Source organism: Aeromonas sp. 75A (assembly GCF_051919425.1).
In the GTDB taxonomy this organism is placed as follows: Bacteria; Pseudomonadota; Gammaproteobacteria; order Enterobacterales; family Aeromonadaceae; genus Aeromonas; species Aeromonas veronii.
Window position 1 is genome coordinate 3,319,972 of sequence record NZ_JBQBES010000002.1, and the last position, 227,734, is coordinate 3,547,705.

At 58.3% G+C, this 227,734-nt stretch carries 211 protein-coding genes, 1 tRNA gene, 1 other RNA gene, 4 pseudogenes and 1 riboswitch (2 of these 218 running past the window's edge); of the genes and pseudogenes, 142 read left to right on the forward strand and 75 right to left on the reverse strand.

Going from position 1 to position 227,734, the window contains the following annotated elements; all coding sequences use genetic code 11:
• The 6 genes from ACTG2T_RS15565 to ACTG2T_RS15590 all read left to right on the forward strand — a co-directional run.
• Positions 1-50, forward strand: partial view of a DNA-binding domain-containing protein gene (locus ACTG2T_RS15565; protein WP_330125029.1) — the end only. It extends 703 nt beyond the left edge of the window; only the last 50 of its 753 coding nucleotides appear in the window; the start codon falls outside the window, past its left edge; it ends in the stop codon at positions 48-50.
• The gene (locus tag ACTG2T_RS15570) at positions 47-490 is read left to right on the forward strand and encodes a DoxX family protein (RefSeq protein ID WP_064339660.1); all 444 of its coding nucleotides are present in this window, start codon (positions 47-49) and stop codon (positions 488-490) included. The genes ACTG2T_RS15565 and ACTG2T_RS15570 overlap by 4 nt, the downstream gene beginning before the upstream one ends.
• Positions 491-587: 97 nt before the next feature.
• Entirely contained in the window at positions 588-1,070 is a 483-nt protein-coding gene (locus ACTG2T_RS15575; protein ID WP_330125030.1) for a GNAT family N-acetyltransferase, read from the forward strand.
• A gap of 179 nt (positions 1,071-1,249) precedes the next feature.
• Positions 1,250-2,545 carry a methyl-accepting chemotaxis protein gene (locus tag ACTG2T_RS15580; protein ID WP_330125031.1) on the forward strand — a complete coding sequence of 432 codons (1,296 nt, stop codon included), beginning with the start codon at positions 1,250-1,252 and terminating at the stop codon, positions 2,543-2,545.
• A 161-nt stretch (positions 2,546-2,706) separates the two neighbouring features.
• A complete protein-coding gene (locus ACTG2T_RS15585) occupies positions 2,707-3,261 on the forward strand; it encodes a DUF3332 domain-containing protein (RefSeq protein ID WP_075114839.1) in 555 nt (184 codons plus the stop codon).
• 87 nt (positions 3,262-3,348) lie between these two features.
• Positions 3,349-4,722 (forward strand): HD-GYP domain-containing protein, encoded by a 1,374-nt coding sequence (locus ACTG2T_RS15590; protein ID WP_330125032.1) that lies wholly within the window; start codon positions 3,349-3,351, stop codon positions 4,720-4,722.
• Positions 4,723-4,797: 75 nt separating this feature from the next.
• Here ACTG2T_RS15590 and ACTG2T_RS15595 read toward each other — a convergent pair whose 3' ends face one another.
• The 6 genes from ACTG2T_RS15595 to ACTG2T_RS15620 form a co-directional block, all read right to left on the reverse strand.
• Entirely contained in the window at positions 4,798-5,856 is a 1,059-nt protein-coding gene (locus ACTG2T_RS15595) for an FUSC family protein (RefSeq protein WP_270804099.1), read from the reverse strand.
• 62 nt (positions 5,857-5,918) lie between these two features.
• Positions 5,919-7,682: a bifunctional molybdopterin-guanine dinucleotide biosynthesis adaptor protein MobB/molybdopterin molybdotransferase MoeA gene (locus ACTG2T_RS15600; RefSeq protein ID WP_330125033.1), complete on the reverse strand. Its 1,764-nt coding sequence runs from the start codon at positions 7,680-7,682 to the stop codon at positions 5,919-5,921.
• Positions 7,679-8,323, reverse strand: a complete 645-nt coding sequence (gene mobA, locus ACTG2T_RS15605; RefSeq protein ID WP_330125034.1) for a molybdenum cofactor guanylyltransferase MobA — start codon at positions 8,321-8,323, stop codon at positions 7,679-7,681. The genes ACTG2T_RS15600 and mobA overlap by 4 nt, the downstream gene beginning before the upstream one ends.
• Positions 8,295-8,990, reverse strand: a complete 696-nt coding sequence (locus tag ACTG2T_RS15610; RefSeq protein WP_005362120.1) for an energy-coupling factor ABC transporter ATP-binding protein — start codon at positions 8,988-8,990, stop codon at positions 8,295-8,297. Before ACTG2T_RS15610 ends, mobA begins: the two co-directional genes overlap by 29 nt.
• Before the next feature lie 34 nt (positions 8,991-9,024).
• Positions 9,025-9,726 carry an ABC transporter permease gene (locus ACTG2T_RS15615; RefSeq protein ID WP_005347674.1) on the reverse strand — a complete coding sequence of 234 codons (702 nt, stop codon included), beginning with the start codon at positions 9,724-9,726 and terminating at the stop codon, positions 9,025-9,027.
• 64 nt (positions 9,727-9,790) lie between these two features.
• Positions 9,791-10,633, reverse strand: a complete 843-nt coding sequence (locus tag ACTG2T_RS15620; protein ID WP_330125035.1) for a substrate-binding domain-containing protein — start codon at positions 10,631-10,633, stop codon at positions 9,791-9,793.
• 255 nt (positions 10,634-10,888) lie between these two features.
• Here ACTG2T_RS15620 and ACTG2T_RS15625 point away from each other — a divergent pair, with 255 nt between their 5' ends.
• Together ACTG2T_RS15625 and ACTG2T_RS15630 are read left to right on the forward strand one after the other, a co-directional pair.
• A complete protein-coding gene (locus tag ACTG2T_RS15625) occupies positions 10,889-12,244 on the forward strand; it encodes a sigma-54-dependent transcriptional regulator (RefSeq protein ID WP_058055711.1) in 1,356 nt (451 codons plus the stop codon).
• Between the two features lie 25 nt (positions 12,245-12,269).
• Positions 12,270-14,372, forward strand: coding sequence for a sensor histidine kinase (locus ACTG2T_RS15630; RefSeq protein ID WP_330125036.1), 2,103 nt, complete (start codon positions 12,270-12,272; stop codon positions 14,370-14,372).
• 80 nt (positions 14,373-14,452) lie between these two features.
• On the opposite strand, the gene ACTG2T_RS15635 is transcribed toward ACTG2T_RS15630, so the two are convergent.
• The 3 genes from ACTG2T_RS15635 to ACTG2T_RS15645 form a co-directional block, all read right to left on the reverse strand.
• Positions 14,453-15,319: a helix-turn-helix transcriptional regulator gene (locus ACTG2T_RS15635; RefSeq protein WP_330125099.1), complete on the reverse strand. Its 867-nt coding sequence runs from the start codon at positions 15,317-15,319 to the stop codon at positions 14,453-14,455.
• Between the two features lie 15 nt (positions 15,320-15,334).
• Complete coding sequence (locus tag ACTG2T_RS15640; protein WP_330125037.1) at positions 15,335-16,192, reverse strand: formate dehydrogenase accessory sulfurtransferase FdhD; 858 nt, start codon at positions 16,190-16,192, stop codon at positions 15,335-15,337.
• A 191-nt stretch (positions 16,193-16,383) separates the two neighbouring features.
• Positions 16,384-17,280, reverse strand: a complete 897-nt coding sequence (locus ACTG2T_RS15645) for a hypothetical protein (protein WP_330125038.1) — start codon at positions 17,278-17,280, stop codon at positions 16,384-16,386.
• A gap of 533 nt (positions 17,281-17,813) precedes the next feature.
• Between ACTG2T_RS15645 and ACTG2T_RS15650 the strand changes: the two genes are divergently transcribed.
• The 9 genes from ACTG2T_RS15650 to ACTG2T_RS15690 all read left to right on the forward strand — a co-directional run bounded on the left by ACTG2T_RS15650 (position 17,814) and on the right by ACTG2T_RS15690 (position 26,807).
• On the forward strand, positions 17,814-18,368 hold the full coding sequence (locus ACTG2T_RS15650; RefSeq protein ID WP_159144143.1) for a DUF3305 domain-containing protein: 555 nt from the start codon (positions 17,814-17,816) through the stop codon (positions 18,366-18,368).
• Entirely contained in the window at positions 18,361-18,960 is a 600-nt protein-coding gene (locus ACTG2T_RS15655; protein WP_330125039.1) for a DUF3306 domain-containing protein, read from the forward strand. Before ACTG2T_RS15650 ends, ACTG2T_RS15655 begins: the two co-directional genes overlap by 8 nt.
• A 103-nt stretch (positions 18,961-19,063) precedes the next feature.
• Positions 19,064-20,809, forward strand: coding sequence for a 4Fe-4S dicluster domain-containing protein (locus ACTG2T_RS15660; protein WP_330125040.1), 1,746 nt, complete (start codon positions 19,064-19,066; stop codon positions 20,807-20,809).
• 9 nt (positions 20,810-20,818) lie between these two features.
• On the forward strand, positions 20,819-21,436 hold the full coding sequence (locus ACTG2T_RS15665) for a TorD/DmsD family molecular chaperone (RefSeq protein ID WP_330125041.1): 618 nt from the start codon (positions 20,819-20,821) through the stop codon (positions 21,434-21,436).
• A gap of 101 nt (positions 21,437-21,537) precedes the next feature.
• A complete protein-coding gene (locus ACTG2T_RS15670) occupies positions 21,538-21,741 on the forward strand; it encodes a transcriptional initiation protein Tat (RefSeq protein WP_041208942.1) in 204 nt (67 codons plus the stop codon).
• Positions 21,742-21,764: 23 nt separating this feature from the next.
• Positions 21,765-24,641, forward strand: coding sequence for a formate dehydrogenase subunit alpha (locus tag ACTG2T_RS15675; RefSeq protein WP_330125042.1), 2,877 nt, complete (start codon positions 21,765-21,767; stop codon positions 24,639-24,641).
• A gap of 4 nt (positions 24,642-24,645) precedes the next feature.
• Positions 24,646-25,272 carry a formate dehydrogenase FDH3 subunit beta gene (gene fdh3B, locus ACTG2T_RS15680; RefSeq protein ID WP_005334799.1) on the forward strand — a complete coding sequence of 209 codons (627 nt, stop codon included), beginning with the start codon at positions 24,646-24,648 and terminating at the stop codon, positions 25,270-25,272.
• A complete protein-coding gene (locus tag ACTG2T_RS15685) occupies positions 25,269-26,237 on the forward strand; it encodes a formate dehydrogenase subunit gamma (RefSeq protein WP_139407985.1) in 969 nt (322 codons plus the stop codon). Before fdh3B ends, ACTG2T_RS15685 begins: the two co-directional genes overlap by 4 nt.
• A gap of 159 nt (positions 26,238-26,396) precedes the next feature.
• Positions 26,397-26,807, forward strand: coding sequence for a DNA breaking-rejoining protein (locus tag ACTG2T_RS15690; protein WP_234920528.1), 411 nt, complete (start codon positions 26,397-26,399; stop codon positions 26,805-26,807).
• 87 nt (positions 26,808-26,894) lie between these two features.
• On the opposite strand, the gene ACTG2T_RS15695 is transcribed toward ACTG2T_RS15690, so the two are convergent.
• The gene (locus ACTG2T_RS15695; RefSeq protein ID WP_330125043.1) at positions 26,895-27,659 is read right to left on the reverse strand and encodes a substrate-binding periplasmic protein; all 765 of its coding nucleotides are present in this window, start codon (positions 27,657-27,659) and stop codon (positions 26,895-26,897) included.
• Between the two features lie 274 nt (positions 27,660-27,933).
• Here ACTG2T_RS15695 and ACTG2T_RS15700 point away from each other — a divergent pair, with 274 nt between their 5' ends.
• Complete coding sequence (locus ACTG2T_RS15700) at positions 27,934-29,649, forward strand: NAD-dependent malic enzyme (protein ID WP_005334789.1); 1,716 nt, start codon at positions 27,934-27,936, stop codon at positions 29,647-29,649.
• 87 nt (positions 29,650-29,736) lie between these two features.
• On the opposite strand, the gene ACTG2T_RS15705 is transcribed toward ACTG2T_RS15700, so the two are convergent.
• A complete protein-coding gene (locus ACTG2T_RS15705) occupies positions 29,737-30,078 on the reverse strand; it encodes an RT0821/Lpp0805 family surface protein (protein WP_202002041.1) in 342 nt (113 codons plus the stop codon).
• Positions 30,075-31,517, reverse strand: a complete 1,443-nt coding sequence (locus tag ACTG2T_RS15710) for a hypothetical protein (RefSeq protein ID WP_439973795.1) — start codon at positions 31,515-31,517, stop codon at positions 30,075-30,077. Before ACTG2T_RS15710 ends, ACTG2T_RS15705 begins: the two co-directional genes overlap by 4 nt.
• A gap of 306 nt (positions 31,518-31,823) precedes the next feature.
• Between ACTG2T_RS15710 and ACTG2T_RS15715 the strand changes: the two genes are divergently transcribed.
• From ACTG2T_RS15715 to ACTG2T_RS15735, 5 genes are all read left to right on the forward strand, one after another.
• Positions 31,824-33,062, forward strand: a complete 1,239-nt coding sequence (locus ACTG2T_RS15715; RefSeq protein ID WP_005334784.1) for a uracil-xanthine permease family protein — start codon at positions 31,824-31,826, stop codon at positions 33,060-33,062.
• 551 nt (positions 33,063-33,613) lie between these two features.
• A complete protein-coding gene (locus ACTG2T_RS15720) occupies positions 33,614-34,345 on the forward strand; it encodes a substrate-binding periplasmic protein (protein WP_439973796.1) in 732 nt (243 codons plus the stop codon).
• A gap of 64 nt (positions 34,346-34,409) precedes the next feature.
• Entirely contained in the window at positions 34,410-35,936 is a 1,527-nt protein-coding gene (locus ACTG2T_RS15725; RefSeq protein WP_330125045.1) for a methyl-accepting chemotaxis protein, read from the forward strand.
• 376 nt (positions 35,937-36,312) lie between these two features.
• On the forward strand, positions 36,313-37,104 hold the full coding sequence (locus tag ACTG2T_RS15730; protein ID WP_330125046.1) for a winged helix-turn-helix domain-containing protein: 792 nt from the start codon (positions 36,313-36,315) through the stop codon (positions 37,102-37,104).
• A 10-nt stretch (positions 37,105-37,114) separates the two neighbouring features.
• Positions 37,115-37,633 (forward strand): hypothetical protein, encoded by a 519-nt coding sequence (locus tag ACTG2T_RS15735; RefSeq protein ID WP_005353702.1) that lies wholly within the window; start codon positions 37,115-37,117, stop codon positions 37,631-37,633.
• On the opposite strand, the gene ACTG2T_RS15740 is transcribed toward ACTG2T_RS15735, so the two are convergent.
• Positions 37,623-38,042: a GNAT family N-acetyltransferase gene (locus tag ACTG2T_RS15740; protein ID WP_330125047.1), complete on the reverse strand. Its 420-nt coding sequence runs from the start codon at positions 38,040-38,042 to the stop codon at positions 37,623-37,625. The genes ACTG2T_RS15735 and ACTG2T_RS15740 overlap by 11 nt on opposite strands.
• A gap of 160 nt (positions 38,043-38,202) precedes the next feature.
• On the opposite strand from ACTG2T_RS15740, the gene ACTG2T_RS15745 reads away from it, so the two are divergent.
• Positions 38,203-38,703, forward strand: a complete 501-nt coding sequence (locus tag ACTG2T_RS15745) for an SRPBCC family protein (RefSeq protein ID WP_005334766.1) — start codon at positions 38,203-38,205, stop codon at positions 38,701-38,703.
• A 206-nt stretch (positions 38,704-38,909) separates the two neighbouring features.
• Here the strand turns inward: ACTG2T_RS15745 and glk are convergent.
• Positions 38,910-39,884, reverse strand: a pseudogene (gene glk / locus ACTG2T_RS15750) (glucokinase); the annotation flags it as partial.
• A 344-nt stretch (positions 39,885-40,228) separates the two neighbouring features.
• Here glk and ACTG2T_RS15755 point away from each other — a divergent pair.
• The 3 genes from ACTG2T_RS15755 (at position 40,229) to befA (ending at position 43,685) form a co-directional block, all read left to right on the forward strand.
• Positions 40,229-41,083 (forward strand): MurR/RpiR family transcriptional regulator, encoded by an 855-nt coding sequence (locus tag ACTG2T_RS15755; protein WP_005334759.1) that lies wholly within the window; start codon positions 40,229-40,231, stop codon positions 41,081-41,083.
• A 163-nt stretch (positions 41,084-41,246) separates the two neighbouring features.
• Positions 41,247-42,686: a pyruvate kinase gene (gene pyk / locus ACTG2T_RS15760; RefSeq protein ID WP_127006719.1), complete on the forward strand. Its 1,440-nt coding sequence runs from the start codon at positions 41,247-41,249 to the stop codon at positions 42,684-42,686.
• A gap of 213 nt (positions 42,687-42,899) precedes the next feature.
• On the forward strand, positions 42,900-43,685 hold the full coding sequence (befA, locus tag ACTG2T_RS15765) for a beta cell expansion factor BefA (protein ID WP_064340915.1): 786 nt from the start codon (positions 42,900-42,902) through the stop codon (positions 43,683-43,685).
• A 91-nt stretch (positions 43,686-43,776) separates the two neighbouring features.
• On the opposite strand, the gene ACTG2T_RS15770 is transcribed toward befA, so the two are convergent.
• Together ACTG2T_RS15770 and ACTG2T_RS15775 are read right to left on the reverse strand one after the other, a co-directional pair.
• Positions 43,777-45,528 (reverse strand): amidohydrolase, encoded by a 1,752-nt coding sequence (locus ACTG2T_RS15770; RefSeq protein ID WP_330125048.1) that lies wholly within the window; start codon positions 45,526-45,528, stop codon positions 43,777-43,779.
• Between the two features lie 66 nt (positions 45,529-45,594).
• Positions 45,595-46,506, reverse strand: coding sequence for an AraC family transcriptional regulator (locus ACTG2T_RS15775; protein WP_330125049.1), 912 nt, complete (start codon positions 46,504-46,506; stop codon positions 45,595-45,597).
• A gap of 154 nt (positions 46,507-46,660) precedes the next feature.
• Between ACTG2T_RS15775 and fliE the strand changes: the two genes are divergently transcribed.
• From fliE to ACTG2T_RS15970, 39 genes are all read left to right on the forward strand, one after another.
• Positions 46,661-46,978, forward strand: coding sequence for a flagellar hook-basal body complex protein FliE (fliE, locus tag ACTG2T_RS15780; RefSeq protein ID WP_005353687.1), 318 nt, complete (start codon positions 46,661-46,663; stop codon positions 46,976-46,978).
• A 62-nt stretch (positions 46,979-47,040) separates the two neighbouring features.
• Positions 47,041-48,750: a flagellar basal-body MS-ring/collar protein FliF gene (gene fliF, locus ACTG2T_RS15785; protein ID WP_005334750.1), complete on the forward strand. Its 1,710-nt coding sequence runs from the start codon at positions 47,041-47,043 to the stop codon at positions 48,748-48,750.
• Entirely contained in the window at positions 48,743-49,804 is a 1,062-nt protein-coding gene (gene fliG, locus ACTG2T_RS15790) for a flagellar motor switch protein FliG (protein WP_005334749.1), read from the forward strand. Before fliF ends, fliG begins: the two co-directional genes overlap by 8 nt.
• A gap of 68 nt (positions 49,805-49,872) precedes the next feature.
• A complete protein-coding gene (gene fliH, locus ACTG2T_RS15795) occupies positions 49,873-50,697 on the forward strand; it encodes a flagellar assembly protein FliH (protein WP_120415649.1) in 825 nt (274 codons plus the stop codon).
• Positions 50,698-50,749: 52 nt separating this feature from the next.
• The gene (gene fliI, locus ACTG2T_RS15800; RefSeq protein WP_005334747.1) at positions 50,750-52,081 is read left to right on the forward strand and encodes a flagellar protein export ATPase FliI; all 1,332 of its coding nucleotides are present in this window, start codon (positions 50,750-50,752) and stop codon (positions 52,079-52,081) included.
• Between the two features lie 27 nt (positions 52,082-52,108).
• Positions 52,109-52,549, forward strand: a complete 441-nt coding sequence (gene fliJ / locus ACTG2T_RS15805) for a flagellar export protein FliJ (protein ID WP_005334746.1) — start codon at positions 52,109-52,111, stop codon at positions 52,547-52,549.
• A gap of 67 nt (positions 52,550-52,616) precedes the next feature.
• Complete coding sequence (locus ACTG2T_RS15810; protein WP_330125050.1) at positions 52,617-54,545, forward strand: flagellar hook-length control protein FliK; 1,929 nt, start codon at positions 52,617-52,619, stop codon at positions 54,543-54,545.
• 57 nt (positions 54,546-54,602) lie between these two features.
• A complete protein-coding gene (gene fliL, locus ACTG2T_RS15815) occupies positions 54,603-55,118 on the forward strand; it encodes a flagellar basal body-associated protein FliL (RefSeq protein ID WP_005334744.1) in 516 nt (171 codons plus the stop codon).
• Positions 55,119-55,125: 7 nt separating this feature from the next.
• On the forward strand, positions 55,126-56,196 hold the full coding sequence (gene fliM / locus ACTG2T_RS15820; protein WP_005334736.1) for a flagellar motor switch protein FliM: 1,071 nt from the start codon (positions 55,126-55,128) through the stop codon (positions 56,194-56,196).
• Positions 56,197-56,245: 49 nt separating this feature from the next.
• The gene (gene fliN / locus ACTG2T_RS15825; RefSeq protein WP_005298791.1) at positions 56,246-56,638 is read left to right on the forward strand and encodes a flagellar motor switch protein FliN; all 393 of its coding nucleotides are present in this window, start codon (positions 56,246-56,248) and stop codon (positions 56,636-56,638) included.
• Positions 56,635-57,015, forward strand: coding sequence for a flagellar biosynthetic protein FliO (gene fliO, locus ACTG2T_RS15830; RefSeq protein WP_129503540.1), 381 nt, complete (start codon positions 56,635-56,637; stop codon positions 57,013-57,015). The genes fliN and fliO overlap by 4 nt, the downstream gene beginning before the upstream one ends.
• Positions 57,002-57,775: a flagellar type III secretion system pore protein FliP gene (gene fliP / locus ACTG2T_RS15835; RefSeq protein ID WP_139730759.1), complete on the forward strand. Its 774-nt coding sequence runs from the start codon at positions 57,002-57,004 to the stop codon at positions 57,773-57,775. The genes fliO and fliP overlap by 14 nt, the downstream gene beginning before the upstream one ends.
• A gap of 25 nt (positions 57,776-57,800) precedes the next feature.
• Positions 57,801-58,070: a flagellar biosynthesis protein FliQ gene (fliQ, locus tag ACTG2T_RS15840; protein ID WP_040065332.1), complete on the forward strand. Its 270-nt coding sequence runs from the start codon at positions 57,801-57,803 to the stop codon at positions 58,068-58,070.
• Positions 58,067-58,864, forward strand: a complete 798-nt coding sequence (gene fliR / locus ACTG2T_RS15845) for a flagellar biosynthetic protein FliR (RefSeq protein ID WP_019444720.1) — start codon at positions 58,067-58,069, stop codon at positions 58,862-58,864. Before fliQ ends, fliR begins: the two co-directional genes overlap by 4 nt.
• On the forward strand, positions 58,857-59,987 hold the full coding sequence (gene flhB, locus ACTG2T_RS15850; RefSeq protein ID WP_019444721.1) for a flagellar biosynthesis protein FlhB: 1,131 nt from the start codon (positions 58,857-58,859) through the stop codon (positions 59,985-59,987). The genes fliR and flhB overlap by 8 nt, the downstream gene beginning before the upstream one ends.
• Before the next feature lie 107 nt (positions 59,988-60,094).
• A complete protein-coding gene (gene flhA / locus ACTG2T_RS15855) occupies positions 60,095-62,197 on the forward strand; it encodes a flagellar biosynthesis protein FlhA (RefSeq protein ID WP_005353675.1) in 2,103 nt (700 codons plus the stop codon).
• 16 nt (positions 62,198-62,213) lie between these two features.
• Positions 62,214-63,638, forward strand: a complete 1,425-nt coding sequence (gene flhF, locus ACTG2T_RS15860) for a flagellar biosynthesis protein FlhF (protein WP_110302520.1) — start codon at positions 62,214-62,216, stop codon at positions 63,636-63,638.
• Between the two features lies 1 nt (position 63,639).
• Positions 63,640-64,515 carry a MinD/ParA family protein gene (locus ACTG2T_RS15865; protein ID WP_013723550.1) on the forward strand — a complete coding sequence of 292 codons (876 nt, stop codon included), beginning with the start codon at positions 63,640-63,642 and terminating at the stop codon, positions 64,513-64,515.
• Positions 64,508-65,227, forward strand: coding sequence for an RNA polymerase sigma factor FliA (locus ACTG2T_RS15870; RefSeq protein WP_047439647.1), 720 nt, complete (start codon positions 64,508-64,510; stop codon positions 65,225-65,227). The genes ACTG2T_RS15865 and ACTG2T_RS15870 overlap by 8 nt, the downstream gene beginning before the upstream one ends.
• Before the next feature lie 123 nt (positions 65,228-65,350).
• Entirely contained in the window at positions 65,351-65,722 is a 372-nt protein-coding gene (gene cheY, locus ACTG2T_RS15875) for a chemotaxis response regulator CheY (RefSeq protein ID WP_005334709.1), read from the forward strand.
• Between the two features lie 12 nt (positions 65,723-65,734).
• Entirely contained in the window at positions 65,735-66,475 is a 741-nt protein-coding gene (locus tag ACTG2T_RS15880) for a protein phosphatase CheZ (RefSeq protein WP_005353668.1), read from the forward strand.
• Between the two features lie 11 nt (positions 66,476-66,486).
• Positions 66,487-68,688 carry a chemotaxis protein CheA gene (locus ACTG2T_RS15885; RefSeq protein WP_330125051.1) on the forward strand — a complete coding sequence of 734 codons (2,202 nt, stop codon included), beginning with the start codon at positions 66,487-66,489 and terminating at the stop codon, positions 68,686-68,688.
• Positions 68,689-68,720: 32 nt separating this feature from the next.
• Positions 68,721-69,836, forward strand: a complete 1,116-nt coding sequence (locus ACTG2T_RS15890; protein ID WP_139477251.1) for a protein-glutamate methylesterase/protein-glutamine glutaminase — start codon at positions 68,721-68,723, stop codon at positions 69,834-69,836.
• 2 nt (positions 69,837-69,838) lie between these two features.
• Positions 69,839-70,576: a flagellar motor protein gene (locus ACTG2T_RS15895; protein WP_330125052.1), complete on the forward strand. Its 738-nt coding sequence runs from the start codon at positions 69,839-69,841 to the stop codon at positions 70,574-70,576.
• 2 nt (positions 70,577-70,578) lie between these two features.
• Complete coding sequence (locus ACTG2T_RS15900; protein WP_330125053.1) at positions 70,579-71,499, forward strand: flagellar motor protein MotB; 921 nt, start codon at positions 70,579-70,581, stop codon at positions 71,497-71,499.
• Between the two features lie 4 nt (positions 71,500-71,503).
• Entirely contained in the window at positions 71,504-72,298 is a 795-nt protein-coding gene (locus tag ACTG2T_RS15905) for a ParA family protein (protein ID WP_330125054.1), read from the forward strand.
• Positions 72,295-73,167, forward strand: a complete 873-nt coding sequence (locus tag ACTG2T_RS15910) for a chemotaxis protein CheW (RefSeq protein WP_330125055.1) — start codon at positions 72,295-72,297, stop codon at positions 73,165-73,167. The genes ACTG2T_RS15905 and ACTG2T_RS15910 overlap by 4 nt, the downstream gene beginning before the upstream one ends.
• 69 nt (positions 73,168-73,236) lie before the next feature.
• Complete coding sequence (locus tag ACTG2T_RS15915) at positions 73,237-73,725, forward strand: chemotaxis protein CheW (protein ID WP_005298836.1); 489 nt, start codon at positions 73,237-73,239, stop codon at positions 73,723-73,725.
• A gap of 28 nt (positions 73,726-73,753) precedes the next feature.
• Complete coding sequence (locus ACTG2T_RS15920; RefSeq protein WP_005334692.1) at positions 73,754-74,131, forward strand: DUF2802 domain-containing protein; 378 nt, start codon at positions 73,754-73,756, stop codon at positions 74,129-74,131.
• 198 nt (positions 74,132-74,329) lie between these two features.
• Entirely contained in the window at positions 74,330-74,974 is a 645-nt protein-coding gene (gene ccmA, locus ACTG2T_RS15925) for a cytochrome c biogenesis heme-transporting ATPase CcmA (RefSeq protein WP_113740466.1), read from the forward strand.
• A 4-nt stretch (positions 74,975-74,978) separates the two neighbouring features.
• Complete coding sequence (gene ccmB / locus ACTG2T_RS15930) at positions 74,979-75,647, forward strand: heme exporter protein CcmB (RefSeq protein ID WP_005353658.1); 669 nt, start codon at positions 74,979-74,981, stop codon at positions 75,645-75,647.
• Between the two features lie 170 nt (positions 75,648-75,817).
• Positions 75,818-76,558, forward strand: a complete 741-nt coding sequence (locus ACTG2T_RS15935; protein WP_005334687.1) for a heme ABC transporter permease — start codon at positions 75,818-75,820, stop codon at positions 76,556-76,558.
• A 2-nt stretch (positions 76,559-76,560) separates the two neighbouring features.
• Positions 76,561-76,767 (forward strand): heme exporter protein CcmD, encoded by a 207-nt coding sequence (gene ccmD, locus ACTG2T_RS15940; protein ID WP_330125056.1) that lies wholly within the window; start codon positions 76,561-76,563, stop codon positions 76,765-76,767.
• The gene (gene ccmE / locus ACTG2T_RS15945) at positions 76,764-77,255 is read left to right on the forward strand and encodes a cytochrome c maturation protein CcmE (RefSeq protein WP_005334685.1); all 492 of its coding nucleotides are present in this window, start codon (positions 76,764-76,766) and stop codon (positions 77,253-77,255) included. The genes ccmD and ccmE overlap by 4 nt, the downstream gene beginning before the upstream one ends.
• Positions 77,256-77,337: 82 nt before the next feature.
• Positions 77,338-79,293, forward strand: a complete 1,956-nt coding sequence (locus tag ACTG2T_RS15950) for a heme lyase CcmF/NrfE family subunit (RefSeq protein WP_110302514.1) — start codon at positions 77,338-77,340, stop codon at positions 79,291-79,293.
• Positions 79,290-79,820, forward strand: coding sequence for a DsbE family thiol:disulfide interchange protein (locus ACTG2T_RS15955; RefSeq protein ID WP_005353655.1), 531 nt, complete (start codon positions 79,290-79,292; stop codon positions 79,818-79,820). The genes ACTG2T_RS15950 and ACTG2T_RS15955 overlap by 4 nt, the downstream gene beginning before the upstream one ends.
• An 11-nt stretch (positions 79,821-79,831) precedes the next feature.
• Positions 79,832-80,311 (forward strand): cytochrome c-type biogenesis protein, encoded by a 480-nt coding sequence (locus ACTG2T_RS15960; protein ID WP_330125057.1) that lies wholly within the window; start codon positions 79,832-79,834, stop codon positions 80,309-80,311.
• Entirely contained in the window at positions 80,308-81,576 is a 1,269-nt protein-coding gene (gene ccmI, locus ACTG2T_RS15965; RefSeq protein WP_330125058.1) for a c-type cytochrome biogenesis protein CcmI, read from the forward strand. Before ACTG2T_RS15960 ends, ccmI begins: the two co-directional genes overlap by 4 nt.
• Positions 81,577-81,661: 85 nt before the next feature.
• Positions 81,662-82,474 carry an MlaA family lipoprotein gene (locus tag ACTG2T_RS15970; RefSeq protein WP_005334673.1) on the forward strand — a complete coding sequence of 271 codons (813 nt, stop codon included), beginning with the start codon at positions 81,662-81,664 and terminating at the stop codon, positions 82,472-82,474.
• 112 nt (positions 82,475-82,586) lie between these two features.
• On the opposite strand, the gene sodB is transcribed toward ACTG2T_RS15970, so the two are convergent.
• Positions 82,587-83,171 carry a superoxide dismutase [Fe] gene (sodB, locus tag ACTG2T_RS15975; RefSeq protein WP_069555634.1) on the reverse strand — a complete coding sequence of 195 codons (585 nt, stop codon included), beginning with the start codon at positions 83,169-83,171 and terminating at the stop codon, positions 82,587-82,589.
• Between the two features lie 288 nt (positions 83,172-83,459).
• Between sodB and ACTG2T_RS15980 the strand changes: the two genes are divergently transcribed.
• From ACTG2T_RS15980 to ACTG2T_RS16010, 7 genes are all read left to right on the forward strand, one after another.
• Entirely contained in the window at positions 83,460-83,804 is a 345-nt protein-coding gene (locus ACTG2T_RS15980) for a Grx4 family monothiol glutaredoxin (RefSeq protein ID WP_005353650.1), read from the forward strand.
• 359 nt (positions 83,805-84,163) lie between these two features.
• Complete coding sequence (gene tdcB / locus ACTG2T_RS15985; protein ID WP_005334660.1) at positions 84,164-85,168, forward strand: bifunctional threonine ammonia-lyase/L-serine ammonia-lyase TdcB; 1,005 nt, start codon at positions 84,164-84,166, stop codon at positions 85,166-85,168.
• Between the two features lie 11 nt (positions 85,169-85,179).
• Positions 85,180-86,511: a threonine/serine transporter TdcC gene (gene tdcC / locus ACTG2T_RS15990; protein WP_139437651.1), complete on the forward strand. Its 1,332-nt coding sequence runs from the start codon at positions 85,180-85,182 to the stop codon at positions 86,509-86,511.
• A 199-nt stretch (positions 86,512-86,710) separates the two neighbouring features.
• Positions 86,711-86,875, forward strand: coding sequence for a hypothetical protein (locus ACTG2T_RS15995; protein WP_439973798.1), 165 nt, complete (start codon positions 86,711-86,713; stop codon positions 86,873-86,875).
• Complete coding sequence (gene tdcD / locus ACTG2T_RS16000) at positions 86,866-87,918, forward strand: propionate kinase (protein WP_439973799.1); 1,053 nt, start codon at positions 86,866-86,868, stop codon at positions 87,916-87,918. Before ACTG2T_RS15995 ends, tdcD begins: the two co-directional genes overlap by 10 nt.
• 44 nt (positions 87,919-87,962) lie before the next feature.
• Positions 87,963-90,257, forward strand: a complete 2,295-nt coding sequence (pflB, locus tag ACTG2T_RS16005) for a formate C-acetyltransferase (protein WP_330125060.1) — start codon at positions 87,963-87,965, stop codon at positions 90,255-90,257.
• Between the two features lie 69 nt (positions 90,258-90,326).
• Positions 90,327-90,716 carry a RidA family protein gene (locus ACTG2T_RS16010; RefSeq protein ID WP_330125061.1) on the forward strand — a complete coding sequence of 130 codons (390 nt, stop codon included), beginning with the start codon at positions 90,327-90,329 and terminating at the stop codon, positions 90,714-90,716.
• 106 nt (positions 90,717-90,822) lie between these two features.
• On the opposite strand, the gene ACTG2T_RS16015 is transcribed toward ACTG2T_RS16010, so the two are convergent.
• Positions 90,823-92,034, reverse strand: a complete 1,212-nt coding sequence (locus ACTG2T_RS16015; protein WP_330125062.1) for an RsmB/NOP family class I SAM-dependent RNA methyltransferase — start codon at positions 92,032-92,034, stop codon at positions 90,823-90,825.
• Positions 92,035-92,249: 215 nt separating this feature from the next.
• Between ACTG2T_RS16015 and ACTG2T_RS16020 the strand changes: the two are divergent.
• From ACTG2T_RS16020 to ACTG2T_RS16055, 8 genes and pseudogenes are all read left to right on the forward strand, one after another.
• Positions 92,250-94,225, forward strand: a pseudogene (locus tag ACTG2T_RS16020) (reprolysin-like metallopeptidase).
• Entirely contained in the window at positions 94,222-94,551 is a 330-nt protein-coding gene (locus ACTG2T_RS16025; RefSeq protein WP_120415664.1) for a hypothetical protein, read from the forward strand. Before ACTG2T_RS16020 ends, ACTG2T_RS16025 begins: the two are co-directional and overlap by 4 nt.
• 253 nt (positions 94,552-94,804) lie before the next feature.
• A complete protein-coding gene (locus ACTG2T_RS16030; RefSeq protein ID WP_330125064.1) occupies positions 94,805-96,766 on the forward strand; it encodes a reprolysin-like metallopeptidase in 1,962 nt (653 codons plus the stop codon).
• Positions 96,767-97,387: 621 nt separating this feature from the next.
• Complete coding sequence (locus ACTG2T_RS16035; RefSeq protein WP_330125066.1) at positions 97,388-99,574, forward strand: reprolysin-like metallopeptidase; 2,187 nt, start codon at positions 97,388-97,390, stop codon at positions 99,572-99,574.
• Positions 99,575-99,751: 177 nt separating this feature from the next.
• Positions 99,752-100,390 carry a pyridoxamine 5'-phosphate oxidase gene (gene pdxH, locus ACTG2T_RS16040; protein WP_069529067.1) on the forward strand — a complete coding sequence of 213 codons (639 nt, stop codon included), beginning with the start codon at positions 99,752-99,754 and terminating at the stop codon, positions 100,388-100,390.
• A gap of 36 nt (positions 100,391-100,426) precedes the next feature.
• A complete protein-coding gene (locus ACTG2T_RS16045; RefSeq protein ID WP_330125067.1) occupies positions 100,427-101,041 on the forward strand; it encodes a glutathione S-transferase family protein in 615 nt (204 codons plus the stop codon).
• On the forward strand, positions 101,041-102,681 hold the full coding sequence (locus tag ACTG2T_RS16050; RefSeq protein WP_330125068.1) for a GNAT family N-acetyltransferase: 1,641 nt from the start codon (positions 101,041-101,043) through the stop codon (positions 102,679-102,681). The genes ACTG2T_RS16045 and ACTG2T_RS16050 overlap by 1 nt, the downstream gene beginning before the upstream one ends.
• Before the next feature lie 6 nt (positions 102,682-102,687).
• On the forward strand, positions 102,688-103,227 hold the full coding sequence (locus tag ACTG2T_RS16055) for a GNAT family N-acetyltransferase (protein ID WP_194496021.1): 540 nt from the start codon (positions 102,688-102,690) through the stop codon (positions 103,225-103,227).
• Between the two features lie 96 nt (positions 103,228-103,323).
• Here the strand turns inward: ACTG2T_RS16055 and ACTG2T_RS16060 are convergent, their stop codons facing one another.
• The 19 genes from ACTG2T_RS16060 to ACTG2T_RS16150 form a co-directional block, all read right to left on the reverse strand.
• Positions 103,324-103,737 carry a hypothetical protein gene (locus ACTG2T_RS16060; protein ID WP_330125069.1) on the reverse strand — a complete coding sequence of 138 codons (414 nt, stop codon included), beginning with the start codon at positions 103,735-103,737 and terminating at the stop codon, positions 103,324-103,326.
• Positions 103,738-103,921: 184 nt separating this feature from the next.
• Positions 103,922-105,052 (reverse strand): ribosomal protein uL16 3-hydroxylase, encoded by a 1,131-nt coding sequence (locus ACTG2T_RS16065; protein WP_330125070.1) that lies wholly within the window; start codon positions 105,050-105,052, stop codon positions 103,922-103,924.
• 165 nt (positions 105,053-105,217) lie between these two features.
• Positions 105,218-106,588, reverse strand: coding sequence for an adenylosuccinate lyase (gene purB, locus ACTG2T_RS16070; protein WP_330125071.1), 1,371 nt, complete (start codon positions 106,586-106,588; stop codon positions 105,218-105,220).
• A gap of 129 nt (positions 106,589-106,717) precedes the next feature.
• The gene (gene hflD / locus ACTG2T_RS16075) at positions 106,718-107,332 is read right to left on the reverse strand and encodes a high frequency lysogenization protein HflD (RefSeq protein ID WP_005334622.1); all 615 of its coding nucleotides are present in this window, start codon (positions 107,330-107,332) and stop codon (positions 106,718-106,720) included.
• A 23-nt stretch (positions 107,333-107,355) separates the two neighbouring features.
• A complete protein-coding gene (mnmA, locus tag ACTG2T_RS16080) occupies positions 107,356-108,462 on the reverse strand; it encodes a tRNA 2-thiouridine(34) synthase MnmA (protein ID WP_005353619.1) in 1,107 nt (368 codons plus the stop codon).
• Between the two features lie 157 nt (positions 108,463-108,619).
• The gene (locus tag ACTG2T_RS16085; RefSeq protein WP_042082454.1) at positions 108,620-109,111 is read right to left on the reverse strand and encodes an NUDIX hydrolase; all 492 of its coding nucleotides are present in this window, start codon (positions 109,109-109,111) and stop codon (positions 108,620-108,622) included.
• Positions 109,111-110,034, reverse strand: a complete 924-nt coding sequence (rluE, locus tag ACTG2T_RS16090; protein ID WP_252412160.1) for a 23S rRNA pseudouridine(2457) synthase RluE — start codon at positions 110,032-110,034, stop codon at positions 109,111-109,113. Before rluE ends, ACTG2T_RS16085 begins: the two co-directional genes overlap by 1 nt.
• Before the next feature lie 106 nt (positions 110,035-110,140).
• Positions 110,141-110,908, reverse strand: coding sequence for a PTS sugar transporter subunit IIA (locus ACTG2T_RS16095; protein ID WP_252412161.1), 768 nt, complete (start codon positions 110,906-110,908; stop codon positions 110,141-110,143).
• Positions 110,908-111,213: a PTS fructose transporter subunit IIB gene (locus tag ACTG2T_RS16100; protein WP_005334611.1), complete on the reverse strand. Its 306-nt coding sequence runs from the start codon at positions 111,211-111,213 to the stop codon at positions 110,908-110,910. Before ACTG2T_RS16100 ends, ACTG2T_RS16095 begins: the two co-directional genes overlap by 1 nt.
• 219 nt (positions 111,214-111,432) lie before the next feature.
• Positions 111,433-112,839, reverse strand: a complete 1,407-nt coding sequence (gene uhpT / locus ACTG2T_RS16105; protein WP_005334609.1) for a hexose-6-phosphate:phosphate antiporter — start codon at positions 112,837-112,839, stop codon at positions 111,433-111,435.
• Positions 112,840-113,402: 563 nt separating this feature from the next.
• Positions 113,403-115,313 carry a PTS fructose transporter subunit IIABC gene (locus ACTG2T_RS16110; protein ID WP_330125072.1) on the reverse strand — a complete coding sequence of 637 codons (1,911 nt, stop codon included), beginning with the start codon at positions 115,311-115,313 and terminating at the stop codon, positions 113,403-113,405.
• 535 nt (positions 115,314-115,848) lie between these two features.
• The gene (locus tag ACTG2T_RS16115; protein WP_330125073.1) at positions 115,849-116,625 is read right to left on the reverse strand and encodes a phosphotransferase family protein; all 777 of its coding nucleotides are present in this window, start codon (positions 116,623-116,625) and stop codon (positions 115,849-115,851) included.
• A gap of 11 nt (positions 116,626-116,636) precedes the next feature.
• Entirely contained in the window at positions 116,637-117,152 is a 516-nt protein-coding gene (locus ACTG2T_RS16120) for an AAA family ATPase (RefSeq protein ID WP_330125074.1), read from the reverse strand.
• A 157-nt stretch (positions 117,153-117,309) separates the two neighbouring features.
• Entirely contained in the window at positions 117,310-118,005 is a 696-nt protein-coding gene (locus ACTG2T_RS16125) for a hypothetical protein (RefSeq protein WP_236327085.1), read from the reverse strand.
• A gap of 53 nt (positions 118,006-118,058) precedes the next feature.
• Complete coding sequence (locus ACTG2T_RS16130; RefSeq protein ID WP_330125075.1) at positions 118,059-118,775, reverse strand: SIS domain-containing protein; 717 nt, start codon at positions 118,773-118,775, stop codon at positions 118,059-118,061.
• A gap of 45 nt (positions 118,776-118,820) precedes the next feature.
• The gene (locus ACTG2T_RS16135) at positions 118,821-119,543 is read right to left on the reverse strand and encodes an NYN domain-containing protein (protein ID WP_139407916.1); all 723 of its coding nucleotides are present in this window, start codon (positions 119,541-119,543) and stop codon (positions 118,821-118,823) included.
• An 84-nt stretch (positions 119,544-119,627) separates the two neighbouring features.
• The gene (locus ACTG2T_RS16140; RefSeq protein ID WP_330125076.1) at positions 119,628-119,900 is read right to left on the reverse strand and encodes a hypothetical protein; all 273 of its coding nucleotides are present in this window, start codon (positions 119,898-119,900) and stop codon (positions 119,628-119,630) included.
• A 365-nt stretch (positions 119,901-120,265) separates the two neighbouring features.
• Positions 120,266-120,529 carry a hypothetical protein gene (locus ACTG2T_RS16145; RefSeq protein WP_330125077.1) on the reverse strand — a complete coding sequence of 88 codons (264 nt, stop codon included), beginning with the start codon at positions 120,527-120,529 and terminating at the stop codon, positions 120,266-120,268.
• 219 nt (positions 120,530-120,748) lie between these two features.
• Positions 120,749-121,786, reverse strand: coding sequence for a Mal regulon transcriptional regulator MalI (locus tag ACTG2T_RS16150; RefSeq protein WP_330125078.1), 1,038 nt, complete (start codon positions 121,784-121,786; stop codon positions 120,749-120,751).
• A 290-nt stretch (positions 121,787-122,076) separates the two neighbouring features.
• Here ACTG2T_RS16150 and malX point away from each other — a divergent pair, with 290 nt between their 5' ends.
• Positions 122,077-123,648: a maltose/glucose-specific PTS transporter subunit IIBC gene (gene malX, locus ACTG2T_RS16155; RefSeq protein ID WP_005353570.1), complete on the forward strand. Its 1,572-nt coding sequence runs from the start codon at positions 122,077-122,079 to the stop codon at positions 123,646-123,648.
• An 87-nt stretch (positions 123,649-123,735) separates the two neighbouring features.
• On the forward strand, positions 123,736-124,926 hold the full coding sequence (locus tag ACTG2T_RS16160) for a MalY/PatB family protein (RefSeq protein WP_330125079.1): 1,191 nt from the start codon (positions 123,736-123,738) through the stop codon (positions 124,924-124,926).
• Between the two features lie 13 nt (positions 124,927-124,939).
• Here the strand turns inward: ACTG2T_RS16160 and ACTG2T_RS16165 are convergent, their stop codons facing one another.
• The 12 genes from ACTG2T_RS16165 to ascN all read right to left on the reverse strand — a co-directional run bounded on the left by ACTG2T_RS16165 (position 124,940) and on the right by ascN (position 136,564).
• A complete protein-coding gene (locus ACTG2T_RS16165; RefSeq protein ID WP_439973800.1) occupies positions 124,940-125,647 on the reverse strand; it encodes a DUF3142 domain-containing protein in 708 nt (235 codons plus the stop codon).
• Between the two features lie 3 nt (positions 125,648-125,650).
• Positions 125,651-127,783, reverse strand: a complete 2,133-nt coding sequence (locus tag ACTG2T_RS16170; protein ID WP_330125081.1) for a hypothetical protein — start codon at positions 127,781-127,783, stop codon at positions 125,651-125,653.
• A gap of 249 nt (positions 127,784-128,032) precedes the next feature.
• The gene (locus ACTG2T_RS16175) at positions 128,033-128,455 is read right to left on the reverse strand and encodes a hypothetical protein (RefSeq protein ID WP_330125082.1); all 423 of its coding nucleotides are present in this window, start codon (positions 128,453-128,455) and stop codon (positions 128,033-128,035) included.
• On the reverse strand, positions 128,455-129,405 hold the full coding sequence (locus ACTG2T_RS16180; RefSeq protein WP_058055773.1) for a hypothetical protein: 951 nt from the start codon (positions 129,403-129,405) through the stop codon (positions 128,455-128,457). The genes ACTG2T_RS16175 and ACTG2T_RS16180 overlap by 1 nt, the downstream gene beginning before the upstream one ends.
• 137 nt (positions 129,406-129,542) lie before the next feature.
• Complete coding sequence (gene ascU / locus ACTG2T_RS16185; protein ID WP_330125083.1) at positions 129,543-130,601, reverse strand: SctU family type III secretion system export apparatus subunit AscU; 1,059 nt, start codon at positions 130,599-130,601, stop codon at positions 129,543-129,545.
• Positions 130,598-131,386, reverse strand: a complete 789-nt coding sequence (gene ascT, locus ACTG2T_RS16190) for a SctT family type III secretion system export apparatus subunit AscT (RefSeq protein ID WP_150997512.1) — start codon at positions 131,384-131,386, stop codon at positions 130,598-130,600. Before ascT ends, ascU begins: the two co-directional genes overlap by 4 nt.
• Positions 131,383-131,649: a SctS family type III secretion system export apparatus subunit AscS gene (ascS, locus tag ACTG2T_RS16195; protein ID WP_005334586.1), complete on the reverse strand. Its 267-nt coding sequence runs from the start codon at positions 131,647-131,649 to the stop codon at positions 131,383-131,385. The genes ascT and ascS overlap by 4 nt, the downstream gene beginning before the upstream one ends.
• A 1-nt stretch (position 131,650) precedes the next feature.
• Positions 131,651-132,304, reverse strand: coding sequence for a SctR family type III secretion system export apparatus subunit AscR (gene ascR / locus ACTG2T_RS16200; RefSeq protein WP_005320745.1), 654 nt, complete (start codon positions 132,302-132,304; stop codon positions 131,651-131,653).
• The gene (gene ascQ, locus ACTG2T_RS16205) at positions 132,301-133,227 is read right to left on the reverse strand and encodes a SctQ family type III secretion system cytoplasmic ring protein AscQ (RefSeq protein ID WP_330125084.1); all 927 of its coding nucleotides are present in this window, start codon (positions 133,225-133,227) and stop codon (positions 132,301-132,303) included. The genes ascR and ascQ overlap by 4 nt, the downstream gene beginning before the upstream one ends.
• Positions 133,224-134,378 (reverse strand): type III secretion system needle length determinant, encoded by a 1,155-nt coding sequence (locus ACTG2T_RS16210; protein WP_236758021.1) that lies wholly within the window; start codon positions 134,376-134,378, stop codon positions 133,224-133,226. Before ACTG2T_RS16210 ends, ascQ begins: the two co-directional genes overlap by 4 nt.
• A gap of 405 nt (positions 134,379-134,783) precedes the next feature.
• Positions 134,784-135,245: a type III secretion system central stalk protein AscO gene (gene ascO, locus ACTG2T_RS16215; protein WP_058055778.1), complete on the reverse strand. Its 462-nt coding sequence runs from the start codon at positions 135,243-135,245 to the stop codon at positions 134,784-134,786.
• The gene (gene ascN / locus ACTG2T_RS16220) at positions 135,242-136,564 is read right to left on the reverse strand and encodes a SctN family type III secretion system ATPase AscN (RefSeq protein ID WP_330125100.1); all 1,323 of its coding nucleotides are present in this window, start codon (positions 136,562-136,564) and stop codon (positions 135,242-135,244) included. Before ascN ends, ascO begins: the two co-directional genes overlap by 4 nt.
• 189 nt (positions 136,565-136,753) lie before the next feature.
• On the opposite strand from ascN, the gene aopN reads away from it, so the two are divergent.
• The 28 genes and pseudogenes from aopN (at position 136,754) to ascL (ending at position 156,070) form a co-directional block, all read left to right on the forward strand.
• Positions 136,754-137,632, forward strand: coding sequence for a SctW family type III secretion system gatekeeper subunit AopN (aopN, locus tag ACTG2T_RS16225; protein ID WP_330125085.1), 879 nt, complete (start codon positions 136,754-136,756; stop codon positions 137,630-137,632).
• Entirely contained in the window at positions 137,613-137,894 is a 282-nt protein-coding gene (gene acr1 / locus ACTG2T_RS16230) for a type III secretion system gatekeeper subunit Acr1 (protein WP_005334576.1), read from the forward strand. Before aopN ends, acr1 begins: the two co-directional genes overlap by 20 nt.
• Positions 137,891-138,262: a SycN family type III secretion system chaperone Acr2 gene (gene acr2, locus ACTG2T_RS16235; RefSeq protein WP_069528254.1), complete on the forward strand. Its 372-nt coding sequence runs from the start codon at positions 137,891-137,893 to the stop codon at positions 138,260-138,262. Before acr1 ends, acr2 begins: the two co-directional genes overlap by 4 nt.
• On the forward strand, positions 138,259-138,624 hold the full coding sequence (gene ascX / locus ACTG2T_RS16240; protein WP_005334573.1) for a type III secretion system protein AscX: 366 nt from the start codon (positions 138,259-138,261) through the stop codon (positions 138,622-138,624). Before acr2 ends, ascX begins: the two co-directional genes overlap by 4 nt.
• The gene (gene ascY, locus ACTG2T_RS16245) at positions 138,621-138,971 is read left to right on the forward strand and encodes a type III secretion system chaperone AscY (RefSeq protein WP_020379598.1); all 351 of its coding nucleotides are present in this window, start codon (positions 138,621-138,623) and stop codon (positions 138,969-138,971) included. Before ascX ends, ascY begins: the two co-directional genes overlap by 4 nt.
• Entirely contained in the window at positions 138,904-141,069 is a 2,166-nt protein-coding gene (gene ascV / locus ACTG2T_RS16250) for a SctV family type III secretion system export apparatus subunit AscV (protein ID WP_269719424.1), read from the forward strand. The genes ascY and ascV overlap by 68 nt, the downstream gene beginning before the upstream one ends.
• Positions 141,066-141,521, forward strand: coding sequence for an LcrR family type III secretion system chaperone (locus ACTG2T_RS16255; RefSeq protein WP_330125086.1), 456 nt, complete (start codon positions 141,066-141,068; stop codon positions 141,519-141,521). Before ascV ends, ACTG2T_RS16255 begins: the two co-directional genes overlap by 4 nt.
• 39 nt (positions 141,522-141,560) lie before the next feature.
• Positions 141,561-141,845, forward strand: a complete 285-nt coding sequence (gene acrG / locus ACTG2T_RS16260) for an LcrG family type III secretion system chaperone AcrG (protein WP_005334559.1) — start codon at positions 141,561-141,563, stop codon at positions 141,843-141,845.
• Positions 141,846-141,854: 9 nt separating this feature from the next.
• Positions 141,855-142,940: a virulence-associated V antigen gene (locus ACTG2T_RS16265; RefSeq protein ID WP_005334556.1), complete on the forward strand. Its 1,086-nt coding sequence runs from the start codon at positions 141,855-141,857 to the stop codon at positions 142,938-142,940.
• A gap of 9 nt (positions 142,941-142,949) precedes the next feature.
• Positions 142,950-143,453 carry a SycD/LcrH family type III secretion system chaperone AcrH gene (gene acrH, locus ACTG2T_RS16270; protein ID WP_330125087.1) on the forward strand — a complete coding sequence of 168 codons (504 nt, stop codon included), beginning with the start codon at positions 142,950-142,952 and terminating at the stop codon, positions 143,451-143,453.
• Positions 143,434-144,606 (forward strand): type III secretion system translocon subunit AopB, encoded by a 1,173-nt coding sequence (gene aopB, locus ACTG2T_RS16275; RefSeq protein WP_236292221.1) that lies wholly within the window; start codon positions 143,434-143,436, stop codon positions 144,604-144,606. The genes acrH and aopB overlap by 20 nt, the downstream gene beginning before the upstream one ends.
• Positions 144,607-144,618: 12 nt before the next feature.
• Entirely contained in the window at positions 144,619-145,515 is an 897-nt protein-coding gene (aopD, locus tag ACTG2T_RS16280) for a type III secretion system translocon subunit AopD (protein WP_330125088.1), read from the forward strand.
• Positions 145,516-145,649: 134 nt separating this feature from the next.
• Positions 145,650-146,093: a type III secretion system chaperone gene (locus tag ACTG2T_RS16285; RefSeq protein WP_106842692.1), complete on the forward strand. Its 444-nt coding sequence runs from the start codon at positions 145,650-145,652 to the stop codon at positions 146,091-146,093.
• A gap of 2 nt (positions 146,094-146,095) precedes the next feature.
• Entirely contained in the window at positions 146,096-146,329 is a 234-nt protein-coding gene (locus ACTG2T_RS16290; protein ID WP_005334547.1) for a T3SS regulon translocated regulator ExsE family protein, read from the forward strand.
• On the forward strand, positions 146,326-146,727 hold the full coding sequence (locus ACTG2T_RS16295) for a YscW family type III secretion system pilotin (protein WP_330125089.1): 402 nt from the start codon (positions 146,326-146,328) through the stop codon (positions 146,725-146,727). Before ACTG2T_RS16290 ends, ACTG2T_RS16295 begins: the two co-directional genes overlap by 4 nt.
• A gap of 344 nt (positions 146,728-147,071) precedes the next feature.
• Entirely contained in the window at positions 147,072-147,887 is an 816-nt protein-coding gene (locus tag ACTG2T_RS16300; RefSeq protein ID WP_181497157.1) for a helix-turn-helix transcriptional regulator, read from the forward strand.
• A 119-nt stretch (positions 147,888-148,006) separates the two neighbouring features.
• A complete protein-coding gene (exsD, locus tag ACTG2T_RS16305; protein ID WP_005334544.1) occupies positions 148,007-148,822 on the forward strand; it encodes a type III secretion system negative regulator ExsD in 816 nt (271 codons plus the stop codon).
• Positions 148,823-148,837: 15 nt separating this feature from the next.
• On the forward strand, positions 148,838-149,263 hold the full coding sequence (ascB, locus tag ACTG2T_RS16310; RefSeq protein WP_017411838.1) for a YscB family type III secretion system chaperone AscB: 426 nt from the start codon (positions 148,838-148,840) through the stop codon (positions 149,261-149,263).
• On the forward strand, positions 149,236-151,089 hold the full coding sequence (ascC, locus tag ACTG2T_RS16315; protein ID WP_330125090.1) for a SctC family type III secretion system outer membrane ring subunit AscC: 1,854 nt from the start codon (positions 149,236-149,238) through the stop codon (positions 151,087-151,089). Before ascB ends, ascC begins: the two co-directional genes overlap by 28 nt.
• A complete protein-coding gene (gene ascD, locus ACTG2T_RS16320; RefSeq protein WP_330125091.1) occupies positions 151,086-152,390 on the forward strand; it encodes a SctD family type III secretion system inner membrane ring subunit AscD in 1,305 nt (434 codons plus the stop codon). The genes ascC and ascD overlap by 4 nt, the downstream gene beginning before the upstream one ends.
• A complete protein-coding gene (locus ACTG2T_RS16325) occupies positions 152,353-152,565 on the forward strand; it encodes an EscE/YscE/SsaE family type III secretion system needle protein co-chaperone (protein WP_040065228.1) in 213 nt (70 codons plus the stop codon). The genes ascD and ACTG2T_RS16325 overlap by 38 nt, the downstream gene beginning before the upstream one ends.
• Positions 152,558-152,815, forward strand: a complete 258-nt coding sequence (gene ascF, locus ACTG2T_RS16330; protein ID WP_021229954.1) for a type III secretion system needle filament protein AscF — start codon at positions 152,558-152,560, stop codon at positions 152,813-152,815. The genes ACTG2T_RS16325 and ascF overlap by 8 nt, the downstream gene beginning before the upstream one ends.
• On the forward strand, positions 152,815-153,168 hold the full coding sequence (locus tag ACTG2T_RS16335; RefSeq protein WP_075114907.1) for a YscG family type III secretion system chaperone: 354 nt from the start codon (positions 152,815-152,817) through the stop codon (positions 153,166-153,168). The genes ascF and ACTG2T_RS16335 overlap by 1 nt, the downstream gene beginning before the upstream one ends.
• Positions 153,165-153,718: pseudogene (locus ACTG2T_RS16340) on the forward strand (YopR family T3SS polymerization control protein). The gene ACTG2T_RS16335 and the pseudogene ACTG2T_RS16340 overlap by 4 nt, the downstream one beginning before the upstream one ends.
• Entirely contained in the window at positions 153,718-154,056 is a 339-nt protein-coding gene (gene ascI, locus ACTG2T_RS16345) for a SctI family type III secretion system inner rod subunit AscI (protein WP_005334527.1), read from the forward strand. The pseudogene ACTG2T_RS16340 and the gene ascI overlap by 1 nt, the downstream one beginning before the upstream one ends.
• Before the next feature lie 6 nt (positions 154,057-154,062).
• Positions 154,063-154,803, forward strand: coding sequence for a SctJ family type III secretion inner membrane ring lipoprotein AscJ (gene ascJ, locus ACTG2T_RS16350; protein ID WP_179831119.1), 741 nt, complete (start codon positions 154,063-154,065; stop codon positions 154,801-154,803).
• Complete coding sequence (locus ACTG2T_RS16355; RefSeq protein ID WP_330125092.1) at positions 154,800-155,426, forward strand: Yop proteins translocation protein K; 627 nt, start codon at positions 154,800-154,802, stop codon at positions 155,424-155,426. The genes ascJ and ACTG2T_RS16355 overlap by 4 nt, the downstream gene beginning before the upstream one ends.
• Positions 155,405-156,070 carry a SctL family type III secretion system stator protein AscL gene (ascL, locus tag ACTG2T_RS16360; protein WP_163129514.1) on the forward strand — a complete coding sequence of 222 codons (666 nt, stop codon included), beginning with the start codon at positions 155,405-155,407 and terminating at the stop codon, positions 156,068-156,070. Before ACTG2T_RS16355 ends, ascL begins: the two co-directional genes overlap by 22 nt.
• A gap of 150 nt (positions 156,071-156,220) precedes the next feature.
• On the opposite strand, the gene ruvC is transcribed toward ascL, so the two are convergent.
• The 5 genes from ruvC to ACTG2T_RS16385 all read right to left on the reverse strand — a co-directional run bounded on the left by ruvC (position 156,221) and on the right by ACTG2T_RS16385 (position 164,194).
• Positions 156,221-156,742 (reverse strand): crossover junction endodeoxyribonuclease RuvC, encoded by a 522-nt coding sequence (gene ruvC, locus ACTG2T_RS16365; protein ID WP_005334512.1) that lies wholly within the window; start codon positions 156,740-156,742, stop codon positions 156,221-156,223.
• Between the two features lie 115 nt (positions 156,743-156,857).
• Positions 156,858-157,907: an efflux RND transporter periplasmic adaptor subunit gene (locus ACTG2T_RS16370; protein ID WP_330125093.1), complete on the reverse strand. Its 1,050-nt coding sequence runs from the start codon at positions 157,905-157,907 to the stop codon at positions 156,858-156,860.
• A 15-nt stretch (positions 157,908-157,922) separates the two neighbouring features.
• Positions 157,923-160,985: an efflux RND transporter permease subunit gene (locus ACTG2T_RS16375; RefSeq protein ID WP_330125094.1), complete on the reverse strand. Its 3,063-nt coding sequence runs from the start codon at positions 160,983-160,985 to the stop codon at positions 157,923-157,925.
• A 167-nt stretch (positions 160,986-161,152) separates the two neighbouring features.
• Positions 161,153-163,492: an acyl-CoA dehydrogenase gene (locus ACTG2T_RS16380; protein WP_069528282.1), complete on the reverse strand. Its 2,340-nt coding sequence runs from the start codon at positions 163,490-163,492 to the stop codon at positions 161,153-161,155.
• A 48-nt stretch (positions 163,493-163,540) separates the two neighbouring features.
• Positions 163,541-164,194, reverse strand: coding sequence for a TetR/AcrR family transcriptional regulator (locus ACTG2T_RS16385; RefSeq protein WP_005334507.1), 654 nt, complete (start codon positions 164,192-164,194; stop codon positions 163,541-163,543).
• A 461-nt stretch (positions 164,195-164,655) separates the two neighbouring features.
• On the opposite strand from ACTG2T_RS16385, the gene ACTG2T_RS16390 reads away from it, so the two are divergent.
• Both ACTG2T_RS16390 and ACTG2T_RS16395 read left to right on the forward strand, forming a co-directional pair.
• Complete coding sequence (locus ACTG2T_RS16390) at positions 164,656-165,396, forward strand: phosphatase (RefSeq protein ID WP_330125095.1); 741 nt, start codon at positions 164,656-164,658, stop codon at positions 165,394-165,396.
• 89 nt (positions 165,397-165,485) lie between these two features.
• Positions 165,486-165,561, forward strand: a tRNA-Thr gene (locus tag ACTG2T_RS16395).
• A gap of 455 nt (positions 165,562-166,016) precedes the next feature.
• Here the strand turns inward: ACTG2T_RS16395 and ACTG2T_RS16400 are convergent.
• The 11 genes from ACTG2T_RS16400 to smpB form a co-directional block, all read right to left on the reverse strand.
• Positions 166,017-168,767, reverse strand: a complete 2,751-nt coding sequence (locus tag ACTG2T_RS16400; protein ID WP_330125096.1) for a phospholipase D-like domain-containing anti-phage protein — start codon at positions 168,765-168,767, stop codon at positions 166,017-166,019.
• Positions 168,768-168,827: 60 nt separating this feature from the next.
• Positions 168,828-171,842, reverse strand: coding sequence for an anti-phage-associated DUF1156 domain-containing protein (locus ACTG2T_RS16405; RefSeq protein WP_330125097.1), 3,015 nt, complete (start codon positions 171,840-171,842; stop codon positions 168,828-168,830).
• Positions 171,843-171,961: 119 nt separating this feature from the next.
• Positions 171,962-173,050: an anti-phage-associated DUF3780 domain-containing protein gene (locus ACTG2T_RS16410; RefSeq protein WP_127008749.1), complete on the reverse strand. Its 1,089-nt coding sequence runs from the start codon at positions 173,048-173,050 to the stop codon at positions 171,962-171,964.
• A gap of 25 nt (positions 173,051-173,075) precedes the next feature.
• Positions 173,076-176,201, reverse strand: coding sequence for an anti-phage-associated DUF499 domain-containing protein (locus tag ACTG2T_RS16415; protein WP_127008751.1), 3,126 nt, complete (start codon positions 176,199-176,201; stop codon positions 173,076-173,078).
• On the reverse strand, positions 176,198-176,395 hold the full coding sequence (locus ACTG2T_RS16420; RefSeq protein WP_043119603.1) for a ribbon-helix-helix protein, CopG family: 198 nt from the start codon (positions 176,393-176,395) through the stop codon (positions 176,198-176,200). Before ACTG2T_RS16420 ends, ACTG2T_RS16415 begins: the two co-directional genes overlap by 4 nt.
• A 124-nt stretch (positions 176,396-176,519) precedes the next feature.
• A protein-coding gene (locus ACTG2T_RS16425; RefSeq protein WP_330125766.1) for an IS3 family transposase occupies positions 176,520-177,682 on the reverse strand; the annotation gives its coding sequence in 2 pieces (ribosomal slippage) (positions 176,520-177,427 and positions 177,427-177,682; 1,164 coding nt in all).
• Positions 177,683-177,737: 55 nt separating this feature from the next.
• Positions 177,738-181,922 (reverse strand): formate dehydrogenase subunit alpha, encoded by a 4,185-nt coding sequence (fdhF, locus tag ACTG2T_RS16430; protein WP_330124767.1) that lies wholly within the window; start codon positions 181,920-181,922, stop codon positions 177,738-177,740.
• A gap of 528 nt (positions 181,923-182,450) precedes the next feature.
• Positions 182,451-183,662, reverse strand: coding sequence for an EAL domain-containing response regulator (locus ACTG2T_RS16435; RefSeq protein ID WP_128835297.1), 1,212 nt, complete (start codon positions 183,660-183,662; stop codon positions 182,451-182,453).
• A complete protein-coding gene (locus ACTG2T_RS16440) occupies positions 183,655-187,899 on the reverse strand; it encodes an ATP-binding protein (protein WP_236321996.1) in 4,245 nt (1,414 codons plus the stop codon). The genes ACTG2T_RS16435 and ACTG2T_RS16440 overlap by 8 nt, the downstream gene beginning before the upstream one ends.
• 296 nt (positions 187,900-188,195) lie before the next feature.
• Positions 188,196-188,555: a transfer-messenger RNA gene (gene ssrA, locus ACTG2T_RS16445) on the reverse strand.
• Positions 188,556-188,721: 166 nt separating this feature from the next.
• A complete protein-coding gene (gene smpB, locus ACTG2T_RS16450) occupies positions 188,722-189,210 on the reverse strand; it encodes an SsrA-binding protein SmpB (RefSeq protein ID WP_005334498.1) in 489 nt (162 codons plus the stop codon).
• A 169-nt stretch (positions 189,211-189,379) separates the two neighbouring features.
• Here smpB and ACTG2T_RS16455 point away from each other — a divergent pair, with 169 nt between their 5' ends.
• Together ACTG2T_RS16455 and ACTG2T_RS16460 are read left to right on the forward strand one after the other, a co-directional pair.
• Positions 189,380-189,814 (forward strand): SRPBCC family protein, encoded by a 435-nt coding sequence (locus tag ACTG2T_RS16455; RefSeq protein WP_005334496.1) that lies wholly within the window; start codon positions 189,380-189,382, stop codon positions 189,812-189,814.
• A complete protein-coding gene (locus ACTG2T_RS16460) occupies positions 189,807-190,154 on the forward strand; it encodes an RnfH family protein (RefSeq protein WP_149152494.1) in 348 nt (115 codons plus the stop codon). The genes ACTG2T_RS16455 and ACTG2T_RS16460 overlap by 8 nt, the downstream gene beginning before the upstream one ends.
• An 80-nt stretch (positions 190,155-190,234) precedes the next feature.
• Here the strand turns inward: ACTG2T_RS16460 and ACTG2T_RS16465 are convergent, their stop codons facing one another.
• Both ACTG2T_RS16465 and fadE read right to left on the reverse strand, forming a co-directional pair.
• Positions 190,235-191,509: an amidohydrolase gene (locus tag ACTG2T_RS16465; protein ID WP_043821112.1), complete on the reverse strand. Its 1,275-nt coding sequence runs from the start codon at positions 191,507-191,509 to the stop codon at positions 190,235-190,237.
• Between the two features lie 179 nt (positions 191,510-191,688).
• Positions 191,689-194,144 (reverse strand): annotated as a pseudogene (fadE, locus tag ACTG2T_RS16470) (acyl-CoA dehydrogenase FadE).
• Positions 194,145-194,399: 255 nt separating this feature from the next.
• Between fadE and lpcA the strand changes: the two are divergent.
• From lpcA to ACTG2T_RS16485, 3 genes are all read left to right on the forward strand, one after another.
• Positions 194,400-194,978 (forward strand): D-sedoheptulose 7-phosphate isomerase, encoded by a 579-nt coding sequence (gene lpcA / locus ACTG2T_RS16475; RefSeq protein WP_005334485.1) that lies wholly within the window; start codon positions 194,400-194,402, stop codon positions 194,976-194,978.
• A 164-nt stretch (positions 194,979-195,142) separates the two neighbouring features.
• The gene (locus ACTG2T_RS16480) at positions 195,143-195,952 is read left to right on the forward strand and encodes a class II glutamine amidotransferase (protein ID WP_194495833.1); all 810 of its coding nucleotides are present in this window, start codon (positions 195,143-195,145) and stop codon (positions 195,950-195,952) included.
• Positions 195,953-196,243: 291 nt separating this feature from the next.
• Positions 196,244-196,579 (forward strand): Hpt domain-containing protein, encoded by a 336-nt coding sequence (locus ACTG2T_RS16485; RefSeq protein ID WP_194495832.1) that lies wholly within the window; start codon positions 196,244-196,246, stop codon positions 196,577-196,579.
• A 42-nt stretch (positions 196,580-196,621) separates the two neighbouring features.
• Here ACTG2T_RS16485 and ACTG2T_RS16490 read toward each other — a convergent pair whose 3' ends face one another.
• On the reverse strand, positions 196,622-197,536 hold the full coding sequence (locus ACTG2T_RS16490) for a gluconeogenesis factor YvcK family protein (RefSeq protein ID WP_159163975.1): 915 nt from the start codon (positions 197,534-197,536) through the stop codon (positions 196,622-196,624).
• 113 nt (positions 197,537-197,649) lie between these two features.
• Here ACTG2T_RS16490 and ACTG2T_RS16495 point away from each other — a divergent pair, with 113 nt between their 5' ends.
• Positions 197,650-198,834, forward strand: coding sequence for an FIST signal transduction protein (locus tag ACTG2T_RS16495; protein ID WP_330124769.1), 1,185 nt, complete (start codon positions 197,650-197,652; stop codon positions 198,832-198,834).
• A 31-nt stretch (positions 198,835-198,865) separates the two neighbouring features.
• Positions 198,866-200,962, forward strand: coding sequence for a hybrid sensor histidine kinase/response regulator (locus ACTG2T_RS16500; protein ID WP_330124770.1), 2,097 nt, complete (start codon positions 198,866-198,868; stop codon positions 200,960-200,962).
• 248 nt (positions 200,963-201,210) lie between these two features.
• Here the strand turns inward: ACTG2T_RS16500 and ACTG2T_RS16505 are convergent, their stop codons facing one another.
• From ACTG2T_RS16505 to narQ, 3 genes are all read right to left on the reverse strand, one after another.
• Positions 201,211-201,786 carry an LON peptidase substrate-binding domain-containing protein gene (locus tag ACTG2T_RS16505; protein ID WP_005334473.1) on the reverse strand — a complete coding sequence of 192 codons (576 nt, stop codon included), beginning with the start codon at positions 201,784-201,786 and terminating at the stop codon, positions 201,211-201,213.
• Between the two features lie 103 nt (positions 201,787-201,889).
• Positions 201,890-202,528, reverse strand: a complete 639-nt coding sequence (gene narL, locus ACTG2T_RS16510; protein ID WP_005334471.1) for a two-component system response regulator NarL — start codon at positions 202,526-202,528, stop codon at positions 201,890-201,892.
• A complete protein-coding gene (gene narQ / locus ACTG2T_RS16515) occupies positions 202,528-204,240 on the reverse strand; it encodes a nitrate/nitrite two-component system sensor histidine kinase NarQ (protein ID WP_005334468.1) in 1,713 nt (570 codons plus the stop codon). Before narQ ends, narL begins: the two co-directional genes overlap by 1 nt.
• A 78-nt stretch (positions 204,241-204,318) precedes the next feature.
• Positions 204,319-204,459: riboswitch (molybdenum cofactor riboswitch) on the forward strand.
• On the opposite strand from narQ, the gene moaA reads away from it, so the two are divergent.
• The 18 genes from moaA (at position 204,447) to ACTG2T_RS16605 (ending at position 219,256) form a co-directional block, all read left to right on the forward strand.
• Positions 204,447-205,442 (forward strand): GTP 3',8-cyclase MoaA, encoded by a 996-nt coding sequence (gene moaA, locus ACTG2T_RS16520; protein WP_159163973.1) that lies wholly within the window; start codon positions 204,447-204,449, stop codon positions 205,440-205,442. (Overlaps the previous riboswitch by 13 nt.)
• 239 nt (positions 205,443-205,681) lie before the next feature.
• The gene (napF, locus tag ACTG2T_RS16525) at positions 205,682-206,224 is read left to right on the forward strand and encodes a ferredoxin-type protein NapF (protein WP_330124771.1); all 543 of its coding nucleotides are present in this window, start codon (positions 205,682-205,684) and stop codon (positions 206,222-206,224) included.
• Positions 206,225-206,253: 29 nt separating this feature from the next.
• Positions 206,254-206,508: a chaperone NapD gene (locus tag ACTG2T_RS16530; RefSeq protein ID WP_031227438.1), complete on the forward strand. Its 255-nt coding sequence runs from the start codon at positions 206,254-206,256 to the stop codon at positions 206,506-206,508.
• Between the two features lie 101 nt (positions 206,509-206,609).
• The gene (gene napA / locus ACTG2T_RS16535; protein ID WP_319889900.1) at positions 206,610-209,099 is read left to right on the forward strand and encodes a nitrate reductase catalytic subunit NapA; all 2,490 of its coding nucleotides are present in this window, start codon (positions 206,610-206,612) and stop codon (positions 209,097-209,099) included.
• A gap of 16 nt (positions 209,100-209,115) precedes the next feature.
• The gene (napG, locus tag ACTG2T_RS16540; protein WP_330124772.1) at positions 209,116-209,853 is read left to right on the forward strand and encodes a ferredoxin-type protein NapG; all 738 of its coding nucleotides are present in this window, start codon (positions 209,116-209,118) and stop codon (positions 209,851-209,853) included.
• Entirely contained in the window at positions 209,850-210,725 is an 876-nt protein-coding gene (gene napH, locus ACTG2T_RS16545) for a quinol dehydrogenase ferredoxin subunit NapH (RefSeq protein WP_330124773.1), read from the forward strand. Before napG ends, napH begins: the two co-directional genes overlap by 4 nt.
• Entirely contained in the window at positions 210,725-211,180 is a 456-nt protein-coding gene (locus ACTG2T_RS16550; RefSeq protein WP_005334452.1) for a nitrate reductase cytochrome c-type subunit, read from the forward strand. Before napH ends, ACTG2T_RS16550 begins: the two co-directional genes overlap by 1 nt.
• 11 nt (positions 211,181-211,191) lie before the next feature.
• Positions 211,192-211,782, forward strand: coding sequence for a cytochrome c3 family protein (locus ACTG2T_RS16555; protein WP_005353459.1), 591 nt, complete (start codon positions 211,192-211,194; stop codon positions 211,780-211,782).
• 242 nt (positions 211,783-212,024) lie between these two features.
• Positions 212,025-212,531: a molybdenum cofactor biosynthesis protein B gene (moaB, locus tag ACTG2T_RS16560; RefSeq protein WP_064340970.1), complete on the forward strand. Its 507-nt coding sequence runs from the start codon at positions 212,025-212,027 to the stop codon at positions 212,529-212,531.
• Positions 212,532-212,540: 9 nt separating this feature from the next.
• On the forward strand, positions 212,541-213,065 hold the full coding sequence (gene moaC / locus ACTG2T_RS16565; protein ID WP_139463724.1) for a cyclic pyranopterin monophosphate synthase MoaC: 525 nt from the start codon (positions 212,541-212,543) through the stop codon (positions 213,063-213,065).
• On the forward strand, positions 213,062-213,307 hold the full coding sequence (gene moaD / locus ACTG2T_RS16570; RefSeq protein ID WP_040065190.1) for a molybdopterin synthase sulfur carrier subunit: 246 nt from the start codon (positions 213,062-213,064) through the stop codon (positions 213,305-213,307). Before moaC ends, moaD begins: the two co-directional genes overlap by 4 nt.
• 2 nt (positions 213,308-213,309) lie before the next feature.
• Positions 213,310-213,783, forward strand: a complete 474-nt coding sequence (gene moaE / locus ACTG2T_RS16575; protein ID WP_330124774.1) for a molybdopterin synthase catalytic subunit MoaE — start codon at positions 213,310-213,312, stop codon at positions 213,781-213,783.
• Between the two features lie 87 nt (positions 213,784-213,870).
• Positions 213,871-214,599 (forward strand): molybdate ABC transporter substrate-binding protein, encoded by a 729-nt coding sequence (modA, locus tag ACTG2T_RS16580; protein WP_330124775.1) that lies wholly within the window; start codon positions 213,871-213,873, stop codon positions 214,597-214,599.
• Between the two features lie 111 nt (positions 214,600-214,710).
• A complete protein-coding gene (gene modB / locus ACTG2T_RS16585) occupies positions 214,711-215,391 on the forward strand; it encodes a molybdate ABC transporter permease subunit (protein ID WP_330124776.1) in 681 nt (226 codons plus the stop codon).
• Positions 215,388-216,488: a molybdenum ABC transporter ATP-binding protein gene (gene modC / locus ACTG2T_RS16590; protein WP_162506404.1), complete on the forward strand. Its 1,101-nt coding sequence runs from the start codon at positions 215,388-215,390 to the stop codon at positions 216,486-216,488. The genes modB and modC overlap by 4 nt, the downstream gene beginning before the upstream one ends.
• Positions 216,489-216,579: 91 nt before the next feature.
• Positions 216,580-217,356 carry an alpha/beta fold hydrolase gene (locus ACTG2T_RS16595; protein ID WP_330124777.1) on the forward strand — a complete coding sequence of 259 codons (777 nt, stop codon included), beginning with the start codon at positions 216,580-216,582 and terminating at the stop codon, positions 217,354-217,356.
• 105 nt (positions 217,357-217,461) lie between these two features.
• Entirely contained in the window at positions 217,462-218,505 is a 1,044-nt protein-coding gene (parM, locus tag ACTG2T_RS16600) for a plasmid segregation protein ParM domain-containing protein (RefSeq protein ID WP_103252105.1), read from the forward strand.
• Positions 218,498-219,256 (forward strand): hypothetical protein, encoded by a 759-nt coding sequence (locus ACTG2T_RS16605; protein ID WP_330124778.1) that lies wholly within the window; start codon positions 218,498-218,500, stop codon positions 219,254-219,256. Before parM ends, ACTG2T_RS16605 begins: the two co-directional genes overlap by 8 nt.
• A gap of 71 nt (positions 219,257-219,327) precedes the next feature.
• Here ACTG2T_RS16605 and moeB read toward each other — a convergent pair whose 3' ends face one another.
• On the reverse strand, positions 219,328-220,083 hold the full coding sequence (moeB, locus tag ACTG2T_RS16610) for a molybdopterin-synthase adenylyltransferase MoeB (RefSeq protein WP_330124779.1): 756 nt from the start codon (positions 220,081-220,083) through the stop codon (positions 219,328-219,330).
• Positions 220,080-221,306: a molybdopterin molybdotransferase MoeA gene (gene moeA / locus ACTG2T_RS16615; protein ID WP_330124780.1), complete on the reverse strand. Its 1,227-nt coding sequence runs from the start codon at positions 221,304-221,306 to the stop codon at positions 220,080-220,082. The genes moeB and moeA overlap by 4 nt, the downstream gene beginning before the upstream one ends.
• A 309-nt stretch (positions 221,307-221,615) precedes the next feature.
• Between moeA and folE the strand changes: the two genes are divergently transcribed.
• Together folE and ACTG2T_RS16625 are read left to right on the forward strand one after the other, a co-directional pair.
• Entirely contained in the window at positions 221,616-222,272 is a 657-nt protein-coding gene (folE, locus tag ACTG2T_RS16620) for a GTP cyclohydrolase I FolE (RefSeq protein ID WP_058055823.1), read from the forward strand.
• A 411-nt stretch (positions 222,273-222,683) separates the two neighbouring features.
• Entirely contained in the window at positions 222,684-224,339 is a 1,656-nt protein-coding gene (locus ACTG2T_RS16625; protein ID WP_110302474.1) for a methyl-accepting chemotaxis protein, read from the forward strand.
• Between the two features lie 72 nt (positions 224,340-224,411).
• Here ACTG2T_RS16625 and ACTG2T_RS16630 read toward each other — a convergent pair whose 3' ends face one another.
• The gene (locus ACTG2T_RS16630; RefSeq protein WP_330124781.1) at positions 224,412-226,142 is read right to left on the reverse strand and encodes a formate--tetrahydrofolate ligase; all 1,731 of its coding nucleotides are present in this window, start codon (positions 226,140-226,142) and stop codon (positions 224,412-224,414) included.
• Positions 226,143-226,209: 67 nt separating this feature from the next.
• On the opposite strand from ACTG2T_RS16630, the gene ACTG2T_RS16635 reads away from it, so the two are divergent.
• Complete coding sequence (locus tag ACTG2T_RS16635) at positions 226,210-226,638, forward strand: hypothetical protein (RefSeq protein ID WP_330124782.1); 429 nt, start codon at positions 226,210-226,212, stop codon at positions 226,636-226,638.
• A gap of 58 nt (positions 226,639-226,696) precedes the next feature.
• Here the strand turns inward: ACTG2T_RS16635 and ACTG2T_RS16640 are convergent, their stop codons facing one another.
• Complete coding sequence (locus ACTG2T_RS16640) at positions 226,697-227,596, reverse strand: LysR family transcriptional regulator (RefSeq protein ID WP_330124783.1); 900 nt, start codon at positions 227,594-227,596, stop codon at positions 226,697-226,699.
• A gap of 109 nt (positions 227,597-227,705) precedes the next feature.
• Here ACTG2T_RS16640 and ACTG2T_RS16645 point away from each other — a divergent pair, with 109 nt between their 5' ends.
• On the forward strand, positions 227,706-227,734 hold the 5' end (the start) of the coding sequence (locus ACTG2T_RS16645) for a YceI family protein (protein ID WP_005334411.1). The gene runs 532 nt beyond the window's last position; 29 of the gene's 561 nt are visible here — the first part of the coding sequence; the start codon lies at positions 227,706-227,708; its stop codon lies off the right edge, out of view.

Below are 227,734 nucleotides of genomic sequence, written 5' to 3' on the forward strand. Positions count from 1 at the left end.
CTCGCCTGATAACCCTTGGTCTGCTGGTGGATATGGAGGTAATGCCATGATGGCAAACAAATGGCTGGCGCTGGCCAGCTCAAGTGGTGATTTGCCGCGCTGGAGCAGCGCTGGTGTGCTGTTGCTGGCGCGGCTGTGGGTCGCGTCGGTTTTTATCACTTCAGGCTGGCTCAAGCTGACGGCGTGGGATTCCACCCTCTATCTGTTTGAATCCGAGTATCAGGTGCCCCTGCTGCCCTGGTTGTGGGCTGCTTATCTGGGTACGGCGACCGAGCTGCTGTTGCCGCTTTTCCTGCTGGCGGGGCTTTTTACTCGCCCGGCCGCCTTGCTGCTGTTTGGCTTCAATATCATGGCGGTGATCTCCTACCCGACCCTCTGGGCGGGCGGCTTTTACGATCACCAGCTGTGGGGCTGGATGCTGCTGACCCTGATCATCTGGGGCGGCGGTGTGCTGAGCTTGGATTATTGGCTGACACGTCGTAACCATTGATTTATCAGTGTTTTCCCCAATGACAAAGAGCGCCACAAGGCGCTCTTTGTCATAATGACGGCCGGCGAAATTTCCCATGAGAGAAAAGGAGCAGCCAATGATTATTCGTCAGGCAAGGGCCGCAGATATTCCCGCAATGGTGGCGCTGCGCATGGAGCTGTTTTGTGAGGTCGGTGAGCTGGTGACGCCGCAGGCAGACTCGGCCTTGTGGCAGGCCACCCTTGACTATTTCACCCGGGCGATGAGTGAAGAGAGTGCTTTATCCTGGCTGGCTGAGGCCGATACGCAGGAGGGCTGCAAACAGATCGTGGCAGCAGGGACGCTGGCATTGTTTGAACGGCCACCCTATCCCGGCAATCTGGCGGGGATGGAGGGGTATCTGCTCAACATGTATACGCGGCCACAATGGCGCCAGCAGGGGATCGCCACGGCGCTGCTCGATGCCATAACGGCCTTCGCCAGAGCGCGTCAGCTGGGCAAGGTGTGGCTCCATGCCAGCGAGCAGGGGCGCCCCCTCTATGAGCGGATCGGCTTTGTCGCCAATCCGGCCTATCTGGAGTGGCAACCGGCGGTGGAATAAGGGTTGCAGCTCTGCATGAGTGGTGCTTGGTCGGTGAATTTGATTTACAGCAATAAATATGGCGTCAGATGGGATCGCGGCAACGCCGCCAACTATGCTGATGGAGCACGCCACCATTATCTTATTGATCCACAGCGTGGTTTGGCCATGGTGGGTGCCAGTCTGGAGGATACGTTTCGATGTTCAATAGCAAACTGAAAGCCGAGTTGCAGCAGTGCCAGGATCAACTTCTGGAACAGCAGGGATTTTTTGACGCAGTGCACGGTAGCGTGGCGACCATCACCTTTACGCCGGATGGCACTGTGCTGGCCGCCAATGATCTCTTTCTCAACGTGGTGGGCTTCAGTGCGCCCGAGGTTATCGGCCAGCATCACCGTATCTTTTGCGACAAGCTCTATGCCCAGAGCAGCGACTATCAGCAGTTTTGGGCGGACCTGAAGCAGGGGCGCTCCCGTACCGGGGTGTTCCAGCGCTTCAACAAACGGGGCGAGGCGATCTGGCTGGAAGCGACCTATTTTCCGGTCAAGTTGCGGGGCGTGGTGACCAAGGTGATCAAGATCGCGGCCGATATTACCGAGCACCACCTGCAACTGCTCAGCCAGCAGGCGGTGGTGACGGCGCTGGATCGGTCGCTGGCGGTCATCGAGTTCACCCCCGGCGGGGAGGTGATTGCTGCCAACGGCAATTTCCTCCATACCATGGGCTATACCCTGGCTCAGGTGCAGGGCAAGCATCACCGTATCTTTTGCGACGATCAGTTCTATCGAGACCAGCCTCACTTCTGGGATGAGCTGGGCCGTGGTCAGTTCAAGTCCGGTCTCTTTTGTCGTCAGAACAGTCACGGTAGCAAGGTGTGGCTGGAGGCGACCTATAACCCGATCTTTGATGAGCATCGCAAGGTGGTGAAGGTGATCAAGTTCGCTAGCGATATTACCGAGCGGATCAACAAGAGCGATGCGGTACGGGAAGCGGCCATGTTGGCCCACGATGCGGCGCAGGAGACCCTGAACTGCGCCGAGCGTGGCGCGGGTCTGCTCTCCTCGGTGGTCGATACCTCCAGCCTGATTGCCAGCCAGTTGACTCACAGCATCGGTCTTATCAATCAGCTCAACGAGCAGTCGCGCAGTATCGAGGCGATCGTCTCCACCATCAGCAGCATCGCCGACCAGACCAATCTGCTGGCCCTTAACGCAGCCATTGAGGCGGCGCGGGCGGGGGATCAGGGTCGTGGGTTTGCGGTGGTGGCCGACGAGGTTCGCCAGCTGGCGGCCCGCACGTCTCTCTCTACCGACGAGATTGCCAAGGTGGTACAGAACAACCGGGAGCTGACCGCCAAGGTCACCTCCGAGATGTCCGACGTCGCCAGCAGCGCCGAGCTTGGCAAGCAGCAGGTGGGCGAGGTGAATGAGGTGATGAGCGACATCCGCCGGGAGGCGAACAACGTCTCCAGCACCGTCTCTGATCTGGCCATCTGAACCCCCTGACTTCCTGTCATGCCGGGGCATTGACTCATATTTGAGCAGTCAGTGCCCCAATCTGAACCCCTCCTGTATCGTCCCGCCATTGTGAATTGTCCTCTTCTGGCCCCTTGATTAGGCTTGCCGCCTCATTTATTTCAGAGCAGGAACAGAACACGATGGCATTACAACAGAAGGGGCGGGCAATGGCCCTGCTGGTTATGGTCGCGAGCATGGGTCTGGGCGGCTGTATGGGGCAGATGGGGCTTTCCGGCATGGTCACCAAGGGCAACTTGAGCGTGGTGGATAACCGCTACGCTCGTGCCGGGGTCTTTATGCTGCTCTCCCCTGTCTACGGTCTGGCCGCGACCGCTGACCTGTTCGTCTTCAATACCATCGAGTTCTGGTCTGGCAAGAACCCCATCACCGGCAAATCTCCGGCTGTGGTGGACATGAAGGCCGATCCGGTGATCAAGGTGAACCAGCATCTGGATCCGGCCCTCAAGACGGTGCCGCTGGCCATGTTGCCACAAGGGGTGCGCGAGGTGGAGATCAGCTATCCGGACGAGCATACCGCCCAGATGGAAGTGCACTATCTGGATGGTCGCCGCAGTATGATGCGTGGCGAGAAGCGTGGCGAGCTGATGGATATCTACTTCGATGGCCGCTTTGTCTCTACCCTGAGCCGTGCGGAGCTGGAAGAGCGGGCTAATCAGGGCAAGGCTGCTGCCTAAATTCAACTGAATCCAGATCGATCCAGCTTCAGATGGGGTATACCTAATCTGCTGGCAAAATCGCCATGATGTCTAAGGGAGTAGACTATGACGGTGAATGGATTGCGATTGGCGGAGTTGATTGGTTCCCTCAGTCATGCACTCGATATGACCGAGGGGCAACCAAGAGGACACTGCATTCGCTGCTGCTGGATAGGTTCCCGTCTGGGGGCGCGGCTGGGACTGGACGCCCGGCTGCGCCATGATCTCTACTACACGCTCCTGCTTAAGGATCTTGGGTGCAGCAGCAATGCTGCCCGTATCTGCGAGCTCTATCTCACCGACGATCTTCACTTCAAACGCGATTTCAAACTGGTGGATGGCTCCCTCTCCGAGGTAGTCAACTTTGTGCTGGGCCACACCGGCTTGCAGGCGGATCTGCTGGGACGTTTTCGCAGCCTGTTTCATATCTTTCGCAACGGCGACCAGATTGCCAACGAACTGATCCAGACCCGCTGTCATCGGGGTGCGGATATCGCTCGCCAGTTGCGTTTCAGTGACGAGGTGGCCGATGGCATCCTCTCCCTCGATGAGCACTGGAATGGCAAAGGTCGGCCCCTGCAACTGGCTGGCGAGGCGATCCCGCTCTTCTCGCGCATTGCCCTGCTCTGTCAGGTGGTGGATGTGTTTCACGCAGCCGCAGGCCCGGATGCGGCGCTCAAGGAGCTGCGCGAGCGCAGCGGCAGCTGGTTTGATCCGGCACTGGTTCGGGAATTTGAAGCGCTGGCCGACGAAGAGTTCTGGCAAGGACTGGCCGATCCCCGACTGACCGAGTGGGTGCTGGTCCACCCGGCCGGGCAAGGGGAGGTAGCGCTGGATGAAGATTATCTGGACGAAATCGCGGCGGCCTTCGGGCAGGTGGTGGACTCCAAAAGTCCCTACACCGCGGGTCACAGCGGCAGGGTTGCGCTCTATACCGACATTCTTGCCACCCAGATGGGGTTGTCCGAGTCGCGTCGACGCTGGCTCAAGCGGGGCGCCTTGCTCCATGATGTGGGCAAGCTCGGGGTGAGCAACGCCATTCTCGACAAGCCGGGCAAGCTCGATGCGCAGGAGTGGGCGGCGGTGCAGATGCATGCCGCCTACACCGAGGAGATCCTGAGCCGCATCGGCGCCTTCGAGGAGCTGGCGCAAGTGGCGGGCGCCCACCATGAGCGGCTCGATGGCAAGGGCTACCCCAAGGGGCTGAAAGGGGACGAGATTACCCTTGAGACGCGCATCATCACCACAGCCGACATCTTCGATGCCATCACCGCCAAGCGCCCCTATCGCGGCGCCATCCCTGTGCCGCAGGCGCTGGAGATGATGGCGGAGAATCTGGGCACTGCGATAGACCCCGACTGTTTTGCCGCCCTGCAGGCGGGTATTCAGGATTTCTCCCTCTACCTCACCACCGAGCAGCCGCTGGCCAATGCCAGTTAGAGTTGCTGATCAACGGCCCAAGCGGCCAGTCAGACAGCAAAACGCCCCGCAACAGCGGGGCGTTTTGCATTGTGTCTAGTCGGGCTGCTTGCGATGGGGCGGGGTGAGGATCAGCCCCAGCAGGCGGCGCAGGTGGGTGAGCTGTTCGGTCAGCTGCACGTTGAGCCAGAGGTAACCATTGATGGCGGCCTCGGTATTGGGCGGGAGCGATGCCTGGGTCGCCACCTCGTGCAGGCGGGCGATGGCGGCATCTGCGCCACGACCGTCGCCGGTTTGCATCATCAGGGCAAGCTGGTTGATCGCCTCTTCGGTGGCCAGATGGCAGGCTTGCAGCGCAGCCGTACTCTGCATCAGGAAGTGGCTCTCCCGATCGTTCCAGTAGGTGTTGGCCAGCATCTCAAGAGTGCAGAGGGTGTTGCGCATGGTAACCTGCACCGCATCAAACAGGGCGACGCTGTGGCGTGTTTCCTTGGCCGCGGGGGCCAGCAGGGCCCGCAGTTTGCCGGTCTGTGCCAACAGCTGGGAGAGATTGTGCTTGAGGCGCGGGCGCTCCAGCACATTGGGGGAGAGGTGAGTGTGATAGAGCCGCCCCGACTGCTGCAGGATCTGGTGCAACTGCAGGCGCCAGTGGCTATAGGCCCGCTGGGGATAGATGCTGCAAAAGAGCAGCGCCAGCAGGGAGCCCAGTATCACGTCGGCACTGCGCCACAGCGCCGTCTCTATATCCCCCGGCATGGCCCCCATGGTGACCCCCAGGGTGATGCCGATCAGCAGCCCCACATAGGGGCGCTTGCCGAGGGCCAGATAGCCGCAGAGGAACATGATGCAGCCGCACCAGATCAGGGTAAGCGGTAGCGAGTAGATCTCGAGATAGAGCGCCACGACCCCGCAACTGGCGCCGAAGATGGTACCCACCACCCGCTGCAGGGCGCGGGAGAGCACATTGCCCCAAAACGAGATGGGGCCCATCACCACCACCAAGGTTATCAGCGGCCAGGTGCTTTCCGGCAGTTTCAGCTCGCGGGTCAGCAGAAAGGTGAGCATAAAGGCGAGCGCAATGCGCAGGCCATGGACGATCCGGTAGCGGCCATAGACCAGCAGATCGAGTCGGGAGAGGGGGGCATCAAGACGCACGGTCTGCCTCCTGTCAGGTGGGTGACGGGGCGCCGTGCATCCGGCCGACGCCCCGTCGGGATTTAGGCCAGTCGTCCCTGCAGGGGGTGGATCCAGACCCGCTCGCCAATGGCGATCCCGGGTTGATCCGGTACGATTTCAATCAGGCAGTTGGCCTCGGCCATGGAGCTCAGAATACCCGAGCCCTGTGGCCCTGTGGTGCGCACCCGCAGCTGGCCGTTACGGTCCTGATGGAAGATGCCGCGAAGAAATTCGGTGCGCCCCGGACGGCTCTTCATCTTCTCGTCCGCCAGTGCCGAGAGGCGCAGCGGCTGCCACCGCTTGCCTTGCAAGCGGGCGATGGCGGGCTCGACAAATTGCAACACGCAGATCATCGCTGCCACCGGATTGCCCGGCAGCCCGAAGAAGGGGGTCTGCCCCAGCTTGCCAAAGGCGAGCGGGCGGCCCGGCCGCATCTGGATGCGCCAGAAATCGATCTGGCCCAGCTCCGCCAGCACCAGCTTGATAAAGTCGGCGTTGCCCACCGAGACCCCACCCGAACTCAGCACCAGGTCGGCACTGGCGGCGGCCTGCTCCAGCTGCTGGCGCAGAATGGTCTTGTCATCGGGAATGATGCCAAGGTCCATCACCTCGCAACCGGCGGCGCGGATAAGGGCCATCAGGGTGAAGCGGTTGCTGTCGAAGATGTGGCCGGGGGCGAGCTGCTCGCCCGGCGCTTGCACTTCGTCACCGGTACTGAACAGCGCCACTTTCAGCGGGGTGCGCACGCAGAGCGATGCCTGACCGAGTGATGCCGCCAGCCCCAGCTGGGGGGCACCCAGCCAGGTACCGGCCGGGATGGCGACCGCGCCCTTGGCGAGGTCTTCGCCGGCGAGGCGCACATTCTGCCCAGCGCGGATTGGGGCGGTGACCGTGACCCACTTACCTTCAATCAGCGTCTCTTCACGCATCACCACAGTATCTACCCCGGGGGGCAGCGGGGCACCGGTCATGATCTGCACCGCCTGACCGGCCAGCACAGGCTCGTGGCGCTGCTGGCCCGCCAGCACTTCCCCCACCAGTTGCCAGCGACCGGCGGCGAGATCGTCGCTGCGAAGGCCGATGCCATCCATCGCCGAGTTGGCATGGGGGGGCACATTGATGGGGCTTATCAGATCGGCGGCCAGCACGGCGCCGTGGCACTGGGCCAGCGGTTTATCGATGCAGGCGTTGCTCGGGGTGAGGGCCGCCAGAATGGCATTGCGGGCCGCCTCGACCGAGAGAAAGCCCTTGCCCGCCTCAGGCTCCTTGCTCTGGCAGCCGTCAAGCCAGCGGCAGACGAAGTCGGCAATGGCCGCCAGATCGTTGATATCGAGGCGGGGCAGGCTTGTCTGCTGTTGTTCGCCACTCTGTTGGTGCTGATCGCTGGCCAGCGCGATGATGTCGCTGTCTTCGGGGAAGAGCAGCGGCTTGCCAATCTCGGCGCGGTGCAGCTCGATTTTCGGGAAGTGCTCGTGCTTGAACCCCTCGACCAAGAGCAGATCGAGCTCTGTCTGATCGAAGCTGGCCAGCAGCTGGCGAAAATCGGCTTCGGCCAGTTCCGTTTCAATGATACGAGCATGACGACGACGGGAGGCGACCATCATCTGCTGGGCACCCGCCTTGCGCAGGCGATAGCTGTCTTTGCCCGGTTGGTCGATATCAAAGTCGTGGTGGGCGTGCTTGAGCACCCCGATGCGCAGGCCGCGATCCACCAGCAGGGGGATCAACTGCTCCAGCAAGGTGGTCTTGCCGGTGCCGCTCCAGGCGGCGAAGCCGAGCAGGGGAAGGGTGGGGGCCGGGGTCATGAGGTGACTCCTTGTTGGGGGTCGATAGCCGTGGCGAGCAGACGGGCCTCGTAGGCGGCCAGCTCGGCAGGGCTATTGAGATTGATAAAGGCATCCGGCTGATCGGCAAAGCTCACCACCACCATATTATGGCGGGCAAACCAGATATCGATTTTGCGCTCACCCTCTGCCAGTGCGGCGGTGAGGGAGGGGAGCAGGGATTTGTGCAGCAGGGCCACCACGGGTTGCAGCCAGTCGCCGTCGTGGGCCACTACCAGCTGGGTATCCGGGGTCAGGGCGGCGCGAAAGCGGCTCATCAGATCCAGCGGCAGGGCGGGGCCATCGCAGGGGACAAACAGCACCCAGTCGTGACGGGCGGCAGCAAGACCTGCCTGCATGCCCGCCAGCGGACCGAGATAGTCGTTGTTGTCATCGCAGATGACCGGGGCCAGCGCCTGATAGCGGGCCTGACTGCGGTTGGCGTTGATCAATACCTCATCTACCTGGGGGCGCAGGCGCGCCAAAACATGGTCGATAAGAGGGCGTCCCGCCAGTGCTACCCATCCCTTGTCTTCGCCCCCCATCCGGGTGGCGCGGCCTCCTGCCAGGATCACTGCTGATACGGCAACGGGATCAGAGTGGCTGTCGCTTTTTGAAGTCATGTCGCTCGATGATTTTTAAAGGGGTCGTCTCTTGCAGCTGGCCACGGGCGAGGGTCCATTGCCGCTCGCACAGGTCGGTCAGGGCGTTGCTCTGGTGGCTGATGACGACCAGGCCGCTGCCATGTTCCCGCAGATCTTGCGCCAATGCGGCCATCAGGGCAACCGAATGTGTGTCGAGATTGGCGGTGGGCTCATCCATCAGCAGAAAGGCCGGTTGCAGCGCCCAGGCGCGCGCCATTGCCAGCCGTTGCCGTTCGCCACCGGACAAAATGCTGATGTGCTCCCGCGCCAGCCCTTCCAGCTCGACCCGGCGCAGCGCCTCGAACACCCGGATCTCGCTGCCGAGCTGTTTATCGAGCGCCCAGGCCACGTTGTCGTGCACCGTGCGATCGAACAGATAGGGGGTCTGGTGCAGATAGGTGACCCGGCCCGGCCCCAGATCCCGCTTGAGCAACCGGTTGAGCCGCTGTTGCCAGCGCCCCGGCAGATTGGTGTGGCCGCGGGTGGGGGCCAGCAGCCCTGCCAGGATTTTGAGCAAGGTGGTCTTGCCCACCCCGTTGGCTCCATGCAGCCAGATGGCATCCCCCGGTGCGATGGCGAGCCGGTCAATCTCGAACAGCTGGCGCTCGCCAAAGCGCATCGTCAGCTGGTGGGCGGTCAGAGCCATGGGGTACTCCTGTTGATACGCAGTGGGGGCATGGTCAGTTCTTCAGATAGCTGTGGCCGCGACACGCCGTCAGCAGCAGGTTGAGCAAGAGGGCGAGGGTGAGCAGCACGATGCCGAGCGCCACTCCTTGGGTGAAGGCCCCTTTCTGGGTCTCCAGTGCGATGGCGGTGGGGATATTGCGGGTAAAGTGCAGGATGTTGCCCCCCACCATCATGGAGCAGCCCACCTCGGTGACGATACGGCTGAAAGCGCCGATGATGGCGGCCAGCAGGCCAAAGCGGCACTCGTGCATCAGGCCGATCAGCGCCTTGGGCCAGGAGACCCCCAGGGTCAGGGCGGTCTCCCAGGCGCGCCGGTCACTCTGGACAAACGCCGCGTGAGCCATGGTGGCGATCACCGGGAAGGCGATCAGCATCTGCCCCACCACCATCGCCTGCTGGGTAAAGAGCAGCTTCCAGTCGCCAAAGGGGCCGGCCCGCGACAGCAGCATGTAGAGCAAGAGGCCAATCACCACGGTCGGCACCGATTGCAGGGTATTGATGCAGGAGAGCCAGAGCCAGCGGCCGGGCAGCGGCAGATAGGCCAGGGCAAAGCCCAGCAGCAAGGCGGGCAGCAGCACCAGCAGCAGGGCGATGCAGGAGACGGAGAAGGAGACCCCCACCACCTGCCACAGTTCGGTGTCACCACTGAACAGCAGGGCGAGGGCAGCCAACGTAGTGTCGAGCAGGGTCGGCATCAGGCGCCTCCCTCAGCGAACCGGGGGAGGGCCAGCAAGGTCATCGCAGGGGTCAGGGTTGCCATTATTTCCCGTTGGCATCCGCCACAAACAACGCCTGACCGGCTACCTTGAAGTCGCCGATCAACTTCTGGCCATGCTCTGAGACCAGCCAGTTCTTCAGGGTGCGGGCCCCTTCGGTGTTGAGATCCGGGTAGCGCTTGGGGTTGACCAGGATCACCTGATAGGGGTTGAACAGGCGCTTGTCACCCTCCAGCAGTACGGCGAGATCCAGCTTGCTCTGGTAGGCGAGCCAGGTGCCGCGGTCGGTCAGGGTGTAGGCACCCAGCTCCGAGGCCATGGTCAGGGTGGGGCCCATCCCCTGGCCGATGGATTTGTAACCGGCAAACTCGGGTTTGACGTCAGCCGCCTGCCACAGGGCCTTCTCTTTGATGTGGGTGCCGGACTCGTCACCGCGGGAGATAAAGGTCTGGCCCTGCTCCTTGATGGCCTGCAGCCCCTTGGCCGCGTCGTGCAATTTGGCCAGACCCGCCGGGTCGTTGGCCGGGCCGACGATAACGAAGTCGTTGTACATCAGGTGCACCGGCTCGATGCCAAAGCCTGCGTCGACAAACTTCTTCTCGGCAGAGGGGGCGTGGGTCATCACCAGATCCGCATCGCCATTCTCGCCCATCTTCAGGCTCTGGCCGGTACCGGCCGCCATTACCTGCACCGGATAACCAGTCTCCTTGGTGAACTGGGGCAGCAGCCAGCCCAGCAGACCGGACTGCTCGGTACTGGTGGTGGTGGCGAGGCGGATCGGCGCTTTTGTGGCATTAGTATCCGCTTCGGCGTGGGCCGCACCGGCGATCAGCAGGCTGGCGGCGAGGGAGAGGGCAAAACGTTTGAGGCTGGTTTTTATCGTCATCGTGATGCAACTTTTTTCAGGGTGGCTGAGGAGAGGGCAAGAGTAAGCAAGCAGGGTGCCAAACTGTTCCTTTGCCGGTGCATTCACGGTTTGCCGTTTAAAAACAGAAGCTTATTAGAATCAATTAGGTGAGCTTGTTATCGCTTTTAATAATTGGTGTTGGTGCTTTTGATACGGTAAGGACAAAATGTCCCACTAAGGTTCCGGTTATCGGGACATTCACCGACCGTACGTGCATCCGAGGTACTTTTTTCCATGACACTCCCTCCCAGCCGCTGGTCTGCCCTCTCCCTGCTTATCGTTGACGATGAGCCCGGCATGCGCAGCTTTCTGGCCAAGGCGCTGGCCAAGCGTTTTGCCCAGATTGAGACTGCCGCCAGCGTGGAGGAGGCGGAAGCCCTGCGCTGCCGCCTTCACTTTGACCTTATCATTGCCGACATCCGGCTGCCGGGGCGCTCCGGCATTGAGTGGCACGAAGCCATCGACCCGGCCACCCGCCGCAGCGACATCATCTTCATGACCGGTTTTGGCGATATGGAGACCGCCCTCAAGGCGCTGCGCCTCGGCGCCAGCGACTTTATCCTCAAGCCCTTCAACCTCGATCAGATGGTGCAGGCGGTGGACAGAGTCATCGAGCGCCGTCAGATGGAGCGGGAGAACCTGCTGCTGCGCCGGGAGGTGAGCAAGCTGTTCCCGCCCACCCTGATTGGCGACAGTGCCAAGACTCGCGAGCTCAAGACGCTCATCGCCAGAGTGGCGCCCTCCAACGCCGCCGTATTGGTGGAGGGGGAGTCCGGCACCGGCAAGGAGCTGGTGGCCCGCGCCCTGCATCAACTCTCCGGCCGGATGGGGGCCTTTGTGCCCCTCAACTGCGCCTCCATCGCGCCGGAGCTTTTGGAAAGCGAGCTGTTCGGCCATGTGCAGGGGGCCTTTACCGGCGCCCGCAAGGGGCGCGACGGCCTGTTCCGGGTCGCCCATCAGGGCACCCTGTTTCTCGACGAGATCGGCGAAATGCCGCTAGCCATGCAGGCCTCGTTGCTGCGGGCGCTGGAGCAGAAGGCCATCCGCCCGGTGGGGGCCGAGCGCGAATTGGCGGTGGATGTGCGCATCGTCGCCGCCACCAACCGCAACCTCAAGGCCGAGGTGGAGGCGGGCCGCTTTCGCGAAGATCTCTTCTATCGCCTCAACGTGGTGGCGCTGCCGGTCGCCCCGCTGCGGGAGCGGATCGACGATATCCCCGCCCTGGTACACCACTTTACCCGCCAGCTCACCGCCGAGATGGGGATGGGCTCCTTGAGCTGGACCCACGAGGATGTGGTGGCGATGCAGGCCTATCCCTGGCCCGGCAACGTGCGGGAGCTGCGCAACCTCATCGAGCGCTGCCTGCTGCTGGGCAAGCCCCCGGCGGATTACTGGCAGAGCAGCAAGCCTGCCGAACAGGGCGCGAGCGAGGAGGGCTATCCGCTGGCGTGGCCGCTGGCGGAGGTGGAAAAAGCCCACATTCTGCAAGTGGTGGCCAGCCATGATGGCAACAAGTCGGCCGCCTCCCGGGTGCTCGGGGTGGCGCGCAAGACGCTGGATCGCAAATTCAAGGAGTGGGCCATCGAATGAGGAAGGCTGATCGGATGGGGTGGCGATGAAACTGACCCTGCTCTCCCGCTGCATGCGCGCCCTGTTGCCCCGTTGCGTTCGCACCAAAGTGCGCTGGCGCCTGCTGCTGCTTACTTCGGTGCCCATCATGCTCACCCTGGTGGGCATGATTGCGCTCACCCTCTACTGGACCCTCACCTACAGCTGGCAGAACCTGCTCACCACGGTGCGCAGCGATCTCGGGGTGGCCCACCACGCCATCACGGTGCAGCAGCAGCGCCAGACCGAGCATCTCGAGCATCTGCGCGATGCCTGGGCCTTTCAGCTGCGGCTGCGGGAATCGCCGGATCAGCTGCATGACTGGGTGATGCCGCTGGCGGCCAACTATGGTCTCGATTTTCTGCGCTTGCGCCGCGGCCCCGAGCTGGATCAGCTGACGGCGCAGGAGCGCGCCGCTCTCACGGCCGGACGCAGCGTCAGCCACTTTGTGGTCTGGTCGCAGCAGGAGATGCTCGCCCTCTCCCCGCAACTGGCCAAGCGGGCCGTGCTGTGGCAGCGGGATGGCACTAGGGTGGTGGAGAACAGGGGGCTGATCAGTCTGTCACTGACCCCTGTGATGGGCCGCGACGGCTCCCTTTGGGCCGTGCTGGAGGGGGGCGAGCTTGTCAACGGCAGCACCCGGCTGGTGGATGAGCTCAAGGGTCAGGTGTTTGCCAAAAACACCCTGCCGGATGGCAGCGTCGGCACCGTCACCCTGTTTCTCGATGATCTGCGGGTGAGCACCAACGTGCCGGTCAGCAGCAGCCGTCAGGTGGGGCGGGCGGTGGGTACCCGGGTCTCGCCGCCGGTGCGCGAACAGGTGCTGGGGCGAGGGGAGATGTGGGTTGACCGCGCCTTTGTCCACGACGCCTGGTATGTCTCGGGTTACGAGCCGCTGCTGGGAGCCAGGGGCGAGCGGCTCGGCATGCTCTATGTGGGCTTTCTCGAGTGGCCCATTATCCGCACCTACCTCACCAATCTGGTGGAGCTGGGTTCCGGCGTAGTGCTGCTGTTGCTGCTCTCCGGCCTGCTGGTCTATCGCGGCGCGCGGGATCTCTTCTCCCCCATCGAGCGGATGCACAAGGTGGTGCGGCAGGTGCAGGCCGGGGAGTCCGCTCGAATCGGCCCGCTGGCCCTCGACCCCGACCACGAGCTGGCCCAACTCGGTCGCCAGTTCGACGCCATGCTGGACAGGCAAGAAGCGCATCAGCAGCAGATGGCTCGCAGCGCCGACGAGCTGGAGCAGAAGGTGGCCGAGCGTACCCAAAGCCTCGAGCTCAAGACCGCCGAGCTGGAAGATCATATCCATATGCTGACCGAGGCGCGTCAGCAGCTGCTCATCAGCGAGAAGCTGGCGGCCCTTGGCGAGCTCTCCGCAGGTGTGGCCCACGAGATCAACAACCCCCTGGCGGTGATCCTCGGCAATGTGGAGCTGATGAAGCTGGAGCTGGGGGAGGCGGCCGAGCCGGTCAGCGAGGAGCTGGCGCTGGTGCTGGCCCAGATCGAGCGCATTCGTGCCATCACCCGCAGCTTGCTGCAATACTCTCGCCCCGGCGATTACGAGACGGCGCCTGTGTGGCAGCACCTCAACCCCATCATCGAGGAGAGCCTGACTCTGGTGCGCTCCGCCCTGCGTCAGCAGCAGGTGGAGCTGGTGGCCAACCTCAAGGCCCAGCAGCCCATCGAGGCGGATCGCCAGCAGCTGCTACAGGTGCTGATCAACCTCTTGGTCAACGCCAGCCACGCGCTGGGGGAGCAGGGGGAGATCCGGGTCGAGAGCCGCGACTGGTTCGATGAACTGGGTCAGCTGCGCGGGGCAGAAGTGCGGGTGATCGATAACGGCAGCGGCATCGAGGCGGCCATTATCGACAAGATCTTCGACCCCTTCTTCACCACCCGCGCTACCGGCACCGGGCTGGGGCTGGCCCTGAGCCACCGCATCATCAGTCGCTGGGGTGGGGAGCTCTTGGTGGACTCCACCCCGGGGCAGGGGAGCTGCTTTACCGTGCGGCTGCGCAGCCACGCCCTGCTGCCCAGCGGCAGCGAGCCCGCGAAACTGGAAGGGTGGCGCATCGCCCTCAATGCAGAGGGGCGTGAGACAAGCGATTGAGGCTGTTATAAAAAGGCCCGTGATAAAAACAGCCCGTCAACATGGTTGGCGGGCTGTTTTGTCGGTGGGTGAGTGGTTATTTACTGCGGACTCCACACCAGCTTGCCGCTCTGGGTCAGGTCATAGCCGCCGAGGCGGGCCGCCAGCTCGCGCCCCTCGGGGGATTGCACCCAGCCGATCAGCTGTTGTAGCAGGGTGCGAAAGAAGACCCCCTGCGGCATCACCAGATCGAAGCACTCCTGCGACAGCGGCATAAAGCCGAGGCCAAACTCGGTGGCGGTGCTCTGGGCGCCGGGCCCGACATCCGCATCGCCACGGCTGATGGCAGCAGCCAGCTCCCGCTCGCTGTTGACCTCGAGGGTGCGCTCCAGCCGGGTCAGCGACTCCCCTTGGGTTTGCAACCACTCCTGCAGGGCGCGCTGGCTGCCAGCCCCCTCCTGACGCATGGCCCAGCGCCAGTCGAGCGCCTCTTTCGCCTCCTTGGGTTGCAATCCCTGGCGCAGCACCAGCCCCTGCACCCGGCGAAATCCATGAACGATCACCCATTGCCGGTGGCCCTGATACTGCTGCACCAGCGCCGGATGGCGCAGGTGGGCCTCCTCGGCCTGCCCCCAGTGGATGGCGCACAGATCCACATGGCCGCGCGCCAGCATCGCCAGCCCCTGACGGGTGCCGCACGGGGTGTAGCCCACCAGTGCCTGGGTGCCGAGCTGCTGTGCCAAGCGGCTGCTGGCGTAGTGCAGCAGCACATCGTCCGAGCCTGCCAGCAGCAGCCGGTCGTTCATCACCCCCTCGTGGCAACTGCCGAGCAGCCAGCGGTCGAGCAGGGAGCGGGGAAACAGCCACTTGCCGGTCGCCTTGGTGGCGGGGATGCGCGCCTCGTTGGCGAGCTGGTAGACCTTCTTCTCGTTGAGATCGAGGTATTCCGCCACCTGCTTGACGTTCATAAACTCGTTCATGGTTTAATCCCGCATCCCGCGACCAGCCGGACTGGGCGCCAGCACCGGCGGCTTCTCGTCCAGCACCATATGGTCGTGGCCGCTGAATACCTCGAAGTGGCGCCCCTTGGCGCGGGCAATCATGGTGATGCCGAGCTGGCGGGCGAGATCCAGCCCCATCTGGGTGACGCCGGAGCGCGACAGCAGCACCGGAATGCCCATCTGCGCCACCTTGATCACCATCTCCGAGGTGAGCCGCCCCGTGGTGTAGAAGATCTTGTCGTGGCCACTCTCGCCGCGCATCCATAGCTCGCCCGCCAGGGTATCCACCGCATTGTGGCGCCCCACATCCTCGACAAAGGAGAGGATCTCCGCGCCGCGACAGATGGCGCAGCCATGGACGGCACCGGCCATCTTGTAGGTTTCGTTATGGGCCGACAGCGCCTTGAGCAGGGCGTAGAGGGTGCTCTGTTTAAGTTCGGGCGCCGCCAAGACCACCCCTTCGAGCTTCTTCATCACGCTGCCATACATGGTGCCCTGGCCACAGCCGGAGGTGACCGTCTTCTTCTCCAGCGCCTTGTCGAGATCGGCTGCCTGCTGGCTGCTTACCACGGCGGCGGCCTCGCTCTCCCAGTCGACGATAACCGACTCGATGGCCGCAATATCCTCGATAAAGCCCTGATTTTTCAGATAACCCAGCACCAGCGCCTCGGGGCGGGCCCCCAGCGTCATCAGGGTTACTATCTCCTTCCAGTTGAGGTAGACCGTCAGTGGCCGCTCACAGGCGATTTGGCGGGTGTTCATCGTGCCCTGTTCATCCATCACCTCGACGGCCATGGTGAGCTGGGCGGCTGCATTGCTTTTGATAAAGGTCGGTGTCATGGGCCCCTCGCGACCGGTTGCCGGGATCTAAGGGGAGGGGCACAGCAAGTTTTGTTCCAAGTTGATAGGTGAAAGAGAGTCGAAATAATCACTTATATAGTTGTAAAAACCTTGGATTATCTCTTCGTAAATAAATATTTTTTAGTGTTGTATGGTGGGTATGTATATTATTGAGCAATAAGTAGCTATGTTCATGGAATATCAAAAATTAACTGCCAATTAGTGTCTGGATCAAATTCATTCTCGTTTATTTCTTCACTGTTAGATGCCCATGAACCAAAAAAGTCTTCAACATGCCCTTCTGTCATAATATGAAGTATGTTAGGTGAACGAGGGTGTTTTCTTTTCAAATAGTCGAGCCTATACGCATCTTCTTTATCAAAAAACAATTCACCTTCAATCTTACATTTAGATAGCGAAGTTATATAGCTGTCTAAAAATACAAATGATTGTGGATTTGCATTTTTTACAATGGATGACTCTAGGAGTTCAGAGTTAAACTGGGCAACTTCACAAAGAAGAGTTGTGATTTCTTTAATCTGGTCTATTGAACCAATATTCAAATCGCCAGAAGATGGAGAACGATATGAAATTAGTTCTCTATACGCTTTCACCTTAAGGCAAAAATCCTTAATTTTTTTTGATTTATCTCTATCAATATTTGAAATATGATTAAACGCTAAATCAATGGCCCTTTTGTGACCAATGGTAACTAATCCGCCATTTTCCCATTCAACCTCTGGTAACGTGTAGACAATTCCTCTCAATAAAGAAAGCAAGGAGTAATAGGCTAAGTAGGGTATCACCAATCTTAAATTCTTTTCCTTTGAATATTCAATTGCATTTAGCTGCAAGGTTGCTGTCATTATCATTTTGGCAGATAAATATGTTCTGCATAACCATTCTGAGTTTTTATTACTATCCCAGTCCTTGGTTAGTACGGAGTAGCGATTTAATAAACTTCCTGCGACCTTCTGACATTTCTTTTCATCAAGATCCTTGCTTAAAATCCTAAAATCATAATGCCAGGTACGCCCTGCGAACTCATGTTCATTTGATAATGCCTTAGCTGTAACTATTGAGTTCATATCAATCTCATTATTATTTTGCTTAAATGTTAGCCTGAGGAGTGAATTAATGACAAATGAAATGCAAAAATGTTTTTTCATTAGTTATTTAGAATATGGTGAAAATCCGGTAATGATAAATTACTTATTTGTGGTTTGTCAACCAGACAGACTTTTACAAATATATTTACATATTGTTCCAAGTTTTATCTCGAACTGAGATTCAACATTTACCGCGAACATTTTTGTCAAGGTAATAATCGGATAATTCAGGCTTATTCGATTATTGTCATCCCCTTGCTCCAGCACATGTTGATGGGGTTTAGGCCGCATGTTGAGCTTCGCTGTGCTCAGCACCAACCTACCCTGTGCCAACCCATATCCCGCACGACGACCCAACCCGCATCAAAGCCCCCATCAGCTACCAAACCGGCATTGGCCCCACTCTTGCTATGTCTTACCCCTTGATGGCCGTGGCCGCCCTGAATGTCCTGCTCTGATCCGCCCCGAACGGGGTGGATCACGGGGGAGGGCGGCCCGGCAGAGACCTTCTGATGGGAGCCGTGACAGTGCAAGAGACAACCAAACCCCTCTCCCCGCAGCGCTGGCTGCAACTGGAGTTAAAGGCCATCGACAGCCAGGTTGGCCGCTGGCAGAGCCGCCGTTTCGAGATTGCGGCGCTCCATCCCGCCGAGCCCGAGGCTGCCGGTGCCTTGCCCCTTACCCTGTTTCGCGATGAGCGGGGGGATTATCGCTTCAATTTGAGCTCCGGCTCGCCCCGCCTCTTTGTCACCGGAAGCCGCGTGGACAGTGGCTTTGTGGCCGATGGCCTGACCCTGAGCCAGACCGTGGCCGCCGCCTATATGGATGGCGAGCGGCAGGTGCTCTCCTGCCCGCTGCCCGAGGCGCTGCAAGCCTGGGTGGAGGCCTTTATCGGCCGTCACGGCGAGCTGCTGGAGGCCCGTCGCAAGGGCAAGAAGGGCAAGGGGCGGGCGCAGGATCAGCTGGGTGTCGATACGGTAGATCAAGCCAGCTGCGGCGCCGTCAAAGCCACCGGCCCCGATGGCCGCGAGCGTGGCAGCGACAGCGGAAATCGCGCCCATGAGTGAGTTCCTCAAGCGCTGGTCGTCTCGCAAGAGTGAGGCGCGCAAGCATCAGGTATTGCAGCCGAGGGAAGAGGTTATCCCCGAGGCAGTTGCCGCCCCCATCGAAGGCAGTTGCGAAGCTGAAACTCCAGATTCTACGCTCGATAGCCCCGTAGTCAGCACTGACAAGGGGAGCAGTGAACCCCTTGCCGTTGAAGGGGCCGAGAGTGGCGAACCGCCGCTAACAACAGCCCAGCCGGGCAAGGCCAAACTCCCCGACAGGGAGGCGCTGCGGGCCATGTTTCGCAGCCACAAGCCGGATGGGCTCGACGACTACACCCAGGATTTCAGCCAGCCCGAATTGCTGCCCGCGGCCCTGACCGCCGGGCTGCGCAACTGGCTGGTGGATCAGGTGACCGCCCCGGAGAGCGAATCGACCAATCCGCCAACCGGATCCGCTGAACTGGTGGCGCTTGCCAGCGAACCTGCCGCCGAGCCGCCCGCGCTGGCTGATAACCATTCTCAAACCCACACCGACGATCGGGACATTTTGGTTTCCTCTGGTGGACAAAATGTCCCAACCAAAGGTGGGGGAATGGAACCCTCAGGATCCTGACTCCCTGTCAGTCACTTTTTTTCCGGGGGAGTTGGCTCGCCTCTTGCTCTCTCGGCTTACCAACAAGCGCCCATCCCATGAGGTGGCGCGCGCAGGAGTGTATGTGAGCACTGAACAAACATTGCCAAATCTGGCCCCAAATCTAGCCTCCAATCTTGCCCATGGGGCGGGGGCGGCCGCGCATAACGCGCGCGCTCGCGCCTATGCCCTGCAGCATACGGTCAAGACCGATAACCTGATCCCGGCCACTGTCTCTTACCAGAGTCAGGGGCGATTGCTGCTGGTCGGCCCGGAAGATCGTATTCGCCGCGCCGCCAGCCTGCTGCCCGCCGGGGTGAAGCCCACCCTGCTGGTGAGCGAAGCGGTCCACGATGCCGAGGCGGCCGATCTCGAAACCATTTTTGATGCCACCGCATCCCTAGCGGCCCTGACCCTGCGCGAGCCGAGCCTGACAGGGTATCTGGGGCAGTTCCAGCTCACCGGCCTCAATGGTCAGGGTGAGCGGGTTAATCTGGCGGCGCTCTGTTTTACTCAGCAGGCCGCTGCAAATGGCGAACCGCGCTTCGATCTGGTGGCCGATCTGGGCCGCGCCCCGCTCTTTGCGCTGGAGCGTCCGCCGGTCGGTTATCTGCATCTCTTTGATGACCAAGGGCTGGCCGAACGGCTTGCCGAACTCGGTGCGCTGACCGGCATCTTCGACAAACCGCGCTATTTTCGCCTCGACCCCGAGGCCTGCGCCTTTACCGCCCGAGGCGTGCCAGGTTGCAGCCGCTGCCTCGATGTTTGCCCGACCGATGCCCTCAAGCCCATCAATGGTCGCATCCAGATCGATCCCCATCTCTGTCAGGGCTTTGGCAGCTGTGCCTCTGCCTGTCCGACCGGGGCGATTGCCTATCACCAGCCCGATGCCAACACCAGCGGCGACTACCTGTTCCGATTGCTGAAGCACTACCGGGAGGCGGGCGGCGAAGCGCCTCGACTGCTGATCGCCGGTGAAAACGAGCGCGAATGGGTGGAAGCCGAGCTCGCCCGCCTGCCCGCCAACTGGCTGCCGGTCAGGGTGGAGGAGAGCGCGAGTTTAGGCATCGAGAGCTGGTTTGCCGCCCTCGCCTATGGTGCCAGCTCGGTGCGCATTGCGCTGGGCGACGATGCCCCTGCAAGCGTCCATGCGCTGGTTGAGCGGGAGCTGGCGAGCGCCGCCGTGCTGCTGGCGGGCGCGGGTCTCTCTGCCGATCGCATCGCCCTGTTTAACCCGGATGCCGAACTAGATAAGCCGATTTCCGGCCAGCCAACCGTTGCCCTGCTGGAGAAGCCGCTTAAAGGGGACAAACGGGAGAACCTGTTTGCCGCCTTCGATGCCCTCTGGCAGGCCAACGAGGGGAGCCGTGAGCCGCTGGCGGTGCCTCATGGCGCTCCATACGGCAGCGTGGAGCTGAAAGACGCTGACTGCACCCTCTGCATGGGCTGCGTGGCGGTCTGCCCGAGCCGCGCCCTGCATGCGGTGGGCCATGCGCCGGGCCTCAATTTTATCGAGCAGGATTGTATCCAGTGCGGCATGTGCGAAAAGGCGTGCCCCGAGCAGGCCATCGTGCTGGTGCCCCGCTTGCAGCCTGTGCCCGAGGCGCGCCGCGCCGTGCAGAGCCTCAAGGCCGAAGAGGCCGCCTGCTGTATTCGCTGCGGTAAGCCGTTCGCCCCTGCCTCGATGATCCGACGCATCCAGCAAAAACTGGCCGGTCACTCCCACTTCCAGAACGAGGCCGCCCAGCGGTTGCTGATGTGTGAGGATTGCCGGGTCAAGGATGTGTTTGCGGCGCTGGCGGCGGATCCCGTCTCCCAGCTCAAGGTGTGAGGGCCAGTGATGAGTGAACAACAGAACGAAAAGGCTGGCGAACTGACCATGACCGAACTGGAACAGAGCAGCGCCGATCTCTACGCCCTGCTGGCGAGCCTCTGGCGCGCCGCCCCCCGTGGCGAACAGCTCGCCTGGCTGCAAGGGTTGCAGGCTATGCCGGGCCCCTTTGCCAGAGGGCTGGGGCTGGTGCAGCTGGCGGCCAGCATCCACCACGAAAACGAGCTTGCCGAGGAGTATCAGGATCTCTTTATCGGGCTGGGGCGCGGGGAGATCGTGCCGTTTGCCTCCTGGTATCTCACCGGCTCATTGATGGAGTTGCCGCTGGCGGTGCTGCGCGCAGACCTGCAGTCGCTTGGTTTCGAGCGCCAGAGCGGAGTGTGCGAGCCGGAAGATCACCTCGCCGCCCTCTGCGAGGTGATGGCGGTACTGATTGCCGAGCAACACCCGGATCGCAACCGCTTCTATGAGCGCCACCTTGCCCCCTGGGTACTCGCCTGCTGCCGCGATCAGCAACAGGCGAAAGGGGGCAGCTTCTACCGGGCGGTCGGCGCCCTTGCCGAAGATTTCTTCAAACTGGAAAACGAAATGCGCCTGCCGTTTGGCGCCTGCGTGGTGCCGGGCTGAACGCCCTTATCCACCCACAACAAGACGAGCAGACGAGATATCCCATTGGACGCGAAGCTGGCGCGCAGGCGCCGGCAAGAACAACAACAGAGGTCACAAGAATGAGCGATGAAAAGCTGAAAGACCCGTCTCGCCGCAATCTGATCAAGGGAGTTGGCGTGGTCGCCACCATAGGCGTGCTGGCCGGTGCTGCCGGTCGGGTGGTGAGCAAAGAGGCGCTGACCCACGATACCAAGCCTGATCAGGGCTATCGGGAGACCCCCCATGTTCACGACTTTTATCGCACCCTGCGCGGCACCGACTGAGCCGGATCAGTGAAGGAGAACTCATGAAACTGACGAAACGTGCCGAGCAGCCCCAGGCGGGCGAGCAGGGCAATGAGGCCATTCGCGGTCAGGGGCTGACCCGCCGCGCCTTTATGGTCAACTCGGGTCTGGTGGCCGGTGGCGCCGTGGCAGCCGGTTGGCTGGCCCCTGCCATGATGCAGCGTGCCGAGGCCAAAACCGTGGCGGCCGAGGTGCCGGTCGAGGTGAAGCGCACCATCTGCTCCCACTGCTCGGTGGGCTGCGGCGTCTATGCCGAGGTGCAGAACGGTGTCTGGACCGGTCAGGAGCCAGCATTCGATCACCCCTTCAACCTTGGCGGTCACTGCGCCAAAGGGGCGGCCCTGCGCGAGCACGGCCACGGTGAGCGTCGCCTCAAGTACCCGATGAAGCTGGTGGGCGGCAAGTGGCAGCGCATCAGCTGGGATCAGGCTATCGAAGAGGTGGGCAACGAGGTGCTGCGTCTTCGCAAGGAGTCCGGCCCCGACAGCGTCTACTGGCTCGGCTCTGCCAAGCACTCCAACGAGCAGGCCTACCTGTTTCGCAAGATGGCGTCCCTGTGGGGCACCAACAACGTGGATCACCAGGCGCGCATCTGCCACTCCACCACGGTCGCAGGCGTAGCCAACACCTGGGGCTACGGCGCCATGACCAACAGCCTGAACGACATGCACAACAGCAAGTCGATCATGTTTATCGGCTCCAACCCGGCGGAGGCCCACCCGGTCGCCATGCAGCACATCCTGCTGGCGAAAGAGCGCAACGGCTGCAAGATCCTGGTGGTCGACCCGCGTCGCACCCGCACCGCCGCCAAGGCGGACATGTACCTCTCCCTGCGTCCGGGTACCGACGTCGCCTTTATCTGGGGCATACTCTGGCACATCTTCAAGAACGGCTGGGAAGACAAGGAGTTCATCCGCACCCGCGTCTACGGCATGGACGAGGTGCAAAAAGAGGTGGCGCGCTGGACCCCGGCGGAAGTTGAGCGGGTAACCGGCCTCAATGAACAGCAGGTTCATGGCGCCGCCAAGCTGCTGGCCGACAACCGCCCCGGCTGCGTGGTCTGGTGCATGGGCGGGACCCAGCACACCACCGGCAACAACAATACCCGTGCCTACTGCATCCTCGAACTGGCCCTCGGCAACGTGGGCAAGAGCGGGGCGGGCACCAACATCTTCCGCGGTCACGACAACGTGCAGGGCGCCACCGACTTTGGCGTCACCTCCGATTCCCTGCCCGGTTACTACGGGCTGGAAGAGGGCTCCTGGAAGCACTGGGCCCGGGTGTGGGATGTCGATTACGAGTGGATCAAGGCGCGTTTTGACAATAAGGCCTACAACGGCAAGCTGCCGATGAACAACAACGGCATTCCGGTCTCCCGCTGGGTGGACGGGGTGCTGGAGAATGCCGATCTCATCGAGCAGGGTTCCAATATCCGCGCCATGTTCTACTGGGGCCATGCGGTCAACTCCCAGACTCGCGGCCCCGAGATGAAGAAGGCGATGCAAAAGCTCGACATGATGGTGATTGTCGACCCGTATCCCACCGTCGCCTCGGTGATGAACGATCGCACCGACGGCGTCTACCTGCTGCCGGCCACCACCCAGTTCGAAACCTATGGTTCCGTTACCGCCACCAACCGCTCCATGCAGTGGCGCGACAAGGTGATCGAGCCCCTGTTCGAATCCAAGGTCGACCACGAGATCATGTATCTGCTGAGCAAGAAGCTCGGCTTTGCCGACCAGCTGTTCAAACACATCAAGGTTGAGAACAACCAGCCACTGCTGGAAGACATCACCCGCGAGTACAACCGCGGTATGTGGAGCGTGGGCTACACCGGCCAGAGCCCGGAGCGGCTCAAGGCACACCAGCAGAACTGGCACACCTTCCACAAGACCAACCTCAAGGCCGAAGGTGGCCCGGTCAGTGGCGAAGTGTACGGTCTGCCGTGGCCCTGCTGGGGCACCCCTGAGATGAAACACCCCGGCAGCCACATCCTCTACGACACCAGCATTCCGGTATCGGAAGGGGGCGGCGGTTTCCGCGCCCGTTTCGGCATCGAGTATCAGGGCGTCTCGCTGCTCGCCGAAGACTCCTGGCCGAAAGGGAGCGAGGTGGAAGACGGTTATCCCGAGATCACTGCCGACCTGATGAAACAGCTTGGCTGGTGGGATGAGCTGACCGAGGCCGAGAAGAAAGAGGCCGAGGGCAAGAACTGGAAGACCGATCTCTCCGGCGGTATCCAGCGGGTCGCCATCAAGCATGGCTTTGTCCCCTATGGCAACGCCAAGGCGCGCTGCGTGGTGTGGACCTTCCCGGATCAGGTGCCCAAGCACCGCGAGCCGCTCTACACCCCGCGCCGCGACTTGCTGGCCGACTACGCCACCTGGCCCGATGCCAAGAGCCTGTGGCGCCTGCCGACCCAGTACGCCTCGGTGCAGGAGAAGGACGTCAGCAAGGAGTTCCCGATCATCCTCACCTCCGGTCGTTTGGTGGAGTACGAGGGGGGCGGCGACGAGACTCGCTCCAACCCCTGGCTGGCTGAATTGCAGCAGGAGATGTTCGTCGAAATGAACCCGGCGGATGCCAACGACGTCGGCGTGCGCGACGGTCAGGATGTGTGGGTCGAGGGGCCGGAAGGGGGCAGGGTCAAGGTGAAGGCGCTGGTGACCCCGCGGGTCAAGCCGGGGCTCGCTTTTATGCCGTTCCACTTCGGCGGCCACTTCGAGGGCAAGGATCTGCGATCCAAATATCCGGAAGGGTCTGATCCCTATGTGCTGGGGGAGTCGGTCAACATAGTCACCACCTATGGCTATGACCCGGTCACCCAGATGCAGGAGACCAAGGTCACCCTGTGCCGTTTTCGCAAAGTAGGAGCCTGATCCCATGGCCAGAATGAAATTCATGTGTGACACCAAGCGCTGCATCGAGTGCAACGGCTGTGTGACGGCGTGCAAGAACGAGAACGACGATGCCCTCGAGTGGGGCATCCAGCGCCGCCGGGTGGTGACCCTCAACGACGGCCTGCCGGGGGAGACCTCCATCTCGGTCGCCTGCATGCACTGCACCGATGCCCCCTGCATGGCTGTCTGCCCGGCCGACTGCTTCTATCACACCGACGACGGCATAGTGCTGCACAACAAGGATCTCTGCATCGGTTGCGGCTACTGCCTGTTTGCCTGCCCGTTCGGGGCGCCCCAGTTTCCGAAGACCGCCGCCTTTGGCGATCGGGGCAAGATGGACAAGTGCACCTTCTGCGCCGGTGGCCCGGAAGAGGATCACAGCGAAGCGGAGCGCCAGAAGTACGGGGCCAACCGCATCGCCGAGGGCAAGCTGCCCATGTGTGCCGAGCTCTGCTCCACCAAGGCGCTGCTGGCGGGGGATGCGCAGGTGATCTCCGACATCTTCCGCGAGCGGGTTGCCTATCGCGGTGCCAAGGATGCGGCTTGGGGTAATGGCGATGAGCTGTTCCACGATGCCAGCAAGCTGAACAAGCAGGGAGGGGCGGCATGAAAACCTGGCTAATGGCCCTGTTTGCTGCCCTGCTGCTGGTGAGTACCGCAAGTTTCGCCGATGCCGAGAAAGAGGCGGTCGGCTTTGCCGGTGCCGATTATTGGCGGGCGGTGAAGGATGGGCAGGAGGGGGTGACCACCTCCCGCTCGCCGGAGCACGGAGTGCTTATCTCGGTGCCGGGCCAGCTCTGGTTCGAGGTGAAGACCAAGTGGGTGTCGCCGCTCGGTGCCATCGCTATCTTTGGGTCGCTCGCCATGTGCGGTCTGATGTACCTGGTGGTGGGGCAGACCAAGCTCTCCAAACCGCGCACCGGGCGCAAGCTCAAGCGCTGGAGCCGGCTGGATCGGGCGCTGCACTGGACCACGGCGGCCATGTTCCTGACCCTCTCCGGATCGGGGCTGGCCATCATCTACGGCAAGTACTTCATCAAGCCGGTGGTGAGCCTCGGGGTGTGGGAGAACTGGATCTGGTTTGCCAAGGTGTTCCACAACTACGTGGGGCCGCTCTTCTTCCTCTGCCTGATGGGGGTGCTCATCAAGTGGTTCCGCCACAACATCGTCAACATGGTGGATGTGCAGTGGTTCATGAAGTTTGGCGGCATGCTTGGCAAGCACAAGGGAAGCCACCCCTCGGCGGGCTTCTCCAACGGCGGCGAGAAGGCGATCTTCTGGCTATTGATCTGGTTTGGCGGCATTGTGGTGGCGACCGGGCTGTTCCTCGACTTCCCCATCTTCGGCCAGCTGCGCCGTCAGATGGAGTGGGCCAGCTTCATCCATATCGTAGGCGCCTTGATCCTTATCTGCGGCTTTATCTTCCATATCTATATGGGCCTGTTCCAGCTGGAAGGGGCGCTGGAGGGGATGGTGACCGGCGAGGTGGACGAGACCTGGGCCAAGGAGCACCACGACCTCTGGTATGAAGAGGTGAAGCACACTCTCGATGAGCCCAAGGCGGGTAAATCATGATGGTCGACAAAGAGTAAAGGGAAGGGGCGCTGAGGCGCCCCTTTTGATGGCGGGTCGATGGTGATGGCAAATTGATTGAGCGATGCCGCAAACGGCGATGGTTTTTTGGGCCACCTTGAGCAACAGTAACAGGGGGTCCATTCACACAAGGGATGACAAATGATGAGAAAAACATGGCTGGCAGCGGTATGTGCATCTGCGCTCTTCGGTGGTATTGCGGGCGTGGCGCAGGCGGCTGACGGGATCAAGACCCAGCAGGTACAGTTCAAAAAAGGGGAGTCAGGGGCAACCATCAACGGCACCATTCAAGGTAGCCAGACCCTCGATTACAAGCTGACGGCCAACAAGGGCCAGAGCATGGTGGTGATCCTGACCGGCAAGCCCTACTTCAATATTCTGCCGCCGGGCAGCAAGGGGGAGGCGATGTTTATCGGCTCTACGGAAGGGAACAACTTTGAGGCGACCCTGCCCGCCAAGGGCACTTATACCATTCGGGTCTACCAGATGGGGGCGGCCGAGAGCAGCAAGGCCAAGACGCCGTTCAAGCTGGAGGTGGGCATCAGCGGCTAATGCCAGCAGCTGACAAGCATCACAGAGGTGGCGGCCACAAAGGGCCGCCACCGTTGTTTTATCCCCTCTGTTTTTGCCTCGCCAAGGTTAATAGTCCCCCCGGGAAAGCCGTTCGAAGTAGCGCTGATAACGTCCGCTGGCGATGGCCTGCTGCAACTGCTGATTGAACTGATCCCGCAGTTTGGCTGAATCCGGCATCTTGCGTGGGAACATCACGAAGCTGTCGTTGCGCAGAAAAGGGGTCTGACTGTGGGTGATGAGTGCCGCGCTGGCGGGGTCGAGCTGGCTCTGCAACTCGGCCAAACCGACTCGCAGCTCTTGCGGATAGAGGTCGATCCGTCCGCGCAGCAGCTTGCCGAAATTCTGCTTCACGTCGGTAACCCGCTGCTGGCTTACCTTGCCATCGGCCACCATTTTGTCCAGCTCGGGCCCGTAGCTATAGGCGATATCGCCCCCCAACCGCATGCCGATGATCTGCTCAAGGCGCTCGGCCTGCAGCTGCCGTGATTTGAGGGAGAAGAAGACAAACTGCTCCTGCAGCACCGCTTCGCTAAACAGAAAATCCTGCTCCCGCTCCGGTTTGTGCATCCAGACGGCGGTGGCATCGTAGAGCTGGCTATTGGCCGCCAGCGAATAGACCCGACCCCAGGGGGCGAAGTGGAACTTCACCTCATAGCCCGCCTCCTTGAACAGATCGCTGATGAGGTGGGCCACTGGCCCGTGCTGTTTTGACTGCTCGGAGACGAAAGGGGGCCATTCACCCACGATGATGTTGAGTACCCGGCCCGGTGCGGCGAGAGCCGACTGGCAGGTCAGAAACAACCACAGAGCAAGCAGCGGGATCAGGCGCATGGCTGAAAGAAGGGGACGCAGGCTGGCAGATGCGAGGGCATCAGATCACTCCCGGCTGTGATGCGGTGAAAGGGGCTGGGTTGCCCGCAATGCTAACATGAGTCTCATTCCTTGCCGTGGATATTTGTCTCGCCAGGGTCGCCGGGCGCCTATTTTGGCCGCAGGGTATGCCCAAGCTCACAAAACCGATCGAGTAAACGTCATATGATTGATTTCATTATGAGTCTTGCTCTCCTGCCGAACGGCAATTTCACGTAAATCAAAGAGAATGACTATGGCTACCGGACAATATCTGCTGTGGAAAGATGCACAGGGACAGGATTTTCGCCCCGTTGCACTGACCGGCACTGATCTGCTTAACAATCGATACCTCAACAAGGGCACGGCCTTCACCGAACAGGAGCGGGCCGATTTTGATCTCGATGGTTTGCTGCCGCCTCAGGTGCAAACTTTTGAAGCCCAGCTCGAGCGAGTGTATGAGGGGTTCAAGAGCGCTTGCAGCGATATCGAGAAGTACCAGAACCTGCGTGCCCTGCAGGATCGCAACGAGACTCTCTTCTATGCCCTGTTGTCACGCCATGTGGAGGAGATGACTCCCTACATCTATACCCCGACCGTGGGCAAGGCGTGTCAGGAGTTCAGCCACCGCTTCCAGAAGCCGCGCGGCCTCTACATCACCCCGGACAACGTGGATGACATGGGCAGTCAGGCCCGCCACTTCGATGCCAAATCGATCCGCATCATAGTCGTCACCGACAGCCAGGGCATTCTGGGGATCGGCGACCAGGGTGTAGGTGGTATGGGGATCCCCATCGGCAAGCTGGCGCTCTATACCTTGGGGGCAGGTATTCACCCCGCCTGCTGCATGCCCATCGCGCTGGATGTGGGCACCGACAACCAGAAACTGCTCGACGATCCCATGTATCTGGGCCGCCCCCACAAGCGTATTCGCGGCAAGGAGTACGAGGAGTTCATCGACAAGTTCGTGCAGGGGGTCAAGCGCCATTTCCCCAATGCCGTGCTGCAGTGGGAAGACTTCAGCAAATCCAATGCCTTCAACAATCTGGCCCGCTACCAGCAGTCACTGCCGTCATTCAACGATGATATTCAGGGCACCGGTGCCGTGGTGCTGGCCGGTATCATCGGCGCGGTCAAGGTCAAGGGGGAGACCCTGGGCCAGCAGAACTATCTGGTCTATGGCGCTGGCGCCGGTGGGGTTGGCGTCGCGGATCAGATCTGCGCGGGGATGATCCGCGAGGGGATGGATCCGCAGGCGGCCCGCGATCGCATCTACATTCTGGATACCCAGGGGCTGGTGTGCGACAACCGGGACGGGCTTGACGAGTACAAGCGTCGCTACGCCAAGCCGGGGCTGCTGCTGGCAGGCTGGGATACCGAGGTACCCGGCAAGGCTAATCTGGCCGATGTGCTGCGTCATGTACCCATTACCGTGTTGTTGGGTACCAGCGGCTCGGGCGGTGCCTTCCAGGAAGAGCATATCCAGCTGATGCTGCAGCATTGCGAGCGCCCCATGGTGTTCCCGCTCTCCAATCCGACCGCCAACTGTGAAGCGCTGCCGGAGGATATCTACCGCTGGAGCAAGGGCAAGGCGATCGTGGCGACCGGTAGTCCCTTCAAGGACGTGAGCTACGAGGGGCAGGAGTTCCGGGTCGGGCAGGGCAATAACGTCTTTATCTTCCCCGGTGTAGGTCTGGCGGCCATCGTCAGCCAGCTCCGCGAGATCACACCCGATGTCTTCACTACTGCCGCCTTTGCGCTGGCTGAGTGCGTGAGTGAGGTTGACCTGGCGAAAGGGGCCGTCTATCCCCGCATTCGCGAGCTGCGCAGCATCTCGGTGCATGTGGCGACCGCCGTGCTCAAGGATATCGTGCGCCGGGATCCCTCCCACCCGCTGATCGGTCAGGATCTGCAGCAGCATATCCTCAACCACATGTGGGAGCCGGTTTACCTGCCCTATCGTCGGGTATAACCGCATATTCACCGCTCGGATAACGGGTCGGTAAAGATGACAAGGGGGTAGCGCTGCTACCCCCTTTCGTTTACCCCGTGGCATTCACTAAGTTCGCAATGGCCGCCAGCGCCCTTGCTGACTGCGACAGGCGGTATCCTGCCACTGCTGGCTCGCCTTGCCGATATAGAGTTGCTCGCGATAGTCGCGGCACCACTCCCCACTGGGATGGCGGAAGGTGCGTAGCGGGGTGACGCTACCCGAGTGACGGTTAGCCGGATTGAACCAGGTGAGGCTTTGCCCTTTGGTGCGGGTTTCCAGCGCCTTGGCAAGGGCCTGATTGGCTAGTTGAACATCTGCCTTATCCATCTGATGGTAAAGCGGCGGGGTGTCGACCGTGGCGCAGCCAGTGAGGCCGAGCAGGAGGAGTGGTAACAGATATCGCATCATGGTTGCCCCTGTTGGCGAAAACCGTTGTTGAGCAGCGCCCGCTCCTGCTCATCGGTAAGCACTTGCTGGCGATCATCGACCGTGCCATCACCTCTTAGTTTGTTGCCGTTGGCATCGACAGCATCCACACCGTTGTCATCGACCGTGCCATCGCCCCTGAGTTTGTTGCCGTTGGCATCGACGGCATCCACGCCGTTGTCATCGATGGTTCCATCACCCCTGAGCTTGTTGCCGTTGGCATCGACGGCATCCACGCCGTTGTCATCGATGGTTCCATCGCCTCTGAGCTTGTTACCATTGGCATCGACAGCATCCACACCGTTGTCATCGATTGTGCCGTCACCTCTGAGCTTGTTGCTATTGGCATCGACGGTATCTACACCGTTGTCATCAACGCCATTGCCAAATCCGCGGCCACCCCCATGGCGTTCTCCCCCTGCATGTTTTTCTCCACCAGCATGCCGTTCACCTCCACCATGCTGCTCTCCGCCGGCATGCTCGCCTTGGCCGCCACTGTCATCGCTGCCCCCATCGCTGTCGCTGCCACCGCCGCTGTTGCTGCCCCCATCGCTGTCGCTGCCACCGCCGCTGTTGCTGCCCCCATCGCTGTCGCTGCCACCGCCGCTGTTGCTGCCCCCATCGCTGTCGCTGCCACCGCCGCTGTTGCTGCCACCGCCGCTGTTGCTGTCACCGCCGCTGTTGCTGCCACCACCGCTGTTACTGCCGCCGCCGCTGTTGCTGCCTCCGCCGCTGTTGCTGCCACCGCCGCTGTTGCTGCCTCCACCGCTGTCGCCACCACCACTGCTACCCCCACTGCCACCATCGCCATCTTTGTTGTGAACGATCAGCTCATTGGCGATGTAGCTGTGGCTGCCATCGAGCAGCAGATTGAAGAGTGCGGTAGTGGGAGACGCCTCGATCCAGCAGAGTGACTCAACCAGCAGTAATTCCGGCTGGGATTGCAGGGCCAGATTGCCCGTCACCATAACAGGTGCCGGGCGACACATTATCTGCATGCCGGTAAATAGCGGCAGCACCGCCAGTTGCGGGTTTTCGGTTCGGGTCATGGCCGGTGAGATGGCTGCCCAGCCCCGCGTGGTCAGCAGAGGGTGTTCTGCGGTAAAGAACGGGGGCAGATCATTGATCCCGTAGAGTCTGCGCTTGCCCAGTATGACCCGTTCGATCGCCAGGATCCGGTTACTGCCGCCGTGTTGATCCAGCACTCGTTCACCGACCCGGAGCGTCTCTATGGGGCGGGTGGAGCCATCGGCCATCGTGATGCGAGTGCCGGCGATAAAGCAGGACTTGGCATAGGCCTGATTCATTTGCCACTCATTGTGGGTGAAATCATAACTGAACGGGTTCGCAAACAGGGCGAGTGCGATGGCCGAGCCGATAAGCAATCTGCGCTGGCTGGCCTTGAATGGGGGCTGTGACATGGGGACTCCTTGTCCATCTTGATTCACAGGATCCAGTATAGAGCGCGCCCCTGGCGGCGGCATTTTTGACCATGAACACAATAAACATGATGGAAAAACGATTGGCGTTCGTCACAATAATGCGTAAAATCGCATACTCGATGCTTGTAGCAACGAATACCGCCTAAAAAGCCAGTTTCATGCCCTTCCCAAGCAGTAAAAGGTAACAAGTGACGAATTTGTGTTCATTTTGTGCCTTGAAAAAGTCTTGTGATAACTGAAAAGTGATAAATATCCCCATCAGTTATCAAAAAATTAAGGACATCCATGTTTTCCTTAGTCAAGCAAAGTGTCGCCGGGCTGCAAATCCTGTTTGTCGCCTTCGGTGCCATGGTTCTGGTGCCCCTGCTCACCGGACTGAACCCCTCTATGGCCCTGCTTGGCGCCGGTGTGGGCACCCTGTTGTTCCAGCTCTGCACCCGCCGCCAGGTCCCGATTTTCCTCGGTTCCAGCTTTGCCTTCATCGCCCCCATCATCTACGCCACCCAGACCTGGGGATTGCCATCCACCATGTTTGGCCTGTTTGCCGCCGGTTTCATGTATTTCATTCTGGCAGCGCTGATCCGGGCAAAAGGGATGGGGTTTGTGCACAAATTGCTGCCCCCGGTGGTGATTGGCCCGGTGATCATGGTCATCGGTCTTTCTGTGGCGCAGGTTGCCTGCAACATGGCGATGGGCCGCGCCGGTAGTGAGCAGGTGGTTCCTGCGGGGACTGCGCTGACGCTGGCCGGTATCTCGCTGGCGGTCACCCTGATTGCAGCTGTGTTCTGCAAGGGGTGGATCAAGCTGATCCCCATCCTGTGCGGTGTGATTGCCGGTTATGTCTCGGCGGTGTTCATGGGCCAGGTGAGTTTCGATGGCATGGTGAACGCCCCCTGGCTGGCGCTGCCCCACTTCGAAACCCCGGAGATCAACTGGGCTGCTGCGTTGTTCATGTTGCCGGTAGCCATCGCCCCCTGTATCGAGCATATCGGTGGCGTGTTGGCGATTGGTGGCGTGACAGGCAAGGATTACACCAAGGATCCGGGTTTGCACCGTACGCTGGCCGGTGACGGCATCGGCGTCTGCTTCGCCGGTTTCATCGGTGGCCCCCCTGTGACCACCTACGCCGAAGTGACCGGTGCCGTGATGATCACCCGCAACTTCAATCCGGTCACCATGACCTGGGCTGCGGTGTTTGCCATCATTCTGGCCTTCTTTGGCAAGTTCAATGCGCTGCTCACCTCCATCCCGATGCCGGTGATGGGCGGTATCATGCTGCTGCTGTTCGGATCCATCGCTGCCATCGGTCTCAAGACGCTGGTGGAATCCAAGGTGGATCTGGGACTGTCACGCAATATCGCCATCGTCGCCGTGACTCTGACTGTCGGTGTCGGTGCGCTGGAGATGAAGATTGGCGACTTCGCGCTGGCCGGCGTTGGCCTGGCCTCTGTTGCCGCCATCCTGCTCAACCTGATCCTGCCTGCGCACTCCGAAGAGGGTGTGATGGACGCGGCCAAGGACTGAGTTCCACCAGACGTTTATCGTTGATTTGGAGAAGGCCACCTCGCGGTGGCCTTCTGTTTTTCGGGTATCTCGCGCCACTTTTTGGCTCGGCGGAGCTCATCTGGAATCTAATCTGGAAGCAGATGAGGGGGTTAGCATTCTCATTTGACGTATCTCTTTTCGTGACCTTAGCTAAAGGACAGGTTTGGCTCTGAGGTCTCCTCGAGCAGTATGGGAAAATGGATGTTGGCGTTTTATATCATTTCTCTCCCAGACCCCTGTCATAAAACGATGCGCTTCTTCTTTGCCACGGCGCTGTTGTATGGCAGAGGCTTATCCGCCCCACTCCGCACTCCCCTCATGCTGCCCTGGCATGTTTCCACCTCGATTTGTTGTGAGCCTCCCTCGCCGGTTGCGTTTCGTTGCGCACAGGCAAAATCCGGATCTGTTTGCTGCTGCACATGGGTGGGTGGCGAGCCGTGAAAGCCGGCATGACCCCTGCGGGTCAAACGTGCACCGCCATCGGTAACGGCGGATGTTCAGGGATGAATGGCAAGCAAAGCGAGGTTGCAATGAACTATCAACTGCTGTGGAAAAGTGCAATTTTTTCAGTCTCTTCCATGATGGCGATAAGCGCTGTTCAGGCTGCGCCACTGAATGTGATGACCGAGGATTACCCGCCATTCAACATGCAGGGAGAGGGGGGCAAGATTGTCGGGCTGTCGACCGAGGTGGTCGAAGAGCTGTTCAAGCGTGCCGGGGTCGAATACAAGCTGACCCTGATGCCCTGGAAACGGGCGTACGAAGATACCCTCGGTACTCCCCATACCGCCCTCTACTCCACGACCCGCACTCCGGAGCGGGAAGCACTGTTCAAGTGGGTAGGGCCGCTGGTCAATAACAACTGGGTATTTTTCTCCAGTTCGACCGCCAATATCACGGTCAAGTCGCTGGAAGATGCCAAGCAGTATTCGGTGGGTGGCTATAACGGTGATGCGGCCGCCGAATATCTCAAGGCCCAGGGATTTGCCAAGTTGCAGCTGGCCGCCAACGATACCGCCAACGTGAAGAAACTGGAGGCCGGCCGCATCGATCTTTGGGCAACCGGCCAGTATCTGGCCCCCTATCTGGCCAGCAAGGAGAAGGTGGCCTCACCCAAGCCGGTCTTCGTGTTCAAGGAAACCCAGATGAGCTTGGCGTTTAACAAGGATACGCCCGATGAGCTCATCACCAAGCTCAACGAGATCCTCGCTGCCATGAAGGCAGATGGCACCATCGACAAGATCAATGCCAAGTACCAGTAACAGTACCAATAGCAAGTGCCGCTCAATGGCACTGCGCCGGCTGCCGTAAAACCGGGAGGAAACCATGGATTGGAAAAGTCTGACGTTCAGGATTGCCGTGTTGACCTCCCTGTCGGTGAGTCTGCTACTGGTGTTGTTTGGCGGTTACAACTACCACGCCGTCAAGGCGGAGAGCTACAGCAAGCAGAGTGCGCTGGTCGAACAGGCCATCGGTCGGCTGCAGCTCTCCCTGCCCGGCCCGCTGTGGAATTATGAATCGGCCTTCATCGAGGCATCGCTCAAGTCCGAGCTGGCTGCCGATATCCTGAGTGCTTTGCTGGTGGTCAACAAGGACAAGCTGGTGGCCGGGTTTGCCCGTGACTCGGCGGGGAGCATTGCCCCTGTGACAGCCATGCCTGCCGATACCGCTGCCTATGGGGGATATGACCTGGTCTATGACGACAGCGGCCAGAAAAACACCGTGGCCCGATTGCTGGTGCAAACCAGTGATGCTGCCATTCAGGCCCAACTGCGCCAGCAGTTGATCACTACCGTCTGGCAGATCCTTGTGCTCGATCTCTGCATCATTGCGCTGCTGATGGTGCTGATTCATCGCAACGTGCTCAGGCCGCTTCACCAGATGAATCAGGCGGTATTCGATCTGGCCAAAGGAGAGGGGGATCTGACCCGGCGTCTGAAGATCAGCCGTCAGGATGAGATGGGCGCGTTGGCCACCAACATCAACCACTTTCTTGCCAAGTTGCAGGAGATGGTGGCGGAGATCAACGAGCTCTCTGCCGGTGTGTTGCAAACCGCCGAACTCTGTGACTCCCTCTCGGCAGATACCCGGGTAGGCAGTGACGCCCAGCAATCCGAGCTGGATCAAGTCGCCACCGCCATCACCGAAATGAGTCAGGCTGTGCAGGAAGTGGCTGGTAACGCGGTGAAAACCTCTGGCGCTACCGATGAGGCCAACCTCTATGTGGAGCAGGGTTACAATCTGGCGGGCCATGCCAATGAGGCCATCCATCAACTGGTGGGGGAGGTGGAGCGAGTCGCCACCCTGATGCGCACCCTTTCGACCGAAAGCAGCAGCATTGGCACCATCATCGAGGTGATCAACGGCATTGCCGAGCAGACCAATTTGCTTGCCCTCAACGCGGCCATCGAGGCGGCGCGGGCGGGTGATCAGGGGCGCGGTTTTGCGGTGGTGGCGGATGAGGTACGCACCTTGTCGGGCCGTACTCGCCAGTCGACGGAGGAGATCAGCGCCAGTATCAAGCGGTTGCAGCAAGCGACCCAGAATGTCGGGGCCGGCATGCAACAGAGTCAGGAGAAGGCATCCCGCGCCGGCATCGAGGCGGCAGATGTGCAGATATCGGTGGAGAAAATTAAAAATCAGGTCAGCCTGATCCGCGAGATGAACATGTATATCGCTCAGGCATCGGAAGAACAACACTCGGTGGCAGAGGCGGTCAGCCATAGCGTCAACCGGATTGCGACGCTCAACAGCGAGAGTGCAGCCAGAGTGGCAAAGGTTGCCGAGGCCAGCAGTGATCTGCGGCAGCTATCGGCCCAGCTTGACACCCTGCTCAAGCAGTTTCGGGTCTAGTCAGTTAACTTCGCCCCGTTGGATCATCCTGCGGGGCAGGACGGTTCCCATTAATTTGAGGCGTGGCGAGATGTAGTGAGGGGCAAGGGGCCTTGTCCAGCAGCGCTTTTCGTCATACCCATGTCACTGTTCAGCTGAGATTGGCGTGACCGCGATACGCGAAACTCGCAGCATCATGCTCTGCCCGATACGCGGTCCGACAGCGCTGGACGCATATTTTCATTTTCCCCGCTCATGCCTGCTTGCATCTATTGTGCCGCTGATCTCGACCCTTTAGAATTTCGTTTAATTACAGCGAGTCCTGAGCCGCCATCTGGCTTTATCAGGTGTGGAATCCCATCTTCTTCATGATGAATGCAAATAACAGGTGGTTGGTATGACGGGGGTTGCGCCAGGCAATAACATATCAGCCTATCACTTCGGTGATTATGTCTTTGATGTCAAAAGGCGAGAGCTGATCTTCTGTGCCGACAAGGACAACTTGCAAAGCGCCCGGGTGGTGCGCTTGTCATCGGCAGAGAGCCTCATTTTCAGCTATCTGCTCGATCACCATGACGAGGTGTGCGACAAGGATCTGTTGCTTGATATCGGCTGGTTGGGTCGCCCCATCAGCCCCAACTCCCTGAACGTGGCTATCGCCAATATTCGCCGCCACTTCGCCTCATCCCCCCAGACGCTGGATATCAGAAGTACCCCGAAAAAAGGGTACTCCCTGCATCTGAACTGCAAGATGAAGAGCTATTACGGCAAGGCACTGCCAACAGAGAGTGAGCCCTTGCCCGAGCCGATGAGCGAGCCCACGTCTGCAGCGGCTGCGCAGCCACCGTCGACATCACCAAGCTCCGACCACGAGGTCATCAAAGAACCTGCTGCTCCCCGTTCTTTTGGTGAGCGGGCCAAACTTGCCTTTCTCAGCGGTATCGGGCGGCCAATGCTGGCAAGGGGCCTGATATACGTCAATCTGCTACTGGTTGTGCTGGTGGCGTTTGTCGCCAGCTATCTCCATTTCGAGTGGCTCCATGTGCACTGCACCGACTCGCCGACCGGCGTTGTTTGCCAGATGGAGGCACGGAGCGATGTGCCACCAGTCAAACCAGCATCGCTGGTGCTGGTCTCCGGCCACCAGGTTCGCGTGCTTTCCTATAAAGAGCTCGAAAAAACGCTGTAAGGGATCTCTGATGAAACGAACGCTGAAAAATACCTTGCTGCTGTTGCCACTGCTTGTCGTGCTGCTGTTTGTGGTCGGGATGTTTATCAACAGTCTGGGCTGCCATTACGATCTGAAAATGTCGGCCAATGGAGTCAACTATCACGGGGTGTGCCGCTGGGGCAAAATCACCGTGATCGAAGAGGAGGAGGCGACCAGGGAGAAGTGGCGGGTGACCGGTTTTCAACTGACCTTCTTCAACCAGCTTGTTTACCTCATCGACAGTCGTACCCAACTGCACGAATCGGGTAACGATGACTCCTATCTCAATGAGTACAACCTGATCCAGTCGCAATATGCGCTGGTCAACTATGCCTGGGTGCCGCTGACTGAAAACAAGGTGGCGATCTTCCAGCGCGATCCGGTGCATGAGGTCGTGATTGCCCAGCGAGATGGCTGGTTCGATCTCTACCGCTGGTTCTTCCCTCCGGCACCGCTGGTGCCTGTTCAACCACAAAGCGCAGGTGCCGGGCGTCCCGCTAGTTTCTAAGCAACTTGCACCAGGGGCCGGTGACCTCGCAGTGGCCTGTCTCATCACTGTTTTGCCAGCCCAGCCGATGGTAGAAGGCTACTGCCGCCGTGTTGCGGGTCGCAACCTTGAGCGAGCCGTACGGCGAATCAGCGAGGCCCCGCTCCAGCAGGGCGCGTCCTATCCCCTGACCGTGCCAGTCGCTTGACACATAGAGGTGATGGACGAAGTGATCGGGCTGCCAGATGGCGATAAAGCCGCAGATATTGCCCCCCTGTTCGGCTACCCACACCTGTTCACCTTTGGTCTGCGCCTCGAAATCCTCGAGTTGGAAACGGGCGGGATCGACCCAGTGAAAGGTGTGGCGGCGGCTCTTTAAAAACAGCCGGGCCAGTTGGGGAATGTCGTGTTCTTCCATGAGCCGGATCATGATGCCCTCCCGGATCAAGCCAATGTTCATTGAGGCAGCTGCACAGCGGCAGGTTAATCGATGCAAATGACAAGGGTGTGATTAAGCACTGTCCATTGTATTTGCCATGGGGCTATACTGCCGGAGTCCCTTGTATGGATGGCTTGAGGATCGCTGATTTATGGACAATAAACTGATTGAAGGCAACATTTTTGTTCCGGCGCACATAGACGATGTCTGGCACGCCTGGACTACCGAAAGCGGTCTGCGCAGTTTTCTGGCTCCCGAATGTTTGATGGTGGCCGAACCGAATGGTCCTTTCGAGATCTACTTCAGGCCTGATGCTCCGCTGGGTGAACGTGGCAGCGAAGGGTGCCGGGTCATGGCCGTCATGCCCTATGATTTGCTCAGTTTCAGCTGGAATTTCCCGCCCAGCCTGCCCCATATCCGTCAGCAAAAGACCCAGGTTTGCCTGCGCTTTGTGCCGGAAGGGCAGGGGACTCGCCTCTACTTCCTGCAGAGCGGTTGGGCCAATGATCCGGATTGGGATCAGGGTTATGCCTATTTTCGGGAAGAGTGGCTGGAGACCAGCCTGCCACGGTTGCAGTACCGTTTTACCCACGGTCCCATCGACTGGAATAATCCCCCCGACAAGGCGCAGCTGAAGGCGCTGGCCCAGTAATCCCGGATATCAGACATAAAAAAAAACCGGCCAAAAGGCCGGTTGAAACAGTTCAGGCTTGTCAGGTGACAAACGTATCCAGCGGATGAGAGTCGCTTTCCACTCCTTGTGAAGCACAACTCTCTTGGTTACGTGCGGCTACTTTATGCCATTCACACTGAATCGAGGCTGAACCATGGATGATCCCGCCTCGTTCCCCTCTTCAATCAGATAGTGATCCCCATCGACTGGCGCAAGTAAGCGCCCGCACCGAGCAGCCCCGGCCCTTCATGGGTGATCAGAAACACCGGGATCTCCTTGAGGTAGGACTTGAAGCGCCCCTTGTCTTCAAAGGCGACCCGGAAACCGGAACCGGTAAAGAACTCCTGGAAGCGCGGCACTATGCCACCTGCGATATAGACGCCACCAAAGGTGCCCATATTGAGGGCCAGATTGCCGGCAAAGCGGCCCATCAGCACGCAGAACAGGCTCAGGGTGCGACGGCAATCGAGGCATTCCCCGGCCAGTGCGCGCTCGGTAATGTCTTTGGGGGCAAACGGTTCGGGCTCACGGCCATCGGATTTCACCAGCCCGCGATAGAGATTGACCAGACCCGGGCCGGAGAGGAAACGCTCTGCCGAGACATGGCCCAATTCGCCTCGCATCACCTGCAGCACCGCATCTTCCTCTTCGGTGTTGGCAGCAAAATCCACATGACCACCTTCACCCGGCAGGCTCAGCCACTGCTCACCCGCCTTGACCAGATGGGCGACCCCAAGGCCGGTACCCGCACCATAGATGGCGATGGGCTTACCAGCCACTGGCGCCGCGCCGCCCAGCTGGATGCGATCCGATTCAGCCAAGACCGGAACCGCCATCGAGACCGCAGTAAAGTCGTTGATCACTTGCAGGCGTGCCAGCCCGAGATTGCTCTGCATCTCGCTGATGGAGAACTCCCAGCTGTGGTTGGTCATGGCAACCCAGTCACCGTTGATGGGGCAGGCGATGGCGATGCAGGCTTCAGCCACCTGAACCTTGTGTTCCTCCAGATAGAGGCGTACCACGGCTTCAAGGCTGGGATGGGCCAGACCTGAGTAGGTCTTTGCCTGAGAGATAGTACCGGTGGCCAGCTCACACAGGGCCAGACGCGCATTGGTGCCGCCGACATCGCCGACCAGCGCATGGGTATGCTGCATAACAACTCCTTCGTTACAGGATGGGGACGACTCTGATGTCCCGAGATTATTGTTGGATTATGACGGCCCATTCTATCCGAGCTCAGGCTTGCTCACCCGCCGGATCGATACAAACGTGCGCCTGCTCACAGTGTTGTTGCTTTGCAACATTTGTAAGCGCTTTCATGGCAAGGTGACGTTTTGTAACGAAAAGTACGAAATAATTAGAGATGAGTCATACTTTGTATGGCAGGCGTTAGTTGCGATAACCGCTTGTCTTGTATAGTCCTTAGCTTGAATGGAAACTTGCTTAGCCGTAGATTGAGTGCAAAGACACTGAAGCTAAATTACAAAAACGCCTGGTGGTGATGATGAATACCCTTGATAAAATTACGAACAACTTGGAAAGTTTCAGTAAATCAGAACGCAAGGTTGCCGAGGTGATCCTGGCGTCTCCCCAGACCGCCATCCACTCCAGCATCGCCGCTCTGGCCAAGATGGCCGATGTCAGTGAACCGACCGTCAACCGCTTTTGCCGCCGTCTCGATACCAAGGGCTTTCCTGATTTCAAACTCCATCTGGCCCAGAGCCTGGCCAATGGCACCCCTTACGTAAATCGTCATGTGGAAGCGGAAGATGGGCCCGATACCTACACCGCCAAGATTTTCGAATCCACCATGGCCTGTCTGGATGCCGCCAAAAACAGCTTGGATATCTCCGCTATCAACCGCTGTGTCGATATCCTGACCCAGTCCAAGAAGATCAGCTTCTTCGGCCTTGGCGCCTCCTCCGCCGTTGCCCGCGATGCCCAGAACAAATTCTTTCGCTTCAACATTCCGGTAGTGAGCTTTGACGATATCGTCATGATGCGCATGAGCTGCATCAACAGCAGCGAAGGGGATGTGGTGGTGCTGATTTCCCACACCGGCCGCACCAAGGCGTTGGTCGAGATCGCCGCGCTGGCTCGCGAGAACGACGCCACCGTGATCGGCATGACCGCCAAGGACTCCCCTCTGGCCCGCGAGTGCAATCTGGTGCTCTCCATGGATGTGCCGGAAGATACCGATGTCTATATGCCGATGGCATCCCGCATCGCCCAGCTGGCGCTGGTGGATGTGCTGGCGACCGGTTTTACCCTGCGCCGGGGGATGAAATTTCGCGAAAATCTGAAGAAAGTAAAAGAGGGATTGCGCGAATCCCGCTTCGAAACCCCGCACTCTTCCTGAACCGTCGGGGGCTCCGGCCCCCGACTGTCTATGCCACCCGCCTTGGTGTAGTATTGTAATTTAATAACAAAAACCACCCAGATGGTTTGCAAACGGGTGCATCGAGCCATGGGCTTGATGGGGCAGAATCTCAAGTCATATCAACTTCATATTGGAGTCTTTCATGCCTAGACGTACAAAGATTGTAACCACACTCGGTCCGGCTACCGACCGCGAAGGGATCCTCGAAGGGATCATCCGCGCCGGGGCCGACATGGTGCGGATGAACTTCTCTCACGGCACTGCTGAAGACCATATCCTGCGCGCCAATCAGGTGCGTGACATTGCTGCCAAGCTCGGTCGTCACGTCGCCATCATGGGTGATCTGCAAGGCCCGAAAATCCGTGTTTCCACTTTCAAGGATGGCAAAATCTATCTGGCCATCGGTGACAAGTTCATTCTCGACGCGGCACTCGGCAAGGGTGAAGGGTGTCAGGAGCAGGTCGGTATCGACTACAAGAGCCTGCCAGACGATGTGGTTCAGGGCGACATCCTGCTGCTGGACGATGGCCGTGTGCAGCTGAAGGTCGAGCAGGTTGAAGGCACCCGCATTCACACCTCGGTGACCGTGGCCGGGCCGCTCTCTAACAACAAGGGCATCAACAAGAAAGGGGGGGGTCTCTCCGCTCCGGCCCTGACCGAGAAAGACAAGGAAGACATCAAGACCGCTGCCCGCATGAATGTGGACTATCTGGCAGTCTCCTTCCCTCGCTGTGGCGATGATCTGCGCTATGCCCGCGAGTTGGCCCGCGAAGCCGGCTCCAATGCCAAGATCGTGGCCAAGGTTGAGCGCGCCGAAACCGTCGCCACCGATGAGGCGATGGAAGACATCATCCTCGGTTCCGATGCTGTGATGGTCGCCCGTGGCGATCTGGGTGTCGAGATCGGTGACCCCGAGCTGGTTGGCGTACAGAAGAAGCTGATCCGCCACTCCCGTCGTCTGAACCGTGTGGTGATCACCGCGACTCAGATGATGGAGTCGATGATCAATGCGCCGCTGCCGACTCGTGCAGAAGTTATGGACGTGGCCAACGCCGTGCTGGATGGTACCGATGCGGTGATGCTCTCCGCCGAGACTGCTGCCGGTCAGTTCCCTATTGAGACCGTGACCTCCATGGCGAGCGTCTGTGTCGGTGCCGAGAAGCACCCGAGCCTGAACGTCTCCAACCACCGCATGAGCTACACCTTTACCTCGGTAGAAGAGGCGGTGGCCATGTCCACCATGTATGCGGCCAACCACCTGGAAGGGGTCAAGGCGATCGTGGCACTGACCGAATCCGGTACTACGCCGCTGCTGATGTCCCGTATCAGCTCCGGTCTGCCGATCTTTGCCATGTCTCCCCACAACAAGACCCTGGCCTGGACCAATCTCTACCGTGGCGTCACCCCGGTGATGTTTGACGGTGACGAGACCAAACCGGTCTACGAAGTGTGCCGCGACGCGCTGGCCGTGCTCAAGGAGAAGGGGCTGCTGCAGAGCGGCGACATGGTGCTGCTGACTCACGGTGACAAGATGGAAACCGTGGGTAGTACCAACACCTGCAAGGTGATGATGGTCGAATAAGCCCGTCCGGTTTTACTGTGCTTAACAAGGCTGCTCCTCTTTGATGAGCAGCCTTTTTGTTAACTGCTGTCGGGCTGTGGCGGGATAAGCAGGACTCAATGATTGCTTAACCGCATTCCCCTTCCGATAATGCGGGAGTGATTTTCAGCGGGTAGCCTGTTGTAGATGATCGCACCAGATAACCCAGACACTCGACAATACGGGAGTGAAAAAATGAACAAACGTAACTGGTTGCTGGCCCTGTCACTGAGTCTGGCCTTCTCACCCTGTTATGCCGACTGGGCCAAGCTCAAGGCCGCTGCGTCCGATCTGGGAGCGGCAGTGAGCGAGACCAGCAAGGAGGTGTGGCAGGATGTCAGCGATTTCTCCAAGAAGAGCTGGGCTTCCATCTCGGCATGGGGTGAAGAGGCGTTCAATACCGCCGGGGTCTGGACCGACAAGAGCATCGCGACCGGCAAGGAGTGGCTGAAGGCAGCCGACAAGGAGCTCAACGAGATGCTCAACCCCAAGACGGCGAAAGAGGCGAGGATCGCGCTCAATACCATGGCCGACACTGCGCTGATCCGGTTGTTCAACGAGCAGCCATCAGCCAAGTTGTTGTTTGACAAGGCTTATGGCTATGCAGTGTTCGATTCGCGCAAGTTCTCCCTGATGCTGCATACCAATCAGGGGGCCGGGGTGGCAGTCAATCGCAAAACCGGCAAGCACACCTATATGAAGATGTTTGGCGCAGGTCTGGCGGCCGGGATTGGTGGCAAGTTCTATCAGCAGGTGATCCTGTTTGAAGACAAGGCCAGATTCGATGCCTTCGTGACCCAGGGGTGGGAAGCTACCTCCGAAGTGGGCGTGGTGGCCGGCAAGGAGAGCGCCGAGCTTACCGCCAAATACAATGGCGGCATGGCCATCTACCAGATTGGTGAGAAGGGCCTGCTGCTCGATGCCAATATCTCCGGCTCCAAGTACTGGATTGACAAGGACTTGACTGAAACGAGCCGCTAATCCCGCCGTTATCGGTTGCTCACTGCACGCCATGCGCTTGTCGTGATCTCGCCAACAGGCCCGCAGTGCGGGCCTGTTTGTTCTCTCGGTGTCAGTGGGCCGAATAGACCTGCTTGCCCTTGAACATGGTCCAGAGCACCTTGGTCTCCTTGAGCTCTTCGCTTGCTACTTGCTCCAGATTGCGATCCAGCAAGATCAGGTCAGCACTCTTGCCCGCGCTGATGGAGCCAATCTCCTTCTCCCGTCCAATTACCTTGGCGGCGTTGAGGGTATAGGCCTGCAAGATGGCCTGACGGCTGATCTGCTCACTGGCGGGGGGCAGCAAGCCAAGCTCCCCTTGACGAGTGACCGCGGTATACATGGCGAGGAAAGGGTTGGGGCTGGAGACCGGCCAGTCACTGGCACCGGCGATAATGGCGCCGCTTTGCAGCAAGCTGCCTGCCGGATAGAGGCGGGCTAGCAGTGCCGGAGGCACTTTTCCTTCAAGCAGCAGGGTGGTCGCCACGTTTTTCCCGGCCCACAACAGTTGCATCGATGCGGCCACATTGAGTGGTTTGAAACGGGCAATGCTGGCCGGGCTCACCACCTCCAGATGGGTGATGCTGTGCAGCAAGCGGTGATCCCGATTGTGGGCCCGGGCATAGGCGATGGCATCGAGGGATTCACGGACGGCCCGATCGCCGATGGCATGAAAGTGAGCGATAAGTTGATGGGCATCCGCGGTGCGGATCAGCTCGTTGAAGCGCTGCTTGTCCAGATCGTCCTTGCCGCTGTAACCGGGACGGTTGAGGTAGGGCGCGCTCAACTTGGCGGTCTGGGATGGATACTCGATGACACCATCTTGCAGGATCTTTATCCCCACCAGTTTCACGTCCGGGGCATCTTGAAACTGCTGTTGCAGCGCCAATACGTCATCAATGATGGCGGGCGAGGCGTGGATCCCCACCAGTGCCAGTGCGGACACATGTCCGGTCAGCTTGCCTTCCCGGGAGAGCATGCTGTACGCCGGCAGCAGGCCGGTATCGCGGCGATCCGGCTCGGCGTTGAAGATGGGGGCGAGGGGGCGAATGTTGCTGATAGGGTCCATCCAGGCGGTAATGCCCACCTGATTGAGTTGTTTGGCGGCGGTCATGATGGCACTGGCAATCGTCTCGTCGCTGACGGGGGGCAGCGCCTTGAGGATGGCATCCCAGCCGCCTTCCGAGGCAAAGCCATTGAGCTTGCCGGATGGGGTGAGGCCAAAATTGCCTTTCAGCGGAGCATAACGACCGGCAAGGGTGTCGGCATCAATGCCAGCCTTGCGCAGCATGGCCTGATTGGCCCAACCGGTGTGGGCATCCGAACCGGCCAGCACTACGGGGATCTGCTGGTATTGCGGGCCATTGAACACCTGATCGAGCAGGGGAAGCTGATGCCAGTAGTCGAGTGAGACATTGCTGTATAGCTCTACATCACCCAGTGTCAGGCGGGGATCATCCTTGCTGCGGGTCAGAAATTGCTGCACCTGCTCAACCTCACTCATGGCGTCAGGAAAGTTAACCGTCATCCCCTGAAAACCGGCAAATGCCGCATGAACATGGCTGTCGATGAGCCCCGGCATCAGGTACTTTCCTTTCAGATCAAGACGCTTGGCATGGTTGCCTAGACGGGCGCTGACCTCCTGATAGCTGCCGACTGCCACTATCTTTTTACCTTCAATGCCGACCGCTTCCGGGTGAGGGTTCGCCGGATCACCACTGTAGATGGTGCCGCCAAAGATCAGTGTCTGGCTCTGTGACTGGGCATTGGTGGCAGCGGGAAGCGTTACCAGCAGGCTGGCGAGAAACAGCGTTTTGATATTCATGGGCATGACTCCGTCGCTTCGGTGCCCGAAGGCACCGAAGTGGGTAAATGGAAATGAGGTATCGGCTTATCGGTTGATCAGCGGGATACAGATATCAAACACGTAATGCTCCCGGTCGGGGTCCGTGCCTGCGTGGTATTGCTCGTAACACGGGCGATCGTCGCAGTTCAGCCCTTGGCCCACTACCCAGCGAAACGCCGTTTCCCAGCAAGCGACCAGTTGATCGCCGCGAGCGATAAACCGACAAACCGCATAGGGGCCCGCGGCGATGGTCTGGGTGGTTAACTGGCGCCCAGCGGGGATCTCTGGCCCCAGCTCGATGCAGACGTCAGTACGGCAACGGGTCTCATCGGTGATATCGGGGATATCCCAATAGAGACTCAGGGTACCCGCCGGTGTCATCGCCTCGTCTGAGGCGAACAGCGCGAGCAAATCCCGATGAGCTTGCTCGCAGGTCTCTTTGCCATAGGGGCCCAGGCGGCGCATGTACGCCACGCGCCGGGCGGGCATCTGCCTGACGCTAGCCCCCTGCAACAGACCCGGGTGTTCGGTGACCGGGTGCATGACCAGGCCATCGTAGGTGTCAAAGGGAAGGGGATCGTTTCCAATCTTGCTTTTCCAGTTCCCCCCCTGCTGCTGGCGGTATTCCGAGGGGCTCATGGCGAAGTGCAGGCGAAAGGCCTTGGCGAAATTCTGCGAGCTGGAGAACCCGGCGGCCAGTGCGAGGGTGGTGATGTCACTCTGAGGGGAGGCGAGCAAGCGACGGGCAGCGCGTTCCATACGCAGGCGCCGGGTAAATCCGGCAATGGTCTCGCCGACCATCGTCTTGAAAATACGGTGGAAGTGGAAGGTGGAGATGGCTGCCGCTGCTGCGACCTCATCCAGGCCCGGATTGTCATCCAGATGGTGGCTGATGTAGTCCATCGCCTTGAACACGGGTTTGCGATAATCCAGAGCGGACTCCTTGCCAGCCAGCAAAAGTGGGCGTCAGAGTCGGATTTAATCAGAGCCACCTGCCGTTGTCGAACCCGTCCGGCCTGGTCTGGCCACTCATCCGCATCGCGTTTTTAACGCATTGGCACTCTAATTGCTTGTTGCATGCCAGCGTCAATGATTTGTCTGGGGATGGAAAATGGAAATTAGTGCAAGCAGCCTGATGCAAGAGATGCAGGCGCTCAAGATCGAAGCAGGCGCAACGCCGCTGGCACAACCCGGTCGTCAGGTAACCTCCGACTTTGGTCTGCTACTGCAACAGGCGCTTGGCAACGTCAACGAGCTGCAAGGGGCCGCCAATGATCTGCGTACCCGTTTCGACATGGGCGACAAGTCGGTGGATCTGGCCGAGGTGATGATCGCGGGCCAAAAATCCTCCATCGCCTTTGAAGCCACGGTACAGGTGCGCAACAAGATGGTCGATGCCTACAAGACCATCATGAACATGCCGGTATAAGCGACGCCAATAAACCATGACGACTGAACATCATGAACATGTCAGCAATAAGGACATAAATCGTGGCTACTGACCAAAATGGCGATCTGCTGATAAACGATGAGGGCACCGCCGCCCTCGATGAAAATGAGCAGAAGAGTTCGGCGCTGGGCTTCCTGTCCAATACCGATGTGCTGCGGCAAATCACCCTGATCCTGGGGCTTGCCATCTGTCTGGCCATTGCGGTGTTTATCCTGCTGTGGGGCAAGGAGCCGGATATGCGTCCCCTCGGCACCTACACCACCCAGGAGCTGGTGAAGACTCTCGACTTCCTCGATCAGCAGAAGATCCCCTACGAGGTGGATGGCAAGAGCGTGCTGGTCAACGCCGAAAGCTACCCCACTATCCAGCTGGCCCTGACCCGTGCCGGTCTTGCCAATGCCACCGATAGCAACATCGGTGGTGAAGATATCCTGCTTAAAGATTCCAGTTTCGGCGTCAGCCAGCGGATGGAGAGCGAACGTCTGAAGCTGAGCCGCGAGCGCCAACTGGCGAGCGCCATCGAGCAGTTCCAGAATGTGGCCAAGGCCCAGGTGCTGCTGGCCATTCCGAAAGACAACGTGTTTGCCCGCAACGAACGTAAACCCAGTGCCACCGTGGTGCTCAACCTGAAAGGGGCGGCGCTGGGGCAGGGGGAGGTGGACTCCATCGTCGATATGGTCGCCTCCGCCGTACATGGCCTTGAGCCGACCCGCGTCACCGTCACCGACCAGAATGGCCGCCTGCTCAACTCCGGCTCGCAAGACCCGATCTCGGCCCAGACTCGCAAAGAGTTTGCCATGCAGCAGAAGCAGGAGCTGGAGTACAAACAAAAAATTGACGCCATCCTGATCCCGGTGCTGGGGGCTGACAACTATACGGCGGAAGTGGATCTCTCCCTCGACTTCTCCCAGCAGGAGCAGACCCGCAAGACTTACAACCCTGACTTGCCTGCTGTGCGCTCCGAGATGACCATGGAAGAGAACAGCGCCAGCGGTAGCAACGGTGGGGTGCCCGGCGCCCTCTCCAACCAGCCCCCTGCTGCCTCCAATATTCCCGAGGAGGCGACCGGTGGTGATGGTGCCAGTGCTGCCGCTTCGGGCCGATCCCGCAAAGAGGCAACCCGCAACTTCGAACTGGACACCACCGTCAGCCATACCCGTCGCCAGATGGGTGGCATTCGCCGCATGACCGTCTCGGTTGCCGTGGATTACAAAGCGGTACCCGGTGCCGACGGGGCCGTGACTCGTGAGGCACGCACCCAGGCAGAACTCGATACATTGCGCCGTTTGCTGAGCGGTGGCCTTGGCTTTGATGTGACCCGGGGTGATACCCTTGAGGTGGTCGCGATTCCGTTCAATCGCCCAGAGCTGGATACCGTGGCCGAAGTGCCGCTCTACGATCAGCCCTGGTTCTGGCGTGCGGTGCGGATTGCCGCCTCGGTACTGGTGATCATCGTCTTGATCGTCACCGTGGTTCGCCCCATGCTCAAGCGACTGCTCTACCCGGATGCCAAACCGGAAGGGGAAGTGGATTTCGACAACCACACCGTACTGGGTGGCGACGACGAGTTGAGTCTGCTGTCGGCACAAGTCGAGAACGATCAGGTATTTGGTGTACGCGATGGCCAGCTGAAACTGCCGGATCTGCACCGTGACGAAGACTTGCTCAAGGCGGTACGTGCGCTGGTGGCGAACGAGCCGGATCTGGCCGCTCAGGTCATTAAAGAATGGGTAACGAACAAAGATGCCTGAAGAAAAGAAGAGTCAAGTCACCGGCAATGACATCACCGACAGTCAGCGCCAGATCCTCGATCAGATGTCGGGGATGGAGATGGCTGCGGTGCTGATGCTGAGCCTCAATGAAGAGGATGCCGCCCAGATCTTCCGTCATCTCGAGCCCAAGCAGGTGCAGCGGCTCGGTATGTCGATGGCCTCCATGTCTGACTTCAGTCACGATCGGGTGGCTGCGGTGCACCGTCAATTCATCGACGATATCCAGAAGTACACCAACATCGGTATCGGCAGCGAAGACTTCGTGCGCAAGGCGTTGGTGGCGGCCCTTGGCGAGGACAAGGCGAGCAACCTGGTGGACCAGATCATTCTCGGTTCCGGCGCCCGCGGTCTCGATTCGCTCAAGTGGATGGATGCCCGTCAGGTGGCCAGCATCATCCAGAACGAACACCCGCAGATCCAGACTATCGTGCTCTCCTATCTGGAGCCGGAGCAATCCGCCGAGATCCTGAGCCAGTTTCCGGAGCAGGTGCGCCTCGATCTGGTGATGCGTATCGCCAACCTCGAAGAGGTACAACCGGCGGCACTGCAAGAGTTGAACGACATCATGGAGAAACAGTTCGCCGGTGCGGCCGGTGCCCAGGCAGCCAAGATGGGCGGCCTGAAGGCTGCCGCCAACATCATGAACTATCTGGATACCAATATCGAAGGCCAGTTGATGGACTCCATCCGCGAGTCGGACGAAGAGATGAGCCAGCAGATCCAGGATTTGATGTTCGTGTTCGAAAACCTCATCGATGTGGACGATCGCGGCATCCAGACCATGCTGCGGGAAGTGCCTGGGGATCTGCTGCAACGCGCCCTCAAGGGCTCCGACGATCAGATGCGCGAGAAGATCTTCAAGAACATGTCCAAACGGGCGGCCGAAATGCTGGCAGACGATTTGGAGGCCATGGGGCCGATCCGGGTCTCCGAAGTGGAAGCGGCCCAGAAAGAGATCCTCTCCATCGCCCGTCGTCTGGCGGATGCTGGCGAAATCATGCTGGGTGCCGGTGGCGGCGAGGAGTTCCTCTAAGCCATGGCCCATAAACCGAATTGCGATGCCAAACCCGCATCAGGCAGTGGTGAGGAGCCGCGCAAAGCATGAACAACAAACTGCGTGGGTATGTGCGCCCCGAGGGCGATGATGCCCGGGTTGAGACTTGGGGCTGGCCCGAGATGGAGGTCGAGGTAGAGGCGGGAGCGCCTACCAATGCTCTTGGCCTAGCCCCTGACTGGTATCAGCAGGAAGAGGAGGTGGTGGAGCCGGAGCCCGAACAGGAGCCGACCCCCAGCATCACCGCCGAAGAGCTTGAAGCGATCCGTCAGGCCGCCTGGGAAGAGGGGATGGCCGAGGGACGCGAGTCCGGTTATGCCAAGGGGATGGAAGAGGGCAAGCTGGAAGGATTGCAACAGGGCCACTCTGCCGGTCTCGAACAGGGGCGCGAGGAGGGGCTGGCCATGGGCCGCGAGCTGGTGGAGCAGGAGATCGCCCACTGGCAGGGGCTCGCCGCGCGCCTTGCCAATCCGCTTAACGAGCTGGATCTGGCGGTGGAGCAGCAGTTGGTCTCGCTGGTGATGCAACTGGCCCGCGCGCTTATTCGTCACGAAGCGGAGACCTCTCCTCGCATTTTGCTGGAGGCGCTTAAAGAGGGGCTGGCCTTGCTGCCCGCCGCCGAACAGGGGGTAACTCTGATGCTGCACCCCGACGATATAGCGCGAATCGAGCAGGCATTTGGCGCCGAAGAGTGCGCCAAGCGCCACTGGCGATTGCAAAGCGATCCCACCCTCTCTCCCGGCGATCTGCAACTGGCGACCGAGCTCTCCAGCATCGATTTGACCCTCTCCGGGCGCATCGATCAGTTGCTGCGCAACTTCTTGCGGGACAATGCGTCGCAGAAACCGGCTTCTCAGGATTCACGCCCATAACCGATGCCGGACGTTGCCGTCCGGCTGCACTTTTTAGCTCTCAGGAGGCCAGATGAGCGGCTCGCTACTGAACCGGTTGCAAGGGTACAAGGTACGCGACAGCGCCCCCAAACCGCCGGTCGCCGGTAAATTGACCCGGGTGGTGGGGCTGACCCTCGAAGCCATCGGCTGCCGCGCCGCCATCGGTGCCCTCTGCCGCATCGATACCCTTGATGGGACGCTGGAGGCTGAAGTGGTCGGTTTTTCTGGCGATCGCCTCTATCTGATGCCGAGCGAGCAGCTCAAGGGGGTGATCCCCGGTGCCCGGGTGGTGCCCATCACCGAAGAGCACGGCATTCCGGTCGGCATGAACCTGCTAGGTCGAGTCATCGACGGCATCGGCCAGCCACTCGATGGGCTCGGCCCCATTCTCTCCTCCCAGACCGTGCAGTTTGCCCAGCACCGCATCAACCCGCTCTCTCGCCGCCCGATCCATCAGCCGATGGACGTGGGGGTGCGCGCCATCAACGCCGTGCTGACGGTGGGGCAGGGCCAGCGGATGGGGCTGTTTGCCGGTTCCGGTGTCGGTAAATCGGTGCTGCTTGGCATGATGACTCGCGGCTCGGTGGCGGATGTGGTGGTGGTCGGCCTCATCGGTGAACGGGGTCGGGAGGTGAAAGAGTTTATTGAAGACATTCTGGGCGAGGAGGGGCGTGCCCGCTCCGTGGTGGTGGCGGCACCCGCTGATGCCTCGCCACTGATGCGGCTCAAGGGGTGTGAAACGGCGCTGGCCATTGCCGAGTATTTTCGCGATCAGGGGCTTAATGTGCTGCTCTTGATGGATTCGCTGACCCGTTATGCCCAGGCCCAGCGTGAGATTGCGCTGGCGGTGGGCGAGCCGCCAGCGACCAAGGGTTATCCACCGTCGGTATTTGCCAAATTACCGGCGCTGGTGGAGCGGGCGGGTAACGGCAGTGACGGCCAGGGCTCCATCACGGCATTCTTCACCGTACTGACCGAGGGGGATGACCTGCAAGATCCCATTGCCGATGCGGCGCGGGCGATCCTCGATGGCCACATAGTTCTGTCGCGCGAGCTGGCCGATGCGGGCCACTATCCGGCTATCGATATCGAGAAGTCCATCAGCCGGGTTATGCCCATGGTCACCTCGCCGGAACATATGGATCTGGCGCGCACCCTCAAGCAGTTCTACTCCCTCTATCAGCAGAACCGGGATCTCATCACCATCGGCGCCTACAGTCAGGGTTCCGATCCGCGTATTGACCGCGCCATCATTCAAAAACCCTATCTGGATCAGTTCTTGCAGCAGGGGATGCGCGAGGTCATTCACTACGATGATGGCCTGCAAGCCTTGCAGATGGTGGCGATGCCATTGATGCGCTGATGATGGTCGGTAACAGAGAGGTCGACGATGAGTAAAGGGTTGGTATTGTTGGCCGATCGGCTGGTGGAGGCGGAGCAGCAGTGTGCGCTGGCGCTGGTGAAGGCGCAGCAGGATCTCAAGCTGTTCATGGATCAGCAAAATGCCCTCAACCAGTACCGCCAGATCTATCACCAGCAGTGGACCGATCGCGGCCTGCAGGGGATTTCACCTCAGCAAAACACCCAGTATCACGCCTTTATCAACAAGCTCGAACAGGCAGCGACCCAGCAGTACGAAGGGGTGTTGCAGGTGCGTCAGGCGCTGGAACAGCGCCGTGAAGAGTGGCTGGCTGCCCAGCAGCGGCGCAAGGCGGTAGAGCTGTTACTGGAGAAGCAGGCGAGTCGCGAGCAGCAGAAAGCCCAGCGTCAGGAGCAGAAGATGCTGGATGAGTACGCCATGTTGCGACGCTTTCATCAATCTGGCCTGTAACTTGCTTTGATCTGGACATTGTCGGCGGCCATCTCTTTGGGGGCCACCAGAATTCAGGGATCCCATCATGATGCAGACACTGTTGACACAAACGCCTTCGGCTGCGGCCAACGGGTTGGACAAAGCGCCTCTGAGTGGTTCCGTCGAGAGCAAAAGTATCGATGGGGGAACCGGCAGCGACAGCAAGGGGGATTTCGCCACCCTGATTGCCAAAGCCCGGAACAGCGAGCAGGGCGCCGCCGAGGCCACTCAGGGCGGTAACCATGTCCGATCAGCCAAATCTTTGGCGACCGAGAGCGCCTCTCCAAAAGAGGAGATCGGCAAGGAGCAGGATCCTGACGCCGACAACAAGGTGGAGGAGGTCCCTGCCACCGACTTTCTGCTGCGCCTGCAAGATTCCCTCAAGCTCGATACCTCGCTAGTGACTCCCCAGCTGGCGGTGGCGGCCCAACAGAGCGCCACTGCGGTAGACGGCAATCCGTTGCCGCAAGAGGGTGAGCTGGAGGGGATTGCGCTTGATGAAAGCGAGCAGACTCCTGCCGCTGCCAGGATTGCCCAACAGCTTGCAGGTCAGACCGGGGCGCAGTCGCCGCTGGCGACGACCGCCAACTCGACTCCAGAAACCACCGTATCGTCTTCAGCGGCGCGAGTGGTGGCGAAGGGCGATGCCTCTGCTGCCGTTCTCTCCTCTGAAGGTGAAGATGCCGCCACTACTGCGGATGGGCAGGCTGGGGAGAAAGCCTCTGCCAAGGGAGAAACCCTCGGAGCAGATGGCAAGCACACCAAGCCCCTTACGGGGGCAGAGCGAATGGCCCAGCTGGCCAAGGTGCTGCCGGTCGATGAGTCGGCAAGCACCGCCAAATCAGCGGAGTCTCTCGCAACAAAAGAGGCTGGCGACAGCAAATCCGATCTCGCCGCCAGCAATGCTTTGACTAACAAGGGGCAGGCGACGCAAGCCGCGACTCAGGGGGCTGCGCTCAAGGCCTTCAGCGAGGGGCTCAAGCAGCCTGAGGCGGGCGCTGCAACCACTTCAGCAACTGCGGATGGAAGTGGGGTAGCTGGCAAGGGGGCAGAAAAGAGTGCTGCCGAGGGAAGCCAGCAGCCAGCCACCGCCGCCAATCAAGGTTCGGCGCCCGTGACGACGGCGCAAAGTGCCGCAGAAAGTGCCGCAGCCCAGAGCAGCGTGACGGCAAATGTGACGGCTCAGACCGATAGTGCTGCCGGCCCCGTGATGGTGGCGCCGCAGCAGGTGTTGGCACAGGCCGAATCTCAGGGGCCGCAAGCACCGCTGTCGACCATTTCAGCCGGCATCAAGCAGATGGAAGTGACCGGCACCGACGAGGTGCGAAAAGCGGTTTCGCTTGAGGTAAAACCGAAGGCCGGTGAGGCGGAGAAGAGCCTGGTTGCGACGACATCTAGCAGTGAGAGCAGCCCGAGCCAGACCGTTCAGCATGGCCAGAACAGCCAGACTCAGCCACAGGTAGCCGATAGCCGGGCGCCCGCCGCTGAGACGACGCTGCGCCGTGAGCCGCAGAATTTACCCCATTTGAAACTGGCCAGTCAGGAAGCGCCTGCCGAATTGCACCAGAAGGTCAATGTGATGCTGGCCGAAAAACTGCAACAGGCGGAAATTCAGCTCGACCCCCTCGGCCTTGGCAAGATGAAGATCCAGATCCAGATGGGAGCCGACAGTCAGGCCAACGTCCATTTTGTGGTACAACATGGACAGACCCGCGAGATGCTGGAGCAGGCGATGCCCCGGCTGCGTGACATGCTGGCAGGGCAGGGGATCCAGCTTGGCCAGACGCAGGTGCAGCAGCAGTCGCAGCAACAGCAGCAACAGGGCCAGCCCACCTTTAACGGGCAGGGGCAGCAGGGGCAGAGTAGTGGTCAGCCGCGGTCCGGTAACGGGCTGGTTGAAGGGGAGCTCACCACATCCAACCCCAGTTTGCTGGTGGAATCGACAAACGGTTCCGGAATTGATTTCTATGCTTGATGCAATCCCGAGTAAGTTTATGATATCGAACAAGTTTGAGACTAGGGTGGACAAGGGATGGCTGACGATAACGAGTTGACGCTAAAAGACCCGGCTGCGGGCAAGAAAAAGAAGCTGATCATTATCATTGCCCTGGCGGTTATTTTGCTGGGCGGAGGTGGTGCTGGCGCCTTCCTGATGCTCTCCGGCTCCGATAAACCGCCCGCTGAAGCGGCGGAAGGTGCCGAGGCCGCACCCAAGGAGGAAGCGCCTAAACCTTCCCTCTATGTCGGTATGCCGCGCCCCTTTGTCTTCAACGTCGCAGGTGCCCAGCGAGATCGACTGGTGCAGATCAAGATCCAGCTGATGGTGCGCGGTACCGCCGACGAGACGCTGGCCAAACAGAATATCCCCCTGATTGAAGGCACCTTGCTGCGTGTATTCAGCGCAGCCAGTGCCGAACAGCTGATGACCTTCGAAGGCAAGGAGAAGCTGCGCAAGGATTCACTGGAAGAGTGCCGTCGGGTGCTCAAGGACCTGGTCTCTTCCCCCGTTATCGAACAAGTGCTGTTTACCGGCTTTGTAATGCAGTAGGTGAAGCGTGAGCGATCTGTTAAGTCAGGACGAAATTGATGCCCTCTTGCACGGTGTCGATGATGTCGAAGAGGAAGAGATAGGCGGCGCTGGAGACCCCGGCGTAGCCCAGTTTGACTTCTCCTCCCAAGACCGCATCGTCCGTGGTCGCATGCCGACGCTGGAGCTGGTGAATGAACGTTTCGCCCGCCATATGCGGATCAGCCTGTTCAACATGATGCGTCGTACCGCCGAGGTCTCCATCAACGGCGTGCAGATGCTCAAGTTTGGCGAGTATGTTCATACCCTGTTTGTGCCGACCAGTCTCAACATGGTGCGCTTCCGCCCGCTCAAGGGGACGGCGCTCATCACCATGGAGGCCCGACTGGTCTTCATTCTGGTGGAGAACTTCTTCGGTGGCGATGGCCGTTATCACGCCAAGATTGAAGGGCGCGAGTTCACGCCGACCGAACGGCGCATTATCCAGATGCTGCTCAAACTGGTGTTTGAGGATTACAAGGATGCCTGGGCGCCAGTGATGGATGTGGGGTTCGAGTATCTCGACTCCGAAGTGAACCCGGCGATGGCCAACATCGTCAGCCCGACCGAGGTGATCGTGGTCAGCTCGTTCCACATCGAGCTTGATGGTGGCGGCGGCGACTTCCACGTGGCGATGCCTTACTCCATGCTGGAGCCGATCCGCGAGCTGCTGGACGCCGGTGTGCAGAGTGACAAGGGGGATACCGACGTACGCTGGAGCAAGGCGCTGCGTGACGAGATCATGGACGTCAAGGTGGAGCTGCGGGCCAAGCTGCTGGAGACCGAACTCACCCTGCGTGAACTGATGGAGCTGCGACCCGGCGATATCATTCCGGTCGATATGCCGGAAAATCTGCTGGTTTTTGTGGAGGACTTGCCCACTTTCCACGCCAAGATGGGCCGCACCAAGGATAATGTGGCGCTCAAGATCACCGACAAGCTCAAACGTCCGGAAGGGGTCAAGACGGAGATGCATCTGGTGACCCGGGGCGGGGTACGAATTGATGGCGAGGCCGAGCTGGAAGAGCTCGAGCGCAGTATCGAAGATCAACAGCGATAATTGACGGTTTATTACGGTAAACGGTCACGAAGTAGCATAAGGAAACAAGATGAGCGGAACTGAGGAAGAAGATCTGATGGCTGATGCCTGGGCTGCGGCTCTGGAGGAGCAGGTGACGGCGGAAGCCAAGCCAGCCCCGCTGGAAGAGTTGAAAGATGACGCCCCCATCAGTGCCGAGGAGCGTCGCAAGCTCGACACCATTCTCGATATTCCGGTCACTATCGCCATGGAGGTGGGCCGCAGCCAGATCAGCATCCGCAACCTGTTGCAGCTGAACCAGGGCTCGGTGGTGGAGCTGGATCGGGTTGCAGGCGAGCCGCTGGACGTATTGGTCAACGGAACCCTGATCGCTCACGGCGAGGTAGTGGTGGTGAACGACAAGTTCGGTATCCGCCTGACCGACGTCATCAGCCAGATAGAACGGATCAAGAAGCTCAAATGATGCGCCTCCTGATGTTATTGTTGCCAGTTCCGGCCTTTGCCGAGACTGGAGCATCTGCCAACGTGCCTAGTCTGAGCTCCTGGTTGCTCTCCAGTCTGATGGTGATCGGTCTCATTCTGGTGCTGGGCTTTCTGCTCAAGAAGAGCAAGCTGGCGACCGCCATGGGGGGCGGCCAGATGCGGGTCATCGCCTCGTTGCCGGTGGGTTACAAAGAGAAGCTGCTGGTGGTCAAGGTGGGCGAACAGCAACTACTGGTCGGCGTAACACCGCAGCAGGTTAACTTTCTCTACCGGCTGGAGGAGCCGCTGGACGAAAACCAGCCTCAGGCGTTTTCCCAGCAGCTTGGCAAATTGATGGGCAAGCATGAAAAAAGCTAACGGCTTATGGCTGAAAACGGGGCTGCTGGTCAGCCTGCTGATACCACTGTTTTGCTCCTGGCCTGCGCTTGCACAGGACGCCATGTCGGCGGTGACCGTCAAGACCATGGGGGATGGCTCTCAGGAGTACAGCCTGACCCTGCAAGTGCTGGCGCTGATGACCGCGCTCTCCTTCTTGCCGGCCATGGTGATCATGATGACCTCGTTTACCCGCATTATCATTGTGCTGGGCATCTTGCGTCAGGCGATCGGTCTGCAACAGAGTCCCTCCAACCAGGTGTTGATCGGCATTGCCCTGTTCATGTCGTTTTTCATCATGTCGCCGGTACTGGATCGTATCAATGATGAGGCATTGCAGCCCTATCTGGCCGAGACCATTCAGACAAAGGAGGCGCTGGAGCGGGCCGAGTTGCCCATCCACCAGTTCATGCTGGCCCAGACCCGGATCAAGGATCTCAACACCTTTATGGAGATCGCCAACGTGCAGGTGGAGAAACCTGCCGATGTGCCGCTACGGGTGCTGATCCCTGCGTTTGTCACCAGCGAGCTGAAAACCGCCTTCCAGATTGGTTTTATGCTGTTCCTGCCGTTCCTGGTCATCGATCTGGTGGTCGCCAGTATTCTGATGGCGATGGGGATGATGATGCTCTCGCCGATGATCGTCTCGCTGCCTTTCAAGCTGATGCTGTTCGTGATGGTGGATGGCTGGAATCTCATTCTGGGGTCGCTGGCTAACAGTTTCGGACTGGGTGCCGGTTAGCCGGTCGAGCGCAAGGAGCCCGAACATGAGTCCTGAAACCTTTGTCGACGTCTTTCGCGAGGCGCTCTGGCTGGTCAATATCATGGTCAGCGCTGTGATCCTGCCCAGCCTCGCTATCGGCCTGGTGGTAGCCATTTTTCAGGCGGCCACCTCCATCAACGAACAGACCCTGAGCTTTCTGCCTCGTCTCATCGTGACACTGTTTGCGCTGGGGGCTGGCGCTCACTGGGGCTTGCAGAGTCTGATGGACTTCTTCGTGCTGATGGTGAACCAAATCCCCGAGGTGGTGGGATGACCTACACAACCGCTCTGATCATGGAGTGGTTGTCTTCCATCCTCTGGCCGCTGGCGCGGGTGAGCAGTCTGCTGATGGTGATGGCTGTGTTTGGCAGCCGCCTTGCTCCTGCGCGGGTACGGATGGGGCTGGCTTTGGCCATCACCTTTCTGATAGCCCCGTTGCTTCCGAAAATGCCCCCTATCGAGCTCTTCTCTGCTGGCAGTTTTCTGGTATTGGGCCAGCAGCTGCTGATCGGTATTGCCCTCGGTCTGATGACCCAGTTTCTGATGGAGAGCTTCGTGATGGCCGGTCAGGTCATCGCCATGCAAACCAGCCTCGGCTTTGCCACCCTGGTGGATCCGATGAATGGCCAGTCGGCCCCCGTGGTGGGTCAATTCTATCTGATGCTGGCGACCCTGGTGTTTCTGGCGCTGGATGGCCATCTGGTGATGCTGCGGCTGGTGATCCTCAGCTTTGAAACCTTGCCGGTGTCGGACGCTGGACTCACTTTACCGGCCATCCGTACCCTGATCGGTTTTCTCGGAGTGATGTATCAGGCCTCACTGGTGATGGCCCTTTCTGCCATCGTCGCCCTGCTGCTGATCAACTTCGCTTTTGGCGTCATGACCCGGGCGGCGCCGCAGCTCAACATTTTCAGTATCGGTTTTGCGGTCAGTATGATGTCGGGTCTGCTGATCCTCTGGCTCACTATCGGCGGGTTCCTCGGTCACTTCGACATCATGTGGGAGCGGGTGCAGGAGGTTAGCTGCGAGCTGATCAACACCCAGTGCTTCGGGGGCGCTCATGGCTGATACCGACCAGGAACGTACCGAACAACCCACGGGCAAACGACTGCAACAGGCCCGTGAAAAAGGGCAGATTGCACGTTCAAAAGAGCTGGGGACCGCCAGCGTTCTGCTCTCGGCGGTCTTTGGCCTGTTGATGCTCAAGGGCTCTCTGGCGACCGCCATGGTCAAGGTTGTCACCATGGGCTTTACCCTGGACCGGGAGCAGGCGTTCGATCCCAATGCCATGATCGCTATGGTGCCGGCGCTGCTGGGGGAACTGGTGCTTCCGCTGGGGCTGTTGTTCGCGCTGGTGGCGATTGCCGCTTTTATCGGCAACACCCTGATGGGGGGGATGAACTTCTCCACCGAAGCCATGATGCCCAAGATGAGCAAGCTGAGTCCACTCAGCGGCCTCAAGCGCATGTTCGGGGTGCAGTCGCTGATCGAGCTGGTCAAATCCATCGCCAAGGTGGTGTTCATCACCCTGTTTGCCTGGTGGATGTTATCCAGCCAGTTCAATCACCTGCTCAACCTCTCAATGGAGGGTTTCCCCGGCGGCATTATTGATGCGCTGGAGTTGTTTCTCTGGATGTTGATCATCCTCTGCTGCGCCCTGCTTCCCATCGTTGCCATCGACGTGCCGTTCCAGCAGTGGAACCACATGCGTCAGCTCAAGATGACCAAGCAGGAGGTCAAGGACGAGTTCAAGGACAGCGAAGGCAAGCCCGAGGTAAAGGGCAAGATCCGTCAGTTGCAGATGCAGATGGCGATGCGCCGGATGATGGGGGATGTACCCAAGGCCGATGTGGTGATCACCAACCCGACCCACTACTCGGTAGCGCTCAAGTATGATGCGGGCAAACCCGGTGCCGCGCCCAAGGTCGTGGCCAAGGGCACAGATGAAATTGCAATGAAGATCAGGGAGATCGCCAGAGAGTACGAGATCCCCATCATGCCGTCACCAGCCTTGACCCGGGCTATTTACCACTCAACCGAGCTGGGCCACGAGATCCCGGAAGGGCTGTTTGCGGCGGTTGCCCAGGTGCTCGCCTATGTCTTCCAGCTCAAGAAATTCCGCCGTGGTCAGGGGCGCCGTCCCCAGCCGCTGGCTAAAGATCTGCCTATTCCGACCGAATATCGGAAATGACAAAGTTCTGACGTAGTCAAAATAAATCCATTGCATTTCAATGTCTTGTATTGTTGGCTTGATGTTTGCTTTAATCTGGCACCAGCAGGTTGAAATTGAGAAGCGCGATGGAATTCAAGGCAGTATTGGGCCAGTTCAAAGAGTACCGGGGAGTATTGGGCAAAGGCCTTGGTACCCCTCTACTGGTATTGGCCGCGCTCGGCATGGTGGTGTTACCCATCCCGCCGCTGATGCTGGACGTGCTCTTCTCCTTTAACATTGCCCTCTCCATCGTGGTGCTGCTGGTATCCGTCTATACCCGCCGCCCCCTCGAATTTGCTGCCTTCCCGACCGTACTGCTGCTCGCTACCTTGCTGCGGTTGGCGTTGAACGTCGCCTCGACCCGGGTGGTGTTACTGGAAGGTCATAATGGCAGTGCGGCGGCCGGCCATGTGATCGAGGCGTTCGGTAACGTGGTGATCGGCGGCAACTATGCGGTCGGCATCATCGTTTTCACCATCCTGATGATCATCAACTTTGTGGTCATTACCAAGGGTGCCGGGCGGATCGCGGAAGTGAGTGCCCGTTTTACCCTTGATGCGATGCCGGGCAAACAGATGGCCATCGATGCCGATTTGAACGCCGGCCTTATCAATCAGGAAGAGGCGAAGAAGCGTCGTCAGGATGTAACCCAGGAAGCTGACTTCTACGGCTCCATGGATGGTGCCTCCAAGTTTGTCAAAGGGGATGCCATTGCGGGCATCATGATCCTCTTTATCAACATCATCGGCGGCTTCATCATCGGGATGATGCAGCACCAGCTGACCTTCAGCGAATCTGCCGAGATCTATACCCTGTTGGCCATCGGTGACGGTCTGGTGGCGCAGATCCCCTCCCTGCTGCTCTCAATTGCAGCCGCCATCATAGTGACCCGTCAGAATACCGATCAGGATATGGGAACCGCGGTGCTGGGTCAGCTGTTTGACAATCCCAAAGCTCTGATCATTTCTGCCGGCATTCTGCTGATGATGGGACTGGTGCCGGGGATGCCGCATTTCGCCTTCCTGAGTCTGGGGGCTCTCGCCGCCGCCGGCGCCTGGTGGTTGCTGCGCCGCGAGAAACTGGCGGCCGCCAAAGCAGCCAAGGGAGAGCTGCTGCCTGCTACAGCTGAGCAGCCTCATGAGCAGAAAGAGCTGAGCTGGGACGATGTGATGCCGGTGGACATCATCGGGCTGGAAGTGGGTTATCAGCTGATCCCGCTGGTAGATCGCAATCAGGGTGGCGAACTGCTCAACCGGATCAAAGGGGTGCGCAAGAAACTCTCGCAAGAGCTGGGCTTTCTGGTCCCTGCCGTCCACATTCGCGACAACCTGGATCTGGCGCCAAACCAATACCGCATCACCTTGATGGGAGTCAGTACCGGCGAGGCCAATGTCTACCATGATAAGGAGATGGCCATCAATCCGGGGCAGGTGTTCGGCCAGATCCAGGGAATAGCGACCCGGGATCCCGCCTTCGGACTGGAAGCGGTCTGGGTTGCCAAGGAGATGGTTTCTCAGGCACAGACGCTGGGGTATACAGTGGTAGATACCGCGACCGTGGTGGCTACCCATCTGAGCCAGATCCTGACCAACCATGCGGCTCTGTTGCTGGGTCATGACGAGGTACAACAGCTGCTCGACATGATTGGCAAACATCAGAGCAAGCTGGTCGAAGGGCTGGTGCCGGAAGTGATCAGCATGGGTAACCTTGTGAAGGTATTGCAGAATTTGCTCAATGAAGGCGTGCCAATCCGCGATATGCGCACTATCCTGCAGACCCTGGTTGAATACGCGCCGCGCAGTCCGGATCCGGAAGTGCTCACGGCCGCTTGCCGGATTGCCCTGCGTCGCCTGATTGTGCAGGAGATTGCAGGCCCCGATCCCGAGCTGCCGGTGATTACCTTGGCGCCGGAATTGGAACGTATATTGCATCAATCCCTGCAGGCAGGTGGCGGTGATGGTGCCGGTATTGAACCGGGTCTGGCAGAGCGGATGCAGCGTTCGCTGGTGGAAGCCACTCAACGACAAGAATTGGAAGGCCAACCGGCCGTGCTTCTGACATCGGGGATCTTGCGCAATACCCTGGCGAAATTTGTCAAGAATGCCATTCCTGGATTGCGCGTTCTGTCTTATCAGGAAGTGCCCGACGACAAGCAGATCCGCATCGTCAGTGCGGTAGGGCAGAACTAGTTAGCGGAGACGACGGGTGAAGATTAAGCGGTTTTTTGCCAAGGATATGCGAACGGCTCTGGCCGAGGTCAAGGAGACTCTCGGGCCGGATGCCGTCATCATGTCCAACAAGAAGGTCACCGGAGGGGTAGAGATAGTCGCCGCAGTCGATTATCAATCCCAGGTTCCGGGGCCCAAAGATGCGCCGGTTCGCCGTCAGCTGAACGATGAGAGCGTCAATATTTCGTCTGCTGCACGGCAGATGATCCGCCCCGAGCCGACGCCGGCGAAGGAGCAGAACGAACATTATGCCGATACCCTGGCCGCCTTGCTGGCGCGCCAGCAGAAGCTCAAGCCGGGCAATGGGGCGCCAATGGGCAATACCCAATCGGCCGGGCTGGCCGCTGCCAATGCAGCGCCCAGAACATTGGCCGAGCAGGGGCAGTGGGGCGCAGCTCCCGAACCTGCCAAGCCCAAAGCCCGGGTTGCGTCCGGCCAGCGCCCCCCTCAACCTGCCCAGCGGGATCAGGAGATGGAAGGGATGCGCAAGGAGATGGCCAGCATCCGTAAATTGCTGGAGCACCAGATCTCCGGGCTGATGTGGCAAGAGGTGGAGCGCCGCGAACCGATGCGGGCCCTGTTGATCAAGGAGCTCAAAAAACTGGGCTTTGATGATGCCTTTGCCGATCAACTGGCGGGACTGATCCCCGAAGATATGTCCATCCATCAGGCGATGGCCCAGTTGGCCGAAGTGCTGACGGCCCAGCTCAAGATCAGTGAGGACGAGATCATGCGTCAGGGCGGCGCGGTGGCGCTGCTTGGTCCGACCGGGGTGGGCAAAACCACCACCATCGCCAAACTGGCGGCCCGCTTCGCCATGAAGTATGGCGCCGAGCAGGTGGCGCTGATCACCACCGACAACTACCGGATCGGTGCCCATGAACAGCTGCAGACCTATGGCCGCATCATGGGTTGCCCGGTGCGGCAGGTGCGTGATGCCGAAGAGCTGGCCAATGCCCTTTATCAGTTCCGCCACCGTCGGCTGGTACTTATCGATACGGCCGGGGTGGGTCAGCGGGATATCCGCCTGACCGAGCAGCTCGATACCCTGGTCAAGAATGCCAAGGTGCGGATCCGCAGTTATCTGGTGATGTCGGCAACGTCCCAGCGTCGGGTGATGCAGGAGGCGGTTGACCATTTCCGGCGTATTCCATTAAGCGGCTGCATACTTACCAAATTGGATGAAAGTCTGAATCTTGGCGAAGTGATTAACGTGTGTATCCAGAATTCATTGCCCATCAGCTATATCACTGACGGACAAAGGGTTCCGGAAGATATTCAGGTTGCCAATGCGGCGCAGCTCGTCGGGGCTGCCATGGGCTCGCTGGAGCGAGAAACAGAGGAGCCCTATTTCTGGGGCGCAGGCTTTGGCGAGGCCGAAGATTCGGAGTTTTATGAGTAACATGTATATGGATCAGGCGAGTGGTCTGCGCAAAATGCGTCAAAACAATCGAGTAAAAGTAATCGCCGTTTCCGGTGGTAAAGGTGGCGTGGGCAAGACCAACGTGACCCTGAACGTGGCCGGAGCCATGGCCGCCCAAGGCAAGCGGGTGATGGTGCTGGATGCCGACCTGGGTCTGGCCAACGTCGACGTCATGCTGGGGCTGCGGGTTCATCGCAACCTCTCTCATGTCCTGGCGGGTGAATGCACCATCGACGACATCATCGTCGAAGGCCCTTACGGCATGATGATCGTGCCTGCGACCTCGGGCACTCAGTCCATGGTCGAGCTTTCTCCGGTGCAGCATGCCGAGCTTATCCGTGCCTTCAGCGAGATGAAGACCCAGGTAGACATCCTGCTGGTGGATACGGCTGCGGGGATCTCCGATATGGTGCTGAGCTTCACCCGAGCAGCTCAGGACATCATGGTGGTGGTTTGCGATGAGCCGACCTCCATCACCGATGCCTACGCCCTCATCAAGATCCTCTCCAAAGATCACGGCGTGTTTCGTTTCAAGGTGGTGGCCAATATGGTGCGCAGTCTGCGCGAAGGGCAGGAGCTCTTTGCCAAACTGACCCGGGTAACGGATCGTTTCCTCGACACCTCCCTGGAGCTGGTCGCCTGTGTACCCTATGACACCAATCTGCGTGCCGCCGTGCGCAAGCAGAAGCTGATTGTCGAGGCGTTTCCCAAGTCGCCGGCCGCACTGGCGTTCCGGGCCCTTGCCAACAAGGCGGCGAGCTGGCCGGTGCCCAACCAGCCGGGCGGCCATCTGGAGTTTTTCCTGGAAAATTTGTTGCAGAAACCGGCCACAACACAGGAAGGTTCCCGTGAATAAAGCCCAAGCGTACTTGCGTCATCAGGATTCCTACGTGCTGGTGGAGCGTCATGCTCCCCTGGTCAAGCGAATTGCCCAGCATTTGTTGGCTCGCCTGCCCAGCAGTGTCTTGCTGGATGACCTGATCCAGGCAGGTATGATTGGGCTGCTTGAAGCCTCCCGCAACTTTGACGGTAGCAAGGGGGCCAGCTTCGAGACGTATGCCGGGATCCGCATCCGCGGCGCCATGCTGGATGAGATTCGGCGTGGTGACTGGGTGCCCCGTTCAGTGCATCGCAACAGCAGGGCTATTGCAGAAGCGATCGAGAGTGTCGAGCAGACTCACGGGCGTGACGCGCGAGATACCGAGGTTGCTGCCGAGATGGGGGTATCCATCGCTGATTACCATGCGATGCTGCAAGATGTCTCCTGCGGCAAAATTATCGGCATCGAAGATTTGGGAGTCAGCGAGGATGTGATCGGCAACCCCGATGACGCCCCTTCAGGCTCGGGATTCGATGAATTGGCTGCCGAGCGATTTCAGATTCAATTATCCGAGCAAATTGGTCGTCTACCAGAGAGAGAAGCTTTGGTTCTCTCTCTTTACTACGATGAAGAGCTGAATTTGCGTGAAATTGGCGAGGTTTTGAATGTCAGCGAGTCGCGTGTGAGCCAGATCCACAGTCAGGCAATGCACAGATTGCGTGCTCGTTTGAGAGATTGGCATCTATAAGTGTTTGTACTGGCTACACTGAGATGAAACTCTAAGGCATAATCCGCACGACACAACCCGTTTTTAGCATCATGTAAGTGAGCCACTCTGGTGGCTATTTAGGAGGGAATTTTGGACAAGAACATGAAAATCCTCATTGTTGACGATTTTTCAACGATGCGCCGGATTATCAAGAACTTGCTGCGCGACTTGGGATTCAACAATACCCATGAGGCGGATGACGGCAATACAGCGCTGCCGATGCTGAAAAATGGTGACTTTCAGTTTGTAGTTACCGACTGGAACATGCCTGGCATGCAAGGTATTGACCTGCTTAAAGCCATCCGTGTCGATGAGAAGCTCAAGCATCTGCCGGTACTGATGGTAACCGCTGAAGCCAAACGTGAGCAGATCATTGAAGCCGCCCAAGCTGGCGTCAACGGTTACATCGTCAAGCCCTTCACCGCAGCAACGCTCAAAGAAAAACTCGACAAAATTTTCGAACGAATTGGCTAAGGAGCTGCAGGGATGATGGCCAAAACGAGAGCAATGATTTCGCTCGACCAGGCAAGGATGCTTGTTGCTCATCTGGAGCAAGGCGAATTTGAGCTGGCCGATGAACTGCTTGCCGAAGTATGTGCCCCCAACGCAGCCGATCTGTTTGAAAAAGTAGGTCAGCTGACCCGACAACTGCATGATTCACTTCAAGAATTTCGCCTCGATCCCCGTATTCCCGATTTGGCTACCCATGACATTCCCGATGCTCGGGAGCGTTTGAGCTACGTTATCGATATGACCGACAAAGCGGCCAATCGCACAATGGATGCGGTGGAAGCCAGTTTGCCGATAGCGGATCGCCTGAATGACAATATCCAGCTGGTGATGCCGAACTGGAATGCCCTCATGTCTCGTGACATGAGCGTGGGGCAGTTCAAATCCTTATGTCACCAACTTGATGATTTTATTAAGGCTTCAGAGTCTGATGCCGATAAATTACGGCAACTGCTGACAGAAATCCTGATGGCACAAGATTTTCAGGATTTGACAGGTCAGATGATCCGCAAGGTCATCAAGCTTGTTCAGGAAGTTGAAACAAAATTAATAGAAATGCTGACCATGTTTGGTGAGGCTTCTGCTGAGCATTCAACTCGTAGTATTCCTGTCAACGGGATTGAAGCAGAGGGCCCTATCATGAACCCCGAGGCTCGTGCCGATGTGGTCAATGGTCAGGATGATGTGGACGATCTGCTGTCTAGCTTGGGATTCTAATGGAGTGACGCATGGCCTTCGAAGTTGATGAAGACATACTGCAAGACTTTCTGGTCGAAGCATCCGAAATATTGGAACAGTTGTCTGAACAACTGGTCGACTTGGAAAAGCGGCCCGATGACAAGAACCTGTTGAATGCCATCTTTCGCGGTTTCCATACCGTGAAAGGGGGGGCAGGTTTTCTGTCGCTCGGTGAACTGGTTGATGTATGCCACGGTGCGGAAAACGTGTTCGATATCTTGCGTAATGGCAAGCGAACCGTTACTGCGGAGCTGATGGATGTGATCCTGCAAGCGCTGGATGCCATCAATGTCATGTTTGCCCAGGTTCAAAATCGCGAAGCACCCAGCCCTGCGTCAGATGACTTGCTTCATGACCTCCACGAGTTGTGCAAGCCGGAAGGGGAAGAGCAACTGCGCACTGCTACCAGTGCGGCTGCGGCTGTAGAATCTGAACCGGCAGCACCGGTAGTTGTTGAAGAAGTTGTTCCAGAAGTTGTTGAACCCGCAGCCATCAGCAGCGAGCCTGCTCCTGTCAATGGCGGCGGGTCGATCGATGAAATTTCTGCAGACGAATTTGAACGTCTGCTGGACGAGCTCCACGGCGTGGGTGGGGCTCCGACCAAGACGGCTGCAGCAGCCCCAATAGCGGGTGGCTCTGGCGATATCACTGATGATGAGTTTGAGGCCTTGCTGGATCAGCTCCATGGTCAGGGACAGCACATGGGGGCGCCAGAGATAAATCCTCTGAAGTCGGTGCAAAAAGAGGTGGACGAGCTTATCGATGATGATGAGTTTGAGCGTCTGCTTGATGAATTGCATGGTCGTGGTCAAGGGCCTCAGAGTACTATGGCACCTGCCGCACCTGCCGCACCTGCCGCACCTGCCGCACCTGCCGCACCTGCTGCGGTGACTCGGCCCAAACCGGCCACTCCTGTTGCCAAACCAGCACCGGCAGCCCCCGCAAAACCCGCTGAAGCAGCCAAGGCACCAGCGCCTGCCGCCAAGGCTGCGCCTGCGCCAGCAGAAAATAGTGCCGTGCAAAGCGATACGACGGTGCGGGTGGATACCAAGACCCTCGATGTCATCATGAACATGGTAGGTGAGTTGGTACTGGTTCGTAACCGGCTGGTGAGCTTGGGTATTGCCAGTAATGATGAAGAGATGTCAAAAGCGGTTGCCAATCTGGATGTGGTAACGGCTGACCTGCAAGGTGCGGTGATGAAAACCCGCATGCAGCCAATCAAGAAGGTATTTGGTCGTTTCCCGCGCGTGGTGCGTGACCTGGCCAGAACCCTCAAGAAAGAGATTGAGCTGGTGATGGTGGGGGAAGAGACCGATCTTGATAAAAACCTGGTGGAGGCGCTCGCCGATCCTCTGGTTCACCTTGTTCGCAACTCATGCGATCACGGGGTCGAAATGCCGGATGTGCGAGAGAAAGCGGGCAAGCCGCGGCAAGGGACAATCACCCTTAGCGCCTCCCAGCAAGGTGACCATATTCTGCTTTGCATCGAGGATGATGGGGCAGGGATGGATCCTGAGAAACTCAAGTCCATCGCAATCAGTCGCGGTGTGCTGGATGCAGATACTGCCGCTCGCATGAGCGACAACGATGCCTATAACCTGATCTTTGCTCCGGGCTTTTCAACTAAGGCCGAGATCTCCGATATCTCTGGCCGTGGTGTCGGAATGGATGTGGTTAAAACCAGCATTGTCAGCCTCAATGGGTCGGTGCACATCGATTCCACCTGGGGGAAAGGTACCCGCCTCGAAATAAAGGTGCCGTTGACGCTGGCCATCCTGCCGACTCTGATGGTGGAAGTGGGTGAGCAGACCTTCGCACTTCCCCTCGGTTGTGTGAACGAGATTTTCCATCTGGACCTGAAAAAGGCCAACATGGTTGATGGCCAGCTCACCATCATTGTGCGCGAGAAGGCGATACCGCTCTTCTATCTGCATAAATGGTTGATTCGTGGCGCCAACAAACGTTCACGTCAGGATACCGGACATGTGGTGATCGTGCAGATTGGCACTCAGCAAATCGGGTTTGTGGTAGATAGCCTGATTGGTCAGGAAGAGGTGGTGATCAAGCCACTCGATAATCTGCTGCAAGGCACCCCTGGCATGGCCGGTGCGACGATTACCAGTGATGGCGGAATTGCTCTTATTTTGGATGTGCCGAGTCTGCTCAAAGCATATGCGCGTAGACATTAATAGCTCAGGCCCAAGGAGTTAGAAAAACAACAATGGCAGTCAAGGTATTAGTTGTCGACGATTCGAGCTTCTTTCGCCGTCGGGTGAGCGAGATCATCAATCAGGATCCCATGCTGACGGTGATTGATACGGCCCAGAATGGACGTGAGGCGGTGGACAAGGCGATGTCGCTGCGCCCTGATGTGATCACCATGGACATCGAGATGCCCGTGATGGATGGCATCAGTGCGGTGCGGGAGATCATGGCCAAGTGCCCAACCCCCATTCTGATGTTCTCCTCCCTGACCCATGAAGGGGCCAAGGCTACGCTGGATGCGCTGGACGCCGGTGCCCTGGACTTCTTGCCCAAGAAGTTTGAGGACATTGCCAGAGACAAAGATGAAGCGGTCAGACTGTTGCAACAGCGGGTGAAGGAGATCTCTCGCAAGCGCTTCCTGATGACATCCGCTGCCCGCCCCAAAGCACCTGAACCGGTTGCTCGTGCTCCGCTGGGCAGCACTGCGCCCAGAACTTCAGATCGTCAGCCTGACCTGCAACGTACTGTACCAAGTGCTTCATTCAAGCGCAGTGGCAAGAGTTATCAGTTGGTGGCGATCGGCACTTCTACCGGCGGACCTGTTGCTTTGCAAAATGTGCTGACCAAGTTGCCGGGGGATTTTCCCCATCCCATCCTGCTTATCCAGCATATGCCAGCCACTTTTACCGCCGCGTTTGCTGCCCGCCTCAACGGGTTATGTCAGATTGGCGTCAAGGAAGCGGAAGATGGCGATGTGCTTAAACCAGGGCATGCCTATCTTGCTCCTGGTGGCAAACAGATGCTGCTGGAAGGTCGTGGTGCAGGGGCCCGCATTCGCATCGTGGATGGCAACGACAAGGTCAATTACAAGCCTTGTGTGGATATCACTTTTGCCTCTGCGGCCAAAACCTATGCCGACAAGGTATTGGCGATTGTGTTGACCGGTATGGGCGCAGATGGCCGTGATGGCGCCAGACTGCTGAAAGAGCAGGGATCAACCATCTGGGCTCAGGATGAGGCTTCCTGCGTGGTATATGGTATGCCCCAAGCAGTAGCCAAAGCGGGGATTGCCAGCGAATCACTCCCTCTGGACAAGGTGGCCCAGCGTATTCTGGTTGAGTTGGGGCGCTAATCATGGGCTTGCTCGGTCTGCTCCTGGCATTGGGGGCTATTGCCATTGCCCAACTGTGGCATGGCGGCTCCCTGTTGACGCTGGTGGACGGCCCTGCTTTTTTGATCGTGCTGGGTGGTACCGTCGGTGCCGTCACGTTGCAGACCCCAGCCAAGTACATCTTGCTGGCGTTGCGCCAGCTGTTATGGATTTTTACCCCTCCCCGCCAAGATCTCGCGACGCAGGCCGAACGGTTGAAGTCGTGGGCCGTCTTTGCGCGCCAGCAAGGGCTGCTGGCCCTTGAAAATCAGGCTGAGCAGGAGGAAGACAACTTTACCCGCCAAGGGCTTGGTATGATTGTCGATGGGGTCTCCACAGAGGATATACGTATGCTGCTGGAAGCGGACATCGATATCGAGCAGGAGCGCAATGAACATGCCGCCAGGGTATTTGAAGCTATGGGGGGGTACAGTCCGACCATCGGGATCATCGGTGCCGTGCTGGGCCTAATCCAGGCCATGTTTCATCTCGAAGACCCGTCAGCACTGGGGGCGGGTATCGCAGTGGCATTTGTGGCGACCATCTATGGAGTGGGGTTTGCCAACCTAATCTACCTGCCTATCGCCAATCGGCTACGCGCATTTCACTATCACTATGCACTCTTTCAGGAGATGACCCTGGAAGGGCTGCTGGCTATCGCCCATGGTGAAAACGGCTTGCAGGTTGAACGCCGGCTCAGGGCCTATTTGAAAGGAGAGTAGCCATGCGCAAGCGCTATCGGTTGCACTTGCAGGGTCGCGAGCATCTTGACCGTTGGCTGGTTTCCTATGCCGATTATATGACGCTGATCTTTGCCTTGTTCGTGGTGCTCTACTCTGTTGCGCTGGTGAACAAGGACAAGTATCGCGCGGTGATTGATGGTATGAGCCAGGCGTTCAGTGTCATGCAGTCTGGCGGCAATGGCTTGCTTGAAGGGCAGGGTAATTCCCTGCTGGATAACGCGGTATCTGCCTCTCCATCATTGCTGGAAAGCCCAGCATCCCCCTCTCCTTCACTTGCTCCTATTTCTGGTGTGCCAGTGCTGCAAGATGGCGCGACACTTGCAAAACTCGATATGCAGTTGCAACAGAGCATGGGCTCGCTGGTGGATGCCGGTATCGTCAAAGTGACGCAAGATGAGAATTGGCTGACGATAGAACTTAGTTCCGGGTTGTTGTTTGGCAGCGGCAGTGCCTTTTTGGGACCAAACGCTGCACCGATCATTAATACTCTTTCAAGTATTCTCAAACCGGTCGATAACTATGTAAGGGTTCGGGGTTATACCGATAACCAACAGATAAATAATGAAATTTATCGTTCTAACTGGGCGCTTTCTGCTGCTCGGGCCGAAGCGGTACTCAATGGTTTGATTGCAGATGGGATCGCCCCCCAGCGTCTGGCGTTCGAGGCATATGGCGAGTTTTCCCCCTTTGCTGACAACGGCAGCGAGCAGGGCAGACTGCAGAATCGCAAGGTTGTGGTCGCTATCTCCAAGTTTGCCTGGGTGCCGCCAGCACCCGTGGTTGCAACGCCTACGGTAGTTGCTGAACCGGTTCCTGCTGTACAACAGGCGGTGGATGCAGGAGAGATAAAGGTGATCACCTTGCCCGGTGGTGGCATACGTATAACAACAAGGCAGGATTGATACAGTGATTGTTTGGACGGTTGCCAACCAGAAAGGTGGTGTGGGTAAAACCACCACAGTGGTCTCGCTTGCGGGGATCCTGGCCCAGCGTGGCCAGCGGGTGCTGTTGATTGATACCGACCCCCATGCTTCGCTGACTGCATATCTTGATTTTGATTCAGATCGCCTGGATGGAACCCTCTATGAGTTGTTTCAAGCTGTCAAACCGACAGCCGAGCTTGTCAATAAACTGACGCTCAAGACCAAATTCGAAAATATCAACTTGCTGCCAGCATCTATTACCTTGGCGACCCTTGATCGGGTGATGGGCAATCGTGAGGGGATGGGACTGGTACTGAAACGGGCACTGCTGCGCATTCAGGATCAATATGATTACGTGCTGATCGATTGCCCGCCAGTGCTGGGAGTGATGATGGTCAACGCGCTGGCTGCCTGCGATCGCATTCTGGTGCCTGTCCAGACCGAATTTCTGGCCCTCAAGGGGTTGGAGCGGATGATGAAAACATTCGAGATCATGCAGCGTTCCAAGCGTGACAAGTTCCGTTATACCGTGATCCCGACTATGTTCGACAAGCGCACCCGAGCCTCTCTGATGACCTTGAAGTCGATCAAGGATCAATATGGAGATTCAGTTTGGAATGCGGTGATCCCTATTGATACCAAGTTTCGGGATGCCAGCTTGCTGCATATCCCCCCGTCTATCTATTCTCCCGGGAGTCGTGGAACCTATGCATATGAAACGCTGCTCAATCATCTTGATGCCCTTGAGCGGCAACGGGGTCATGAGGTGACGGCATGAGAGATACCATTCAAGTTCGGGCGATGGATGACTATTTCCACTCCCTGCTGCTCGATGAGCCGTTAGTGCTGGATGAGGTGGAAGAGGTTCAATCTGCCCCTGTTTTACAGTTGCAACGTCAGCCCCAAAGCGTCCCCGAGGTAGTCGCCGCACCTTACCTCGAAAGCGATCCAAGGCTTGCCCAGCTCGGTGAGCTGTTGGCTCAGGTGGGACAAGTCCAGTTTGAGAATGACGCCTTCACCCAGGAGATAACACTCACCGCACCGCTGGAGATTGTGGCGGAGGAGTCACTGTTGCCGGTGGAGCCTGAGTGGCCTGCGGAGGTGCTGCTCCCCGAGGTTGCGGAGCCCCATACGACTATCCTGACCGAGACAGCGCTGGAGGTTGCTCCGGTAGAGGCCAGAGAACCTGTTGCTTGGGAAAATATCGATACCGGCAAAGAGTTTCAGGCCCTTTTCTTTGAAGTCGCGGGTGTGACGTTTGCGGTCCCGTTGACCGAGCTGGGTGGTATTCATCAGTTGGGTGAGATCACCTCCCTGTTTGGCCAGCCTGGCTGGTACAAGGGGATCATGACCTCTCGTGAGCAGAAGATGAATGTGGTCGATACTGCCCAGTGGGTCATGCCGGGTCAGCATCTTGAGATGGATGATTACAAGTATCTGATTATGCTTGGTGAATCGCCGTGGGGATTAGCCTGCCATCATCTCAAAGGGACTGAATTGTTACACCGTGACCAGGTGAAATGGCGCCATCAGGAGGGCAAGCGCCCCTGGTTGGCTGGCATGGTCAAAGAAAAAATGTGTGCCCTGTTACACGTCCGCGAACTGCTCCTGTTGCTGGAGCGTGGGGTTAACATAGAAGGTCGCTGATAACTTCTGCAATCGAGCTGTTTTATTGCTAGTTTTAGCAGTAGACGTTTTCATAAAAGGAATAAAAACATGACAGAAAAGCGCAATATTGCACAGAATCTGGCCGAAGATGAAGTGCTGCAATGGGTAACCTTCCAACTGGAAAACGAAACCTACGGCATCAATGTGATGCAGGTTCAGGAGGTGTTGCGCTACACCGAAATTGCACCGGTGCCGGGTGCGCCTGAGTACGTACTGGGGATCATCAACCTGCGTGGCAATGTGGTGACTGTCATCGATACCCGTTCCCGCTTCGGTCTGCCTTCCGGTGATGTGAGTGAAAACTCCCGGATCGTGATCATCGAGGCAGAGAAGCAGGTGATCGGCATCATGGTCGACAGCGTGGCGGAAGTGGTTTATCTGCGCTCTTCCGAGATCGATGCGGCACCTGCGGTCGGTACTGAAGAGAGCGCCAAGTTTATTCAGGGAGTGAGCAACCGCGATGGGCAACTGCTGATCCTGGTTGACTTGAACAAGCTGCTCTCCGATGAAGAGTGGGAAGATATCGGTTCCCTCTGATAAGTAAGGTGATGTTTTGATAATCGAGATGGTTGCCTTGGGGATGTCCCTGATTGCCTTGGCGTTTGCCTCTTATATCTGGTTCAAGAGCAAGCGCAGCAAGCAGGAGTCCGAGGCCAGTGTGGCAACCCTGCAAGGTCAGTTGGAAAGCTTGCGCAAGCAGATGATGGAACTCCATACCGGCGCCATTGGCATGGGGCAGCGTCTGCAGTCGGTGGAAGGGGCGATGCAGCAGGTCAATGAGCGCCAGCAAGAGCTGACCATGCAGGATCCCGAACGCAGGCTCTACAGCCGCGCGGCAAAGATGGTCGAACTGGGCGCCGATCTTGATGAAGTCATGAGTGAGTGCGAGTTGCCAAAGGCAGAGGCTGAGCTCTTGATATCGTTGCGAAAAGGTCGCTCTTGATGATTCAGGAAGGCAATTGCCTTCCTGAATTTTATGGCGTGCAGCCGCTTGTCCCTCGGCTGAGTTGAGCGGATGGTTTCTACCGTATTTTCTTTGTGATCCCGGTCGCCAGTCAGTTCAATTGTTGCATCTTTGAAAAGACGTATTCCAATACTGTGTTAAGATGCAGACCGCTTCATTTTCTCTGAAAAAATCCCCATGCTGCTTCAAGTTAACAATCTGAGCTGCGTGCGCGAAGATCGCACTCTGTTTGAACACCTCTCTTTCTCTGTTGCGCCCGGCGATCTGGTGCAAATTGAAGGGCCCAACGGGGTCGGCAAGACAAGCCTGTTGCGGTTGTTGACCGGGCTGTCGCAGCCGTTTGCCGGTGAGGTGTGCTGGAATGGGGAGAATATTCGTCACTGTCGTGATGAGTATCACGCCAATCTGCTCTATCTCGGCCATCAGCCGGGCGTCAAAGCGGCGCTGACCCCTTTTGAAAACCTGAAGTTCTACCAGCAGTTGCATCACCCGCAGCAGACAGAGACTGACTTGTGGCAGATATTGGCCCGGGTTGGGCTGGCCGGTTTTGAAGAGAACCCGACTGGGCAACTCTCTGCCGGTCAGCAACGCCGGGTGGCTCTGGCCAGACTCTGGCTGTCACAGAAACCGGCACTCTGGATCCTCGATGAGCCCTTTACCGCCATTGACAAGCAAGGGGTCAAGGTGCTCGAGCAGCTCTTTCTGGAACACGCCGAGCGGGGCGGCATGGTGATCCTCACCACCCATCAGGATCTGACCCTGATGCAGGGACGGCTGAAGACTATCTCGTTGACCCCCTTCGCCTCGACATTGCAGGAGTAACGCCATGTTGCGCGCTGTTATGCACCTTATTCACCGTGAACTGCTGATGGCTCTGCGCCAGCGTTCCGATATTCTCAACCCGCTCTGGTTTTTTCTCATCGTCATCACCCTGTTTCCGTTAGGGATTGGCCCGGAGCCCAAACTGCTGGCCCGTATTGCCCCGGGGATCATCTGGGTGGCGGCGCTATTGGCGGCCATGCTGTCACTGGAGCGGCTGTTTCGCGACGACTTTGCCGATGGCGCGCTGGAGCAGATGATGCTGATGCCTCATCCGCTGGGCTTGCTGGCGCTGGCGAAAGTGGTCGCTCACTGGCTGCTGACCGGATTGCCGCTGCTGCTGATCTCTCCCTTGTTGGCGATTTTGCTGTCGCTGGATATGAACACCTATCTGGCCGTCGTCGCGACGCTGGCACTGGGCACTCCGGTATTGAGCCTGCTCGGCGCGGTCGGGGTCGCGTTGACGGTGGGATTGCGCAAAGGCGGGGTATTGCTCAGTCTGCTGATCCTGCCGCTCTATATTCCGGTACTGATTTTTGCCACCTCAGCCATCGATGCCGCGGGGATGAGCTTGCCCTATGGTGGGCAGCTTGCCATTCTGGCCGCCATGCTGGTGGGGGCTCTGACACTGACACCGCTGGCTGTGTCGGCGGCGTTGCGGGTCAGCCTCAACTGATGGCCGTGAGCTGAACCGGATTTGGCTCCGAACGGAGTCTTTTTGCAAAAAATAATGTTGCGATGGATCAAGGAGAGTGCCGCTTATTGCTTTCGGGGTATTTGATGCTGCCCTGCGGTCGGTATGGTAGGCCTCGCCAAACGATTAATAACAAAAAGGTTTTGTGAGCTATGTGGAAATGGTTGCACCCTTATGCCAAACCGGAGCGTGCCTATCAGCTGGCAGGCACGCTGTTGCCCTGGTTTGCGGTGATTAGTCTGCTCTCGTTTGTGATCGGTACTGTCTGGGGCCTCGCGTTTGCGCCAGCGGATTACCAGCAGGGAGATTCGTTCCGGATCATCTATATCCACGTGCCTTCCGCCATTCTCTCCATGGGGGCCTACTCCACCATGGCGGTGGCCGCCTTTATCGGCCTGGTGTGGCAGCTGCGGATGGCGGACATGACGGTTGCAGCCATTGCGCCGGTCGGCGCCGTATTTACCTTTATTGCCCTCTTTACCGGTGCCGCCTGGGGCAAACCGATGTGGGGTACCTGGTGGGTGTGGGATGCACGGCTCACCTCTGAACTGATCCTGCTGTTTCTCTACCTCGGCGTGATTGCTCTCTACAACGCCTTCAGCGACAAGGTGGTCGCTGGCCGTGCGGCCGGCATTCTGGCGCTGGTCGGGGTGATCAACCTGCCCATCATTCACTACTCGGTGGAGTGGTGGAACACTCTGCATCAGGGGGCCACCATCACCAAATTTGACAAACCCTCCATTTCACCCGAGATGCTCTGGCCGCTGCTGATCATGATTCTGGCGTTTGCCGCGTTTCTCGGGGCCCTGACCCTGATGCGTTTTCGCAATGAACTCCTGATGCGGGAGTGGCATCGCCCCTGGGTCAAAGAGATTGCAGAGCAGGAGAAGTAAGCATGCACTTTGCCTCTTTCAGTGATTTTATGGCGATGGGCGGTTACGCCTTCTATGTCTGGCTCTCTTTTGGCCTGACGTTGGTGTGTCTGGCCGGCATCATCATTTCTACCCGCATGAAAACCCGCAGCCTGCTCGGTGAGTTGCGCAGCAAACAGGCGCGTGAGGCCCGTCGCAAGGCGGCCCAGCAGATGGAGAACACCCTATGAACCCGAGACGCAAAAAACGCCTCACCATCATTCTTGCCATCACCCTGGGCCTCGCCACCGTGAGCGGCCTGGTGCTTTACGCCCTCAGTCAGAATATCGACCTCTTCTATACCCCGAGCGAGCTGGTGGAGGGGAAGGGGCCGGACAAGATCAAGCCGGAAGAGGGGCAGCGCCTGCGCATCGGTGGATTGGTCGTGCCGGGGTCGGTGCAGCGGGATCCCCAGAGCCTCAAGGTTGCCTTCAAGCTGGTGGATAACGGCGGTCATCTGGTGAAGGTCGAGTTTGACGGCATCCTGCCGGATCTGTTTCGTGAAGGGCAGGGGATTGTTGCCCAGGGCACCCTCAAGGATGCCACGACCGTAGAGGCGTTCGAGGTGCTGGCCAAGCACGATGAGAACTACATGCCGCCGGAAGTGGCCGATGCCACCAACGGCATGCACTTCAAGCCGGAGTATACCGAGGCGCAGTTGAAGGGAGCCAAGCAGTGATCCCTGTGGTGTTTGCCTTTTCCGCTTTGCCTGCCGTGCGTGGTGCGGCTGTTGTCACCGTTCAATTGAAAGGAATGCCTTCATGATCCCGGAATTAGGTCAGTTTGCGCTGATCCTGGCCTTTGCCACCGCCCTGCTGCTGGGCAGCTACCCGCTGCTAGGCGCCAGTTGGGGGCGTCTTGGCATGATGTCGGCGGCCCGTCCGCTCGCCTATGCCCAGTTCTTGTTGCTGCTGCTGTCGTTTCTCTGCCTGACCTGGGCTTTTATCGATAACGACTTCACCGTGCAGTATGTGGCCACTAACTCCAACAGCCTGCTGCCGCTTGCCTATCGCATTTCCGCCGTATGGGGGGCCCACGAAGGCTCCCTGCTGCTGTGGGTTCTGACCCTGGGTGGCTGGACTGCGGCGGTGGCCATGTTCAGCCGCCGTCTGCCGCTCGATGCGGTGGCTCGGGTACTCGGCGTGTTGGGGCTGATCTCGGTCGGCTTCACTGCCTTCGTGCTGTTCACCTCCGATCCCTTCACCCGCACCTTGCCCTATTTCCCGGTAGATGGTCGTGACCTCAATCCGCTGCTGCAGGATCCGGGTCTTATCTTCCATCCGCCGATGCTCTACATGGGTTATGTGGGCTTCTCGGTGGCGTTTGCCTTTGCCATTGCTTCGCTGATGACCGGTCGTCTTGATGCGACCTGGGCCCGCTGGTCGCGCCCCTGGACCATGGCGGCCTGGGTATTCCTGACCCTTGGCATCGTGCTCGGCTCCTGGTGGGCCTACTACGAGCTCGGCTGGGGCGGTTGGTGGTTCTGGGATCCGGTAGAAAACGCCTCGTTTATGCCCTGGCTGGCGGGCACCGCTCTGCTGCACTCGCTGGCGGTGAGCGAGAAGCGCGCCACCTTCAAGGCGTGGACCGTGCTGCTAGCCCTCTCCGCCTTCTCGCTGAGCCTGCTGGGTACCTTCCTGGTGCGCTCCGGCGTGCTGGTGTCGGTCCATGCGTTTGCCTCCGATCCGACCCGCGGTCTGTTTATTCTCGGCTTCCTGCTGGCGGTGATCGGTTCATCCTTGCTGCTGTTTGCCTTCAAAGGCTCGCAGGTGAAGAGCCACGGCAAACACGAGCTTTGGAGCCGCGAGACTCTGCTGCTTTGCAACAACATCATGCTGGTTGCAGGTCTGCTGACCGTGCTGCTCGGCACCTTGTTGCCTCTGGTGCACAAGGAGCTGGGGCTGGGGAGCATCTCTATCGGCACCCCCTTCTTCAACCACATCTACAGCTGGCTGATCATCCCGTTTGCCCTGCTGCTGGGGATTGGCCCGCTGTTTCGCTGGCGTCGTCAGGAGCTGGGGGAACTCAAAAGCAAGGTGGTTGTGGCACTGGTGCTGAGTCTGGCCGCAGCCTTGCTGTTGCCGCTGCTCTTTGCCGAAACCTTCAAGCCGTGGGCGGCAGTAGGGATTGGTCTGGGCGCCTGGATCATCGTCACCAGCGTGCAGGAGACCTGGGCGCGGGCGACCCACAAGCACAGCTTTGCAGTCGGTGTGCGCAAGCTTGGCAACAGCCACTGGGCCATGATCCTCGGCCACGTGGGGCTGGCAGTCAGTATCATTGGTATCGCCTGCACCCAGAACTACAGCATCGAGAAGGATCTGCGAATGCAGGCGGGTGATCGGGTGCACTTTGCCGATTACGAGTTCGTCTTTGCCGGGATAAAAGAGAAGAACGGCCCCAACTACGATGGCTTCAAGGGCGTGCTGGAAGTGCACCGCAATGGCAAGCAGGTCGCCCTGCTCAAGCCCGAGAAGCGGATGTACAAGGTGACCCGGATGCCGATGACCGAAGCGGCCATCGATGCCGGTATCACCCGCGATCTCTATGCGGCGCTGGGTGAACAGCTCGACAACGGTGCCTGGGCGGTGCGGATCTACTACAAGCCGTTCGTGCGCTGGATCTGGTTCGGCGGCGTCTTTATGGCCATTGGTGGCGTGCTGGCGATGCTGGACAAGCGTTACCGTTTCGGCCGTCGTGAGGAGGAGGCCAAGGCATGAACAAAAAGACCTGGTTGTTTTTAATCCCCTTTATCGTCTTTTTGCTGGGGGCTGTGTTCCTGTTCAAAGGGCTCTACTCCGATCCCACCAAGCTTGAGTCCGTGATGGTGGGCAAAGAGGTGCCGGTGTTCACCCTGCAGGACATTTACGATCTGAACAAACAGCACGATCGCAGTATCCTGACCGGTCGCCCCATGTTGCTCAACGTTTGGGCCACCTGGTGCCCGACCTGCTATGGCGAGCATACCTACCTCAAACAGCTGGCGGGGCAGGGTATTCCCATCATCGGCATGAACTACAAGGATGAGCGCGACAAGGCGATCAAGTGGCTGGCGGAGCTGGGCAACCCCTATCAGGTCAACCTCTATGATCCGGACGGCATGCTGGGGCTGGATCTCGGGGTATACGGCGCACCGGAGACCTTCTTTATCGACAGCAAGGGGATCATCCGGTATCGCCACGTGGGGGACATCAACCCCGAGAACTGGGCGTCGACCCTCAAACCCATCTTTGATGCCATGAAGTGAGGGGAGTCTTGATGAGAGTATTTATTGCTTCCCTGCTGCTGTTGCTGGGATGGGTGGTGCAAGCGCCGGCCATGGCCGCTATCGATGTCTACACCTTCGACAACGACAATCAGGAGCAGGTCTTTCGCGAACTGACCAGGGAGCTGCGTTGCCCCAAGTGTCAGAACCAGGATATCGCCGACTCCAATGCGGGGCTGGCCAAGGACTTGCGCGACAAGACCTACCAGATGGTGCGCGAGGGCAAGGATAAAGAGGAGATAGTGGATTACATGGTGGCCCGCTACGGCAACTTTATCCTCTATAACCCGCCCCTGATGGCCTCCACCCTGATCCTCTGGCTCGGCCCGCTGTTGGTGATCCTGATCGGTGGCACCGTGGTCGTGATGCGCAGCCGCCGGCCCCCTGCGGTGAAAAAACAACTGGATAACGCCTTGAGCGAGGAGGAGCAGCGCCGACTGGCCGAGCTGCTCAAAGAGGAAGAGAAACAATGACCGCTTTTTGGATAGTGATTGCGGGCTTGCTGGTGCTGGTGAGTCTGGCGCTCGTCGTGCCGCTGTGGCGTGGTGAAGGCAAACAGAGCATCAGTCGCTCGGCGCTCAACAAACAGCTCTATCGTCAGCGGCTGCTGGAGATTGGTGAAGAGCGCGAGCAGGGTGTCCTGGCTGAGGAGTCCGACTCGCTGGTCGAGCTGCAACGAAGCCTCTTGGATGATATTCCCGATGTGGAGCAGACTGCCCGCAGTGGCAAGAGTCTGATCTGGATCCCGGGTGTGCTGGTGCTGTTGGTGGTGAGTCTGGGGCTCTACTACAAGTTGGGCTCCTGGCAAGAGGTGAGTCGCTGGCAAGATGCCAGCAGCCGTCTTGGCGAGCTGAGCAACCGCATTCTGGTGGAGCGGGATGCCCAGGTGACCGAGCAGGATCTGCTGGATTTCACGCTGGCACTGCGTACCCGCCTCAAGGATGAACCGAACGACTACCGTGGCTGGCTGCTGCTGGGACGCTTGGCGCTGGATGGCAATGATCCCGAGATGGCCAGCGAGGCGCTGGAGCGGGCCTACACGCTTGCCCCCCAGAAATCGCTGGTGGCGGTGCCCTATGCGCAGGCGCTGATGATGACGGGGGATGAGGCGCAAGCGGATGCCCTGTTGCAGGCTGCTATCGCGCAGGATCCGGACAATATTGAAGCGCGTTCCGTCTATGCCTTTATGGCGCTGCAAAAAGAGGACTTCCAGACCGCGCTGGCTCGCTGGCAGGCGATGTTGCCATTGATGGAGAAAGGCACTCCCCGTTACGTGATGGTCGAGCGCTCCATGGAGTATGCCCGCGCGCAGCTCAAGCAGCGCGGCATCGAGGTGACGAATTCAGGCGTAGCCAAAGCGGGCGCAGTTGAGGGAAAACCGCTCGCGGTGAAGGAGGGGGAATTCCCCATCCACGTCACGTTGGCGGCGGGCATTCAGATGCCGGAAGATGCCCATCTCTTCGTCTTTGCCGTGGTGCCCAACGGGCCGCCCATGCCCATCGCCGTGAAGCGTATCGCAGGGCCAACCTTGCCTGTTACCCTGTCGCTCGGGGATGGCGATGCCATGATGGAAGGCAGCAAACTGGCGGCCTATCCGGAGCTGCAGTTCAAGGCACGTCTCTCGCGCGGTGGCAATGTGATGAACAAGGAAGGAGCCTTCGAAGGAGTATCCGTGTCGGTCAAGACGGCCGAGATCCCTGCTGCTCCGATTGACATCCGCATCGATCACGCCCTCTAATATGCCTTTGGATAACCCGGCCCCTGGATAGGTGCCGGGTTATCTATACTTCTGATAAATCAAAATAAAACGTCAGGACAATCATATGTATCTTCGTTCAGGGGCCATACTGGCAGCCCTCTTGCTGGCTGGCTGTGCCGGTGGCCCACCCAAGCCTGGCCCAGAGAGTCTGGATCTCAATCCCGGCATGAATAATCCGGGTGCCACCAGTACGGCGGCCGATCCCCGCGATCCCTTCCAGGGGGCCAACCGGGCCATGTGGGCGGTCAACTATGATGTGCTGGAGCCCTATGTGGCACGTCCAGTGGTACATGCCTATGCCCGCTACATTCCGGTAGGGGTGAAGGATGGCATTGCCAACTTTGTTGCCAACTTTGATGAACCGAGCAGCATGGTGAACCATCTGATCACAGGTGATTTGAAAGGGGCAGGCACCAACCTGGGGCGCTTTACCCTCAACACCACGGTCGGTCTGCTGGGTATCTTCGATGTGGCCAAACATGCCGGCCTCGAGCGCAACAAGCTGGAAATGGATACAGTGCTGGGCAGGGCCGATATCGGTAATGGTGCCTACATCATGGTGCCTGTCTACGGTCCGACCACCACCCGGGAGCTGGTTGGTGATGCGATTGACAGCTTCTACTTCCCCTATGCCCTGTTGACCTTCCCGATGAAGGTCGCACACTGGGCGCTGGATGGCTTGGGCACACGCGCCAAGCTGATCGATCAGGAGCGGATCATCGACAACTCCCTCGATCCTTATGCGCTGACCAAGGACTTCTACCTGCAATATAACCAGGGCAAGGTGACGGGCAAGCAGACCGAGCTGAAAGCGTCTCAGCAAGAGCAGGCCGACGATGCCAATCTGGATGAATATATGGACGAGTTGGACCAGTAAACGGGCTATCTCGATATGTAAAAGGCGCCTGCGGGCGCCTTATTCATTCTCGCAGCCACATAGAGATAAAAAAACGCCCCGCAGAGCGGGGCGTTTTGGCAAGCGAAGCTGATTAGGCAGCCAGATTCTTGGCCACGAATTCCCAGTTAACCAGAGCCCAGAAGGTTTCCATGTACTTCGGACGCAGGTTGCGGAAGTCGATGTAGTAGGCGTGCTCCCACAGGTCAACAGTCAGCAGTGGGGTGGTACCGGCTTCAGTCAGCGGGCAGCCAGCGTTGGAGGTGTTGACGATAGCCAGAGTGCCGTCAGCTTTCTTCACCAGCCAAGTCCAGCTGGAACCGAAGTTGCCGATGGCTGATTTGGTGAAGGCATCTTTGAACTCGGCGAAGGAGCCGAATGCCTTGTTGATGGCATCAGCCAGGGCGCCAGTCGGCTCGCCACCGCCATTCGGGGAGAGGCAGTGCCAGTAGAAGGTGTGGTTCCAGATCTGGGCGGCGTTGTTGAAGATGCCGCCGTTGGAGGTCTTGATGATCTCTTCCAGAGACTTGCCTTCAAACTCTGTACCCGGCACCAGATTGTTCAGGTTGACCACGTAGGTGTTGTGGTGCTTGCCGTGGTGATATTCCAGAGTTTCCTGGGAGATGTGCGGTTCCAGAGCGTTGATTGCATAGGGCAGAGCGGGAAGTTCGAATGCCATTTTCTACTCTCCATTGGCTGGACCGTGCGAAGGCGACGGTTGCAAGACATTGCGTACTCTTTTCTATATTTGAAAAGAGTTGTTTTTAAAATGATGGGGCTGGGTAGCCCAAAGCCAAGGGATTGTAGCAGTATCAAAGATGGCCTAACAACTCTTGATTGGCGCCATGATCGCGATCAATCCTGTGTGGGTTCTTTGCGCAATTCGAGCCGGGTCACCCCTTTGTCAGTTTGTGCTCGGGCAAGATTGCAGTAGAATGGCCGCCGAAATCGCTCTAGTGAGGCACCTATGGAAACTATTGAAAAGATTAAGCAGCAGCTGGCTGACAACCCCATCATCATCTACATGAAGGGCTCCCCCAAGCTACCCAGCTGTGGCTTCTCTGCCCAGGCCTCCCAGGCTCTGATGTCCTGCGGCGAGCCGTTTGCCTACGTTGATATCCTGCAGAATCCGGATATCCGCGCTGAATTGCCAAAATTCGCCAACTGGCCGACCTTCCCCCAGCTGTGGGTTGAGGGTGAGCTGATCGGCGGCTGTGACATCATGATCGAGATGTTCCAGGCTGGCGAGTTGCAGGCTCTGATCAAAGAGACTGCTGCCAAGTACAAGAAAGATGATGCTGCAGCCGAGTAATCGGTTCTGTGTTGTCGAGAGGGAGCCTTATAGGCTCCCTTTTTTATTGTCCCGGTTCTGGCAGGCAAGCAACTGATTGTCGGTTGCAAAAAGCAACGTAATTGCCCTGAAAAATCTAATCTTTACGGCTTTGTTTTTGAGTTGTTAATTATATTAATTGCCAATATCTGATTACTTTTTTTAATCCATTTGGATTCAAGTGTTGCTGCCATCACATTTTTTGATAATTTCACCGTAACGCAGTCTCTTTGTAGATTTTTTTGTGTTTATGCTCACATTAATTGCAAGTGATAGAACCTAGTATCGCTTCGCCCTGTGAAATAAAACCCTACAAATTAATAAATAAAAAGAGATTTGCGATGAAGATGTATAGCAATCTACCCATTGGTCTTCATGATATTACTGAAGCCAAAAAAAGACTGACCAATCATATATACAAGACCGCGCAACTACCCTCTAACTACATCAGCGAACGTTGCCATGGCGAGGTTTACCTCAAGCTTGAAAATATGCAACGTACAGGCTCTTTTAAAATTCGTGGCGCCTTCAACAAGCTCAGTTCATTAAGTCTGGAAGACCGACAAAAAGGTGTTGTCGCCTGCTCGGCGGGTAATCATGCCCAAGGTGTATCACTCTCCAGTGCTATGCTGGGAATTGATGCCAAGGTGGTCATGCCTTGCTGTGCCCCCAAATCAAAAATTGCTGCAACCAGTGACTATTCAGCCAAAGTGATTCTCCATGGAAATAGCTTCAATGACACCATTGCCAAAGTCAGCGAAATCGTGGAGATGGAAGGCCGCGTATTTATCCCCCCTTTCGATGATGCAAAAGTGATTGCCGGCCAGGGCACCATCGGCCTGGAAATTATCGAAGATTTGTATGATGTCGATAACATTATAGTGCCGATCGGTGGTGGTGGTTTGATTGCCGGTGTTGCCATGGCTATCAAATCTATTAATCCGACCATCAAGGTGATTGGTGTGCAATCCGAGAATGTGCACGGTATGGCGGCCTCTTTCTATGCCGGTACCATGACCAATCACAGAACCAGCAGCACGCTGGCCGATGGCTGTGATGTGGCAAGACCCGGTTCACTGACCTTCGAAATCGTCAAACAATTGGTGGATGATATTGTACTGGTCACCGAAGATGATATTCGTCACAGCATGGTTGACCTTATTCAGCGCAACAAGGTGATTACCGAAGGGGCGGGAGCTCTGGCCTCGGCAGCGCTGCTCAGTGGCAAGCTGAAACATTATGTCGAAGGTAAAAAGACCGTCAGCATTATTTCGGGTGGCAATATTGATCTGACCCGGATTGCCGAAATTATCGAACAGAACAATATTCGTCAATTTAGCCTGTAAGGAATGCAGTCATGATATTAGACAGTGTTGTCACCGGCAGTAAAGAGAATACGCGTGCATGGCGTAAATCGGATACCACATGGGGATTAGGTCTGTTCGGTACTGCTATCGGGGCGGGGGTCTTGTTCTTTCCAATCCGGGCCGGATATGGTGGCCTGATCCCAATATTAATCATGCTGGTGCTGGCTTACCCCATTGCATTTTATTGCCACAGGGCGTTGGCCAGATTATGTCTTTCCGGCAGCAATCCTTCAGCCAATATCACCGAAACCGTTGAAGAACATTTTGGCAAAATGGGTGGCGTGGTAATTACCTTCCTCTATTTCTTTGCCATCTGCCCACTGCTGTGGATATATGGTGTGACAATCACCAATACCTTCATGGCATTCTGGGAACATCAACTGCAAATGGCGCCGCTCAATCGGGGTGTTGTCGCCCTTGGGCTGCTGCTGTTGATGGCCTTCGTGATCTATTTCGGTAAGGATCTGATGGTTCGCGTAATGAGCTATCTGGTCTTTCCCTTTATTGCCAGTCTGATCGTTATCTCTCTCTCCCTCGTCCCGTACTGGAACAGTGCCGTCTTTGATCAGGTCAATCTGAGCGAGATATCGATGTTTGGCCACGATGGTATTCTGGTCACCGTCTGGCTGGGGATCTCCATCATGGTCTTCTCCTTCAACTTCTCGCCGATTGTCTCCTCTTTCATCGTCTCCAAACGGGAAGAGTATGAGCAGGAGTTCGGTCGTGATTTTACCGAGAAGCGCTGCTCGAAGATTATCTCCGGTGCCAGCATGCTGATGGTGGCCGTGGTGATGTTCTTTGCCTTCAGCTGCCTCTTTACCCTGTCACCGCAAAATATGGCGGAAGCCAAAGCCCAGAACATTCCGGTGCTCTCCTATCTGGCCAACCACTTCTCCTCGCTGGCTGGCAGCAAGTCTGCGTTTGCCACCACCCTGGAGTATGCGGCGTCCATTATCGCGCTGGTTGCTATCTTCAAATCCTTCTTCGGTCACTATCTGGGGACGTTGGAAGGGTTGAATGGCCTTATCCTCCGCTTTGGCTACCAGGGCGACAAGAGCAAGGTTTCCAGTAAAAAACTCAACATGGTCAGTATGTTGTTCATCATGGGATCCACCTGGCTAGTCGCTTATGTGAACCCCAACATCCTCGACCTGATTGAGGCAATGGGGGCGCCAATCATCGCTTCCCTGCTCTGTCTGCTGCCGATGTATGCGGTGAGCAAGACACCAGCACTGGCAAAATATAAAGGTCAGGCCAGCAACCTGTTTGTCACCATCATCGGTGTGCTGACCATCCTGAATATAGTTTCCAAGCTGTTCTGAAAACCTTTTCTGCAAGTCATCAACCATTCAGGCCCCCCTGGTGGGGTCTGGATGGTGCAGTCAGACATGAGCAATAACCGGTTCTTCGTTGGCCACAATTATGTGGGCCCCGGGTAAGGCTTGCCATTTTTTGACTTTCTGTTTATGGCGAAATGCCCTGACTGCAGTGACTCGACACTATTAATCTCGAGGCGATGTAATGAAGTTTGATTCGTTGGTTCTGGTTATCAATTGCGGCTCCTCATCGGTCAAATTCTCGGTACTGGAGAGTCAATCCTGTGAGGTGGTGATATCCGGTATGGCGGATGGTATTGAGACGGCCCATCCACAATTGCAAGTGGGTAAAGAGCCCGTATGTCATTAGCTGAAAATAACCACACCTGTGCATTGGCTGCCATCGCGGCTGAATTGAAAAAGCGCGATCTGCTGGATTCGATTGTGCTGATTGGTCATCGGATTGCGCATGGTGGTAGTGAATTTAGCGAAGCCGTGATTATTGATGAACATGTATTGGCCAAAATAAAGCAGGTGTCACCCTTGGCTCCCCTGCACAATCACGCCAATTTATGCGGTGTGATGGCGGCTCGTCAGCTATTTCCCACACAACCCCAAATTGCGGTATTTGATACCGGTTTTCACCAGACCCTGAAGCCGGAAGCCTATATCTATGGGCTGCCTTACCAATATTTGCAGGATTACGGCGTGCGCCGCTATGGCTTCCATGGCACCTCCCATCGCTATGTGGCAGAGCAGGCCTGCGTATTTATGGGGCTGGATGAGCAGCATGCCGGTCTGGTCATCGCCCATCTGGGCAATGGCGCCTCTATTTGTGCGGTACAGGATGGCAAGAGCGTCGATACCTCGATGGGGATGACGCCGCTGGAGGGGTTGATCATGGGCAGCCGCAGCGGCGATATCGATTTTGGCGCGCTGGCCTATATCGCCAGCAAGACAGGACAATCTATCGAGGATATCGAGCGGGTATTGAACAAGCAGTCCGGCCTGCTAGGTATTTCGGGGCTCTCCTCAGATATGCGGGTATTGGAAGCTGCCTATCACGAAGGACATCCTGGGGCGAAATTGGCCATTCACGCCTTTGCCCATCGTATTGCCCGCCATATCGGTGGTCATGCCACCTCATTGCGCCGACTGGATGCCGTTATTTTCACCGGCGGTATTGGCGAAAACTCGGCCTTTATCAGAAAGCTGGTATGCGAACGACTTCAGGTATTTGGCGTAGCGATCAGCGAGCCGTTTAACCAGCGTCCCAATAGCGAGGGTTGTCGGATTATTTCGGCGGCAGAGTCCATGGTGCTGGCGGCGGTTATTCCCACCAATGAAGAGAAAATGATCGCGCTGGATGCCATTCGTCTGGGGCAGCAGGTTCGTCAGGCCGAGTGCGTCTGACATCTTCCACTGTAGTGTCATGAGTAGTGAATGAGGTTTATTTGATGAAAGTTGATATGCAATTGGAGCAGGATAAATTCCGTCAGGCATGGCAAGGGTTTGCCGGTGAAAACTGGAAGCACGAGATCAACGTCCGTGATTTTATCCAGCAGAACTACACCCCCTATGAAGGTGACGAACAGTTTTTAGCAGATGCCACCGAAGCGACCACCACTTTATGGAACAAGGTGATGAAGGGGATTCGTATCGAGAATGCCACCCACGCACCGGTCGATTTTGATACCAATATTGCCACCACAATTACCGCCCACGGGCCGGGTTATATCGAGCAGGGGCTGGAAAAAATCGTTGGCCTGCAAACCGACAAGCCCCTTAAAAGAGCGCTGCACCCGTTTGGCGGCGTAAATATGATCCGCAGCTCTTTTGAAGCATATGGCCGGGAGATGGATCCCGAATTTGAATATACCTTCAGCGAATTGCGCAAAACCCATAATCAGGGGGTGTTCGACGTCTACTCTCCCGAGATGTTGCGCTGCAGAAAATCGGGAATTTTGACCGGTTTGCCGGATGGTTACGGCCGTGGTCGCATTATCGGAGATTATCGTCGGGTCGCGCTCTATGGCATAGATTATCTAATCCGTGAGCGGGAGCTGCAGTTTGCTGATCTGCAACCGGCTCTCGAGCGGGGAGAGCAGCTGGAGCAGGTGATCCGTCAGCGCGAGGAGCTGGCCGAGCACAAGCGGGCACTGGTGCAGATCAAGCAGATGGCGGCCAACTACGGCTTCGATATCTCAGGGCCAGCACGCACGGCGCAGCAGGCAGTGCAGTGGCTCTACTTTGCCTATCTGGCGGCGGTGAAGTCGCAAAATGGCGGGGCCATGTCCCTCGGTCGTACCGCCACCTTCCTCGACATCTATATCGAGCGGGATCTGAAGGCAGGGCTCATTAGCGAGCAGGATGCCCAGGAGCTGGTCGATCACTTCATCATGAAGATCCGCATGGTGCGCTTCCTGCGTACCCCCGAGTTTGACTCCCTCTTCTCCGGCGATCCCATCTGGGCGACCGAGGTGATCGGTGGCATGGGGCTGGATGGCCGTACTCTGGTGACCAAGAACTCCTTCCGCTACCTCCACACCCTCAAGACCATGGGGCCGGCGCCCGAGCCCAACCTCACCATCCTTTGGGCGGAAGGATTGCCGCGGGCCTTCAAGACCTATGCGGCCCGCGTCTCCATCGATACCTCATCCCTGCAGTATGAAAACGATGACCTGATGCGCACTGACTTCGAGAGCGATGACTACGCCATTGCCTGCTGCGTGAGCCCCATGGTGATCGGCAAGCAGATGCAGTTCTTCGGTGCCCGCGCCAACCTGGCCAAGACCCTGCTCTATTGCATCAATGGCGGGGTGGACGAGAAGCTGAAGATCCAGGTTGGCCCGAAAGTGGCGCCCATCATGGACGAGGTGCTGGATTACGACACTGTCATGGCCAGCCTCGACAGCTTTATGGATTGGCTGGCGGTGCAGTACATCAGCGCGCTCAACCTTATTCACTACATGCACGACAAGTACAGCTACGAGGCTTCCCTGATGGCGCTGCACGATCGCGACGTCTATCGCACCATGGCCTGCGGTATTGCCGGTCTGTCGGTGGCGGTCGATTCGCTGGCGGCCATCAAGTACGCTCGGGTCAAGCCGGTGCGCGATGCTGACGGGCTGGCGGTCGATTTTGTGATTGAGGGGGAGTATCCCCAGTACGGCAACAATGACGAGCGGGCCGACTCCATCGCCTGCGATCTGGTCGAGCGCTTTATGAAGAAGATCCAGGCGCTGCCGACCTACCGCAATGCGGTGCCGACCCAGTCGATCCTGACCATCACCTCCAACGTGGTCTATGGCCAGAAGACTGGCAACACCCCGGATGGCCGCCGTGCCGGTGCCCCGTTTGCACCGGGAGCCAACCCGATGCACGGTCGGGATCGCAAGGGGGCGGTCGCTTCGCTCGCCTCGGTAGCCAAGCTGCCGTTCAAATACGCCAAGGACGGGATCTCCTACACCTTCTCCATCGTGCCGGGGGCGCTCGGCAAGGAGCCGACCAATCGCGAGAACAATCTGGTGGGGTTGATGGATGGCTACTTCCATCATGAGCGGGATGTAGAAGGGGGTCAGCACCTCAACGTCAACGTGATGAATCGCGAGATGCTGCTGGATGCCATCGAGAATCCGGACAAGTATCCCAGCCTGACCATCCGGGTCTCCGGCTATGCGGTGCGCTTCAATGCCCTGACCCGCGAGCAGCAGCAGGACGTCATCTCCAGAACCTTCACCAACATGATGTAACTCTCATGCCCGGGGTGAGCAGGTTTGCTCCGGGCCTACTTTTTGTTTGTCAGCACGAGGAAGTAACAGATGCGACAGGTTATCACTACCAAGGCGGCGCCGGGCACCATCGGCCCCTATGTGCAGGCCACCCGGATTGGCAACATCCTATACACCTCCGGTCAGATCCCGCTGGACCCGGTGAGCGGCGACGTTGCGGAGGGGATCGAAGCGCAGACCCTGCGCTCCCTGCAAAACGTACAGGCGATTGTCGAGGCGGCAGGCGGCGAGGTGCGCAACATCTTTAAGACTACGGTGTTTGTCTCGGATCTGAACGACTTTGCTACGGTGAATCAGGTCTACAACGACTTCTTCACCGAGCACGATGCCATGTATCCGGCGCGATCCTGCGTAGAAGTGGCCCGCTTGCCGAAGGATGTGAAGATCGAGATAGAGGCGATTGCTGCGCTGGAGTCCTGACGCGGCGATCCTTATCAATAAAAAGAGCGGCAGCCCGAGGGCTGCCGCTCTTTTTTCATCGAACCCGCCGTGCGCGATAATGGCGCAAGGAGCAGGTCATTCTGGATCAGGCGATCCGTTCGATACGAGCCATGTAGAAACCGTCGAAGCCGGTCTCGGACGGGCTCACGGTGTGATCGTCACGCAGACGGAAGTTTTCGTTGGCGGCGAGGAACTTGTCCACCTGCAGGCGGTTCTCCTCGGGCAGGATGGAGCAGGTTGCATAAACCAGCAGACCACCCACTTTCACCATCTGGCTGTAACGCTGCAGGATCTCTTCTTGCAGCGCGACCAGCACCGGCAGACGCTCGGCGGTATCACGCCACTTGGCATCCGGATTGCGCTTGAGTACGCCCAGACCGGAGCAGGGCACGTCCAGCAGTACGCGGTCGGCGCTCTCTTTGAGGCGCTTGACGGTCTTGCTGCTGGTGATGATCCGGGTTTCCACGTTGTGGGCACCGGCGCGACGGGCGCGCTGCTTGAGATTCTCCAGCTTCCACTCTTCCACATCCATCGCCAGCAGACGGCCTTTGCCCTGCATCATGGCGGCGATGTGCAGGGTCTTGCCACCGGCACCGGCGCAGGCGTCGATGACGCGCATGCCCGGGGTGACCTCCAGAGCCGCAGCAACCAGCTGGGAGCCTGCGTCCTGCTGCTCGAAGCAACCATCGGCAAAGGCCTTGGTACGGAACAGGGCGGCGTCCGAGGTGACCTGCAGGGCAGTCTCCACACCATCAACCGGAATGGTGGTGACCTGCTCTTTGGCTAGAATGGCTTGCAGCTCATCAAGGGTGCACTTGAGGGTGTTGACCCGCAGGTAGCGCTTGGGCATCCAGGCCAGAGCGGCACGCTCGGCAGGCCAGGCTTCACCCAGCTGCTCGCTACCCAGTTTCTCCAGCCAGCTCGGGCAACCATCCATCAATACCGGGTTCTTCTTCGCCTCGGTCAGACGTCGGCGGAATGCTTCTTCATTGAAGCGATCCAGGGTCGGGTGGTTGGGCTGGGCAATTTTGTGGAAGGCATGCCAGCTGTGCAGCAGCGGCCAGACATTCTTTTCGGCCTGACGCACCTGAATACCGGTGAGGAAACAATAGAGGCTGAGACGGCGCAGCAGGTCGCCGGTGACCAGGGCAATCCTTGCCTGTTCTTGCGGTTTGAGTTCGATGCCGGAGAAGTGACGGGCATAAGCGCGGTCGAGGGTAAGACCCTGACCGAGCACATCGTCAATAATGGCAACGACCAGATCCCCGAAACGGGGCAACAGTGGGGATTTGAGCATGAGATTAACCTTGGCCAGATAAAGATGAACCGCACCTTTGTGAAGAGGGACAGTTCTAAAATTGACAAATCCGCGCAATGATAGGGGTTAGATGGGGTTGGCGCAACACTCCCCATGGGTGAGTGGCTGAAACAGTGGCGCCGGGCTTTTTGATTCGGCGGGATAATGATGCCGGTAATGGTTCAAAAAAGTGCATGACTACAAGGATGACAAAGATGCATGTGACCAGTAAGTGTTCGTTGGCCCTGGTGGTGGCCAGTTTGTTGGGGTCAACCAGCCTGATGGCCAGCGAGTGGAGCACGGTAGCCGCCAGAGCGACTGCGGAGCAAGGTTATGAGGTGCGGGCCAATCAGTTTCGGGTGGCCAAGGTGCCGCTCGACTATTTTGCCGGGCTGCAAGCCGGGGCGAGTGAGCTGACCCTACCGCTGCCCGATGGGGGGAGGTCACCTTTGCTCTGGAAGCCTACGACTTGCTGCCTGCAGATCTTGCCGCCAAGTATCCGCAGATCCGCACCTTCAAGGGTCACAACCCGGCGCATCCGATAGAGACGGGGCGCTTCGATCTGGGGCCGCAAGGTTTCCACGCCATGTTCAGCCATCAGGGCAGGATGGTGTTTGTCGATCCGCTCAGCAATGCCGAAGGCTACGCCGTCTATTACCAGCAGGATGCCCATAGTCGATTGGAAGAGGCTGCAGATGAGGTGATAGGGCCCAAGCTCAGCAAACTGGTGCGCAAGGTGCAAGTGGATGGCAATGTTCGCAAGCGCTACGTCATTGCCATTTCGGCGACAGGAGAATTTACACAATACCACGGTGGCTCCAAAGCGCTTACCATGGCGGCGATTGCGACCTTGCTCAACCGCGTCAATCAGGTCTATCAACGGGATGTGGGCGCCGAATTCGTGCTGGCCAGTGGCAATGACAACCTGATCTTTACCGATCCGGCCAGCGACTTGTTTGCCAATGATAATTCGGATGCGCAGACCAATATCGGGGTACAGGCTTATTACTTTACCAATATGCAGCTCGGTAATTTTGATATCGGCCATGTACTCAATACCGGTAGCGGTGGTCTGGCCGGTTTGGCAGTGCTCTGCACCAATCAGAAGTCTGGCGGGATGTCGGGTTCACCCACACCGGTGGGAGACGCCTTCTTCGTTGACTATGTGGCTCATGAAATTGGCCACCAGTTTGGTGCCGATCATACCTTCAACGGCACTACCGGGAGTTGCGGTGCTGGTACCCGGGTTGCGAGTCAAGCCTATGAGCCTGGTAGTGGCAGCTCCATCATGGCCTATGCCGGTATTTGTGGTGATGAGAATATCCAGGCTCACAGCGACCCCTATTTTCATAGCAAGTCCATCGAGCAGATGCGTGCGCACATGGCGACCGTATCGACTTGTGGAACCACACTCGCGTTGAGTAATCATGCCCCGCAGGCAGCTGCAGGGGGGGACTATGTGATCCCTGCCAATACGGCCTTTATGTTAAAAGGGGCTGGTGGAGATCTGGATAATGATTCTCTGCTCTACAACTGGGAGCAGATCGATCTGGGTACTGAATCGAGCAGTGCTGCCACCATGATTGACGATGGCTCCCGGCCGCTGTTTCGTTTTGTCTCTCCCACGGCATCGCCGGAGCGGATCCTGCCGAGTTTGCCATCCCTGCTCTCCGGCACGCTTGCCAAAGGAGAGGCCTGGTCGACTATCAACCGGGATCTCAATTTCAGACTGACGGTGCGTGATGGTCAGGGTGGCGTTGCCAGTGATGACATGAAAGTGCAAGTGATCAATACCGGTGCGGCATTTCGCATCACCAACCCGTTTTACGGGGTGACTCTCACTCCGGGGGCCAGTCAGGCAGTGGCATGGGATGTGGCGGGCACAACTGTGGCGCCGATCAGTTGCAGCAAGGTGGACATCTCGGTGACCCAGGATGAGGGCGTAAGCTGGACAATGCTCGCCGCCGGACAACCCAATAACGGCGCAGCAACGGTAACGTTGCCTGCCGATCTCACCAGCAGCGTCAGGCTGAAAGTGGCATGCAGCGATAATATCTTCTTTGCCATCAGTCCCCTCAAATTGCCTCTGGTGCAAGGTGGCTCGACTTCAGGTGGCGGCGGTGGTGGCGGGGCGCTCGGATTGTGGACGCTGGCTCTGGCACTGCTCGGCTGGCAACGGAGGCGTACATGAAGGGAGTCCCTCTGTTGCTGCTTGTCATGCTCGGCGGTTGTCAGGCCGATGCCAGTACGCTGGAACAGGAGCTGAGCGCAAACCTCGCCAGACAGGATTACCGCCTGATAGTGATAGCCGGGCGGGGAGAATTCGCCCCCGGTATTGCAGCCGAGCAGCAGGCAGAGGCCAAGGCGCGCTGTGGCAAGCGTTATCTGGATGGATTGGGCGATGTGATAAGGCCCGGTCAGCAAGAGATACATGCCAAGTTGAGCGCTTACGCCAGCGAGTATAACCAGCGTATGGTGATTCATTGCCCAATAGCATCGGGTGCTGGCAAGCAGTAATACACCAACGAACCAATCCAAATGGAGGGGATATTCATCCCCCTATCTATCCGTGAAGGCGCCAATGGCGCCTTCACTTTTTTCCGTTGTTGAATGGGGCCAGTCTGTATTGCCTGAGATGGGGAGCGCGGGTGCAGCACGATTTTTCAGCGTGACAGAAGTTTTGTGCGAATTTTCTTTTCTGTCTGTCACGCAGATCGTCAATTGACGCTGCACCATACTTGTTGTCACCAAGGTAGGGCAAGGAGGCTCTATGAAGCATGGCATTGCGGTGATTATCACCAGTTTGTCTGTTCAGGTTGCAGCAGAACCACAGTGGACCTTCATGGATGAAAACTTGGCAAGGGGAGGGAGCTATGATGTGCGAGCTGAAAAGGTCAGAGTGGTGGTTCCTGACAAGCCTTTTGAACCCGGGCATCTCGCCAGTGTATTGACCTTGCCATTGCCGGATGGCACTACGGTGCAGTTTGATGTTCATCCCAATATCTTGCTCCCGGAGCCTTTGGTCCAGCGCTACCCTTCTATCAATACTTACAGTGGGAAGGCTATCGATCGGGCGGCGGATACAGGCCGATTTGATGTCACCATACATGGTTTTCACGGTATGTTTACCCATCAGGGGCGTACCTTTTATGTCGATCCGCTTCAGGACGGTTTCTCTTATGCCGTTTATGAACAGCAAGATGCCTGGCGGCGACAGGATGTGGATCAGGTGATTGATCCTCATGGTATCGAGCGTGAGCGAGCTGTGCTGGTCGATGGCAATTTGCGCAAGCGCTACACCATCGCCATCTCGGCAACCGGGGAATATACCCAGTATCACGGTGGTACCAAGGTTGCAGCACTCTCGGCCATTGCAACACTGCTTAATCGGGTCAATGAAGTCTATCGCCGTGATGTGGGGGCCGAGTTTCAGCTTGCAGCTGATACGGATAATGTGATTTTCACCGATCCTGCGACGGATCCTTTCACCAACTCGACCCAGGATATCGCCATCAACCAGACCCAACAGGGGGTGTTGCTCAAGCCTTCTTTTGATCTGGGCCATCTGCTGGCGACATCAGGCGGCGGAGTGGCGACCCTGAGATCTTTATGCAACCCTTTCAGCCGTTCACGGGGCATGACCGGAGGCTCACAGCCTATCGGTGATGCGTTCTTTATTGATTATGTGGCTCACGAATTGGGGCACCAGCTGGGGGCCGAGCACTCCTTCAATGGCATGGCCGACAGTTGTGCCACGGGTCGCAAGGCTAGCTCAGCCTGGGAACCGGGCAGTGGCTCGACCATCATGGCCTATGCCGGGATCTGTGGTGAGGAGAATCTGCAGGTTAACAGCACACCTTTTTTTCACAGCAAGTCGATCGAGCAGATGCGGGCTCTGATGGCCTCTCTGCCCTCCTGCGGCACCGACCTGGTGCTTGCCAATAACGCGCCGGTTGTGGATGCGGGGGGCGATAGGGTGATCCCCGCCAATACGCCTTTCACTCTTGTCGGCAGTGCGCTGGATCTGGATGGTCATCCCCTCAGTTACACCTGGGAGCAGGTTGATCTTGGCAATGCATCCTACAGCGTGGCAACCATGGTGGATGATGGAACTCGCCCGCTGTTTCGCTTTGTCTCGCCAACTTCGGATCCCCGCCGAACCTTGCCTGCCATGAGCTCGCTGATCACGGGTGTGCTGGCCAAAGGGGAGGCGTGGCCAGCGACCAATCGTAACCTTCAGTTTCGCCTTACGGTGCGCGATGGTCAGGGGGCGGTCAGCAGTGATGAGATGGTGGTGCAGGTGATCAATACCGGCGCGGCATTTGCCATCACAGCTCCGCAGATCGGCGCCATGGTGGCGGGTAGCACTCAGCTAGTGACATGGAATGTTGCCGGGACCGATCAGCCTCCTATCAATTGTCCCGGCGTGGATTTGGCACTGACACAGAATAGTGGTTCTACTTGGACTACGCTGGCAAGCGGGCTTGCCAATAACGGTTCGGCCAGTGTGGTGTTGCCTGCACCGTTGACCAGCACGGCCAGGCTGAAGCTGGCATGCAGCAATAATATTTTTTTCTCTATCAATGGGATAAGAGGTAATGCGTCTGCCACTACGGAAAGTGCAACTGTCATTACCGACAACAATGCGGGTGGCGGCGGTGGTGGTGCAGTGAATCTTATCGTGATCCTCCTGATGGGAGGGGCAGCCGGATGGCGCAGGTATTACGGTTAGCCGTCAGTTTGCTGTTTCTATATATCTGCGCAGCGCCTGTTGTGGTCGCATCACTGACCGAGGCAATAGATGAAAGTCTTGCTGCTCAGGATTATCGGCTCATTGTGCGTGGCGGACGAGGCGGTATGGCCCCGGGGGTTGTGGAGTCATTGCAAGCAGAAGCGAGAACCCGGTGCGGAGTCCGTTATCTGACAGGGTTCGGTGATGTGATTGAGATGGGTAAGGAGTCGGAGTTTGAGCAGCGGATTGACTATGCCACCCGATATAACCGACAGATGCTGGAAAGGTGCATGCCGGAGGCGATTTCAAGGCCGTAGTGGCTGTTCAACAACGGCGTGTAAATCGGTATGATTGGAGTTATAACTCTAATATTCCAAACATAGTGATAGCCTCAGGGGAATGATTCGATGACTCACATATGAGCCCCCATATACTTTTTTGGAGTTTTAACTCTATTAAAAAGAACTGCTGAAAATGCTAACAAAATGAGCTATTTATAAACTATAACTCACTAACTGCATGATTTTAAATGAAATAAAATTCATTTAATTTTTATTGAAAAAGTTGAATCGTGATTTGCGTCACGTTATTCTCGCCGGCTGTTCAGTCAGGTGATTAATAATGATGAAGTTCACAATAAATGCAATCTCAGTTGTCATCGCAATGTCAGCCAATATCGCGCTGGCATCCCCATGGCATATGGTTGAAGCACACAATAGGCAGGCGGCTGATACAGTCACAACTAGTACCTATACCAGCTTTCAGGTCGATGAAGAGTTTATTCAAAACCTACGTGCTGGCGATACGCTGATTACCTTGCCATTACCCAATGGTGGAATGGTGCAATTTGAAGTGCAGCCCTCGTCGGTGTTGCCACCTGCATTGGCCGCCAAGTATCCGGATATCATGACCTTTAAAGGCCATGAGGTGGGTAATGAAAATAACACTGGCAGTTTTGATATTTCCCCACGTGGTTTTAATGGCATGTTTATGCACCAAGGGGAGCAGGTGTTTATTGATGTTCAACGTAGTGGTCTTTATTCTGTTTATTACAAGAAAAATGTAAAACCGCGAAAAAATGGGCATCATGAAGAGCTGATGCAGAATAATACAAGTGAGCATGAAAGTGAAAAAAAGCGCTCATTGTTAGATAGTGCAACTCAGCAAGCAGCACAAAATTATAACTTTCCTGGAATAAAAACATATCGGATTGCGATATCTACCACTGGAGAGTATACCACCTCATTTTATGGTAAAGTAGGCGCTTTGTCATCTATTGTAACATTGCTGGCTCGAGTCAATGAGATATATGAGCGTGATCTCGGTATAAAATTTATCTTGGCTGATGGCAATGACAATGTCATTTTTGAAGATGCATCTACAGACCTGTTTTTTAATGGGGACAATGCAGATGCCACTCTCACCACGCCAATCATGGATAGAAACGATGCTTATCGAAATGAGCTCGTCCAGCTGATGGCTCACAGAGAGACAGATCTCACTAAAAAACTAGGCGATTTTGATATTGGTCACGTGCTTACGACTACCAATTATTCTGGTCTGGCAATGGGAACGCTATGCGCAGCTCCAAATCGAGGTTATAGCGGGGAAAACTCCCCTGGTCGAAATTTGCGTTCTAATGCAATGAGTGGAGCCGGTAATGGCAACTCGGGAGCGGGAATCGCAGAGATTGATGCGGTGTTTGTCGATACCTTTGCGCATGAAGTGGGTCATCAGCTCGGTGCAGAGCATATCTTTAATGTCGACATCCTCGGACGTGTAGCTAATTCCGCTTGGGAGGTTGGTAGCGGTGCGACCATCATGGGTTATCCGGGCAGAGTTGGCATGGGGTCACAAAATCTGCAATCTAAAACGACTGGTTATTTTCATAGCAAGTCCATTGAGCAGATGCTTGCTGTGCTAGCCAGTCGTCCAGATAATTGTGGCGCTGTTGAGCCTATGACCAAGCAAGATATTGATGTGAATATCTCGCCAGCATCGCAATCAAAAGTTATTCCTGTTAGAACTGCATTTTCACTCACAGGGATTGGTTCTGATGAAGATGGAATGACCTTTACCTGGGAACAGGTTGATCTTGGTCGAGCGACAGAGAGTGCATCTGATATATACTATGGGAAATTGAACGATGGCCCCTTATATCGTTTTGTGGCGCCTACAACGTCTCCTGAACGTCACTTTCCTTCTTTAGCGACTCAGCTAAGGGGATATGAACGATTTATGTTGCAACAGCCTGAGCTAATAAAAGATGAAGAGAAGGGCGAACCATGGGTCAATGTACCGCGCACCCTTAACTTCCGTCTGGTCGCCCGTGATGGCAAAGGTGGTGGTGCCTATGATGAGACCTCGGTCGAGGTGGTCGATACAGGTTCACAAACCTTCAAGATATTGCCAGCCCCTGACCAGCGTATTCTGGTTGGTAGCCCGACCACAGTGAATTGGCAAGTAGCTGGAACCGATGGTGGCCGCATCAACTGCCAGCGGGTCGATATCAGTTATAGCAACGATGAAGGCAAGAGTTGGCAGCCGCTGGTCAATGGCGTGAACAACAATGGCGCCCATGAGGTGACCATTCCGGCCAATGCTGGCAGCGCTGTTCGCCTCAAGCTGGCCTGTAGCGACAATATCTTCTATGCCATTACGCCAAAACTGGCGACCAAGAGCAGCGATACACCGGCTCCCCAGCCTGAAAGCAATGGCGGCGGTGGCGGTGGTTCGACCGGTCTGTTCGCGCTGCTGGGCCTTGGTATCGCTGCGCTGCTGCGTCGTCGTGAGATCATGAGCTACTAAACCAGATAACCCAAGGGTGCGATTACCCATCTTTGGTAAATTGATGAACCAAGCGAAGAGGCGTTAGCCTCTTCGCTTTTTTTGTATGGTTTACAAGGTCGCTTTATCGAGCGCACAATGCCTGCAATCATTCTCTTGATGGTCGTGGAACCATTATTTATTTGAAGGAAAATCAAGATGATGGATGTTGCTGATCTGCGCCGTGAATACTCCCGTGGCGGGTTGCATCGGGCCGATCTGCCGGCCGAGCCGCTGGTGCTGTTCGAAAAGTGGTTGGCGCAGGCCTGTGAGGCCAAACTGACCGATCCCACCGCCATGGTGGTGGCGACGGTGGATGCCGATGGTCAGCCCTGGCAGCGCACTGTGCTGCTCAAGCACTACGACGCCCAGGGGATGGTCTTTTACACCAACATGGGTAGCCGCAAGGCGCAGCAGCTGGAAGGCAACCCCCGTATCAGCCTGCTCTTTCCCTGGCATACGCTCGACCGTCAGGTGCATGTGACCGGTCGGGTGGAGAAGATGAGCACCTTCGAGGTGATGAAGTATTTCCACAGCCGTCCCAAGGATAGCCAGATCGCTGCCTGGGTCTCCAAACAGTCGACCCGCATCTCGGCCCGCGGCGTGCTGGAGGCCAAGTTCCTCGAGCTCAAGCAGAAGTTTGCCAATGGCGAAGTGCCGCTGCCGAGCTTCTGGGGCGGATTCAGAGTGGTGATCGAGACGGTGGAGTTCTGGCAGGGGGGCGAGCACCGGCTGCACGACCGCTTCTACTACACCCGCGACGGGGATGGCTGGCATATCGAGCGTCTGGCCCCCTGATCGCGCTGTTCAAATCTGTTTTCACAAGGAGTGTGTATGCGTCTGTATGGTGATCTGCGTTCCGGCAACTGCTACAAGGTGTGGCTGCTGGCCCGCTGGCTGGAGCTGCCCCTTGAGTGGGTAGAGGTCGATATTCAGGCGGGGGATACCCGTACCCCCGCATTTTTGGCCATGAACCCCAACGGCAAGATCCCGGTGCTGGAGATTGGCCAGGGCGATACACTGGCGGAATCCAACGCCATCCTCTTCTATCTGGGGCAAGGCAGTGCCTTGTGGCCAACCGATCCGCGCCAGCAGGCCGAGGTGCTCAAATGGATGTTCTTTGAGCAATACAGCCATGAGCCCTATATCGCGGTGGCCCGCTTTATTGTTCACTATCTCGGCCGCCCCGAGTCCCAGGAGGCGCGTCTCGACGGGCTGAAAGCCGGTGGCGAGAAAGCGTTGGCGGTAATGGAGCAGCAGCTGAAACAGAGCCCCTACCTGTGTGGTGATGCGCCTACCATCGCCGATATCGCCCTTTATGCCTACACCCATGTGGCAGAGGAGGGGATCTTCTCTCTGCAGGGGTGGCCCGCTATCCGTAGCTGGATCGCCCGTGTTGAAGCCCATCCCCGTCACCTGACGCTGCCCGCGGCCTGTCAGGCCAGCTGATGGAACTGCTGATCGAGGCCAGTCTGTGGCAACCGCAGTGGGCTGCGCTGTTGCCGCACTGGCAGCAGCAGGGTCATCGCTGGCAGCTGCTACTGGGCAAAGAGGCGGCCGCCGTCCTCGATCAAACCGATGCTCCCTGGGCGAGCAGTCCTCCTGACGGGGTGCTCTGCCCGGGGGCCCTGCTGGCTGCTTGGCTCGATGGGGATCTGCTGGCGGATTTTCATGTTGATCCCAGCCGCCAGATCCTGATCAGTGCCTCTACCTCCCTATTGACCCTCGCCAGGGAGCAGGGACTGCTCACCCTTGGCCCTGTGGGGGCCGATCTGCCGCTCACCCCCGAGGCCGATTTGGGCGCCGTGCTCAATCGCCTGCTGGCGCGCCGCGTGACGGTGCCGACCCTGGCTGAGGGGCATTCGCTATCAGGTGTCGTGTTGCGACAACTGCAGGCCGACGATGAGCGCGAGATAGTGCGCTACTGCAGCGACGAGGCGCTGGCGCGCTACACCCTCAATATTCCTCACCCCTATCCGCCGGAGGGGGCCCGCGACTGGCTGGCGCTCAGCTGGCGCAAGGCGGCGCTTGGCCTTGGCTGGAGCTGGGCCATCACCTTGCCAGAGGAGCAAGGTGCGGCGTTGCTTGGGGTGATCTCCCTGCACTGGAATGGCGAGCTCGCCTGGTGGGTGGGCGTGCCCTGGCAAAATCGCGGTCTGGCGACTCGGGCCGCTGGCTTGGTCAAGGGGTTCGCCTTTGACCAACTGCAACTGCCTGCGCTGACGGCTCGCCATATGCCAGACAATTTAGCCTCCGGCCGGGTGATGGCAAAAGTGGGGATGCACTATCGCGGGCGGCGCCATATCAGTGGTCGCCAGCCGTGCGAGGTGAGCTACTGGCGACTGGATCGCGCACCCTCCTTACCCAATCCCTTGCCCGAGGAAATTTCCAGCTGGCTTGCTGATGAGCGGATCGCCGTGGTGATCCTGTATGATCCCGCAACGACCAATCGGCAGAGTACCAACGGCAAGCTTGCCATCTCGCTCTTTGTGGATGAGAGGGGCGCGGGGGAGAAGCCCTGTTTTCTGCGTTGCCCGCCGCATCTTGAGCGGTTGCTGGCGCTGCACTGTTATCCCGTCGATCTGCTGGAGCAGGCCGAACCGGAGCAGTTGTCCCATCTTGGCGGCGTCTTGCTGAAAGACAGGGATGAACAGGGGCTGGCATGGTTGCTGCAACTGGCCGCGCTGCAGCGTCAGGGGCCCGATCTGCTCAGCCGCGAGGAGCGCGCATCACGGCGCCACTGGTTCAACCAATTGATGGCGCAGGCGCTGGGCGGCAACGGTGACTCGTCGCAGATACGCTATCAGCAGTTACGGCTGCTGGTGGAGCTGCCGGAGCTGGTCGATGAGCTGGATGGCTGTTGGCATCAAACGCCCGAACTGACCTTTGAGCGGTTGGCGCGGGAGGCTCCCGCCCTCTGGCTGGCCTACCGCGAGGCGATGAACAGGGCCACCCCGGCTACGCTAACAGCCTTGCAGCAGCAGTTTGCCGCTCGTTTTCCTGAGTGCACCCTCCCATTTTTGGACAAAGGTACTCAGAATGACCAGCCGTTGTGTGGAATAATGCCCGCTCTGCTGTACGAGGAGTAATACCTGATGTTGAGAACCGAGCGCCCCGGTGACATGCTGCCGGTTTATGAGCTGCTGAGTGCTGCCTTCGGTCGTGCCGATGAGGCCGAACTGGTCAACCGCCTGCGCGAATGTGGTGCTGCCGTAGTGACCATGGTCGAAGAGGAAGAGTACGAGTTCATGGGGCACCTGATGCTAAGCCCGATCACCATTAACGGCATGGAAGGTCCCTGGCTTGGTCTGGCGCCGGTCGCGGTTCATCCCGACTGGCAAGGTCAGGGGATTGGTTCTGATCTCATCCGTGAAGGGCTTGATACGGCGCTTGAGATGGACTGGAAAGGGGTGGTAGTACTCGGGGATCCGGCCTATTACAGCCGTTTCGGTTTCCGCCCGGCCAGCGAGTTTGGCCTGCACTGCATCTATGAGGTGCCTGCCGACTGTTTTATGGCAATGGAGCTACAGGAGCGCGGTTTTGCGGGTGTGCAGGGTGAGGTGCTTTATCACCCCCTGTTTGATGAACTCCCCGACGAGCTGCCGGACGCGCAGGCAGAAGTGTCCCATTTATAGCGAGACGTCGCAGCGACAAGCCACAACGAAAAAGCCCTCATCGAGGGCTTTTTCATCTTGTATTGGTCCCTGCCGGGCTTATTCGAGCAAATAGGCTCAGGCAATGATATCGAGCTGGGTGCCCTTGCGTTTATCTTCACCCAACATGTCCCCCATCTGCTGGGCGAGCGGGCTCTGCTGGAATTGCATGTAGTCGCTCAGATTCTGCTGGCGCTGGTAGCGATTCGCAGCCTGATACATATCAGCCGTGCTCGGGCCCGACTTGCTGTCGCTCTGCTGACCGCTGGCCTCCAGGTAGCGCTCCACCACGGCTTTATCTTGCTGGTTAGCCGTATAAGAGACCGCCATGGTTCTGCGAGCCGTTGCTTTCTCTTCGCTCTGTGCCTGCAATTCATCCTTCTTGGTCAGTGCTTCGTTACGGGCCTGACTGACCTGCTCGGGCGTGACAGCGGGAGAGGAGGGGTATTTGCCGTAATCGGGCAGCGGCATGGGCCGGGAGGTGATTTGCATGGTGGCGCTTCTCTTTTGAACAGGGACGGACGCATGATACCCATCCATGTTAGCTCAATAAATCACCACTTGTCGGTTCATCAAGAGTAGGTTCAGCTTCGCGCATCGATTGTTAATTGAACCGCCTCTGAGTGACAAAAAAAGGCGCCATAAGGCGCCTTTTTATCCTTCGCTTACCGCCGGCTCAGTTGAAGAACCAGTAACCACGGTTGACCAGACGGGTCAGCAGTTGCAGGAAGCCGGCCTGATCGGCAAGCTCCACCATGTCGGCCTGGGTGACCATGTCCTTGTCGCACAACAGCGAAATGGCGGCCGCATCTTCGCTTGGCAGGGTCCAGGCTTCGCCGTCGATATAGCACTGCTGGCTCTCGCCGCTGAACCAGACGGTGCGCAGACCCGGCACCTTGATGGCGGGCTCGCCCTGGGTCAGCAGGTCGGCCACTTCCTCGGCGCTGTAGTCCGGCTCGACCGGATTGACATCCAGATCGTGCTTGGCTTCGGAGATCATGGTGCCGAACCACTCCTTGAACAGGGTCTCGTCATCGAGGGCCTGTTGCATCAGCTCGCGCAGACGGTGCAGCTCGTGGGGCTGGATCTCGCCGTGACGGGCACGGGGCTTGAGGTCGGCATCGCCGTAACGCTCGGTACGCACCTCGTTGTCGATCAGGTGATCGGCAAAGGAGGAGATAAGCGCCTTGGCATCCGGCGCGCGGAAGCCCACCGAGAAGTTCATGGAGGGCTCGATGGCGTAGCCTTCGTGGGGGAATCCGGGCGGAATGTAGAGGATGTCGCCCGGCTCCATGATGATGTCGATGATCGCCTCGAACGGCTCGCAGTGCAGCAGGGCAGCATGGGCGGCAAACTCGTTGAGCGGCTTGGCATCGCCAACCCGCCAGTGACGCTTGCCGATACCCTGGGTGATGAACACGTCGTAGTTGTCGATGTGGGGGCCGACACCCGCGTGAGGGGTGGAGAAGCTCACCATCACATCGTCAAAGCGCCAGCCCGGAATGAACTGGAACGGCACCGCCAGCTCGTTCACCTCGGGGGCCCAGTGGTTGCAAGCCTGTACCAGAATGGTCCAGTTCTCTTCGCCCAGATGGTCATAGGATTCGAAGGGACCGTGGGCAGCATCCCACTTGCCGTCGAAACGGGTGACCAGACGGGACTCTACCACCTCTTCCATGGCCAGACCCGCCAGCTCGTCCGGGCTGATGGGATCCTGAAAGTCCTTGAAGCCGCCCTTGATAAGGAGCGGGCGCTTCTGCCAGTAGTGCTCGAGGAAGTGAGCGATATCCAGATTGAGTTCGTACATAGATCTTCTCGTCAAAGGGTTCGACAAAGGTCAGGAGAGGTCTTGCCAGAGGCGGCTGCCGGCCTCGGGCAAGCCCTCTTGCAAAGCGTGTATAGGGTGCCACATAAAATAACCGGGGCCCTGTTGCAGATCATGCACAGGGCCCCGGAGGTCTCATTTATCCGCTTATTTCAGCAGATCAACCAGACGCTGGGCGTCACCGATGTAGTTGGCCGGGGTCAGCTTCTTCAGCTCGACCTTGACCGCTTCCGGCAACTCCAGGGTGTCGATAAAGGTGCGCATCCCTTCGGCATCGACGCGGCGACCACGGGTCAGCTCCTTGAGCTTCTCGTAGGGCTTCTCGATACCGTAGCGGCGCATCACGGTCTGGATCGGCTCGGCCAGCACTTCCCAGTTGGCATCCAGATCGGCGGCCATGGCGGCGTCGTTGGCTTCCAGCTTGGAGATACCCTTGAGGGTGGACTGATAGGCGATAAGGGAATAGCCGATGGCAACGCCCAGATTGCGCAGCACGGTCGAGTCGGTCAGATCCCGCTGCCAGCGGGAGATGGGCAGCTTGCTCGCCAGATGCTGGAACACAGCGTTGGCCAGACCCAGATTGCCTTCGGAGTTCTCGAAGTCGATGGGGTTGACCTTGTGCGGCATGGTGGAGGAGCCGATTTCGCCAGCGATGGTGCGCTGCTTGAAGTGGCCCAGGGAGATGTAACCCCACACATCGCGGTCGAAGTCGATCAGGATGGTGTTGAAGCGGGCCATGGCATCGAACAGCTCGGCGATATAGTCGTGCGGCTCGATCTGGGTGGTGTAGGGGTTCCAGGTCAGACCCAGGGAGGTCACGAACTCCTCGGAGAACTGGTGCCAGTCCACTTCCGGATAGGCGCTGATGTGGGCGTTGTAGTTGCCGACTGCGCCGTTGATCTTGCCGAGGATCTCCACCGCCATAATCTGCTTGTACTGGCGCTCCAGACGGTAGGCGACGTTGGCCATCTCCTTGCCCATGGTGCTCGGGGTCGCCGGCTGGCCGTGGGTGCGGGAGAGCAGCGGCATATCGCGGTACTCGTGGGCCAGACGCTTGAGCTCGCCGATCAGCTTCTCGCAATAAGGCTTGATGACCTCTTCGCGGGCGGTTTTCAGCATCAGACCGTGGGAGTTGTTGTTGATGTCTTCCGAGGTGCAGGCGAAGTGGATGAACTCGCTGACAGCCGCCAGCTCCGGGTTCACTTCGACTTTCTCTTTGAGGAAGTACTCCACCGCTTTCACATCATGGTTGGTGGTGCGCTCGATCTGTTTGATGCGGGCGGCGTCGCTCTCGTTGAAGTTGCTGACGATGCCGTCGAGCAGGGCGTTGGCGGCCGCGCTCAGGGCTGGGACTTCCGGGATCCCGGCGTGGCTGGCCAGTTTCTGCAACCAGCGAACCTCGACTTCAACGCGAAAACGCAGCAGGCCGAATTCGGAGAAGATAGGGCGCAGGGCATCGGCCTTGTCGCCATAACGACCGTCAATCGGGGAAACAGCAGTCAGCGCGGACAGCTCCATGGGGTGAACTCCTGATGATTTGTGTGGGGGATCCGTATCCACTCGCGCGTGGGGCTGAGTTGTCATCAAGGCTGATGTGCGGCTGTTCACCCTGATGTCGACCTCGCTTGCCCGCGCGCGAGCCGATGATTAGTAACGTTTGGCCAGCTCCACCATCTTCTTGCGAGCGAAGATGATCTGGGTGCGGCTGCCACCGAGCTGACGCCACAGCACGCAGGCACGAATGCCCGCCAGCAGCAGGGCGCGCACCTTGTGCTGCACCAGCGGTTGCTGCAGGAACAACGGGGTACCCGCCACCTGGATGCGCGGCCCGATGGGGCTGATAAGATCGCTGTAGATGCTCGCCATGTTGGCCAAAATCTGCTCGTCGAGCAGATCGAAGTGCTGTTGCTGGCGGCCAATCTGGCTGATCCGCTCACCCAGCATATTGAGAATGTCCTTGCGCTTGGCCAGCTTGCGCTCCAGCGCAATCAGGCTTACCACGTAGCGGGTCAGCTCGGCATTCTTCTGGCTGCCGTCGGCACCCAGCTGCTCGACCAGCGCACGGTAGCCGTCGCGAATGGCCAGATGGGTGTTGTTGAACACCTCGAGTGGCTGGCTCGGGTTGGTCACCAGAATGCTGGAGAGGCTCTCGCGCAGGGCGGCCTCGTCACAGCTGCCGTCTCGGGCCACCTTCTGCACCAGATACGCGGCCTGGCAGATGCCGGCAAAGGCCATGGTTCTGTCTTGGAATTTATCGCTCACGTCTGCTGCCTTCTGTTAAAGATTCAAACCGGATGGCTGAAACGTTGTTCGATGATGCCACCGCCCAGACACACTTCCCCGTCGTAGAAGACGGCGGACTGGCCCGGGGTCACCGCAGCCTGTTTCTCGTCGAAGATGACCCGGATGGTCTCATCGTCGATGGGCTGGATCAGGCAGGGGATATCCTGCTGACGGTAGCGGGTCTTGACGGTGCAGCGACGCGGCTCGCGGATCGGAGTGCGATCCACCCAGTGCAATTGGCTGGCAATCAAACCATCGGAGTAAAGGCGGGGATGTTCGCCCTGCGCCACCACCAGCACGTTGCGCTCGACCTCTTTGTCGACCACGTACCAGGCCTCTTCGGTGGCATCTTTGCGACCACCGATACCGAGCCCCTTGCGCTGGCCCAGGGTGTGATACATCAGACCCTGATGCTCGCCGATCACCTTGCCATCCACGGTCTCGATCTTACCGGGCTGAGCGGGCAGGAACTTGGCCAGGAAGTCCTTGAACTTGCGCTCACCGATAAAGCAGATACCGGTGGAGTCTTTCTTCTTGGCGGTGATGAGATCCAGCTGCTCGGCGATGCGGCGCACCTCGGGCTTCTCCAGATCGCCAACCGGGAACAGGCTCTGACCTACCTGCTTCTCGCTCAGGGTATAGAGGAAGTAGCTCTGATCCTTGTTGGTATCGAGACCGCGCAGCAGGCGCGGGCGGCCGGTGCTATCGTCACGGCGCACATAGTGGCCGGTGGCGATGTAGGTGGCACCCAGCTCTTCGGCGGCAAATTCGAGGAACGCCTTGAACTTGATCTCCTTGTTGCACAGGATATCGGGGTTCGGCGTGCGGCCAGCCTTGTACTCTTCGAGGAAGTGCTCGAACACATTGTCCCAGTACTCGGCCGCGAAGTTGATGGTGTGGAGTTTCATCCCCAGCTTGTCGCAGACGGCCTTGGCATCAGCCAAATCCTGGGCGGCAGAGCAGTACTCGTCCGTGTCGTCTTCTTCCCAGTTCTTCATGAACAAGCCTTCGACCTGATAGCCCTGCTGCTGGAGCAGGTAGGCCGAGACGGAAGAATCCACGCCGCCGGACATGCCGACGATCACCTTGATTTGGCTGTTGTCTGTCATTAGTCGAAGTTACCAGTTCGTTTAAACGGGGCGTATTCTACCAGAGTTTTGCGCCCCCGGTCACATATCCATGCCGCAGTTCCCATCAGGAGCCTGATAGCAGGAAATCGTTTTTCTGTTGTTGGCCTGTGCCGCCTGAAAAGAGTGCCAAATGGCCTCAGATAAAGGCCTTGAGCGCCGAGAGCGGCAGGCGGGTACCCGCCAGATAATCCTGAATGCACTGCCACACCAAGGGGCTGCGAAGGGCCGGTTTGCATTCCGCTATTTCTTCCAGCGTGAGCCAGTGGCAAGCCAGCACATCGCCGTCAGGATCCTCTGGATGGTGCTGACCCGGCGCTTTTTCAAGGTCGAAGATGATGGCGGTGCGCACATAGGTGGCCTCGCTGTCGGCCGGTTTGAACAGATAGGTACCAAGCCAGGCGGTCGGCGTGGCGGTCAGACCCGTCTCCTCTTTCAGCTCACGACAGGCCGCTTCAAGCAGGTTTTCCCCCGGCTCCACATGGCCGGCGGGTTGGTTGAAACGGCGCTGGCCTTTTATCTCCTCTTCCACCACCAGAAAGCGCCCCTGCCACTGCACCAGGGCGGCGACCGTCAGGCGCGCCTCCATACGGGCGTGGCTGGTGGTCGATTGCTCTGCCTGATTGCTCATCATGACTCCTTGTCGTTGCTATCGGGATTGCCCGCTCGGGCGGGTCTGCGTGCCGTTCCTCGCCCGCTGCTGCGGGGTTTGCCGCTGGTCGGGTTTGAAGTTGAACGCTCGGTTGGGTGAGTGCTGCGGGGGCGTTCGTCCCGTCTCGGCTGGCTGGGCCGCCGTGGCGCCTCTCCTGCCGGTTTGGCCGGTTTGGCGGTATGAGCGCCTGAACGGGATGAGGAGGGTCGCGGGCGGCCGGTGGAGAGCGGCGCCAGCTCGGGGGCGGGCAGGCTGCGGCTCTCGCCGGGGGCCAGTCCATCCAGGGTCCAGTCACCGATGGCGTAGCGAATAAGGCGCAGGGTGGGGTGGCCGATATGGGCGGTCATTCGCCGTACCTGGCGGTTGCGCCCCTCGATAATCTTGATCTCCAGCCAGCTGGTGGGGATCTCCTTGCGCTCGCGGATCGGCGGATTGCGCGGCCACACCGCAGGTTCATCCATGATGCGCGCCCCGGCGGGCAGGGTCATGCCGTCGTTGAGCTCCACACCGGCGCGAAGGGCGGCCAGTTTCTCTTCGCTCGGGATCCCTTCCACCTGCACCCAGTAGGTCTTGGGGGTCTTCTCCCCCGGCTGGGTCAGGCGCGCCTGCAGCTTGCCATCGTTGGTGAGCAGCAACAGCCCCTCACTGTCGCGATCGAGCCGCCCTGCGGCATAGATGCCGGGCTCTTTGATGTAGTCCTTGAGAGTCTCGCGGCCCGCCTCGTCGGTGAACTGGCAGAGCACCATGTAGGGCTTGTTCAGCAGGAGCAATTTGCGATCCTCTGGGGCCAGCTCCGGTTTGCGGGGGGATGCATAGCGGGGTGCGGCTGGTTTGGCCGCCGTGCGCGGGGCGTTATCGCGCGGCGCGCGGCTGACAGAGAGACGGGAGCGGGGAGATTTCATCGGATACACACTTCAGACAGACGATGGCAGCGAGTGTACCACAGGGTGCTGAGGGCAGGATGAATGGCTGTGGCGTTTCAACAAGCAGCGCTCGGAGCCAATTCGCCTAGCTCAGCAGGCTCTCGATCACGATAGCCTGACGGGCGGGGGCCGAGCCCGCCAACAGCAGGGCGTGGCTGACCACATCATCGATCATCGCCTGCGCCAGTCGGGTGAGGGGGCGCAGGGTCTCCCGTCCGCTACCAACCGGTACCGCCAGCAGAATGATGGTCTGCACCGGCCCGATTTGAGAGCCCCACTCGATGGGCTCCTTGCAATTGAGCAGGGTCAGCGCTGGCTGGCTGATCCCTTCGCTCAATACATGGGGCATGGCAAGGCCGGGGCGGATGATGGTGGCCGAGACCTGCTCGCGCCGCTCCACCGCGGCGGTCAGTGTGGCGCGGTCGGTGACCAGCTCGTCGGGCAACAGATCGATCAGATGCTCGAGGGCTTCGGCCTTGGTCAGCGATTTGGGGCTATGGGCCAGCTGGCGCAGGGCAAAATGGTAGTCGGGCAGAGCGTTGGCCAGTCGCAACTCCGCCAGCGCGGCGGTGCGCGGGCGCACCAGCGGTTGACCCAGTTCGCCGCACCAGCAGGTGAAGGCCATGTGGGCCAGCTCGGCATCGCACCCTTCAATTTGCAACTGGCAGAGATCGCCGGGCTGGGTGGCGAGGGTCAACAGGGAGAGCTGGTTGCTGGCGGCAACGGTCTGGCGCCGGGTGAGGTTGGCGCAGCGGATGGTGGATTTGAACATCCCCGCCAGCCGGTTCAACTGCTTGGCCTGGGTGATGCTCAACCCCTGCTGGCAGTAGAAGGTGATTTCGCGGGTCAGCATTAGGCCGGGATCGGCAGGGCCTTGAGTACGGCGTTGGCATCCAGCAGCACGGTTTCCAGTCTCACCTGATGGATGGTGCAGCCGAGGAAGCGCTCCTTCTGCTCAATCTCGATATCGGAGGCAATCAGCACCAGGTCGGCGCTGGCAATATCGCGGGCGGTCAGCATGTTCTCCATGCCCATGGCGCCCTGAGTCTCGACCTTGATCTTGAGTCCCAGCCCAGTGGCTGCTTTTTGCAGGGCATCGGCAGCCATATAGGTATGGGCAATACCGGTCGGGCAAGCGGTGACGGCGACGATCTTCATCTGCTCTCTGTGATGCTGACAAGGGGGAGCAACAAGATAGCGCCAGCGGGGTGCTTTTACCAAAAGCGCATATGAAAAGTGGGATCTTGATGGGGATATGCCTGCCCCTTGAACGGCAGTGCAGGCTCATGCCGGGCCAGTCGGGTATCTGGTTGCTCTAAACAACAAGGGCCACCCCTGTGGGCGGCCCTGAACAATCTGCGTCTGTTGTTATGGCTATCAGGCGGTCTGGGCAGCCAGCTCGGCGGCTTTCAGTTCGCGCTTGATGCGGCGGATCTTGCGCTCTTCGGCGACCGCGACACAGCCCATCAGCACCAGACAGGCGGCGGCTGCGATATCCAGCGCCGCGAAGGTGCCGGTCCAGCCGGTCAGACCGAAGATGGGGGTGCCATCGGCGATCATGCCCAGACCCAGTTTGGCGAAGCTGTCACCAATCAGGTAAGCAAAGGTACCCTTGACGCCATCGGCCACGCTGATGCCCTGCTTGGGGACGAAGCCCACGGCGGCCACGCCGATCAGCAGTTGCGGACCAAACACCAGGAAGCCCAGGGTGAACAGGGAGCCCAGGAACATAAACTGGGTAGTCGCATGCTGGTAGAGACCCAGGGTGGCGATGATCAGCGCCAGCGCCACGCAAGCCACCAGACCACGACGGCCATTGGCCAGATCGGAGAGGTAACCCCACATCAGGGTGCCGACCAGTGCGCCCACTTCGAAGAAAGTAAAGCCCTGAATAGCCACGTCTTTGGAGAAGCCCAGCTCCTGGTGGGCATAGACGGTGGACCACTGGTCGATACCGATACGCACCACGTAGAGGAAGATGTTGGCAAAGCAGAGCAGCCAGATCACCTTGTTGAGCAGCACATACTTCACGAAGATCTGCCACTTGGTCAGCTTCTGCTCTTCGGTAGCGATATCCTCTTCGCTCGCCACTTCGTCAAACAGCTCTTCCACCTTGCCAAGGCCATAGGCTTCCGGTGAATCGCTACCAAAACGCAGGCCGATAAAGCCGACAATCAGCGCGATGATGGAGGGGAAGATAAACATGCCGAGCACGTTGCCATCAAACAGGTAGTTGGCACCAAACAGCGCCACACCGGCTGCACCGGCACCGCCCACGTTGTGGGAGAGGTTCCACATGCCCAGATAGGTGCCGCGCTTGTTGCGAGGGGTCCACTTGGTGATGGTGGAGTAGCTGCACGAACCGCCACAGCTCTGGAAGAAACCGCTCAGGGCATAGAAGAAGATCATGAAGTAGAGGCTGAAACCGGTGCCGCCCATGCTGGCACTGAAGCCCAGCATGCACAGCGCGGAGAGGATCAGCATCAGCGGCAGGAACTGCTTGGTGTTCTTGCCATCGGCGTAGTAGGAGACGATGGTCTTGCCTACCCCGTAGGTGATGGAGAAGCCAAGGCCGATCATGCCAAGCTCGGTCATGGAGAGACCGTACTCCTGGATCATGTCATTTTGCGCAATGTTGAAGTTCTTGCGGATCAGATACATGGTCAAATAGCCAATAAATACAACCAGATAAGATTGCATAAACGGCTTGAACCAGAGCTTGCGCCGGGCTTCGACCGGCAGGTCGAGGGTGGGGACCCGGACCTGTTGGAGCAATTTCAACATCTTCGTTCATCCTCTGCGAGATAGACGGTATTTCCGCCGCGCCCCTCATTTGTAGATAGGTTGTTCGAGGTCACGCCACGGAAGGGAGAACGGAACGTCGGGGCTGTCAGCCGTTGCTGCGCTCGACGCTCCATCCATATAAACCCGGGCCCGGCACGGGATGACGGGGCGCATTGCCCGTCGCGGTGCGGGTCACGACATCAGGTGGGGTGACTCTAATAAGAGGGGCAAAAAATGGCTTGAGAGCCATCCCTAGTGGGGATAGGAAATTTTCCTAGTTTTTGCGCTTTCGCGGACAAAGCGTGAGAAACATCACACCGCTGACGCCAGATTGCTGTCATTTCAGCCAGTTTGGCGCTCTGTGTGAGGTCTGGGCTGGTGGGATGGATAGGCCAGAAGGGAGCCAGGGAAAGGAAAGGGGATAGACGAGGAAGAGTACTTATCGACCACTATTTCTCGGGGGGCGATATTGGGAAATACGGCTCGCCAGCCATCCCAAAAACAAGAGGCCACCCCAGGGGTGGCCTCTTTTAAGCTCTACGAGTCGTCATGGCGAGGGGAACTCAGGCCGCCTTGGCCAGGGTCATCTCATCACTCTTTTTAACCCGCAGCTTTTTCAGGGCAACCGCCACCACGCCGGTGACGATGGCACCGCAGATCATGCAGAGCAGGGCCAGCAGCGGCTTGTTGACGGCACCCAGCAGGGCCACGATGGGGCCACCGTGGGCAACGCTGTTGGTGATGCCGAACAGGAAGGCCATCACGGCGGCGGTCATGCTGCCCAGCACGTTGGCCGGAATGACGGCCAGTGGGTCACGGGCGGCGAACGGAATCGCACCTTCGGAGATACCCACCAGACCCATGGCACCGGCGGCTTTACCCGCTTCGATCTCGGACTCGTCAAAGATGCCGAGCTTGCGACCGAGCACGGTCGCCAGCGACATGCCAAGGGGCGCAGCCGGGATGGCGCAAGCCATGGCACCCATAAACTGGGTCTGACCGGAGGCGATCATGCCGACGGAGAAGAGGAAGGCCACTTTGTTGACCGGGCCACCCATATCAAAGCCCGCCATACCACCCAGCACGATACCCAGCAGCACCAGACTGCCACCACTCATGGAGAGCAGCATGGCGTTGAGGCCGGTCATCATGTCGGCAATCGGGGCGCCGATGATGAAGATGAATACCGCAGCGATAAAGAGCGACCCGACGATGGGGGCGATCAGGATCGGCACCAGCGGTTGCACCATCTTGTGGTACTGACGAGTGGCAATCCAGCGCACCAGATAGCCGACCAGAAGGCCTGCAATGATGGCACCGATAAAGCCGGTACCGGCATCAGCGCCGTAGAAGCTGCCGTTGTTGGCGATCCAGCCGCCGATAAAGCCCGGTGCCAGTGCCGGACGGTCACCGATGGCGTAGGCGATATAGCCCGCCAGAATGGGGATCATCAGGGTGAAGGCGGCCACGCCCACATTGAGGATCTGGTTCCACATGCTCCCTTCCGGGATCTGCATGCCGCTCGGGGTCGGGTTGCCGCCGATGGCCAGTGACAGGGCGATAAGCAGACCACCGGTCACCACGAACGGGATCATGTGCGATACGCCGTTCATCAGGTAGCGATAGAGATCCGAGCTGCCGCCGCTGGCGCGCTTCTCGTCACCCTTTTTCTCATCCTTGTCAGCCACATAGGCGGGGGCTTTCAGCGCCTGCTCAATCAGACCCTTGCCATCCTTGATGGGGGCTTTTACGCCGGTCTTGATGAGCGGCTTGCCAGCAAAGCGGGCCATGTCCACCTGCTTGTCGCAGGCCACCACGATGGCAGCGGCGCGGGCGATCTCGTCCGCGGTCGGGCTGTTCTTGACGCCGATGGAGCCGTTGGTCTCCACCTTCACCTCATAACCGAGCTCCTTGGCGGCGCGCTCCAGCGACTCGGCCGCCAGATAGGTGTGGGCGATACCGGCCGGGCAACCGGTGACACCGATGATCAGCCCCTTGTTGGCCGCAGGTGCGGCAGCCGCTTCCTCTTTTTTGGCCAGCAGCAGTGCCAGCGCATCGGCAGGGGTCCTGGCTGCCAGCAGGGCATCGATAAAGCCCTCTTCGATCAGCTTGCCGGAGAGCTCGGCCAGCACCTCGATATGGTGGTTGGCGCCGCCATCGGGGGAGGCGATCATAAAGAAAATGTGGGACGGCTTGCCATCTTCGGCGCCGTACTCGATGCCGTTGCGGCTGATGCCGATGGCGACCGCCGGATTGCACACAGCCGCACTCTTGGCGTGGGGCAGGGCCACGCCCTCTTCAAAGCCGGTGTTACCCAGCTCTTCGCGGGCCCACAGATCCTTGATAAAGGCCTGCTCGTTGCTGACTTTGCCTTGCGACGCCAGCAGGCGGGCCATTTCGGTGAAGACCTCTTCCTTACGCGTCGCTTTCAAATCGAGGTTGATCAGATGTTCATTGATCAAGGTGGTGATCATGGCGCTCTCCCCGCTTCCGGTGACGGAAGCTATGCGTGAGTACGTATCGACGTACTGGATAAAAATGACCTGTTCATTATCGTGGCTCGCTCGCCCCCTCCCTATCGGACAAATGTGCTAATCACTGGATTTTTGTGCGCAGCAAAACGCGATGTGATGAAGATCCCGTTTTCAGGCAGGACTCACCATTTTCAGGTTATTGCTAATTTTATCTTTAAAAACAAATAAATGGATTGTGACTGGTCTCGTAACCAGGTTTGTAATGCATCATGTCAATAAATTAATCACCAGCGGGGTCTGGATTTATATGTGGTTTTAAGGCGTTATAAGATGTGACCTTTCTCACAAAAAGTCGCAGTTTCGTCGGGCGGATTAGGATTTTTATGCGCCTGATGGCGGAGGCCAATCGCATTGGCTGGGCGAGCGCAGAGGGGCGTTGTTTGGGAAGAAAGTGTGGTGGCAAGAGAGGGATGGCTGAAAAGAGAGAGGTTATAACGCGAACGTCCGAATACGCTCCGCTATTCGAACCTACGGACTACACAATATGCGCCACCGACTCCAGCCAGTTGGGAACTTGTTGCCGATACCACTCCAGATATTGCTGTGCCTGCGGCTTCTCCCTTCTGGTCAGCAGATTGGTGACTTCAATAATCAGCCAGCACTTGGCCATGACGAGATGGCGCAGCAACCGGTCGCCAGAGAGCAGCGAACTGTGGCACAGATAGCGTTCAATGATGGTTTCATATTCAGCCAGCGAACCCATCCGCGGCACCAGCGGGGCCAGATCGATGGCCGGACTGCCATAACCAAATCGCTCCCAGTCAAACAACACCAGCTCACCATTGTTGCGGGTGCCCCAGTTGCCCTCATTGCTGTCTCCCGAAATCAGGCATGACTCCTCGAATAGTTCGTGACCAAGTTGCTGGATATGGCGGATCTTCTCGTTTACCGCTTCCGGCAGGCAGAGTACAGAGAGCGCCTCGTTGGTGTCGACGAGCGACCAGCCGTGAGTTTTCACCGCAAAGTCGGGCTGATAGTTGGCGTTATGCAGGCTGGCCAGCTGAGCAAAGGTCTGTTCGTTGTGGTGCAGCTGCGTGAGCGTGACCGGATGAGGGATCTGCTCAAGGAACAGGATCTCTCCTTCGGCCCTGAGCAGGGCAGGTGTGTTGAGCCCGCTCAAATGCGGGGCTGCACGTTGGTAGAAATGGCGCTCGACCGGTGATGCGCCGCTTTTTCTGATACAGGGCTTGCCATCCAGCAGCTGGATATTGACCGAAGCGCCCCCCATTTTCGCCAGCTCCTGTTGCGTCATCCTCTACCCCGTTAGCTATGAGTTGTCAGGTGCGTGAGATAGCTATTTACTTCTGCCCGAGTCGTGAAACGGTGCTTGTCGTTTGGGAATCGATCAAACAGCTCGTGATGGAATTGGCGGGAGCTTTTGCCGGCTCGCTGCCCATATTCCGATGCCCACACCAGCAGTTGTTGAAAGTTCTTTTCCGCTGCCACTGCATCCCCTTGCCTGGCGCTTTGTGATCCGCGCGATAGCAGTGAATCACGGCATACAGACCAGTCAAGATCCAGAAAAAGCACGGTATCGGCGGCATCAAGCAGTTGCTCGGCCAGGGCACCAAATACCCCTTCGAGCACCCATGATTGCTCTTGAGCAAGTGTCTGAATGGCATGGTCAATCTCATGCTGGGGCCGTTTTTGGTTAAAGCCGCCCGGCTGCCAGACAATGGTGTCCAGATTGACCTCGCGGATAGTTAACCCCTCAGCCAATCGAGCTGCCAACCAGCTCTTGCCCGATCCCGAGTTACCAATAATCAGAATGCGTTTCATCTATGAGTGCTCTTTTCTGGAACAGATATCTGGAGGCTGGAAAGTAGAGGTGATGACGCGAATGTCCGAATACGCTTCGCTATTCGAACCTACGGGCCATCAGGATTTATGGTCAAATTAGGTATCACCGCACATCTGCGTTATAGATAATTTTATTTTACTCATCAGCCATTAGATGGATTTCTATTTCGCCGATTAGATTTGATTTTTTGCGTCTGTACTCGTCGATAGCATAAATTTTATTTTCTTTATCTTTGGGTGGTACAGGTGTTTCTGGTAGCTCCTTAACCAAAGCAATGCATTCTTTTGCGACTAAATCCTTATCAGCTAAATCACAGATATTATCCATTAACTTTAGTATTTCATTTTGCGCATCATCAATTTTATCCACAATATCAGTGGCGAGCATAGCTCCTTTTGCTCCACGTTTAATGTTTTCCAATTTATTAAAAACTTTATGAATGGAGCCAATGATTCCAGTTCTAGCCTCCACTCTGATTACATCATGATGTTTTGCCTTAGTTTGATATAAAGATTCCGATATGATGGCATCCGATAGCCATTTTGCATCAGAGTACAGAAGTTGAAGGCCCTCTCTGAAGTCTTTATAAGAACTAATACCTTGAAGTAGAAGCATTAGTGTGCCAATTACAGTTACACGAGCTTTTATTGAACCATCTTCAAACTCAACATTGATCTCAAGACCTTCAGATAAAAAGAACTCAGTACGAGTCAAGGAAAACATTCTTAAATTTTCCTTGAATGACTCTAACTGTTCATCGGTTTCCATACCTCTCGGCTCAACATGAATATAAGCCTGACTAAGGATGTTTTTGTTTATATAATCTGCCACTATGTGATCTCAATTTCTGTTGATGGTTTAATTTAAAAAATCTATATAGATTTTTACATCGACTTCAATCGCCCTTGGAAATGGCGGTAAACATCATCGTTATTAAAGCCATCCACATTCTGGCTGGAGAAAATAAGCGGGGTGACTCCTTGTGCCAGTGCCAGTTTCTGCGCTTCGACTACCAGCGTATTGATCAGAACCATGCCGGAGATGGAGGAGAAGGCGCCGGTGACCCGATCATTGACTTCGCACAGGCCATCGCCCGGCGGCACGCAGTTATCCAGTACCAGATCGGCCAGCTCCATCAGTTTTTGGCCAGAAGGGTGACGACTCGGGTTTTGCGCCGATTGCGCCACTGAGGTAATAGCGATCACCTTGTGGCCGCGCGCTCTGGCAAGCTGGGCCCACTCGATGGGCAGGGCGTTGCGACCCGAATTGGAGATGACCACCATCAGGTCCCCCGGCGCAATCGGCTGCTCCTCCCACAGGATGGCGGCAAGCCCCGGCAGCTTCTCCAGCGCCGAGCTGCGCAGGGCTCCATCGGCGGTGGTGACGGTGGAGTCGAGCACGGCGTTGATATTGCCAAGGCCACCGGCACGGATAAACCCCTCCAGCCCGACCATATGGGAGTGCCCGGTGCCCAGCATATGGATCATCTTGTTGTGGACGATGGCCTCGCAAAACCAGTGGGCCGCCTGCCGGATCCCGGCTTCGTTCTGGCTGACCATGGTAGCGATGCGCGCTTGCAGTTTTTCGACGTACTCAAACATAACGGCGGGATCCTTGTCTATTATCGTTATGGTCAGCTGGTTCTCTTAAATTAATATTTCCGTGAGACGATTTAAGCCTGATGGGAGAGAATCATATTTTATGTACCCATTTTTACTCATTTCTCTGACTAAATTCATGAATACTTTATATTCTGTTTTAGAAATATCGAAACTTGGATCTATAGTTTTCATACTAGAATTTGCGATGGAAACATTTGTAGGTAATTTATCTCTATTAATGTTTTTGATCGCAGCGACAAACAATCGCTCAATTTTATTTTCAATCTTAATAGTGTTTTTAGTTGAAAAATCCTCTAGAAAAATTAGGTTGTCAAAAGATTTAGCAAGAATTGCTCTATCTTTATCCTTACGCTTGCAAATTAACCAAACCTCTTTTCCAAATTTCCTTAGCCTATCACCAATGACAGTGAAATCAGAATCGCTAGTAAGAAAACAATAGCGATCAATTTGTGGGTTTCCTAAATATAATGTTTCAAAAGCATCTAAGCTGATAAAAAGGTCAGCTCTATTTTTCTCTGTTCCTATTTTTGGTGTATCCAAAATCGTAAAGTTATGGTTTATGATTTGTTCTTTTAGCGTCTTTTTTGACGTAGACTGGTTACCATATGCTGATTTTATTGCAAAAATACTATTTAATCCTTCATCTGAACTTAATAAAGAATTCATTAAATCTTCAAGGATAAAGTCGAGAGATGAGACATTTTCCATGTCTATATATACGGCGATATTAAAGTTCTGTTTTTTCACAAAAACGGCCCTGTCTTTAATGAAAAGGAAGAATTAATTTAAACTTATTTAAAATATGTAAAAATGTTCATTGCGAACTAAGGTTTATATTCCATGAAGCTCAATAAAACCTTTTTCAATGTCATATTTTAAGTGTTTGGTTAAAGAGTATTGAGGATCACTCTTAGAGAAGTTTTCAATAATCATATTTTGATACTCGTCAACAGACATCCCATTGAATATATGTTTGTTGATGTTATAGCTAGAGCAATTATTTCTCCCACTACCTTTTCTATTTGAAGTCCCAACAATGACGATTTTAAAATGAAGATGATTTTTTAAATCAACATCTTTAATGTTGTTGGTATCTATTTTCATTATGAGCTACCCACCTTTTAATGAAGGTTATATCACTGCTAATTATTTAAATAATTATTTGGTATTTAGGTTTGAATTCATATTGTTTGCTGGAAGCAAAGCCCACGCTACCGCCCGTGGATTACAGCCTCCAGCCTGCTGCTGCTTTCCGGCGATGTGGTGGATGGCGAAACGGCTGCACAGGGTTATCTCTGCAAGAGTGGTTGCCAAGTGGAGCATATTAGTCGAGAGAGGAGCAGGGTAAAACCGCAGTCGGGCAAAAACCTGCCAAAGATCAACAAATTACTTATTAAGCGACTGCTATCTGACCGCTTGGCACAGCAGCCGCAGACAGAGCTTCATCTCTTGCCGGGTGCTACCGCCACTCAATACTCCAGAAACTTCTCCCCGCAGCGTTCGCAGATCAGATGTTTTACATGGGTGGCCTGATAGGCGAGGGTCTGGCCGAATACCGCATTGGTCAGGCTGCTGGAGCGAAAGGCTTGCCAGAAGGCTTTGCGCGGATCCTTGGGCATGATGTCCTGGCTGTGATCGCGGGCGACCAGCACCACGATATGGCGGGTACGCTCGCCGCATTTGTCACAGCGATGGATTTCAGTTGGCGGATTTTGGTCGTGCGGGTGGCTCATAAATGGGCTCGTGAAGTGAGGCAGGCGCCCATCATATTCCTCTCCACTTGGCTCTCAATCTCTCCTTGCCGGCGCAGTGAGCGGCCTCACGTTTTGCGCTGCTGCAGGCTTGCCCAGCCAGTTCAGACCGACTCCCGCTTCTGCGGTTTGTTGGTGAGCGGTGATGATATGGCGGGTGGGGCGAGCTCGGGCTGCTGCAGACGTGCCAGCCTTGCCAACTCAAGCCGACTCCCGCTTTTGTAGGCTGGGGGTGATGATATGGCGGTTGGGGGCGAGATCGGGTTGCTGCATCCGGGTCAGCAGGCGCCTTGCCGCCTGACGGCCGATTTCGCGGGCCGGTGAGCTGACGAAGGTGAGAGCGGGGGAGGTGAGTTCTGCCTCCGCCACATCGTCAAAACCGAGCAGGGCCACCTGCTGGCCGATGTAGTTGTCCTTGCCCACGGTGCGGCCGCTCGCCTCGACGCCATAGATGGCGCCGAGCGCCACCTCGGGGTAGTGGCAGAGCACGGCGGTCACCTTGGGGTGCTGGTGCAGCAGCTGGGCGATGGTGTCGGCGGCGCTGCGCTGGGTGCGCTCGCACTCCAGTACCCACTCCGGTTTGAAGGGCAGGCCATATTGCAGCAGGCTGGCGCAGTAGCCGCCGATGCGCTCGGCGCGGGTGAGGGAGTCGGCCCGTCCGCCGACGTAGGCGATATGGCGGTGGCCCTGTTCGATAAGGTAGGTGGTGGCCTGCTTGGCGGCGTGGGTGTTGTCGGGGCCGATAAAATCCACGTCATCGCGATAGTAGGAACGGGCGGCGCACACCACCGGCAGCTCGGAGTCGATCAGGGTCTCCAGGGTTTTGGCCGCCGCGCCGCGCACTGGATTGAAGATGATGCCCGCCACCCCCTGCCGTGACAGGGAGTGGATGCTCTGCTGCAGCCGCTCCGGACTGTGGCCGCACTGGGTCAGAAACAGCAGATAGCCTTGCTGCTCCAGCACCTCGCTCACCCCGGCGGTCACCTCGGTATAGAAGGGGTCGGTGATGTCGCGCAGGATCAGCCCCACCAGATTGGATTGCTGGCTGCGCAGGTTGGCGGCGGCGCTGTTGGGCACGTAGTCGAGCTCTTTTATCGCCTGCTGCACCCGCTCGGCGGTGGCCGGGGAGATGCGCCCCTTGCCGTTGAGCACCATGGAGACGGTGGTGACCGACACTCCCGCCCGCTGGGCGACATCGGTGATCTTAGTGGCTTTGGCAGAGAGGGATTTGGGCGACATAGGGCGAACGGACGACGGACAGTTGAAAGCGAGGCCCCAGCATACCTGCTCAGATGCTCAAGTGAAACGTTACATCACTATCTGGCCGATCCTGCTCACAAATTTGGAACCTGCTGCCAGCCAGCCCCCTTATTCTGTGATCCTGTCGGCACTTGTAAATTGATAAAACGTTTTATCATCCATCAAAACCTGATGCTGACCCGCGCCTTTGTTTCGAGATTGCGTCGAGATTGCCTCGAGCGGGGGAGGGCAGCCGCAGATATTGCTGTCTATTCACAAGGAGCCGTTTCATGGCCAAGCCTCAAGCCAAATCCACCATCTGGGAGTTCCTGCAGAGCCTCGGCAAGACCTTTATGTTGCCGGTCGCCCTGCTGGCCTTCTCGGGCATCCTGCTCGGTGTCGGCAGCTCGCTCACCAGCGATGCGGTCAAGCAGAGCATGCCCTTCCTCGACAATACCGTGCTGCAACTGCTGTTCCTCTGGATGACCAAGGTGGGGCTGGTGGCCTTTATCTACCTGCCGGTGATGTTTGCGGTGGCCATTCCGCTCGGGCTGGCGCGAGAAGAGAAGGGGGTTGCGGCCTTTGCCGGTTTCGTCGGCTATGCGGCGCTCAACCTCTCCATCAACTTCTACCTCACCGTGGCCAACGTCATCGGTGACGCAGCGGCGGAGAAGGCCTACGGGGTGAAATCCATCCTCGGCATCAGCTCCATCGACACCGGGATTCTGGGGGCCATCATCGTCGGGGTGATCGTCGCGAAGCTCCACGCCCGTTTCTACACCTACAAGATGCCCGATGCGCTCGCCTTCTTCGGCGGTGCCCGCTTCGTGCCCATCATCACCGCACTGGTGCTAGGTGTGGTCGGCTTGGTCGTGCCGTTCGTCTGGCCCTGGTTTGCTGCCGGCATCAATGGCATCGGGGCGCTCATCTCCCACGCCGGTCCCTTCGGCCCCTTCCTGTTCGGTACTGGTGAGCGCCTGCTGCTGCCGCTCGGTCTGCACCACATTCTGGTGGCGCTGATCCGCTTTACCGAAGCGGGCGGCACCCAGCTGGTATGCGGTCACGAGGTGAGCGGCGCCCTCAATATCTTCTACGCCGAGCTCTCCTGCGCCGACACTTCCGGCTTCTCGGTCTCTGCCACCTCCTTCCTCTCTCAGGGCAAGATGCCTGCCTTCCTCGGCGGCCTGCCGGGTGCGGCGCTCGCCATGTATCACTGCGCTCGCCCGGAAAATCGCGGCAAGATCAAGGCGCTGCTGGTTTCCGGCGTGGTGGCCTGCGTCATCGGCGGTATCACAGAGCCGCTCGAGTTCCTGTTCCTGTTCGTGGCGCCGGTGCTCTACGTTATTCACGCCATCCTGACCGGTCTGGGCTTTATGACCATGGGGCTGCTCGGCGTCACCATCGGCAACACCGACGGCAACCTGATCGATTTTCTGGTGTTCGGTGTGCTGCAGGGCACCGCCACCAAGTGGTATCTGGTGCCGGTCGCGGCTGCCATCTGGTTTGCCATCTACTACAGCGTGTTCCGCTTCGCCATCGTGCGCTTTAACCTGAAAACCCCCGGTCGTGAAATCGAGACCAGCGAGACTGCCCAGCCTGCAGGCAAGAAGGCCGGCAACAGCGGTTACAACGGTGAAATCATCCTCAACGCCTTGGGCGGCGCCGATAACATCCTCGCGCTCGATAACTGCATCACCCGCCTGCGGATGTCGGTGCAGGACATGAGCCGGGTCGATGACAAGGTATTGAAAGCAAACGGCGCCATCGGGGTGATCAAGCTCGACGAGCATAACCTGCAGGTGGTGATCGGCCCGCAGGTACATCTGGTGAAAAACCAGCTGCAGAGCCTGATGGGGGCCTGAACCGGCCAATAAGAACCGAACGGGGGGCGCAAGCCCCCCTTGTTTGCCTCTCCCAATATGTCTCCTGTTTATGGAGGGAGAAACTTCATGCACGATATTTATGACTTCGACCATGTGGTCGACCGCCACGGCACCTACTGCACCCAGTGGGACTATGTAGCCGACCGTTTTGGCCATGCCGATCTGCTCCCCTTTACCATCTCCGACATGGATTTCGAGACAGCCCCCTGCATTCGCCAGACCTTGGCAACCCGCCTTGAGCACGGGGTATTTGGCTACAGCCGCTGGAATCACGACGACTTCAAGGGGGCGGTGAGCGACTGGTTTGCCCACCGCTACGGCGCGAGCCTCGACCCCGAGACGCTGGTTTACGGCCCCTCGGTCATCTATGTGATTGCCCAGCTGGTGAGCCTCTGGTCGGCGCCGGGGGAAGGGGTGCTGGTGCATACCCCCGCCTACGACGCCTTCGGCAATATGCTGACCGCCAACGACAGGGTGCTGCTGCCTTGCCCGCTCAAAAAAGAGCAGGGGAGCTACCAGATCGACTGGCAATGTTTCGAGCAGCAAGCCGCTCGCCCCGATTGCCGGATTTTGCTGCTCTGCAGCCCCCACAACCCCACCGGCCGGGTCTGGACGCGGGATGAGCTCGGTAAAATGGCTGCCATCTGCCAGCGCCACGGGGTCAAGGTCATCTCGGACGACATCCATATGGATGTGAGCTTTGCCCGCTACCTGCCGTGGAGCGAGGTGGCGCCGGACGATGGTTGGGCGCTGGTGAGCTCGGGCTCGAAATCCTTCAATATTCCCGCCCTTGGCGGCGCCTACGCCTTTATCGCCAACGCAGCGGCGCGCGCCGCCTATCTGCAGCGGCTCAAGGCGGCCCATGGCCTCTCATCGCCGCCCATTCTCGGGGTGCTGGCCCATATCAGCGCCTATCGGGACGGGGCTGCCTGGCTCGATGCGCTGAAAAGCTATCTGCACGGCAACCTCACCCATGTGGCGGCGCGGCTCAACGCCGCCTTCCCCGCCATCGACTATCGGGTGCCCGAGGGAACCTATCTCGCCTGGATTGACCTGCGCGGCCTTGGCATCGACTCCACCGAACGGATGGATGCGCTGCAAGCCTTGCTGGTGGGGAAATACCGGGTTGCCATCATGCGCGGCGACACCTACGGACCGGAAGGCACAGGTTATATCCGCCTTAACGTCGGTTGCCCACGCTCGAAGGTTGACCAAGGACTCGACTCCCTGATCGGCGCGCTGGGGGAGGTGGGGTAAGGGATATCCTGGACTAGCGATTGATCAAGAAGACGACCTCCCCCCGGTAGTGGGGGGAGGTCGCAAGCCTTGCCTGCCACGAGGGTTCCCACTCGCCCTCCTGCACCAGACCAACCTTGAATGGAATGGTGAGCTGCATCATGGCGGGTAGATAGGCGCTGTAACCCGGTACCGTATGTTTTCCCTGATAGGTCTGGATCACTATCTCATCGACCGGAAGGCTGTTGAGCTGCGCCACATCCCCCGTCTTGGCCCAGTCGAGCAGGCCCGTTACGCTGAGCTTGCACTCTGCCGGCAACACTTGTCGCAACTGCCGCAAAGAGGTGGCGTAACGATCCAGTTGGCGGGTGGCTGCATCAAAGTCGATCTGAATACCCGTTACTTTGGCTCCGGCCTTGCGCCACTCCTGATACAGCTTGACCAGCAACTTCTTGTGATCGGCAGAGAGCGGCAGCGTATTCACTCTCACGACAAGCCAGAGTTGTTCGGTCTGAAGTGGCGTTGGAGCGCGCCCCAGTTTGATAAAACGGGGGCCGGATGGCCTGTTCAGGATCTCACCCTGATGCAAATAGAGGGTGGTTGCCTGTGCCAGGACTGGCTGATGTCGGGTGGCAGACCAGAGCCAGAATGCGTCATAGCTGTTGGCATCGACATTTGCCTTAAGTGGCGCAGCAAGTGTCGATAACAGAATTAGCAGGCCAGGCACGAGGGGCTGCGGCATGGTTTACCAGTAGTATTTGAGTGATTTGGCCCATACCGAGTTGCCATAACGTTGCTTGAGCGTGTTGAACCAGGCTTGCCGCATGCTCTTGGGGAGCTCCTGATCGTCACACCCGTTGTAGCCTGATGGTGCGTAGCAGTTGATGGCTCTATAAAGGGCATAGCTCTTGTCTTCGGGCTCTGCTTTAGGGTTGGCCATGACTGCCTGATATAGCTTGAGCCTGCTTGGCGCGGTGGCTGACTCAGGTTTTGGCAAGCCCCAAACCATCTCTTTTCCTTGCCACAAATTGATCTCGGGATCCTTGTTGCGCAGATATTCACCCAGGCAGTTGAGTGCATGTCCATCTCCGGGGCGTTGCAGCAGTGTGCCGAGAGTGGAGGTCAAATCACGGCAGTAATAGTCCTGCGGTGTGCCTTCACCTCTCCACTTGAATGCTGACAGGGGCACATCACCGTTGGGTACCGGTTGCCACGGCTCATCCTTGGGTGGGGTAGCCTCCTTGTAGTCGGCCGGAATAAGTGTCACGTCTTTCAGGAATGTTGCGTAATCCTCTGCAATCAGGTCTCTCACCAGCAGGGTATGCAGGGCGATTTGTCTTTCCAAGGCGCTTGTGGCCTGCCGAGCCTGCTGACGAAGCAAGTCCTGATCGGCCGACTGTTTTAACACGACGGTGCGGATCCGCAACTGAGTGACAGGGCTCTCTTTGCTAAAAATGGCCGCAGTATTGCCGGTACGCACCCACTGATCTGCCAACATGTTCTCCACAAATGCCTGTTGGGCTTGAGTAAGAGGTGCCGCTACCTGCGTCATCAGGGCTTGCTCTGACTGGTCAAAAGCCTTCATTCCTTGCTGTGCCCAGATTCGCAGCAACTGGCGGCTGAACGCCAAGGTTGATGCGTTTTGTCCTTCTGTTTTGGGTAACAGCGCCAGCACAGCGTCAAACTGTTGGTTCTGCAGCAATCGATAAGCTTGCAGATAGGTGGCTTCTTCCGTTTTACCCATCTCTTGCAGCTGTTTGATGGCGTCATCGAGCTGCTCGTTACTCCAGTTGCGTTTCTGGTCATAGCCAGTTCTGAGGCCACGCAGTGCATTGATAAACAGCAGCTCAGGCTGGGTTTTATCCTCGTAGGCGAGTTCATTGCGATAGGCGTCAGCGCTCAGCAAAGAGAGATCTATTTCGTTAACCAGCGCCTCAAGTTCCGGCAGGGAGTGGTCAGCGGCTATCGCTTCGCTATAGGTATCGCGTAATGAAGCCTGATCACCCGCCATCCAGTTGATGCGTCTGAACATCCCCTTGGTCGAGCTGACGTAACGTCCTTGCGGATAGGCGGCCAGATACGCCTGCCCCTGCGTCATGGCCTGTTTCAGCACCTCTTTATCACTCTTGGTAAAATCGGTATCACCATACTCGCTCTGTGCATCTTTCACCGCTGCATTAAGGTGTGTTCGCATCACCATATAGTTCGCGGTTTCGGCAACCCACTGCGCTTTTGCCCCTTGCAGAGCCATAAAGCCGGTCAATGCCTCGGAGAAATGACCTTGGTAGAAGTGGCGTGCCGCATCCAGATAAGCCTGCCACTCCCTGGCAGACTCGCTCATTGTGACTTCGGAAGACTGGGGGCTATCTTCCTGTTGACCAAGGAGCTGTAAGCGGGTTTTGAGCAGAAGCGTGCGCTCGGTAGATGACAGGTCACTCTGCTCAAGGGCATCGAGAAATTGACTGACAGATTGCAGCGAGTTGGAAATGGCTCGGCCGTAAAGGGCATCCCGACCAGCATAGTGTTCCAGCAAAGCCGGGAGCGAGGCATCATGGGCTGTGAGCCGGCTAACCAGCTGTTCACGCAGTTCCGGGCTTTCCATCTCGTCTGGAAGTGGCAGGCGTTGCAGAGAGAAGAGCTCCATATCGCGTTCGTTGGCCGGATCGGCCGGAAGCATAAAGGGGAGGGACAGCCGCTGCTTGTCAGCCAGCAGCATCAGCAAGTTGCTCTTGGTGTCATTGTCGGAAAGGAATATTGGATAGGCTGGCAATGGACAATCTGTCAGCCAGAAACTGCACCCGTCTTGGTCGAATGAGGCAGCCGAAGGAAAAGCAGCAAGCGTGAGTGCCAGTGCCGAACAGTATTTCAAGATCTTCATAAGAGGCGGTATCCACTATCTGCCGAGTGACAACTCCTTGAATCACGAGCCAAGAAGCCTGAAGCACAATGGTTGGCAATAGTACGTAAGTGGGTTGCAATCGACAACCTTTCAGTGGTTTATGATGGACGTTCAAGTAGATAACAGAATGCTGATGGCCTTACGTTGTAAGGCCTGCAATAAAAACGGAGCCATCAGTGATGGCCCCGTTTTGGTTGCGCTGTTTTCCCTTATGAGCAGACGCCGATATCAGGCGCGAATGGTCGTCGGGATAGTGCAATTCTGGCGTGACATGGCTGGTTCGATTGCGGGCTCGCTGAGCTCTGTAGCTGCTAGTGCAGTGCCTTGGGTCAGGGCTTCAGCCTGATGCAGCATGCGGCTGACCATATCGGTCAGGAGATCCACATCCAGCTTGTCCAGCCACTCGCGACACCAGAGCAGGGTGCTCTGCTCGCTGTCTCTACTGAGTTGCAGCACAGGCCTGTCGGCCATGGCGGCGAGGGAGGGGGTCTGGATATCCCCCAGCGGGATAAACAGGGTCACCAGTTGATCCCGCTCGCGAATATGGAGGCTGAAGGGGCCCGCCTGCAGATCCAGCCCCTTTTCGTGCAGGCACTCCTGCGGCAGGGATAGCTGGCGAACGAGGGTCGATAGCATGGCATGAAACATCATTAATCCTCCCGATGAGTGTTATCAAAGACCGACTCTGTGGGCGGCCACAGGTTGGCGATAGGGGGGCGGGCGGGGGTACCGACCAGTGGCGCCCCTATGGTGGCGGCCCAGGGGTCGACTACCTTGGCGTGTGGCCCCCAGCTTTCCGGCTTGGTGAGTTCACTCCCCTCGGCGCGGCCAATCACCACAAAGCAGTGGGTCTGGGCGTGACCTTGTGCACCACGATGGGCCAGCACTTCGATCCGCTGGTCACTGTTGTGGCGCAGCAGTTCGGCCGCCGCCGAATAGGCCAGGGTCGAGCAGCAACCGGCCTTGGCGTCATCCACCGCCTTGGCGATGTTTTCCATGGTGCGCAAGGAGAGTGGCTGTTTGTTTCTGGTGATCTGGATGGCGGCCATATTGGCGCTGTTGTTGGCGCGCTGGTTGGCTGCCAGGCGCTGGGGATCCTGCCCGAAGGCGTTGAGTTTGCCGATGATCTTCTGATAGCTCGGGTTGTTGGGCTGGACAAAGGTCTGGGCGTCGGTGCAGGCGTAGCTGCCCAGTTTTTCCAGTCCGGCCATGCTCTTTTGCAGCAGGGCCTGGGTGCCACCCGCCATCACTTTCGGTTCATGTCGCGGGGCGGCTCTGGTGATGGCTCCCTGTTCGGCCAGCGCCTGTTTCAGTTCGGTCAGACGAGCGCCGCGTGCAGCCACCTCTTTGGGGTGGTGCTGCTCCCAGTGCTGGATTGCATCCTGCACCCGTTGCGCTTTGCCGCTATCGGGGGCGCTTTGCAACTGGCGCAGGGCGCTGATGACTTGCTTGAGATCGCTGCTCTGGAAGTGGCCGATGCCGCGCTTGACGGATTGTTCGAACAGCTTGTTACCCTTGGCCAGCAGCGGGCTGGCCTCTGTCTGTTGGGGTGAGGCTGGGCGGTTGAGGTGAATGTGTCCACCGATTGCTGGTAAGGCCATGATGTGATTCCCGACAGGGTTGACGATAAGGGGATGATACCGAGCCGTGACGGCGCGCTATATCAGGGAGCGGTCGGGGATTTGTCAGTTTTTTGCGTGTTGCACAGTTTGTTTGGCTAGTCGGGCAGCGTGCTGCCCTACCACTGTGACCCTTCGCTCTGGCGCCACTGCTCCAGCCAGCGCAGAACCTCGGCGGTTGCCTCAATCTGGTCGGCGGGAATGTAGTTGTTGAGTTGGGCATCCCGATAGAGGGCACGGGCCAGCGGGATGCGTTGCAGCACCGGGATCCCCTCCTCTTCGGCAATCTTGCGCACCTGTAGCGCCTGGGCATCGGTGAATTTGAGGGTCACCACAGGCAGCGGGGTTTCTCCCCGCTCGTAGCGGATACCGATAGCGATATGGGTCGGGTTGGCGACGATGACCGAGGAGCGCTTGACGTCGGCGCGCATGTTGCTCGACTGCAACTCCTGATGGAACTGGCGGCGCTTGCTCTTGATCTCCGGGCTCCCCTCCATCTCCTTGTACTCCCGCTTCACTTCGTCCTTGCTCATCTTGAGCTGCTTGATGTGCTGGTAGTGTTCGAAGGCGTAGTCAGCGATGGCTATCACCACAAAGCCCATGGCGCAGACCGCCATCAGCTGGCCCAGCATGCCCCCCAGCACCGGGGTGATGCAGCTCATGCCGCAGCCGGGCAACTGGAGCATCGCCTGCAGATTGCCCTTTATGGTGACCCACACCAAGAGGCTCAGGAGACTCACCTTGAGCAGTGATTTGACGAACTCCATCAGGCTCTTGATGGAGAAGATCTTCTTGGCCCCCTCCACCGGATTGATCTTTTTGATGTCGGGCTTGATGGACTCGCCACTCAGCAGAAAACCGTACTGGGCGAAGTGGGAGACGAGCACCACCAGCGCTGACACCGCTAGGATCGGGATGCAGAGATAGGCCATCTCCTGCATCAGGTTCTCCACCACATGGTTGAGCGCCTGGGTAAAGGGGAGGTTGATGTGGGATTCCGGGATCATCATCAGCTTGCCCAGATGTTCGAGGTAGTAGTCGGACATCGCCATCAGCATGCCCACCAGACTGAGAATGATGGCGGTGGAGACCACCTCCTTGCTCTTGACCACTTGCCCCTTCTGGCGTGCATCTCGCAACTTTTTGGGGGTGGGTTGTTCGGTCTTCTCGCCGCTCATCGCGCCTCCAGAATGGGGATCAGCAGTTGCAGCGGATCCATCACCGCCAGCACCTGTTGATAGGCGTGGTCCATCATCAGCTTGATATAGATGACCAGCAGCAGGCTGGCGACGGCGCTTTTTATCGGCATCGCCAGCACGAAGACGTTAAGTGAAGGGGCGAAGCGGCTGATCAGCGCCAGCCCGAATTCGGCCAGAAACATGGCGATCAGCAGCGGCGCCGCCAGCAAAGCGCAGAGCAGCAACATATGGCTGAACTGGCCGTAGAAAAAGTTGACCCACTGCTCGTCGATGGTGGGGAAAAAGTGCGCCACCGGCCAGCTGATGTAGCTCTGGAACAGGGCTGCCAGCAGGGCGAGAAAGGCGCCGCTGGCAAAAAAGAGGGTGATCAGGGTCTGGGTCAGCAGCAGGCCGGTGGGACTGGTCTGGCTGCCGAGACTCGGGTTGAACAGGGACCCCATGGCGGCGCCGCGCTGGTTGTCGATCAGAAAACCGCTCGCCTCGATGGCCCAGAAGGGGATGGCGGCGACAAAGCCGATCAGCAGGCCGAGCAGCACCTCCTTGGCGATCAGCATGGCCAGCGCCATGCCGTCGATCTGATCCGGCAAGGTGTCGGCGACCGTGGGGTAGGCGTAGAGTGCCAGCGAGCAGACCACGCCGTTGCGGATCATCGCCCCCCCCAACATCTGTTTGCTCAGCACCGGCAGCATCACGAAGCAGCTGATAAAACGCGGTAGCAGCAGGGTATAGGCCAGCATCTGGGCCTGCAGGCTCTCCAGCGTCATTGGATCTGCGGCACCTTGAACAGCACCATGTCGGCAAAGCTGTAGAGCTCGTTCCCCAGCCAGGCGGTGGTGGCAAACAGGGTGATCACCACGGCGATCAGCTTGGCGACAAAGCCCAGGGTCTGCTCCTGGATCTGGGTCAGTGCCTGCAGCAAAGAGACAAGGGTGCCCACCAGCGCCGCTACCAGTACCGGTGGCATGGAGAGGATCAGCACCAGCCAGAGCGCCTGGCTGGTGAAGTGAAGGATATCGGCGTGACTCATGCTAGCCTCCGTAACTGATGACCAGCCCGTGGGTCAGGCGGGCCCAGCCATCGAGCAGCACAAACAGCAGCAGCTTGAAGGGCAGCGAGATGGTCATGGGGGAGACCATCATCATCCCCATCGCCAGCAAGATGTTGGAGATGATGAGGTCGATGGCGATAAAGGGCAGGTAGATCAGAAAGCCGATTTCGAAGGCGCGGCTCAGCTCGCTCACGGTAAAGGCGGGCAGCAGGATCAGCAGGCTGTCAGGCTCCAGCCGGTCGGCATACTTGCTGGGCCAGAGCTGCTTGGTGCTGTCGATAAAGAAGGCGTGCTCCCGCGGTTTGATCTGCTTTTTCAAAAAGTCGCGGTAGGGGGCAATCCCCTCATCGAGGAACTTTTCCACAGATTCGGATTTGGCCAGCGACACCTCGTTCTGGCGCAGGTAATCCTGGGTGGCAAAGCCGACCGGCGCCATCACATAAATGCTGAGAATGATCGCCAGCCCGTACATCGCCATGTTGGGGGGGATCTGCTGCACCCCGAGGGCGTTGCGCAGCAGCGAGAAGACCACCGCCAGCTTGACGAAGGAGGTGGCCATCACTGCGATAAAGGGGAGCAGGGCCAGCAGCGCCAGCCCGACGATCAGGTTTAGCTCGTCTGGCAACTGGATCATGACTGTGACTCGTTGTCGAGGCGTTCGACCCTTACCCCCAGGCGACCCTGGATCTCCACCAGTCGGCCCACTCCCAGCGAATGGCCGTTGCTGATGATGCGCACTTCGCCATCGAGGGGCGTGCCAAGATCGATCAGGGCGCCCGGTTGCAGGCTGGTGAGGGTATGCCAGTCCAGCGTCTGGCGGCCCACTTCGAAGCTCACCTGGATCGGCAGTTGATCCAGTTCGGTCGGGCCGAAGGGTTCAGCGGAGGCAGCATTATGCATGGCAGTCAGTTCCAGATGTTGTTGATGGGGTTGGCAGTAGGCAAAGGGGCGACCCTCCACGCAGATCAGTAGTTGCTGACCGAGCTGCGGATGGGGTGGCGGCAGCAGCACATCGCCGATAGCGAGGGTGGCGAGCTCATACATGGTCAGCCCCATCTCGCCCCACTGCAGGGAGAGGGTGAGGGGCAACGGCAGCCGCTGCTGCAGTGGCCGTGGTGGCAGCTTGTTCAGCAATGGCTCGGGCTGCGGCAGCCAGAGAGCGAGCGTGGCCCCCTCCCGTTGCAACAGCAGTTGCAAGGCTGGCTCATCGGTCTGAACGTTACTCTCCGGTCGGGTCAGCGCCGAGCAGGTGATGCCACCGAGGGGTTGTCCCAGCCGTTCGATCAACGCCAGTTGCAGTGGCTCGGGCAGGCTGAACAGTGCCGCCTGTTGTAGATCCGGCGCGAGCCAGTGCGCCAGCTCTGCGCCGTGGCACAACAGCGGCAAAGAGAGCCCCTGCCACTGCAGTTGCAGCCGGGTATCGAGTGTCGCAGGCGGCAAACCGATGGCGAGGAGAAGCTCGCCGCCACTCCAGCCAAAGTGCTGGCGGTATTGGCTCAGGGTCTGCTGTAAAGTCAGCTCCGCCAGCGAGGCGGAGGTGAGGGTAATCGGTGTCATGCGTCGGCATCCCACTCTTCGTAGATAGATCGTTTATGGCGCGAACCCTGTTCACTGCCGGGCTGGCCGAATAGATCGAGGGCGATCCGCTCGCCGGGATAGAGTCGTTGCAGGCGGTCGACCAGATCGCTTCGCCCCTGATTGAGCAGCAATTGCCCTTCGCTGGTTGCCAGAATCTCGATCTGCAGCTCGCCATGGTGGTGAGCGATGCGAATGGAGAGATCGCCCAGCTGTGGCAATGTCAGGCGTAGAAGCGGCGGGCGCTCCGGGCGGCCCTGCTCCTGATAGATATCCACTGCCAGCCGCTCCAGCAATTGACCCAGCTCCCGATTATTCTCGGCAGGTGCCAGCCGAGCGAGCTGCAGATCCCCGGGGGTAACGGCAAGGGGAGCGCCCCAGATAGTCGGGTTGGCAAAGAGCTCATTTTTTGGGGCTGTTTCACCTGTAGTGACTGGCTTGAGTGCCACCAGCGGTGGTATTTCTGCGTCAAGTTGAGCTACCTGTTCACCGACCTCAGTTGGCTGGGGGGTGGTTAGTTTGGGAGTTATCGCCTCGCTGTCCGTTGCCAATGGCAGTAGATGTGGCGTGGTATTGGCGAGGGTATGTATCGGGTTGGCGCTGCTTGCCTCATAAGCCTCAATGACTGGATGCTGTTCTTCAAGCCACTCGTTTTCAGTCAGCGTGGCTTGGGTAACATGACCATAGGGCTGGGTAATAATGGCGGTTAGCCCCAAATCGGCAGAGCTTTCAAGCAAGCTTGTCTCTGGATCTCTTTGCATGCTCTCCGGTTGCGCGGTGAGCTTGCTCCCAACCCCTTCGGTGAGCGGCAGAGACTCGTTGAGGTGCGTCGAAATTACATCGCTGCTGGTATTTGTTGGCCTCAGTGCGGCCGGATTAGCTGTTATCGTCAGTATGGGGGGGCGCTGTTCGTTGTCCTGTGCAGTGAGTTGTGTGTGCTTGGTTTGTTGACGAGATGCGCGAGCCTTATCAAGCGTCAGTGTTATTGCATTTATTGGTGCAATGGTTGGTGGCACGAGTGGTGTGTTGTCCGTTACCGCTATCGGGTTTGTGTCGAGCACTTCAGCGCCAGAATGTGCAGCAAAAGTGGGTTTGTCGCGCCTTTCTTTAGCTGAGATATCTGTTGCTGCCACTCGCTCATCAGTAAGGCGCTGGCTCTGATCTCCGTTAGAGGGCGTGAATGTTAGCTGTTGCGGGTTGGTTTGCTCGCTCCCCTGCCGCTGTTGTTTTGATGTGATCTCTTTGTTGTCAGGCTGCGTGTCTTTGGTCGTGTGGCGTAGGGCAACTTGCTTGCCAGCTTCTGAGGGCGCGCGGTAGATATTCTGTTGCGGCAAGGGGTGGACGTCCGTCACTCTCTGTGAATGACGGATCTGCCCTTTACCATCAGGCTGCGGGTTGTGGCCGCGTTCTTTGAGGTTCTGATCCAGCCGCATCGCCTGCTCGAAACGCTGTTGTTGCGACCGATTGGCTTCAGCCATCTGGGTATCACCCCGGGCTGTCACTGTGCCCTGTATCGGGAGGATTCGGGTCATGACTCGTTACATCCTGATCTGCTGGCGGAACTCTTCCTGTTCCTGCTCTTCGTTGTAGTCACGCAGGGCTTGCTGTGAGGCCTGCTCCTGACGGTGTAGTTCGGCAAATTTCTGTTGCTGCTGGCGGGCTCGGTGTACCGCCTGCTGGCGCTCCTGCAAGCGGATGCGCTCTTCGGCGACCCGCTCGGCCTGCTCGGCGGCAGTTTGTTCAAGCTGGGCCTCTTTCTCCCGCAGCAGCGCCACTTGCTGTTGCCACGCCTTGAGCCCCTTGCGATCGAGTTGCTCCGCCTGACAGATGGCAAATAGCCGCTCTTCTTCGGCAAGGCGCCACTGGCGATAGTCGAGACTCTCCTGCTCCGCTTCGCGCTGGCGGACGCGGGCGAGTTGCACCCGAGCCTGCTGGGCGGCGAGCTGCTGCTCGGCCCGATCCAGCCGCAGGTCTTTTATTCGTTGCAGGCGGCCAATCATCGGGTCAGCGTCTCCAGAGTCGAGAGGGCTTCCGGCAGTGAGCTGGGTTCATGAGTGCCTTGCCTGAGCCACTGGCGAATAGTCTCGATGCGGGCGATCGCCTCATCGGCTACCTTGTCCTGCCCTTTCTGGTATTCGCCGATCTGCAGCAACAGCTCCACCTCTTCATATTTCGCCAGCCAGCTGCGCAGTCGACCAGCCTGAGCCTGATGCTCGGGCGCGATGATCTGGTTCATCACTCGGCTGGCGGAGCGCAGCACGTCGATGGCCGGGTAGTGGTTGGCCGCCGCCAGTTTGCGCGACAGTATGATGTGGCCATCGAGGATGGAGCGGGTCTCGTCAGCGACCGGTTCTGTCATGTCATCCCCCTCTACCAGCACGGTATAGAGGGCAGTGATGGAGCCCTTGTCCGACTGACCGGCCCGCTCCATCAGGCGGGGCAGGGCGGCAAACACCGACGGCGGATAGCCCCGTCGGGTTGGCGGTTCGCCAGCGGCCAGACCAATCTCCCGCTGGGCACGGGCAAAGCGGGTGACGGAGTCCATCAGCAGCAGTACCCGCTTGCCCTGATCGCGGAAATACTCGGCGATGGAGGTGGCGACAAAGCCCGCCTTGGCCCGTTCCATGGCGGGGCGATCCGAAGTGGCCACCACCAGCACAGCCTTCTTGAGCCCCTCTTCCCCCAGATCCGCTTCGATAAATTCGCGCACCTCACGGCCCCGTTCACCGATCAGCGCCAGCACGGTGACATCCACCTCGGCGCTGCGAATAAGCGAGGCCAGCAGGGTGCTTTTGCCGCCACCAGCCGCCGCGAAGATCCCCATCCGCTGCCCCTCACCGCAGGTGAGCAGGCCGTCGATGGCGCGAATACCGAGCGAAATGGGCTCGGCGATGCGTTTGCGGCTCATGGGGGCTGGCGCATCCCGATAGACCGGGTACCAGGCCTCGGGCTCCGGCAGATGGCCACCGCCAAAGGGGTTTCCGAGGCCATCGAGCACCTGGCCGAGCAGATGCTCGCCAACCCCGACCTGATGCATGGCACCGGTCGGGCTCACCTCGGTGTTGGAGGAGATGCCGAACATCTCGCCAAGGGGGGTGAGCAGCGCCTGATGCTGGGCAAAGCCAATCACCTCTGCCTGCAGGGAGAGGGTGTTGTCCGGGTTGCGCAGATGGCAGAGCTCGCCGATCCGCACCCCTGGGACGACCGCCTTGAGCAGGGTGCCGGTCACCTGGGTGACCCGGCCACGGATCTGGATCAGGCGGCACTCGTCGATGGCGTGACGAAGCTGGTCGGGGATGTGGTCGAGGGAGAGGGTCATAACAATCTGCGCCATTGAAACTGGTGGCCACTATAGGGGATGGGGGGCTACGGGGATTTCAGCGCGAGTCGGGACTTTTTAGAAAACCGTTGGGGGCGGGCTAAAAATTCACGGCCGATTTTGGCATAGGGAGGCGAGGGCGATTTTTATAATGCCATCCTCGTCAATCCATTCGTCACGGGAGTTTCCATGGCCATTATCCAGAGTAACCCCTATGCCCTTGCTGCCCAGCCCGAGCTGCGCGGAGCAGAGGTCGCATCCCGTCAGGCTCCCCTGCAGGGTGGGCAACTTCAGGGGGAGCGGGTCGTGCTGGCCAGTGCCGCCCAGTCGCTGGCCGATGCCGCCGAAGAGCTCACCTTTGTCTTTTCCGAGCGCGCTGAGCTTTCGCTCGCCAAGCGCAAACTGAGTGACAGCCATGCCCGCATCAGCGAGATCGAGGCGCTGGTGGGAGATTACCTCGACAAAGTGCCGGAGCTCGAACGCCAGCAGAAGATCAAGGAGATGGTGAGCCACCTCGGCAGCGGTCGGCTGGCCAATCTCTCCCAGCTGCTGGCCTACCTCGAGAGCTATTCGGGGGAAGTGAGCGAGCAGTTCGAGGCGCTCTGCCAGGCGCGCAAGGCCCTCGCCGGACGACCGGAGATGCAGGGCACCCTGGCGCTGGTGGAGCAGGCGCTGGCCAAGCTGGCGGACGAGCAGGGCAGTGCCATCGTGCTGGGTGCGCGCATTACCGGCCCCGCGGCCGAAGCGGCCAAAGCGGGCGTGGGAGCCGAGCAGGATCTACGGGATCTCTATCGCGATGCGGTGCAGGACTACCGTGCCCTTTCTGCCGCCTGGCGCGATATTCACAGCCGCTTTGGCAACGGTGCGCTGGAGAAGGTGACCGGCTTCATGATGAAGGCCCTGAGCGCCGATCTCGACAGCCAGCAGCGCTGGCTCGACCCGGTCAAGCTGGAGCGGGTGATGAGCGACATGCACAAGCTGCGGCTGCTCAACACCCTCTCGGCGCAAGTGGACGAGCTGTGGCAACGGGTGAAGGAGGGCTCGGCCCATGGCATACGGGCCTTCTGATCTGATGGGCGATCTGATCGCCCTGGTGGAGAAACGCTGGGCCAGCGTGCGTGATGTGGAGCAGGTCGGTGTGGCTCTTGAGCTGTCAGATTGTCGCCAGCAGGTGCTGCTCTATCAAGAGCTCAAGCGGCTGATCCGCCTGCTGCCGGTTGAGCTGTTCAGTGAGGAGGAGCAGCGCCAGAACCTGTTGCAGTGCTGTCAGGGGGCGCTCGATAACGCCATCGAGCGGGAAGAGGATGAGTTGTCTGGAGAGTCGTCATGAACTGGATTGAACCCCTGCTGGTGCAGTTTTGCCAGGATCTGGGCATTACCATAGGGGATAACCCCCATTCGCTGATCCAGCTTGAACTGGAGCAGAGCGGCACTCTGCAACTGGAGCGCCATCAGGGGCAACTGACCCTCTGGTTGGCCCGCGCCGTGCCCTGGCATCAGAGTGGCGAGGCGATCCGTCGCGCCATGACCTTGACCGCCGCGGCGCAAGGCCCGGCACTGCCGGTGCGCAGCGGCTGGTTGGGGGAGGAGCAGCTGATCCTCTTCGTCACCCTGGATGAGCGGGCCGTGACTCTGCCCCAGCTCCATCAGGCAGTGACCACCCTGACCCGGCTACAGCGAGAGGTGCTGGCGTCATGAGCCGGATCACTGCCGCGCATATCGGGATCGAGCAGCTTAGCGCCATCTCCCTCGACGATCAGGAGCGCAGCCTGCCGGGGCGTTATGCCCTGTTGCCCGATGGCCAGTCCATCGAACCCCATATCAGCCGCCTCTACCCCGAGCGGCTGGCGGATCGGGCGCTGCTCGATTTCGCCACCCCGGATCGCGGCTTTCACGACTTGCTGCGGCCCGTTGATTTCAATCAGGCGATGCAGGGGCTGCGCAGCGTGCTGGCAGAAGGGCAGAGCCCCGAGTTGCGAGCGGCCGCTGCGCTGCTCGAACAGATGCACGCCGATGAACAACTGATGCAGATGACCCTTCATCTGCTGCACAAGGTATGACCATGGTGCTTACGTCACAGCAGCAGGATGCGCTGCTGCTCACCGGCTGGTTGCAACTGCAATATGGCCACCCTGACAAGGCTAGCGTCCTGTTGGCCGCCCTGCTGCAGATCCACCCCGACCATCAGGGAGGGCGACGGACCCTGCTGGTAGCCCTGCTCAAACAGGGGGAGGGGGAGGCGGCGCTGGCCCATGTCGATCAGCTGATGCAGCAAGGGGAGGCCGACGGCCCGCTCTGGCTCTGCCGCAGCCGGGCCTGCCAGTTGGCAGGGCGGCTGGATGAAGCCCGTTTTGCCTATCAACAATACCTCGAACTGGAAGAGCAGAATGAATCAACGCTCCCTTGAGTTGCTGCGCCGGATAGGCGAGCGCAAGGACATCATGCTGGCGATCCTGCTGCTGGCCATCGTCTTTATGATGGTCTTGCCGCTGCCGCCGGTGGCCCTCGATATTCTGATTGCCATCAACATGACCATCTCGGTGGTGCTTTTGATGATGGCGGTTTATATCAATTCGCCGCTGCAGTTCTCCGCCTTTCCGGCGGTGCTGCTGATCACCACCCTGTTCCGGCTTGCCTTGTCGGTGAGTACCACCCGGATGATCCTGCTGCAGGCCGATGCGGGGCAGATCGTCTACACCTTCGGCAATTTCGTGGTGGGCGGCAATCTGGTGGTGGGGATCGTCATCTTCCTCATCATCACCATCGTCCAGTTTCTGGTGATCACCAAGGGGTCGGAGCGGGTCGCCGAGGTGAGTGCCCGCTTCTCCCTCGATGCCATGCCGGGCAAGCAGATGAGTATTGACGGAGACATGCGCGCCGGGGTGATCGACGTGCACGAGGCGCGGGATCGCCGCGGGGTCATCGAGAAGGAAAGCCAGATGTTCGGCTCCATGGATGGCGCCATGAAGTTTGTGAAAGGGGATGCCATCGCGGGCCTCATCATCATCTTCGTCAACATTCTCGGCGGCGTCACCATCGGGGTAACCCAGAAGGGGTTATCCGCCGCCGATGCGCTGCAGCTCTACTCCATCCTGACGGTGGGTGATGGCATGGTCTCCCAGGTGCCGGCGCTGCTGATCGCCATCACCGCGGGGATCATCGTTACCCGGGTCTCCTCCGAAGAGTCTTCCGATCTGGGCACCGATATCGGCGCCCAGGTGGTGGCCCAGCCCAAGGCGCTGCTGATAGGTGGTCTGCTGCTGGTACTGTTTGGTCTGATCCCGGGCTTCCCGATGATCACCTTCTTTGCGCTGGCGGCCATCGTCACGGCAGGCGGTTATTTTATCGGCTTGCGTCAGCGCAAGGCGCAGAGCAGCAACAGTCAGGATCTTCCTGCCGTGCTGGCGCAGGGGGCGGGAGCCCCCGCCGCCCGCAGCAAGCCAAAACCGGGCAGCAAGCCTCGGGGCAAGCTGGGGGAGAAGGAGGAGTTCGCCATGACGGTGCCGCTCCTGATCGATGTGGATGCTGCTTTGCAGGCCGAGCTGGAGGCGATTGCCCTCAACGACGAACTGGTGCGGGTGCGCCGAGCCCTCTATCTCGATCTCGGAGTGCCCTTCCCGGGTATTCACCTGCGTTTCAACGAGGGGATGGGGCCCGGCGAATACCTGATCCAGCTGCAGGAAGTACCGGTCGCCCGCGGTCTGCTGCGACCGGGCCATCAGCTGGTGCAGGAGAGCGCTTCCCAGCTCGATCTGCTGGGGATCCCCTACGAGGAGGGGGCGCCGTTGCTGCCGGGGCAACCAACCTTGTGGGTTGCTAATGAGCATCAGGAGCGGCTGGAGAAGTCACGGCTGGCCAGCCTCACCACCGATCAGGTGGTGACCTGGCATCTATCCCATGTGCTGCGGGAATATGCCGAGGACTTTATCGGCATTCAGGAGACCCGCTACCTGCTGGAGCAGATGGAGGGGAGTTATGGCGAGCTGGTCAAGGAGGCGCAGCGCATCATCCCGCTGCAGCGGATGACCGAAATTTTGCAGCGGCTGGTGGGGGAGGATATTTCCATCCGCAACATGCGCGCCATCCTCGAGGCGATGGTGGAGTGGGGCCAGAAAGAGAAGGATGTGGTGCAGCTCACCGAGTACATCCGCAGCAGCCTCAAGCGCTACATCTGCTACAAGTACGCCAACGGCAACAACATCTTGCCTGCCTATCTGCTCGATCAGCAGGTGGAGGAGCAGATCCGCGGCGGCATTCGCCAGACCAGTGCGGGCAGTTACTTGGCGCTCGATCCCACCATTACCCAGAGCTTCCTCGATCAGGTGCGCCATACCGTCGGTGATCTGGCCCAGATGCAGAACAAACCGGTGCTCATCGTCTCCATGGATATCCGCCGCTATGTGCGCAAGCTCATCGAGGGGGATTATCACGCCCTGCCGGTGCTCTCCTATCAGGAGCTGACCCAGCAGATCAATATCCAGCCCCTCGGGAGGGTTTGCCTGTGAGGGGGGACCTGTTAACTACTGACCCCCTGATCCCCTGGCTGCAAGCCAGGGGAGTGGCGGTGGCCCCTCACCATCTGGGGGCGACTCCCATCCAGATCGGCCACGGTTTTTGCTATCGCCAAATTTATCTCGCCTGGCGCTTTGATCCTGCGACCCGACGGGTCTGGATCCTGCTGGTGCGCCGAGAGGGGGAGCGGGCCGGACTGGCCAATCCCTTTGCCGCCCTCTATCTGCTGGCCGAAGCCACTCTGACAGTGCTCGGGCCGGGCCATTACCTCTACGGCAACGTCGATGTCTTTCGTGGCAGTAGCCTGAGTAGTAAGCGGCTCGGGCGCTTCTACCTGCGCTGGACGGGAGCCAGTGAACCCGAGCCCGGCTGGTTCATGCTGGCCGCCGAGCAAGTCTGTTCCTTGCGGGATATGCGAAAACGACAAAAGCACGGCCTTGCGTGACAGGCATGTCCAAAGGGGCCTCATAGAATAGGAGCCAAGATGAAACAACCGCGTTTTGCCGACCATAGCGAGACCATTTCGCAAGCAGAGCAGGCCATTGCCGACAGCGATCACCGCAACGCTCTGTTGCAAGAGATGCTGGCTGGCCTCGCTCTCTCGGATCAGACCTGTCAGCTGCTATTCGATGCGCCGACCGAGCAAGTGGCCGTGGCCGAGCAGGAGTTGCTGGCTGAGATCCAGCGCAGACAGGCGTTACTGCCGGCACAGCCGGGAGAGGGCCGCAAGAGTCGCCGTCCCACCATGATGCGCGGACTGATGATTTAAGGAGTCGTGATGAGCACTATCCCTGACTACAACACCAACCCTGGTGCGTTCGTCGGCTGGCTTGATGGGCAAGCGTTGGACGCATTGCCGGGCCATAAAAACCCCAAGTTGACCGAACTGGTCGAGCTGCTCAAGGGCAAGATCACCATCAGTGCTGACTCATCGACTGCGCTGAGCAAGGAGCAGCTGGAGAAGTTGCTGGCTGCCTATCTGACGGATCCTGCCTCGATCAACGGGGGTTGGGCGATGGGGCAGTTCCAGGGGGGGCAAGATGCGGCCATTGCCGCCATCAAGGGAATGATCGAGCGGGGAGCAAAACAAACCCCGCCAGTCACCCACTGGACCGTCCCTGAATTTATGTTGCTCTCCCTCAGTGCGCTGACCATGGATCGCATCGATGACGATCTCATCACGACCTTTACCGGGGTGATGGCGTTTCAGGACAACCAGCGTAAAGGGCTGCGGGACGAGCTGGCAGAGATGACCGGTGAGCTGAAGATCTACGGGGTGATCCAGTCCGAGATCAACAAGGTGCTCTCTGCGGCATCCAGCCAGACCTTCAACACCAATTTCAATCTGCTGGATTACAAACTCTATGGCTATCAGTCTCTGGCCGAATTTATGGATGGGTCAGAGTTCAAACTGTTGTCAAAAATGTTTACCGATGGGTCGGTGCAAAAAGCACAGCAAGATTTCACCAACGCTAAAAACGAGCTGGAAAAAGTAACGTCTGCCAGCCTCGACCCCAAAACGCTGGGGGAGGCCAAGGCCGATTATGAGCGTAAAAAAGCCAATTTTGAGAAGATCGTAGCAACGCAGGTCATCACAGTTAAAACGTTCCTCGAAAGTGATCAAAAGAAGAGCGGCGCGATGAAAAATATCGAAGCCAGCTACAGCTATGACAAGGACAACAACAAGCTTGGCAACTTCTCCACCAGTGTGAGCGACCGTTCTCGCCCGCTCAACGATCAGGTCAGTGAAAAGACCACCCGCCTCAACGACGTCAGCTCGCGCTACAACGCCGCCATCGAGGCACTCAACCGCTTTATCCAGAAATACGACAGCATCATGCGCGACATTCTTGGCGCAATTTGAGGAGAGATCATGCAGACCGACACCACCCTGACCCCGGAATATGAAGCAGAGCTGGAAGCCTTTATGGCTGACGGTGGCACCCTGGCCATGCTGCAGGATATCTCGGGCGACACCCAGGAGCAGCTCTATGCCCTGGCCTTTGGCCAGTATCAGGCCGGCAAGTGGGAGGATGCTCACAAGATCTTCCAGGCCCTCTGCATGCTGGATCACTACGAGCCGCGCTATTTCCTCGGGCTGGGTGCCTGCCGTCAGGCGATGGGGGAGTTTGAAACGGCGGTTCAAAGTTATAGCTTTGGCGCCATGCTCGACCTGAAAGATCCCCGTTTCCCGTTTCATGCTGCCGAGTGCCGGCTGCAACAAGGTGATTTGAACGGGGCCGAGAGTGGCTTCCACTCGGCCCGACTGCTGGCGGACACAGATCCCCAGCAGGCAGACCTGGCGGCAAGCGCCAAGGTTATGTTGGAAGCCATCGCAATCAGAAGGGATCTGCAAGATGAACCCGATCAGCAATGAAAGACAGGTTTCCCCGCTGGGAAACACAGGTGATGTTGCGGGCCTGGTGCCCGTAACCCAACCTCGCAGTGAAACACGGCTCGATGCCGCCACGGTGCAAGTCACCGGTCAGGCCCGCAAGTCAGGGGTCTCGCTAAACGCACCACTGGCGGTAAGCAATAGCCAGGTCAGTGCGCAGCAACTTGGTGAAATCGGCAAGTTGGTGGCTTCGGTGAAAGAGAACACCCGCTTGATTCTGCCGCACACCACCGGGTTGGTGACCGCAGCCTTTACCTCGCCCGAAGCGTTCGAGATTGAGCTGGGCAAGCTCACCAGCGATCTGGAGAAGACCCAGACCAAGCTGAAGCTTGATGATATCCGACAAGCTCGCACGCTGAACGAGAAGAAGATCGGCGAGAACCAGGCGAAGATCAAAGAGGCAGAAGAGAGTGCCCAGGAGGCCAAGAAGGCCGGTATCTTTGGCAAAATTTTTGGCTGGATCAGTGCCATCGCCTCGCTGGTGATCGGTGCCATCATGGTGGCAACCGGGATTGGTGCTGCCGCCGGTGCCCTGATGATCGCAGCTGGCGTCGTTGGCGTGGTCAACATGGCTGTGCAGCAGGCTGCCGCTGATGGCCTTATCTCCAAGGAGGTGATGGAGAAGCTGGGGCCAGCCCTGATGGGGATAGAGATTGCGTTGGCAGTGATTTCGGCCGCAGTCAGTTTCGGCGCGACCATTGGCGGTGCGATTGCCAAACTGGGCGCCAAGATTGGTGGCAAGGTTGCGGATGTTACCGCCAAAATCGTTGCCAAGGCGGGTGAAATGGCCGCCAAATTTGGTGCCAGAGCAACCGTTGAGGCGGTGAAGGTGAGTGACAAGGTGGCGAAAGTGGCCAAACTGGCCACCCAGGGTGCCGATATCCTCATTGATGTGAGCAGTGGCGTGGCCAAAACGGTCCAGTCGGCGAAAGAGTCCGAGTCTCTCGATGCCCAAGCTGATCTTGCCTTGAGCAAGAGCGAGATGACCGAACTGCAAGGGGTCATCGACAAGCTCAAGGAGGCGATAGCCCAGATGATCGAGGCGTTCCAGCAGACCATGGAGATGATCTTCCAGATGATCAATGCCAAGGGCGACATGATGAACAACCTGGCCCGCAGACCTGCCGCTATCTAAGGAGTACCGACCATGATTAACAGTGATTATGCAAATGGCGTGACCCGTACCGCCCCGCTGACCGAGGTGCAGGCCGGTGAGCCGCAGCAGGTTCGCAGTGCGACCACTGCCCATGAGGCCGCCGCTTCGACCCGTTCGCAAGGTGCAGAGAACAAGAGCGTTCCTACTCTGCCATGTCCCTCCATTCCCTTCGATACCAAAGGGGTGACCCAGATGGTTGCGCAGCTGGACAGTGCGATGGATATGATGTCCTTACTGTTCAAACTGGCCCGTCAGGCCCGTGAGGAGGGGTTACAGGTTCGGGATATCGAGAACAAGCTGGTCATCAGCAACCAGCAGGCACAGGTTGACGAGATGCGCCACGGCGCCAAGCTGATGATCGCTATGGCGGTGGTCTCCGGCGTGATGGCGGGGTTCTCTGCCATTATGGGCGGGATCAGCCTGGGCAAGGGCGCCAAGGCTATCAAGCAGCAACAATCCCTTGATGGCAAGATTGCCGGTCGCGAGGCCTTGATTGACGCCAAGGTTGATAGCTTGAGCAAGCAGGGCCAACAGGTTGACCGTGCTGATGTGGGCAAAGTCTGGAAACAGGATCAAGTTGCAGACAGTAACGCGAAGCAGTTGTTGGACAAGAAATTTGACCGCAATACCCAGCGTGGTCAGGTGTTCAACAGCGTAACCCAGTCTGTGGGGCAAATGAGCAACTCTGCGGTGCAGGTGGCGCAGGGTGACAGCCAGGCCAATGCGAAAGAAGACGAGGTCGAGGCGACCATCAGTCAGACCGAGAAGCAGAAGGCCGAGGACAATATGTCCTTCAATGCCAACTTTATGAAAGATCTGCTGCAACTGATGCAGCAGTATTCCCAGAGCCAGAATCAGGCCTGGAAAGCGGCATTCGGCGTTGCATAAACGTCATGGCAATCAAGGCGCCCACTGGGGCGCCTTTTTGTTTTCCGGCCATTTTTCTTAAAAGTGCCGCCCTTGAGTGACAGCCTGCATGGCGGTGGCAGGCTAACATGCCTTCCTCTCTGCTGGAGGAAATCATGGATGTAACTGTCATCATCAATCGACTGCTCGCTGAATTTGCCACCAAATATGGTTTGCCATCCCTGGCTCTGAATCAGGAGGGGGTTGCGGCGCTCTGCTTTGACGAGCAGTTCCAACTCAGCCTGATCCTGGTGCCGGAGCGTGATCAGCTGGTGTTGCAGGCCGACGTGGCCGAGCTGCATCAGGTGGGCGAGGGGATTTTTCGTCAGTTGGCCAGCTTCAATCGTCACTGGTATCAGTTCAATCTTCACTTCGGTTTCGATGAAGAGAGTCTGACGGTGCAACTCTATCGCCAGATGGCGGCAAGCCGGTTGACCCTGGCGTACCTTGAAGAGAGTCTCGCCAGCATGCTGGAGCATGCCGAGTTCTGGCAGGAGTTGCTGCAACCCGGTACTCGGGAGGCAGGCAGCAGTGATCAGGTGATGGGAGTGCGGGTATAACCATGAAGATTCAGGAATCACAAGGTGCGCTGGCCCTGCATGGGGCAGAGGCGGGCAAGGTAGGGGCATTTGCAGGCAGAACCGTGAGTGCCCGGTCAGCCAGTGCGAGCCAGGTTCCCCTGTCGGCACTGCTGCGACGCTCCATTACCCTCAATCAGGTCCAGGAGCTGGCGCTGCAGCGACTGCAACAGGGTGAGCACACACCGCTGAGTGAGCGGCGGATCCGGGTGTTATGAGAGGTCTGCTGGCACTGATGTTGTCGGCCATGCTGGCCGGTTGTGTCACCACCCCGGAGCTGAAGCCATCGCAACAGCAACTCAAGGGCGAGGTGCATTTCCCGCAAGCCTTGCCACGTCCGGCGACGGTGGAGGTGGCTGTACTCAGCGTGATCGGGGGGCGTCCGTTGCAAGTGGCAGCCACCCGTTATGAGGTGACCATGCTGCCATTGCTGTTTGATCTGCGTTTGACCCCTCTGCAACTGGCGGAAGGGGAGATCTATCTGCGTGCCCGCTTGCGATTTATAGATGGCACCGCGGTACAGGCTATGAGTCAGCAGAAAGTTTTTAAGATTTTTAATGACAAAAAAATGGTTATTCAATTGCAGCCAAAAGCTTGTTATCCACAATGTCAGTAATGATTGTGTTTAAATAAAAAGCCTCAAATCAATCATTTATTAATTTGTCAGTTAAGATTTAAGGTTTCTTTTTGTAACGAAGTATCTTTTGCTGTAAGCACACCATTAAGTATGAGTCGTTGCACTGGATAAATAGTGTGTTAGCTCTAATTTTAGGCTGGTTTTTCTGCTTGTGACTGTTGTAGGATCCCCCCTCATTTCAATGGCGATTAATTTTTGAATTCACCAGCGAATGACTTGATTACAAAATAATAAATAAAAATAACAGCAATAATAAAGCACCCGAGAGCGACCCGCTTCCGGAGGTGTTACTGGTACTACACGCAGATTCAGGAAAATAAAACATGAAGGGCATTACTACCACAGAGAAGGGCGATATGGCCCTGCTCCAGTGGTGCATGTCTGCTTTTAACGTTATCGAACATCCGCAAGAGGGAATTTATATTCTCCTGGAAGGATCGATGAAGTGGCAGGACTGTACCGATACCTATGAATTATCCCCCAACGAACTTCTGTTCGTGCGCCGTGGCAACTACGCGGTCTGTACCGGTGACGGCCCCTGCCGCCTGCTTTGGCTACCTCTGTCAAACTCCTTTTTGCAAGGCTTCTTGCAACGTTTCGGTTCACTGTTGAGTGAAGTCCCCCGGCTGGAGGGGATGGCCCCCACGCTGTTGCCGTTTAACTCATCCCCCTTGCTGACCCAATGTATTCAGGGACTGCGCGGGTTGACCGAACATGAACATCCCCCCGCACTGGCCCAATTACGCACCGAAGAGTTGCTGTTTCTGCTCGCTTTTGGCGAACAGGGGCCTCAACTGATGTCTATTTTGCGCCAGCTGAGCAATCGCCAGGTCGAGCGGTTGCAACAGTTTATGGAAAAGCACTATCTGATGGAGTGGAAGCTCAGCGAATTCGCCAAAGAGTTCGGTATGGGATTGACCACTTTCAAGGAGCTGTTTGGCTCGATATATGGTGTTTCTCCACGCGCCTGGATCAGTGAAAGGCGGATCCTTTTCGCTCATCAGTTATTACTCAATAGTGAAATGAGCATTGTCGATATTGCGATGGAGGCCGGTTTCTCCAGCCAATCCTATTTTACCCAGAGTTATCGTCGTCGTTTTGGCTGTACGCCAAGCCGTGCCCGACACGGCACAGATTAACGCCGGACTAAAATAATCTGACGTTTTTTATAAGCCGCGGAGCGAGGCAATGGATAGAATAGCCAGCATATCGAAACATCATTCCATTATTGCCCGCAGCAAGATGAGCAAGGCATAGCATGAGTCAGCAAGATCACCATTCACCTAACCAGGGCCTGTTTGCAGGTCGTCGGGTTACCGTTGTCCAGCCAGATACCCTGAGTCGGGATCGTCTGGTCGGCCAGCTGTCCGTGCTCCGTTATCAGGATGCCGGCGTGATCACCTCGCAGCAGATGGCCCTGTTGCAACGACTGTTGCCCAGAACCCGACTGGAGAGCCTGTTGGGCTCCATCTGGTTTCAGCGCCGTCTCGATGCCGCGCTGGCCGTCTCGCGTGAGGAGCTGCAACAGATCTTGCGTCTGGCAGGCAGCGAGCGTTGTGACTGGATGCAGCAGCTGGGGGATCGCATCAATCTGGCGGATCGTCCCTTGCTGTGGCACTGGGTGCTCTATCCCTTGCACCGCTGGTGGGTTCAGCGTCTTGAACCACTTTACGGCGCCTGGCTTAACGAACTGGAGCAGTTGCAGGTGATGCGCCGCCAGCTCAATGCCCAGGCTGTGTTCTGGCAGACCGTGGTCGATGTACCGGCGGATCTGGAGAGCCGGATCGCCGATCAGCTTGAGCAGTTGAACCAGCGCGAGCAGGAGCTAACCCGGCTGCAGACTGATTGTGAGACACGTCTCCAGCTGGCCTGGCCTGCCTGGTATGCGCAAACGAGCAAGGAGGGGGACCCGGTTCACCTGATGCCGGTACCGCTCGAGCTCGGCACATTCTGGCATGCCCTGCAGGCTCTGCCCCATCAGGATGAGGCAGCCCTAACCCTGCATGAGTGGCTGGCCGGCCGGGGCATTGCCCTGGGTCAGGATCACTTCTACTGGCAGCCTCCTGCGCCCTAGATAGCCCGAGGAACTATGCAAACGCTACTGAATCGATTGGCCGCAAACCTTGGCCAAGGGCCTTTTATTGCCGACGCACAGGGAAAGTACCATCTGCGGATCGATGGTTATCCCCTCTTTCTGACCCCCAGAAACGGTGAATTGCTGCTGAGTACCCCGCTTGCAAGCAGCCAGAGGAATGACGCTGAGGCCCATGATCCGGCGCTGCTAAAGCGTCTGTTGCAACAGGTGGTGGCCTGGGGCCGTCATGCCCCCCATGCCCTGGTGCTGGACGATCTTGGCAATTTGCAGCTGGAGGCGCGGCTCGCGCTGGAGTGGCTCGACGAGGCGCTGCTGGCGGAGCGCCTGAGCCAGCACATCGCCCTGCTGGAGCGGTTGGAACCCCAATTGACCGAGGCCGCTTTGGCCCCCCAATGGAGACAGATGATATGGCACCCTTGAGCGTGCAACCCCTGCTGCGTCCCCTGTTGTGGATCTGCCTCGCCGTGATGGCGTGGCAGCGTCCCGCCATGGCACAGGAGCTGGACTGGGTGCCCATGCCTTACAGCTATGTGGCAGAAGGGGAGAGTCTGCGCGACGTGCTGGTGAACTTCGGTGCTAACTACGAGGTCTCGGTGGTGGTCAGCGACAAGGTCAACGATCAGGTCAACGGTCAGTTTGAGCATGACGAGCCGCTCGCCTTTTTGCAGCAGCTCTCCTCCCTCTACAACCTGGTCTGGTACTACGACGGCAATGTGCTCTACGTCTTCAAGAACAGCGAAGTGCAGTCCCGTCTCATCAATCTGGAGCAGACTGGCGCAGCAGAACTCAAGCAGGCACTGCAACGAGCCGGGATCTGGGAGCCCCGTTTTGGCTGGCGCCCCGATGCGGATAACCGGCTGGTCTATGTCTCCGGCCCGCCCCGTTACCTTGAACTGATCGAGCAGACTGCGCTGGCACTGGAGCAACAGTCCCAGCTGCGCAGCGAGAAGACCGGGCCGCTGGCCATCGAGATCTTCCCCCTCAAGTACACCTCGGCTACCGATCGCTCCATCCAGTACCGCGATACCGATGTGGCGGCGCCCGGTGTGGCGACCATTCTGGCCAAGCTGCTGAGCGATGCTGGCGTGCAGATGGTCAACGGCGAGGGTAGCAAGGCTGCGACGGCCACCTCCGGTCAGGCCATCGTGCAAGCCGATCCTTCCCTCAATGCGGTGATCGTGCGCGATGCTCCGGAGCGGATGGCGATGTACGGCAAGTTGATCGCCGCGCTCGACAAACCGGCGGCCCGCATTGAGGTGGCGCTATCCATCATCGACATCAATGCCGAGGATCTCTCCCAGTTGGGGGTGGATTGGCGAGTGGGGATCCGCACCGGTTCCAACCAGCAGGTGATTATCAAGACCACCGGCGATCGCAAAGGGATCGAAGGGGGGGCCGCGCTCGGCAGTCTGGTGGACTCCAAAGGGCTCGACTATCTGCTGGCACGGGTCAATTTGCTGGAAAACGAAGGCAATGCCCAGGTGGTCTCCCGCCCGACCTTGCTGACCCAGGAGAACACCCAGGCGGTGATCGACCACAGCGAAACCTATTACGTGAAGATCAGCGGCGAGCGGGTGGCCGAGCTGCAGGGGATCACTTACGGCACCATGTTGCGGATGACGCCCCGGGTGATCCAGATGGGTGACAGACCCGAGATCAGCCTGAGCCTCCACATCGAGGATGGCAACCAGAAACCCAACAGTGCGGGGGCCGATGGCATTCCCACCATCAGTCGCACCGTGGTCGATACCATCGCCCGGGTCGGCCACGGCCAGAGTCTGCTGATAGGCGGTATCTACCGCGACGAGATGAGCGAGAACCTGAGCAAGGTGCCCTTCCTTGGTGACATCCCTTATCTGGGGGCGCTGTTCCGTAGCAAGGACACCCAGACCCGTCGTTCGGTGCGGCTATTTATCATCGAGCCTCGTCTGATTGATGACGGTATTGCCCACTATCTGGCCCTCGGCAATGGTCAGGATTTGCGAGCCGGGGTGCTCGGGGCTGATGAGATCTCCAATCAGAGTCTCTCTCTTGGCAAGGTGCTGGGGGGCGCGCAATGCCAGCCGCTGGCTGCAGCCCGTGATGTGCAGCAACTGCTGCGTCAGGGGGGCAAGAGCTCGTCTCTCACTCAGTGCCGGATGGGCAATGAGCTGGGGTGGCGTCTGGTCGAAATGAACAAGGATCAAAAATGTACACCGGCCGCCAGCTGGTGTGTGCAGGCGGGCAATGAGGGCGCGACCCGATGAGCTGGAAGTGCCGCGTATATCGCGGGCTCAACCGCGGGGTCGAAGTTCCTCTGCCGGAGGGGCGTTTGGTCATCGGTTCCGATCCCCTCAAGGCTGATTTGGTGCTGGTGGATGAGGGGATGGCCCCCGAGCATCTGGTACTGCTGGTGAATGGGGAAGGGATCACTCTGCAAGCCTGGGCGGACGGTATTACCCCGACTCAGGACGGTGTCGCCCTGACAGCGGGAGAGACGCTCAGGGCGGGAACGCGCCTGGAGGCAGGCCCGCTGCTCTGGAGCTTCTGTGACAACAGTCGTTCGCTACCCGAACAGCTTGAGGCTCTGGCGGCGGTGGTTGCTCCTTCTCGTGCGCCGCGGCGGCGGACAGCGGGCGCCGATGTCTGGATGGGGGCCCTCTGCCTGAGTCTGGTGGTCGCCGTGGTCTTGCTGCTCGGCACGGGCTGGTGGCATGGCGCCGACGAGAACGAATCCGCCCGCAGTGAGCAGGCATTGAAGCGCTTTCTGGCCGCACCAAACTACCGTCAGGTGGTGCTGAACAGCAGTGATCCCGAGCTGTGGCAACTCTCGGGTTACGTCGATGAGAACAGCGCGCGTCTTGCCTTGCAGCAGTACCTCGACAGCAAGGGTTTCAGCTACCGGCTGGAGCTGCGCACCATGGAAGATTTGCGGCAGGGTGCCGGCTTTATCTTGCAGAAGCTGGGTTATGAACAGCTGCAGATCCGCAATGGCAAGGAGCCCGGCTGGCTCAAGCTCAGCGGTGAAATTCAGGGGCAGGATGGCAAATGGAGCACCATTGAATCTTTGCTCAAGCAGGAGGTGCCCGGCCTGCTGGGGGTTGAAAATCAGGTACAGATTGCCGGGGCCTATCGCAAGCGTCTCGATGCCTTGCTGCAGGAGCAGGGGCTGGATGGTGCATTGCGGGTGCGTGAGGCGGGTGGGCGACTCGAACTCTCCGGCCAGCTGGATGAGCGCCAACTTGGCCAGTTTCAGCAGGTCAACCAGCAGTTTCGCCGGGAGTTCGGTACACACCCGACGCTGGAGCTGATCAATCAGACCAGAACGCCGCGTCAGGATGAGCTGGAGTTCGACGTGCGCAGCGTCTCGTTTGGCCGCGTGCCTTATGTGGTACTGGCAGACAACCAGCGCTATCCGGTGGGTGGCGCAACCTCCAGCGGGGTGCGGGTGCTGGCCATTCGCCCCGATGCGGTGGTGGTGAGCAAGGGCAAGCAGCAATACATCGTCAAATTAAAAGGAGCCGAGCGGCATGATGACCAGTTTGGAAGCGCGACTGTCCGGCGCTGATCCCGCCTTTGCCCGTGAGCTGCATGAGCAGCTTGTTCAGGCTCAGGGTGAAGTGAAACGGCAACTGCTGCGCGGGGGAACCCCGCAACAGTATCGGGAGTGGCAACAACAGGCCGACGCCATCGAGGCGGGGCTCACGATCATTGGCAAGTTAAAGGAGCACAACCATGGCTGATTACTTTACCTATACGGACAAGAACAGTAACACCCTCGATCAAGTGGCAGAAAACCTTTCTGGTCAGGCCAACACCGCCAACACTGAGGTCAACAAGGCCATTGAGGCGATGAAAACCAATCCGGACAACCCGGCGTTGCTGGCCGAGCTGCAGCACAAGATCAACAAATGGTCGGTGATCTACAACATCAACTCCACCGTGACTCGGGCCATGAAAGACCTGATGCAGGGTATTTTACAGAAAATTTGATGATGAACCCTGAACTCAAGCGACAACTGGCCGAACTTGCGCTGGCTGGTACCGGCCACCATTGTCACCAGGAGGCGGCTACTATTGCCGACTGGCTGGCTGGTGCGCCGGAGATGACCGAGTGTGTAACGCTCATTCGTCTCTCCTCCCTGATGAACCGGGGGGATTACCAGGCCGCTTTACAGCTTGGTGGCGAGCACTGCACGCCGGATATCGAGCCCTGGCTGGCCCTGTGCGAGTGGCGGCTTGGTCAGCAGGAGGCGCTGGCTGCACGGTTGCTGCGACTGGAGCAGAGCGGTCAGCCAGCCTTGCAACAGTTTGCCGCAGGCCTTCGCGAGCAGATGGCCTCATGAAAATTGAAGGCAGCGATCAGCCGGGGGGAGAGCAGCCGCTGCGTCAGTCCCCCCGCCCGAATCCATGGCTCAACACCAGTTCGAGCGACTGCTGGCCAAGACTCCCGAGCCGGATCTGTTCGAACGCTGGCAACAGGGGGCTCCCCTTGAGGGGTTGCTGGCCAGTGTAGAGCCCGCCGCCAAGCGTGAACTGCTCTGGCAGATCTACCAACAGGGCGACAAACCGGCGCCGGAGATTGGCAAGCAATTGTTTGCCCCGGTCATCGACAAGCTGATCGCGCGTTTTGGCGAGCGTCAGTCGCCTGTGGTGGATGCCATCGATCTGCCGGAGTTGCGAGCCACCATGCGGGAGTTTGATCCCTTGGCATCGCGGCGGGAGAAGGTGTTGCTGAACTTGTTGAGCGAGCTCAGGGACGGGCAGGGCGCTGTGCCCGCGGGGCATCAATTTCTCGATGCACTGGCCCGGCGCGAGCTGATGACCCTGATCCCGCTCAACGGCATGGTAGACAATCTGATGCGCAATTCGCACAAACTTGATCTGGAGGCGTGATGGAAATTACACAGTCTGCCCAGGCGGTGGTCACCAGCCTGGATGAGTTGAAAGCGGTGGATCTCTCCTCGCCCCATGTCGCCAGTTTTGAACAGGCGATGGGGAGCACATCCCAGGGGATGGGGAGCTCCCTGCTCGGGGAGCTGGGGGAGTTGAAGCAGCAGTTTGTCGAGGCCAAACAGAGCCTGCAAGCCGAGCTGGCGACCCCGGGGGATGATCCTAACAGCCTGATGCAGATGCAGTGGTCGCTGATGCGGATCACCATGCAGGAGGAGCTGATTGCCAAGACAGTGGGCAAGATGAGCCAGAACGTAGAAACCCTGTTGAAGACCCAGTGAGGTAGTGTGAAGAGATCGATGCTGATGGGGGTGCTCGGCGCCTCGTTGCTGCTCAGTGGCTGCAAAGTGGAGCTCTATACCGGAGTCACTCAGAAAGAGGGTAACGAGATGCTGGCGCTGCTGCAGACCGAGGGGATCGCCTCGGACAAGCAGCCGGATAAGGATGGCCGCATCAAGCTGCTGGTGGAGGAGTCCGACGTGGCGCAGGCCATCGAGACCCTCAAACGCAAGGGCTATCCAAAAGAGAGCTTCTCCACTCTGCAGGATGTGTTTCCCAAGGATGGCCTCATCTCCTCGCCCACCGAGGAGCGGGCTCGCCTCACCTATGCCAAGGCGCAGGAAATCTCCAACACCCTGTCGGAAATAGACGGCGTGCTGGTGGCTCGCGTCCATGTGGTGCTGCCGGAGGGCAATGAGGGGATCAGCAAGAAACCCTCTCCCGCATCGGCCTCGGTCTTTATCAAACATGCGGCGGATATCCAGCTCGATACTTACATTCCGCAGATCAAGCAGTTAGTCAACAACAGTATCGAGGGGCTCGCCTACGACCGGATCAGCGTGGTGCTGGTGCCCTCGGCGGATGTGCGCCAGAGCCCGCTGATGCCGCGTAATACCTCGCTGTTCTCCATTGAAGTGAGCGAGGGTTCAAAATGGCGGCTGGGTGGCTTGATTGCCCTGTTGCTGGCGCTGGTGGTGACCAGCAACCTGGCGCAATACATGTGGCACCGTAGCCGGAGTCGCGGATGACGGTCGGTTTGACCCCCTATCAGCTGCGCTTTTGCCCGGCCAGTTACCTCCATGAGGCGCACCTGCCCTCATCTTGGGCGCTGGTGCCCAAACACCTGCCCGAGTGGCGAACGCTGCCAGCCAGTAACGGCGCCTTGCTCGAGGCGCTGGCATTGGGAATTGGCTACGAGATGCCCGCGCCTCTGGGGGGATTGGCGCTCTTTCCCCAAAGCGAGCTGGTGCTGCTGTTGCGCCGTCTGGGGGCAGTGCTGCACGGCGAGGCGATCCGTCGCTGTCTGCTGGCACCGACGCTGCGCCAGATCATCGCCTTGCTGGGGGAGGAGGGACACAGAGCCGTACTTTCCCAGCTTGACTTGTTGATCGGCCCCTGGCCTGCAGGCTGGCAGCGGCCGCTGCCCGCTCAGTTTGATGAAGGCTTGCTGGAAGAGGCTGGCTTGCAGTTCTGGCTGGCAGCGGCCGGGGAGGGCTACCCTGACTGGGCCCGCCGTCTCGCCCTGCGACTTCCCCCGGCGCAATCCGGGCCATCATGGCCTTTGGCGGCTGATCAGCTGCCACTGGCCCGGGCGCTTTGTCTCAAGATTGCCAAACAGGTAACCCCCCAATGCTGCCATTTGTTGAAATAAAGAGTAACCATCTGCAACTGGCGCCAAGCCAACGCATCCTGCGTAGCCAGGATTACCTCTCCTACCTGAGCGCGCAGGAGCTGGTAGAGGCCGCCCGTGCCCAGGCGGCCGATATTGTGGCCGAGGCCCGCGCCGTCTATGAAGAGCAGAAGAGCCTTGGCTGGCAAGCCGGGATTGACGAGGCCCGGCGCGAACAGGCAGTGCTGATCCACCAGACCCAGTTGCAGTGTCAGGGGTACTATCGCACCGTGGAGCAGCAGATGAGCGAGGTGGTGCTGCAGGCGGTGCGCAAGATCCTGCACGATTACGATCAGGTGGCGCTCACCCTCAAGGTGGTGCGCGAGGCGCTCTCGCTGGTGAGCAACCAGAAGCAGGTGACGATACGGGTTCATCCCGAGCAAGTGCAGGCGGTGCGCGACCAGATCGCCCGTGTGCACAAGGATTTCCCCGAAATCGGTTATCTCGAGATCTCCGCCGATGCCCGCCTCGATCAGGGGGGGTGCATCCTCGAGACCGAGGTGGGGATCATCGATGCCAGCCTCGACGGCCAGCTGGAGGCGCTCTCCCTCGCTATGAGTTCGGCGCTGGAAAAGCGTGGTGAACAGCAGGCCCGACTTGCCGGGGCGAATGCCGCGATTGAATAAGGCGGCTGAATATATGGCTGGTTACGTGAGAGAACATTCATCTGACAAGTCCCGTCGGTTGTTACCCGCCCAAAATAAAACCGCCCCGGATAGCCGGGGCGGTTTTTTTATTTAGCGATACCGAGACGAGCCGTGTGGGGACATAAGGGCTCAGCGATAGCGGCCACGTACCGAGCTGCTGGCGCGGCCGGCCATCTTGATCAGGCTCTGGCGGGTGTGCAGGTGGCAGAGCGCGACGCCGAGGGCATCCGCTGCATCCGCCTGCGGGGTGGCGGAGAGTTTCAGCAGATGGGTCACCATATGCTGCACCTGCTCCTTGGCGGCGCCGCCGGTACCGACCACCGCCTGCTTGATCTGGGTGGCGGAGTACTCGCTCACTGGCAGATAGGCGTTGACCGCGGCGACGATGGCGCTGCCCCGGGCCTGCCCCAGTTTCAGGGCCGAGTCGGCGTTGCGGGCCATAAAGACCCGCTCGATGGCAAACTCGGTAGGCTTGAACTGGGTAATGATCTCGCATACCCCGTCATAGACCTGCTTGAGGCGCTCCGGCAGCTCGCCGCAATCGGTGCGGATGCAGCCAGAGCCCAAGTATTCGGCCTTGCCGCCCACGACCCGGATAACCCCGTATCCGGTGATCCGCGAACCCGGATCGATGCCCAAAATAATGCTCATGGGTGTTGATTGCTCTAAACGCGAGTGATGGCCGCCAAGATAGCAAACTGTGGCCCGTTTGGCTGTATGTCCCGGGTCAAGCGGGCAAAGATTGGCCAGTCTGCGTCGGGCGTGGCTACCCCTTGAACAATTCTATGGTGTCGCCATCTTGCAGGCTGCCCGCGCCGCGCACCACCACCCGGTCCCCCTGCTTGAGGGCGCCGCTCACCGCCACCTGCTGGCTGTCGCCAAACAGCACGGTGACCGGCACCCGATTCACCTTGAGCGCCTTGCCGCTTCGCGCCACCTGATAGACCACGCTGCCATCGGTGCCGAGCACCAGAGCATCTCGGGGCAGCAGCATGCTCTGCTGATCCCCCAGTGGCAGGGCAACCCGTACTGGCGAGCCGATGATGAAGTTGCCCGCTTCCGGTTTGAGGCGCAGCTCGATCAGCCGTGATCTGGGGTCGGCGCTGGCGGCTCGCTGGTAATAGACGCCGTGACCGCTCAACTGCTCCCCCTCCACCCGCAGCCGGGTTTGCGGCGCCAGCTGCTGGGCCCATAGAATGGGGGCCTGCAGGCGGATATCCGGCTGATCCGGGTTGACCAGCTCCAGCGCCTGCTCGCCCGCGTCCACATGCTCGCCGGGCTGGATGAAGTGGTTGTTCACCACCCCGTCGAACGGGGCATAGATGTGGCTGCGGCGCAGCTGTTCCTCAATCTGGTTCACCTGTATGGCGGCCAGTCGCTCGGCCAGTGCGGCCTGCTCCACATCGTAGCTGGCCTTGTCGTACTGGCTCTGGGAGGCGCTCTTTTGCTGGTGCAGTCGGGTGATCCGCTGGGATTCGGCGCGGGCGAAGCGCAAGTTGCTCTGCCATTTCGCCTGCTCGGCGCGAGCCTGCTCCAGCGAGAGGCGCAGTGCCGCGCTGTCGAGGCGCAGCAGCTCGTCCCCTTTTTTGACCCGGCTGCCAAATTCGGCGATCCACTCCACCCGGCCGCTCACTTCGGCGCTGAGCGCCGCTTGCTGGCGACTCGCCACCGTGCCGCTGACCCAGATATTGGCGGCCGCATCCCCTTGGGTCACATCCGCCAGGGTCACCATCTTGCCCTGATTGGCCAATACCGGTAGCGCACTGCCTGCTATCAGCACAGCGCCAGCCAACATGCGGGTAATCATATGTGTCATCGATGAGCTCCTTGCTCAGGCCCGCTGGCGCAGGGGTTGTGGGATCGCCACCTGCTCCCCGAGACGCAGGAAGGCAGGCAACAGGATCAGGGTAAACAGGGTGCTGCAGCTCATGCCGCCGACAATGACGGTGGCGAGCCCGCGGTAAATTTCACTCCCCTCGCTCGGACTCAGCATCAGCGGCAGCATGCCGAAGATGCTGGTGAGGCTGGTCATGGCGATGGGGCGCATCCGGCTTTGCAGGGCATCGGCCACCGCCAGCTGGCGGCTCATGCCGTCTCGCTCCGCCGTGCGGGTCTGATGCACCAGCAGGATGGCGTTGTTGACCACCAGTCCCAGCAGGATGACAAAGCCGATGATGGTGAGCAGATCCATCGGCAGTGGCACCAGCAACCCGCTCAGTTGCAGCGCCAGAACGCCGCCAACCGAGGCTAGGGGCAGGGTGAGCAACACCAGCAGGGCATCCTTGATGGAGGCAAACACTCCCCACAGCAGCACCAGCAGGATCACCACGGCGAACAGGAAGATGGTCCCCAGATTGTCGAGCGCCTGTTGCAGGCTGTCGGCGTTGCCGGCAATGCGCAGCTCGCCACCAGCGGGCAGCAGGGGGCGGATGGCGGCAAAACTGCGGTTTTTCAGGGTGTCGAGCACCTGCTCCATGGTCATGCCCGCCGGAGGCGCTATCTGCAGGCTGATGCTGCGCCGCCCATCGGCCCGGAAGATACTGGCCGGGCCCATGTCGTGCTCTACCCGCAGCAGCTCGCCAAGGGGAACGATGCGTCCGGAGGGGGTGGCCAGCGGCACTGCCTTTAGTTCGTCCGGATTGGCGGAGCTCTGCCCCATCAGCATGATGTCGAGCCGATCTTCGCCGTCAAAATACTCGCCAACCCGCAAGCCGTCGCCAAAGGTCTGGATGATGGTGGGCAAGGGCGTGCGATCCCAACCCACTTCGGCGAGGCGCCGATCTTGCGGCACCAGTTTGAGCTCGGGGGCGGTGAAGTCGAGACTCGGCTCGGGCCGGATCTGTGCTCCGGGCAGGTCCTTGCTGAGGATCCCCATGCTGGCACGGGCCGCCTGATAGAGCTCGGGCAGGTTGCCTCCCTGCAGCAGCAGGGAGACGCCGTTCTCGCTGTCAAAGCCGCCAAACAGCGACCCCTGACCGCCGAACACCCGGGTGTCGGGAATACCCACCAGCAGCTGTTTCATCAACAGGCTCTCCAGCTCCTTGATGCGGGTCTCGTCCTTGGGGCGCACGCCAATCTGGGCGCCCCCCGGGTAGCGCAAGATGTAGTAGTTCTTGAGGGCAGGCTCTTTCTCCCCCTTCATGTAGGGGGCGAGGCGGGCGATCAGGGTATCGATCACCTCTTCGCGCTGGGCCTTGAGATTGACCCCTGGGGTGAAGTTCATCCAGACATCTACCGCGTCCCGTTTCACGTCCGGCAGATAGTCCATCTTCGGCAGCAGCGCCCAGGTGGCCAGGGCCGGCAGACTCATCATCAGGGTGATGACCGCCCAGCGCTGGCGTGAGGTAGAGGTCCAGCGGATCACATGACGGGTAGTGCGCTGCCACAGCGACTCATAGGGATCGGTCAGCGTTTCACGCCCCATCCAGCGCGCCGCCACCGCGGGCAGCACGATGACGGCGACCAGCATGGAGACCGTCACGGCGCAGGCGATGGTCAGCGCCAGATCGGCAAACAGCTGACCCTCCACATCGTTGAGCAGCAACACCGGCAGGAAGATAGCAACCGTGGTGAGGGTGGAGGCGACCAGCGCCGTCCACACCTGACGGGTGCCTTCGAGCGCCGCCTCCGCCTTGCTCAAATCTCCCCGCTCGTGGCGCCGGTAGATGCTCTCCAGCACCACGATGGCGGCGTCGAGCACCATGCCGACGGCAAAGGCGATGCCCGCCAGCGAGATGATGTTGAGGGTACGATCCATCACCTTGAGCAGGCAGAAGGTGAGCATGATGCTGATGGGGATGGCGAGGGCAATCATCAGGGTCGCCCTGAGCTGGCGCAGGAAGAGCCAGAGGATGGCACAGGAGAGCAGCACCCCGAGCCCCAGGTTGGCGGTGACCATGCTGACGGCGCGATTGATGTAGAGGGAGGCATCGAACGACTGCTCCATGTGCAGCCCGACCGACTCCAGCACCTCGCGGTTGAGCTCGTTCACCCGAGCCTTGATCGCCTCAAGGGAGGCCAGGGCATTGGCGCCGCTCTCCTTGAAGATCTGGGCGGCGATGGCGGTATTGCCGTTCTGGATCCGCAGCACCGGGTTCTCTTCCCGGGCCACCCTTACTTCTGCTACATCCCGCAGATAGATGGGCAGGCCATCGCGCCAGTCCACCACCTTGTCCCCCAGCGTCTCGACATCATAGCGACCGGCAAAGCGCAGCTTGTACTCCCAGCGCCCGATGTCGAGGGTACCGGCCGACACGTCCCAGCCGGTGGTGGCCCGGCTGGCCAGCACCGGGATCTCCACCCCCAGCTCGGCGGCGCGATAGGGGTCGAAGCGGATCTGGATCTGGCGCTCGTTGATCCCCTCGATTGCGACCGTCGAGACCCCTTCGATGCGTTCCAGCTCGGGTTTGACCCGCGCCTCGATCAACGCCTGATGATCATCGATCACCCCTTTGGCGCCGGGCAGCTGCTGGATGAAGAAGAAGGTGAGGGTATCGTTGCTGCTGTAGTTGTTGACGTAGGGGCCGCCAATCTTGTCCGGCAATCCCGAGACCCGGTTCAATCGCGAAATCACATCGAGTTGGGCCCGTTGTATGTCGGTGCCGAGGGCAAACTCCATGTCGATTTCGGTAAAGCCGGGATAGCTGTTGCTGACAAGACTCTTGAGCCCCTGAACCCCCTGCATCTCCTGCTCGATGGGGTCGGTGATCTCCGACTCCATCTCCTGGGGCGAGGCTGAACGCCAGCTCACCGAGATGTTGAGGTGTGGACGGTCGATGTCGGGGAACAGCTGGATCGGCAGTCCCCGGATGCTGAGCAGGCCCAGCAGGAAAATCAGCACGATCGAGACCGCCACCCAGATGGGGCGTTCGATCGCCGTTTTGGCGAGGTTCATTCACTCTTCCTGAGTTGTTGTTATCGGCCATTCCGCTGGCCTTGCTTCCAAAGTCCCTGCAACAGGGACTCAAGCATTTAACTGGAATTCTCCTTGCTTGTAAATGCATGGTTAACAAACAAAAAAACCGGCCACGAGGGCCGGTTTGGTACAGGTTTGCCAGCGGATCAGGCGGCGTGCTCGACCTTGTTTGGCTGCTTGTTTGCTTGCTGGGAGAAGCCTTCCAGCTCGCCCGGGGCGAAGTTGTCTACCTGAATCGCTTCGTAGCGCAGGGCATCGGCGGCCAGCAGCTTGTCCGCTTCGTCCTTGCTCAGGATGGAACCGGCCAGCGCGGCGGCAACCAGCTCCGGCAGGGCCAGTTTGCGGGGCAGTTTGCCCTCTTTCTGGGCCTGCACCAGCTTCTTCTCGTAGGGCTGCACAGCGACCATGGCCTGGAAGGCGCGCTCCATCAGGCCGACCGGATCCGCCTCGTCCTTGCCTACATAGCAGAGAGCGGTCAGACGGTCGCGGAATTCGCCCGGCTTCATCATGGCCAGACAGATGGCGTGGCAGCGATCGTCGGCCGGCATCTTGTAACCGACGCCGAACGGGAACACCACGCGCTTGAGTACGGCACCCACCACCTTGTTCGGGAAGTTCTGGAAGAAGCCCTCGAACGCCTTGCCAATCAGGTAGAGGTTGCGCTCCACCGCGTACTGCACGAACGGCAGATCGGAGACCATGCGGCCCTGATCCTCGTAATGCTTGAGGGTGGCGGAGGCCAGATAGAGGTGGCTCAGTACGTCACCCAGACGGGCGGAGATCATCTCCTTGCGCTTGAGGTCGCCACCCAGCATCAGCATGGAGACGTCGGCGCACAGGGCCAGCCCTTTACTCATGCGGGAGAGCTGCTTGTAGTAGCGGGCGGTTTCGCCGGCTACCGGCGCGCTGTTGAACTGACCCAGGGTCAGCCCCTGGAACAGGGAACCGAAGAAGTTGCCGGCGCCGAAGGCGATGTGCTTCATCAGCAGGGCGTCAAACTTCTCGAGACCGCGTTCCACGTCGGTATCGGCTGCCGCTTCCAGCTCGGCAAACACGTACGGGTGGCAGCGGGTAGCCCCTTGCCCGAAGATCATCAGGTTGCGGGTCAGGATGTTGGCCCCTTCCACCGTGATGGCGACCGGAATACCCATGTAGGCGTAGCCGGTGTAGTTTTTCGGGCCCAGCTGGATGGCACGACCGGCGTGGATATCCATGGAGTCATCCATGATCTGGCGCGCCATTTCGGTCATGTGGTACTTGGAAATCGCGGTGACGATGGCCGGTGCCTGACCCAAATCCAGCGAACCTGCGGTCATGCGACGGGCCCCTTCCAGCTGATAGGTGAGGCCGCCGATGCGGGCCAGCGCTTCCTGCACCCCTTCAAACTTGCCGATGGACATGCCGAACTGCTTGCGCACGTAGGAGTAGGCGCCCACGGTGCGGCTCGCCATGTGACCGCAAGCGGTGCCCAGCGCAGGCAGCGAGATACCGCGACCGGCGGAGAGACACTCTACCAGCATACGCCAGCCGCGACCGGCGTAATCCGGGCCGCCGATGATCCAGTCGAGCGGAATGAACACATCCTTGCCGAAGGTCGGGCCGTTCATGAACGCCAGACCCATAGGGTAGTGGCGATCGCCGACGCGCACGCCGGGGTGGCTGGTGGGGATGAGTGCGCAGGTGATGCCGAGCTCCTCCTTGTCACCCAGCAGTTTTTCCGGGTCATAGAGTTTGAACGCCAGCCCCAGCACGGTGGCACGGGGCGCCAGGGTGATGTAGCGCTTGTTCCAGTTGAGGCGAATACCCAGCACCTCTTCACCCTTGTGCATCCCTTTGCAGACGATTCCCTTGTCAGGAATGGCACCTGCATCGGAGCCCGCTTCCGGCCCGGTCAGGGCGAAGCAGGGCACCTCTTTGCCATTGGCCAGCCCCGGCAGCCAGAAATCTTTCTGGGCCTGGGTGCCATAGTGCATCAGCAGCTCGCCCGGGCCAAGGGAGTTCGGCACCATGACGGTGACCGCGACACTCAGACTCTTGGTGGCGATGCGGGTGACGATGGTGGAGTTGGCAATCGCCGAGAACTCGCGGCCGCCGTAGGATTTCGGGATGATCAGGGAGAAGAAGCCTTCCTTCTTCAGATAGTCCCACACCGGCTCTGGCAGGTCTTTGGTTTCGTTGACGATCTTGAAGTCATCAACCATGGCGAGCAGGGTTTCGACCTGATTGTCGATAAAGGCCTGCTCCTCTGCGGTCAGCTCGGCCTTGCCGTAGCCGTGCAGTTTTTTCCAGTCGGGGTTGCCGCGAAACAACTCGCCATCCCACCAGACGGAGCCGGCTTCCATGGCCTCCCGCTCGGTAGCTGACAAGGGCGGCAATATCTTTTTGAAGATGCCGAACACCGGACGGGTTACCACCTTTTTACGGATGGAGGGTACGCCGAGCACAACGGCTATCGCCAGCACCAGCAGGACAAGCAATGTGATCATACCGAAGTTCCTTCTATTTCACTGTTTCCGTTGATTTATTGTTGGTTATTACACGGCCAGGGAGAGCCTGGTCGACTCCACGGGCGCCCCGACTCCGGACGCCAGATAAGGAATAACGTTGCGCACCAGCCCTTCCACATCGAGCTGCTGGCCAAAGTCGGCTAGGGCGATGTCGCGCAGCGCATCGGCGGAGGCCATGGTGAATACGACGGTGCCCAGAGTGAAGTGCAGGCGCCAGAAGAGGTCCGCTGGCGACAGGGCCGGATTGGCCTTGGAGATGGCCTGGGTGATCCGCTGCAAAATGGGGCCATAGTGGGCGGTGATAAAGCGGCGCAGGTGGCCCTGGCTGTCGATATAGCCGCGCCCCAGCAGCTGCATGAAGATGGCCGGGCCGTTGGCCCGCACCGCCGAGAGCTTCATCAGCGGCTCGACAAAGCTTTCAAACAGTTGCAGCAGGGTCAGCTGCTCCTGCTCCATCAGCACCCGCAGGCGGGCATCGAGATCGGGCATAAACAGGCTGAGATAGCGGTCGAGCACCGCCTGGATCAGCTCCTTCTTGGAGCCGAAGTGATAGTTCACGGAAGCCAGATTGACGTCGGCCTCGCTGGTGATCAGACGCAAAGAGGTATCGGCGAATCCCCGCTCGGCAAACAGCACTTCAGCGGCGTCGAGAATACGGTTTTTGGTATCGATTTTACTCACTGGACACCTCACTTAAACGAATGTTTAAAAAGTACGTTTCATAACGTGAAGTGTCAAGAGAATGTGAATGAGTGTTAGCGGAATGTTTTTCGATGAAAAAAGCAAAGTGGGCGGAACTTAGTCAAAAAGCAGGACTCTATATCTATGCCACTGCAATTAAACATTAAGTCTCGCCCAACCTGCTCCATGCTAGTTGGGCCTTTTTTTGCGCGTTTGTTACCGGTTTGCAGGCAAAAAAAACCGCCGCAGGGCGCGACGGTGGGGAAAGTGAGTTCGCGTCATCCTGACGGCAAACTGTCGATGCGAGTTCAGGCATGTATCGACGGGGGCAGTATGCCAGCCAGGGTCCTTCAGACTATGTCAGCTTCGCGGTATTTTGTGACAAAGTGTGGCAAGCACTGGCGTGGCCCAAGCTGCCGCTCTTTGTTATGCTGCCCTTTCAAAATATGAGGGGAGAGAAGATGAAGTACCCGGTCGATACCCACACTCACACCATTGCCAGCACCCATGCCTACAGCACCATCCACGACTATCTGCCGATAGCCAGGGCCAAGGGGATCAAGCTGTTCGCCACCACGGATCATGGCCCCGAGATGGCTGATGCCCCTCATGTCTGGCATTTTGCCAACTTGCCGATATTGCCAAGAGTGGTGGATGGGGTAGGGATCCTGCGGGGTATCGAGGCCAACATCAAAAACCTTGAGGGGGAGATCGATTTTCCCGAGCGTTACGAGTCGCGTCTGGACATGATCATGGCGGGCTTTCATGAGCAGGTATTCCCTCCCTGCGATCAGGCAACCCATACCCAGGCGATGATCAACGCCATCAAGAGCGGCCGGGTCGATATGGTCAGCCACCCGGGCAACCCCGCATTTCCCATCGACATTCAGGCAGTGGTCAAGGCGGCAGCGGACTATCGGGTGGCGCTGGAGATCAACAACTCCTCCTTCATTCACTCGCGCCCGGGTAGTGAAGGCAACTGCCGTGCCATAGTCGAAGCCGCGCGAGATCTGGGGGCCTATCTCACTTTCGGCTCCGATTCCCACGTGGCATTTACTCTTGGCGATTTTGACCACTGCCACCGTCTGGTAACCGAAGCGGGCTTCCCGCAAGAGCGGCTCCTGGTGCGCTCCCCCCGCGCCCTGCTCGAATTTCTCGAAAGCCGCGGCCGTGCCCATATCCCCGAGTTTGTCGATCTGTAAATCGGGCTCTAACACCATGAGCCAACTCATAAAATCGAGCTGGCTCAATTGACTTGCCGGTCATTTTTTATGAATGTGGAGAGCAACAAGCCGGTATAGCTCAGTTGGTAGAGCAGCGCATTCGTAATGCGAAGGTCAGGAGTTCGATTCCCCTTATCGGCACCATATAAAACAAATGGTTAGCTTCTCAGTGAAGCTGGCTATTTGTGCATTTTGGATTGGGGTACCACGTGGGGTACCACATTTAGCATGTGATAGACTTGTATCACTGTCCATCCAACTCTTTTTTGGCTTCTCGATGGGAGGAGAAAAGGGATAGGTGTTTTTGAGTAAACTTGGTGACCGCCTGAGCGGCTACTAGTCATGGATGGGGCTATCTCTCCGCCATATGCTAATTCCAACCTGTTGATTAGGTTGGGTTTTTTCGTTTATTTCTTTGTTCTGGTAGGCCATTAGGTGTTAGCTGACATACTACCCGGATGGATTACATTGGACATCGATCCAGTCAGGTGTCCACGTATTAATGATGTTTCCCTCTCTTAGAGATTATATCAACCAAGGCAACGTAGCCTTGGCGCTATCCGAGATAGCTCCCGCGACAGCGAAGGTAAGCCACACAATTATCTACTCTCATTCCACCCAGACGTCATCAGCTCAGCGAAATCACGACGTGAAAGAACGTTCGAGCAGTCACGCCAATCCTTATCAGATGGAGCCATGGTTTCGGTGTAGCGCAGGTCAAAGCCATTGGCTTGTTTCTGAGCATTGATGTACTCATCCATTTTCTCACCCATAGTTTCAATATCCTCGATCCATTCATCACGGATCGTATCTGGTAGAGAACCAAAAAGGTTGTAGCGATCCTGCATCCGTTCGGAAAGCTTATCGTACACTTTTTCATCGACAGTTTGCTCGTTGACAAGATTCAGCATATCGACTTTTTCGCGAACTTGTCCAAAGCGCTTGATACGACCGATCCGCTGCTCCAGGCGAGTAGGATTCCAAGGTAAGTCAATGTTGATCAGTGTACCCAGCGTCTGGAGGTTTAGGCCTTCACAAGCTGCATCGGTGGCGACCATTATTTCCAGTTGATGTTCTGCTACCATGCGTTTTAGCGTTTCGCGCTCAATATTTACGCTTTCACCTTTTTGATACAGGCGGCTGCGACCAGCGCCAGCATAGAGGCCGACCGCTTGGTCGGGGTAGCGTTCAGCAAGTGAATCGGCGACCCATTTCGCCGTGTCGTAATACTGGCTAAAAATAATGACGCCATATTTCAGCCACTTTTCTTTCTCGAGGTAATGAATGACGGCGTTGAGCTTGGGATCTTCGTCAATACGCTCTAGCCGAGAGATCATTCGTTGCAAAACGGCAATCTCTTCGGGGCTTTCGGCAGTGAGCTCGATAACCTGTTCGTCACTTTCTTCACGAACAGTTCTCCCTTCAAGCAGCATTCGCGCTGTATTCAGTCCGGCTGCAATACTTGAGCAAATCCGCTGCTCCATCAGATTTTTCATGAAGCCGCTACCCTTTCCACTCTGCGCCAGAGCTTTGCCAAAGAGTCTGGCCTCCGAATAGGCTTGCCGGAAATCCTCACTTGTTCTAAGCGCTTTACCCTCGAACAAGCTATTAAACAAGTGGACTTCTTTCGCCAAGGCTTTCTCTGGATGAACATCCACACCAATACGCGGCAAAAGACCAGCATCTTCTAGGGCTACTCGCTTGCGCAAAACAATGTGACGGATGAATGGATTTTCCCGTTGAAAAAAACTGGCACTAGCAATGTCTCTATCTAATTCATCCTCAAGGTACTCCAAGGAGTCCCTGTGTAGGTCGGATAACGAACTATTAATATTCCACCGGTCATTCCGATTAATTAATTCAAGATCCTGACGCACAGAGCTAAATAAGCGGCGTGCAAACGGTTCATTAGTCGAATCTACGACAGGTAAAGGGGAGCGCAGCAGCTCCCAGGCAAAACTCGGTTTGGTGACACGTTGTTCACCAGACAAAATCGGTAGTACCTCTTGAGGTCGGTGCCATTTAGAGAAGTCGTTACCGAGTACGAAATTACCGTCCCCCTGATGCAGGATCCCAACCAAATCCCATAAATCTTCGGCGCGAGTCTGAATAGGGGTCGCGGTGCCTAAAATAACGTGATCGGAGCGCGCAGCAATCTCGCGCATAAACGCAAGCAGCTCATTGTGGGTGCCCGCGTCTTTGCCGAAGCCTTGACGGCTTCGAGCTTTATGCGCTTCATCCAAAATAGCTACACCAAAGCGTAATCCCAGCAAATATTGCTTTTCCAACGAGTCGCGCATCATCAGGCCAGTGGATACGATCCCAACACGCAGAGGGCACTTGGCAATATGCTCTTGCCCTGCTGGTGAAATAATTCTCCCTTCAGGATCCAGCCAAGCTTTCTTTTGGGTTTGCCACCGAGCACAAGGGATACCCAGTTTATCGATCATTTCCACCTGCCATTGTTCACACAGTGTGGCAGGAGCAAAAATAATGACAGGTTTGCGCTTCTTATTCTCGCGATCGCTGAGCAAGCATAGTGCGAGAGCCGCCGTCGCCATCGACAAGGTTTTACCCAGCCCGACTTCATCGGCAATCAACAAGCGCACAATACCATGGTTGTGGTAATGACGAATGCACTCACTCACAAACCCTTGTTGCCAAGGTTGCAAGGAGAACCCTTGGCGATAAAGTGGTGACTCAATAAGTGCTGCTGGGGCAATATCGTCATCTTCATCAATATCTTCAAATAGCACCTCACGGCGATAACCTCGGCGTTTTACCTCACGGATAATAGCTTCAGGTAGAGGTCGAGCCGCATTCCACAAGTATTCAAACTCTTGCTCAATCCACAGCACCCCCTCTGGTGACTCGTCTTCCCAAAGAATTTCGTAATGGCGTTGCCAGCCACTACTGGTCTCGTTCATGGAGCCGATGAAGCCGATTTTTCGGCCATCGGCTAGCTCTATCACGCCAGCCTTACCGTGTAGAAAACCACAAACGCTATCAGGGGCGACGCGAATAACTTGGCCATGCTTAGCGAGAAAACTATCTAACTGGCGATAGCGGTCACGATTGAGCAGACTTTCGGCTTCAATATCCTGCTCATTCCATCGACCAATCATCTTGGATTCGCGTAGCTGGGCTACCTTCAGGTCGTCGGGATGGATATCCACGTTGCAGACGATTTTTACATCGGGAATAGACTCAATCAGTTCGTTGGCGACTTCAAATAACGAGCTGGTAAAATAACCAGCAATCCGCTTATAGCTGCGAGCACCTTTTAGGTGCTCCAGCAAGAAGCTACTGTCAAGTCTATGTGTACGTGATGAAAAGCGACGAATGCTCATTACTGTGGAATCTCCATCCGCGGTGGTTACTTACCTTGTTGCTTCGTTGTTGTGCCTACTTTATTGACCAAGCGCGCGCATATTTTTCAAACGAGCACCCAACACATCTGCTGCATCGCGAGTGGCTTGTTCAGGAGCTTTCTTTTCAATAAACGCTAGGATGTCGATCAGTATTGGCCGCGCTTCCATAAAGTCTGGTAAGTCTGCTTGCAACTGGTTGACAACGGTCTGTGGCTCTTTCTCATTGAGAATCTGCTGTAACCCAATAATTAAATAGCCAAGCCAAGTTGAACCGATTTCGGTACTGTCCGTGAGATCTCGTGATTGAAACTCTGGGATTTGCCTCAAATGAGCCCTATTGGCACCCATGTTACCCATGACCCGGCTGTAGTCTTCTACTCGGAAGGCCTTAGCAAAGTTCTGGTAGTTATCTAGTTTGGTGGCTCCAGTGGTTTCAATATCCATCATGCGTAAATAGAAACGCTGAATACCGTTGATTTTTTGCCAAGTATCAGCGCTTAAACCTTCTGGCACCAGCAAACTATTGGCTGCTTCAGCGGCTTGTTGCACGATTTCATCTACGACAGTCATTTCACCTTTGGTGCGGGGACGCAAAGCAAAGCTGGTGACGTCTTCACCGCCAATATGGGTGTAAGAGGTCAGCACTTTTAGCGCGGCTGCATAACCAGCCATTTGTAGATCGGAGTCGTTAAAGACAGGTTCGCCGAGCTTGCCTTTAACTTCGTCGTTCAGATGCATCATGGTTTCGATCTGGCGCTTTACTTCCGCGCGCACTGCTGGGAGCAGTCGCTGTTTGAAGCCAGCGTTTTCCCCTGCGGGCCGTTTGCGCAGCATCAGTATCACCGTACCTTGCACGTAACCACCTTTTTTCAGCTCGGTACTTGTTTCGGTGGCGATATACCATGCGCCAACAACCTGCAAACCGGATGCCCAGAAAATACCGATCATGTCTGACCACACGCCTGTATCTTGATGGGTAAACATCACGCATTGCATACCGTTGTCTGGCATATGATCGGACATGGCTTGATAGGCGCTAACCATGCCTTTCCGGAAGTCATCGCCAGAACCTTTGATAGCTAAGGCGCGGCGAGAGTCCCAGGTCCATTCATCAAATGGTTTGGGTGGGTTTCTTCGCAGCCAGGCGATGAAGTACTCGGTGATTTCGTGATAATTAACTGCGTCGGCATAAGGTGGATCTGTTATAAAGACATCTTGAAATTTCGACATCTCATGACTTGCTACTGATTTCACCTCGGTATTAGACCCCAATATGTGATTTGGGTAATTCTGAACAAACTCAAGGTCAAAAAAAGAACGATTTGCCCAGTTGAAAAGCGTATTTAATGCTTGATTTGAGAATACGTTAGAGGTGAAATCACTCCCACCGCCAGAGGAGAACCTGACAATCCATCGCGATAATTTTGAGCAGAAGTCCAAAGCTCCACAAAACTCTAGCAATAGTTCAGGCTGCTTTATTTCCTGCTTAATGAGAGATAGAACAAGAAGATCTCTTGGCGTGAATAAATGATGCCAGTGAGTCCATCCTCTTTCTCTACCTAATCTAGTCGTTTCATCTCCTTGCTCAATTTCCATATCAGGCAAGAACCCATTAGCCTGCCAATCAGCGATATTGTCAGAAATAACTTTCTCGATCACTTGTTCGCGTTTGATGTCCTCTTCCCTTACGGAAGTATAAAATACATCTTTTCTCGCACTATTGATGGTTTCTTTGGTAATCCATTGGATGGCATATAACCTTTCCTGAAAAACATCATCCTTCCTAGGCTTGAAATCTAGTTTTTCCCATGGCCTTAATCGATTTTTGGTTTTTCCGTCACCATTCCTGAAATCACCTCTAAGCGTTTTAATTGGCGTACGATAGATTTTTCCATCTAGTTCGAAAACCATTTTCCCGTCTTGAACTGAGCCAGCTTTTGCTGCTTCAAAATCTGCATCTGAAACGCCAGAGATTACTTCAATATCAAACGATTTGGTTTCATTATTTGGTATAAGCTTTGCAACGGTATTCTGTCTTGGTGAAATAACCCAAGTAGAAGACAGCGGAACCATCCATCCCGTTTCGGGGCAGCGAGCCTCGATGCAATATAAGAAAGCCTTTGCTCTGTTGCCTTCTAAATCATGTTCGATTCCTAAATCAGCTATCTTCTTTTCTACCTTGTTTTTGATTTCTAATTGCCATTCTATTATCGAGTTATGGGTGTCTGGTTTTGCACCAATAATATTAAATGTACCCCAGGTGAGCATGCATGCGATTGGATTCAGGTCTGACGCGTATACATCACAACCTAATCTGGCTGCTTCAAATGGAATTGAACCGCCACCACTGAACGTATCGGCTACCTTTGGACGATGTCCGTAGCGAAGTTGACCAAGTTGCTCAACCAATTCTTGGTGAGATTTAGCCTTAATTCCAAAATTTTGATAATGTTGATTAACGCTGGGCCAAATATGTGCATAAAGCCAATCCTGGTCTAACTCCTCTGGTCTTTTGCAAAGGCTAGCCCTTGCCTCATAACCATCAACAGTTTCCAGATATTCACGATAAATTGCTAGCTTCTCGTTCTCCTCAATATCACGTCGCCAGCGAAGTTTTAAACCGAGAGCGTCACTATTGATAGGAAACTGCAAGGTATCGACTTCATTGATATTATCATCAGTGACTTTTATGTTGTGACTAAAATAATCCCAAGGATTATGCAGCTGAATACGGAAGGCAATTTCTGCAGGCTTAATATTATTTTGAATGAGTGCGCGTTTGGCGAGGCTATCGATATCAAAGCCCATCAGCATATCGAATATTTCGAGATCTTTTTCACTGTCGTCGGTTTGAGGCAGAAGTGAACCCAGAACTACTGAGCGAACAAGGATAAGAGGTTTTCTGCCTTTCCAATAAGAACCAAGGGAGGTTAGTGTCTGGCCTGGGCCAGCTTTTCGTTCTTTTTGGGCTTCGAATGAAATTTTTTGTGCTGGGAATACCGATTCAATAAGAGCTGGTACATCCTTAAGCGCGAATGGAGTCAATTCTGTCATTTATTTCCATCTCCAATCAGACCGAGACACAAAGTTTCTATTTATACTTATATCTCGGCCTGTGATTTATTTTTATATTATGATGTGGTAATTAGCTATCAAAATGCTAACATCATATGTTAATTTTTCTTACCGTATCCTAGCTCTTTCAAGCTGTGGCCTTGTAGATCACGCCATGCATCCATGCCACTGCGTGGATTGCCAGCAATCACACATGCGGCTGCACTGGGGCTTTTAAAAAGATACTCGTGGGTAAAAGAATATACATTCCCTTTTTTCACGAGTATGCCCTCATCTAACAGCTTTTGACGCAGCTCTCGAATTGCTGGGCGAACAGATCTGGCGAGAGCGATGTTTGCTGTTGAGCCTTTTTTGACCAAGAACTCGGGGCTGCTGAGCTCACCTACAGGGCGCCCTAAAGCCTTAGCTTGTTTGGCCTCGTACAAGAATAAGACCTCTTCCGCAGAAGAGGTGTCTTGTTCAGTTAGATTAGGCTTGGGTGTACTGGCACTATCGAGCGGTATCGAGTTATGACCATCAGCATATTGGGGAGGTGTATTATCATCGCCGACGGGTATCAATGCGTCATAACCGGCGGATGGCGATTCTACTTCATGTGACGTTGATACACGGTCACTGTTGTAGGATACGTTGCTGTCTTGAGTGAACTCAGTTTGCTCGGCTTGAACGATATCACCCAGAGCATGACGCAAAGCGATACGCCAACCCACATCACGATCCTCAATGCCGCCACTACTTTTCGCAGTCATGCCAAATAACCACCAACGTTCCTCTGGACGAAGCGCTAACCAGTTACGTACTGCAACAGGGATATTATCAATTTCCATCCCTTCTATTGCCCAAGCCAGCACACAGAGCTCTTTACCCAGCAGACGGTCAACAACATTTTCTCCTACTTCCCAGCTGCTTGTATTCAAGCCATAGCTTTTCAAGCGAGCATTAAATGCTCGCTGCACTTCGGCTCGAATTGCGGCCCAGCGTGACCTGTCCAGTAGGACGCGATCAATCACAGAAAATTTTTCGCTTTGCGCTTGTAAGCCAAGGTGCTCGCTGATTTTTACTTCACCGTTATTACTCTTGGTGATGACCACTTTGAAGTGGTGGGGATCGCTGGTGGCAGGCACACCAAAGCCCAGCGTCGGATGCTTAGCCGCTGTTGTCGTTCTGCTTATTGGTGTCTTTGCCATATCAATAACCTCTGTGTTGGCGTGCTTAGTCGTCTTGGGTAATGTCGCCAGGCTTCAACTCAATGCCTACCAACTTGGCGAACTCTTTTGCTTCAAAGCCATTTTCAAAATCGATACCGTCCCTAACCGCAATTGAGACATTGGCATCAGCTTCGTTCAGGACATCGCGCAGGTTGTTGATTGTTGCCTCAATCATCGCGGCAGTGATTTGGCGTTCTCCAAAGCGAATGCTAACGGTCTTTTCACCTTCACCTATTTCGATGCGCACACCTTTAAAGCGAGTGTTTGCCTGATCTTTGCACCGGTTAATGACAGTAAAGACCTTTTCTGTCGTATCCAGCGGAATCCGTTTGCTACTGTTTAAGCGTGCAGGCTTGGTGTCATCAATCTGAACCGTTTTGTCACCGCTATGTGGGATCTTGAAATCGGCTGTTTGCGTTGCTTCACCGGATTTTGCGTAGACCAGCAAACGGGTTGCCTCTGATCCAATTTCGAACGAATTGGTATAGGGTTGACCGTCTTTTGGATTGCTGCCGTCCAAGGTGTAGTACAACTCGGCTTTAGGGGTACTCTGCAGTGTGACTTTGCGCTTATCGGCAAAAGGCTCAACTTGGTGTCTAATCTTTAGTTCGGCTACCCAGCGCGTTGGTTCGCCACTTTCGTATTTACCTGTTGGGTCAACCACTAAGAAATAGAGTGTACCTTCGGTCGTGGCAAAGTTCTCCAAGTCATCCACCCTCTGGTCTGAACTCGACACAGCGGCAGAGGTAGAGTAATGAATGACAGGACTTTCACCTGCGTTTCTCGGTGTCAAGCTAAGCAGTGATTCGCCCGTGTCTGGTGTTGTGCCCAGAAGCGAGACGTTGACGCTGGTTTTCTCTTTCGGAAAGGGCCCCTTCTCAACGTAGCCATCTTCTCCTAATCGCCAACGCCCTTGTTTCAAGGCTTCGTTTTTAAGTGTATCCATACCGCTGACACCAGGCATCCAAGGCCAACCTGCATTGCACTTGGCTCGGTTGACCACATCCTTCCATGGTGTTCGGCGGTTGCTGGCACCAGAGGGCCACAATTCAGATTCGGCCATCGCAAAATACTGGAGGAAGTCATCCTTTAGGTCAGCAGCCAGCTTATAGTTCGCTCTTGGATCTGCCATGAGCGTTTCAATCTGCGCTTCAGCAGATTGATCTCCTTCACCGGTTCTTAATCCCTGATCGATGGTGACTTTGAGCAAGCGTTCAGTTCCATCCATCACCTCGATGCCGGGGAACCATATAGTGTTGTATGCGGCAGACAAGGCCTTCATAAAACGCCCCTCAGCTTCTTCCAACCTGTCTCGTGCTTCCTCAAACAGGGTGTCGCCAGCTTTCAAGCGTTTTTCAATTTGCTCGATGGCGTACAACTCTCGTAGGCGTTCTTCTACTGCATCAGCCATGATGCTGTCCTGCCCGGTCAGTACTAGCAGGTTGTTCTTCTCCTGCTGAAACTCAAAGAAGTTGTTCAGCTCGCTGGGAGGCACTTTGCCATCGGGCTTGATCACGATTAGGACTCGCGGACCGCTCAATTTGAGTTCGTCCATGCGCGGAAGAATCTGTACTTCTTGATAGACGTTACGGCGGTTAGGTTGCAGGATGCCTTTAAGCCGATTAATCAACGCTTGATCAATTTTAGGCTGTGGAATTTCCTTTGCACTTCGCTCGATCTGACGCGACAGGTTTTCGGTTTCTTTGATGTAAAAACGTTGATCTTCCCGATGCAAGTACCAAGCTTGCTCGCGCAACTTTTGCAGCGTGTCGAGGAACTCATCAGCCTTACGGTTAGGTGCAGCCAAGAATTCAATCACTTCACTTTCTGACAGACCGATACGCCCACCAACCGCACGAGAGAGAGATGACGCTAAGAGCAGGGTCATTAGTTGACTCGCAGCATCGTTGCTAAGTTCACTATCGATGTGCTCAGCAATGGCATTCCCCTTGTCAGCAATGTCTCTAGTCACCGCCGGAATCAACTTAGGTGAAATGCGTTCGATCTCATCTTTTACTTGTTCGTCATTGAGGTCTAAATGCTGGGTGCCGATAAGGAACACATCATCGGTCTGACGTTGTTCCACACTTTTCAGTAGGCGAGCAGTGAACTGCATCAAACCTCGTGTTTGCCGGAAGCCTTCGTTTTCTTTAAACAAAGCAACCAAGTGCTTGAAAGAGGGGTGGAATGGGTAGGTCTCTCTTATCTGATCGGCGATTTGCTCGATGCTTGATGAGATGATGTATCCACCATCTTCTGCCTTTTTGATTTGTTGGGCGTACTCCTCCGCGACATCGCCTATGGTCTGTTCATCCGGCAGTTCATCAATTAGGCGTTTTTTTAGAATCTCATAGATCTCATTACCCGATAGTTGAACGGGGGTAATGGTCATCGACTGGCGGCGGGTTTCTTGCTGCAGATTAGAAATGGCCTCTTTGAGAGCCTTGGTTTGGCCTTCATAACTTCCCGATAGGTTGGCAATGACAATACAGCAATTGGGTAGTTCCAACGCAGCACTCATCAAAGTACTGAGGCTGTAGACAACCATGTCAGCAAGAGTGCCCGAGCCGTAGGCTTGTGTGCATGCGTTTTGGAGATAGGGGGGGAGTTCGTCAAGCATAATCAGCGTTGGAGTGTCGCCGATTATCTCTTTCCATTTTTGCTGATCAACAGCTTTAGGGCCACCGACCCAGTGTGACTTGATTTTTTCGGGCTCACCGAGTTGGGTCGCAATATCCCCCCATAGGTAGTTATCAGGGCTGTTACGGCCGTTAAATGCGGCAATTCTGGCATTACCAAAGTCCAGTCGTACATTCAGATCAGCAGGCAGAACTTCGGGGCGTAGATGAGCATGTTTTGCTAGCAGACCTAGCGCAATCATCATGTGGGTTTTACCGCCACCCATCGCCTGCGTGAGTTCAAAAACAGCTTGATCAGACTTACCAGAGAGGCGAAGCATACCTTCGCGAAAGAGTTGCTCCATGCCGTGGGTTACATAATTGCGAGCAAAAAACTCTTTGCCGTCGCCAGCATCATTAATGAGATCCGCTAGGTTCTCAATTCCCTGACTCATTCGATAATCCTGAATGACAGGATTAAAACGACAGGCCTGCTTAACTGTCTTGATCATGCTTTGCGTTCCCCAAGTTGTTCCATTTTTCCGGGCTGCTCAATGGCAATACCACTTTTCTCACAATGCTCGCGGATCAGTACCTCTACCATGTTTGCAATAGAGCGATGCTCAGCCTGCGCTGCGGCTCGCAATGCGTCTTTCAAGCCAGGATCGACTCGGATGGTAAGCGTTGCCGTCTTGGTGGTAGCCATTCCATTCTCCCAGAAATGCCTGCAAATGTACTGCAATATACTGTCTTGAAGATGGTTGGACAACTGAGACAGGCTTCTTTTGGAAATTGACTCCGTACAGCTCAGTTCCATCACTCTGTAGTGGTCAACTAAATCCGGACACTTGGTTAGGCCGATCCTCGGCTTTTGCTGGCGGTATCCCGTCATTGTATTGATGTGGACGTCGCCAGTTGTAGTGATCCATCAGGTAATAACTGATATCCCGCTTTGCTTCCCGCAGGCTCATATATCCCCTTGCCTGGAGCCATTCTGACTTCAGGCTTCTGAACAACCGTTCCATCGGGGCGTTATCCCAGCAGTTGCCACGCCGACTCATACTCTGGGTCATGCGATAGCGCCACAGTCGTTGCCGAAATGCCCGGCTGCCATATTGGCTGCCCTGGTCAGAGTGAAACAGCACGCCTGACGGACAACCCCGCTGCTGATACGCCATCTCAAGTGCTTTGATGGCCAGCTCGGCATCTGGTTTATCTGACATCGCCCACCCCACAACCCGCCGGGTATGCAGGTCAAGCACCGCTGCCAGGTAATGCCAACGACCACCTGCCCAGACGTAGGTGATATCGCCACACCACACCTGATTGGGTTGTTGGACATCAAATTCGCGGGCCAGCAGATTGGGAATGTCCGGTCGTTCAGACCGTGCCACCTTATAGCGGTGTGCGCCCGGCTGTTTGGATGCCAGGCCGGCTTCCTTCATCAGGTTACGTACTTTGAATCGACCAATCTGATACCCCAACTCTCGCATCATCGACATCAAGGCGCGGCTGCCAGCCGAATCCCTGCTCTCTTTGAACAAACGGCGCAACTCAGAGCGCTGTTGCATGCGCTCACGGTTAATCGTCCGCCAGCGAGCCAGATAATCGTAAAAACAGGAGGTGGGAACATCGAAGGCGCAGCAGACCAGAGTGATGGGGGCTTGCTCCCTTAATCGGTCTATCAGCGCGAACGTGTGAACTCGTCCGTCATCAAGAGAGCAGTAGCCTTTTTTAGAATGTCCTTCTCACGTTCGAGCCGGTTGATGCGGGCTTCCAGTTCCTGAATTTTTTGCTGCTCCAGAGTCAGTGCTTTGCTGATTGGGGTAGTGCCACTGCGTTCGGATTGCAGTTGCCGAACCCAGCGGCGAAGTATGGTTTCACCGATATCCAGTGAACGACTGGCTTCGGGGACAGAATATCCCTGGTCGAGCACCAGGGATGCGGCTTCGAGTTTGAATTCGGCAGTAAATGAGCGACGTAATCTTGTCATTGAACACCTCAGGTCATGGTGGCGACTGTACCACCTAAAATGGTGTCCGGGATGATTAGACCACTACAGGCTTGGCTGGCTCCTTCCGCATAGATAGCTCTCCAGTTTGCGACGGGGATTCCAGCTTGTCGATGCGCACCGCAGCTACCTTGAACTCGGGGATCTTGGCGTGGGGGTCGGTGGCATTGATGGTGAGCCGGTTGGCCGGGGCTTCGGCAAAGTGGAACGGGATAAAGACCACGCCAGGCTGCATCCGCTTGGTGACGAAGGCGGGCAGTTCGATATGGCCGCGGCGGCTGGTGACCTTCACCCGCTCGCTGTTGCTGATCCCCAACCGCTGCGCATCAGCCACGCTCATCATCACCCGCGGGCCAGCCAGCTTGTCGAGCCCCTTGGTCTTGCGGGTCATGGTGCCGGTGTGGAACTGCTCCAGCAGGCGGCCGGTGGTGAGCACGATGGGATAGGTCTCATCGGGCAGTTCGGCGGCATAGCGGAACGGGGTCGCGACCATCTCCCCCTTGCCACGGGTGAACTGCTTGCCGTGGAGCAGGCGAGTGCCTTCGGGCGTCGCGTCGTTGCAGGGCCACTGTAGCCCTTGTACACCTACCTTATCCCACTGGATGCCGGCGTATTGCGGGGTGACCCGGCAGATCTCGGCGGTGATCTCCTGCGGGTTCTGATAGCGCCAGTCGCCGCCCATGGCGTTGGCGATCTGCTGGATGATCCACCAATCCTCCCGCGCGTCGCCCGGTGCCTTGAGGGCGGGGGAGATGCGCTGTACCCGCCGCTCGGTGTTGGTGAAGTGGCCGCTCTTCTCGGCAAAGGAGCAGGAGGGGAGCACCACATCGGCGAGCTGGGCAGTTTCCGAGAGGAAGATATCCTGCACCACCAGAAACTCCAGCTGCTTGAGCCCTTCGATGACGTGGTGCTGATCCGGATCGCTCAGCACCGGGTTCTCTCCCATCACGTAGAGCCCCTTGATGCTGCCCGCGCAGGCGGCATCGATGGTCTCGGTGAGGGTAAGCCCGGGCGTGCGCGGCAAGTCTGGCTGCTGCCAGGCTGCCACGAAGCGGGCATGCACCTCGGGGTTGGCCACCTTCTGATAGCCGGGCAGGCAGTTGGGCAGCGCCCCCATGTCACAGGCGCCCTGCACGTTGGATTGGCCCCGCAGCGGGTTGATGCCACCCCCCTCAATGCCGATGTTGCCGCACAGCAGTTGCAGGTTGGCGATGGCGCGCACGTTGTCGTGGCCGGTGGTGTGCTGGGTGATCCCCATCGAGTAGTAGACGGCGGTGCGTTCGGCGGTGCCGATAAGGCGCGCGAGCTCGATCACCTGCTCGGCCGGTACGCCGGTGACAAGGGCCACCTTGTCCGGTGCATAAGCGGGGGAGAGCACCTCGGCTTGCAGCGCTTCGAATCCTTCCACTCGTGCGGCAATATAGGCCTTGTCGTGCCAGTTGTTCTGGATGATCTGCTGCATCAGGCCGTTGAGCAGCATCACGTCGGTGCCGGGGCGGTGGGCCAGATAGAGGCTGGCATGGTCCGCCATCTCGATCCGTTTCGGATCGGCCACTACCAGCCGCGCCTTGCCCATGGTGACGGCCCGCTTGATATGGGAGCCGATGATGGGGTGGGCCGCCGAAGTGTCGGAGCCGATGATGAAGATAAGATCCGAGTGATCAATGCTCGGGATGTCGTTGGTCATGGCGCCGCTGCCGAGTGACGCCTCCAGCCCGGTGACGGTGGAGGCGTGGCAGAGCCGCGCGCAGTGATCCACGTTGTTGGTGCCCAGCTCCCGGCGCATGAACTTCTGGAACAGGTAGTTCTCTTCGTTGGTGGTTTTGGCCGACGAGAAACCCGCCAGTACATTGCTGCCATAGCGTTGGCGTAGGGCGGTGAAGCGCTCGGCCACCAGGGCGATGGCCTCCTGCCAGCTGGCGGGAACCAGCTCGCCATCCTTGCGAATGAGCGGGGTAGTGAGGCGCTCCTCGCTCTGGATAAAGTCAAAGCCGAAGCGTCCCTTGACGCAGAGCAGCCCCTGGTTGACCGGTGAGTTGCGGTTCCCCTCCACATAGCGGATGCGGTTGCGCGCCTCATCGATGTAGAGGGTGATACCGCAGCCGACCCCGCAGTAGGTGCAGATGGTATTGACCGGCGTGAGCAGTTCGGTGCGCCCCTGCGACTTGTCGCGGGCATCCACCAGGGCCCCGGTGGGGCAGACCTGTACGCAGGCGCCGCACTGCACGCAGTGGGAGTCGCCCATCGAGAGCCCCGTGTCGAACTGCGGGCGGTTCGAGAGGGTGCCATCGCTGTTCTTGGCAAAGCGCAGCACACCCTGCACCGCTTGCTCACCACAGGTCTGCACGCACTGGCCGCAGCCGATGCAGCGGTTGGCATCGAACACGATAAATTCGCTGCTGTTATCCACCGCAAACTTCTGGCACTGACTGGTATCGAGAGCGCTCTGCTCGACCTTGTATTCGGTGGCATAGTCGCGTAGCGCGCAATCGGTGTTGGCCTGACAGCCGCACTCGAGGCAGCGGCTGGCTTCGCTGCGGGCATAGGCATCACTCAAACCACGCTCCACCTCGGCAAAGCTGCCCTCGAGATCTTTCTCTGCCAGATGGGGCATGATGGTGCGGGCGACTTTTTTCAGGTGAGCAAACTGGGCGGGATCGACCTGCTTGAGTGTGGGTGCCTTGCAGGCGTTGAAGGGGCGAACCGGATCGACCATGTCACCGTGGAGGAACTGATCGATCGCCAGCGCCGCCTTGCGACCATCGGCAACCGCCTCGATGGCGGTGGCGGGCCCGCGGCGCAGATCGCCGATGGCGAACAGGTTGCCGTGGCCGCTGTGCATGGTCTCGGGGTGGGATTCCAGCGTCTGCCAGCGGGTGAAGGGGAGGGTGAGGGATTCCCCTTCCATAAAGCTGAGATCCGGCTGCTGCGACACTGCCGCAATCACGGTATCAAACTCTTCAATGAGGTACTCGCCGGTTGGCTCCGGGCGGCGGCGACCGGAGGCGTCCGGCTCGCCGAGGGCCATCTTCTCGAGGCGCACCTGACAGACGCGACCACGACTGTCCGGCAGATTCTCTACCGGATTGGTCAGCATCATGAAGCGCACCCCTTCGTGCTCCGCCTCGTCGATCTCATATGCCTCGGCGGGCATCTCGGCGCGGGTGCGGCGATAGATAAGGGTGGTCTCGGCGCCGAGGCGTACCGCTGTGCGGGCGCAGTCGATAGCGGTATTACCACCCCCGATCACCGCCACCCTCTTGCCGGTGGTGAGCCGCTTGGCCAGCATCCGATCCTTGAGGTAATCGACCCCGAGATAGCAGCCTTCGAGAGTGCTGCCGGGGTAATCCATCGGCACCGCCTTGGAAGCGCCGACTGCCAGACAGACCGCATCATAGTCGCGGCACAGTGCCGAGAGGGTGATCTGGTGGCCCAGTCGCTGCTGGGTGTGGATCCGCATGCCGCTCTGGCACATCAGGTCGATCTCCTGATCGAGGATCGCCTTGGGCAGCCGGTACTCGGGGATGCCGTAGCGCAGCCAGCCACCCGCTTTGGGCATGGCCTCGAACAGATCGACCTCGAACCCCTCGTAACCCAGATAGTAACCGCAGGTCAGGCCGCCCGGGCCGCTGCCGATAATGGCAACCCGCTTGCCCTTGGCGGGCTTCTTTGCCGGTTGATAGGGGGCAACCTCTGCCAGATCGAGATCGGCGGCATGGCGCTTGAGCTGACGAATGGCCAGCGGCTCATCCACCAGCGCGCGGCGGCACTCCGCTTCACAAAAAGCGGGGCAGACCCGGCCAATGGAGAGGGGCATCGGCAGGGTCTGCTTGATGACGGCCATTGCCGCTTCGTGATCCCCCATGGCGATGTGATGTAGATAGGATTGAATGTCCACCCCGGCCGGACAGGCGCGTTGGCAGGGGGCTTCGCAATCGGCGTAGTGGTTCGAGAGGATGCGGCCGAGCGCCTGCTGGCGGTGTACGCGCAGGGCATCGCTTTGGGTCGTGATCACCATCCCTGCCTTGGGGCGCGTCTCGCAGGCGCGGCGGATGCCGAGACCGGCAATCTCGACCACGCAGAGGTCGCAGGGGGTCTTGGGGCCGCTGGTGTTGTCACCGCACAGGGAGGGGATATCAGTCTGGTGCTGTTTGGCTATCTGGAGCAGGGTTCTGGTCGGGTCAACCGTCAACTGAGCCCCATCGAGGGTGATGGTGATCATGGCGTCATAAACTCGCTTTCAAGGCGCAGAAAATGCTGCATCTGGCGGAGCCAGCAGGGGAAGCGACAGGGAGGCCGCTTGCTATACGCTCACCATAACAAAGATTATTTACAACTTTATTTGATTTTAGACAGCTTATTGTTCAAAAGGGAAAACGATTTCAGGTTGTCTTGTCTACCTCATCGGCACGGCGCATCGTTGAGAACCATTCCTGTTACAGCAGGTGATTCATTGTCTTATTGTCAGTTTATGCGTCTGGTAGAAGAGAGGCTGCTCTCGCTAGCGGTAGGCGTGATCCGCCAGTAGCACCATTTTTGATGCAACTTATTTTGCATAAATGGTGACGCAAGGCATGCGGTGCATGCAGAGCAAAGGGGGGGGGCACTCGGCTGGATAGACAGTTGCTGGAGAGGGGGCGGGCATGCGTGAGTGGCGAGTCCTAGATAAAGAAAATGGCCACCTTTTCCAAGGTGGCCATTCACGTTGCCGATCGGCGCGCTGTTGGCCCAAAGGGTTGGTTGCGGAAGATCAGCCGGATATCAGGGTGGGCAGCCGGGCTTGCCAGATCTGGTGCCAGTGCTGCAGTTCGCTGCGTGGCATCGGGCGGGCGGTGAAGAAGCCCTGGCAGATATCGCACCCCAGCTTGGCCAGCAGTTGCCAGGTCTGTACATCTTCCACCCCTTCGGCGACTGATTTCAGCCCCAGCTTGCGTGCCAGCTCGATGCTCGATTCGATAATGGCCAGACGGGAGGGGTCGGCATAGCAGCGATCGACAAAAGATCGATCAAGTTTGAGCTCGGTAAACGGCAGCAGCGCCAGCTGCTGCATCGAGGAGTAGCCGGTACCGAAGTCATCGATGGAGAGGCCAAAGCCGTGCATCCGCAGCCGGGTCAGCACCTCCAGCGCCTTGCCGATATCCTCGACAAACGAGCTTTCGGTCACCTCCAGGGTGATCAGCTCGGGATTGACGCCCCAGCGCTGGCACTGGTTGATCAGGAAGTGGCAGAGGTCTCCCTCAATCAGCGAGGTGGTTGAGAGGTTCATCGACAGATTGAGGGAGAGGCCGGTCTGGCCCCACAGATGGCAATCCTGCAGCGACTTGTTGATGATGACATCGGTCAGCTGGTCGATAAGGCCGTTGTTTTCCGCCAGCGGGATAAACATGCCGGGGGAGATCAGCCCATATTCCGGATGCTGCCAGCGGGCCAGCGCCTCCATCCCCACCCACTGGCCGGATGCAAAGCCGACCTTGGGTTGATACCAGGGCAGCAACTGGTCGTTGTCGAGGGCGCGTTTGAGCTCGTCCACCGAGAGGACGAGGCCATCGTCCTTGCCCGAGGGGGCCGACTTGGGTGTCCAGGAGTCGATCAACTGGCGCAGCCGCTGCGGGCTGGAGGGTTTCTCGATGCGACCCAGCACATGGAGACCATAGGCCGCGCTCATGCGCAGCACAGCCTCCACCACGTCATCTTCCAGCGCGCTGGAGAGGATGATGCCGCCCCGAAAGCCACCCAGCGAGAGGCGGCGCAGCAGCGCCATGCCATCCATGCCGGGCATCCGCAGATCGCAGAACAGGATGTCGACAGTGTGGCTCTGGCACAGCGCCAGGGCTTCGATGCCGTCTGCGGCCTCCAGCAGTTGCTGATAACCGAGCGCCCGGATCTGGTGCATCAGGGTCTTGCGTTGAAACCCGTGATCCTCGACCACCATGATGACCAACTCGTCTGCCGTTCTACTCATCGAGCCACAATCCCATTTCACGTTCAATATTGTTCATCTGTTCTTCCACTCTCTGTGTCAGCAGCGCGAGCTCGCTCAACTGTTTGAGGCGGGCCGCCGATTCCAGTTGCGCCGCCTGCTCGGCCAGGGAGAGCTCCCCGACCATTCTGGCTGCCCCTTTGATGCGGTGGGCGATCTCCACCAGCTCCTGGCTATCATCGGAGGAGAGCGCGCTCATCATAGCGTGGCAATCTTTCCGGTTGGAGGCCAGATACTCCCTTGCCATGCTTTTGGCAATCTCTTCATCGCCAAACAGATCTTGCCAGCGACCGATCATGTCGAGATTGATGGCCTGTCGTGCGGGCACTCTCTCTGTGATCGTAGTCGCGGGCAACCACCGCAGCAGCATCTGGCGCAGTGACTCCAGCGAATAGGGTTTGCACAGCATGCCGTTCATGCCGGCTGCCGTCATATTGGCTGCCGCCTCCTCCGAGGTATCGGCGGTAACGCCGAGGATGGGGGCCTGCTCCCCTTGTTCTCGCAGGCGGCGGGTCAGGGTGTAGCCATCCATGTGCGGCATGTGGCAGTCGGTGATCAGCAGGGCGAAATCCCGGGTTTGCCAGGCGCGCAATGCCTTCTTGCCATCTTCCACTACCTCGCACTCCACCCCCAGAATCGCCAGCTGACGGGTCAGCAGGGCGCGATTGACTAGGTGGTCATCGGCGACCAGTACTCGCCCGCCCAGTTTTTCGATGCTGGCGGCATGGGTGGTCACGGCTCGCTCGGTGATCAGCTCGCGGCAGCTTTCGAGCAACAGATCCGGATAGAGAGGGGATTGGCCGAGGCGCCACCAATTCTCCGAGCCCATGCGCCCCCGCAACGCTTCGCGGGGGGAGAGGATGACCCCCTTGAGAGTGCCGGATTGCAGCAAGGTGTGCCAATCGCTCCCCATACTGGACTCCAGCGCGGCCTCTTCCGCCAACAGCAGGCCGTCGAGATCGGCGGTGAGCTGGTGGATCTCGAGGGGGCTCAATCGGGCGCCTAGCCGTGCCATGGTGACCTGCAAGGTGGCATCGCTACCCAGCCACCACCATTCGCTGCCCGCCAGTGCGGGTGGTTCCCACAGGACATTGAGCAGCGGGATGCTGAAGCGGAAACAGGCCCCTTCACCGAGCTGGCTCTTGACCGTCAGGGTGCCGCCCATCTTCTTCACCAGCTGATCACAGATGGCCAGGCCCAGACCGGTGCCACCAAAGCGGCGATTGATATCGGATTCCACCTGCTCGAACGGGGTAAAGAGCAGCGCTTGCTTCTCTTCGGCGATGCCGATGCCGGTATCCGTCACCGCGATAACCAGCTGCTGGTCGTGATAGCTGGCCTGGATCGAAATGATGCCCTGCTCGGTGAACTTCACCGCGTTGTTGAGCAGATTGGAAATCACCTGGCCCACTCTGACCGGATCGATATCGGCCAGGTCGGGGAGTTGATCCTCCCACTGGAGCGTGACCTTCAGCCCCTTGCTGTAGGCCAGTGCGGCATGGCCGCGGATCACATCGCACACCACAGGTTGCAGACGGCAGGATTGGCGATTGAGGTGCAGCTGACCCGCCTCGATTTTGGAAAAGTCGAGGATATCGTTGACCAGATAGAGCAGGTGGTTGGCCGAGCTCTCCACATTGCGCAGCAGATAGCGCTGGTCATCATTGAGCTCACTCATGCGCAGCAGCTCCAGCATGCCGTGCATGCCCGAGATGGGGGTTCTCAGCTCATGGCTCATGGTGGCCAGAAAACGGCTGCGAGCCTGCATCGCCTGCTCGGCTGCGGCGCGCGCCTCGCGCAGTTCATGCTCCTGTTGCTTGATGGCGGTGATGTCCTGCACCACGCCGTTGAGCAGGCGATCATTGCCCTGTTGCGCCACAAAGTTGCCGCGGATCTGGATATATCGCTCCCCCTGAACAGAGGGCACCAGCACCTCCATATCGAGCGGCTCAAGGGTTCGCGCATGTTTGGCCACCTTATCGATAAAGGCTGCCAGAGCCTCGTCGTTCAAGCCGAGGATCACGCCGCCAGACTCGGCTGCCATCAACTCTTGATGGGTCATCCCGAGAATGTCGCTGGCTCCTTGGGACAGATAGAGGAATTTCCCCTTGCCGGCCCCTTGCCAGAGATATTGATAAACCAGACCCGGCATGCTGTCGGTGATGTCCCGCAGCCTGCCCTCCACTTCTCGCACCTTGTTTTCGGCGGCCTTGAGGGCACTGACATCGGTCAATACCGTCAGCACCCCCTGAATCGCGCCGTCTGCTGCGCGATAGGGCAACTTGACGTAGACCACGTGAAGGGGAATATCCCCCTCGCGCTGGGTATAACCCGATCCTTGGAAGCTCTCGCCGGTTTCCCAGACCGCACGCTCCTCGCATAGCATCTGTTGCCGCTCGTCCTCGGTCATATAACCCCAGCCATCTCCTGCGGATCCGTCACCGATAAACAGCTCGCGGTATGCCCGGTTGCAGAGGGTCAGGCGATGCTCGTGATCCCGCAATGCCACCATATTGGGCAGGGAGTCGAGCAGGGTCTGGACGAACACCAACTGCTCATTGAGTGTCTTCTCGGCCCGTTGTCGCTGCACGATCTCCCGTTTCAGGGTGCGGTTCCAGGCCCAGAACAGGGCAAACAGCAGGGTGGCTGCCGCGCCGCCCATTGCGAACCAGAACAGCACTGTTTCGCTATTGATGCCGGTCTGCACGCTCATGGAGAGCCAGCGTCTCTCCACTTTATTGAGCTCCTCCGGCGGTATCGAATAGAGCACCTTGGTGAGGATCCGCTGCAGCATGGGATCTTTGCGCGTAGCCATGGCGACCGGCAGGCGCAAGTCTTTGCCGGCATAGACCACCTGATAGCGTTCGCTCACCCGCTTGTTGATGGATGGCAGGGTGACCATCACGTAGTCGGCATCGCCCGTGTCCAGCAGCTCCAGCAAGCGGTTGTCATTGTTGACCTCTACCAGATGGGCGCCGATGTGGGTCAGTAGATCTTTATCCAGCGAGCCATGCACCATGCCGACCCGTTTCCCTCGCAGCAGTGAGAGATCGGTGATATCGGTACTGCCTTTGGGGGCAATAACGACCCGATCGACAAACAGATAGCCGGGGGTGAACAGCGCAAACTGGCCGCGGTCGTGGTTGGGGGAGATGGCCGGAATAAAATCGATCTGCCGCAGCTTCAGCATATTCTGGGTTTCACCCCAGCTATTGGTGCGAACCAGAGAGAACTTCAGCCCGGAGACTTGCTGCATCAGCGCCATCAGGTCCGCCACATAACCGACCAGCCTGCCCCGGTAATTGAATTCGCTCATGGAGGTCCAGTCCGGAGAGACGCCGTAAGTCAGCTCAGGATGCTGGTTGAGCCACTCCTGCTCCTCAGGGGTAAACTGCACAGACTTCACCGCTCCTGAGTCCGCATGTTGGCTAGTCGTAGTGGCGGCCAGCATGTGACGACGATCTTCAACCGGTATCTCGTTGAATGCCTTGCTCACCAGGCTGACTAGTGCCGGGTCGCTCTTGTGCATATTGATGGAGAGAGACGTGCCGCTTACCCATTCCGGAGTGGCAATGGTGAAGCCAGCCTTGGGATGCTGATCTCTCACCATCACCAGTGACGGCATGTCGGCAAGATAGGCGTCAGCCATGCGCTTTTTGAGCATAAAGGCTGCTTCACTGCGACTCTCTGCCTCGGTCACACGGAGAAATCCCAGTTTTTTCAATTCACTGCAAGCATTGACTCCTGTGACACAGACCCAGTGCAAACCATGGGCATCCTGTCGTGACAACTTCGTTTTGCCATTGTTGAGCAGCACGCCGCGTGGCATGGAGAGCAAAAACGGGAGGGAGACAATATTGGATCGCCATTGTTCGCTTGGCTGGTCGTTCACCAGTATGTCGATTGCTCCGTGGTCAAGTCCGGAGAGCGCATCCACGTAGGAGGGGTAAACCTTGTAGCGCAGGGTCAAACCGAGCGTTCTGGCAATCTGCTGCGCAATGTCGGGGACTGGGCCGGTAAAACGTTGATCTGCATCCTTATAGCTGTATGGAGGGTCACCCATCATCGGCATGCCGATGACCAGCTCCTGGTGTGATGACAGCCAGGCGCGCTCAGACAGATCAAACTCGTCTTCATTCAGACTGGTAATGGCGTGCGCCGCCACGCCCCAGAGCAGTAGCAGGAGAAACAGGAATAGACGATCACATTGGCGGAGCATCAGAAGGAATCCAACAGAATTGGGCGCATATTGTAAGTGCATTAAAATGCAGCGGCCAACATCAATTTACTCAATATTGGGCCACGACATGCCGATGTGCGGCTGTGAGTCCGGCTAGTATCGGGATGGCAACCTGATGATAAAGCCTGCGCGGTGATGCGCCTGATTTTTTTTTGCCAAAGGCCAGTTCAAGGGGGATATTGGAAAAAAATCCAACCAGTTTGATATCGGTAAACAACATGGACATGGACAAATAAAAAGGGCCACCTCTTGCGAGATGGCCCTTTCCAAACGTTTGGTGGAGCTGGGGGGATTTGAACCCCCGTCCAAAATTACTACATCCTTGGCACTACATGCTTAGTCACTCTTTACATTCGCCAACCCGCTGCGGAGAGACACGCCACGAATTGACTAGCTCGATTGGTTTTAATGCTTCCGCCCCGAGCAGGACTTCCACACGATCCTGTGAAGGATGACCTTCCGATTCCCTAGGACACAGGCAAGCTAGGGTAGAAGGGCTCTATGCAGGTTATTAAGCTGCTAGTGCGTAGTTTTCGTCGTTTGCGACTATTTTTTTGCGGTTTATTAACGAGGCCTACCGCACCTCGGCATGCACCTTGGGTTTCGTGAATCTTGTCGAATCCAGAATCAGCCCCAAGTTGTTAATTGCGATTGTACGCAAAAATGCTGTCATAGCAAGGCGTTGATACCCATTCCCTCTGGCAGCCAGTCTGTTTGCCGATTTATTGTACGCAGCTGAGCTTGAAGAGCCAGCTGCGCCGGGGGAAGGTGAACTGGCGTCCAGATCCTGCCAGTAGCGGGTTAGCCGCGATGCTTGTTCTTCATGATGCGGGCTTTCTCCCGATCCCACTCGCGGGCCTTGGTATCTTCGCGCTTGTCGTGCTCTTTCTTGCCCTTCACCAGGCCGATCTCGACTTTGACCCAGCACTGTTTCCAGTAGAGGGCGAGGGGAACTATGGTGTAGCCCTGACGGGCAATCAGGCTTTCGAGCTTGTCGAGTTCACGACGGCTCAGCAGCAGTTTGCGGGTGCGGGTCGGGTCACATACCACATGGCTGGAGGCCGCTTGCAGTGGCAGGAAGCTGGAGCCGAACAGATAGGCCTCGCCATCGCGGAAGATGACATAGGCTTCGCTGATGTTGGCCTTGCCCGCCCGCAGGGATTTGACTTCCCACCCTTGCAGGGACAGACCCGCTTCGATCTTCTCTTCGATGAAGTATTCGTGGCGCGCGGTTCTGTTGAGTGCAATGGTGCTGGACCCGGCTTTGTTTTTACTGTTTTTTTTGCTCATGACGGGCGATTTCCGGCAATGACTAGGAGGCTCGTATTATACGTAGGCAGGGACGGCTGTAAAACGCGCAGCAGGTCAAGTGGTGGCTTTCTGAGCGGTTTGGCTGAGGTTTTACCTCCACAACCCCAAACATGGTGATAAAATCGCGCCGATTGGATGAGGAAAAGCCATGCCCCGAATTACGCGCAGTGCCCTGGTGATGTTCAGTGCAGAACAGATGTTCAAGTTGGTTAACGATGTGGATGCCTATCCGCAGTTTTTGCCCGGCTGTGTCGGCAGCCGTGTCCACGAGGCTGGCGATGACTACATGATGGCGTCGGTCGATGTGGCCAAGGCGGGGATTGCCAAGACCTTTACTACCCGCAATCAGCTGGATGTGAACCGCCAGATCAGGATGGAGCTGGTGGATGGCCCTTTCCGCAAGCTTGCGGGCTGGTGGACCTTTACCCCGCTCGATGTCGACGCCTGCAAGGTGGAGTTTGATCTCGATTTCGAGTTTACCTCCAAGCTTATCGAGGTGGCCTTTGGTCAGGTATTCCGTGATCTGGTGAGCTCCATGGTCTCCGCCTTCTCCAACCGGGCGAAGGAGGTATACGGTGTCTGACCCGCTCAATATCGAGGTTGTCTATGCCTTGCCGCAGCAGCAGACGGTGATTGCCCTGCGGGTGGCGCCCGAGACCTGCGTGCAGGCGGCCATCGAGCAGTCCGGCATCGTACAAAAACACCCCGAGATCGATCTGACGGTCAACAAGTTCGGTATCTACAGCCGCCCGGTGAAAGGGAGCGAGCCGCTGCACGACGGGGATCGTATCGAGATCTACCGCCCGCTCATCGCCGATCCCCGCGAGATGCGCAAAAAGCGGGCCGAGAAGGCCAAAGAGGAGGGGCGAGCCGATAGCGTGACCGGGGGCCGCCCCGATGTGCATCGCAAGCTCCGCGAGTAGCGCTCAGGTTTTTCTTGCAGAAAAAAGGCGCCGAGGCGCCTTTTTTGATCCCGTTAGCCGGTGAGCTGGCCGAGGCGATATCAAGAGAGGGCTGCTTCTGCCACACCCAGCCGTGCGCGTGCCCAGGCGGCCAGCAGCTCGACCCCGCTTTGCATCACCCGCTCATCGAAATCGAATTCGTTGTGATGGTGTGGTGCCGCCAGATCGGCCCCCAGAATGAGGTAAGCCGCTTCGCCCCCCTGCTTTTGCACCCGCTCCATCAGAAAACCGGCATCTTCGCTGGCGCCAAAGCGGCGAGTCTGGATGGTGGCAAGCCCTTGCTTGCGGGCCAGCGCCGCCAGCTCGGCCTGCAGCGCCGGGCTGTTGTCGAGGGCAATGGCCTCGCCCTGTTTGATGATGCGGTAGGTGACGCCGTGGGCGAGGGCGGTACCTTCGACGATGCGCTGTACCTGACTGAACATGTAGTCGTTGAGCGTGCTATCGGCGCCGCGGGTTTCACCGCGTAGCTCTGCATGATCGGGGATGACGTTGCGGCCGCTGCCAGCGTGAAGCTGGCCGACGTTGATGCGGGTCATGCCGTCGCGGTGGCGGGGAATGCCGAGCATGGCGGTGGTGGCCATGCAGGCGGCTGCCAGCGCATTGCTGCCGGCATTGGGTTCGAGCCCCGCGTGAGCGGCGGTGCCCATAAAGTGGACGTCGAACTTGGTGGAGCAGAGAAATTCGGTGGGATTGATCACCAGCTCGCCGCTGCCAGCGTGAATACCGATATGTAGCGAGAGCAGGGCATCCACGTCATCGAGTGCGCCACCGGCAGCCAGCGCCTTGCCACCGCGGCACCCCTCTTCGGCGGGCTGGAAGAAGAGCTTGATGCGGCCGCACAGCTGCTCCTTCATCGCCATCAGCTGGCTGGCCAGCCCCATGCCGATGGCGGTGTGGCCATCGTGGGCGCAGGCGTGCATCCACCCCTTGTTGTGGGAGGCAAAACCCTCCTGCTGTGGCTGGTGCTGTTCGGCGTCGGACTCTTCCACCTCCACCGCATCGATGTCGAAGCGAAAGGCCAGGGTCGGGCCGGGGCGGCCGGTATCCAGCTCTCCCATCAGTCCAGTGACATCGCCAATCCGCTCCAGCCAGTCGGGATGGGCTCCCTGACGGCGGGCGCGAGCCTTCTCGACCGCCACATCCACATCACGGCCCATCATCAGATTGCTGGCCAGCAGCTTGTCGCCGAGCACGATGCGATAACCTAGCTCGCTCAGATGGTGGGCAATCAGGCTGGTGGTGCGAAACTCTTTCCAGGCGGCTTCTGGCAGGCGGTGCAGGTCGCGGCGCCACAGGATCAGGTGCTCAAGGGTCATCTTGGCTTCCTTGGTGATTCGATTTGTCGGCTATTGTGCCTTTTTTCCCGGCTGACCACACGGGGCCAGCAGCTGGTCGGGGGAGCTGTGCGTGCGAGTGGTGGCTGTGAGGGCCGTGAATAGTGGCGAGCGCCCATAAAAAACGCCTCCACAAGGGAGGCGTTGTCGATAGCAGGTTATCAGGCCGCGTGATGGTAAGCGGAGGCTTCAAACAGCTTCTTGTTGGCCACCAGATCGATGGGGTCAAAATCATCGACGTTGATGGTGCGCAGGCGACTTACTTCGGCGCGGCGCAGCAGCTCGGCTTCGCTCTGGGTCAGTACGCCAGCGGCCAGGCCAATGTCGGCCACCTTTCCAGTGCCATGAAGGGGCGCTTGATGCCATCGCTCTTGCAGACTTTCTCGAACAGCGGCTCTGCGGCCAGCACGTCATCGAGCGCCTGCTCCAGCAGACCGAAGGGGTTACCCTCTTCGCGGGTCAGATACTGCCCCTTGGCCAGGCGACTGCGAGTTTCGCTCGGGGTTTGCAGCAGACGGGCAACCTGTTGATCCAGCGTGTCGCACGGACGGTTCAGGTCACGACCCAGCGGCAGCACCACGGCGCGTAGGGCAAGCCCAATCCAGCGGTTCGGGAAGTTGCGCAGCAGCTCGTCGATTGCCTCTTGTGCCTTGAACATGGCATCTTGCAGTGCCCAGTGCAGCAGCGGCAGGTCGGCCTGCTGGCGTCCCTCGTCCTGATAGCGCTTGAGGGCGCTGGAGGCCAGATAAAGCTGGCTCAATACGTCGCCAAGGCGGGCGGAGACCCGCTCCTTGCGCTTGAGCTCGCCACCCAGTGTGCCCATCGCCATGTCTGACAGGAACGCCAGGTTGGCCGAGAGGCGGGAGAGCTGCTGGTAGTAGCCCTTGGTCTGATCCTTGTAAGGGGCCGCGGCAAAGCGGGCGCCGGTGATACCGAGCCAGAAGCTGCGCACCAGGTTGCTGATGGCAAAGCCGACGTGGCTGAATACCGCCTTGTCGAAATCTTTCAGCGCCTGCTCTTTATCCGGGTGGCTGGCGGCCAGCATCTCCGGCAATACATACGGGTGGCAGCGGATAGCGCCCTGACCATAGATGATCATGCTGCGGGTCAGGATGTTGGCCCCTTCTACCGTAACGGCGATGGGGGCACCCTGATAGCCACGGGCCAGATAGTTGTTGGGGCCCATGCAGATGGCCTTGCCGCCGTGGATGTCCATGGCATCGATGATGCACTTCTGGGCACGGTCGGTGAGGTGGTATTTGACGATGGCGGAGATGACCGAGGGCTTCTCGCCAAGGTCGATACCGGTCACGGTCAGGTTGGCTGCGGCGCCCATGATGTAGGCGTTGCCGCCGATGCGGGCCAGCGGCTCTTCAATCCCTTCCATCTTGCCGATGGGCAGCTTGAACTGGCGACGGATGCGGCTGTAGGCGCCGCTCGCCAGGGCCAGCATCTTGACGCCGCCAGTGCTGTTGGAGGGCAAGGTGATGCCGCGACCGACCGACAGACACTCGACCAGCATGCGCCAGCCCTGACCGGCCATAGCCGGGCCACCGATGATGAAATCGAGCGGGACGAACACATCCTTGCCCTGGGTCGGGCCGTTCTGGAACGGCACGTTGAGCGGGAAGTGGCGACGGCCAATGCCGACCCCCTTGATGTGGGTGGGGATCAGGGCGCAGGTGATGCCGAGCTCTTCCTCTTCACCCAGCAGGTGCTCGGGGTCACGCAGTTTGAAGGCGAGACCCAAGACGGTAGCAATGGGGGCGAGCGTGATGTAGCGCTTGTTCCAGGTGAGGCGCATACCGAGCACCTCTTTGCCTTCCCACTCGCCCTTGCAGACGATACCGAAGTCGGGGATGGAGCCGGCGTCAGAACCCGCTTCCGGGCTGGTCAGGGCGAAGCAGGGGATCTCTTTGCCTACCGCCAGGCGGGGCAGGTAGTAATCCTTCTGCTCGTCAGTGCCATAGTGTTGCAGCAGTTCGCCCGGGCCCAGCGAGTTGGGTACGCCAACGGTGGAGGCGAGCACGGCGCTGGCACCGCACAGCTTTTGCAGGACACAGGACTGGGCGTAGGCCGAGAACTCCAGACCGCCATATTTCTTCTTGATGATCATGGCGAAGAACTTGTTGTCCTTCAGGTATTGCCACACCTCGGGGGAGAGATCCGCGCGCTCGTGGGTCACTTCCCAGTCGCTCACCATGCGGCACACTTCCTCGACCGGACCATCCATAAAGGCCTGCTCTTCGGCAGAGAGGGTGCTGACCGGGATGGCGTGCAGCTTCTTCCAGTCCGGGTTGCCCGCGAACAGGTCGGCTTCCCACCAGGTGGTGCCCGCTTCAATCGCCTCTTTCTCGGTGCGGGACATCTCCGGCATGATCGATTTGTAGATCTTGAACAGCGGCTTGGTTATTTGATTGCGGCGAAATTCCACCAGATTGAGCGGGATGGCGATCACCGCGAACAGCGCCCATACCAGCAAGGGCACATGACCATAGATGGCGCCAAGCACCAGGGCGGCGCCGGTGACCAGGGTGGAGATGAACAGGGATGCCCGGCGATAGGCCAGGGCTCCGATAACCAGGATCACCCCGAGCAGAGTGAGGGTCGTCGTCATTGCTTGCTCCTTGCGTGGTTAGGTTGCCAACGTGGCGTAACTGATCCAGAGGTCTGACCTGTTGGATATGGCCCCTGTTGTAATTCATACGCACAAAGTTATCAAGCTGTTTACATCTTCATTACCTTCTCTCTGTGATCCCCATAACGCTCACGCGCCGCCAGCGCTGTGGCTCGCAGGGGGGCGACTGTGCGATTCGCTTGTGCGAGAATAGCCGCGATCTACACGCACACTAAAAACAGTGGAAGAGACATCATGTACCAAGAATTGATCCGCAATGAACTGACCGAAGCTGCCAGCGTGCTGCAGGCCTTCCTGGCTGATGAGCAGAACCTGAAAAACATCGAAGCGGCCGCCAAACTGCTGGCTGACTCTTTCAAAGAAGAGGGCAAGGTGCTCTCTTGTGGCAACGGTGGCTCCCACTGTGACGCCATGCACTTCGCCGAAGAGCTGACCGGTCGTTACCGCGAGAACCGCCCGGGTTATGCCGGTATCGCCATCTCCGATCCGAGCCACCTCTCCTGCGTCTCCAACGACTTTGGCTATGACTATGTCTTCTCCCGCTACGTAGAAGCGGTCGGCCGCCGTGGCGATGTGCTGCTTGGTATCTCCACCAGCGGTAACTCCGGTAATATCCTGAAAGCCATCGAGGCTGCCCGCGCCAAAGGCATGAAAGTGATCGCCCTGACCGGCAAGGATGGCGGCAAGATGGCGGGTCTGGCGGATGTCGAGATCCGCGTGCCGCACTTTGGCTATGCCGACCGTATTCAGGAAGTGCACATCAAGGTGATCCACATCCTGATCCAGCTGGTCGAAAAAGAGATGGCCAAGTAATCAGGCCATCGTCACCAGACTAGGGCTGCGCCGGTAGCATGGTTCGCCATCGATCGGTTGTTGCCAGTCACAGGGGAAGGGATTGCGCCTTCCCCTGCTGTCTGTCGAACCAGCGTGCTGGTCGAACATGACACAAGCCAAATCATGAAAGGAGTCTGCCGGATATGTGCGAACTGCTCGGCATGAGTGCCAATGTGCCGACCGATATCTGCTTCAGCTTTACCGGGTTGATGCTGCGCGGCGGCAAGACCGGGCCCCACAAGGATGGCTGGGGGATCACCTTCTACGAGGGGAAGGGCTTTCGCACCTTCAAGGATCCCGAGCCCAGCGCCCAATCTCCCATCGCCAGACTGGTACAGGCGCTGCCCATCAAGAGCTGCGCCGTGGTCAGCCACATTCGGCAGGCCAACCGTGGCTGCGTGTCACTGGAAAATACCCACCCCTTTACCCGTGAGCTGTGGGGTCGTTACTGGACCTTCGCCCACAACGGTCAGCTGACCGGCTACAAGAAGCTGCCAACCGGCCGCCACCGGCCGGTGGGGGATACCGACAGCGAGCACGCCTTCTGCTGGCTGCTCGATCGGCTGGAGCAAAAATATCCCAAGCGTCCAGCCAACTTTCCCGCCATGTTTCGCTATCTCGCTACCCTGTGTGACGAGCTCAGAGCGTTCGGGGTGTTCAACATGCTGCTCTCTGACGGGGAGTATGTGATGAGCTACTGCAGCAACAACCTGCACTGGCTGACTCGCTGTGCGCCGTTTGGCGAGGCGAGCCTGCTGGATGAGGAGGTGGTGATCGACTTTCAAAGGGAGACCACCCCCAACGATGTGGTGACCCTGATCACCACCCGTCCGCTGACCGGCAACGAGAATTGGGTCAAAATGGCGCCCGGCGAATTCAATCTGTTTCGCATGGGGGAGCGGGTGGCGACCAACCAGGTCGTGCTTGAGCAAGATAAAAAAATACCAGGGTAGATACCTACCCTGGTTCTTCGCAGCAGCCATAAAAGGCAAAAGGGATGAGAGGTGTTGCTGAGCATCATCACTCTGACGGCATTGAGTGTTGATCAATTGTTAATTTGTGGCAATCAAGTTGTTATCTTGACGTGCATTTCAGCATCGCTATTTCGATACTGATCACATTTTTTGCCACTTTATTCCCTGAGCCATCCAATCGGGTGCTTCATCACTGCCTGGCCGTGAGCCACGACATCGAAAACTATCTATAGTATGGTCTGTTTGAATACCGTTCAGGAGGAGCCTCGCATGGAGTGGGTGGATCGCAAGGTGTTGCAGCAGCTGGCAGAGGATATCGGTCCGGATATGCTGCCCGTGGTCATCGCAGTCTTTATTGAAGAGGTGGGCGAGCAGCTGAGTCAGCTCAGACCCCTCTATGAGCAGGGGGAGTGGGAGGCGTTGGCTCGGGTAGCGCACAGCATGAAATCATCCTGTGGCAGCTATGGCGCCATGCCGAGTTATCAGCAGGTGATGGCGCTGGAGATGGCCAGCAAGCAGGCGGATGTGGCCGAGGCAGAGCGCCAGTTGCAACTGCTGGAGGCCTCCTTGCCCCGGGTGCTGGCGTTTCTTGCCGATTATCAGTAACGGCGGCGCTATGCAGGGATGCCGGGGCGCCGTGACCGTTGCCTAACGCTGGTTGAGCAGTTGCTGGATGATCCGGTCCAGCGCCAGTTTCAGCTTCAACCGATCGTGCCGATGGGGCAGCTCAAGCTCGCCCAGCTCGGCTTCGATCACTCGCCCTTGCCAGTCCCCCGCATCACCCGCGCCTTGTGGGGCCAGGATGGCATCCAGCCGACCCTGACCGACCCGGGATTCCAGCCAGCGACACTGACTCATCAGATCCAGCTGACTGGCAGGGCCGTTTTCCGCCACCAGATTGCAGACGAAAACCAGCATGGCGCTGCTCTCGTTGATGGCCTGGGCGATCTCGGCCAGCAGCAGTGGTGGCATGATGGAGGTGAGAAAACTGCCCGGCCCAAGAATGATCATGTCCGCCTGCTGCAGTGCCAGCACCGCTTCCCGAGTCGCTTGCACCTCCGGCATCAGGCCGAGGGAGAGGGGCGGTGTTGTCAGTTGATCGATGGATACCTCTCCCAGGATCTGGGTGCCACACTCCATATGTGCGCAGAGATCGGTGGGAAATTCAGACATGGGTAGCAATTGTGACTCGATTTTGAGCATGTCACTAATCAGCTTGATAGCATCAAGAGGACGGACACAGAGATTATCGAGCGCCAGCAGCATCAGGTTGCCAAGGTTGTGGCCCGCCAGCTCGCCTTTGCCGGCGAAGCGGTACTCGAACAACAGGCTGCCGATACTGGGATCGGTCACCAGCTGGTTCAGGCAGTTGCGCAGATCGCCCCAGGCGATGCACTCCTGACTCTTGCGCAGGCGTCCGGTCGAGCCGCCATCATCTGTGGTGGTGACGATGCCGGTGAGCCGTTGACCGAGAAACGAGAGGGACGAAAGCACTCGTCCCATGCCATGGCCACCACCGATGGCAACGACCCGATCGAAGTCATTGATGTTTTTTTGCCACATATGGGCGTCCTGTCATTGGTCTCAGTTGACCGCTATGTTAGCAAGTGAAGCTAGATAATTGTTTGATAAAGGTATGATTTTTGCTTGAGGCTGCCATTCGATAAAACAAGGAGATGGTGTTGAAATTTCTGACCGTTCACTCCCTCGCCCAGAATTCATCGCTGGCGGCCCAAGATATCTGCGCGCAGCTGCGCCACCATGCCGATCAGGCCCCCTCCCTGCTGTTACTCTATTTTACCCAAGCCCATGAGGGGGCGATACTGCGCGACGCGCTCAAAGGCCAGTTCCCGACGACCCGTCTGTTGGGTTGCAGCTCTTGCGGTGGCGTCATGACCGAGATGGGACACCACGCCCGAGATGGATATGGGCTGGCGGTTGCTGCCCTGTACGACGAGAAAGGAGCATTCGGGGTGGCCGGAGCCAGCGGTGACGGGGTGGATGTGCGACAGTTGCTGCGCCGAGCCATGAGCGACTGTGGTCGGCCGGGCGAGCTGCCCCAGCTGATCCTGTTTCATGCCAGTCCCGGCAAGGAAGAGGGGCTGCTGGCCGGTATCGAGGCAGAACTCGGTGCCTCGGTGCCGGTGGTCGGTGGATCCGCGGCTGATAGCAGCGTCAGCGGTGACTGGCAACTCTGCTGGGATGAGGCGGTGAGTCAGGATGGCATCGGTCTGGCGGTGCTCTATCCCGATTGCCAGCTGGCTTTTCAGTTTCACTCCGGTTATGTGCCTGCCGAATTCAGCGGTGAGATCACAGCCTGCAACGGGCGGGAGGTACTCACCATCGATCACCAGCCTGCCGCCGAGGTCTATGCCCGCTGGTGCGGGCGCGTGCAGCCCTGGCCGGTGGGGGCGATTTTGCGCGAGACCACGCTCACCCCGCTGGCCCGTCAGGTGGGAGCGCTGGATGGTATTCCTTACTACAAACTTTCCCATCCTGAAGCTGTGACCGAACAGGGCGGGCTGCGGCTCTTTACCGATGTGGTGCAAGGGGAGCGTCTGCTGTTGATGTACAGCAGTCAGGAAGGGTTGTTGCAGCGCAGCCTCAATGCCATGCGCGTTGAGCCAGGGTATGGGGTCGATGTGGAATTGCAGCCTATCGGCGCTCTCATCATCTTTTGTGCTGGTTGCCGTTTGGCGCTAGGTGATATGTTGTGCCAATTTGTCGAGCAGAGCCAGGCTCGCCTCGGCAAGATCCCTTTTATCACCCCCTTTACCTTCGGCGAGCAGGGGCGGTTGCCCAATGGCGAGCTGGCTCACGGCAACCTGATGGTATCGAGCGTGATTTTCCTGACCCGTTGAGTCGGCAGAACATAACAGAGCAGGCAACAAGATGATTGGCAACAGTGAACTGGAAGCCCTCGGCGACAAATTGCAGACCACGCTGGTCGACCTTATGCGTTGCCGTGAGCGCGAGGCCAAGTATCGTCACGAGTCCCAGACTCTGCTGGGGGGGGTTGCCACCCTCGCCGATGCCAAGACGCTGGAGCAGGTGCTGGAGAGCCTTATCCAGGTGCTCAAACCCTTTATCGGCTTTGAGCATGCGGATGTGGTGGCCTGGGAAGGGGAGCAGGGAAGTACCCACCTCAGCACCGAGCCTATGCTATCTGCCCGCAACTGGCGTATGACCCCGGCATTTGCCCGCGCCATCTCGGGTGAAACCCTGGTGATTTACGATCCCGTCCAGCTGCCTGAGCTGGCGCCGCTGGCAAGCGAGCCGGGCTGGGCGAGCGTGATGCTGACCGGGCTGCAGGCCCCCGGTTTTACCGCTACCCTCATCTGCCGCCACGCCCGGGCGGGCACGTTCGATCTCACCAGCAAGGCCGCCATGGAGCGTTGCCGTCCGCTCATCGCCCAGGCGCTGGTCAACATCACCTATCGGGCCCGCTTGCAGGAGCAGGTCGCGGTAAAAACCGAGGCGTTACAGGCCAGCGAACGCCGTTTTCGCAGCTTCGCCGCCATGGCTTCAGACTGGTTCTGGGAGACAGATGCCGAGCATCGCCTCAGTTATGCCTCAGAGCCGGGTTATCTGGATGAGATGACCCCGCAGGCGACCCGGCCGACCCTCTATGACTACGTCTGCAACAAGCAGAGCTGCGATGCCCAGAAATATCTGCAGCTTTTGGAGCTGCGCCAGCCGGTGCGAGGGGTGCGGATGCAGGTTGCGCTGCAACACGGCCCCTGCTGGATGGAGGTGAGCGCCGAGCCCTGTTTTGACCATGATGGCCTGTTTATCGGTTATCGCGGCACTGCCCGGGATATCAGCAACCAGATCCGTAGGGAAGAGGAGCTGGCGCGGGCACGGGATGAGGCCGAAGCGGCCAACCGTGCCAAGTCCCAGTTTCTGGCCATGATGACCCACGAGATCCGCTCGCCCATGAATGCGGTGTTGGGGATGCTCGATCTGGTGCAGCATGCCGAGCTGGCGCCGGAGCAACAGAGCCTGCTGCGCCATGCCACCCACTCGGCCAGATTGCTGCAAACCATCATCGACGACGTGCTCGATTTTTCGAAAATTGAGTCGCAAACCCTGGTGTTTCACTGCGAGACCCTGCAACCCGTCCAGCTTTGCCAATCTCTGGTCGAGCCGCTGCAAGCTCGCGCGACCGCCAAGGGGATTGCGCTGGTTTATCGGGTCGATGAGTCGGTACCCCGGGAGTTGCAGGGGGATCCGATGCGTTTGTCACAGGTGATGGGCAATCTGCTGGACAACGCCCTCAAGTTTACCGAGCAGGGGCAGGTGACACTGCACCTGGGTTGGCAGGATGAGAAGCTGCTGATCTCGGTCTCCGACACCGGGATCGGGATCGCCGATGCGGATCAGGCGCAGCTGTTTGAACCCTTCTCCCAGGTCGACAACTCGGCCACCCGGCGTTTTTCCGGTACCGGCCTGGGCCTTGCCATCAGCAAGCGTCTGGTTACCCTGATGGGAGGTGAGATCCACCTGAAGAGCGAGCCGGGTAAGGGAAGCTGTTTCTGGTTCGAACTGCCCGGCATGGCGCTACCCTGCCATAGTCAGCCGCAGCGGGAGGAGGGGGCTTCGGCACTGCTGCCACTGGATGTGCTGGTGGTGGAGGACAGCCCGGTAAATCAGCTGGTGGTATCGCTGATGCTGCAAAAACTGGTGGGCAAGGTACGGCTGGCTGCCAATGGTCTGGAGGCGCTGGCGCAGGTGGATGAGCAGCTCCCGGATTTGATCCTGATGGATATGCGGATGCCCCTGATGGACGGACTGGAAGCGACTCGCCGGTTGCGGGAGTTGGGATGCACCATGCCTATCGTCGCCCTGACGGCCAATGCGATGGCGGAGGACAAGGCGTGCTGTCTGGCGCAGGGGATGGATGACTTTCTCGCCAAGCCTATCACCTTGTCACGGCTGAGAGAGTGTTTGCAGCGTCACTTTGGTCAGCGGTTGCCGACGCGCGGATAAAAAAAATGGTCAACTTTGTGGGTTGACCAGTTCTTCAGCAAATACTGAAGAGAGCACGGGATAAATCGGGTTGTACAAATCTATATGAAAAATCTGTGCCAACTTTTTTAGACTCTTTTGTGTTCAATTTTGGCCGTTTAGCGCAGCGGCTCTCTCTTGTTATGGCGTTTTGCGTTCCTACTTACTCGCAAAATGCGAATTTCACATTTTCATTGTTGGAATAATTGCATTTTGCAACGCTGTTTTTGTCATTGTGAAATCAGGCGATGCAGAAATTTACGGGCCGCTTCGCTGTTTTGTTTGGCAATCAGCATCTGCTTTTCGTAAATCGGCATCGGCAATATCTCGAGCCAGCGTTGGCAGAGCCAGGCGGCATCTTCAAAGCGCTTGTCCGGATAGAGCTCATCAAGCTCCGGATACTGCTCGAACACTTCCCGCAGGCGATTGACCAGCAGCTTGTCGTTGAAATCTGAGTGGGTGCTCGGCCAGTTGGGCAGCATCTCCACCTTGGCTCGGCGCAGGCCCATCTCGTCTGTTTCCATCTCGTGGATACAGAAGCGCTCCAGTCCCAGCACCGTCACACCCAGCAGGCCATCATTGAGGGTGTAGAAGTCTGTCACCTTGACCCGGGTGCCCACCGGCAGAATGCGGCCGGATTGTCCCGAGGTGGTCGACTCTTCCATCACGATGCCAAAGCCCTGATCGTTGATGAATGACTCCTTGAGCATCTGCAGGTGGCGTGGCTCGAACAGACGCAGAGGAAGCTTGCCGCCCGGCAGTATGTGGGAAGGCAAGGGGAACAGTGCCAAAGGTTGTAGTTTCATGTTCCATCCTCCATTGAGTAGTTGCTGAATATGACAATGCAGCGACTGTGCCAGAGAATGAAAAAAGCCACCGGAGGGTGGCTTTTCGGGCGGTTGAGAGCGCTTAGTTGCGCTGCTCCAGATACATGACAGCCGCTTCCACGCGGCTTTGCGCCTCGAGTTTCTTCAGCAGGCTCTTCACGTGAACCTTGACCGTTCCCTCGGAGATATGGAGTACCGAGGCGACCTGTTTGTTGGAGAGGCCTTTTGCAATTTCGCGCAGGATTTGCATTTCGCGACGCGTTAAGCTTTCCAGCTTCTGCTGCAGGTGATCCAGCTCGTAGATGTTTTCGAGATAGGGGCGCAGCGGTTCGCTCAGGATCTGCTTGCCGGTCATCACGTCGGCCAGTTGGGCCAGCAGCAGATCAGGCTCGGTATCCTTGAGCAGGTAGCCGTCGGCACCCGCCTTGAGCAAAGCCACCACATCCTGACGGGCATCGGAGACGGTGAGGATCACCACCCGGGAGGTGATCTCTTCGGCCCGCAGCGCCTTGAGGGTATCGAGGCCGGAGAGCCCCTTCATGTTGAGGTCGAGCAGGATCAGGTCCGGCTCGGACTCTTTGGCCAGCGCCACGGCATCTGTGCCGTTGGAGGCTTCACCGGTCACCTCCATGTTCTCTTCCAGAGCCAGCAACTGCACAATCCCTTTGCGCATGAGGGGATGGTCATCTACGACCAGAACTGTGTATTTCATCTCGTCCATCAGGCGTCTCTCGCTAGACTGGTGGGAAAGGTCAGATGCACGCAGGTGCCTTGTGGTTGCTGCTCGTTGATGGTCAGCAGACCGTGCAGTTTGCTGGCGCGCTCGTTCATGATGCTCAACCCGTAATGGTTGATCGCCGAGCTGGCGAGTCCGATCCCGACACCGTCATCTGAAATCTGAACCTCAATGTTACCACTGGCGAGGGTCTCACAGCTAACATCAATCACTTGCGCGTTTGCATGTTTGATGGCATTGAGCACTGCCTCACGGATCAACTGCAAAATGTGGATATGCTGGCCCGCCTCCAGGTCGTTGTCGGCCAGTCCGTAATGGAACCGGATTTCGGCCTGGGTCTGAGGTTGCAGTTGATCAAGCATCACCCGGATTGCTTCCCCCAGATTGGCATCGCCAATGGTGAGACGGAAGGTGCCGAGCAGTTCGCGCAACTGGGTATAGGCATTGCTAAGCCCCTCGTCGATCTGCTGCATCGCCTCCTGCGCCTTGTCATGTTGCCCCTTGGCGTAAGAGCGCTTGAGCAGGGTGGACTGGATCTTGAGGTAGGAGAGGGCCTGCGCCAGCGAGTCGTGCAGCTCCCGGGCGATCACCGCCCGCTCCTCCATCAGCAGCAGTCGTTGCTGTTGCAGCAGGGTCTGGTCTTTGTGCAGCACCTGAGCCAGCAGCATGGTGAAGTTTTTAATCAACCGCTCATCGATGGGGTGCTGGCTGATGATGTCGAGGCGGCCGAACTCCTGCTCATCCATCTGCAGATAAAAGCTGGCGACCGCATCGAGATCGCCGGGCCAGCCGGTGCGCCCCGAGATGTAGACCGGCATGGCGTTGTGCTCGAAGCGGGTCAGCCGGATGTGGTCGATATGCTGGTGGGCGGCGGCGCGGTCCAGCAGTTTGATGAGGGTACGGGTACTGAGCGGGGCGGCGTGCAGCTTCTGGGCGGTCGAGTAGAGAAACGAGAGGGTGTCGTTGGCCTGTTGCAGCTTGGCGGTTTTCTCTTCCACCTTGTTTTCCAGCTCCCGATAGAGCTTGCCCAGCTCGTCTGCCATGGTGACGAAGGCGCGCGAGAGCTCCCCCAGCTCATTTTCGCCGTGGGCGGGCAGCTTAAGATCGAAATCCTGCCGCTGGATCTGGCGGGCGCAGTAGACCAGCTGGTTGAGGGGGGCGACCACCTGCTGGCGGGTGAAGCGCACAGTGAACCAGGCGATGGTGATGATGGCCAGCAGGCCGAGCCCCTCTGCCAGTGCCAGCATCCGCACCTTGAATTCCACGTGGTACTGCATCTGATTGACGAAATTGTCGATGGCCGCCACAAACTGCTCGGTGTTATCGGTGTACCGTCTGGGGGTACGATCCTCGATGTGCTGGCGCATCACCTGCCACTGGCCGAGCACCTCGCCATAGGTGCGACGCAGGGAGGCAGGAGTGATCCAGCGCTGGGTCTCCTGCAGCTCTTCGGCGTGCAGGGTCTCTTCAAACTGGGAGAGGCGCCCCAGCACGCTGTCGCCCCGCTCGATTTCGTAGGCCATCCGGTAGGCCTGCATCCGTAGCGAACCGGAGAGGTTGATCGCCTTGGCATCGGGTACCGAGTAGAAGAGGGTGACCATGGCGACCAGCGCGATCAGGCTGGCCATGAAGAGGATCAACACCATGGCGCGGCCAATGGCACTGCTGACCGAATGGACCCTGAACCGTTTTCCCATACTGATGCGCACCTCTGAATAGTGATAAGGACCCCGCAAGATGCGTGGGAGTGTACTCCAACTTGTGTTAGCATCGAAAAACTAGATGAACTCCGAGCGGTTTTGCCTAAGTCCTAGCGATAGGGGGAAACCAGCCGTCAGCCGACGTTCGAGCTGTAAGGGTCAGGAAAGAAATGCCCTGGCCTCCCGTATTTGGAAAGGTGTTTATGTTGCCACTTGAAGATGGTTTTTCCCGTCGTTTTTACTATTTGCGTCTGTCAGTGACCGATGTGTGCAATTTCCGTTGCACTTATTGCCTGCCTGACGGCTATCGCCCCCCGGAAGGTCACAAAGCGGGGCGTCAACCCTTTCTCTCGATTGACGAGATCCGCCGCGTGGTCAGCGGTTTTGCCGCCATGGGCACCCGCAAGGTGCGCATCACGGGGGGCGAGCCCTCCCTGCGCCGCGATTTCACCGAGATCGTCAAGGTGATTGCCACCACCCCGGGTATCGAGAAGGTCGCCATGACCACCAACGGCTATCGCCTCAAGGAGCGGGCTCAGGAGTGGTTTGATGCCGGACTCAACGCGCTGAATGTCAGTGTCGACAGTCTCGACCCGCGCCAGTTTCACCAGATCACCGGTGAGAACAAGCTGGCCGAGGTGATGGAGGGGATCGAAGCAGCACTGGCCGCCGGTTTCAAATCGGTGAAGATCAATGCGGTGCTGCTCAAGGGGCTCAACGACTACCAGCTTGATGCCTTTCTGGGCTGGATCAGGTACAAGCCCATCGAGCTGCGCTTTATCGAGCTGATGCAGACCGGCGAGATGGATACCCTGTTTCGTGACCACCATGTTAGCGGCGAACAGATCAAACAGCGCTTGCTGGAGAGCGGTTGGGTGCAGCAGTTGCGGGGCACGGATGACGGTCCGGCGCAGGTCTTTATGCACCCCGATTCGCAGGGCGGAGTGGGGCTCATCATGCCCTACAGCAAGGATTTCTGTGCCGGTTGCAACCGGCTGCGGGTCTCCTCGCTGGGGAAGCTGCATCTTTGCCTGTTTGGCGACAACGGCATTGACCTGCGGGATCTGCTCGGCGCAGATGGACAATCTGATGAGCTGCAACAGCGCATTCGCGCGGCACTGGCGGGCAAGAGTGCTACCCATCGTCTCCATCAGGGCAATGCCGGCATCACCCCTCATCTCGCCTCGATCGGCGGATAACCGCAAAAAATCGCCAACGATTAAATAGCAATCCTCACATGGAGGTATTTTAACCGATACCTCCATTTTTATTGCGCTGCAAGGCTTTGATCTGGCGCAAGAATCCCCCCTGTTTATCTCCCTGGTGGTATATCCCTTACCTTGTCAGGGCCGCAATATACACCCACTCTTATAATTGGTATCAAGAATGCCAATCATGGACTCGCACTGTCCCCTTTTTCACCAGAACAGGAGTCAACATGCCGGATGAGATCGATCTTGCCCGCCGCGGCCTGTTCCGGGGGCGGTTGAGAACTGCCGAACCGCCGGTGCAGTTGCCCTGGTCAGTCAACTGGTCGGCATTTGTCGCCGACTGCACCCGCTGCGGGGACTGTCTGGCGGCCTGTCCGGAGCAGATCCTGGTGAATGGCGAGGGCGGTTTTCCGGTGGTCGATTTCCAGCGTGGCGAATGCACCTTCTGCACCGAGTGCGTCACGGTCTGCAGGGCGCCGCTGTTTCGCCCGACCAGCGAGTCCCCCTGGCACTATAAGGCCCATATCGAAGCCAACTGTCTGGCCAATGGTCAGGTGTTCTGCCAGCGCTGTCAGGACAGCTGCGAGCCCAATGCCATTCGTTTTATTCCGGTGCTGGGCCGCGTGCCCACCCCGACGGTGGAGCCGGATCGCTGTAACGGCTGCGGCGCCTGCGTGCAGGATTGTCCAGTTGGCAGCATCAAAATCGACGGGCGAGCCGCCCCATCCGGTGGTGCGAGCCAGCCCACCCTCAAGCAGGAGTCAGAATGAGTCAGAAACCGTGTGACACAGAAGCCACAATGGATCAGGAGTTCCATGTCTCGAGTCTGGTGGTGCTGACCCAACCTCCCTTGCGCCATCAGCTCGCCGAGCAGATTGGCGCCCTTGAAGGGGCCGAGATCCACGCCGTCAGTGACGAGGGCAAGCTGGTCGTGACCCTGGAAGGTCCGAGCCAGCGGCCGATCATGGCGGCCATTGATGCGATACAGGCAATGCCGGGTGTGCTCTCTGCCGCCCTGATTTACCACCAGTTCGATGAACTGGGCGGTCACTGAAAAGAGTGATGGGATGCCGGGCGTGCCCTCTGCCGCTGATGGCTGGCTCCCGTTCGACAGATTCGACAACTATTACGCGATAAGCAATGTGAGGATATGCCATGAAGCTGAGTCGACGCGACTTTATGAAGGCCAACGCGGTGGCAGCTGCCGCTGCCGTGGCCGGTGTCAGTGCCCCCACGCTGGCAGCCAATCTCATCACCAGTACCGACAAGACGGCCATCCATTGGGATAAGGCTCCCTGCCGCTTCTGCGGTACCGGCTGCTCCGTGCTGGTGGGCTCTCAGGATGGTCGGGTCGTGGCGACTCAGGGCGACCCCGATGCACCGGTCAACCGTGGCCTCAACTGCATCAAGGGCTACTTCCTCTCCAAGATCATGTACGGCCAGGATCGCCTGACCCAGCCGATGCTGCGGATGAAGAACGGCCAGTTCGACAAGGATGGCGACTTTGCCCCCATCAGCTGGGATCAGGCGTTCGACATCATGGCCGAGAAGTTCAAGGCGACCCTGAAAGAGAAGGGGCCGACCGCCGTCGGCATGTTCGGCTCCGGCCAGTGGACCGTCTGGGAAGGTTACGCCGCCGCCAAGCTGATGAAGGCCGGTTTCCGCTCCAACAACATTGACCCCAATGCCCGTCACTGCATGGCCTCTGCGGTCGTCGGCTTCATGCGTACCTTCGGCATGGACGAGCCGATGGGCTGCTACGACGATATCGAGCAGGCCGATGCGTTCGTGCTGTGGGGCTCCAACATGGCCGAGATGCACCCCATCCTCTGGTCGCGGATGTCCGATCGTCGCCTCTCCAACCCGGATGTGCAGGTGCACGTGCTCTCGACCTTCGAGCACCGCAGCTTCGAGCTGGCGGACAACGGCATGGTGTTCACTCCGCAGACCGACCTGGCGATCCTCAACTATGTCGCCAACTACATCATCCAGAACGACAAGGTGAACTGGGACTTCGTCAACAAGCACACAGTGTTCAAGAAGGGGGTCACCGACATCGGTTACGGCCTGCGCCCGACCGATCCGCTGCAGCAGAAAGCGAAGAACCCGGACAGTGGCGATGCCACTCCGATGACCTTCGAGGAGTTTGCCAAGTTCGTGGCGGATTACGATGTGGAGTCGGTCTCCAAGCTCTCCGGCGTCTCCAAAGAGAAGCTGGAAAAGCTGGCCAAGCTCTATGCCGACCCGAGCAAGAAGGTGGTCTCTTACTGGACCATGGGCTTCAACCAGCATACCCGTGGCGTCTGGGCCAACAACCTCTGCTACAACATCCACCTGCTGACCGGCAAGATCTCCGAGCCGGGTAATGGTCCTTTCTCACTGACCGGTCAGCCCTCTGCCTGTGGCACCGCGCGTGAAGTGGGTACCTTTGCCCACCGTCTGCCTGCCGACATGGTGGTGACCGAGCCCAAACATCGCGCCATTGCCGAGAAGATCTGGAAACTGCCGGAGGGGACCATTCCCGACAAGGTGGGTTTCCACGCCGTGCTGCAGGATCGCATGCTCAAAGATGGCAAGCTCAACGCCTACTGGGTGATGTGTAACAACAACATGCAGGCCGGCCCCAACATGAATACCGATCGCCTGCCTGGCTATCGCGATCCGCGCAACTTCATCGTGGTCTCTGACCCTTACCCGACCGTCACTGCCCAGGCCGCTGACCTCATCCTCCCCACCGCCATGTGGGTGGAGAAAGAGGGGGCCTATGGCAACGCCGAGCGCCGCACCCAGTTCTGGCACCAGCAGGTGAAAGCGCCGGAAGGGGCCAAGTCCGACTTGTGGCAGCTGATGGAGTTCTCCAAGCGCTTCAAGGTTGAGGAAGTCTGGCCGGCTGAGCTGATTGCCAAGATGCCGGAAGTGAAGGGCAAAACCCTGTTCGATGTGCTCTATGCCAACGGTCAGGTCAACCAGTTCCCGAAAGAGCAGAGCAAGGGGATGCTGAACGACGAAGCCGAGCACTTCGGTTTCTACGTCCAGAAGGGCTTGTTCGAAGAGTACGCCACCTTCGGTCGTGGCCACGGTCACGATCTGGCACCGTTCGATCAGTACCACGAAGCGCGCGGTCTGCGCTGGCCGGTGGTAGATGGCAAAGAGACCCTGTGGCGCTACCGTGAAGGGTTCGACCCCTATGTGAAAGCGGGCGAGGGGGTGCGCTTCTATGGCAAGCCCGATGGCAAGGCGGTCATCTTCGCCCTGCCGTTCGAGCCCGCTGCCGAGTCGCCGGATAAAGAGTACGATCTGTGGCTCTCCACCGGCCGCGTGCTGGAGCACTGGCACACCGGCACCATGACCCGTCGGGTACCCGAGCTTTATCGCGCCTTCCCGGATGCGGTGCTCTTCATGCACCCGGACGATGCCAAGGCTCGCGGCGTGCGCCGTGGTGAAGAGGTGATCGTCTCCTCCCGCCGTGGCGAGGTGAAGACCCGTGTCGAGACCCGTGGTCGCAACCGTCCGCCGAAAGGACTGGTCTTCATGCCCTTCTTTGATGCGAGCCAGTTGGTCAACAAGCTGACCCTGGACGCCACCGATCCGCTCTCGAAAGAGACCGATTACAAGAAGTGCGCCGTCAAGGTGATGAAGGCTTAAGGCGGGGGAGCGCGAGATGGGTCGTAGTCGTCGCCAGTTTCTGGCCGACATGGCCAAGGGGGCCTGCGGTGTGGGCCTGCTTGGCGTGGGGCTCGGTGGCGTGGCCCGCCAGCAGGCGCAAGCTGTGCCTGCCCAGGCGCTGCGTCCGCCCGCCGCTCTCGATGAAGCAGAGTTCCTCAGCGCCTGCGTGCGCTGTGGGCTCTGCGTCGAGGCGTGCCCCTACGACACCCTCAAGCTCGCCCGGCTGTTTGACCCTGTGACCACCGGTACCCCTTATTTCAAGGCGCGTGCCGTGCCCTGCGAGATGTGTGATGACATCCCTTGTGTGGTGGCCTGTCCGAGCGGGGCGCTGGATCAGCAGATGACCGACATCGATCAGGCCCGGATGGGGGTGGCAGTGCTCATCGATCACGAGACCTGCCTCAACTATCTGGGGCTGCGCTGCGATGTCTGTTATCGGGTCTGCCCGCTGATTGACAAGGCGATCACTCTTGAGCTGCAGCATAACCAGCGTACCGGCAAACACGCCATGTTCCTGCCCACGGTACACAGCGATGTCTGTACCGGCTGTGGCAAGTGTGAGCATGCCTGCGTGCTGGAGGAGGCCGCCATCAAGGTGGTGCCACGTCAGCTCGCCAAAGGTGAGCTGGGTCATCACTACCGACTCGGCTGGGAAGAGAAGGCCAAGGCGGGGAACAAGTCGCTCATCGGCGACAGGCTCACCCTGCCCACCCGCAAACCGGAGGGGTTATGAGTCGTTATCCGGGGGAAGAGGCTCGCATCAAGCTGGGGTGGTGGCGTTCCCACCGCTTCCTGTTGCTGCGTCGGCTGAGTCAGTTCAGCGTGCTCGGGCTGTTTTTGCTGGGGCCGCTGGCGGGTATCTGGATCCTCAAGGGCAACCTCTCCAGCTCGCTGTTGCTGGAGACTGTGCCGCTGACCGATCCCCTCACGCTGTTGCAGTCGCTGGCGGCGGGTCACTGGCCCATCACCACCCTCTGGCTGGGGGCTGCCATTGTGCTGGCCGGTTACTGGCTGGTCGGGGGGAGGATGTTCTGCTCCTGGGTCTGTCCGGTCAACCTCATCACGGATGCCGCAGCCTGGCTCAGGGGGCGACTTGGCCTCAAGGGCAATGGCCAGTTCAGCCGTGCGACCCGCTACTGGCTGCTGGCCATGGTGCTGGTGGTGCCAGCGGTGGTCGGGGTGATGGCGTGGGAGCTGGTCAATCCGGTGTCACTCGCCATGCGCGGCCTGCTGTTTGGCATGGGGGCGGGCTGGGCCCTGCTGGTGGCGCTGTTCCTGTTCGATCTTTTCGTGGTTGAGCGGGGTTGGTGCGGTCATCTCTGTCCGGTGGGGGCCTTCTATGCCCTGGTCAACCGGGTCGGATTTATCAAGATTTCTGCCAAGGGGCGCGAGCGGTGCAACAACTGCATGGATTGTTATGCGGTTTGCCCGGAGCGTCCCATCCTGCGCGGGCCTGTTCACGGTGCCAAGCGCGGTCACGGGCCCTTGATTGCGGCTCAGGAGTGTACCAACTGTGGCCGCTGCATCGATGTCTGCGCGGAACAAGTTTTTGAAATCACTGTAGGTTTTGCCGTCAAGGCAGAAAAAACGTCGGAGAACAAATAATGAAAAAGCTGATTGGAGCAATGCTGGCCTGCCTGATGGCGGGATCCTTGATGGCAGCGGCCCCCGAGATCACCAACAGTACCGGTGGCCTCAAGTCCGAGCGTGGCGCCACCGATCTGGTGACCGATGCCACCGCCGCGCCCCTGAAAAACTTCCGCAAGGATGGCGCGCCCTACGATCGCCAGTACATGCATCAGCCGCCGCTGATCCCCCACGACATTCGCAACTATGAGGTGGACACCAAGGTCAACAAGTGCCTGGCTTGCCACAGCTTCAAGAATGCCAGCGCCATGAAGGCCCCCAAGATCAGTCCGACTCACTTCGAGACCCGCGACGGCCTGACCCTGGGTGAAGTGTCGCCGCGTCGCTACTTCTGCCTGCAGTGCCATGTACCGCAAGCGGATGCCAAGCCGCTGGTGGAAAATACCTTTAAACCGGTTGAAGCGCTGAACTGAGGAATCCATAGATGAAATTACCCGGCTTTATCCAGCGTCTGTGGACCACCTTCAAGTCACCGTCGAAGGCGGCTCTCTGGGTCATCTTGCTGATGGGCTTCTTTGGTGGCGTGATTTTCTGGGGTGGCTTCAACACCGCCATGGAAGCATCCAACACCGAGGCCTTCTGCACCAGCTGTCACGAGATGAAGGACAACGTGTTCGAGGAGTATCGCGATACCATCCACTACGCCAACCGCTCCGGTGTGCGGGCCAGCTGCCCGGATTGTCACGTACCGCACGAGTGGACCTACAAGATCATCCGCAAAGTGCAGGCTTCCAAGGAGCTGTGGGGCATGATCACCGGCAAGGTGGATACCCGCGAGAAGTTCGAGTCGCACCGACGCGAGATGGCGGAGCGGGAGTGGCAGCGGATGAAAGAGACTGATTCGCGCGAGTGCCGCAACTGCCACAACTTCGAGTACATGGACTTCTCCCTGCAGGGGCAGCGTGCCGCCAAGATGCATTCTACCAATCTGGCCAGTGGTGAAAGTACCTGCATCGACTGTCACAAGGGGATTGCTCACCAGCTGCCCGACATGACCGGGGTGAAAGGGTTCTGATACTGCGACGACAGGCCGGGTTTGCCCGGCCTGCGTTTTGTTCATATATGGGACAAGCATCAGATTTGTGTGTCTTTTAAATCCCATATCTCGTGAAACCTTTGATAGAATCAGCCCGCCGTCACACGCTTGAGCAAGTTGGTCACCCCTGTCTGCGTCCGTTTTTGCGCCCTGACAGCTGGCCTCTCATACCCCTTCTCTTCCTGCCTCGTTGACGGCCCATAGCCACAAGGAGCTGCCCGATGGGACAGAAACACAACGCATTTATTCCCCTCAAGATCGCCGTGCTGACGGTCTCCGACAGCCGCACCGCCGCCGATGACAGCTCGGGCGACTATCTGGTCTCGGCCCTTACCGACGCGGGCCATCAGCTGGCCGATCGGGCGCTCTGCCCCGACAACCTGTTTCGCATTCGAGCCCAGGTGAGCGAGTGGATCGCCGATGAAGGGGTGCAGGTGGTGCTGATTAACGGCGGTACCGGCTTCAATGAACAGAACCGGGTACCGGAAGCGGTCGGTGTGCTGTTCGAGCGCACCGTACAGGGTTTTGGCGAGATGTTCCGTCAACTCTCTTTTGCCGAGATTAAAGGCTCCGCCATGCAGAGCCGTGCGCTGGCGGGACTCGCCAATCGCACCCTGATCTGCTGCCTGCCCGGCTCCACCGGCGCCTGTCAGCTGGGTTGGGAGCAACTGATCCGCGATCAGCTCGATGCCCGCACCAAGCCGTGCAACTTTGTCTCCCACCTCTGAGAGCAAACGATGAACCAGACCGATCCCAAGCAGACCCAGCCCAACCTGACGCATCTGAACCAGAGCGGTGAAGCCCATATGGTGGATGTGACCGACAAGCAGGTGACCGAGCGCGAGGCTCGTGCCGAAGCGTTTGTTGCCATGGCCCCCGAGACCCTGGCGCTGATCCTGAGCGGCCAGCACCACAAGGGTGACGTGTTCGCCACCGCCCGCATCGCCGGCATCATGGCCGCCAAGAAGACCGCCGATCTCATCCCCCTCTGCCATCCGCTGGCCTTGACCAAAGTCGAGGTGGAGATAGTGCCGCTGGCCGAGCAGAATCGGGTACATATCCGCACTCTCTGCAAGCTCTCCGGCAAGACTGGTGTCGAGATGGAGGCGCTGACCGCCGCGTCGGTAGCGGCGTTGACCATCTACGACATGTGCAAGGCGGTACAAAAGGACATGGTGATCGAACAGGTGCGGCTGGTAGAGAAAAAGGGCGGCAAGTCCGGCCATTTTCAGCTGGGGTCAAATAGCGGGGAGCAAGCATGATCAAGGTACTGTTTTTTGCGCAAGTAAGAGAGCTGGTAGCCTGCGATGAGCTGAGCCTGCCGTGCGACTACGCCACTGCCGAACAACTGCGCTCGGCGCTCTGTGAACGCGGCGACAAGTGGGCGCTGGCGCTGGAAGCAGGCAAGCTCTTGGTCGCGGTCAATCAGACCCTGGTGCCCCTCGATACCCCCATCAATGATGGCGATGAGGTGGCCTTCTTCCCGCCGGTGACCGGAGGTTAAGGATGAGCGACGTAGGCATTACAGACCGCATTCTGGTGCAGCGGGAGGATTTCTCGCTGGCGGATGAATATGCCCGCCTCGCCACCCGCCCAGACAGTGGCGCCATCGTCACCTTCGTTGGCAAGGTGCGCGACTTCAATCAGGGGGAGGAGGTGAAGGGGCTGGCCCTCGAGCACTACCCTGGTATGACCGAGAAGGCGCTGGCCGATATCGTGCAGGAGGCCCGCCGCCGCTGGCCGCTGCAGGAGTGTACCCTCATTCATCGTATCGGCGAGCTGTGGCTTGGCGATCAGATTGTGCTGGTGGCGGTGAGCAGTGCCCACCGCGACGCAGCCTTTGATGCCTGTCACTTCATCATGGATTTCTTGAAAACCCGGGCACCGTTCTGGAAAAAAGAGCTGACCGCCGAGGGTGTGCAACGCTGGGTCGAGGCGCTTGATCGCGACAACGCCGCCGCTGCCCGCTGGCAAGCCTGACCTGTTCATCACGAGGGGCGCAGGTTCAACGGGAACCACGGCCCCGCCAAGGGGCGCGGATGTGCGGGCCCCATCAGGAGAAAGGGAATGAAACCGCTGTTATCTGTTGTCATCGTAGGAGTCTGCGCCGCCACCTTGCATACCGGTGTCGTGCAGGCCGATGAAGTGAAAGTGGCCGTGGCGGCCAACTTCAAGGGAACCATCGAGCGTATCGGCAAGGAGTTCACCGCCAAGACCGGCCACACCCTGGCCATCTCGTCTGCCGCCACCGGAGTGCTCTACACCCAGCTCAGTCACGGCGCACCGTTCGATCTCTTCCTCTCCGCCGATGCGGCGACCCCCGAGAAGCTGGAAAAAGAGGGCAAGGGGAGCGATCGCTTCACCTACGCCATCGGCCAGCTGGGGCTGTGGAAGAAGGGGGGGCCGGCCCCTGACGAGGCGACCCTGCGTAGCTGGAAAGGCAACCTCGCCATCGCCAATGCCCGCACAGCTCCCTATGGTGCAGCCGCCATGGCGACCCTCACCCATCTCAAGATCGATCCCAAGCAGTACCGGTTGCTGACCGGCGCCAACATCGGCCAGACCTGGCAATTTGTCGACACCGGCAATGCCGAGCTGGGCTTTGTCGCCTGGGCCAATCTGGTTGAGGCGGGCAAGACTGGTGAAGCCTGGGCAGTGCCTGCGAGCTTCTATCCCCCCATCGAGCAGCAGGGGCTGGTATTGAAGAAAGGCGCCGCGGTCGAGGCGCTGGTGGCCTGGCTCAAGGGGCCGGGTCAGGCGCAGATCAAGGCTGCGGGTTATGCCTTGCCCCAATAAGGGGATGGGCCTGATGCGATACCCTGAGTGGTCGGCCTTCGGGTCGGCCACTCTTTGCAATAAGGATGGATACCATGCCGTTGGGGGCATTTATCAACCGGGAGGTCGGCAATGAGTGAAGGGGATCTGCTGGCGGTCTGGCTTACCCTGAAGCTTGCGGCCTGCACCACAGCGATTTTGCTGTTGCTGGCACCGCCGCTGGCCTGGTGGCTGTCGCGCAGTCAGAACCGGCTGCGGCCGCTGGTTGAGGCCTTGGTGGCACTGCCGTTGGTGCTGCCTCCCACGGTACTGGGTTTTTATCTGCTGCTCGCCTTCTCCCCCGAATATGGCTTCGGCGCCCGGTGGCGCGACACCTTTGGCGCCCCGCTCGCCTTCAGCTTTCTCGGCCTGCTGTTTGCCTCTATCCTCTATTCGCTGCCGTTCGTGGTGCAGCCGCTCACCTCCGCCTTTGTCAACATGGGCAACAAGGAGCTGGAAGCTGCTGCGACCCTGGGGCTTGGCCCACTGGAGCGCTTCTTCCACATCATCTTGCCGATGACCCTGCCCAGCTTTGTGATGGCGGCGGCGCTCGGCTTTGCCCACACCCTGGGGGAGTTTGGCGTAGTGCTGATGATTGGCGGCAATATCCCCGGCGAGACCCAGGTGCTCTCCATCGCCCTGTTTGATCATGTGGAGGCGATGGATTACCAGAACGCCCATATTCTGGCGGGCGGCTTGATGGCCTTCTCGCTGGTGATGCTGGTGCTGGTCTATGGTGTGCTGCAGCGTAGACAGCGGAGAGTGTTTGGATGAACCAGCCCGCCACTATGCCGCCAATGAACGAGCCGCACCGCCATGCCCTGAACCTCCATGCCCGACGCGAGTTTGGCCCTTTTACCCTCGACTGCGCACTGACCCTCGAACTGGGAGGGATCCTCGGCCTGTTCGGCCCCTCCGGCTGCGGCAAGAGCACCCTGCTGCGCATCATCGCCGGACTCGATCGCCGAAGCGGGGATCGCTTGCGGTGGCGCGATCGGGAGTATGCTCAACTTCTGCCCGAAGCGCGCCGGATCGGACTGGTGTTTCAGGACTCGCGCCTCTTCCCCCATCTGACGGTGCTCGGCAATCTGCAACTGGCGGCCCGCAAGGGGCGAGGGCGCTGGCAGCCCGAGGCGCTGGCGGCGCGGCTCGGTTTTGTCGATCTGCTGGGGCAGCCTGCCCATGCCCTCTCTGGCGGCCAACGCCAGCGGGTAGCGCTGGGGCGGGCGCTGCTGGCCGAGCCTGATTTGCTGCTGCTCGATGAGCCTTTTTCTGCGCTCGATCGGCGCAGTCGCATCCATCAGGCCCATGTGCTAAAGGGCTTGCAGCAGGAGAGCGGCATCCCGATGATCTTCGTCAGCCACGCCATGGAGGAGGTGAGCCTGCTCTGCGATCAGCTGGTGCTGCTGGAAGGTGGCAGGGTGGAGGCGCAAGGCCGGCCGAGCGAGATTTTCGCCCGAACCGATCTCTCGCTCGCCAGCCGCGACGATGCCGGGGTGATGCTGGCGGCGACCCTCTCTCACTACGATGAAGAGGAGCAGATGGCGACCCTGCAGCTCGGTGAGCAGCAACTGCGGGTCACCATGACCCAGGTGCCGGACGAGAGCGGCCCATTGCAGATCAAGGTGGCGGGGCGCGATGTGGTGATTGCTACAGCACCTATCGAGCACTCCAGTCTCTCCAACTGTCTCGTCACCCGTCTGCTGGCGGTGCGCGAGGTGCGCCCCGGCCAGACCCTGTTGCAGTTGGCGCTGGGTGAGCAGATACTGCTGGCTCGGATCACCAGCCGCTCCGCCATGCGGCTGGCGCTGGCGCCGGAGCAGCAGATCTACGCTTATATCAAAGCGGTGAGTCTGGTCAGCGAAGGCTGATTGGGCGCCGTGCAGATAACGTGGCAGGATGGCCACGGGCAACATAACAACAAGAGATGGTTCAGGTGATGAATCGAGAGGCAATACACTGATGCGCCGCAATCAGGTGATGAAATTCAACGGTCTTGCCCTGCGCAGTGCGGGGGAGGGCCCCTTGCTGTTGCTGCTGCATGGGCTGGGCTCCTCGAGCCTCGACTGGCAGGCGCAGATCGAACGGTTTTCCGAGCACTACCGGGTGGTAGCGCTGGACTTGCGCGGCCACGGCCAGAGCATGCAGGAGGGGCCGTTCGATGTGGCGACCCTGGCAGCCGATGTGGTGAACTGGCTCGACGAGCAGCCAGAACCCGCCTGGGTGGTGGGATTGTCGCTGGGGGCCATGGTCGCGCTGGAGCTGGCGCTGCAACTGCCCCACAAGGTGCAGGGGCTGGTGCTGGTCAACGGTTTTAGCGAGTTTCTGCTGGAGACCCCCAAAGAGCAGGAGCGTTACGCCCAGCGCCTCAAGTGGCTGCGCTGGTTTGGCATGCGCCCGCTCGCCTGGTGGCTGGGACGCGAGCTCTTCCCGGGCCAGGATCTCGCACAGGTGCGCCATACCTTCCGACTGCGTTTCGTGCGCAATAAAAAGAAAACCTACAAGGCGCTGCTGGAGGCGCTACCGGGCTGGTCGGTGCGCGCCCGGCTCGGCGCCATCTGGCAGCCGGTGGCCATCATCTCCACCAGTCACGACTACCTGCCGCTGGCCAAACGGGTAGAGCAGTTTGCCGCCTTGCCCAACGCCACCATCCACACCCCCAACGGCCACCACGCCTGGCCCGCGGAAGATCCTTCCGGATTTAATCATTTGCTTCACCGGATTTTAGAAACCCATTAAACTTGTCGCCCTTTTACCCCGTGTATGTATTGGTTCGATCGCCTTGCCAAAGGCATAAGGCAAGGCAATCGGACCCATTTCTGATCTATTAACAGGTGTTTCCTCATGTCTGAAGTAATGAAAATGGCCATCGATGATGGCTCGACCAACGTCAAGGTGAGCTGGATTGAGAACAAGGTGCTCAAGACCATCATCTCTCCCAACTCCTTTCGCAAGGACTGGAAGAGCGCCGCATTGCGTAAAGACAAGAAGATCTACAACTACGAGATAGGCAACACCAAGTACACCTACGACGCGACCTCCGACAAGTCTTTGGCCACCACTCATGTGGAGTACCAGTATGACGATCTGAACCTGCTCTCCGTGCATCATGCCCTGTTGCAGACTGGTGTGACGCCGTGCGATGTCGCCATTACCGTGACCCTGCCCATCACCGAGTTTTACAACCCGGACGATTGCCAGCGCAACGAAGAGAAGATCGAGAAGAAACGGCGCAACCTGATGCGTCCGATCACCCTTAACAAGGGCGAGCTGTTCAATATCGTCAGTGTCGAAGTGATGCCGGAGAGTCTGCCTGCTGCGCTCTCCCGTCTGATTGGTTCAGGCTGCAACGAGTTCACCAAGACTCTGGTGATCGACTGTGGCGGCACCACTCTGGATATGGGGATCATCGTCGGTGAGTTTGATGATGTCTCCGATGTCTACGGTAACAACGAGATCGGAGTCTCCATGGTGACCGACGCTACCCGCAAGGCGCTGGCCGCAGCAGACAGCGATTCGAGCTATCTGGTGGCCAACGAGTTTATCAAGCGTCGTCACGACATGAGCTTTGTACGAGATGTGGTCAACGATGAGAGCCAGATCCCCAAGATCCTCGAGAAGATGCAAAACAAGATCGACGAGCTGGGCACTCAGGTTGCGCATGAAGCGAAGAAGTTTGCCAAGAACCCGAACCGTGTCTATCTGGTCGGTGGCGGCGCATCTCTGATTTATGACGCGATCAAGGCGGCCTATCCCACCCTGGGTGACCGTGTCGAGCTGCTGGACGATGCCCAGTCCGCGCTGGCTCGTGAAATCTGCCTCTACACCACGGAAGAGGATGAAGTCTATCGCGAAGCGCCTGTGATGGCCGAGGTTGACGATGAGTAGTCAACTCAAGCGCATGACCTTCTCCATCTATATGGATCCGGGTGCGCTGGAGTCTGATCGCTATGCGGTCGGGGTATTGCAGAACTGGTATCAACGGGCGCGAAAGATCCAAGAGGGCACCGAGGAGTTTGACTTCTCCAAGAGCCGTTTCCACAAGGATATCTACCTCTCCGGCATGTTCATGTACGTGCTGGCGCCCAACCTCTGCAAAGCGATTGCCAATGCGCTGGGGCCGGAGCAGGTGAGCATGACGACCCTGCGTCATGCCTTTGCCAGCTGTGGTTTCAATCTGGGGGAGGTCGCTGGCGAGGCGCAGCCTGCCGCAGATGTGATGATCGACGAGATAGTGGCCAGACTGGCCCCACAGCTGGGACAGAGTGATACCACTTCACTGGTGGACGAGATTATCAGCCGGCTCGGCGAGCAGCAACCCAGCGAGATGTGGGATGAACTCAGGCAAGGACTGCCTGCCGCGCTGGATCATGACCAGCTGGCCGAAGCCATCGCTGGCAAGCTGCCATCAGCAGGGGCCGAGCAGGATCTGGCTCCCCTTGCCAGCAGTATCCAGCTGCTCTCTCGCCAACTGGAAGAGCAATCCCGGCTAATCCGCGAGCAGCACAGATTGATCCAGCGACTGGCCAGTGCCCCCGCTCGACAGAGTGTTGTCGGCACAGAGGCAGAACCTTTAATCGAGGATCTCTCCAGTCAGGTGGCCAGTATGAAAAAGGTCAAAGCCAAGGGGATCTTCTGATCCCCGATACCGTTGCTAAATCGGAATACAAAAGCCGAACCACAGGGTTCGGCTTTTTGATCCCGTTTGTGTCAAGGCTGGGAGCAGACGGGGCAGTCTGGGCGCTTGGGCAGCTTCATCTCGCGGAAAGTGCCGCTCAGGCCGTCGATCATCAGCAGGCGGCCGCTGTAGTTTTTTCCCGTACCCGCCAGCAGCTTGATGGTTTCCAGTGCCTGCAGGCTGCCCACCAGACCCACCACGGGGGCGAGCACGCCCGCCTCGACGCAGGTGAGGGCCTGCTCGCCAAACAGGGCGCTGAGGCAGGCGTAGCAGGGTTCATCTTCCTGCCAGGTGAAGCTGCAGAGCTGACCCTCCAGCCGGATGGCTGCGCCACTGACCAGCGGTATTCTGTGCTGGCGCGCCTTTTGGTTGAGCAGGTTGCGAATGGCCAGGTTGTCGGTGCAATCCAAGACCAGCTGGTGTCGGGGCAGCAAGGCATCGAGCAGCGCCTCATCGGCCACGGCAGCGTGGGTCTCCACCTCAAGCCAGGGGTTGAGGGCACGCAGCGATTGCGCTGCGGAGTCTACTTTGTAGTGACCGATGCGCTCATCGTTGTGTAGCACCTGACGCTGCAGGTTGGAGAGCTCCACCTTGTCGAAATCGACCAGAGTGAGCTGGCCAACCCCGGCCACCGCCAGATACTGGCTGGCGGCGCAACCAAGGCCACCGGCGCCGATCACCAGCACCCTGGCCTGCTTGAGTGCCTCCTGTCCCTCGAAGTCGAAGGATTTGAGGATGATCTGGCGGTTGTAGCGCAGCAGTTCGGCGTCGCTCAGGATCTCGCTCACAGCAGCAATCCCCCGAATGGCTCCACGGTCACCGTTTCGCCCGCGGCGACGCGGCCCCGTTCCCGTTCAAGAACGATGTAGCAGTTGGCCCGCGACAGGGAGCTGAACACGGCGGAGTCCTGCGAGCCGGTGCTGCGCACCTCGAGGCCCTTTGGCCCTTGGCTCATGATGCCGCGCTGGAAGTCGAGTCGGCCCGGGCTCTTTTTGAGTGGTTCGGCCGCAATGGCTTGCAGCTGGAGCGGGCGCTCGAAGCGTTGACCTGCGAGCTTGGCCAAAGCCGGTTGCACTAGCTGATCGAAGGTGACCATGGCAGAGACGGGGTTGCCCGGCAGGCCGAAGAACCAGGTATGGGGCAGGCGGCCGAAGGCAAACGGCTTGCCCGGTTTGATGGCCAGCTTCCAGAAGCCGATCTCGCCGAGCTCGTCCAGCAGCTGTTTGGTGAAGTCCGCTTCCCCTACTGAAACGCCGCCGGTGGTGATGAGTACATCGGCCTCTGCATCGGCGCGGATAAAGGCGGCACGCAGCTGGGCGGGATCGTCCGGGATGATGCCAAGGTCGAGACAGTCGCAGCCCAGCCGCGCCAGCATGGCCCGCACGCCATAGCGGTTGGAGTCATAGATATCGCCGTGGGCCAGCGGGGTACCGACCGGTTTGAGTTCGTCGCCAGTGCTAAAGATGGCCACTTTTAGCGGGCGGCGCACCGCGACGGTAGCCACGCCAAGGGAGGCCAGCAGTGGAATCTCTCTTGGGGTGAGGCGAGTACCGGCTGGCAGCACACAGGCGCCCTTGCCGATATCGCTGCCGGCGCGGCGGATATTCTGGCCCGGTTCGGGTTGCGCCAGAAAAGTGATCCGATCGCCATCGGCCAGCGTTTCTTCCTGCATCACCACTGCATCTGTGCCTGGGGGGACCGGAGCACCGGTCATGATCCGCACGCAGTGGCCAGCGGGCCATTCTCCCTGATAGGGCTGACCGGCAAAGGCCTTGCCGGCCATGATGAGCGGGGTACCGCTGGCGAGATCTCCAAGGCGTACGGCATAACCGTCCATGGAAGAGTTGTCGAAGGGGGGCACGGCGAGTGGGGAGGCGATATCACAGGCCAGTACCCGGCCAAGGGCCTCTGGCAGGGGCAACTGCTCGCTGTCGCAGCAGCAGGCGAGTTGTTCCAGCATCCCTTGCAGGGCATCGCTTAAGGGGAGTAGTCCGCTGGTATCAAATCCCATCGTTATGACCTCTTTCTATGATTGAAGGCGGGATTATCACAAAAATCCCCGGGTATGGGCAGGTTATCTCAAGGGAATCTCGGGGTAATCGGCGCTGAAACGGGGTGAGATGGTCATAAAGTATGAGGTGACGCACAAGTTGACTTGAATCTTGGCGGTAATGGCCGTTTACTATGCCGCCATAACAGATGGCTGTCACATCCTGTGTGGCGACCATTACAGCGATACCGTCGGCCCTGTACGCCGCCATAACATAAGGGGTTGCTCCTTGAGCTGCCCTCACAGTCCCTGAGCGTGGGAGAGAAGATAATGACAACCTTAAGTCCGGAAGCCTTGCTGGTCAGGGCTGCCCTCGAAGCCCAGGGACTGGAAACCCCCCTGGTCATCAACGAGCTGAACAGCCAGCAGAAGCGGGAGAAGATCGAAGGCCATATGCGCTCCATCATGGAGACGCTGGGGCTGGATCTGACCGATGACAGTCTGGCCGAGACGCCGCATCGCATCGCCAAGATGTACGTCAACGAGATCTTCTCAGGCCTCGACTATTCCACATTCCCCAAGGTGACGGTGATCGAGAACAAAATGCAGGTGGACGAGATGATCATGGTGCGGGACATCAGCCTCACCAGCACCTGCGAACACCACTTCGTCACCATCGACGGCATGGCCCATGTGGCCTATATCCCTCGCGGCAAGGTGATTGGCCTGTCGAAGATCAACCGTATCGTGCAGTTCTTCGCCCGTCGTCCCCAGGTGCAGGAGAGACTGACCCAGCAGATCCTGCTGGCGCTGCAGACCCTGCTCGGTACCAAGGATGTGGCCATCAGCATCAAGGCGACCCACTACTGCGTCAAGGCGCGCGGAGTGATGGATTCCACTTCCTATACCACCACCACCTCCCTCGGCGGGGTGTTCAAGACCCAGCCCGATACCCGGGCCGAATTTCTGGGCGGTCTGCGCGGATAAGATGGCGGTTGTTTTGTAACCGCCTTGCTGAATAAACGAGACGCCAGCAGCCATTGCTGGCGCTTTTCATTGGCCCCGGATGAGAGTGGCGGCCTGCAACGGCTTGACCCGCGCTGCTTGCCTTATGCAAACGTTATGCATTTTTCCGATTTATTCATCTGAGCGGTATATTTAATCGAACACGAAAAAACCCTCGTTTTCACCTTACAAAAAGTAACCGGGCAGACTCTTTCCGAACCGTCACAATCCGGTTACTCTAGCGCCCCCTCACGGCTCTCGCTGCCGCTCATGGAATTCAGAGATATTCATCAAGGTTGGATGGTGCGCCACTGAACAGGTGGCCAGATAGTTCATGCCAGGAGGGCGTGAACCGGACGAGTGCTATGAATTTAACGACCACCAGGATATCCCATGAATACCAGTTCCATGACCATAGGTAAAAAACTCACCGCCGGCTTTGCCGTGCTCGGTTTGATGGTCGCCTTTATCGGCGGTTTTGCCCTTGTCCAGTTTGGCAACATGAATGATGTTGCCATCCGGTTTACCGACAGCATCTTGCCAGCGGTCAATCGCACCAGCGCGATCGGGGATTCTCTCGGTGAGTTGCGTCGTTATGAGCTGGGTTATTTCGTGGTGGCTGCCGAGCCGCTGAAAAGGGCTGAATATCGGAATATTGCCAGTCAACAGCTTAACGCGATCGCGCAGCAGCTGATTGCCCATGACAAGACGATCTGGCCTGAGGATGTGGCGGAGCGCCGTACCTTCGATGCGGTGAAATCTGACTGGGATCGTTACGTCGCCCTGCACCAGCGAGTCCAACAGCTGCAAGACAGCGATCAGCTTGCCGAAGCCCAACGCATCTTCCTTGAGGAGGGGGTTCCCCTTTACACCGCGCTGAGCAAGTCAGTGGCCTCCCTTATCCAGATTAACCATGGTTATGCGTCTGAATCCCGCAGTGACATTGTCGACTCTTATCAATCCGCCAATCTGAGTGTCACCATCGCGCTGGTGATCGGTCTGATACTGGTGGTGGTGCTCTCCGTGGTACTGACCCGCCAAATTCGCGACCCGCTGATCATGCTGGCCCGTCAGGCCCAGCGCATTGCCAATGGCGATCTGGGTCAGGGCGAACTGCAGCAGTGGATCCGCGACAGCCGCTTCAACCGCGATGAACTGGGTCAGCTGGGCTCCGCCATCAACCGGATGCAGGGCTCCCTCTCCGATCTGGTGAGCGAGATCGCCGGCTCCGTGAGCCAACTCAGCAGCGCAGTGGAGGAGGTGAGCGCCATCTCCAGCCAGTCTGCCAGCGGCATGGCCATCCAGCAGAACGAAGTCTCCCAGGTGGCGACCGCCATGAACGAGATGCAGTCCACCGTCAACGAAGTGGCCCGCAACACCACGGATGCCATGAGCGCCGCCAAGGATGCCTCCCGCACCTCTGCTGCTGGCAGCGAAGTGGTTCGCAGCTCCATTGCCAGCATCGAAGAGGTGTCGGTCAAGATTGAGCAGGCTGGCACAGTGGTGCAGCAGCTGGAGGCCGACAGCGCCAACATCAGCGTGGTGCTGGATGTGATCCGCGATATCGCCGGTCAGACCAACCTGCTGGCCCTTAACGCCGCCATCGAAGCGGCCCGTGCCGGTGAGCAGGGTCGTGGTTTTGCGGTCGTTGCAGATGAAGTGCGTTCATTGGCCCAGCGGACCCAGGACTCCACCGCCGAGATCAGCAAGATGATCGAGCTCTTGCAGAGCCGCGCCGCCGAGGCGGGCAACGCCATGCAGCTGAGTCGTCACCAGATGCAGGAGAGCGTCGGTCTGGCGCGGGATGCCGGTACCAGTATCGAGACCATCAACGGTGCCGTGGTGCGCATCACCGACATGAACACCCTGATCGCCACCGCAACCGAAGAGCAGAACGCGGTGACCGAAGAGCTCAACCGCAGCATCGTCAACATTCACAATGCCGCTGACGAGAATGCCCAGGGCGCTCATCAGATCGCCCAGGCTTGCGTCGAGCTGAGCAAGCTGGCAAGCACCCTGCACCATATGACCCAGCGCTTCACCCTCTAAGGGTTGATGCATGGATAACAGAAGGCCCCGCCAATTGGCGGGGCCTTGTTGTTTCTGGCGTTGTGGAAGGGCTCAGCTCAGGCCGACTATCTCGCCGTTCTCATCGATATCGATATGGCGATAGGCTGGCAGGCTGCCCAGCCCCGGCATGGTCATGATGGGGCCCGCCAGCGCATAGACGAAGCCGGCACCGGCGCAGAGCTTTACCTCGTCGATGGGCACCTCGAAATCGGTCGGCACCCCCTTGAGGGCAGGGTCATGGCTGATGGAGAGCGGCGTCTTGGCCACGCAGATGGGCAAGTGATCCCAGCCTTCGGCGGAAAGTTGCGCCAGCTGCTGGCGGGCTTTGTCGGATAGCTGCACTCCGCGGCCACCGTAGCCGCACTCCACCAGGGTCGCCAGCTTGCCGTCGAGGCTCATCTCGTCGGGGTAGAGCAGTTTCACCTTGCTAGGTTGCTCGCAGGCGGCGACCACGGCGCGGGCCAGCTCGCTGGCGCCGGCGCCACCCTGGGTGAAGGCATTGGAGATAGCTGCGCCACAGGCACCGGCTTGCTGCGCTTCATGGGCCAGCAGCGCTAGCTCGGCCTCGCTGTCGGTAGGGAAGCGGTTGATGGCGACCACCACCGGCACCCCGTAACGGCGGGCATTCTGGATATGCCAGGCGAGGTTGGCGCAGCCCTGCTTGAGGGTCGGCAGATCCTCCCCTTGCAGACTGGCAGGCAGCGGCTGGCCCGGGCGGATATCGAGCAGGCCGCTGTTGGCCTTGAGGCCGCGCACCGTGGCCACCAGTACTACGCAGGCGGGGGTGATGCCGGATTGGCGGCTCTTGATGTTAAAGAACTTCTCCAGCCCCATGTCGGAGCCAAAACCCGCCTCGGTCACCACATAGTCGGTCAGACCGAGGGCAATGCGATCGGCGATCACCGAGGAGTTGCCGTGGGCGATATTGGCAAAGGGGCCTGCGTGTACCAGCACCGGCGTCTGCTCGGTGGTCTGCATCAGGGTCGGTTGCAGCGCATCTTTGAGCAGCACCGTCATGGCGCCTGCTACTTCCAACTGTTCGGCGGTGACGGGCTTGCCGTGAATATCGCGGGCCAGCTGGATGCGGCCGATGCGATCGCGCAGATCCTTGAGATCGCTTGCCAGCGCCAGAATGGCCATTAGCTCGGAGGCGGCGGTGATGACGAAGCGATCGCTGCGCTCCACACCATCGGCAGCGCCGCCCTGTCCAATCGTGAGGTGGCGCAGTGCGCGGTCATTCATATCGAGGGTGCGCGGCCAGAGGATGTTATCGGCATCGATATCGAGCCGCGGCAGGCCGGTTTTGGCGGTGAACTCGGCACCCAGTTTCTGTTCGTGGAACAGGCGGGCATCGAGGGCAGCTGCCGCCAGATTGTGGGCCGCCGTCAGGGCGTGAAAATCGCCGGTGAGGTGGAGGTTCATCTCCTCCATCGGCACCACCTGAGCGTGGCCGCCACCGGCTGCCCCCCCCTTGACCCCGAATACCGGGCCGAGGCTCGGCTGGCGGATAGTGGCGATGCTGGGCTGGCCGATATGGTTGAGCCCCATAGAGAGGCCAAGGGTAGTCACCGTCTTCCCTTCACCGAGCGGGGTCGGGGTGATGGCGCTCACCAGTACCAGCTTGCCGCTCTGCTTGGGCTGAGACGTGAGCAGGTCGAGGCTGAGTTTGCCTTTGTAGTGGCCATGGGGGCTGAGCAGGTGCTGGGGGATGGCGAGGCGTTCGGCCAGCGCGTGAATGGAGAGACGGGGGGACTGGCGGGAGATCTCGATATCGCTTAGCATCAGCACCTCGTTGGCATATCGGGGTAAAATATGCGGCGCAGTCTAGTGGAATATAACGGGTAATCCAATGACGAAAACGATTTTATTTGGTGAGGGTGAGGTTCGTCAGAATCCTGTTCGGCTGGCTCTCAACGCACTCTATCATCCCCCCAAGCAGCCGATGACGGCGCTGGGGATCGTCAGTGCGCTGGTGCCGCTGTTCGGCTTCGGCTGGCAGGCGATGACCCAGGACCCAGAAACCCAGCTGCGCCACGAGATCCGCAAACGGGTCAACAAGCACAAGACCGACGAGGCAAACCTCATTTTGATCCTCCAGCTGGCCGCCATGTTTGACTGCCCCGAGATTGAAGTGGCGCTCCCCTATGCCCTCAGTGAGCAGCAGTTGTCGGTTGTCCGCACCCGACTGCCACGCTGGCAGTTGCACCCCGAGCAGGAGCGTCTGCTAGCCAAGCTCACCCCTGTTGCCGCATCCACCACCGCACCCGACCAGCGTTAGGCTTTAAGCCAGATCAGCAGGCCGGACAGTCAGGCCGTATCCTCTGCTCTGGCAATCATCACGGCTTATCCCACTGTTGCGGGGCGAGATAGCGCTCCTGCACGAACTCGATAAAGCAGCGCACCTTGGCCGAGACGAAGCGGCGGTGCGGATAGACCGCATAAAGTCCCACATCTCCCTTGTCCCACTCTGGCAGCAGGCTGACCAGCTGTCCTGACCGCAGCGCCTCCCCCACGATAAAGGTGGGCTGCAATATGATGCCCTGATCATCACAAGCGGCGCGGGTCAGCGCCACCCCGTTGTTGGCCCGCAGTGGCCCCTGTGGCCGGATGCTCTGCTGCTCGTTTCCCCGTTTGAAGTGCCACTCCGGCTGGGTCAGGGTGTAGATCAGACAGTCGTGCTGCTTGAGATCCTCGGGCTTTTCCGGTCTGCCCTTGCGTGCCAGATAGGCGGGGCTGGCGCAAAGCTCGACCCGAATGGTGGCCAGCTGGCGCGCCACCAGCGAGGAGTCGCTGAGGTGGCCGATCCGCAGCGCCAGATCGAACCCCTCTTCCACCAGCGCTACCCGCCGGTCGCTGTACTCGATATCGAGCTTGAGGTCGGGAAAGCGTTGGCGAAACAGCGGCAGGGCGGGGGAGAGGTGCAGATAGCCAAAATCCATCGGCACCGAGAGCTTGAGGGTGCCGTTGGGCTGCTGGTTGTGGTGGGTCAGCTGGCTGTGGGTCTCTTCCAGCTCCGCCAGCAGGGCGAGGGCGCGCTGGTAGTAGAACTGGCCCGCCTCGGTGGGATTGACCTGACGGGTGGTGCGCGACAGCAGCCGGGTGGCGAGGGACTCCTCCAGCTGTTGCATCAGTTTGGAGGCCATGGCGACCGAGATGCCGAGCTGGTTGGCGGCCTTGGTAAAGCTCTGGCACTCCACCACCTTGATAAAGGTACGCATGGCGGCGATCTGGTCCATTTTCCATCCTCAGTAAATAATGAATTTAATAAATCACTGATTATTCATCTTCAGAACGAGGTTAGCATTTTAACCACTGATGTGAACCCCAAGATGAAGGAACGAACGGATGAAAATGACCAAGGCTCTGCTGGCCTC

What these genes read in the sequence shown, in the direction of transcription:
- ACTG2T_RS15570 (WP_064339660.1), top strand. Translation starts at nt 47, where the DNA reads ATGATGGCAAACAAATGGCTGGCGCTGGCCAGCTCAAGTGGTGATTTG.
- ACTG2T_RS15575 (WP_330125030.1), top strand. Translation starts at nt 588, where the DNA reads ATGATTATTCGTCAGGCAAGGGCCGCAGATATTCCCGCAATGGTGGCG.
- ACTG2T_RS15580 (WP_330125031.1), top strand. Translation starts at nt 1,250, where the DNA reads ATGTTCAATAGCAAACTGAAAGCCGAGTTGCAGCAGTGCCAGGATCAA.
- ACTG2T_RS15585 (WP_075114839.1), top strand. Translation starts at nt 2,707, where the DNA reads ATGGCATTACAACAGAAGGGGCGGGCAATGGCCCTGCTGGTTATGGTC.
- ACTG2T_RS15590 (WP_330125032.1), top strand. Translation starts at nt 3,349, where the DNA reads ATGACGGTGAATGGATTGCGATTGGCGGAGTTGATTGGTTCCCTCAGT.
- ACTG2T_RS15600 (WP_330125033.1), bottom strand. Translation starts at nt 7,682, where the DNA reads ATGACCCCGGCCCCCACCCTTCCCCTGCTCGGCTTCGCCGCCTGGAGC.
- mobA (WP_330125034.1), bottom strand. Translation starts at nt 8,323, where the DNA reads ATGACTTCAAAAAGCGACAGCCACTCTGATCCCGTTGCCGTATCAGCA.
- ACTG2T_RS15610 (WP_005362120.1), bottom strand. Translation starts at nt 8,990, where the DNA reads ATGGCTCTGACCGCCCACCAGCTGACGATGCGCTTTGGCGAGCGCCAG.
- ACTG2T_RS15615 (WP_005347674.1), bottom strand. Translation starts at nt 9,726, where the DNA reads ATGCCGACCCTGCTCGACACTACGTTGGCTGCCCTCGCCCTGCTGTTC.
- ACTG2T_RS15620 (WP_330125035.1), bottom strand. Translation starts at nt 10,633, where the DNA reads ATGACGATAAAAACCAGCCTCAAACGTTTTGCCCTCTCCCTCGCCGCC.
- ACTG2T_RS15625 (WP_058055711.1), top strand. Translation starts at nt 10,889, where the DNA reads ATGACACTCCCTCCCAGCCGCTGGTCTGCCCTCTCCCTGCTTATCGTT.
- ACTG2T_RS15630 (WP_330125036.1), top strand. Translation starts at nt 12,270, where the DNA reads ATGAAACTGACCCTGCTCTCCCGCTGCATGCGCGCCCTGTTGCCCCGT.
- ACTG2T_RS15635 (WP_330125099.1), bottom strand. Translation starts at nt 15,319, where the DNA reads ATGAACGTCAAGCAGGTGGCGGAATACCTCGATCTCAACGAGAAGAAG.
- ACTG2T_RS15640 (WP_330125037.1), bottom strand. Translation starts at nt 16,192, where the DNA reads ATGACACCGACCTTTATCAAAAGCAATGCAGCCGCCCAGCTCACCATG.
- ACTG2T_RS15645 (WP_330125038.1), bottom strand. Translation starts at nt 17,280, where the DNA reads ATGAACTCAATAGTTACAGCTAAGGCATTATCAAATGAACATGAGTTC.
- ACTG2T_RS15650 (WP_159144143.1), top strand. Translation starts at nt 17,814, where the DNA reads ATGGGAGCCGTGACAGTGCAAGAGACAACCAAACCCCTCTCCCCGCAG.
- ACTG2T_RS15655 (WP_330125039.1), top strand. Translation starts at nt 18,361, where the DNA reads ATGAGTGAGTTCCTCAAGCGCTGGTCGTCTCGCAAGAGTGAGGCGCGC.
- ACTG2T_RS15665 (WP_330125041.1), top strand. Translation starts at nt 20,819, where the DNA reads ATGAGTGAACAACAGAACGAAAAGGCTGGCGAACTGACCATGACCGAA.
- ACTG2T_RS15670 (WP_041208942.1), top strand. Translation starts at nt 21,538, where the DNA reads ATGAGCGATGAAAAGCTGAAAGACCCGTCTCGCCGCAATCTGATCAAG.
- ACTG2T_RS15675 (WP_330125042.1), top strand. Translation starts at nt 21,765, where the DNA reads ATGAAACTGACGAAACGTGCCGAGCAGCCCCAGGCGGGCGAGCAGGGC.
- fdh3B (WP_005334799.1), top strand. Translation starts at nt 24,646, where the DNA reads ATGGCCAGAATGAAATTCATGTGTGACACCAAGCGCTGCATCGAGTGC.
- ACTG2T_RS15685 (WP_139407985.1), top strand. Translation starts at nt 25,269, where the DNA reads ATGAAAACCTGGCTAATGGCCCTGTTTGCTGCCCTGCTGCTGGTGAGT.
- ACTG2T_RS15690 (WP_234920528.1), top strand. Translation starts at nt 26,397, where the DNA reads ATGATGAGAAAAACATGGCTGGCAGCGGTATGTGCATCTGCGCTCTTC.
- ACTG2T_RS15695 (WP_330125043.1), bottom strand. Translation starts at nt 27,659, where the DNA reads ATGCGCCTGATCCCGCTGCTTGCTCTGTGGTTGTTTCTGACCTGCCAG.
- ACTG2T_RS15700 (WP_005334789.1), top strand. Translation starts at nt 27,934, where the DNA reads ATGGCTACCGGACAATATCTGCTGTGGAAAGATGCACAGGGACAGGAT.
- ACTG2T_RS15705 (WP_202002041.1), bottom strand. Translation starts at nt 30,078, where the DNA reads ATGATGCGATATCTGTTACCACTCCTCCTGCTCGGCCTCACTGGCTGC.
- ACTG2T_RS15710 (WP_439973795.1), bottom strand. Translation starts at nt 31,517, where the DNA reads ATGTCACAGCCCCCATTCAAGGCCAGCCAGCGCAGATTGCTTATCGGC.
- ACTG2T_RS15715 (WP_005334784.1), top strand. Translation starts at nt 31,824, where the DNA reads ATGTTTTCCTTAGTCAAGCAAAGTGTCGCCGGGCTGCAAATCCTGTTT.
- ACTG2T_RS15720 (WP_439973796.1), top strand. Translation starts at nt 33,614, where the DNA reads ATGAACTATCAACTGCTGTGGAAAAGTGCAATTTTTTCAGTCTCTTCC.
- ACTG2T_RS15725 (WP_330125045.1), top strand. Translation starts at nt 34,410, where the DNA reads ATGGATTGGAAAAGTCTGACGTTCAGGATTGCCGTGTTGACCTCCCTG.
- ACTG2T_RS15730 (WP_330125046.1), top strand. Translation starts at nt 36,313, where the DNA reads ATGACGGGGGTTGCGCCAGGCAATAACATATCAGCCTATCACTTCGGT.
- ACTG2T_RS15735 (WP_005353702.1), top strand. Translation starts at nt 37,115, where the DNA reads ATGAAACGAACGCTGAAAAATACCTTGCTGCTGTTGCCACTGCTTGTC.
- ACTG2T_RS15740 (WP_330125047.1), bottom strand. Translation starts at nt 38,042, where the DNA reads ATGATCCGGCTCATGGAAGAACACGACATTCCCCAACTGGCCCGGCTG.
- ACTG2T_RS15745 (WP_005334766.1), top strand. Translation starts at nt 38,203, where the DNA reads ATGGACAATAAACTGATTGAAGGCAACATTTTTGTTCCGGCGCACATA.
- ACTG2T_RS15755 (WP_005334759.1), top strand. Translation starts at nt 40,229, where the DNA reads ATGAATACCCTTGATAAAATTACGAACAACTTGGAAAGTTTCAGTAAA.
- pyk (WP_127006719.1), top strand. Translation starts at nt 41,247, where the DNA reads ATGCCTAGACGTACAAAGATTGTAACCACACTCGGTCCGGCTACCGAC.
- befA (WP_064340915.1), top strand. Translation starts at nt 42,900, where the DNA reads ATGAACAAACGTAACTGGTTGCTGGCCCTGTCACTGAGTCTGGCCTTC.
- ACTG2T_RS15770 (WP_330125048.1), bottom strand. Translation starts at nt 45,528, where the DNA reads ATGAATATCAAAACGCTGTTTCTCGCCAGCCTGCTGGTAACGCTTCCC.
- fliE (WP_005353687.1), top strand. Translation starts at nt 46,661, where the DNA reads ATGGAAATTAGTGCAAGCAGCCTGATGCAAGAGATGCAGGCGCTCAAG.
- fliG (WP_005334749.1), top strand. Translation starts at nt 48,743, where the DNA reads ATGCCTGAAGAAAAGAAGAGTCAAGTCACCGGCAATGACATCACCGAC.
- fliH (WP_120415649.1), top strand. Translation starts at nt 49,873, where the DNA reads ATGAACAACAAACTGCGTGGGTATGTGCGCCCCGAGGGCGATGATGCC.
- fliI (WP_005334747.1), top strand. Translation starts at nt 50,750, where the DNA reads ATGAGCGGCTCGCTACTGAACCGGTTGCAAGGGTACAAGGTACGCGAC.
- fliJ (WP_005334746.1), top strand. Translation starts at nt 52,109, where the DNA reads ATGAGTAAAGGGTTGGTATTGTTGGCCGATCGGCTGGTGGAGGCGGAG.
- ACTG2T_RS15810 (WP_330125050.1), top strand. Translation starts at nt 52,617, where the DNA reads ATGATGCAGACACTGTTGACACAAACGCCTTCGGCTGCGGCCAACGGG.
- fliL (WP_005334744.1), top strand. Translation starts at nt 54,603, where the DNA reads ATGGCTGACGATAACGAGTTGACGCTAAAAGACCCGGCTGCGGGCAAG.
- fliN (WP_005298791.1), top strand. Translation starts at nt 56,246, where the DNA reads ATGAGCGGAACTGAGGAAGAAGATCTGATGGCTGATGCCTGGGCTGCG.
- fliO (WP_129503540.1), top strand. Translation starts at nt 56,635, where the DNA reads ATGATGCGCCTCCTGATGTTATTGTTGCCAGTTCCGGCCTTTGCCGAG.
- fliP (WP_139730759.1), top strand. Translation starts at nt 57,002, where the DNA reads ATGAAAAAAGCTAACGGCTTATGGCTGAAAACGGGGCTGCTGGTCAGC.
- fliQ (WP_040065332.1), top strand. Translation starts at nt 57,801, where the DNA reads ATGAGTCCTGAAACCTTTGTCGACGTCTTTCGCGAGGCGCTCTGGCTG.
- fliR (WP_019444720.1), top strand. Translation starts at nt 58,067, where the DNA reads ATGACCTACACAACCGCTCTGATCATGGAGTGGTTGTCTTCCATCCTC.
- flhB (WP_019444721.1), top strand. Translation starts at nt 58,857, where the DNA reads ATGGCTGATACCGACCAGGAACGTACCGAACAACCCACGGGCAAACGA.
- flhA (WP_005353675.1), top strand. Translation starts at nt 60,095, where the DNA reads ATGGAATTCAAGGCAGTATTGGGCCAGTTCAAAGAGTACCGGGGAGTA.
- ACTG2T_RS15865 (WP_013723550.1), top strand. Translation starts at nt 63,640, where the DNA reads ATGTATATGGATCAGGCGAGTGGTCTGCGCAAAATGCGTCAAAACAAT.
- cheY (WP_005334709.1), top strand. Translation starts at nt 65,351, where the DNA reads ATGAAAATCCTCATTGTTGACGATTTTTCAACGATGCGCCGGATTATC.
- ACTG2T_RS15880 (WP_005353668.1), top strand. Translation starts at nt 65,735, where the DNA reads ATGATGGCCAAAACGAGAGCAATGATTTCGCTCGACCAGGCAAGGATG.
- ACTG2T_RS15885 (WP_330125051.1), top strand. Translation starts at nt 66,487, where the DNA reads ATGGCCTTCGAAGTTGATGAAGACATACTGCAAGACTTTCTGGTCGAA.
- ACTG2T_RS15890 (WP_139477251.1), top strand. Translation starts at nt 68,721, where the DNA reads ATGGCAGTCAAGGTATTAGTTGTCGACGATTCGAGCTTCTTTCGCCGT.
- ACTG2T_RS15895 (WP_330125052.1), top strand. Translation starts at nt 69,839, where the DNA reads ATGGGCTTGCTCGGTCTGCTCCTGGCATTGGGGGCTATTGCCATTGCC.
- ACTG2T_RS15900 (WP_330125053.1), top strand. Translation starts at nt 70,579, where the DNA reads ATGCGCAAGCGCTATCGGTTGCACTTGCAGGGTCGCGAGCATCTTGAC.
- ACTG2T_RS15910 (WP_330125055.1), top strand. Translation starts at nt 72,295, where the DNA reads ATGAGAGATACCATTCAAGTTCGGGCGATGGATGACTATTTCCACTCC.
- ACTG2T_RS15915 (WP_005298836.1), top strand. Translation starts at nt 73,237, where the DNA reads ATGACAGAAAAGCGCAATATTGCACAGAATCTGGCCGAAGATGAAGTG.
- ACTG2T_RS15920 (WP_005334692.1), top strand. Translation starts at nt 73,754, where the DNA reads ATGGTTGCCTTGGGGATGTCCCTGATTGCCTTGGCGTTTGCCTCTTAT.
- ccmA (WP_113740466.1), top strand. Translation starts at nt 74,330, where the DNA reads ATGCTGCTTCAAGTTAACAATCTGAGCTGCGTGCGCGAAGATCGCACT.
- ccmB (WP_005353658.1), top strand. Translation starts at nt 74,979, where the DNA reads ATGTTGCGCGCTGTTATGCACCTTATTCACCGTGAACTGCTGATGGCT.
- ACTG2T_RS15935 (WP_005334687.1), top strand. Translation starts at nt 75,818, where the DNA reads ATGTGGAAATGGTTGCACCCTTATGCCAAACCGGAGCGTGCCTATCAG.
- ccmD (WP_330125056.1), top strand. Translation starts at nt 76,561, where the DNA reads ATGCACTTTGCCTCTTTCAGTGATTTTATGGCGATGGGCGGTTACGCC.
- ccmE (WP_005334685.1), top strand. Translation starts at nt 76,764, where the DNA reads ATGAACCCGAGACGCAAAAAACGCCTCACCATCATTCTTGCCATCACC.
- ACTG2T_RS15950 (WP_110302514.1), top strand. Translation starts at nt 77,338, where the DNA reads ATGATCCCGGAATTAGGTCAGTTTGCGCTGATCCTGGCCTTTGCCACC.
- ACTG2T_RS15955 (WP_005353655.1), top strand. Translation starts at nt 79,290, where the DNA reads ATGAACAAAAAGACCTGGTTGTTTTTAATCCCCTTTATCGTCTTTTTG.
- ACTG2T_RS15960 (WP_330125057.1), top strand. Translation starts at nt 79,832, where the DNA reads ATGAGAGTATTTATTGCTTCCCTGCTGCTGTTGCTGGGATGGGTGGTG.
- ccmI (WP_330125058.1), top strand. Translation starts at nt 80,308, where the DNA reads ATGACCGCTTTTTGGATAGTGATTGCGGGCTTGCTGGTGCTGGTGAGT.
- ACTG2T_RS15970 (WP_005334673.1), top strand. Translation starts at nt 81,662, where the DNA reads ATGTATCTTCGTTCAGGGGCCATACTGGCAGCCCTCTTGCTGGCTGGC.
- sodB (WP_069555634.1), bottom strand. Translation starts at nt 83,171, where the DNA reads ATGGCATTCGAACTTCCCGCTCTGCCCTATGCAATCAACGCTCTGGAA.
- ACTG2T_RS15980 (WP_005353650.1), top strand. Translation starts at nt 83,460, where the DNA reads ATGGAAACTATTGAAAAGATTAAGCAGCAGCTGGCTGACAACCCCATC.
- tdcB (WP_005334660.1), top strand. Translation starts at nt 84,164, where the DNA reads ATGAAGATGTATAGCAATCTACCCATTGGTCTTCATGATATTACTGAA.
- tdcC (WP_139437651.1), top strand. Translation starts at nt 85,180, where the DNA reads ATGATATTAGACAGTGTTGTCACCGGCAGTAAAGAGAATACGCGTGCA.
- ACTG2T_RS15995 (WP_439973798.1), top strand. Translation starts at nt 86,711, where the DNA reads ATGAAGTTTGATTCGTTGGTTCTGGTTATCAATTGCGGCTCCTCATCG.
- tdcD (WP_439973799.1), top strand. Translation starts at nt 86,866, where the DNA reads ATGTCATTAGCTGAAAATAACCACACCTGTGCATTGGCTGCCATCGCG.
- pflB (WP_330125060.1), top strand. Translation starts at nt 87,963, where the DNA reads ATGAAAGTTGATATGCAATTGGAGCAGGATAAATTCCGTCAGGCATGG.
- ACTG2T_RS16010 (WP_330125061.1), top strand. Translation starts at nt 90,327, where the DNA reads ATGCGACAGGTTATCACTACCAAGGCGGCGCCGGGCACCATCGGCCCC.
- ACTG2T_RS16015 (WP_330125062.1), bottom strand. Translation starts at nt 92,034, where the DNA reads ATGCTCAAATCCCCACTGTTGCCCCGTTTCGGGGATCTGGTCGTTGCC.
- ACTG2T_RS16025 (WP_120415664.1), top strand. Translation starts at nt 94,222, where the DNA reads ATGAAGGGAGTCCCTCTGTTGCTGCTTGTCATGCTCGGCGGTTGTCAG.
- ACTG2T_RS16030 (WP_330125064.1), top strand. Translation starts at nt 94,805, where the DNA reads ATGAAGCATGGCATTGCGGTGATTATCACCAGTTTGTCTGTTCAGGTT.
- ACTG2T_RS16035 (WP_330125066.1), top strand. Translation starts at nt 97,388, where the DNA reads ATGATGAAGTTCACAATAAATGCAATCTCAGTTGTCATCGCAATGTCA.
- pdxH (WP_069529067.1), top strand. Translation starts at nt 99,752, where the DNA reads ATGATGGATGTTGCTGATCTGCGCCGTGAATACTCCCGTGGCGGGTTG.
- ACTG2T_RS16045 (WP_330125067.1), top strand. Translation starts at nt 100,427, where the DNA reads ATGCGTCTGTATGGTGATCTGCGTTCCGGCAACTGCTACAAGGTGTGG.
- ACTG2T_RS16050 (WP_330125068.1), top strand. Translation starts at nt 101,041, where the DNA reads ATGGAACTGCTGATCGAGGCCAGTCTGTGGCAACCGCAGTGGGCTGCG.
- ACTG2T_RS16055 (WP_194496021.1), top strand. Translation starts at nt 102,688, where the DNA reads ATGTTGAGAACCGAGCGCCCCGGTGACATGCTGCCGGTTTATGAGCTG.
- ACTG2T_RS16060 (WP_330125069.1), bottom strand. Translation starts at nt 103,737, where the DNA reads ATGCAAATCACCTCCCGGCCCATGCCGCTGCCCGATTACGGCAAATAC.
- ACTG2T_RS16065 (WP_330125070.1), bottom strand. Translation starts at nt 105,052, where the DNA reads ATGTACGAACTCAATCTGGATATCGCTCACTTCCTCGAGCACTACTGG.
- purB (WP_330125071.1), bottom strand. Translation starts at nt 106,588, where the DNA reads ATGGAGCTGTCCGCGCTGACTGCTGTTTCCCCGATTGACGGTCGTTAT.
- mnmA (WP_005353619.1), bottom strand. Translation starts at nt 108,462, where the DNA reads ATGACAGACAACAGCCAAATCAAGGTGATCGTCGGCATGTCCGGCGGC.
- ACTG2T_RS16085 (WP_042082454.1), bottom strand. Translation starts at nt 109,111, where the DNA reads ATGAGCAATCAGGCAGAGCAATCGACCACCAGCCACGCCCGTATGGAG.
- rluE (WP_252412160.1), bottom strand. Translation starts at nt 110,034, where the DNA reads ATGAAATCTCCCCGCTCCCGTCTCTCTGTCAGCCGCGCGCCGCGCGAT.
- ACTG2T_RS16095 (WP_252412161.1), bottom strand. Translation starts at nt 110,908, where the DNA reads ATGCTGACCCGCGAAATCACCTTCTACTGCCAGCAGGGGTTGAGCATC.
- ACTG2T_RS16100 (WP_005334611.1), bottom strand. Translation starts at nt 111,213, where the DNA reads ATGAAGATCGTCGCCGTCACCGCTTGCCCGACCGGTATTGCCCATACC.
- uhpT (WP_005334609.1), bottom strand. Translation starts at nt 112,839, where the DNA reads ATGTTGAAATTGCTCCAACAGGTCCGGGTCCCCACCCTCGACCTGCCG.
- ACTG2T_RS16110 (WP_330125072.1), bottom strand. Translation starts at nt 115,313, where the DNA reads ATGATCACCACCTTGATCAATGAACATCTGATCAACCTCGATTTGAAA.
- ACTG2T_RS16115 (WP_330125073.1), bottom strand. Translation starts at nt 116,625, where the DNA reads ATGACGCAACAGGAGCTGGCGAAAATGGGGGGCGCTTCGGTCAATATC.
- ACTG2T_RS16120 (WP_330125074.1), bottom strand. Translation starts at nt 117,152, where the DNA reads ATGAAACGCATTCTGATTATTGGTAACTCGGGATCGGGCAAGAGCTGG.
- ACTG2T_RS16130 (WP_330125075.1), bottom strand. Translation starts at nt 118,775, where the DNA reads ATGTTTGAGTACGTCGAAAAACTGCAAGCGCGCATCGCTACCATGGTC.
- ACTG2T_RS16140 (WP_330125076.1), bottom strand. Translation starts at nt 119,900, where the DNA reads ATGAAAATAGATACCAACAACATTAAAGATGTTGATTTAAAAAATCAT.
- ACTG2T_RS16145 (WP_330125077.1), bottom strand. Translation starts at nt 120,529, where the DNA reads ATGAGCCACCCGCACGACCAAAATCCGCCAACTGAAATCCATCGCTGT.
- ACTG2T_RS16150 (WP_330125078.1), bottom strand. Translation starts at nt 121,786, where the DNA reads ATGTCGCCCAAATCCCTCTCTGCCAAAGCCACTAAGATCACCGATGTC.
- malX (WP_005353570.1), top strand. Translation starts at nt 122,077, where the DNA reads ATGGCCAAGCCTCAAGCCAAATCCACCATCTGGGAGTTCCTGCAGAGC.
- ACTG2T_RS16160 (WP_330125079.1), top strand. Translation starts at nt 123,736, where the DNA reads ATGCACGATATTTATGACTTCGACCATGTGGTCGACCGCCACGGCACC.
- ACTG2T_RS16165 (WP_439973800.1), bottom strand. Translation starts at nt 125,647, where the DNA reads ATGCCGCAGCCCCTCGTGCCTGGCCTGCTAATTCTGTTATCGACACTT.
- ACTG2T_RS16170 (WP_330125081.1), bottom strand. Translation starts at nt 127,783, where the DNA reads ATGAAGATCTTGAAATACTGTTCGGCACTGGCACTCACGCTTGCTGCT.
- ACTG2T_RS16175 (WP_330125082.1), bottom strand. Translation starts at nt 128,455, where the DNA reads ATGATGTTTCATGCCATGCTATCGACCCTCGTTCGCCAGCTATCCCTG.
- ACTG2T_RS16180 (WP_058055773.1), bottom strand. Translation starts at nt 129,405, where the DNA reads ATGGCCTTACCAGCAATCGGTGGACACATTCACCTCAACCGCCCAGCC.
- ascU (WP_330125083.1), bottom strand. Translation starts at nt 130,601, where the DNA reads ATGAGCGGCGAGAAGACCGAACAACCCACCCCCAAAAAGTTGCGAGAT.
- ascT (WP_150997512.1), bottom strand. Translation starts at nt 131,386, where the DNA reads ATGACGCTGGAGAGCCTGCAGGCCCAGATGCTGGCCTATACCCTGCTG.
- ascS (WP_005334586.1), bottom strand. Translation starts at nt 131,649, where the DNA reads ATGAGTCACGCCGATATCCTTCACTTCACCAGCCAGGCGCTCTGGCTG.
- ascR (WP_005320745.1), bottom strand. Translation starts at nt 132,304, where the DNA reads ATGATCCAGTTGCCAGACGAGCTAAACCTGATCGTCGGGCTGGCGCTG.
- ascQ (WP_330125084.1), bottom strand. Translation starts at nt 133,227, where the DNA reads ATGACACCGATTACCCTCACCTCCGCCTCGCTGGCGGAGCTGACTTTA.
- ascO (WP_058055778.1), bottom strand. Translation starts at nt 135,245, where the DNA reads ATGATTGGCCGCCTGCAACGAATAAAAGACCTGCGGCTGGATCGGGCC.
- ascN (WP_330125100.1), bottom strand. Translation starts at nt 136,564, where the DNA reads ATGACCCTCTCCCTCGACCACATCCCCGACCAGCTTCGTCACGCCATC.
- aopN (WP_330125085.1), top strand. Translation starts at nt 136,754, where the DNA reads ATGGCCATTATCCAGAGTAACCCCTATGCCCTTGCTGCCCAGCCCGAG.
- acr1 (WP_005334576.1), top strand. Translation starts at nt 137,613, where the DNA reads ATGGCATACGGGCCTTCTGATCTGATGGGCGATCTGATCGCCCTGGTG.
- acr2 (WP_069528254.1), top strand. Translation starts at nt 137,891, where the DNA reads ATGAACTGGATTGAACCCCTGCTGGTGCAGTTTTGCCAGGATCTGGGC.
- ascX (WP_005334573.1), top strand. Translation starts at nt 138,259, where the DNA reads ATGAGCCGGATCACTGCCGCGCATATCGGGATCGAGCAGCTTAGCGCC.
- ascY (WP_020379598.1), top strand. Translation starts at nt 138,621, where the DNA reads ATGACCATGGTGCTTACGTCACAGCAGCAGGATGCGCTGCTGCTCACC.
- ascV (WP_269719424.1), top strand. Translation starts at nt 138,904, where the DNA reads ATGAAGCCCGTTTTGCCTATCAACAATACCTCGAACTGGAAGAGCAGA.
- acrG (WP_005334559.1), top strand. Translation starts at nt 141,561, where the DNA reads ATGAAACAACCGCGTTTTGCCGACCATAGCGAGACCATTTCGCAAGCA.
- ACTG2T_RS16265 (WP_005334556.1), top strand. Translation starts at nt 141,855, where the DNA reads ATGAGCACTATCCCTGACTACAACACCAACCCTGGTGCGTTCGTCGGC.
- acrH (WP_330125087.1), top strand. Translation starts at nt 142,950, where the DNA reads ATGCAGACCGACACCACCCTGACCCCGGAATATGAAGCAGAGCTGGAA.
- aopB (WP_236292221.1), top strand. Translation starts at nt 143,434, where the DNA reads ATGAACCCGATCAGCAATGAAAGACAGGTTTCCCCGCTGGGAAACACA.
- aopD (WP_330125088.1), top strand. Translation starts at nt 144,619, where the DNA reads ATGATTAACAGTGATTATGCAAATGGCGTGACCCGTACCGCCCCGCTG.
- ACTG2T_RS16285 (WP_106842692.1), top strand. Translation starts at nt 145,650, where the DNA reads ATGGATGTAACTGTCATCATCAATCGACTGCTCGCTGAATTTGCCACC.
- ACTG2T_RS16290 (WP_005334547.1), top strand. Translation starts at nt 146,096, where the DNA reads ATGAAGATTCAGGAATCACAAGGTGCGCTGGCCCTGCATGGGGCAGAG.
- ACTG2T_RS16295 (WP_330125089.1), top strand. Translation starts at nt 146,326, where the DNA reads ATGAGAGGTCTGCTGGCACTGATGTTGTCGGCCATGCTGGCCGGTTGT.
- ACTG2T_RS16300 (WP_181497157.1), top strand. Translation starts at nt 147,072, where the DNA reads ATGAAGGGCATTACTACCACAGAGAAGGGCGATATGGCCCTGCTCCAG.
- exsD (WP_005334544.1), top strand. Translation starts at nt 148,007, where the DNA reads ATGAGTCAGCAAGATCACCATTCACCTAACCAGGGCCTGTTTGCAGGT.
- ascB (WP_017411838.1), top strand. Translation starts at nt 148,838, where the DNA reads ATGCAAACGCTACTGAATCGATTGGCCGCAAACCTTGGCCAAGGGCCT.
- ascC (WP_330125090.1), top strand. Translation starts at nt 149,236, where the DNA reads ATGGAGACAGATGATATGGCACCCTTGAGCGTGCAACCCCTGCTGCGT.
- ascD (WP_330125091.1), top strand. Translation starts at nt 151,086, where the DNA reads ATGAGCTGGAAGTGCCGCGTATATCGCGGGCTCAACCGCGGGGTCGAA.
- ACTG2T_RS16325 (WP_040065228.1), top strand. Translation starts at nt 152,353, where the DNA reads ATGATGACCAGTTTGGAAGCGCGACTGTCCGGCGCTGATCCCGCCTTT.
- ascF (WP_021229954.1), top strand. Translation starts at nt 152,558, where the DNA reads ATGGCTGATTACTTTACCTATACGGACAAGAACAGTAACACCCTCGAT.
- ACTG2T_RS16335 (WP_075114907.1), top strand. Translation starts at nt 152,815, where the DNA reads ATGATGAACCCTGAACTCAAGCGACAACTGGCCGAACTTGCGCTGGCT.
- ascI (WP_005334527.1), top strand. Translation starts at nt 153,718, where the DNA reads ATGGAAATTACACAGTCTGCCCAGGCGGTGGTCACCAGCCTGGATGAG.
- ACTG2T_RS16355 (WP_330125092.1), top strand. Translation starts at nt 154,800, where the DNA reads ATGACGGTCGGTTTGACCCCCTATCAGCTGCGCTTTTGCCCGGCCAGT.
- ascL (WP_163129514.1), top strand. Translation starts at nt 155,405, where the DNA reads ATGCTGCCATTTGTTGAAATAAAGAGTAACCATCTGCAACTGGCGCCA.
- ruvC (WP_005334512.1), bottom strand. Translation starts at nt 156,742, where the DNA reads ATGAGCATTATTTTGGGCATCGATCCGGGTTCGCGGATCACCGGATAC.
- ACTG2T_RS16370 (WP_330125093.1), bottom strand. Translation starts at nt 157,907, where the DNA reads ATGACACATATGATTACCCGCATGTTGGCTGGCGCTGTGCTGATAGCA.
- ACTG2T_RS16375 (WP_330125094.1), bottom strand. Translation starts at nt 160,985, where the DNA reads ATGAACCTCGCCAAAACGGCGATCGAACGCCCCATCTGGGTGGCGGTC.
- ACTG2T_RS16380 (WP_069528282.1), bottom strand. Translation starts at nt 163,492, where the DNA reads ATGATCACATTGCTTGTCCTGCTGGTGCTGGCGATAGCCGTTGTGCTC.
- ACTG2T_RS16390 (WP_330125095.1), top strand. Translation starts at nt 164,656, where the DNA reads ATGAAGTACCCGGTCGATACCCACACTCACACCATTGCCAGCACCCAT.
- ACTG2T_RS16400 (WP_330125096.1), bottom strand. Translation starts at nt 168,767, where the DNA reads ATGAGCATTCGTCGCTTTTCATCACGTACACATAGACTTGACAGTAGC.
- ACTG2T_RS16405 (WP_330125097.1), bottom strand. Translation starts at nt 171,842, where the DNA reads ATGACAGAATTGACTCCATTCGCGCTTAAGGATGTACCAGCTCTTATT.
- ACTG2T_RS16410 (WP_127008749.1), bottom strand. Translation starts at nt 173,050, where the DNA reads ATGGCAAAGACACCAATAAGCAGAACGACAACAGCGGCTAAGCATCCG.
- ACTG2T_RS16415 (WP_127008751.1), bottom strand. Translation starts at nt 176,201, where the DNA reads ATGATCAAGACAGTTAAGCAGGCCTGTCGTTTTAATCCTGTCATTCAG.
- ACTG2T_RS16420 (WP_043119603.1), bottom strand. Translation starts at nt 176,395, where the DNA reads ATGGCTACCACCAAGACGGCAACGCTTACCATCCGAGTCGATCCTGGC.
- fdhF (WP_330124767.1), bottom strand. Translation starts at nt 181,922, where the DNA reads ATGATCACCATCACCCTCGATGGGGCTCAGTTGACGGTTGACCCGACC.
- ACTG2T_RS16435 (WP_128835297.1), bottom strand. Translation starts at nt 183,662, where the DNA reads ATGAGTAGAACGGCAGACGAGTTGGTCATCATGGTGGTCGAGGATCAC.
- ACTG2T_RS16440 (WP_236321996.1), bottom strand. Translation starts at nt 187,899, where the DNA reads ATGCTCCGCCAATGTGATCGTCTATTCCTGTTTCTCCTGCTACTGCTC.
- smpB (WP_005334498.1), bottom strand. Translation starts at nt 189,210, where the DNA reads ATGAGCAAAAAAAACAGTAAAAACAAAGCCGGGTCCAGCACCATTGCA.
- ACTG2T_RS16455 (WP_005334496.1), top strand. Translation starts at nt 189,380, where the DNA reads ATGCCCCGAATTACGCGCAGTGCCCTGGTGATGTTCAGTGCAGAACAG.
- ACTG2T_RS16465 (WP_043821112.1), bottom strand. Translation starts at nt 191,509, where the DNA reads ATGACCCTTGAGCACCTGATCCTGTGGCGCCGCGACCTGCACCGCCTG.
- lpcA (WP_005334485.1), top strand. Translation starts at nt 194,400, where the DNA reads ATGTACCAAGAATTGATCCGCAATGAACTGACCGAAGCTGCCAGCGTG.
- ACTG2T_RS16480 (WP_194495833.1), top strand. Translation starts at nt 195,143, where the DNA reads ATGTGCGAACTGCTCGGCATGAGTGCCAATGTGCCGACCGATATCTGC.
- ACTG2T_RS16485 (WP_194495832.1), top strand. Translation starts at nt 196,244, where the DNA reads ATGGAGTGGGTGGATCGCAAGGTGTTGCAGCAGCTGGCAGAGGATATC.
- ACTG2T_RS16490 (WP_159163975.1), bottom strand. Translation starts at nt 197,536, where the DNA reads ATGTGGCAAAAAAACATCAATGACTTCGATCGGGTCGTTGCCATCGGT.
- ACTG2T_RS16495 (WP_330124769.1), top strand. Translation starts at nt 197,650, where the DNA reads ATGGTGTTGAAATTTCTGACCGTTCACTCCCTCGCCCAGAATTCATCG.
- ACTG2T_RS16500 (WP_330124770.1), top strand. Translation starts at nt 198,866, where the DNA reads ATGATTGGCAACAGTGAACTGGAAGCCCTCGGCGACAAATTGCAGACC.
- ACTG2T_RS16505 (WP_005334473.1), bottom strand. Translation starts at nt 201,786, where the DNA reads ATGAAACTACAACCTTTGGCACTGTTCCCCTTGCCTTCCCACATACTG.
- narL (WP_005334471.1), bottom strand. Translation starts at nt 202,528, where the DNA reads ATGGACGAGATGAAATACACAGTTCTGGTCGTAGATGACCATCCCCTC.
- narQ (WP_005334468.1), bottom strand. Translation starts at nt 204,240, where the DNA reads ATGGGAAAACGGTTCAGGGTCCATTCGGTCAGCAGTGCCATTGGCCGC.
- moaA (WP_159163973.1), top strand. Translation starts at nt 204,447, where the DNA reads ATGTTGCCACTTGAAGATGGTTTTTCCCGTCGTTTTTACTATTTGCGT.
- napF (WP_330124771.1), top strand. Translation starts at nt 205,682, where the DNA reads ATGCCGGATGAGATCGATCTTGCCCGCCGCGGCCTGTTCCGGGGGCGG.
- ACTG2T_RS16530 (WP_031227438.1), top strand. Translation starts at nt 206,254, where the DNA reads ATGGATCAGGAGTTCCATGTCTCGAGTCTGGTGGTGCTGACCCAACCT.
- napA (WP_319889900.1), top strand. Translation starts at nt 206,610, where the DNA reads ATGAAGCTGAGTCGACGCGACTTTATGAAGGCCAACGCGGTGGCAGCT.
- napG (WP_330124772.1), top strand. Translation starts at nt 209,116, where the DNA reads ATGGGTCGTAGTCGTCGCCAGTTTCTGGCCGACATGGCCAAGGGGGCC.
- napH (WP_330124773.1), top strand. Translation starts at nt 209,850, where the DNA reads ATGAGTCGTTATCCGGGGGAAGAGGCTCGCATCAAGCTGGGGTGGTGG.
- ACTG2T_RS16550 (WP_005334452.1), top strand. Translation starts at nt 210,725, where the DNA reads ATGAAAAAGCTGATTGGAGCAATGCTGGCCTGCCTGATGGCGGGATCC.
- ACTG2T_RS16555 (WP_005353459.1), top strand. Translation starts at nt 211,192, where the DNA reads ATGAAATTACCCGGCTTTATCCAGCGTCTGTGGACCACCTTCAAGTCA.
- moaB (WP_064340970.1), top strand. Translation starts at nt 212,025, where the DNA reads ATGGGACAGAAACACAACGCATTTATTCCCCTCAAGATCGCCGTGCTG.
- moaC (WP_139463724.1), top strand. Translation starts at nt 212,541, where the DNA reads ATGAACCAGACCGATCCCAAGCAGACCCAGCCCAACCTGACGCATCTG.
- moaD (WP_040065190.1), top strand. Translation starts at nt 213,062, where the DNA reads ATGATCAAGGTACTGTTTTTTGCGCAAGTAAGAGAGCTGGTAGCCTGC.
- moaE (WP_330124774.1), top strand. Translation starts at nt 213,310, where the DNA reads ATGAGCGACGTAGGCATTACAGACCGCATTCTGGTGCAGCGGGAGGAT.
- modA (WP_330124775.1), top strand. Translation starts at nt 213,871, where the DNA reads ATGAAACCGCTGTTATCTGTTGTCATCGTAGGAGTCTGCGCCGCCACC.
- modB (WP_330124776.1), top strand. Translation starts at nt 214,711, where the DNA reads ATGAGTGAAGGGGATCTGCTGGCGGTCTGGCTTACCCTGAAGCTTGCG.
- modC (WP_162506404.1), top strand. Translation starts at nt 215,388, where the DNA reads ATGAACCAGCCCGCCACTATGCCGCCAATGAACGAGCCGCACCGCCAT.
- ACTG2T_RS16595 (WP_330124777.1), top strand. Translation starts at nt 216,580, where the DNA reads ATGCGCCGCAATCAGGTGATGAAATTCAACGGTCTTGCCCTGCGCAGT.
- parM (WP_103252105.1), top strand. Translation starts at nt 217,462, where the DNA reads ATGTCTGAAGTAATGAAAATGGCCATCGATGATGGCTCGACCAACGTC.
- ACTG2T_RS16605 (WP_330124778.1), top strand. Translation starts at nt 218,498, where the DNA reads ATGAGTAGTCAACTCAAGCGCATGACCTTCTCCATCTATATGGATCCG.
- moeA (WP_330124780.1), bottom strand. Translation starts at nt 221,306, where the DNA reads ATGGGATTTGATACCAGCGGACTACTCCCCTTAAGCGATGCCCTGCAA.
- folE (WP_058055823.1), top strand. Translation starts at nt 221,616, where the DNA reads ATGACAACCTTAAGTCCGGAAGCCTTGCTGGTCAGGGCTGCCCTCGAA.
- ACTG2T_RS16625 (WP_110302474.1), top strand. Translation starts at nt 222,684, where the DNA reads ATGAATACCAGTTCCATGACCATAGGTAAAAAACTCACCGCCGGCTTT.
- ACTG2T_RS16630 (WP_330124781.1), bottom strand. Translation starts at nt 226,142, where the DNA reads ATGCTAAGCGATATCGAGATCTCCCGCCAGTCCCCCCGTCTCTCCATT.
- ACTG2T_RS16635 (WP_330124782.1), top strand. Translation starts at nt 226,210, where the DNA reads ATGACGAAAACGATTTTATTTGGTGAGGGTGAGGTTCGTCAGAATCCT.
- ACTG2T_RS16640 (WP_330124783.1), bottom strand. Translation starts at nt 227,596, where the DNA reads ATGGACCAGATCGCCGCCATGCGTACCTTTATCAAGGTGGTGGAGTGC.